A 230,686-nucleotide genomic window follows, 5' to 3' on the forward strand; every position below is an offset into this window, starting at 1 on the left:
GTGCCGGATGGCCGTCACGGCGACGCAGCAGGTGTTCGGCGAAGTTCAGCGTCGCACCGGGGAACCACTGGGCGCTGGGCATGGCTGGGCCTTCTTCCAGCACCGCGCGCGGCTGCTGGGTGAAGCGCATCTCGAAGAAGTCGACCACGGCCTGCCAGAAGGCGTCGCGCTGTTCCACACTCCAGGCGTGCAGCGCCGGGTAGTCGGCCAACTCGAGGCCGTGGCGCTGGTTGACGAAGCGGCGGAAGGCGTCCATCCGGGTGGCGGCGATGCGCTCGGCCGAAGGGGCCCACAGGGGTTGTTGCATGGCGACTCCTCATCTTCATTCTTGTTGTGCCAGGCCATCGAATCTGGCCGATGGCACGCTAGCCTAGCGGTCGCCGCGCGCCTTGAACGGCAGCGACCCTTTTTACTCGGCTGCCGACCTGGGCACCGTTGTAGAGCCTTTGCACCAGTCCTGCCGTATGCGCGCGCAACCTGGCGGCGGCGCTTTACAGAGCGTAAACGATGGCTGACACGCAGGACTGGCTAGGCACAGCCCAGACGGGCCCGAGCCACCCGCGAGCCGCTGGACTTGCCCAGCACCGTGCAGATGCGCTGGCCGGCCGCGATCAGCCGGTCGAGGTCGATGTCGGTCGCAATGCCCAGGCCGTTGAGCAGGTAGAGCACGTCCTCGGTGGCGACGTTGCCGGTGGCGCCCTTGGCGTAGGGACAGCCGCCCAGGCCTGCGACGGAGCTGTCGAACACGCCGACGCCCTCCAGCAGGCTGGCGTAGATATTGGCCAGGGCCTGGCCGTAGGTGTCATGGAAGTGCCCGGCAAGCTTGTCGCGCGGGATATCGCGGGCCACCACCTCGATCAGCCGGCGGGTATCGCCGGCGGTGCCGGTGCCGATGGTGTCGCCCAGCGACACCTCGTAGCAGCCCATGGCGAACAGGTCGCGGGCCACGCGGGCAACCTGTTCCGGGGTGATGAAGCCGTCATAGGGACAGCCGAGCACGCAGGAAACGTAGCCGCGCACGCGGATGCCCTGCTGCCGGGCGGCATCGAGCAGCGGCAGGAAGCGTTGCAGGCTCTCGCCGATGGAGCAGTTGATGTTTTTCTGCGAGAAGGCCTCGCTGGCGGCGGCGAACACCGCCACCTCCTTGACCCCAGCCTCCAGCGCCGCTTCGAAGCCCTTCATGTTGGGGGTCAGGGCGGCGTAGGTGACGCCGGGGCGCTGCTGGATGCCGGCGAATACTTCTCGGCTGCCGGCCATCTGCGGCACCCACTTGGGCGAAACGAAGCTGCCGACCTCGATATAGCTCAGGCCGGCATCGCTCAGGTCATCGACCAGGCGCACCTTGTCGGCCACGCTGATGGGTTGCTTCTCGTTCTGCAGGCCATCGCGGGGGCCGACTTCGACCAGGCGAACGTGAGTAGGCAGACTCATGGGGACTCCTCCGTAGGGTGCGCCGTGCGCACCGCGTCTATCGGCCTGGTGCGCATGGCGCACTACAGGCTCTGTTCTTCCAGCTCCACCAGCACGCTTCCCTCGGCGACCATCTCGCCCTCGCCGCAGTACAGCGCCTTGACCGTCCCGGTATGGGGCGCGCGGATGCTGTGCTCCATCTTCATGGCCTCCAGCACCACCAGGGCCGCACCGGCCTCGACGGTCTGGCCGGCCTCGACCAGCACCCGGACAATACTGCCGTTCATCGGCGCGGTCAGCCCACCGTGGTGGCTGTGGCTGGCCTCGACTTCGGCGATCGGGTCGACGCGGCTGATGACATGCAGCTCGCCCTGGTACTGGAGGTACAGGGTATCGCCGCGGCGGATCGCCAGGTGCTGACGGCGCTGGCCGTCTCGTTCGACCACCAGCCGTTCGCCTCGCAACTGCGCTGCAGGTGGAGCGGTGTGGCGCAAGCGCACCACCTGGCGCTCGCCGGCGCAGGCCAGGTGCAGATCGATCTCGGCCGGCAGGCCGGCGCGCCAGCCGCCATTGTGGCCCCAAGGCGAATGGAAGTCCTCGTGCTTGCGCCGCAGCGGCTCGCCCTGGGCGAAGGCTTCGGCCGCCAGTTGCCAGAACGCGGCGGGCAGGGCGGTCGCTTCCGGCAGCAACTGCTGCTGGTGACGCGGAATGAAGCCGGTATCCAGCTCGGCGTCGGCGAAGGCCGGGTGGGCTAGCACGCGGCGCAGGAAGGCCAGGTTGGTCCTGACCCCGCCGACGGCGGTCTCGTCGAGCATGGCCAGCAGGCGCAGGCGCGCCTCCTCGCGGTTGTCGCCCCAGGCGATCAGCTTGCCCAGCATGGGGTCGTAGAAAGGCGACACCTCGTCGCCCTCGGCCACGCCCGTATCGACCCGGCGCCCTGGGCCCGACTGGGCCTCGCGATAAAGCCCCAGGGTGCCGGTGGAGGGCAGGAAGTCGTTGTCCGGGTCCTCGGCGTACAGCCGCACCTCGATGGCGTGGCCGATCAGCGGCACCTGCTCCTGGGTCAGCGGCAGCGGCTCGCCGCGGGCCACGCGGATCTGCCAGGCCACCAGGTCGAGGCCGGTGATCGCCTCGGTGACCGGGTGTTCCACTTGCAGGCGGGTGTTCATCTCCATGAAGAAGAAGTCGCCGCGTTCGTCCAGCAGGAACTCCACGGTGCCGGCACCGACATAACCGATGGCCTGGGCGGCCTTGACCGCCGCGTCGCCCATGGCGCGGCGCAGCTCGGGCGTCAGGCCGGGGGCGGGGGCCTCTTCGACCACCTTCTGGTGGCGGCGCTGGATCGAGCAGTCGCGCTCGTTGAGGTACAGGCAATGGCCGTGCTGGTCGGCGAACACCTGGATCTCCACGTGGCGCGGCTTGAGCACGTACTTTTCCACCAGCATGCGCGCATCGCCGAACGAGGACTGCGCCTCGCGCCGGGCACTGGCCAGGGCCTCGGCCAACTCGCTTTCGCGTTCGACCACCTTCATGCCCTTGCCGCCGCCACCGGCGGCGGCCTTGAGCAGCACCGGGTAGCCGATCACCTCGGCGGCGGCGCGGAAGGTCTCCAGGTCCTGGGCCTCGCCGTGGTAGCCGGGCACCAGGGGCACGCCGGCCTGTTCCATCAGGGCCTTGGCCGCCGACTTGCTGCCCATGGCGTCGATGGAGGAGGCGGGCGGGCCGAGGAACACCAGGCCGGCCTGTTCGATGGCGCGGGCGAAGCCGGCGTTCTCGGAGAGAAAGCCATAGCCCGGGTGGATGGCCTGGGCGCCGCTGGCCTTGGCCGCCGCGATGATAGCGTCGATGCGCAGGTAACTGTCGGCCGGCTTGGCGCCGCCCAGATCGATGGCGATGTCCGCCTCGCGCACATGCCGGGCATCGCGGTCGATGGCGCTGTGCACGGCCACGGTGCTGATGCCCATGGCCTTGGCGGTGCGCATCACCCGGCAGGCGATCTCGCCGCGGTTGGCCACCAGCAGGGTGTCGATATGCTTGAGACTCATGCGTGGGGCTCCTGCCAGGCGGGTTGGCGTTTGTCGAGGAAGGCGCCGAGGCCTTCCTGGCCCTCGGCGCTGACGCGGATACGGGCGATGGCGTTCTCGGTGTAGCGGCGCAGCGCCGGGGTCAGCACGCCGCTGCCGACTTCGCGCAGCAGGTCCTTGGTCGCCTTCATGGCCTGCGGGCTGTTCAGCAGCAGGTTGGCGACCCAGTCGGTGCAGGCCTGGTCCAGTTCGGCGGCCGGGTAGCACTCGGCCAGCAGGCCCAGCTCGCGGGCCCGTTCGCCACTGAAGCGCTCGGCGGTCAGGGCGTAGCGGCGGGCGGCGCGTTCACCGATCGCCTGGACGACGAAGGGGCTGATCACCGCCGGGGCCAGGCCGATGCGCACCTCGGACAGGCTGAACAGCGCATCGGTGGCGCCGATGGCCATGTCGCAGCAACTGACCAGGCCGACGGCGCCGCCGAAGGCCGCGCCCTGAACCACGGCCAGGGTGGGGATGGGCAGCTTGTGCAGGTTGTACATCAGCTCGGCCAGTTCCCGGGCGTCGCTCAGGTTGGCGTTGTAGTCGAGCGCGGCGGACTGCTGCATCCAGGCCAGGTCGGCGCCGGCGGAGAAGTGCTTGCCGCGCCCGCGCAGGACCAGGAAACGCAGGCCCTTGTCGGCCTGCACCTCATCCAGCGCGAGGATCAGCTCGCGGATCATCTGCGCATTGAAGGCGTTGTTCTTGTCCGGGCGGTTGAGCCAGAGGGTGGCGACGCCGCGCGGATCTCTTTCCAGTTCGATAGTGGTGAAATCGGTCATGGTCATTTCCCTGGCTTACATGCGGAACACGCCGAACGTCGTCGGCTCGATCGGCGCGTTGAGCGCGGCGGACAGCGCCAGGCCGAGCACCTCGCGGGTCTGCGCCGGGTCGATGACGCCGTCGTCCCACAGCCGGGCGCTGGAGTAGTAGGGATGGCCCTGGCGCTCGTACTGCTCGAGGATCGGCTGCTTGAGCTTGGCCTCGTCCTCGGCGGAGAAGGCCTGGCCGGCACGGGCCGCCTGCTCGTGCTTGACCTGCACCAGCACGCCGGCGGCCTGTTCGGCGCCCATCACGCCGATCCGCGCGTTCGGCCACATCCACAGGAAGCGCGGGTCGTAGGCGCGGCCGCACATGCCGTAGTTGCCGGCGCCGAAGCTGCCGCCGATGATCACGGTGAACTTCGGCACCTTGGCGCAGGCCACCGCATTGACCAGCTTGGCGCCGTGCTTGGCGATGCCGCCGGCCTCGTACTTCTGCCCGACCATGAAACCGGTGATGTTCTGCAGGAACAGCAGGGGGATGCCGCGCTGGCAGGCCAGTTCGATGAAGTGCGCGCCTTTCTGCGCCGATTCGGCGAACAGGATCCCGTTGTTGGCGAGAATCGCCACCGGGTAGCCGTGCAGGTGGGCGAAGCCGCAGACCAGGGTGGCGCCGAACAGTGCCTTGAATTCGTCGAACACCGAGCCGTCGACAAGGCGGGCGATCACCTCGCGCACATCGAAAGGCTGCTTGGCGTCGCTGGGGATCACCCCGTACAGCTCCTCGGCGTCATACAGCGGGGCGATCGGCTCGCGGTTGTTGAGCACGCCCTGCTTGCGCCAGTTCAAATTGCTGATGCTGCGCCGGGCCAGGGCCAGGGCGTGCTCGTCGTTGTCGGCATAGTGGTCGGCCACGCCCGAGGTCTTGCAGTGCAGGTCGGCGCCGCCCAGGTCCTCGGCGCTGACTTCTTCGCCTGTGGCGGCCTTCACCAGCGGCGGGCCGGCGAGGAAGATGGTGGCCTGGTTGCGCACCATGATCGCCTCGTCGGCCATGGCCGGCACATAGGCGCCGCCGGCGGTGCAGGAGCCCATCACCACGGCAATCTGGGGGATGCCCATGGCGCTCATGTTGGCCTGGTTGAAGAAGATCCGCCCGAAGTGCTCGCGGTCGGGAAACACCTCGTCCTGGCGCGGCAGGTTGGCGCCGCCGGAGTCCACCAGGTAGATGCACGGCAGGCGGTTCTCGCGGGCGATGGCCTGGGCGCGCAAATGCTTCTTCACCGTCAGCGGGTAGTAGCTGCCCCCCTTCACCGTGGCGTCGTTGGCCACGATCATGCACTCGACGCCTTCGACCCGACCGATGCCGGCGATCACCCCGGCGGCCGGCACCTCTTCGCCGTACACCCCGTGGGCGGCCAGCTGGCCGATCTCGAGGAAGGGCGAGCCGAGGTCGAGGAGGCGGTTGATGCGTTCGCGCGGCAGCAGCTTGCCGCGGGAGATGTGGCGGTGCTGGGCCTTCTCGCCGCCGCCTTCGTGAATGCGCGCGAGGAGGCTGCGCAGGGCACCGACCTGATCGCGCATGGCCGTGCTGTTGGCGGCGAACTCCGGCGAACGGGTATTGAGCTGCGTGTGCAGGATGGTCATGTGCGCTTCCTGTAGGGTGCGCCGTGCGCACCGTTGCCCTTGTACCGGTGCGCACAGCCTGGGCGGCCCAGCGCACCCTACGGATCACTTGGTTTCGTTGAACAGCTCGCGGCCAATCAGCATGCGCCTGATCTCGCTGGTGCCGGCGCCGATCTCGTAGAGCTTGGCATCACGCAGCAGGCGGCCGGTGGGGAACTCGTTGATGTAGCCATTGCCGCCGAGGATCTGGATCGCCTCCAGGGCCATCTGGGTGGCGCGTTCGGCGCTGTAGAGAATCACCCCGGCGGCGTCCTTGCGGGTGGTCTCGCCGCGGTCGCAGGCCTGGGCCACGGCATAGAGGTAGGCACGGCTGGCGTTGAGCTGGGTGTACATGTCGGCGACCTTGCCCTGGATCAGCTGGAACTCGCCGATGCTCTGGCCGAACTGCTTGCGGTCGTGGATATAGGGCAGCACCGCGTCCAGGCAGGCCTGCATGATGCCGACCGGGCCGCCGGCCAGCACCACGCGCTCGTAGTCCAGGCCGCTCATCAGCACCTTCACGCCGCCGTTCTCCACGCCGAGGATGTTCTCCTCCGGCACCTCGACGTCATCGAAGAACAGCTCGCAGGTGTTGGAGCCGCGCATGCCCAGCTTGTCGAACTTGCTGCCGCGGGAAAAACCCTTCCAGTCGCGCTCGACGATGAACGCGGTTATGCCGTGGGCGCCCTTGTCCAGGTCGGTCTTGGCGTAGATCACATAGGTGTCGGCGTCCGGACCGTTGGTGATCCAGGTCTTGCTGCCGTTGAGCACGAAACGGTCGCCACGGCGCTCGGCGCGCAGCTTCATCGACACCACGTCGGAGCCGGCATTGGGCTCGCTCATGGCCAGGGCGCCGACATGCTCGCCGCTGATCAGCTTGGGCAGGTACTTGGCCTTCTGCTCGGCCGTGCCGTTGCGGTTGATCTGGTTGACGCACAGGTTGGAGTGGGCGCCGTAGGACAGCCCGACCGAGGCCGAGGCGCGGCTGATCTCCTCGATGGCCACCACGTGGGCCAGGTAGCCGAGACCGGCACCGCCGTATTCCTCGGACACGGTGACCCCGAGCAGCCCCATGTCGCCGAACTTCTTCCACATGTCGACGGGGAACAGGTTGTCGCTGTCGATGGCGGCGGCGCGTGGCGCCAGCTCGGCGGCGACGAAGGCCTGGACCTGCTCGCGCAGCATGTCGATGGTTTCGCCGAGGGCGAAGTTGAGGGACGGATAGCTCATGGTTCCACCTGTAATTGTTCGATTTAAGTTCAGGAGTTAACGCTTTGTTTTTTATCGATTTCGGTTAGGGCGATCTGGCAGCGCTCTTCGGCTGTATCCAATTCCAGCTGCATCTGTTGAATGTCCAGCAATTGCTGTTGCAGCTGGGCACGGCGCTCGCTGATCTTGCCCATGAAGGTTTCCAGCTGCTTGCGATTGCCGTGGCCCGGGTCGTACAACTCGATCAGTTCCTTGCACTCGGCCAGGGAGAAGCCGATGCGCTTGCCGCGCAGGATCAGCTTGAGGGTGACCTTGTCCTTGGCGCTGTAGATGCGCTCCTGGCCGCGCCGCTCGGGGCTGAGCATGCCTTGCTCCTCGTAGAAGCGAATGGCGCGGGTGGTGATGTCCAGCTCGCGGGCCAGGTCGGAAATGCTGTAGGGCGCAGGCATGGGAGGGTCTCGCTGATTTACCTTTACGTTAACGTAAGCCTGCGCGCGCATTAAGTCAACGCCTGCGTCTTCCCGGTGCCGGAATGTGCAGATTCTTGAACGTCCCGATCTAAAGTCTTTTAGAACAGATAGTTAAGGATTATTGCTGACGTAATACCTGATGGATCACGTCGGGTCAGCTGCCTGTTGGGGCTGGCCGAAGGTGCGGTCGCGGAAGGGCGCCGGCGGCGATGAGGACAGGACTTGAGGGTCCACGCTTTGCGAGCAGATAGCGCCTGCCGGGCGGTTCGCCCGGCAGCGCAAGAGGGGCTTGAAGACGTTAGTAGCGCGCCACCAGGCTAGCGCCCGAGTAGCTGGCGTAGCCACTGACCGCCACGTGGTAGGTGCCGGCTTGCGGGTTGTTGAAGGTGCAGCTCTCGTTGTTGTTGCGGCGTCTCGGGCGGCAATCGAAGCTGCTGGTGGTCGGCGCCGCGCCGAAGCGCACATAGAGATCGGCATTCCCGGAGCCGCCGGACAGGGTGAAGACCAGGCTGCTGACGCCGGCCGGCACGGTGATGGTGTAGCGCTTCATCGAGCGCTTGGCGCCGGACAGCCCGGTGATCGGCGTACCGTTGAACAGGGTGTCGTTGTTGACCACCGGCGGCCCTGCCTGAACGTCGATGGCGGCCCGTGCATCGACCAGGCCGCTGCCGCAGCCTTCGGCGCAGGCGATCGGCAATGCCCGGGCGCTGCTCTTGAGGTTGCTTTCCACCTGTGCCGGCAGTTGCGGGGAAGCCGCCTGCATCAGTGCCACCACGCCGGCAACATGCGGTGCGGCCATTGAGGTGCCGTTGTAGTAGGCGTAGGTGGGGCTGGCGGGTGTGGTCGAACCGCTGTTGAGGGGCGACAGGATGCCCGCGCCGGGTGCGGCGATATCCACCACCGAACCGTAGTTGGAGAAGCTGGCGCGACCGCCGCTGCGGGTGGTGGCGGCGACGGTGATGACGTTGTTGCAGTTGGCCGGGGTGAAGTTGGCCGCGTTGCTATTGCTGTTGCCTGCCGCCACCACCACGGTGGTGCCGCGGCTGACCGCACTGTTGATGGCATTCTGCGTGGTCAGGCTGCAGCTGCCGGTGCCGCCCAGGCTCATGTTGATGACCTGGGCCGGGGTAGTGGTCGACGGAATGCCGCTGACCACGCCGCCGGAGGCCCAGATGATGCCGTCGGCGATGTCCGAGGTATAGCCGCCACAGGTACCCAGCACGCGCACCGGCATGATCTTGGCGTTGTAAGCAACGCCCGCCACCCCTTCCGTATTGTTGGTCAGGGCCGCCACGGTGCCGGCGACGTGGGTGCCGTGCCAGCTGGAGCTGCGTGGCGTGCCGCACTGGCCGCTGGTCCAGTCGCCGGGATCGCTCGGGTCGGCGTCCCGGCCGCCGCCGTCGTTGGCGACCGTGGGGTCGGCGATCATGTCGTAACCGGCCACCAGGTTGCCGTTCAGGTCCGGGTGGTTGGTGATCCCGGTGTCGAGCACGGCGACTACTGCGCCGCTGCCGGTGGAGCGATCCCAGGCGGTGGGCAGGTTGATCCCGCCGGTGGGCTCGTAGTAGTGCCACTGCTCGTTGTAGCGCGAGTCGTTCGGGACGTATGCCGGCTGCAACAAGGCGTCGACCTCGACGTACTCGACGCTGGGGTTAGCCGCCAGCTCCAGCAGCAGGGCGCTGGCCTCGGCGCGATCGAGCTTGCGGGCAGCCTTGATCACGTCGGCCCCCACCGAGGTGCGCCGCAGGTGGCGAACAGACAGGCCGCGGCGCTGCCCGGCCTGGTTCAGTGCCTGGCTACGCATGCTGCTGCTGGCCTGTTCGCGGCTGCCGCTGCGGTACTTGACGATGAAGCGGTCGTAGCTCTTGCCGTCCTTGAGCATGCTGGTGTTGATGTGTGCCGCGCCGCTTTCGGGCGCCGCCAAGGCAGTGGGTGCCGCGATTGCCAGTGCGCAGGCGGTTGCCAGGGCACTGGTGCGCAAGAATTGATTGATACACGTATGAATGGAAGACACTGGTGCAACCCCCGTCGATATGGATTCACAGCCGCATTCAGCGGCCGGGCTAAAGGGAACTACTGCAGAGTGCATCCGGCGCTTGCAGGGGTGCCCGGCTCGCCGAAAGGCGAGGCCAGGCATTGGCGAAATCGAGAGGTCCTGTTCCTAACTAACGGACTGCGCATCCTTGTGCGGGCGCGGCGCCCTTGGGGACAGCGCGGTCCTTCCACGTCGCGCACCTAGAACCCTGTCGCCATGGCTCAAGGTGCGGCGTTGCCTGCGCGTCGGGCATTGACCCGGGCGTGCGATGGCGGACGCGCGGACTATGGAATTGCTCTGGCTATCGGCATAGCGACGTTTTTCTGGACTGCGACTGCCTTCACATTGCGACAGACGGGCGCTGACCAACGGCAGTGAAGGGCTTCGGGAGTGCAGACGAGCGGCAGCTGGCATCTGACCAAGCTCGCTGTACGAAGACAGGAACAGAATGTGGAGGCCGAAAAAAGCCCCTACCGATAAGGCAGGGGCAAAGGTCGCCGTCGGTTGCTAGTGGCGGGCCACCAGGCTGACTCCGGAATAGCTGGAATAGCCGCGCACCATCACGTGATAGGTACCAGCCTGCGGACTGGCAAAGGTGCAGGTCTCATTATTGCCGTTGCGGTAGGGCCGGCAGTCGTAGCTACCCGTGGTGGGGACCGAGCCGAAACGCACATAGAGATCGGCGTCGCCGCTGCCACCGGAGAGGGTGACGGTCAGACTGCTGACGCCGGCCGGCACCGTGATGCTATAGGCCTTGGTCGAGCCCTTGCTGCCGGACAGGCCAGTGACCGGTTGACCATTGAACAGGTTGTCCTGGTTGACCGGTGGGCTGCCGAGCTGCGCATCGACTGCCGCGCGGGCGTCGACCAGGCCGGTGCCACAGCCACCCGAGCAGGTGCCGGGCAGCGCCCGGGCGGTGCTCTTCAGGTTGCTCTCCACCTGCGCCGGGGTCTTCAAGGCCGCCGCCTGCATCAATGCCACTACACCGGCGATGTGTGGTGCGGCCATGGAGGTGCCGTTGTAGGCCGCATAGCTTGGGCTTGCCGGTGTGGTGGTGCCGCTGTTGAGGGTCGAGAGAATCCCCGAGCCGGGCGCGGCCAGGTCAACCACCGAACCGTAGTTGGAGAAGCTCGAGCGCGACCCGCTGCGGGTGGTGGCCGCGACCGTGATGACGTTGTTGCAGTTGGCTGGGTTGAAGTTGTTGGCATCGGCATTGCTGTTGCCTGCCGCCACCACCACGGTGGTGCCGCGGCCGACGGCGCTGTTGATGGCGTTCTGCGTGGTCATGCTGCAGCTGCCGCCGCCGCCCAGGCTCATGTTGATCACTTTGGCCGGCGTGCTGGTGGTCGGCACGCCGCTGACGCTGCCGCCGGAGGCCCAGATGATGCCGTCGGCGATATCCGAGGTATAGCCGCCACAGGTGCCAAGGACACGAACCGGCATGATCTTGGCGTTGAAGGCCACCCCGGCCACGCCTTCGGTATTGTTGGTCACAGCGGCCACGGTGCCGGCGACGTGGGTACCGTGCCAGCTCGAGTCACTGGGTTCGTCGCACTGGCCGGTGGTCCAGTCGCCCGGGTCGGAGGGGTCGGCATCGCGGCCATTGCCATCATTGGCGACCTGGGTATCGGATATCAGGTCGTATCCAGCGATCACATTGGCATTCAGGTCCGGATGGCTGGTGATGCCGGTGTCCAGCACCGCCACCACCACGCCGTTGCCGGTGGAGCGGTCCCAGGCCGTTGGCGCGTTGATCCCGGCGGTGGCCTCGTAGTAGTGCCACTGCTCGTTGTAGCGCGAGTCGTTCGGCGTGTAGACCGGCTTGAGCAGGGCATCCACCTCGACGTACTCGACATTCGGGTTGGCCGCGATCTGCTGCATCAGCGCCTCGGCCCCGGCGCGGTCGAGCTTGCGTGCCGACTTGATGACATCGGCGCCGACGGCGGTACGCCGCAGGTGGCCGACGCCCAGGCCCTGCAGCATCCCGGCCTGGTTCAGCGCCTGGGCACGCATGCTGCTGCTGGCCAGTTCGCTGCTGCCGGCGCGGTACTTGACGATGAATCGGTCGTAGGTCTTGCCTTCCTTGAGCGTGCTGGTGTTGATGCGTGCGGCACCGATGTCCGGTGCGGCGAAGGTCATGGGTGCTGCCATCACCAATGCGCAGGCGGTAGCCAGTGCATGGTTGCGCAGTGCACGGGTAGTGCGAGTGCGGATAGAAGTCACGAGTGTGTATCCCCTGTATTAGGTGGGTAACGAGCGCGCGGATTACGCCCTCGTTGGCCTGACTGATAGAGGGATGCTCTGCAGGGCGCTTGTGGCGCCTGCGGAGGTCACCTGGAGCGGCCGACGCCGCTGCCAGATGCTCGCGAATGCGCGGGGCCTTGCCCCGTCTGCGGACTGCACATCCCTGTGTAGGATCGCGGCGCCATAGCGCTGCGAAGCTCTTCTACTTCCTTGTGCCTATGGGGTGTCCTGCCGCAGTGCCCGGAGTCTCCGGCCTCGCCTGATCACCCCGCCTTGAGGCGGGTTGCAGTGAAAAGCCGGGGGCTTTTGAGCACCATGGTCCCATTTGCGTCGGTCAGCATAGCCGGGATTTTCCAGAGCGCTAATGCAGGCGTGCAGGTGTTGGATGCGGTAGGCAGAAATTCACGGCGGCCTGGCGCATTCAATCAACAGACCACTGGACAGTCAGTCGCAATAACTTTACGTTAACGTCAACGTAAGCATGGGCAATGCCTGAACTGCCCTCTTCGTGGCCCTGTCGGCGATGCTACGAGGGTGTTACAGGAACAATGCCCGTGGGCTCAGGACCCGGATGGTTGGCCATAACCATGGGCACACCCTTCGGCACCAACGTGGCACGGCTCGCCGAGTGCGGAGCCCCGGCGTGACGGGACAGCGGCGAGGGCAGTCAGGCGCTTGCTCCTGCACAACCCGGAGATGACCTGGGCCCAGGCCACCGCCCACTGAATCAGGAGTCGCAACTATGCGTATCGAAGACCGAGTGTTTCTATTGACCGGCGCCAGCTCCGGCCTGGGTCTGGCCAGCGCCCGCGCGCTGGTCGGGGCGGGAGGCAAGGTGCTGCTCGCCGACATCAATGCCGAAGCAGGCGCGGCCCGTGTCGAGGAACTGGGCGCCCGTGCGCGCTTCGTGCACACCGACATCACCCGCGAGGAGGACGGCCGCCGAGCCGTAGCCGCCGCCCTGGAAGCCTTCGGCGGGCTTCACGGGCTGGTCAATTGCGCGGGTGTCGCCCCGGCGGAGAAAGTCCTGGGGCGTCACGGCGCCCATGGTCTGGAGAGCTTCAGTCGGGTGGTCCAGGTCAACCTGGTGGGCAGCTTCAACATGCTGCGCCTGGCCGCCGAGGCCATGGCCCGGGGCGAAGCGAACGAGGAGGGCGAGCGCGGGGTGATCGTCAATACCGCCTCGGTTGCCGCCTTCGACGGCCAGATGGGCCAGGCTGCCTATGCGGCTTCCAAGGGCGGGGTGGCCGCCATGACCCTGCCGGCGGCGCGGGACCTGGCGCGCTCGGGCATCCGCGTGATGTGCATCGCCCCGGGTATCTTCGAGACGCCGATGATGGCCGGCATGCCCCAGGAGGTGCGCGATTCCCTGGCCGCCAACGTGCCGTTCCCGCCCCGCCTGGGTCGCCCGGACGAATATGCCGCCCTGGTGCGGCACATCATCGAGAACCCCATGCTCAACGGCGAGGTCATCCGCCTGGATGGCGCCCTGCGCATGGCCGCCAAATAACGTTGTCAAAACTATGGGCAGCGCGGATTCCATCCGGGCTGCCCGGAATCGGCTTATGAGGTACAGCGACATGAACATGCACTCCGATCCGGTGGTAATCGTCAGCGCCGCACGCACGCCCATGGGCGGCTTCCTCGGCGACCTCAAGGAAGTCACCGCCGCCGAGCTGGGCGCCGCGGCCATTCGCGCCACCCTGGAGCGCGCCGGCCTGGCCGCCGACGCGGTGGACGAGGTGCTCATGGGCTGCGTGCTGCAGGCCGGCCAGGGCCAGGCGCCGGCGCGTCAGGCGGCCCTTGGCGCAGGCCTGGACCAGGGCACCGTGTGCTCGACGGTGAACAAGATGTGCGGCTCGGGCATGAAGGCGGCGATGCTGGGCCACGACCTGCTGCTCGCCGGCAGCGCCGAGGTGGTGATCGCCGGCGGCATGGAGAGCATGTCGAACGCCCCCTACCTGCTGGAGCGGGCGCGCAGCGGCTACCGCATGGGCCACGGCAAGGCGCTCGACCACATGTTCCTCGACGGCCTGGAGGACGCCTACGACAAGGGCCGGCTGATGGGCACCTTCGCCGAAGATTGCGCCGAGGCTTACAGCTTCAGCCGCGAGCAGCAGGACGCCTTCGCCATCGCCTCCCTGACCCGCGCCCAGAGCGCCATGGACGACGGGCGCTTCAAGGACGAGATCGTTGCGCTCGAGGCCAAGGTCGGGCGCGAGCGGCGCCTGATCGGCAGCGACGAGCAGCCGCCGAAGGCGCGCCTGGACAAGATTCCCACCCTCAAGCCGGCGTTCCGCGAAGGCGGCACGGTGACTGCGGCCAATGCCAGTTCGATCTCCGACGGCGCGGCGGCGCTGCTGCTGATGCGCCTGTCCGCAGCCGAGAAGCGTGGCCTCACGCCGCTGGCGGCGATCCGCGGCCACGCCTCCTTCGCCCATGCGCCGAACCTGTTCGCCACCGCCCCGGTCGGTGCCCTGCAGCGTCTGATGGCCCGCACCGGCTGGAGCCTGAACCAGGTCGACCTGTTCGAGATCAACGAAGCCTTCGCCGTGGTGCCGATGGCCGCCATGCGTGACCTGGACATCGGCCACGACAGGCTCAACGTGCACGGCGGCGCCTGCGCCCTCGGCCACCCGATCGGTGCCTCCGGGGCGCGGGTGCTGGTGACCCTGCTCAGCGCCCTGCGCCAGCACGACCTCAAGCGCGGCGTGGCTTCGCTGTGCATCGGCGGTGGCGAAGCCACGGCCATGGCCATCGAATTGCTGAACTGAACCGGGAGAAGTCCATGATTCCTGCTGAAGAAGAGCTGCAGATCCGTGACATGGCCCGCCAGTTCGCCCAGGAGCGGCTGAGGCCCTTCGCTGCCGACTGGGACCGTGAGCACCGTTTTCCCGCCGAGGCCATCGCCGAGATGGGCGAGCTGGGGTTCATGGGCATGCTGGTGCCGGAGCAGTGGGGCGGTGCGCAGACCGGCCACCTGGCCTACGCCATGGCCCTGGAGGAAATCGCCGCCGGCGATGGCGCCTGCTCGACCATCATCAGCGTGCACAACTCGGTGGGCTGCATGCCGATCTTGAAATACGGCAGCGTGGACCAGAAGCAGCGCTTTCTCCAGCCGCTGGCCGAGGGCAAGATGCTCGGCGCCTTCGCCCTCACCGAGCCCCAGGCCGGCTCCGATGCCAGCTTCCTCAAGACCCGGGCGCGGCGCGACGGCGATCACTACGTGCTGAGCGGCAGCAAGCAGTTCATCACCTCCGGTAGCCATGCCGGCATGGTCATCGTCTTCGCCGTGACCGACTCGAGCGCCGGCAAGAAGGGCATCAGCGCCTTTATCGTGCCCACCGACAGCCCCGGCTATTCGGTGGTGCGGGTCGAGGAAAAGCTCGGTCAGCACGCCTCGGACACCTGCCAGATCCAGTTCGACGAGCTGCGCATTCCGGCCAGCCTGCGCCTGGGCGAGGAGGGCGAGGGCTATCGCATCGCCCTCAGCAACCTCGAGGGCGGACGCATCGGCATCGCCGCCCAGGCCGTGGGCATGGCCCGCGCGGCCTTCGAGGCGGCGCGCGACTACGCCCATGAGCGCGAGACCTTCGGCAAGCCGATCATCGAGCATCAGGCCGTGGCCTTCCGCCTGTCCGACATGGCCACCGAGATCGCCGTGGCGCGGCAGATGGTCCATCACGCCGCCAGCCTGCGCGAAGCGGGCCTGGCCTGTCTGACCGAGGCCTCCATGGCCAAGCTGTTCGCCTCGGAGATGGCCGAGCGGGTCTGTTCGGCGGCCATCCAGACCCTCGGTGGCTACGGCTACCTCAAGGACTTTCCGGTCGAGCGCATCTACCGCGACGTGCGCGTGTGCCAGATCTACGAGGGCACCAGCGACGTGCAACGCCTGGTCATCGCGCGCAGCCTCTGAGGCTTCGCTTAGGGCGCGCGCTGGCATGGCGCACCCTACGATGAACCCGACTCACTCCGGTCCGGCGGTTCCTCCTGCTTGGCCGGAGTAGGGTGCGCCGTGCGCAGCTGGGCGATATCCGGTCGAAATTAAGGTTGTCGGACGATCGTGATAGCGCTAACATTCGGCCAAACAAAATTACCGCCACGATGATGGCGTGTTGGAGATCCGATGAATACTCGCCTTTCTGCTCATGGCGTCCTGCCGACTGACCGCACCCTGGTGGTGATGGGCGTCAGCGGCTCCGGCAAGAGCGATATCAGTCAGGCCGTCGCCACCGCACTCGGCTGGCGGCACATCGAGGCCGACCAGTTCCATCCCCAGGAGAACGTCGAGCGGATGCGCGCCGGCACGCCCCTCAGCGATGCCGACCGTGTGCACTGGCTGGACGCGCTGATCCGCGAGATGCAGGTCGCCCAGGCCGCCGGCGAGGGTTTCGTGCTGGCCTGTTCGGCGCTCAAGCTCAGCTATCGCGAGCGCCTGCGCGCTGCGGTACCGGGGCTGCGCTTCGCCCACCTGCATATCGACCACGCCACCGCCCTGCAACGCGTCGGCGCGCGGCCCGGCCATTTCATGCCGACCTCGCTGGTCGACAGCCAGTTCGCCACCCTGGAAGCGCCGACCGGTGAGCTTGGCACCTTGACGGTGGATGGCAGCCAGAGCCGTGCCGCGGTGATCGAGCAGGTCTGTAACTGGGTGCGCAGCAACGCCGCGGAGGTCGAGATGGCCGAGCGGGTGGATCTTTCCGCTACTGAATTTGATAGCGCTACCAGCGACAGCGGGGCCCATCTCACCGGTGAGCCGATCTACGCCGGCGGCCTGGCACGGCTGTTCGACCGCCTGACCGACGGGCTGATGGCGCTGTTGATGGGCTTCATGGTGCTGGTGGTGTTCGGCAACGTGGTGCTGCGCTATGTGTTCGACTCGGGCTGGTCCGGCGCCGAGGAGCTGTCGCGCCTGGCCTTCGTCTGGCTGGTGTTCGTCGGTGTGGCCTCGAGCATGCGCCGGGGCGAGCTGATGAGCTTTTCCCTGATTCGCGACCGCTTCCCGCGGGTCGCACGACTGCTGATCGACTCGGCCAGCTGGCTGCTGGTGGCCGCGGCCAGTGGTCTGGCGACCTGGGGCGCCTGGCAGCAGCTGCAGTTCGGCTGGCGCATCTCCAGCCCGGTTGTCGGTTATCCCCTGGCGCTGGCGATGCTGCCGGTGCTGGCCTGCATGGCGGTACTGGGGCTGCTGGCCCTGGCGCAGCTGGTCAACGTCTGGCGTCGCCCCCAGCCCCTGCCCAGTGCGCTGGCCAATGTCACGGTCGATTGAATCGACCGTGCAGCGCGAACTTTCCAATAACAACAGCGGGCACTGCCCACCGAGGACCCACCGATGACCGTCGCGGTTTTCCTTTCATCCCTGCTGGGCTTCATGGCCTTCGGCATGCCGATCGCCTTCGCCCTGATCCTCACCGGCGCGGCGCTGATGTGGTACCTGGAGTTCTGGGACGTGCAGCTGCTGGCGCAGAACCTGCTGGCCGGCGCCGACAGCTTCCCATTGCTGGCCGTGCCCTTCTTCATCCTCGCCGGCGAGCTGATGAACGCCGGCGGCATCTCCAAGCGCATCATCGCCATGGCCCAGGCCTATGTCGGTCACAAGCGCGGCGGTCTGGGCTTCGTCGCCATCGCCGCGGCGGTGCTGCTGGCCAGCATGTCCGGTTCGGCCCTGGCCGACACCGCGGCGCTGGCGACCCTGCTGCTGCCGATGATGCGCCAGCGCGGCTATCCGCTGCACGCCTCGGCAGGCCTGGTGGCGGCCGGTGGCATCATCGCGCCGATCATTCCGCCGTCGATGCCCTTCGTCATCTATGGCGTGGTGACCAATACCTCGATCAGCCAGTTGTTCATGGCCGGTCTGGTGCCCGGGCTGATCATGGGCGGCGGCTTGATCCTGGCCTGGAGCCTGATCGCCCGCGGCTTCACCGAACCGACCCCGCCCAAGGCGAGCAAGGCCGAGCGCCGCGCGACGCTGGTCGATGGCGCCTCGGCGCTGATGCTGCCGGTGATCATCGTCGGCGGCCTGCGCTTCGGCATCTTCACCCCGACCGAGGCGGCCGTGGTCGCGGCGGTCTACGCCCTGGGCGTGTCGACCCTGCTGTACCGCGAGCTGAACTGGAACGCCCTGGTAGAGGCGATGACCCGTGCCAGCCGCACCACCGCCTCGGTGATGTTCCTCTGCGCCGCGGCTACGGTGTCGGCCTACATGGTCACCCTGGCACAACTGCCGGACGAGATCGCCGCCATGCTCGGCCCCCTGGCCGACCATCCGCGACTGCTGGTGGCGGCGATCATGCTGCTGATGATCGCGGTGGGCATGGTCCTGGACCTGACGCCGACCATCCTCATCCTGGCCCCGGTGCTGGCGCCGATCGCGGTCAAGGCCGGCGTCGATCCGGTGTACTTCGGTGTGATGTTCGTATTGATCGGCTCCATCGGCCTGATCACCCCACCGGTGGGCACCGTGCTCAACGTGGTCGGCGGCATCGGCCGGCTGCGCATGGATGTGCTGGTGCGCGGCGTGATGCCGTTCTTCCTGATCTACCTGGCGATAGTCGTGCTGCTGATCGCCGTGCCGGAAATCGTCACGGTGCCGCTGGCATGGCTGCGCTGAGTCACATTCCGCAACCCACCCGGGGCCTGCGGCCCCAACCCGTACTCATCCACAACAACAAAGGTACCAGCCCCATGAGACGCTTCCTGATCGCCGGCCTCGCCGCCGCCACCCTGCTCAGCCCCCTGGCCACGCTCACCGCCCAGGCCGATGAAATCCGCTCGCGAATGATCCGTTTCGGTTACGGCCTCAACGAGGACAGCAACCAGGGCCGCGCCGCCAAGCTGTTTGCCGAGGAAGTGGCCAAGGCCTCCGACGGCAAGCTGAAGATCCGCACCTTCGGTTCCGCCAGCCTGGGCGCCGACAACCAGATGCAGAATGCCCTGATCGGTGGCGCCCAGGAAATGATGGTCGGTTCGACCGCCACCCTGGTGGGCATCAGCAAGGAAATGGCGGTGTGGGACACGCCGTTCCTGTTCAGCAGCGAGCAGCAGGCCGACGCCGTGCTCGATGGCCCGGTCGGTCGTCAGGTGATGGACAAGCTGGAAGAGCAGGGTCTGGTCGGTCTGGTGTACTGGGAGAACGGCTTTCGCAACATGACCAACAACGTGCGGCCGATCGCCAAGATCGAGGACTTCTCCGGCATCAAGCTGCGGGTCATGCCCAACCCGGTCTACCTCGAGACCTTCAAGCTGATGGGCGCCAACGCCGTGCCGCTGCCGTTCTCCGAGCTGTTCACCGCGCTCGAGACCAAGGCGGTGGATGGCCAGGAGAACCCCTTCAACACCATCCTCTCGTCGAAGTTCTATGAGGTGCAGAAGTACCTGACCGTGACCAATCACGTGTACAGCCCGTGGATCGTCACCGCTTCCAAGCGCTGGTGGGACGGCCTGTCGCAGAGCGAGCAGGCGATCATCCTGCAGGCGGCGATCAAGGCCCGTGACTTCGAGCGCCAGGACACCCGCGCCGAAGCGGCCAAGGCCCTGGCCCAGCTCAAGGTCAATGGCATGCAGGTCAACGAAATCAGCGCCGAGCAGATCCAGCAGATGCGCGAAATCGCCAAGCCGGCGATTCAGCAGGTGGTCGACACCGTGGGTCAGGAGCTGTTCGATCAGGTCCAGGCCGAGGCCGCCAAGGCCGCGAACTGATGGGTTTTCGCGGGGTACGCCAGATGAATCGGTCGTTGCATGGCGCCGGCACAGGGCGGCGTACCCCGCACTTTTCTTCAGCTGGTAGAATCGCCGGCTTCTTGTCCGGGGACCTTTCATGAGCCAGCGTCGACGTCGCACCGCCGAACGCGTCACCCTGTCCGATGTGGCCAAGGCCGCCGGCTGCTCGCTGATGTCCGCCTCAAGGGCGCTGTCGCAGCCGGATATGGTCTCCGACGCCCTGCGCGAGCAGGTGGTGCGGGCGGTCAAGGAGCTCGGTTACGTGCCCCATTCGGCGGCACGGGCGTTGGCCAGTTCGCGTTCGAACCTGGTCGCGGTGATCATTCCCTCGCTGTCCAACTCGGTGTTCGTCGACACCGCCGAGGCGATCCAGCGGGTGCTGATGCCGGCCGGTTTCGAAATGATGCTCGGCGTCAGCCACTACCGCGCGGCAGAGGACGAGCGCCTGCTGCGCGCCTACCTGGCGCACCAGCCGGCCGGACTGCTGCTCACCGGTTTCGAGCGCAGCGATGCGGCGCGGGAGATTCTCGGGGGGTACCGCGGGCCGATCGTCAGCATGATGGAGTTGAGCGACGCCGAGGATGACTACTGCGTCGGTTTCTCCCAGCAGGAAGCGGGGGCCGCCATGACCCGCGCGCTGATCGAGCGGGGCTACCGGCAGATTGCCTTCGCCGCCGCCCAGCTCGACCCGCGTACCCTGCAGCGCGCCGAAGGCTACCGCCAGGCGATGCGCGAAGCCGGGCGCCATGACCCATCCCTGGAACTGCTGACCCCGGAGCTGTCGTCCATCGGTCTGGGCGCCAACCTGCTCGATCGCCTGCTGCAGCAGCAGCCGCAGATCGATGCGGTGTTCTTCAACAACGACGACCTGGCCATGGGCGCACTGTTTCGCGCCCGCCAGCTGGATCTGGCGGTGCCCCAGCGGCTGGCCATCGCCGGCTTCAACGACCTGCCGGCCGCAGCCTGGGTGCACCCGGCGTTGACCACGGTGCGCACCACCCGCGGCAGGGTCGGCGAACTGGCGGCGCAGATGCTGATGAGCCTGATGCGCGGCCAGCAGCCGCAGAGCCGGCGTATCGACGTCGGCTTCGAGGTGGTGCTGCGCGACAGCGCCTGAGTTCCAGCCGTTAGGTAAAAGCCCCGCTGATGCGGGGCTTTTGCTTTTCGACGCTTGCCGGTTCAGGCCTCGACCTTCGGCTGCTGCCTCTCCTGGGTCGCCACCTGCTGGCAGATCTCGATGATCTGTTCGCGCATCCAGCGGTTGGCGGGGTCCTGGTCGGTGCTTTCATGCCAGTACAGGTGGGTTTCCAGGGTCGGCACGTCGTTCACCGGCAACTCGACGAAATGCAGCGCGTTGCGCCGGGCGAAGCGCTCCGGCACGGTCATCACCATGTCGGTGCTCTGCATCACGTTGGTGGCCATCAGGTAGTGCTGCGAGCGCAGGGCGATCTTGCGCTGCAGGCCGATCTTGCCGAGGGCCAGGTCGACGTGGCCGAGGCCGCTGCGGCGGCTGGAGATGTGGATGTGGGTCAGGGCCAGGTATTCGTCCTGGCTGATCCTATCCTTGGCCAGCGGATGACCCTGGCGCATGGCGCAGACATAGCGATCTTCCAACAACTTGACGTGTCGCACCTGCGGGTCGGTGTTGAGCGGCGCATCCACGGCGAAATCCAGGCGCCCGGCCGCCAGTTCCTTGGTGGTCTCGCGGCGCCGCGCCAGCATGCTCTCGATCACCAACTGCGGCGCCAGGCGCCGCAGGCGCTGGAACAGCGGCGGAAGGACTATCGCCTCGGAAAGGTCGGTCATGCTGATGCGGTAGGTCTTGCCCGCCTGGGACGGGTTGAAGGTGCGGCTTTCCTGCACCGAGATGCGCAACTGCTGCAACGCACTGCGCACCGGGCCGATGATGTTCTGCGCCATCGGCGTTGGCACCATGCCCTGGGCGGTGCGCACGAACAGCGGGTCGTTGAAGGTCTCGCGCAGGCGGGCCAGGGCATTGGACACCGCGGGCTGGGTGATGCCGACGATCTGCCCGGCGCGGGTCAGATTGGCCTCGGTGTAGATGGCATCGAAGACGACGAACAGGTTGAGGTCGACCTTGTTGAGATTCATTCCTTGCGAGCTCCGAGGGGGTCCGTAGCGGTCGATCATATATCGGTGATGAATGTTTATACACGACGAAAATAGGTTAGATAAATCCGAAACCCTGCTCTAGCATCCCTTTCAACGTATCAAGCCTGTCCAAAACTCCGTCAGAAGGTAGCTCCCCATGGATTTCGCCTACTCCCCCAAGGTCCAGGATCTGCGTGAACGTGTCAGCGCGTTCATGGAGGATCATGTCTACCCGGCCGAGGCCGTGTTCGAGCAGCAGGTGGCAGAAGGCGACCGCTGGCAGCCAACCGCGATCATGGAAGAGCTCAAGACCAAGGCGAAGGCGGCGGGATTGTGGAACCTGTTCCTGCCGGACTCCGAGCTGGGCGCCGGGCTGAGCAACACCGAGTACGCGCCGCTGGCCGAGATCATGGGCAGCTCGTTGATCGGCGCCGAGCCGTTCAACTGCGCCGCGCCGGACACCGGCAACATGGAGGTGCTGGTGCGCTATGGCAACGAGGCGCAGAAGCAGCAGTGGCTGCAGCCGCTGCTCAGTGGCGAGATCCGCTCGGCCTTCGCCATGACCGAGCCGGGCGTGGCCTCTTCGGATGCCACCAACATGGAAGCCAGCGCCGTGCGCGAGGGCGATGAATGGTTGATCAACGGCCGCAAGTGGTGGACTTCCGGCGCCTGCGATCCGCGCTGCAAGGTGATGATCTTCATGGGCTTGACCAACCCGGAGGCGCCGCGCCACCAGCAGCACTCGATGATCCTGGTGCCGATGGATGCCCCCGGGGTCAAGGTGCTGCGCCCGCTGCCGGTGTTCGGTTACGACGACGCCCCCCATGGCCACGCCGAGGTGCTGTTCGACAACGTGCGGGTGCCTTACGACAACGTGTTGCTCGGCGAGGGACGTGGCTTCGAGATTGCCCAGGGCCGCCTGGGCCCAGGGCGCATCCACCACTGCATGCGCTCGATCGGCATGGCCGAGCGCGCCCTCAAGCTGATGTGCGAGCGCGCCACCAGCCGCACCGCGTTCGGCAAACCCCTGGCCCGCCTGGGCGGCAACATCGACCTGATCGCCGACTCGCGCATGGAAATCAACATGGCGCGCCTGTTGACCCTCAACGCCGCCTACATGATGGACACCGTGGGCAACAAGATCGCCGCCAGCGAGATCGCCCAGATCAAGGTGGTGGCGCCGAACGTGGCGCTCAAGGTGATCGACCGGGCCATCCAGATGCACGGCGGCGCCGGGGTGTCCAACGACTTCCCGCTGGCCTACTGGTACGCCATGCAGCGCACCCTGCGCCTGGCCGATGGCCCGGACGAGGTGCACCGCGCGGCGATCGGCAAGTTCGAGATCGGCAAGTACATGCCCCGCGAGGCGATGAAAGCCAGTCGCTGAACGGGCTGCCGGAATGGCGATACGCCAGGTTCAATCGGCCCGGCGGTCGTGCTTGCGGTGGCGGGTCTTCAGCAACGACAGCAAAACGCCACCGGCCAGCAGCCCCAAGGTCACAGTCAGGGAGAGCAGGGCAGGGACGTGGCCCAGCACATCCTGCAGGAAGATCTTGCTGCCGATGAAGATCAGTACCAGTGCCAGGGCGTACTTCAGGTAGATGAAGCGGTGCATCAGCGAGGCCAGGGCGAAGTACAGGGCGCGCAGGCCGAGAATCGCGAAGATGTTCGAGGTGTAGACGATAAAGGGGTCCTGGGTGATGGCGAACACCGCCGGCACGCTGTCCACGGCGAAGACCAGATCGGCCAGCTCGATCAGCACCAGGGCCAGTAACAGCGGGGTGGCGTGCAGTTGCTGCTTGCCCGTGACCGGGTCGCCCAGCCTGACCAGGAACCGGCCTTCATGCAGGACGTCGGTGACGCGCAGGCGCCGACTGAGAAAATCCAACAGCTTGCTCTGTGCCAGGTCTGGATGCTGTTCCTCGCGGCTGAACAACATTCTCACCCCGGTCAGCAGCAGGAATATGCCGAACAGATAGAGCACCCAGTCGAAGCGCTGTACCAGTGCGGTGCCCAGGCCGATCATCAGCGCGCGCAGCACCACCACGCCGATGATGCCCCAGAACAGCACCCGGTGCTGGTAGCGCCGGGGGATGTTGAAGAACCCCAGAATCACCGCCATGACGAATACGTTGTCCATCGACAACGACTGCTCGACCAGAAAGCCGGTGTAGAACTCCAGCGCCTTGCTCGCCCCGAGCTGCCACCAGATCCAGCCACCGAACGCCATGCCCACGCTGAAATAGCCGCTGTAGAGCAGCAGGCTCTCGCGCATCTCGATTTCATGCTGTTCGCGGTGCAGCACGCCCAGGTCGAACACCAGCAGGCCGATGACGATCCCGGCGAAGGCCAGCCAGAACCAGCCGGGGGTGCCGAGGAAGGGGGTCGAGATAAGGGTTTCAAGCATCGTCATAGGCCCTCCCTGCTGTGTCCGCCTAAGTTGAGAATCAACTTGGTGACGCCGACATCACGGTGAGAAATCACCGCCAGAGGGGCCCGGTGCCACTGCAGATAAGGCTAGAGGGGAAACGGCTGTCCAGCAAACGGCCGCCCCGGTTCCGGGCGGCTGACGCGGGGGCTACTCAGTAGACCCAGACCTCGACCCGGCGGTTCTTGATCCGCCCTTCGTCGGCATCGTTGGCCGCCACCGGCAACTCATCGCCCAGGCCGATGACCTCGCGCAGCACCACGCCCTGGCGCACCAGTTCACGGCGCACGGCCATGGCGCGCAGCTTGGACAGCAGCTCGGCCCGGGCCGAATCGCTCTTGGGGTCACCGAAGCCGACCAGCACGACCTTGTGCCGCAGCTTGTCCTGGCTGCTCACGTACTCGAGCAGCCGCTCGAGGTCGCGCTGGGCCTTGTTGTCCAGGCTGGCGCTGCCTTCCGCGAAGCGGAAGTTCACCGACAGCCGCTTGGCCTCGCGGGCCAGGGTCTGGTAGGCGGCCGGCATGCCCTGACTGGGGGCCACCTGCACTGCCTGCACGGTCTGCGCGATAAAGCCGTTCTGCGCCACTATGGCCTGTCCGCGCGGGCTGTGGGCGAAGTTCACCAGCGCCTTGGCCCAGGGGTTGGCCAGCTCCGGCTGGTTGTACAGAAACAACCGGCGCGACAGTGGGTAGTCTTCGGTGGCGATCAGCGTCTCGCTCGGCGCCATGGCCTGCGATTGCCCTGCGGCGATGGCCAGGACCTTGGCCTGGCGGATATAGGGCAGGCCAATGAAGCCGATACCCTGCGGGTCCTGGCTGACCAGGTCGGACAGCCGCTCGCTTGACTCGAAACGCCGGGCGCCGGCGGCCAGTGCCTTGCCGTTGGCGGCCAGGACCAGTTCCTTGAAGGTGTCGTAGGTGCCGGAATTGTCGTCGCGTGCGTACAGCTTGATCGCGCCGGGGCGACCGCCCAGTTGCGCCCAGTCGTTGATTTCCCCGGCGAATACCCGGGCCAGCTGGTCGGTGCGCAAGGCGTCGATGGGATTGCCCGGGTGCAGGATGATCGCCAGGCCGTCGATGGCAATGATCTGCTCCGCGCCGGGGCTTTTCAGATCGCCCAGTGTTGCCAGGGCGCTGACCTCGCCGTCCTTGATCGGGCGCGAGGAGGCGGCCAGGTCGGCGCTGCCATGCTGCAGGGCGACGAAGCCGGTGCTCGAGCCGTGGGCGGCCACCTCGATGCTGACCGTGCGGCCATCGGCGGTCTTGCCGGTGATCAGCTGCTCGTTGTCCGCCTTGCCGGGTGCCACGCTGATCGCGCTCAGACCCTGCTGCTCGAGCAGGCCCTTGACCAGTGCCGGGCCGAGCTTCGCGCCTATGGTGTTGGAACCCTGGATACGCAGCACAGTGCCGTCTTCTGCGGCTATGGGCAGGGCGGCAAAGCCGGAGCCGGGCAGGAAGCAGCAGGCGAAGCCGAGCAACAGCGAGGTTGCGAGTCGGCTCCAGGTTTCGCGATCACGGGCGGGCAGGGCGCGCGGCATGCGACAGACACCTTGTATGGGTGGATGAGGATGCCGCGACGATAAGACAGCTAGATGACAGAAATATGACGACGAGAGGTTGGCGTGTGAACGGGGCGGCAAATCGATCCAATAAAGATCGCGCCGCCCGGGCGATGCTCTAGCCCAGCTCCAACCAGATCGGCGCGTGGTCCGAGGGCTTTTCCATAGCGCGCAGTTCGTAGTCGATACCGGCGTCCTTGATCCGCTCCTGCAGGGCTCGGGAGGCGAGGATCACATCGATGCGCAGGCCGCGCTTGGGTTCGTCCTCGAAGCCGCGACTGCGGTAGTCGAACCAGCTGAAGCGGTCGCTCACAGCCGGATTGAGCTGGCGGAAGCTGTCCACCAGGCCCCAGTCCTTCAGCTCCGCCAGCCACTCGCGTTCCTCCGGCAGGAAGCTGCACTTGCCGGTCTTGAGCCAGCGCAAGCGGTTCGGTTCGCCGATGCCGATATCGCAGTCCTCGGGGGAAATATTGATATCGCCCATCACCACCAGCGGCTGATCCGGCTGGAACTGGCTGCGCAGCAACTGCTGCAGGTCGGCGTAGAAGCGCTGCTTGGCCGGAAACTTGAGCGGGTGATCGCGACTCTCGCCCTGGGGAAAGTAGCCGTTCATCACGGTCACCGGGTTGCCCTGGGCATCGGCGAAGGTGCCGTAGATGAAGCGACGCTGGGCGTCCTCAGGATCATCGGGAAAGCCCTTGTGCAGGGCCAATGGGGCCTGGCGCGAGAGCAGGGCGACGCCGTAGTGGCCCTTCTGGCCGTGGTAGTGCACGTGATAGCCGAGCTGGCGGATCTCGGCCTCGGGGAACTGCTCGTCGGCGACCTTGGTCTCCTGCAGGCCGATCACGTCCGGCTGGTGTTTGTCGATCAACGCCGCCAGCTGGTGGGGGCGCGCACGCAGGCCGTTGATGTTGAAGGAAACAATCTTCATGGGCGGCAGGTCCTGGAGCTTCTGGCTGGAAAGCCGGGAATGCTAGCCGATCCAGCCCGGCCGGGGCCAGTCGCCTGGCGGGCGATGGGCTGCGGTGCTACCGTGGCCCTAGGCCAGATATTCCTATAACAACAGAGGTCGCGCCTATGTCCAACAGCCCAGCCGAAATTCGTCAGCTCGATGGCGGTTACGCGCGCGAGGCGCGCTCGCTGCTGTATCACGCCTACCGCCATGAGCCCACCTTCGCCTACCTGTTCGAGGCCGAGCGGCCCGGCTATGACCAGCGCGTGCGAGCCACGGTGCGCGAGCTGGTGCAGCAACATTTCAGCGAAGACCTGCCGGCGCTGGGCCTGTTGATCGATGACCGCCTGATCGGCATGGCACTGATCGCGCCGCCCCAGCGACGCATGGATATCACCGAAAGCTGGGCCTGGCGCATGCGCATGCTGCTGACTGCCGGGTTCCGCTGCACCAAGCGCTACCTGGAATACCACGATGCCGTGCTGGCCTGCCTGCCACCGGGCGCCTACCACCTGCTGCCGCTGCTCGGTGTCCACCCGGAATTCCAGGGCCAGCACCTCGGCGAGCAACTGCTCGAAGCCGTGCACAACTGGTGCGCCGAGGACGGCAGCTCCCGCGGTGTGGTCCTCGACACCGGCGATGAGCATTACCTGGCGTTCTACCAGCGCCAGGGGTATCAGGAGGTCGGCCAGGTGGCGATCGGGCCGATCGTCGAGCATGTGTTCTTCCACCCCAATCCGCAACCGGCGGTCAAGGCCAGCGCCTGACGCCAGCGCGTCGCGCTCCATCGCCGCGCTCGGCCCCAGGCTCTGGCCGGGGCGCCGCGTGCTAGCATCGGCGCTATGACCGCCTTCTCCAGATTCTGCGCCGCTCTGGTGCTCCTGCTGTTCAGTGCCGCTACGCTCGCCGAGGCGCGCCTGGAGGTGCAGGTGCAGCCCGCCAACAAGGCCCTGAGGCAAAATGTCGAAGGTCATATCGGCACGCTGGGCGAACGCGACTCCGAGTCGCTGCAGCGCTATCGCCGGTTCGCCGAGGCCCAGGCCCGCGAGGCGGCACAGGCACTGGGTTACTACCAGGCGCAGATCGCCAGCGAGGTAATCGCCGGTGATCCCCATCGGCTGGTTATTCGCATCGACGCCGGTGAGCCGGTGCGCCTGCGCGAAGTGACCCTGCGCATCGAGGGGCCGGCCAGCCAGCTCAAGGCCTTCCGCCTGCCCAGCGATGAGGGGCTGCGCAGCGGCGCGGTACTCAATCACGGGCGTTATGACGCCGCCAAGCGGCACATCCAGAACCAGGCTTCGCGCTATGGCTTCTTCGCCGGGCGCTTCACCCGCCAGCGCCTGCGCATCGACCCGGCCGCCGGGGTGGCCGATATCGAACTGGTCTACGACAGCGGCCCGCGCTACCGGCTGGGCACCGTGAGCTTCAGCGGCGATGCGCCGTTCGACCCGGAACTGTTGCAGCGCATGGTGCCCTTCGAGGCCGACAGCCCCTATGACTCCGAGCTGATCGCCGAGCTGTACCAGGCGATGCGCGCCAGCGGCTACTTCGAGACGGTGCAGGTCGATGCCAACCCGGCCATGGCCGAAGCCCAGACCATTCCGGTCGAGGTCCAGCTGCAGGTGCGCAAGCCGCGCAGCCTGGGCCTGGGTCTGGGCGTTTCTACCGATGTCGGGGTGCGCGGCCGGGCCAACTGGACGCGCTATTGGGACAATCCCCAGGGTCACAGCTACGGCGCCGAGATGGAGCTGTCGATGCCGCGGCAGAACGTCGGCCTGTGGTACGACGTGCCGGGCGATCCACCGCTGACCGACAAGCTGCGCTACGCCGGTGGCTATCAGTACGAGGAACTGGCCGACACCGACAGCCTCAGTCGCCTGCTGACCCTCGGCCCGGAATGGCACAGCCGGCGGGACAGCGGCTGGCAGCGGGTGATCTCGCTGAAGTGGCGGCATGAAGAGTTTCGCCTCGGCGACGACGCCGGCCTCAGTACCCTGCTGATGCCGGGCGTCAGCTACGCCTACCTGCACAGCGACAACCAGCTGGACCCCAACCAGGGTTATCGCCTGCAGTTCGACCTGGCCGTGGCCAAGCGGGGACTGCTGTCCGACGCCGACGTGGTGCATGGCGATGTGCTGGTCAAGGGCCTGACCACCCTCGGACAGAAACATCGCCTGCTCGGCCGGGTTCAGCTCGGCGCCACCGAGTCGACGGGGTTCGCGACCGTGCCGCCTTCGCTGCGGTTCTTCGCCGGCGGCGACCAGAGCGTGCGGGGCTACGACTACCAGAGCCTGTCGCCGGAGAATGCCCAGGGCGACAAGATCGGTGGGCGCTACCTGTTCGCCGTCAGCGCCGAATATCAATACAGCTTCACCGAACGCTGGCGCCTGGCGACCTTCATCGATCAGGGCAACAGCTTCAACTCACTGGACTTTTCCAGCCTGAAGAGCGCGGTGGGCATCGGTCTGCGCTGGGTGTCGCCGGTGGGCCCGCTGCGCCTGGACCTGGCCCATCCGCTGGATGAGCAGGGCGGCGTGCGCCTGCACTTCTCCATGGGGCCTGAGCTGTGAGGCGAGGCTGGCGCTATGGCGGCTACGGCCTGCTGGCTGTCATCGGCCTGACGCTGGTGGCACTGGCCTGGCTGCTCGGCAGCCAGGCGGGCAGCCGCTGGGCCCTGGAGCGGGTACCCGGCCTGCAGGTGAGCGGATTCACCGGGCGGCTGGGCGGCAGCTGGCAGGCCGAGGCGCTGGACTGGCGGCGCGGCGAGACGCGGCTGAGCCTGAATGCGCCGATGCTGGCCTGGTCGCCACGCTGCCTGTGGCACCTGACCCTGTGCATCGAGCGGCTGCAGGCCGAGCGAGTCGAGCTGCACCTGCCATCGACAGACGAGGACAGTAGCGAGCCACTTGCGCTGCCGGAACTGCAACTGCCCCTGGCCGTGCGCCTCGGCGAACTGCGCATCGACCGCCTGCTGGTCAATGGCAATGATCAACTGCAAGGGCTGCAGCTGTCTGCACAATGGCAGGCCGAGGGCCTGCAGATCGGCAGGCTGGCGCTGCGCCAGGGCGAGCTGCACCTGGAACTGCAGGGCCGCCTGCTGCCCGGCGGCGACTGGCCGCTGAGCGCCAGCGGGCACCTCAAACTGCCAGCGCCCGCGCAACGCGACTGGCAACTGGCGCTGCAGGTGGACGGCGACCTGCTCGGCAGCCTGCAGCTGAGCGCCGACAGCACCGGCTACCTGCAGGGCCGGTTGGTCGGCCAAGTGCAGCCATTGGCGGCGAACCTGCCGGCCAGCGCACGCCTGACGGCCGATGCGTTCCTGGCCAGCGGCGAGCTGCCGCAAACCCTGCGCCTGGACGCGCTTGAGATAGAGGCGGGTGGCAATCTGGCCGACGGCTATCGGGTCAGGGGCAGGGCCCAGTTGCCGGGCGAGGGCGAGGCGCTGGTTCTGGCGCTGGACGGCCGGGTCGATGGCCAAGGCGCCGATGTCGCCGACCTCAGCCTCAGCGCCAGTGCCGAACAGCGCTTGCAGCTCAGCGGGCGGGTCGACTGGCAGGAAGCACTGAGCCTCGACACTCGTTTCGACTGGCAGGATTTTCCCTGGCGCCGCCTGTTGCCCCAGGTAGACGAACCGCCGGTGAGCCTGCGCAAATTGCAGGGCGAACTGGCCTACCAGAGTGGCAACTACCTCGGCCACTTCAGCGCCGAGCTGCAAGGCCCGGCCGGTCCCTTCAGCCTGCAAAGTCCGCTCAGCGGCGACTTGCAGCAGCTGTTTCTGCCCGAGCTGCGCCTGCAGGCCGGCCAGGGCCGGGCCGAGGGTCAGCTCAACCTGGGCTTTGCCGAGGTCCTGCGCTGGAAATCCCGCCTGCAGCTCACCGACCTCGACCCGGCCTACTGGCTGGCCGAACTCCCGGGTCAGCTGGCCGGTCCGCTGAACAGCGATGGCGAGCTGCGGGACGGGCACTTGAGCCTGGAGGCGGATATCGCCCTCACGGGCCGCCTGCGCGGTCAACCGGCGCGCCTGCAAGCCCGGGCCAGTGGGGCCGGGGAGCACTGGTCCCTGAACCAGATCGATCTGCGCCTGGGCGACAACCGCATCCACGGTCGAGGCGAGCTGCAGCAGCGCCTCAACGGCCAGTTGCAGCTGGACCTGCCGCGCCTCGGTCAGTTGTGGCCGCAGCTGCGCGGCCAGTTGCAGGGCCAACTGGATCTCGCCGGCAGCCTGCAGACGCCCCAGGGCCAGCTGAAGGCCCAAGGCAGCCAGCTGGCCTTCGCCGACCGGCGTGTGCAGCGCCTGCAGCTGGACGCCCGGCTCGATGCCCAGCAGCAGGCGCGCCTCGAGCTGCAGGCTGATGGCATCGCCCTGGGCGAGACCGAACTCGGGCAATTGACCGCCACAGGTCGTGGCGATGCCCTTCGCCAGCAACTGGCGTTGCAGCTCGCCGGGCCAACCCTGCATAGCGCCCTGGCCCTGGCGGGCGAGCTGAAGGGCGGCGTCTGGCGCGGCCAGTTGCGCAGTGGCGAGGTGCAGAGCGGCGGCCAGGACTGGCGCCTGCAGCAGCCGGCCAGCCTGGTACGCCAGGCCGATGGCCGTCTGGACCTCGGTGCCCATTGCTGGCGCTCCGGCGCCGCCAGCCTGTGCGGCGAGCAACAGCGGCTGCTGCCCGAACCGAAGATCCGCTATCGCCTGGCCGACTTTCCCCTCGACAGCCTCGGCCCCTGGCTGCCCAAGGACTTCGCCTGGCAGGGCCAGCTGGATGCCGAGATCGCCCTGGACCTGCCGGCGGCCGGGCCGCGCGGTCAGGTCCGGGTCGATGCCGGCGGCGGCATTTGGCGCATTCGCGATCAGGAGCGCTGGCTGGAGTTCTCCTACGACGAGCTGCGCCTGGACAGCCAGCTGCGCCCCGAGCGCATCGACACGCGCCTGGAGCTGCGGGGGCCGAAGATTGGCCAGCTGTCGGTGCAGGCCCAGCTCGATCCGCGACCGGCCGACAAACCACTGTCCGGCGGCTTCCACCTGCGGGATCTGGATCTGGCTATGGCCCGGCCCTTCGTGCCCCGGGTCGAGCACCTGGCCGGGCGCCTGGAAGGCAGCGGCACCCTCGGCGGCGTGCTGCTGGCGCCACGGGTCGAGGGACTGGTGCAGCTCCGCGACGGCGAGATCAGCGGCGGCCAGCTGCCGAGCAACTTCCGAGAGCTGCAGCTGCAGGCGCGCATCGCCGGCGACAGGCTGCAACTCGCGGGTGGCTGGCGCAGCGGTGAGCAGGGCCGCGGCGAACTCAGTGGCGAGCTGGCCTGGACCGACACCTTGCAGGGCGAGTTGCGTGTCAGCGGTACACGGCTGCCGGTCAGCATCGAACCCTACGCGGAGCTGGAGGTCGAGCCGGACCTGCGGCTGAGCCTGGCCCAGGAGCGACTCGCCCTGGCCGGCAAGGTGGCGATTCCCCGGGGCAAGATCCTGATTCGCGAGCTGCCGCCGTCCACGGTGCAGGTATCGGACGACGCGGTGATAGTCGGCGAGGAGCAGAGCACCCGCCCGGCGACGGCCATCGCCATGGACATCGACGTGGAGGTCGGCCAGGACCGTCTGAGCTTCCAGGGCTTCGGCCTCAAGGCCGACCTGGCCGGGCGCGTGCACATCGGCGACGACCTCGACACCCGCGGCGAGCTGAACCTGAACAACGGGCGCTTCCGCGCCTACGGCCAGCGCCTGACCATTCGCCGCGCGCGCCTGCTGTTCGCCGGGCCGATCGACCAGCCGTTCCTCGATGTCGAGGCGATTCGCCGGGTCGACCAGGTGGTCGCCGGCCTGCGCCTGAGCGGCCGCGCCGACCAGCCCAGGAGCGAAGTGTTCTCCGAACCGGCGATGAGCCAGGAGCAGGCATTGTCCTATCTGGTACTGGGCCGACCGCAGGGGCAGGGCAGCGGCGACAGCAACATGCTGGCCCAGGCGGCCCTGGCCATGGGCCTGGCCGGCAGCTCGCCGCTGACCGGCGGCCTGGCCCAGCGCCTGGGCATCGAAGACTTCCAGCTCGACAGCGAGGGCAGCGGGGTGACCACCAGCGTGGTGGCCAGCGGCAATCTCTCCGAACGCCTGAGCCTGCGCTACGGCGTCGGCGTGTTCGAGCCGGCCAATACCCTGGCGCTGCGCTACCAGTTGAGCAAGCGCCTCTACCTGGAGGCTGCCAGCGGCCTGGCCAGCTCCCTGGACCTGTTCTACCGGCGCGATTTCTAGCCGCGCGCCACCCGCCACTGCCCTGGACTAGAGTGTTCTAACAGGCCTGCGCGCAGTACGCAGGCGTGTTGCCGCGGACGCGCTTTCGGGCGTCGGCGGGAATGCCAACGCAGCGTCGCCCATTGCGCTCCGGCGAAGGCCGGGGCCGAGCGCTCGGCGGCGTGAACAGCCAGACGAAGGAGGCTGCCGTGGAGTTCATCACCAACCTGGTCAATCTGGTCAACGGAGTGGTGTGGGGACCGCCGATGCTGGTGGCGATCCTCGGCACCGGCCTGTTCCTCATGCTGCGCCTGAAATTCATGCCCCTGGCGAAGATCGGCCACGGCTTCAAGCTCATGTGGCAGGGGCGCAAGAAGGGCGACGAAAGCAGTGGCGAGATCAGCCCGTTCCAGGCGCTGATGACCTGCCTGGCGGCCACTGTCGGTACCGGTAATATCGCCGGCGTGGCCACCGCCATCTTTCTCGGCGGCCCCGGCGCGCTGTTCTGGATGTGGTGCACCGCCCTGGTCGGCATGGCCACCAAGTACTGCGAGGTGGTGCTGGCGGTGCACTACCGCGAGACCGACGACCGCCAGGAGCACGTCGGCGGGCCGATGTACGCGATCAAGAACGGCCTGGGGGCCAAATGGCTGTGGCTCGGCACGGCCTTCGCCATCTTCGGCGGCCTGGCGGGCTTCGGCATCGGCAACATGGTCCAGGTCAACAGCATGGCCCACGCCCTGACAGACACCTTCGGTGTGCCGTCCTGGGTAACCGGGGTGGTGGCCATGATCTTCGTCGGCCTGGTGATCCTCGGCGGCATCAAGCGTATCGGCAAGGTGGCCGCCTCCCTGGTGCCGACCATGGCGATCGCTTACGTGGCCGCGGCTATCGTCGTGCTGGTGGTGCATGCCGAGGCGATTCCCGCCGCCTTCTCGCTGATCTTCACCCATGCCTTCAGTCCGGTCTCGGCCGCTGGCGGCTTCGCCGGCGCCGCGGTGATGGCGGCGATCCGCTTCGGCGTGGCCCGGGGCATTTTCTCCAACGAGGCGGGCCTCGGCACCGCCGGTATCGCCCAGGCCGCCGGCACCACCACCAGCGCGGTGCGCTCGGGGATGATCGGCATGCTCGGCACCTTCATCGACACCCTGATCATTTGCAGCCTGACCGGACTGGCGATCATCACCTCCGGCGTGTGGACCAGCGGTGTCAGCGGCGCGGGGCTCTCGGCGGCGGCCTTCGAGGCCGGCATGCCAGGCTTCGGCGGGGCGCTGCTGAGCATCGCCCTGGTGGTCTTCGCCTTCACCACCATCCTCGGCTGGAGCTATTACGGCGAAAAATGCTGGGAGTTTCTCGTCGGGACCAAGGCGATCATGCCGTTTCGCATCATCTGGGTGCTGGCCGTACCGTTCGGTGCAGTCGCCCAGTTGGACTTCGCCTGGCTGCTCGCCGACACCCTCAACGGGCTGATGGCGTTACCCAACCTGCTTTCGTTGTTGCTGCTCAGCCCGATAGTGGTCAAGCTGACCAGGGATCACTTTTCGAACCCCTGATCCGTCAGCGGAAGAGGGAAGGGCTTCCGGCGAAGCAGCCGGCAGCCCTTGGCCCGTTCTGCGCTAGACTCGGCAACCGCCCTTAATTTTTGCAAAAAAGGATTACCCCATGGCCCAAGTCACCCTCAAAGGCAACCCGGTTCATGTCGACGGCCAGCTGCCGCAACCGGGTCAACAGGCCCCGGCCTTCACCCTGGTCGGCAATGGCCTGGCCGACGTCAGCCTGGCCAGCCTGGCCGGCAAGCGCAAGGTGCTGAACATCTTCCCAAGCGTGGACACCCCGACCTGTGCCGCCTCGGTACGCAAGTTCAACACCGAGGCCGGCGCGCTGGCCAACACCCTGGTGCTCTGTGTGTCCGCCGATCTGCCGTTCGCCCAGGGCCGTTTCTGCGGCGCCGAAGGCCTGGACAACGTGATCAACCTGTCGACCATGCGTGGCGCCGAGTTCCTCAAGAACTACGGCGTGGCCATCGCCGACGGCCCGCTGGCCGGGATCGCCGCCCGCGCCGTGGTGGTGCTCGATGAGCAGGACAAGGTGCTGCACAGCGAGCTGGTCGCCGAGATCGCCGATGAGCCGAACTATGACGCGGCTCTGGCCGTGCTCAAGTAACATCCGGCAATAGCTGCGAGCGGCCTCCTTCGGGAGGCCGTTTTCGTTTGGGCGCCGGGCACAGGCAGGTCAGCGCGAGGTAAATAGCCGGTAAAGTGGCTTTGCTTAGGCCCTGCCAGTGCTTATCGTGCGGGCTTGCCAAGGAAGTGACCGCACCATGCCCGAGACACACGCAAGTTCCCGCTCCTCGAATTCTTCACGCCGCTGGCTGATCGCCCTGATCCTGCTGGTCGTACTCAGCGCGCTGCTCTGGTGGTACTGGCCCGCCAAGGTCCAACCCCAGGATGCTCGCCGCTGGGGCGACGACGGTCCGGTACCGGTACGCATGGGCCAGGTCAGCCAGGGCGATTTCCCCATCGAGCTCAAGGCCCTGGGCACGGTCACGGCCTTCAACCGGGTCGACGTGCGTCCGCAAGTCGCCGGCGAGCTGACCAAGGTGCTGTTCGAAGACGGCCAGCGGGTCAAGGCCGGCGACCTGCTGGCGGTGATCGATCCGCGCCCTTATGAGGTGGCCCTGCAGCGGGCCCTGGGGCTGCTGCAGGAGAACCAGGCGCAGCTGACCAATGCCGAGCTGGACCTGGCCCGCTACCGTGGCCTGTACGCCGAGGACTCCATCGCCAAGCAGACCCTGGACACCCAGCAGGCCCTGGTCAACCAGTACCGCGGCGCGCTCAAGAGCAACCAGGCCGCGGTAGCCGAGGCCCGCCTCAACCTCGAGTTCACCCAGGTGCGCGCCCCCATCGGCGGACGCCTGGGGCTGCGTCAGGTGGATGCCGGCAACCTGCTGAGTTCGAGTGACGCGCTGCCGCTGGTGGTGATCACCCAGACCGAACCGATCTCCGTGCTGTTCACCTTGGCCGAAGGCGAACTGCCTGAGGTGCTGCGCCAGTTCCGCGGCGGCCAGCCACTGCCGGTCGAGGCCTGGGATCGCAGCGAGCGGGCGAAGCTTGCCGAGGGCGTGCTGGACAGCCTGGACAACCTGATCGATACCGCCACCGGTACGGTCAAGCTCAAGGCCCGTTTCGCCAATGCCGAGGAGCTGCTGTTTCCCAACCAGTTCGTCAACGTGCGCCTGCGCGTGGAAGTCCGCCGCGAGGCCCTGCTGATCCCCGCGGCAGCCCTGCAGTACGGCGCCAGCGGCACCTTCGTCTACGTCATCGACGAGCAGGACAAGGTGCAGGTGCGTCCCGTGGCAGTCGGACCCAGCGATGGCCAGTTGACCCTGGTCGAGCAGGGCGTCGCCCTCGGCGAGCGCCTGGTGCTGGAGGGTACCGACCGCCTGCGCGACGGCAGCCCGGTCGAGGTGATGGACGCCAGCGGCGAACAGGCCCAGGCCACGGCCAAGGCGAAAGACGACGCATGAACGCCTCGCGCCTGTTCATCCTGCGTCCGGTCGCCACCACGCTGCTGATGCTGGCGATCTTCCTGCTCGGCCTGATCGCCTACCGGCTCCTGCCGGTATCGGCCTTGCCCCAGGTGGATTACCCGACCATTCGCGTGCTGACCCTGTACCCCGGTGCCAGCCCCGAGGTGATGACCAGCGCCGTCACCGCGCCGCTGGAGCGGCAGTTCGGGCAGATGCCGGGGTTGCAACAGATGTCCTCGGCCAGTTCCGGGGGCGCCTCGGTGATTACCCTGCGTTTCGCGTTGGCGGTCGATCTGGATGTGGCCGAGCAGCAGGTGCAGGCGGCGATCAATGGCGCCACCAACCTGTTGCCCAAGGACCTGCCGGCGCCGCCGGTGTACAACAAGGTCAACCCGGCGGACACCCCGGTACTGAGCCTGGCGATCAGCTCGGCGACCCTGCCGCTGACCGAGGTGCACGACCTGGTCGACACGCGCATGGCGCAGAAGATCGCCCAGATCAGCGGTGTCGGCCTGGTCAGTCTGGCCGGCGGCCAGCGGCCGGCGGTGCGCATCCGCGTCGACCCGCAGGCCCTGGCCAGTCACGGCCTCAACCTGAGCGACGTGCGTGCGCTGATCACCGCCTCCAACGTCAACCAGCCCAAGGGCAACTTCGACGGGCCGACCCGGGTCTCGCAGCTGGATGCCAACGATCAGCTCAAGTCCGCCGACGAATACCGCGGCCTGATCCTCAAGTACGAAAACGCCGCGGCCCTGCGCCTGGAGGATGTCGCCAGCGTGGTCGACGGTGCCGAGAACCGGCGCCTGGCTGCCTGGGCCGACCGCAACGAGACGGTGCTGCTGACCATCCAGCGTCAGCCCGGCGCCAACGTGATCGAGGTGGTCGATCGCATCCACAAGCTGTTGCCGAGCATCACCGCCGGCCTGCCCGCCAGCCTGGAGGTCAAGGTACTGACCGACCGTACCCAGACCATCCGCGCGGCGATCAGCGACGTGCAGTTCGAGTTGCTGCTGGCCATCGCTCTGGTGGTGCTGGTGACCTTCCTGTTCCTGCGCAAGCTGTCCGCCACCCTGATTCCCTCGATCGTGGTGCCGTTGTCGCTGATCGGCACCTTTGCGCTGATGTACCTGGCCGGTTTCTCGATCAATAACCTGACCCTGATGGCGCTGACCATTGCCACCGGCTTCGTGGTGGACGACGCCATCGTCATGCTGGAAAACATCAGCCGTCACCTGGAGGCGGGCGAGACGCCGCTGAATGCCGCGCTCAAGGGCGCCAAGCAGATCGGCTTCACCCTGGTTTCCCTCACCCTGTCGCTGATCGCCGTGTTGATCCCGCTGCTGTTCATGGCCGACGTGGTCGGCCGCCTGTTCCGCGAATTCGCCATCACCCTGGCGGTGGCGATCCTGATCTCCCTGCTGGTGTCGCTGACCCTGACGCCGATGATGTGCGCGCGCCTGCTCAAGCAGGAAAAGGAAGCCGATCAGGGGCGTTTCTACCGCGCCAGCGGGGCCTTTATCGATGGCCTGATCGCGCGCTATGCCGACGCCCTGCAATGGGTGCTGCGGCATCAGACCCTGACCCTGCTGGTGGCGCTGGGCACCCTGGTCCTCACCGTGCTGCTGTACCTGGCCGTGCCCAAGGGCTTCTTTCCGGTGCAGGACACCGGCGCGATCCAGGGCATTTCCGAGGCGCCGCAGAGCATTTCCTTCGCCGCCATGAGCGAGCGCCAGCAGCGCCTGGCCGAGGTGATACTCAAGGACCCGGCGGTAGCCAGCCTGTCGTCCTATATCGGGGTGGACGGCGACAACCCGACGCTGAACAGCGGGCGCCTGCTGATCAACCTCAAGCCGCACCGCGAACGCGAGGTCACGGCCAGCCAGGTGATCGAGCGTCTGCGCCCGGCGCTGGCCAAGGTGCCGGGGATCCAGCTGTACCTGCAGCCGGTACAGGACCTGAGCATCGAGGGACGGGTCAGCCGCACCCAGTACCAGTTCAGCCTCGAGTCACCGGATATGGCGCTGCTGGAGACCTGGACGCCACGGCTGGTCGAGGCTCTGCGCCAGCAGCCGGCCCTCGGCGACGTGGCCAGCGACCTGCAGAACCGCGGCCTGCAGGTGTATCTGGAAATCGACCGCGACGCCGCCGCCCGTCTCGGCGTGAGCATCGCCGACATCGACGATGCCCTGTATGACGCCTTCGGCCAACGGCAGATCTCCACCATCTTCACCCAGGCCAGCCAGTACCGGGTGGTGCTGGAGAGCCAGGGCGCCGGCAGCCTCGGCCCGGCGGCGTTGGAGCAGGTCCATGTACGCAGCGCCAGTGGCCAGCAGGTTCGCCTGTCCGCCCTGGCCAGGATCGAGCAACGCGCGGCGGCGCTGCTGATCAACCATATCGGCCAGTTCCCGGCGGTCACCGTGTCGTTCAACCTGGCCGGCGGCACGTCGCTGGGCGAGGCGGTGGCGGTGATCGAGCAGGTCGAGCAGGCCATCGGCTTGCCGGCCGGCATCCAGAGCCGCTTCCAGGGCGCGGCCGAAGCCTTTCGCAGTTCGCTGTCGAGTACCCTGTTGCTGATCCTGGCGGCGGTGGTGACCATGTACATCGTGCTCGGCGTGCTCTACGAGAGCTACATCCATCCGATCACCATCCTCTCCACGCTGCCCTCGGCCGGGGTCGGGGCCTTGCTGGCGCTGCTGCTGACCGGCAACGACCTGGGCCTGATCGCCGTCATCGGCATCATCCTGCTGATCGGCATCGTCAAGAAGAACGCCATCATGATGATCGACTTCGCCCTGGAGGCCGAACGCCAGCAGGGCATGGCCCCCGAGGCGGCGATCTACCAGGCCGCCTTGCTGCGCTTCCGGCCGATTCTGATGACCACCCTGGCGGCGCTGTTCGGCGCCATTCCGCTGATGCTGGCCAGTGGTTCCGGGGCGGAGCTGCGCCAGCCCCTGGGCCTGGTCATGGTCGGTGGGCTATTGCTCAGTCAGCTGCTCACACTGTTCACCACGCCGGTGATCTACCTCTGGTTCGACCGCCTGGCGCGTCGCCTCGGCGGGCGCAGCGCGGCGGGTGTCCTGGTCGAACCATGAACCTCTCGGCGCCCTTTATCCGCCGGCCGGTGGCGACCCTGCTGCTGAGCCTGGCCATCCTCCTGCTCGGCGGCCTGACCTTCGGTTTGCTGCCGGTGGCGCCGCTGCCGCAGATGGACTTTCCGGCCATAGTGGTCGACGCCAACCTGCCGGGCGCCAGTCCCCAGGTCATGGCCTCCAGCGTGGCCACGCCGCTGGAGCGCTCGCTCGGGACCATCGCCGGCATCAGCGAAATGACCAGTCGCAGCAGCCAGGGCAACACGCGGATCATCCTGCTGTTCGACATCGACCGGGATGTCGACGCCGCCGCCCGCGAGGTGCAGGCGGCGATCAATGCCGCGCGCAACCTGCTGCCCAGCGGCATGCGCAGCATGCCCAGCTACCGCAAGATCAATCCCTCGCAGGCGCCGATCATGGTGCTGTCACTGACCTCGCCGCTGTTACACAAAGGGGAGCTGTACGACCTGGCGGCCACCGTGCTGGGGCAGAAGCTGGCCCAGGTCAAGGGCGTCGGCGAGGTGCAGGTCGGCGGCAGCTCGCTGCCGGCGGTGCGCGTGGCCCTGGAGCCGCGCCTGCTGGATCACTACGGCATCGCGCTGGACGAGGTCCGCGAGGCCATCACCCAGGCCAACCTCGATCGCCCCAAGGGCGCCCTGGAAGATGATGCCCGTCACTGGCAGATCCAGGCCAACGACCAGCTGGACAAGGCCGCCGACTACCGCCCGCTGATCATCCGCTACCAGAACGGCGCGGCGGTGCGCCTGGGCGACGTCGCCACGGTCAGCGACGGCGTGCAGGACCGCTACAACAGCGGCTTCTACAACGACCACGAGGCGGTGTTGCTGGTGATCAATCGCCAGGCCGGCGCCAATATCATCGTAACCATCGCCGACATCCGCGCCCAGCTGCCGGCCCTGCAGGCGGTGTTGCCGGCCAGCGTCACCCTGGAGGTGGCGATGGACCGCTCGCCGGTGATCCGCGCCACCCTGCATGAAGCCGAGCGCACCCTGCTGATCGCCGTGGCCCTGGTGACCCTGGTGGTGTTCGCCTTCCTCGGCCGCTGGCGCGCCGCGCTGATCCCGGCGTTGGCGGTGCCGGTATCGCTGGTCGGCACCTTCGCCCTGATGTACCTGCTGGACTTCTCCCTGAACAACCTGTCGCTGATGGCCCTGATCATCGCCACCGGTCTGGTGGTGGACGACGCCATCGTGGTGCTGGAGAACATCTCGCGGCATATCGAGGCGGGCGAAACGCCCATGGCGGCGGCGTTCAAGGGCTCGCGGGAAGTCGGCTTCACCCTGTTGTCGATGAACCTGTCGCTGGTCGTGGTGTTTCTCTCGATCCTGTTCATGGGGGGCATCGTCAGCAAGCTGTTCCACGAGTTCTCCATCACCCTGGCGGTGGCCATCCTGATTTCCATGCTGGTGTCGCTGACCCTGACGCCGATGCTCTGTGCCCGCTGGCTCAAGGCCGAACGGGCTGAGCGCCAGCAGGGCCCCTTGCAGCGCTTCGGCGCGCGCCTGCAATCGCGGGTGCTGGCGGCCTACGGGCGGGGCCTGGACTGGGCCCTGCGCCATCACCGGCTGACCCTGCTGAGCCTGCTGGCGACCGTGGCGTTCAACGTGTTTCTCTTCGTGGAGGTGCCGAAGACCTTCCTGCCGCAGCAGGACACCGGTCAGTTGATCGGCTTCGTGCGCGGCGACGATGGCCTGTCCTTTCAGGTCATGCAGCCGAAGATGGAGATCTACCGACGCGCCTTGCTGGCCGACCCGGCCGTGCAGAGCGTGGCGGGTTTTATCGGCGGCAACAGCGGAATCAACAACGCCTTTCTGGTGGTGCGCCTCAAACCCATGGCCGAGCGCGACCTGTCCGCCCAGCAGGTGATCGAGCGCCTGCGCGCCGACCTGCCCAAGGTACCGGGAGGGCGGCTGTTCCTCATGCCGGACCAGGACCTGCAGTTCGGCGGACGCCAGGGCCGCAGCTCGGAGAACGAATACGTGCTGATGGCCAGCGAGCTGGACGACCTCAACGCCTGGCTGCCGAAAGTGCGCGACGCCCTGGCGGCACTGCCGGAGCTGACCGGCATCGATGCCAACGAGGGCGAGGGTGCCCAGCAGATTCGCCTGCTGGTGGACCGCGACGCCGCCAGGCGCCTGGGGGTGGACATGAGCATGATCACCGCGGTGCTGAACAACGCGTTCAGCCAGCGGCAGATCTCCACCATCTATGACAGCCTCAATCAGTACAGCGTGGTCATGGAAATCAACCCGAAGTACGCCGAGTACCCCGAGACCCTCGCGCAGATCCAGGTGATCGGCGCCGACGGCCAGCGGGTGCCGCTGTCGAGCTTCGCCAGTTGGACGCGCAGCCTGGAAGAGGACCGGGTCAACCATCAGGGCCAGTTCGCCGCCGACAGCATCGGTTATTCCCTGGCGCCAGGGGTGACCCAGGAACAGGCCAATGCCGCCATCGCCCGGGCGGTGGCGCAGGTCAATCTGCCGACCGAGGTGCAGGGCAGCCTGGGCGGCACCGGCGGCGCCTTCGCCAGTGCCGCCAAGGGGCAGCCGTTGATGATTCTCGGTGCCTTGCTGGTGGTCTACATCGTGCTGGGCATCCTCTACGAGAGCTACATCCACCCGCTGACCATTCTCTCGACGCTGCCCTCGGCCGGGGTCGGCGCCTTGCTGGCGATCATCCTCACCGGCGGCGAGTTCAGCCTGATCTCCCTGCTCGGACTCTTCCTGCTGATCGGTGTGGTGAAGAAGAACGCCATCCTGATGATCGACCTGGCCCTGCAGCTGGAGCGCCAGGAGCGCCTGAGCCCCCAGGAATCGATCCGCCGTGCCTGCCTGCTGCGTTTCCGGCCGATCATCATGACCACCCTGGCGGCCCTGCTCGGCGCCTTGCCGCTGCTGCTGGGCATGGCCGAAGGGGCGGAGATGCGTCAGCCGCTGGGTCTGACCATCGTCGGCGGGCTGATCCTCAGTCAGCTGCTGACCCTCTTCACCACCCCGGTGGTCTACCTCTATCTCGACCGCCTGCGCCACCGCGTCAATCGCTGGCGCGGCGTGCCCAGCGATGCTGCCCTGGAAATCCCGCTATGAGCACTTTGATGCCGATCCAACGCCCCCTGACCCTGATCGCCCTGGCGCTGCTCCTGAGCGGCTGCGCCCTGGGACCGGATTACCAGCGTCCGCAGCAAAGCATTCCGGTGCAGTTCCGCCAGAGTGAGGGCTGGACCCTGGCCAACCCCAGCGAGAATCTGGAACGTGGGCGCTGGTGGAGCTTGTACGGCGATGCGCAACTCGACGCCCTGGTGGAGCGGCTGAACCTGTCCAACCAGAACCTCGCCGCCGCCGAGGCCCAGTATCGCCAGGCCCGAGCCCTGGCGCGCGGTGCCCGGGCGGCGCTCTATCCGAACCTGTCGACCAGCGTCGGGGTCAGCCGCGGCGCCCAGGGTGGCGGGCAGTCGGCGACAAGTCTAGGCAGCGTTGGCACAGGCAGCGCAGTCTCCAACTCATACCAGCTGGGCCTCAATGCCGCCTGGGAACTGGATATCTGGGGCAAGCTGCGTCGTTCACTGGAGGCCAGTGAGGCCACCTACCAGGCCAGCGCCGCCGAGCTCGCCGCGCTGCGGCTCAGCCAGCAGGCCGAGCTGGTGCAGAACTACCTGCAATTGCGCGTGCTGGACGATCAGCAGCGCCTGCTGGACGCCACCGTCGCCGCCTACGCCCGCTCGCTGAAGCTCACCGAGAACCAGTACCGCGCCGGCATAGTCGCCAAGTCCGACGTCAGCCAGGCGCTGACCCAGCTCAGGAGCACCCAGGCCCAGGCCATCGACCTGCATTGGCAGCGCGACCAGCTGGAGCATGCCATTGCCGTGCTGGTCGGCGTGCCGCCGAGCGAGCTGCGCATTGCCGCTCGCCCAGGGCTGCCGACACTGCCGCAGATTCCGCTGGCACTGCCGTCGCAGCTGCTCGAACGGCGCCCGGATGTGGCCGCCGCCGAGCGCCGGGTGATCGCCGCCAACGCCGAGATCGGCGTCGCCCAGGCGGCCTGGTACCCGGACCTGACGCTGTCCGCCAGCGGTGGCTATCGCAGCAGCAGCTTCGCCAACTGGATCAGCCTGCCCAACCGCTTCTGGTCGCTCGGCCCTGAACTGGCCCTGAGCCTGTTCGACGCAGGCGCCCGGCGCGCCGAGCTGGAGCGCAGCGAGGCGGCCTACGATCAAACTGTCGCCGAGTACCGCCAGGCCGTGCTGGCCAGCTTCCGCGAGGTCGAAGACAACCTCGTGCAACTGCGGGTGCTTGAGCAGGAGGCTGGCATCCAGCAGCAGGCCCTCGATGCCGCGCGCGAATCGCTGCGGCTGATCGAGAACCAGTACAAGGCCGGTACCGTCGATTTCAACAGCGTGGTCAATGTGCAGACCACCGCCCTGGACAGCGAACGCAGCAGCCTGACGTTGCTCGGCAATCGTCTGAACGCCAGCGTCCAGCTGATCGCCGCACTGGGCGGAGGCTGGCAGCTGCAACCCGCTTCCAAGGAAGACGACGCCCGTGCTAGTGTCGACCCGCAATAGCACTTTGCTATCTATTGCTTGTTCCAGAGGACTGGACGCCGGGTCTCCCTGAGCTAGGGTAGAGGGTGAGTAATAGCGTGTGGTGACAGGGACGGATCTATGGACAGATACCTGGTGTTACCGTTCTGGTTGTCGGGTCAGCACTTGGCGGTTGCCCTCGATCAGGTGGTTCGAGTGCTGCCGGCGCTGCAGAGCCTTCCCTTGCCCGGGGCGCCCGAGACGATCTCGGGACTGGCCAATGTACGTGGCAGGCTGCTCCCGGTGGTGGACCTGGCCCGCCGATTCGGCTGGGACTCGCCCAAGCTTACCCTGTGGCAACCTTTTATCTGGCTGACTACCAGCACTCGCGAGCTGTTGCTGCCGGTCGAGCAGGTCGAGGCGGTGCGTGTTTGTGACGGCGAAGACTTCACCTCTGCACCCGACCCACGGGTGCCCTCCAGTCTGTTGCGCGGGGTGGTGCGCAGCAACGACGGACTCCTGCTGATCCAGGATGTCGAACAGCTGCTCAGTAACGAGGACGAGCATCGACTCGATGCCCTGCTGACGGCCAGGGAGGGCGTATTCGATGCTGCGCGCTGAGCCCAGCTGTTCACCGCGTCTGCTCAAAGCCCTGAGCCACAAGGTGCTGCAGCACCTTGGCATGGATTTCTCCGGTTCGAAACAGTCGGACCTGCTGCGTCGCCTACAGCTGCTGGCGATGGAACGGCAAGTCGCGGACTTCGATGGCTGGTTGCGGGAATTGGCATTCGCCGACTGGGATGCCGTCCAGGAGCAAGGCCTGATAGCGGCCTTTACCGTCGGCGAGACCTACTTTCGCCGCGATCTCGAAGCCTTCGACTGGCTCGCCAGCCATCACCTCGCCCCCCTCGTTGCCCGGCGCCGGCAGGAAGGCCGACGCAGCCTGCGCTTGTGGAGTGCCGGCTGCTGTACCGGCGAGGAGGCCTACGGCCTGCTGTTCCTGATCGATGAACTGCTTGGGCACGACCGTGCGCAGTGGTCCGTGGAGCTGGTCGCCAGTGATATCAACGCGGCCTTCCTCGCCCGCGCGGAGCAGGGGCTCTACGGGCAGAACGCCTTTCGCAGCAACGAGGAGACGTTCCGCCAGCGCCACTTCCAGGCCGAGGGGCGTCGCTGGCGGGTGCGCCCGGCATGGCGCGGGCGCATCAGCTTCGTCCAGTACAACCTCGCCGACAGCCAGCTGCCGCCGGCGCTTCCCGGCGCCGACCTGATCCTGTGCCGCAATGTGCTGATGTATTTCTCGCCGGGTCGGGCCCTCGGCGCACTGCGTCGCCTGCTCGTCAGCCTAAGCGCAGACGGCCTGCTGCTGCTCAGCGCGGTCGAGGCGGGACTCGCCACCCAGGCTGGGCTGAGTGGCCGCTGGGCTGGCTGCAACTATGCCTTGAGCGGCGCAGGCGCCCCGACCGTCGCCAGCTTTGTACCCTCATCGGCGCCGACGCTGCCGCTGGAACCCGCTCCGGCAACGCGTCTAGCCCCACGGCCTATCGATAGATCGGAGAGTCCCGTGTCGATCACCGCAGCCGAGCCGGGTCGCCCAGATACTCGGCACGGCTCGAGCGAAGGCTACTGGCGTCAGGCCGCCCAGGCGCTGGCCGGCGGTCACCATGAGCCGGCCCGTGAGGCGCTCCTGGCCTTTCTGGGATGCGCCGACCTGAGTCGCGCCGAGCAGCACCGGGCCTGCCTGGCCCTAGCGCGCAGCTGGGCCGACCAGCACCAGGTCGAGCAGGCCAGGGAGTGGCTGCAAAGGGCGCTGGACCTGGACTGCGCCGCGCCCGAGGCCTATTGGCTGCAGGCCCTGCTCGCGCAGCAAGCCGGCGACAACCAGGCGGCGCTGAAGGCCCTGCACAAGGCGCTGTACCTGGACCCCGAGTTCATCCTCGGCTATTTCCTGCGCGCCCGCCTGCTGCGCGCCGAGGGGCAGTGGCGCGCCAGCGACAAGGCGCTGCAGGTCTGCAGGCAACTGCTCCTGACACAGGACGGTGCCGCCCCGGCCGCCCATGGCGACGGCATCAGTTGCGCGCAGCTGCTGCGGTTGTGCGATCAATTGCAACAGGAAGCGCGTACATGTCCGAGTCACTGAAGGAAGACCTGCGCTGGGCGCAGATTCGTCAGCGTCTGAGTCAATTCGAGGAGCGCCTGGCCGCAGGTTTCGGCGTCGATGCCGAGGAACGCGACGCCCGCCTGTTGAAACGCACACAGCAGTGGGCGGAGAAGGAGCAAAAGGAGCAGGTCGAGGATTGGCTGGAGGTACTGACGTTCAGCATCAGCGGCGAACTGTATGCCATCGAAAGTGCGCACGTCGCCGAGGTGTTGCCGTTGGGCCAGTACACTCCCTTGCCGTGCGTTCCGCCGTTCGTGCTGGGAATCGTCAACGTGCGAGGACACATCGTTTCGCTAATCGACCTGCGGGTACTGTTCGAGTTGCCGATCGGCGGGCTGTCCGACAAGAACTTCATGGCGGTCCTGCGCAGCCCGGACATGGAGTTCGGCCTGCTGATCGATCGGGTCCAGGGGATCGGCCAGATCCGCCGCGATGGGCTGCAGAAGCGCGTGGCCAACCTATCCGGAGTTCGCACGGCCTACCTGCTCGGCGTCACCGCCGAACACCGCACCGTGCTCGATGGGGCATTGCTGCTGAGCGACGAGAATTTGCGGATCAAGGTCGAGGATTAGGGCAATGGAGAAGACGATGGGCAGGATTCTCAACCTGGGAATCGGCAGCAAACTGATCGCGGCGTTCGCCGCCCTGATCGCCGGTTTCGGCATCCTGCTCTTCAGCAGTCTGGAACGATTCGCTGACCTGCAGGCCAATGAGGAGGAGCACTTTCAGCAGCACTATGCGCGGCTTTCGGACGTCAAGGAGCTGCGCGTGAACCTCTCGGCGCAGCGCAGCGACCTGCTGCAGATTCTCAACGGGGACGTTACGAGCGAGCTGGATGGCATCGAGGATGAGATCCGCCGTCGCAACCTCGAGAACGACAGGCTGGTCAAGCGCCTGCAGCAGACCGCCGGCGGCGATCCAGAGTTCGCCGACCTGCTCGATGAGCTGCTGGCAGTGCGCGAGGCCCTGGCGCAGACCCGCACCGAGCAACTGAGGCTGGTCCGCACCGGGGCGCTCGATCAGGTGCGGCAGCTGAGCAAAGGGGTGCAGCTTGACCGGATGAACAGGATTCATGAGCTCGGCGTGCAGCTGTCCGACAGCACCGATCAGCGCGTTGCGACCGCCCTGCAGGGGTCCCGTGAGGCGCTGGAGGCCCAGCGCGAGCAGATGTTCCGTCTGTCCCTGTTACTGATCGGCGTCAGCGCCTTCCTGGCGTGGCTACTCAGCCGCCACATCGCCCAACCGCTGGCGCGCCTGACCGGCTGGGCAGAACGCATCGGCCGCGGCGAGATTCCCCAGGGCATCACCAGCAGTACCCGCCAGGATGAGGTGGGTCGCCTGTCCCAGGCGTTCGTCGACATGAGCCAATACCTGCGCGAGCTGGTCAAGGAGATGAACGAGGGCATCTCCGTATTGGCCTCTTCCAGTGAAGAGATCCTTGCGGCCACCAGCCAGGTGGCCACCAGCACCCAGGAAACCGCCACCGCCATCAGCGAGATCGTCACCACGGTCGAAGAGGTCAAGCAGACCGCGGTGCTGGCAGGCAGCAAGTCGCAAACGGTCGCCGAGAGCACCGAACGTACCCGCCAGGTGGCACTGAGCGGACGCGAGGCCGTGGAGGAGGCGCTCAAGGGCATGGGCCAGATTCGCGAACAGATGCAGGCGGTGGCGGAAAGCATCATGCGCCTGGGCGAGCAGAGCCAGACCATCGGCGAGATAGTCGCCTCGGTCGGCGACCTGGCGGAGCAGTCCAATCTGCTCGGGGTCAATGCCTCGATCGAGGCGATGAAAGCCGGCGAGGCGGGCAAGGGCTTCTCGGTGGTGGCCCAGGAGGTGAAGGCACTGGCCGACCAGTCCAAGCAGGCCACCGCCCAGGTGCGCGGCATTCTCGGCGAAATCCAGAAGGCCATGACCAAGGCCGTGCTGCTGGCCGAGCAGGGCAGCAAGACGGTGGAAAGCGGCTTCGAACGGGCACAATCGAGCGGCGAGGCGATCCGCACCCTGAGCAACAACATCGAGGCCTCGAGCGAGGTGGCGCTGCAGATCGCCGCCACCAGCCAGCAGCAGATGATCGGCATGGACCAGATCGCTTCGGCCATGGCGAGCATACGCCAGGCCAGCCAGGACAACGTCGGCGGCACCCAGCAGGTTGATTTGGCCGCGCGCAACCTGCACCAACTGGGCATGAAGCTCAAAACGCTGGCGAGCCGCTTCAAGCTATGAGCTGAACCAGGATGATCTTTACCCGGCCATGGCCGCTGGATCAGTCCCCCGGGACAAGGAGAAACACGCATGTTCAGAAGCATTGCCAACCTGAGTATCGGCAGCAAACTGGTGCTGGTTTTCGCCGCGCTCATCCTCGGCTTTGCGGCCCTGCTGCTCAGCTCGCTGCAGCGTTTCGCCAGCCTTCAGGAGAACCAGGCCGCCCTGTTCCAGCGCAGTTTCGAGCGGGTCGCCAAGGTAAAGGAGCTGCGCGTCAACATCATCACCCAGCGCGCCGAACTCCTTCAGGCGATGGCTGACGCCCACGGTGACGGTGGCACACGCCTGACACGGAGCGAGGGCGAAATCGAGGCGCTGTCGAAGGCCAATGACCGCCTGTTCAACGAGCTGCTCGGCGGATTGGGCGATGAAAGCGACACGGGCCGCCTACTCGATCAGTTGATTGACGTGCGCAACGCGTTCGTGCAGACCCGCGACCAGCAATTGTTGCCGATGATCCGCAACGGCCAGGTCCAGGCGGCCGAAGCGCTGGCATTGGGGGTTCAGTTGCAGCGCATGGAGAAGATCAACGAACTGGGACAGCAGCTGGCCGAGCTGACCGAGCAGAAGGTGCTGCAAACCCTGCTTCAGGCCAAGGCAGAGGTCGAGCGCCAGCGTCTGGAGCAGTTGCTGATGGGCCTGTTGATGCTGTTGTTCGGCATCGCCATGGCCTGGCAACTCAGCCGGCATATCGCCCAGCCACTGGCGCACCTGACCCTGATGGCCGAACGGATCAGCCGCGGCGAGATCCCCCGGGAATTGCGCAGCGAAACCCGCCGCGACGAGGTCGGACGCCTGGCCCAGGCCTTCAGTCAGATGAGTCAATACCTGCTGGCCCTGGCCGCCAAGGCCGAATACCTGGCCCAGGGCCATCTGAGCCAGGACAGTCAGCCGGTCTCCGACCAGGATGTGCTGGGCACTGCTTTCGCCACCATGCTGGCGAACCTGCGCAACCTGGTCGGCGAGCTCAACGAGGGCATCGCGGTTCTCGCGTCCTCCAGCGAGGAAGTGCTGGCGGCCACCAGTCAGGTCGCCACCAATACCCAGGAAACCGCCACCGCCATCAGTGAGATCGTCACCACCGTGGACGAGGTCAAGCAGACCGCGGTAGTGGCCAGCAGCAAGGCGCAATCGGTGGCCGACAGCACCGCGCGTACCCGGGAAGTCGCCCAGGGCGGCCGGCAGTCGGTGGAAGAGGCGCTCAAGGGCATGGGCCTGATCCGTGAGCAGATGCAGGCAGTAGCGGAAAGCATCATGCGCCTTGGCGAGCAGAGCCAGACCATCGGCGAGATCGTTGCGTCGGTCAGTGACCTGGCCGAACAGTCCAACCTGCTTGGTGTCAACGCCTCGATCGAGGCGATGCGCGCCGGCGAGAGCGGCAAGGGCTTCTCGGTGGTGGCCCAGGAGGTCAAGGCCCTGGCCGACCAGTCCAAGCAGGCCACCGCCCAGGTGCGCGGCATCCTCGGTGAAATCCAGAAGGCCATGACCAAGGCCGTGCTGCTGGCCGAGCAGGGCAGCAAGACCGTGGAATCGGGCTACGAGCGGGCGCAGAGCAGCGGCGAGGCTATCCGCGCGCTGGACAGCAGCATTACCGAATCCAACAAAATGGCCGTGCAGATCGCCGCCACCAGTCAGCAGCAGATGGTCGGCATGGATCAGGTGGCCAACGCCATGGCCAGTATTCGCGAGGCCAGCCAGAGCAACGTCAGCGGCACGCGGCAGATGGACCAGGCCACCCGCAACCTGCATGAGCTGGGCCGCACCCTTCAGGGCCTGGCGGCCCAGTTCAAGCTGTGAGCCGCCCATGAGCCTGGATCGCAAGGCGCTGCAGGAGCGCTTGCTGGAGAGCTTCAGGATCGAGGCCGGCGAGCGCCTGGGCGTGCTCGCCGACACCCTGGCCAACTGGCGCCAGACGGGGGCCGGCGGCGATTCGGTCGAGTCGCTGTTCCGCGAGGTACACAGCCTCAAGGGGGCGGCCCGTGCGGTGGGCCTGAAGTCCATCGAGCGGCTCTGCCATGCCTGGGAAAGCCTGTTGGGTGCGGCACGGGGAGGACTGCTGGAGCTGACCGCAGAGCGTGTCGAGCTGTGTCGCCATGCCCTGCACATGGTGCAGCAGCTGCATCAGGGGAAGGACCTCGAGACCGGGGTGTCCGAGCTGCTCTGTGAGCGCCTGGAAAATGCCGCTCGCGGCGAGGTGGTGGAGTTGCCAGTGTCTGCGCCGGCCAGGGCTTCGCCACCGCAGGACCCGGAAACTGTCCGCGTCGCGACCCGCCGGCTGGACAACCTGTTGTTCCACAGCGAGACCCTGCTGCAGCACAAGCTCGAGGCCCAGGCGCTGTCGCGGCGTCTGCGGGAACATGTGACCGCCTTCGAGCCGCAACGCGGCAAGCGCCTGCTCGGCGCCGGCAGTCTGAAGCGCCTGCACGCCCAGCTCGAAGAGCTGCCGTTGGCCAGCCGCGACGCCCTCAAGGGGCTGCTCGACTACCTGAACTGGAGCCAGGCGCAACTGGATCGCCTGCACTTCGAGTCGATCCAGCTGGCAAAGGCCGGCCAACACCTGGGGCAAGGCCTGACCCAGCTGTCCGATGCCCACGTCAGTGAGCTGCAGGCCGTCTTGCTGTTGGCCGGCAGCTCACTGATGGAAGGGTTGCCGGCTATGGTCCAGGACCTGGCCAGCCAGTCAGACAAACGCGTAGAACTGCGGCTGAAGGGAACGGATCTGCAGATCGACAAGCGCATTCTCGACGAGTTGCGCACGGTCCTCACCCACCTGTTACGCAATGCCGTGGATCACGGCCTTGAATCGCCGCAGCGCCGCGAGGCCAGCGGCAAGCCAGCAGTCGGCGTGATTCAGGTCGAACTGTTGCAAGAGTCGGCCGATCGTTTCGAGCTGCGCGTGCAGGACGACGGCGATGGAATCTCGGCGGCCTCGCTCAGGGCCAAGGCGGTTGCCGCAGGGCTGCTCAACCAGGAGCAGGCCGAGACGCTGGACGAGGCGGAAAGCCAGCGGCTGATCTTCCGCTCCGGCTTGTCCACCAGTGCGCTGATCACCGACCTGTCCGGCCGCGGTCTGGGCATGGCCATCGTGCAGGAGGTGGTCGAGCGCCTGGGTGGGCGCATCGAGCTGGAGTCGAGCCCCGGTCTAGGCACCTGCTTTCACCTGCACCTGCCGCTGAGCCTCTCGACCTTCCGGGCGGTGATCGTACGCAATGCCGAGCGCACCTTCGCGGTGCCCGCGCTGGCTGTGGAACGCTGCATGCGTCTGCCCAACGGTGCGGTCAAGAACCTCGAGAGCCGCCCATCGCTGGTCCTCGATGGCCTGGTCCTACCGGTCTGGACCCTGACCGATGTACTCGGCCTGAGCGCGCCGACCAGCCGCGACGCCGAGTTGACCCTGCTGTTGCTCAAGGTGCGTGGTGAGCGCTTCGTACTGTTGGTCGACGAGCTGCTGGGCGACCAGGAAATTACCGTCAAGAGTCTCGGCCGACAGCTGTTGCGGGTGCGCAACCTGCTGGGCGCGACCCTGCTCGGCGACGGTCAACTGGTGCCCATCCTGCATCCTGGCGATCTCTATCGCAGCGCCCTGGACGTCGGCGCCGGCAGCCTGCAGCGCAGCGATGGCGAAGCGCTTACCTCCGTTGCTCAGCGCCTGCTGATCGCCGAGGACTCCTTTACCTCGCGCGGTCTGCTCAAGGCCATTCTCGAGGGCGCGGGATACCAGGTCACCACGGCCAACGATGGCCTGGAGGCCTGGAACGCCCTGAAACAGGGCGCCTTCGACCTGCTGGTGTCGGATGTGGAAATGCCGCGCATGGACGGTTTTACCCTGACCGAACGGATACGCGCGGACCGCGACCTGGCCGGCTTGCCGGTGGTCCTGGTGACGGCGCTGCACTCGGCCGAGGACCGCGCCCGCGGGCTGGAGGTCGGCGCCAGCGCCTATCTGGTGAAAAGCGGCTTCGAGCAGGACAGCCTGCTGGATGCCATTCGTCGTTTGATCTGACCGAGAGCCGTCATGCGCGTACTGATAGTCGACGATTCACCCGTGTTGCGCGTGCTGCTGCGTTCGGTGCTGGAGCATGCGGGCTTCGAGGTGCGCGAGGCGGACAGCGGGGAACAGGCGTTGCGGGTACTGCAGAGCTACCAGCCTGACATCGTCACCATGGATGTCCACATGCCGGGTATGGATGGCTATGAAACCACCGCGCGGATTCTCGAAAAATATGCGTTGCCGGTGGTGGTGGTAACGGCCAGCGCCAATGCCTACGCGGCTGCCACGGCCATGCAGGCGCTGGCGGCGGGAGCCTTGAGCGTGCTGGAAAAACCCCAGGGTCCGGGTGCCGCCAACTTCGAGACGCGCGTCGAGGAGCTGATCAGCACCCTGCGCAGTATGTCCCAAGTCAAGATAGTGCGCCGCCCGCGCTCAGTGAAGAGACCCGTCGCGCCGCCCGCGGCCAGCCCCATTTACCCCGGACTTCCGCGCTTGGTGGCGATCGCCGCCTCGGCTGGAGGCCCGGTAGCGTTAAAGGAACTGCTATCACGCTTGACCGGCAAACTGCCCTGGCCGTTGTTGCTGGCCCAACACATCGCCGCGGGCTTTGTGGGCAGCTTTCGTGACTGGCTGACCAGCGTTTCCACGGTGTCGGTGGTGATCGCCGAGCACGGTCTGCGCCTGCAGCCCGGGGTGCTTTACCTGTCGCCGGACGGCAGCCAATTGGGCGTCAGCGCCGACCTGCGGGCCCAGTTGCAGGCCAGGAGCGGCGAGCCCTATTGCCCTTCGGCTGACCATATGTTCCGCAGCGTCGGTCGGAGCCTTGGCAACCAGGCCATCGGCATTCAGTTGTCCGGCATGGGCCGTGACGGCGCAGAAGGGTTGCTTGAGCTGCACCGCCTGGGCGCGCTGACCGTCGTTCAGGAGCCCACCAGCGCGGTGATCGATGCCATGCCTCTGGCCGCAATCAAGCTGCACGCCGCACGCCAGGTGCTCCAGCCGGAGGCGATTGCGGCGCTGCTCAATACGATTGCCCTGCGCGGCGTTGCCCGCAGCACCTCGCCAGGAGGAGAGTGACCATGTTCACGGATGCCGAAATTCTCATCGTTGAGGACAGCCCGACCCAGGCCACGGAACTGCAGTTCCTGCTCGAGGCGTCCGGTTGCCAGACACGCGTCGCCCGCAACGGCGTGGAAGCCCTGACCTGCCTGGCCGAGCGCCTGCCAACCATCGTCATCAGCGATATTGTCATGCCCGAGATGGACGGCTATGAGCTGTGTCGTCAACTCAAGGGCGACCCGCGCACGGCGAGCATCCCGGTGATTCTGGTCACCAGCCTCGCCGATGCCCGGGACGTGGTGCATGGCCTGGCCTGCGGCGCCGACAACTTCATCGTCAAGCCCTACGACGAGAAGTACCTGATGTCACGCATCCGCTACTTCCTGGTCAACCTCGAGTTGCGCAGCAACGAGCGGGTGCAGATGGGCGTGGAGGTGGTGCTCGAAGGCGAGCGCCACTTCATCACCGCCAGTCGTCAGCAGATTCTCGACCTGCTGATCTCCACCTACGAGCAAGGCGTGCGGCTCAACCACGAGCTGCTGGCCAAACACGACGAACTGACCCGCACCAACTCGCTGCTCAATTGCCTGTTCGAGTTCACCAGCGGTCTGACCGACGCCAATAGCGAGCGTCACGTGATCCAGACTGCCCTGGGACGCATTCTCGAATTTCCCAATGCGATTGGTGCCTGGCTGTTGCTCGCCGATGGCGAGGAGCGGGCCGGTAGCCTGCGGGTGGCCGCTGCGCGGGGCCGTGACGGCGACTACAGCCTGGAGCGCCTGACCGCCTGCTCCGTGGACTGCCCCTGCCGACACGCCTGGCTGCACGACCAGTTGAGCGTGCCGAGCAATATCTCGGGCTGTCCGGCTTTGACGCGGATGGCCGGGCAGAGCCATGCCAGCATCCCGCTGCTGCTTGGGGGCGAGACCATCGGCATGCTCAATGTCGTACGCAACAAGGGCCAGACCTGGCCGGAGGACGCACTGGTCGCCCTGGCCTCGATCGGCCGCCAGCTGGCCATGGCGCTCGGGCGGGTGCGGCTGTTCGAGAGTCTCGAGCAACTGGTGGCGCAGCGCACCCAGGCGCTGGCGCAGAGCGAGGCGTTGCTGCGCAAGATTCTCGACAACCTGCCGGTCGGCGTATCGGTCGCCGACAGCAAGGGCCGGTTGATTCTCAGCAACCCGGAGAACGGCTTGATCTGGGCCGGCCCCCAGCCAGTCCAGCTGAGCGACTACGCCCGCTATCAGGGCGCCTGGGCCGAACACGGCGAACCCCTGGGGGCGGAGGACTGGCCGTTGGCCCGGGCCGTGCGCGACGGTCGGGTGATGCGTAACGAGGTCATCGATATCCAGGCCTTCGACGAGACCCACAAGACCACCCTCAACTCGGCCGTGCCCTACCTGGATGAGCACGGCGTTGTGCAGGGCGCCATCGCGGTAATCCAGGACGTCAGCGAACAGCGCCAGCGTGACCTGGAGATTCGCATCCGCACCCGGGCCATGGAGGCGAGCGTCAACGCCATCGTCATCACCGACAACCAGCGCGAGGACCAGCCGATCGCCTACGTCAATCCGGCCTTCGAGCGCATCACCGGCTACCGCAGCGAGGAGGTGATCGGACGCAACTGTCGTTTCCTGCAGGGCCAGGACCAGGACCAGCCGGAGCTGGACAGCATTCGCCGGGCGCTGCGCGCAGAGGAGGAGGGCAGAGCGGTACTGCGCAACTACCGCAAGGACGGTTCGGCCTTCTGGAACGAGTTGCGCCTCGCCCCGGTGGTCAACGATCGCGGCAAGGTCAGCCACTTCGTCGGCATCCTGCACGACATCACCGAGGCCAAGGGCTACCAGGAAGAACTGGAGCACCAGGCCAACCACGACAGTCTGACCGGGTTGCCCAACCGCAACCTGCTCAATGACCGCATTCTCCAGGCCATCGCCTTCGCCAGCCGCAATCAGGGCCTGTTCACCCTGGCGTTCATGGACCTCGACAACTTCAAGGTGGTCAACGACAGTCTCGGCCACAACGCCGGCGACCAGCTGCTGGTGCAGGTGGCCGAGCGGCTGAAGGCCTGCGCCCGGGAGATCGACACCGTGGCGCGGCTGGGCGGCGACGAATTCGTCATCCTGCTGGCCGACGGTGGTCAGATGACCAAGCGCCTCGGTGGCCTGGAACGTTTCAAAAAGAGCGTCGCCGAGCCGCTGCTGCTCGACGGTCAGGAGGTGGTGGTCAGCTGCAGCATCGGCTTCTGCTGCTACCCCGAGGACGGCAGCGATATCAGCACCCTGCTGCGCAACGCCGATACCGCCATGTACCAGGCCAAGCACCAGGGGCGTAACCGCATCTGTGCCTTCACCCCGCAGATGAACGAACAGATGCAGCGGCGCCTGCTGCTCGAGCGGGAAATGCGCCATGCCCTGCAGCACAGCGAGTTCCAGGTGGTCTACCAACCGCAACTGGACCTGCACAACGGCCGCCTGTGCGGGTTCGAGGCGCTGGTACGCTGGAGCCAGGCGGGCAAGACGGTGATGCCCGACGAGTTCATCCCCCTGGCGGAGGAGACCGGCCTGATCGTCGGCATCGATTTCTATGTCTTCGATGCCGTGTGCCGTCAGCTGCAGGACTGGAAGTACCTGCTGCTGAACGGCAGCATCGCGGTTAACTTCTCGGCCATCAGCTTCATGGCGCCCGAGTTCGTCGAGCGTATCCAGCAGATCCTCAAGCAGCACGAAGTGGCACCGTCCCTGGTCAAGCTGGAGGTGACCGAATCCATGCTGATGACCAACGCCGACGAAGTGCTAAGCCGGATGCGCGCCCTGATCGCGGTGGGCATTCGTTTCTCGATCGACGATTTCGGTACCGGCTATTCTTCCCTGGGCTACCTCAAGCGCTTTCCCTTCAGCGAACTGAAGATCGATCGCAGCTTCGTCACCGATGTTCATCTGGATCCCGACAGTGCCTCGCTGGCCCGCTCGATGATCTCCATCGGCCACAACCTGGGCATCAAGGTGATCGCCGAGGGCGTGGAGAATGCCGAGCAGCTCGGCTTCCTGCGGGCCGCCGGCTGTGACGAACTGCAGGGCTACTACTACTCGCCGCCTTTGCCACCCAAGGCCTGCATGCAGTTCCTCGGTGAAGATGGCGAGCTGAAACTGCCGCCCCTGATGGACGGCGAGCCGGTATGCCATCTGCTGCTGATCGATGATGAGGAGGGGGTGCTCAACGCCCTGCAACGCGAGCTGCGCCTGGAGAATTACCGCGTGCTGGTCGCCAGCAACAGCGTCGAGGCCCTGAACCTGCTGGCGACCAACCCGGTGGACGTGGTGCTGACCGACCTGCGCCTGGCGGACATGAACGGCGTGGAGTTTCTGCGGCGGATCCGGATGATCTACCCGGAGATTATCCGCATGGTGCTCAGTGGCTCCACCGAAGTGCGCAACATCCTCAAGTCCGTCAACGAGGGGGTGATCTACCGCTTCATCACCAAACCCTGGGACGCCGACGACCTGCGCAGCCAGCTGCGCGACGCCTTCGCCCAGCGGCAGCTGGTGCAGGAAAATCAGCGCATGCGTGAACAACTGATGGCGCAGAAGCGCTGATCCCAGCATCACCCCGTTGAGGCCTGCGAACGGGCCGTCCAGGTGCGTCTGCAACCCGCGCCACAGCCACTAGACTGATAGGGAGACAGCTGGCTGGAGGTGCGCCATGAACCTGCGCGAAGGTTTTATCGGTGCGATCGGCAATACGCCGCTGATTCGTCTCGCCCGACTCAGCGAAGAAACCGGTTGCGAGATACTGGCCAAGGCCGAGTTCCTCAACCCGGGCGGTTCGGTCAAGGACCGCGCCGCCCTGGGGATCATCGAGGACGCCGAGCGCAGCGGCCGGCTCCGACCCCGTGGCACGGTGGTGGAAGGCACCGCCGGCAATACCGGCATCGGCCTGGCCCATATCTGCGCGGTGCGGGGCTATCGCTGCATCATCGTCATCCCCGACAACCAGTCGCCGGAGAAGCTCGAGCTGCTGCGCCACCTGGGGGCCGAGGTGCGTGCGGTACCGCCCAAGCCCTACAGTGACCCGCACAACTACCAGAAGATTGCCGGACGCGTGGCCGCGGAACTGCCCGGGGCGATCTGGGCCAACCAGTTCGATAACACCGCCAACCGGGAGATTCACTACCGGACCACCGGCCCGGAGATCTGGCGCGACACCGAGGGCCGCATCGATGCCTTCGTCTGCGCCACCGGCACCGGCGGCACACTGGCCGGAGTGTCGCGCTACCTGAAGGAGCACAACGCGGCGGTACGCATCGTCCTCGCCGACCCCATGGGCAGCGCGCTCTACCATTGGGTGCTCGATGGCGAGCTGCTCGCAGAAGGCAGTTCGATTACCGAGGGCATCGGCACCAGCCGGGTGACGGCCAACCTCCAGGACACCCTGATCGACTCGGCCCTGCGGATCGACGACCAGCATTGCATCGACATGGTCTACCGTCTGCTGCGCGAGGAGGGCTTGTTCGTAGGCAGCTCCAGCGGCATCAACGTCAGTGCCGCGGTCCGCCTGGCAGCCGACCTAGGCCCCGGCCACACCGTGGTAACCCTGCTGTGCGACCGCGGTGGCCTGTACGCCCGGCGCCTGTTCAATCCGAACTGGCTACGGGAGAAGGGCCTGACGCCACCGGTCTGACCTGGCAACGACCGCTCCATTCAAGGGGCGCTATTGCAATCCGTGTCGAGGAGCGGAGCCAGCAGGTCGCACATGTTGCGCCAATGACTGCCCTCCCAATACAGACGGTGACAGCCGGTGCAGTGCAGGAAGCGCGAATAGCTGTAACCGATGCGACTCGGCAGGCGCTCGCGCGCCTCTTCGAGGTCGAGCGGCTGCAGCGGCAGGTTGCAGTGCAGGCACAGGCTGAAGGGCTTGATGCTGCGGCCCATGTCGAGTCGCTCGAAGAGCTCGCGCAGTTGCTGGGCGGGCTTGAGTGCATGAACGTAACAGCCGTGGGTGATCAGGCTGCGCTTGAGCAGCTCACGGTCACGGGTCAGCACGATGCGCCCTTCGTGCGCCGCCAGCTCGGCGATGGCGGCGTCCTCGAAATGGTTGTCGTACAGCGTGTCGAAGCCGAGCATGCGCAGCAGGCGAGCCAGCCCGCCGAGGTGGGCGTCCGCGACGAAGCGCAGCACCCGCAGCGGCCGGTCACGCACCTTGAGCAGCGGACTGATGTCCAGACGCTCGAACTTCGGATAGACCGCCACTCGGTCGCCGTCCAGCAGCATGCGCTCGAAACCGACCGACTCGCCGTTGAGCAGCACCAGCTCGACTTCGGTGTGAGGCACACCGAGCGCCTCGATCATATGCTTGACCGTCGCCGCCCGCGCACATTCGCAGTCGAATGCCCTGCGCCGACGCGCAGGGGCCAGGAAATCGTTGAGCTCCTCGTAGAAGCGAAAGGTCGCGCGAACCATGCCTGTAAGCATAGCCGGGGGCTCCAGCACTCTCGACGCAGCAAGCGACGCGGGATGATCGCCACGCGCAGGAAAGGCCGTCATTACGTGCGTAATCACTGGAGCTTTTGTCAGCAAGTGATTGTCGGTGCTAATTTTTGGGTAACAGATCACAATTTTATTGGTTAACATCGATCGCGCGTGTCGCGGGACCGTAGCTGCAAGCGACCTGCATCGAATGGGGGTGCCCCGCTGGGGGACGCCTGCCGTGCCAGGACGCCGGTTCCACTCCAGAACACAACCGCCGGTTCCTGAGCAGTCGCCCGTCGGCGACTAGAGAAGTGCGATGTTGATTGCGAGCTACGACTTTTCCCTGGTATTGATCTCCCTGGCGGTGGCAGTGCTGGCCGCCTATACCGCCCTGAACCTGGCTGGGCGTATCGCCACGGCCAAGGGGCCAGCGCAGTCCCTGTGGACCTGTGGAGGGGCTCTGGCCATGGGCATCGGCATCTGGTCGATGCATTTCATCGGCATGCTCGCCATGAGCCTGCCGATCCCCCTGGGTTATGACCTGTCCATTACCCTGTTATCGCTGGCCATGGCAGTGCTCGCCTCCGGCTTTGCCCTGTGGCTGGTAAGCCAGGCGCAAATGCCACGCTGGCATTGGCTGCTCGGCTCCCTCGCCATGGGCGCTGGCATCAGCGCCATGCATTACCTGGGCATGCAGGCCCTGCGCATGCAGCCCGGTATCGAATACGATCCACTGCTGTTCGGGTTGTCCCTGTTGATCGCCGTGGCCGCCTCTGCGGCTTCGCTGTGGATCGCCTTCCGCCTGCGCTTGCCCGGGCCTTCGGTGCGCCTGGCCCGTGCCGGCGCGGCGCTGATCATGGGGGGCGCGATTGTCGGCATGCACTACACCGGCATGGCCGCAGCCGGCTTTCCGCTCGACAGTATTTGTCTGGCGGCAGACGCTGGCCTGGACACTGCCTGGCTGGCCAGTCTGGTCGTCATCGTGACTTTCGCGGTGCTGGCCATCGCCTTGCTCACCTCGGTGCTGGATGCGCGCATGGAGTCGCGGATCGCCCAGTTGAGCGCGTCCCTGGCGGAGGCCAACCGGGAACTGACCGAGCTGGCGCTGCATGATTCCCTGACCAAACTGCCCAACCGTCTGCTGCTGGAAGATAGGGTCGGCCAGAGTATTCACAAGATGGCGCGCAGAAACGGCCATTTCGCGTTGATGTTCATGGATCTGGATGGCTTCAAGCCGGTCAACGACGCCTATGGCCATCATCTCGGCGACCTGCTGTTGTGCGCCGTGGCCGACCGCCTGCGCCAGCGCTTGCGCGCGCAGGACACCCTGGCCCGGGTCGGCGGCGATGAGTTCGTGCTGTTGGCGGAACTGCGCGAGCCCGACGATGCGGTGAACCTCGCCGGCCAGATCGTCCAGCTGATCGGCCAGCCGTTTCTGGTGGGCGAACATGAACTGCGGGTCTCCACCAGCGTCGGCATCGCCCTCTATCCCGGCGACGGCGAAGACCAGCAGACCCTGCTGCTGAACGCCGACGCCGCCATGTACCACGCCAAGGGCGCGGGGAAGAACGGCTACAGCTTCTTCGAGGCGTCGATGAACGCCAACGCGCGCAACCAGTTGCAGCTGTTGCACGACCTGCGCATGGCGCTGGAGCGAAACGAATTCCGCCTCTACTACCAACCCAAGTTCGACGCTCTGGATGGCCGGCCGACGGGCGCCGAAGCCTTGCTGCGCTGGCAGCACCCGGAGCGCGGCATCGTGTCGCCGGCCGAATTCATCGAACTGGCGGAAAAGACCGGGATGATCATCCTCATCGGTGAGTGGGTACTCGACCAGGCCTGTCGGCAGATGCGCCAATGGTACGAGCAGGGCCGCCAGGACTGGCGCGTGGCGGTGAACCTGTCGGCACTGCAGTTCTGTCACGTCGGGCTGATCGACAGCGTCGCCGATGCCCTGCAGCGGCATGCCCTGCCGGCCAACTGCCTGACCCTGGAAATCACCGAGACCACGGCAATGAGCGATGCCGATGCGACCCTGCAGGTGCTCAATCGCCTGGCCGAAATGGGCGTCGACCTGTCCATCGACGATTTCGGTACGGGCTACTCCAGCCTGCTTTACCTCAAGCGCTTGCCGGCCAACGAGCTGAAGATCGACCGGGGCTTCGTCAGCGATCTGGTGCACGACAGCGACGATGCGGCGATCATCTCCGCCATCGTCGCCCTGGGCCAGGCGCTGAACCTGCGCATCGTCGCCGAAGGGGTGGAAACCCTGCAGCAGAAGAGCTTTCTCACAGAACTCGGCTGCAACGCGCTGCAGGGCTTTCTGCTGGGTCACCCACTGCCCGCCGAGCAGTTCATCCAGGCGCTGGCCGACAGCGTACCGATAACGGCCTAATCCGGCCGCTACCGGCGATTGGCAGGCTGCACGGGGTTTGGCTTGTCCGTGCGCCCGGGGTCCCAGGGCGGCGCATCCTTCTACCCGCGAAAGGCGACTCTAGGCCGAGCGTCCGTTCGGTTCGGGATGACCGGTCGGACAGAGTGACGCAAACACAGCTATACCAGAGCTAATGACGTGCACGGCTTTTGCCGCAGGACAGGCGAAGGCCATTGTGCCGCACGCTCAGGAGCGCTCATGTCAAAAGTAGCCATAGTCACAGGCGCCTCGCGGGGCATTGGCGCCGCCATCGCCAAGCGGCTGGCCGCCGAGGGCATTCGTGTGGTGGTGAACTACACCTCGCGCCCCGCCGATGCCGAGCAGGTGGTCCGCGACATCGTTGGCGCCGGTGGGGAAGCCTATGCGGTGCTGGCAGACGTCAGCGACCCGGTCGCGGTCGAAGCACTGTTCGACCAGGCCGAGGTGCACTTCGGCGCGGTCGACATCCTGATCAACAACGCCGGGATCATCCAGCCCGGCATGGTCAGCCTCGCCGACAGCGATGACGCGCTGTACCAGCGGCTGTTCGCGATCAACACCAAAGGCACCTTCAATACCCTGCGCCTGGCGGCAACGCGCCTGCGCCAGGGCGGACGCATCGTCAACTTCTCCTCCAGCGCGGTGGCCCTGGCGCTACCGGGCTATTCGCTGTTCGCCGCCTCCAAGGCCGCGGTGGAAAGCCTCACCCAGGTCTTCTCCAAGGAACTGCGCGGACGCTGCATCTGCGTCAACGCCATTGCCCCGGGGCCGACCGCCACCGACCTGTTCCTCAACGGCAAGAGCGCCGAGATGGTCGAACGGCTGGCCAAGCAGGCTCCCTTGGAGCGTCTCGGCACGCCCGAGGACATCGCCAATGTGGTGGCCTTTCTGGTCGGCGAGGAGGGCGACTGGGTCAACGGCCAGGTCCTGCAGGCCAATGGCGGTCTGATCTAGCCGTTGCCACGCCGGGCCGAACTTTTGCGCGGACAAAAAAAGCCCCAGGGTCAGGAGCGACGACCTGGGGCGCAAAAGGGTTGGCGAGCACCACCAACCTAGGAGAGCGTGCGGTTCAGGGCCGGGGCTGCCAACCGCCTCCCAGAGCCTTGTAGATGGCCACGATGCCACGGTAGAGCTCGACCTCGGCCTGGGCCTGGGCATCTTCGGCGGCCAGACGTTCGCGCTCGGCATCCAGCAGCACGAGGAAGTCCACCGTGCCTTCGCGGTAGCGGATCGCGGCCTGTTCGGCCGCCGCGCGGCTGGCCTCGGATTGGCGCAGCAGGGCGATCAACTGTTGCTGGGTCTTGGCGTAGTCGCTGAAGGCGTTCTCCGTTTCCTCCAGGGCCAGCAGTACCTGCTGTTCGTAGTTCGCCAAGGCGCCGTCGGCCTCGGCTTCGGCGCCGCGCAGACGGGCGCGCACGCTGCCCAGGTCGAAGGCCGCCCAGCCGAGGCTCGGCGCCAGCCCCCAGGCGCGCGCCGCCGAGGCGCCCAGTTGCGAGCCACGACCGGCGGTGAAGCCGAGAAAACCGCTCAGGCTGACACGCGGGAACAAATCCGCCGTGGCCACGCCGACGCTCGCGGTGGCGGCCGCCAGCTGACGTTCCGCCCCGCGCACATCCGGCCGGCGCCGCAGCAGCTCGCCCGGATCACCAATCGGCAGGGCCTTGGCGATGGCCGGCAGTGGCCTGGCCGACAGGTCCACGGCCAGCTGTTCCGGACGCTGGCCAAGCAGGGTGGCAATGCGATTGCGCGCGCGCAGCTGTTCGGCCTGAAGTTGCGGCACGCTGGCCTCGACGGCCGCCAAGCGGGCCTCACTGCGCAGCACATCCAGCTCGCTGCCGACACCGGCGTCACGCAGCTGCTCGACGATGGCCCGTGACTCGCGCTGATTGCTCAGGTTCTCCCGGGCGATGCCCTCGCGCAGCTGGGCACCGCGGAGCCGGCCGTAGGCCTCCACCAGTTCGGCGATCAGGCTGACCTGCAGCTGGAAATAGTCGGCTTCGACGACCTCGATCTGGGCGTCGCTGGCCTCCAGCTGACGCTGCAGGCGGCCGAACAGGTCCAGCTCCCAGGCCATGTCCAGGCCCAGGTCATAACGCTCGACGCTGACTCGCTGTTCGCTCACCCCGGGCTGCTGCGCCTTGCCCAGCGCGCTGCTGGCGCGGCCAGTGACGGTCGGCAGGCGGTCGTTGGCGACATCGTCGCGGATGGCGCGGGCCGCGCGCAGACGACTGAATGCCACCCGCAGCTCGCGGTTTTCCTGCAGCGACTGGCGGATAAGCTGGTTCAGGGTCGGGTCCTCGAACTGCTGCCACCAGCGTCGCTCGAAGCGGCTGCGGTCGTGCTCGACGGCCTCCAGGCTGGACAACTGGGCTGGCGAGGTGTGCGGCGCCCGGTAGTCCGGACCCACGGCGCAGGCGCTGAGCGCCAGGGCGAGCAGGGCAGGGGTCAGGGCCTTCATGCCTGCACCTCCTGTAGCCGCTGGGCTTTTTTCGCCTCGCGCGCCTCGACAAAGCCACGGATCAGCACATAGAACACCGGGGTCAGCAGCAGGCCGAAGAAGGTCACGCCGAGCATCCCGCTGAACACCGCCACCCCCATGGCGTGGCGCATCTCGGCGCCGGCCCCGGAGGACAGCACCAGGGGCACCACGCCCATGATGAAGGCGAAGCTGGTCATCAGGATCGGTCGCAGCCGCAGGCGGCAGGCCTCCAGCACCGCTGCCACGCGATCCAAGCCTTCTTCCTGTTTCTCCTTGGCGAATTCGACGATCAGAATGGCGTTCTTGCACGCCAGGCCCACCAGCACGATCAGGCCGATCTGGGTGAAGATGTTGTTGTCGCCACCGGTGAGAATCACCCCGGTGATGGCCGACAGCAGGGTCATCGGCACGATCAGGATCACCGCCAGCGGCAGGCTCCAGCTCTCGTACTGGGCGGCCAGCACCAGGAAGGCCAGCAGCACGCAGAGCGGGAAGACGAACAACGCGGTGTTGCCGGCGAGAATCTGCTGATAGGTCAGCTCGGTCCACTCGAAGCTCATGCCATTGGGCAGCTCCTGCTCAAGCAACCTGGCCATCGCCGCTTCGGCCTGGCCGGAGCTGTAGCCGGGCGCCGCGCCGCCGTTGATTTCGGCGGTGAGAAAACCGTTGTAATGCATCACCCGATCGGGCCCGGCGCTGTCACTGACCTTGACGAAGGTCGACAGCGGCACCATCTCGCCGCGCTTGTTGCGCACCTTGAGCTGGCCGATCTGCTCCGGTTCCAGGCGGAACCGCTGCTCGGCCTGGACGTTGACCTGGTAGGTGCGGCCGAAGCGGTTGAAGTCGTTGGCATACAGCGAGCCGAGGTACACCTGCATGGTGTCGAAGATGTCCTCGACGGCCACGCCATGACTCATGGCTTTCTCCCGGTCGATGTCGGCATCGACCTGGGGCACGTTGACCGTGTAGCTGGTGAACAGCCCGGTCAGCTCCGGCACCTCGCGGCTCTTGGCGATGACGTTTTGCACCTGCTTGTACAGTTCCTCGTAGCCGAGGTTGCCGCGGTCCTGCACCTGCACGCGGAAGCCGCCGATGGTGCCGAGCCCCTGCACCGGCGGGGGCGGGAAGATGGCGATGAAGGCGTCCTGGATCTCGGCGAACTGGCCGTTGAGCTGGCCGGCGATGGCGCCGGCGCTCATGGACGGATCCTGGCGCTGATCGAAGGGTTTGAGCGGGGTGAACACGATGCCGCTGTTGGGGCTGTTGGTGAATCCGTTGATCGACAGGCCGGGAAAGGCCACGGTGTTCTCCACCCCCAGGTGCTTGCCGGCGATTTCCGACATGCGCTTGATCACCGCCTCGGTACGGTCCAGGGTCGCGGCGTCCGGCAACTGGGCGAAGGCCACCAGGTACTGCTTGTCCTGGGGCGGCACGAAGCCGGTCGGAGTGTTGGCGAAGCCCAGGTAGGTCAGGCCCATCAGCCCGCCGTACACCAGCAGGGCGATCGAACTGCCGCGCAGCACCCGCTTGACGGTGCGGCCATAGCCGCGGCTGGCGCCGGCGAACAGACGGTTGAAGGGGGCGAACAGCCAGCGCCCGAACAGCCTGTCGAGCAGCCGCGAGAAAGCGTCCTTGGGTGCGTCGTGGCGGCGCAGCAGGGCGGCGGCCAGGGCCGGCGACAGGGTCAGCGAGTTGAATGCGCTGATTACCGTGGATATGGCGATGGTCAGGGCGAACTGCTGGTAGAACTGGCCGGTGAGCCCCGAGATAAAGGCCGTGGGCACGAACACCGCGCAGAGCACCAGGGCGGTGGCGACGATCGGCCCGGTGACCTCCTTCATCGCCTGGCGGGTGGCCTCGACCGGCGACTTGCCCAGGCCGATGTTGCGCTCGACGTTCTCCACCACGACGATGGCGTCGTCCACCACGATGCCGATGGCCAGCACCAGGCCGAACAGCGACAGGGCATTGAGGGAGAAGCCCAGCAGGTGCATCACCGCGAAGGTGCCGATCAGCGACACGGGCACCGCGGCCAGGGGAATGATCGAGGCGCGCCAGGTCTGCAGGAACAGGATCACCACCAGTACCACCAGCACGATGGCCTCAAGCAGGGTATGCACCACCGCCTCGATCGAGCCGCGGACGAAAATGGTCGGGTCGTAGACGATCTCGAAGTCCACGCCCTGGGGGAAGCTCTGTTTCAGCTCGGCCATGCGATCGCGCACCGCGTCGGAGATGGCGATGGCGTTGGAGCCGGGACGCTGGAACACCGGGATGGCCACCGCCGGTTTGTTGTTGAGCAGCGAGCGCAGGGCGTACTGACTGGAGCCCAGCTCGATCCGCGCGATGTCCTTCAGGCGGGTGATCTCGCCGTTGTCGCCGGCGCGGACGATGATGTTTTCGAACTCTTCCTCGCTGACCAGACGACCCTGGGTATTGATCGACAGCTGGAAGCTGTTGTCGCCGGCCGATGGCGGCGCGCCGAGGGCGCCGGCGGCGACCTGGCGGTTCTGCTGGCGGATGGCGGCGACCACATCGCTGGCGGTGAGACCGCGCGAGGCCACCTTGTGCGGGTCGAGCCACACCCGCAGCGAATAGTTGCCCAGGCCGAACAACTGCACGTCGCCGACACCGTCCAGGCGCGCCAGCTCGTCCTTGACGTTGAGCGCGGCGTAATTGGACAGGTAGAGCATGTCGTAGCGGTCGTCCGGCGAGGTCAGGTGCACCACCATGGTCAGGTCCGGCGAGGCCTTGTCTACGGTCACGCCGAGGCGCTGCACCTCGGTGGGCAGGGTCGGCATGGTGCGGGTGACGCGGTTCTGCACCTGCACCTGGGCGCTGTCCAGTTCGGTGCCCAGGGCGAAGGTGATGGTCAGGGTCAGCTTGCCGTCGGCCGTGGCCTGGGAGGACATGTAGAGCATGCCCTCGACGCCGGTGATCGCCTGCTCCAGTGGCGACGCCACGGTTTCGCCGATCACCTTGGGGTTGGCGCCGGGAAAGTTGGCCCGCACCACCACGGTCGGCGGCACCACCTCCGGGTACTCACTGATGGGCAGCTGGAACAGCGAGATGGCGCCACCGATCAGGATCAGCAGCGACAGCACCGCGGCGAAGATCGGCCGCTGAATGAAGAACTGGGAGAAATTCATGGTTGTCTACCTTCAGCCGCGCGGCGCCGCAGAGGGCGCCTTCTGTTCGGCCAGGCGCGGCGCGTCTCGCTCCTCCACGGCCTGGCGCAGGCGGGCTAGGCTCGAAAGGGTCTGCTCATCGGCCATGGGCACCGTTTGTGGGTCGACCGCGGCGCCGGGCAGCACGCGCTGCAAGCCGTTGACCACGATCTTCTCGCCCTTGGCCAGGCCGCTGCGCACGATGCGCAGCCCGGCCACCTTGGGGCCCAGTTCGATGGCGCGGTAGCTCACCTGATTACCCTCGCCGAGCACCAGGACGAACTTGTTGCCCAGATCGGTGCCCACTGCGACGTCCTGGATCAGGGCGGCCGCGTAGGTGCTGCTGCCGACCAGCTTCAGCCGCGCGTAGAGGCCGGGGGTGAAGCGGCCATCGCGATTGTCGAATACCGCGCGGCCACGGATGGTGCCGGTCTGCGGGTTGACCTGGTTGTCGAGGAAATCCAGCTGGCCCAGGTGCGGATGGCCGTCCTCGCTGGACAGACCGAGGTACACCGGGCTTGAAGCGCGGGGGTCGCGCCCGGCCTGACGTGCCAGCTCGAGGTATTTGAGAAACACCCGCTCATCGGCATCGAAGTAGGCGTAGACCTTCCCGGTGCTGACCACTGAGGTCAACAGGGTCTGCCCGGCTCCCACCAGGTTGCCGGCGGTGATCTCGGCGCGGCTGACGCGGCCGTCGATCGGCGCGGTGACGCGGGTGAAGCTGAGGTTCAGGCGGGCGTTGTCCAGTTCGGCCTGGGTACCGGCCACCGCCGCCTGGGCCTCCTGGGCGGCACTGGCACGGGCGTCGGCCAACTCCGCAGAAATGGCGTTGCTCTGGCGCAGGCGCTCGCCACGGCGGGCCTCGCTGGCCGCCCGGGCCAGGTTGGCCCGGGCTTGTTGCAACTGGGCTTCGAGACGCTTGACCTCGGCCTGGAACGGCCGCGGGTCGATCTGGAACAGCAGGTCGCCGCGCTTGACCAGGCCGCCTTCGGCGAAGGCCACCCGGTCGATGAAGCCGGAAACCCGCGGACGAATGTCCACCGATTCCGGGGCCTCGAGGCGCCCGGTGAGCTCGTCCCACTCGTTGAGCGGTTGTTCGATGACTTCGGCGACGCTGACAGTCGCCGCCGGCATCTGCTGGGTGGCCTGCGGAGACTCGCCGCAGGCGCTGAGGGCCACTATCGCAGCAAGGGCCAGAGGCAAGCGCCAAAGGTTGTTCAGCTGTTCCATGTGAGGTTCCGCCACTTATGTTCTGAAGTGGGCGGAGTCTGCGGCGCCAGGTGGCGCAGAACGAATCGAACGCTGCGAAGGTGACTATCAGCGGCATTGATGAATAGCGCTTTTGTATCGACAGGGGCGATAGATGTGTCCGCGCCCGGCGTCTAGCCTGGCCGGTTCAGTCCAGACTGTCCGGATCGCCGACGAACATCTGGATGCGCGAGCGCAGCCAACGCTCGGCGGGATCGTTGTCCTGGGCCCCGCGCCAGGCCATGTGCAGCTCGAAGGTCTGGGCATCCAGAGGCAGGTCCTCGGTGCGCAGGCCACCGGCGGCGGTCAGGGCGGCGGCCGTGTAGTCGGGTACCGTGGCGATAATGTCGGTGCCGCTGAGCAGCGGCCCCAGACCATTGAACTGCGGCACGGCCAGCACCACGCGGCGCTGACGGCCGAGTTTTTCCAGTTCCCTATCGATAAAGCCGCCGAGGTCGCCGGCAAACGACACCAGGGCATGGGGCCGGGCGCAGTAGTCGTCCAGGCTCAGGGGGCCGGGCACGCTGTCGGCGCGCAACAGCTTGGGCTTGCTGCGCCGCATCACCTTGCGCTTGGCGTTGGCGGGCAATTCCTCGGTGTAGCTGACGCCCACCGAGATTTCGCCGGATGCCAGGAGCCCCGGCATCAACAGGTAATTGGTGCGGCGAATCACCAGCACCACCCCGGGCGCCTCGGCCCGCAGGCGCTTGATCAGTGGCGGCAACAGGCCGAACTCGACGTCATCGGAAAGACCGATGCGAAACACCGTCTTGCTGGTCGCCGGATCGAAATCGGCGGCGCGGCTGACGGCGGTGGAGATCGAGTCCAGTGCCGGGACCAGCAGGCCGAAGATTTCCTCGGCCCGCGCGGTGGGCTCCATGCTGCGCCCGGTGCGGACGAACAGCGGGTCATCGAACAGGCCGCGCAGGCGGGAAAGGGCGGCGCTGATCGCCGGCTGACCGAGAAACAGCTTCTCCGCCGCGCGGGTCACGCTGCGTTCGTGCATCAGTGTTTCGAAAACGATCAACAGATTGAGATCGACTCGACGCAGATCGTTGCGGTTCATCCGGTGTCCATGCTGGAGTGAGGGCGTGAAGACAGCCCGACTCAGGCTAATGCCAAGTGCTGCCGGGAGGCAACACACCTGTGGCCGCAATTGATAGTTGTCGGCCGTTCCATCAGCGCCAGGCATGGTGAATATCACTGCCAGCCGCTGGAATTGCGCACAAAGCCCGGATAAAGTCCATGGCCATAAGGGGTCAACCGGTGAGGTTTGCGATGTCCCGCATCATCCGTTTCCATCAGTTCGGCACAGCCGACGTTCTCAAGATCGAAGAGCGCCCGCGTCCTTCGCCGGCTGCCGGCGAGGTATTGATACGCACCGAGGCGATCGGCGTCAGCTGGTATGACGTGCTCTGGCGGCAGAATCTCGGCAACACGCCGGCGCAGTTGCCCTCCGGGCTCGGCCAGGAGCTGGCCGGTGTGGTCGTGGCCGTGGGCGAGGGCGTAGAGGACCTGGCGGTGGGCGACAAGGTCGCCAGCTTCCCCGGCCACAGCGTCAACCAGTACCCCTGCTGCGCCGAGGAGGTGGTGCTGCCGTGCAGTTCACTGACCACCTACCCCGAGCAGCTGAGCGCGCAGCAGGCCAGCGTGCACTACCTGCCTTCACTGGTCGGCTGGTTCGGGTTGGTCGAACTGGCGCGAATCAAGCCGGGTGAGACCGTGCTGGTCACCGCCGCCAGCCGCTGTTGGGGCCCCTACATCGTGCAGCTGAGCAAGGCGCTCGGGGCCAAGGTGATTGCCGCGACTGCAGACGCCGAAGACAGCGAACTGCTGCGTGAGCTGGGCGCCGATCAGGTGATCCTCACCGAGGAGCAGGATCTGGTCAGTCGGGTCAACAAGCTGACCAACGAGCGCGGCGTCGATATCGTCATGGATTGCCTCGGCGGGCCACAGATGTGCCTGCTCGGCGATGCCCTGGCACCCCGCGGACGCTTGGTGCTCTATGGCCTGCAGGGCGGTAATGAAACGCCGTTTCCCGCCTGCGCCGCGTTCCAGAAGAACATCCAGTTCTTCGTCCACTGCATCGGCAACTTCACCGGCAAGCAAGAGCTGGGCATCCCCCAGGACAAGGAAGCGGTGGCCAAGGCGCTGCAGGGCATCAACCAGCTGACCCGTGACGGCCTGCTGCGCCCGCAGATCAACCGCGTATTTCCCTTCGACCAGGTGGTCGAAGCCCATCGCCTGATGGAAACCTGTCCGAGGGGAGGGCGCGTGCTGCTGGCGCTGTAAATCGTACGGTGCACTGCGCGCGAAAGCTCCGCGCGACCGTCCCTCAAGGGCATCCATCCGACCTGCGCCCTGGTCCTTCAGGGTCGACGGAAGCCGCGCAAACCCTGCGCGACGCTCTCGCGACGCGCCAGTCCACTGGTCACCTCAGCCAGGTGCCGCCCCCTCGGCGCTGGAATGCCCTGGTTACCGGGAGCATAGTGAACAGTGCCTTGTTGCAGAGGACCCTGAGATGACGCAGGAAGCCTCCATACCTGTTCCCATCCCGGACCGGGTTGCCGCCGGCCAGGCGTTGGCGCGATTGCTATCGGCCTACCGGCGGCGCCCGGATGTCATCGTTCTGGCCTTGCCGCGTGGCGGCGTACCGGTGGCCTACCAGATTGCCGATGCCCTTGAGGTGCGCCTGGACCTGATGCTGGTCCGCAAACTGGGCGTGCCGGGCCACTCGGAACTGGCCATGGGCGCCATCGCCAGCGGCGCAGTGCGGGTCATGAACCCCGACGTGCTGGAATATGCCCGGGTCGATCAAGCCGCCATCGCCGCCGTGGCAGCCAAGGAGAACCAAGAACTGCAGCGTCGCGACCGGGTGTATCGCGGACAGCGCCCGCCACCCGAGCTACGCGGCCAACAGGTGATACTGGTCGACGATGGCGTGGCCACCGGCGCAACCATGATGGCCGCACTACAGGCGGTGCGGCAGCAGGCCCCGGCACGCATCATAGTCGCCGTTCCGGTGGCGGCACCGGAGAGCGCCGCGCAGCTGCGCAATCAAGTCGACGAACTGATCTGCCCCTGCATGCCGCCGATGTTGATGGCCATCGGCCATTGGTATGCGGATTTCGGGCAAACCCCCGATCAGGAAGTGATCGACCTGCTGCAGCGGGCCTGGCAGCGCGAAGCCGATCAGCCGGGCTGACACGGGGCCAGCAGATGAAGAACACCATTTGCCGAACACAGCCCCTGTCCTTGGGTGATGTGGCGCTGGCCGCGGAGTTGACTGTGCCGGCCACGGCCAGGGGACTGGTGGTGTTCGTGCATGGCAGCGGCAGCAGCCGGCTCAGCCCGCGCAACCGGGCGGTGGCCAGCGGTTTCAACTGGCGTGGTCTGGCGACGCTGTTGTTCGATTTGCTTACCGAGGACGAACAGCGGCGCGATGAGGTCAGCCGTGCCCTGCGGTTCGACATCCCTCTTCTTAGCGGCCGACTGGTCGAGGTGATCGACGGGCTCAACAACGACGCCGAGCTGCGTTACCTGGGTTACGGCCTGTTCGGCGCCAGTACCGGGGCGGCTGCGGCCCTCCAGGCCGCGGCGAGCCGGCCGCAAGCGATTCAGGCACTGGTCTGCCGTGGCGGGCGCAGCGACCTGGCCGGTGCTGCCCTGGAGGCGGTGGCCGCGCCGACCCTGCAGATCGTCGGTGGCGAAGACCCGGTGGTACTGTGCTTGAACCGCGAAGCCAGCCGCCAGTTGCACTGCGTCCACCAACTGGCCGTGATCAGCGGTGCCACGCACCTGTTCGAAGAGCCGGGAGCACTTGAGGAAGTGGCCAGGCTGGCCGGGGACTGGTTCGAGCGCTATATCGGCGGGTCAGCCGGCTGAGCGACGGTTATCCGTGCGCCGCAGCATGCCGCAGCACCTCGATGCGAAAGTCGCGTTCATAGAGCTGCAGAGGCGGGTCAATGACGCGGATCCCTCCAGACCAGGGCGAAGCCGTTCTCACTGGTGGGCCGCAGCGAACAGCCGAAGCGGGCGGATTCGCGCCTGAGTGTGTCGTGCAGCCATTGCCGGTCCGCACCCTCGGCACGCTGGATGCTCAGGCGCTGTTGACGCGTGGGCAGCAGTTCAAGGCCGAGCAGGCGTCCGTCCGCATCCAGATCGGCGAAATACAGCAACCCCAGATCGCCCCGATAGGCCCCATAGCCGTCGATACCCTCGTAGTCGTCCAGCAGGTCGCCACAGCCATAGAGAATCAGGCGCTGTCGATACACCTCGATGGCCTTGATGTGGTGCGAGGAGTGGCCGTGGACCAGATCGACACCCGCGTCGTCGATCAAGCCATGGGCGAAACCGACTTGCTCGTCAGGGATTGCGAACCCCCAGTTGCCGCCCCAATGAATGGAGGCCACGACCCTGTCGCCACGGCGCTTGAACCTGCGGATACGCTGCGAGACCAGTTTCAAGGTGCCCGCAGAGAGGTTTTCCAGGCGGGCGACGCCCGGACGCTGGGCCTCAGCCACCCAGCTCGCCGGAACACTGCTGTCCTCGGTGGCGAAGGCGAACAGCAGCAGTCGGCCGCCAGGCAGGGGCAGGGTGGCCGGTGCTTCGGCGCCGTCCTTATCGAGCCCGGCGCCGGCATGCTGCACCCCATGACCGTCCAGATGGGCCAAGGTGTCGGTCAGACCAACCTCGCCCCAATCCAGCACATGGTTGTTGGCCAGCGCGCAGCCGTCGATACCCACCACGGCCAGCAGCGGCAGGTTGGCCGGGTTCATCCGGTAATTGATGCCTTTGGGCTGCGGCCAGCCGCGACGGGTCACCGCGGTTTCCAGGTTGACCAGGCGAAGGTCCGGGGCGCGTCGCCTGAGTTCCGCCAGCGCCACACCCCATACATAGGCGAACTCCGCGGGCCGCGGAATCGGGCCATTGCGGCGCTCGGCCAGCTGCACGTAGTCGCCGGCATCCTTGACGTAGGCCTCATGCAACAACGGGTCGCCAGGGCAGGAGAGGATCTGGTCGATGCCCCGTGCGCACATCAGGTCGCCGCCGAGAAACAGGGTGATGGGCAGGTTGCGGCGATGCATGGCAGGCTCCCGAAAACAGTGGTTCTCCCTGCGCCGCTGGATCGACTCCCTAGGCTTAAAACCGGCGCCGGCATTCGAGGTCGGCGGCACTGCTCAGGTGCGCGCACCGGCCAGGGCCAGGCGATAGTCATCGGCCAGACAGTTGGCCACGGCGGCACTGGTGTCGAGGATATCCAGACGCCGCGTCACGACTGCCGGCTCGAGGCGAAACGGTGGCACGCTGTCGCAGACCACAATCCGCTCGAACAACGGACGCTCGAGTAACGCGCTGCCGCCAGTGAACAGGCCGTGCACGGCGGCGGCATAGAGACACCTGGCACCCGCCGCGCGGCATGCCTCACCGGCGCGCAACAGGGTGTCGCCGGTGCTGATCAAATCATCGACTATGATCACCGTCCGGTCGCGGACCTCACCGACCAGCAGGCAGCCGCTGATCTGGTCGTTGTCACGGTGTTTCTCCATCAAGGCGCTGCCGACCGGACGCCGAAGTCGGGCTTCGAGGGCCCGGCGAAAGGCTTCGGCCCGTTTGACGCCACCGGCGTCCGGAGAGACCGCCACAACCTCGTTGCCCTCAACTAGGCCGGCGAAATGCGCGGCGAACAGTTCGGCTCCGCACAGGTGCTGGGTGGGAATGCGGAAGGCGTTGTCGAACGCGGCGCGATCATGCACCTCCAGCGTCAACAGCCGGTCGACACCACAGGCTTCGAACAGCGTGGCGACATAGCGGCTGATGACCGGATCCTGAGGCTGACAGCGCCGTTCGTTGCGGGCATAGCACAGATACGGCGCAACCACCTGCACGCGACGGGCACCGGAATCCTTCAGTCCCGCGCAGAAGAACAGCAGCTGGCAGAGCTTGTCGTGCACACTTTGTTGCCCATCGGCGTAGAGCCCATGAAACACCAGGGTCTGCCGACCGTTGACCGGCTCCAGGGCCCGGCATTTGCGTTCGCCGTCTTCGAATTCACGCTCCTCATGTTCGGCAAGCCGAAGCCCAAGGCGCAGTGCCACACGTGCGGCGTAGTCCTGGCTGCCATTCAGCGCAAACAGCAGCGGTTGATCGCAAGCCATGACGCATGCTCCAGCGGGGCTGGCGTCCTTATCCGGCACATTGATGCGATTGGGTCCTTAGGTAAGATTAGCCGAGCCCAGGTGCTGGCATTCCATAACTACGCATAATGTATATTATGTTAAATTGTATATTGGCATGTGGTCGGAACCAGCCCGCCGTCAGCCCGTCTGCTCCAGATAGCGACTCACCTCAGGTGTCGGTCGCCGCGCCTTGGGCTCGAACTCGCGGCCGGCCTGGTGCAGGTTGAGCTTCTGCTGGCCGAACGCCAGCGCACTGCGACCGCCACCAAAACGTTCGTGACGCATGCCCAGCACGCGCTGGTAAAAGCTCACGGTTACGTCGAGGTCGGCAACGGTCAGCACCAGGTGATCCAGACGCTCGATCATGTTCAGTCCCGATCGAGCAAGTGAAAGCGCGGCAGCGAAAAACTCCAGCGAATCGCCGCCATGCGAATGCCCAGCACGGTGAGCATGGCGATTCCGGTGTCGAGCCAGTGCGGCGTGTTGAGCAGGCGCAGGCCGATGAACACCAGCGCGCCGGCGATGCAGGCGGTGGCGTAGATTTCCTTCTTGAAGATCAGCGGTATTTCGTTGCAGATGACATCGCGCATCACCCCACCGGCGACACCGGTCATGACCCCCATGATCACCGCCGTACTGAAGGGTACGTCGTGCTGCATGGCTACTTCAGTGCCGATCACGGTGAACACGGCCAGGCCGAAGGCGTCGGCGATCAGCAAGCCGGTTTCATGGATGGGCTGGGTCAGGCGAACCCAGACCACGGTGCCGACTGCCGCCAGGGTCGCCACCGCGATATAGGTGTCGTCGCGAATCCAGCTGACCGGGTGGTTGTCCAGAATCAGGTCGCGCAGCGTGCCGCCACCCAGCGCGGTGATCACTGCGATGACCATCACGCCGAACAGGTCCATGGACTTGCGCCCGGCCATAAGGGCGCCGGTGATGGCGAACACCGCCACGCCGAACAAGTCGGCCAGATAGAAAAGCTGCGTCATGCTGCCTTCAGGATGCGACGGGAGCGCGCATGGTAACAAACTCTTCGGCGGCGGTCGGATGCACGCCTATGGTGTCGTCGAACACCTGCTTGGTCGCACCCGCTTTCAGGGCAACGGCCAGTCCCTGCACGATTTCGCCGGCCTCCGGCCCGACCATATGGCAGCCCAGCACGCGATCGCTGTCGGCATCCACCACCAGTTTCATCAGGGTGCGCTCCTGGCTTTCGGTGAGTGTCAGCTTCATGGGGCGGAAGCGGCTCTCGTAGACCTTCACCTGGTGCCCTGCCGCCCTCGCCTGCTCCTCGGTCAGGCCGACGGTGCCAATGTTCGGCAAGCTGAATACGGCGGTGGGGATGGTCTGGTAGTCGACGCCACGGTACTCGTCCGGCTTGAACAAGCGGCGGGCCACTGCCATGCCCTCGGCCAGGGCGACAGGCGTCAGCTGCACCCGGCCGATCACGTCGCCCACGGCGAGAATCGATGGCGAGCTGGTCTGGAAGTGCTCATCGACCTGGATATAGCCCTTCTCGTTCAGTGCCACCGCAGTGTTTTCCAGGCCCAGGTCGTCCAGCATCGGCCGCCGGCCGGTGGCATAGAAGACGCAATCGGTCGCCAGTACGCGGCCATCCTGCAGGGTCGCCAGGAGGCTGCCATCGGCCTGCTTGTCGATGCGCGTGATGTCGCTATTGAACTGCAGGTCCATTCCACGCTTGCTCAGCTCTTCGCGCAAATGCCGGCGAACGGCGCCGTCGAAGCCGCGCAGGAACAATTCGCCGCGATACAGCAGCGAGGTTTCGGCGCCCAGACCCTGGAAGATCGACGCGAACTCGACGGCGATATAGCCACCGCCGACGACCAGCACACGCTTGGGCAGTTGCTCGAGGAAGAACGCCTGATTGGAGTTGATCGCATGCTTGCAGCCCGGAAAATCCGGAATGTAGGGCCAGCCGCCAGTCGCGATGAGGATGTGCTTGGCGCTGTAACGCTGGCCATCGAGCTCCACGCTGTGATCGTCGAGCAAGCGCGCATGCCCTTCGAGCAGGGTCACGCCGCTGTTGACCAAGAGGTTGCGGTAGATGCCATTGAGCCGCTGGATCTCCCGGTTCTTGTTGCCAATCAGCGTCGACCAATCGAACTGTGCACCGCCGAGGGACCAGCCGAAGCCGCTGGCCTGCTCGAAGTCTTCGCTGAAGTGGGCGCCATACACCAATAGTTTCTTCGGCACACAGCCCACGTTGACGCAGGTACCGCCCAGGTAGCGGCTTTCCGCCACGGCCACGCGCGCGCCATAGCCTGCGGCAAAGCGCGCCGCGCGCACGCCACCCGAGCCGGCGCCGATCACAAACAGGTCGAAGTCGTAATTCATGCTTAGCCTCCTTAGCAGTTCGCCAGCATACTCCATAGATCACATAATCCTGAGTGCGGCACCTATGCTTTTAGGGCGTTCTACGGGAGAAATGTCATGCGCCCCACCCTCACCCACCTGGCCCTGCATGTTCCGGACCTGGAAGCCTGCGTGGCGTTCTACACCGATTTTTGTGGCATGCGGGTCATCCACGAGCGCGCGGGCAAGGGCTCGCGCATCGTCTGGATGGCCGAACCCGGCAAAGAGCACACGTTCATCTTCGTGATCATGCCAGGCGGCGAGGATCGCCAGCTGGCGGCGGACGATTACAGCCACCTCGGCTTCGCCCTGGAGAGCCGCGAACAGGTCGATGCGGTTGCCGCCAGGGCGAAGGACGCCGGCTGCCTGATCTGGGCTCCGCGCGACGAACCCTATCCGGTCGGCTATTACTGCGGCTTGCGGGACCCGGCGGGGAATTACGTGGAGTTCAGCTTCGGCCAGCCCCTGGGGCCGGGCTCAGAGGCAATGCCCATTCCGTGAAGGCAAGAAAGCCACCCGCAGGTGGCCCTTTGCTCAGCGATGGCTCAGTAAGCCTTGCCGGTCTTGTAGAGGTGCTCGAAGCAGAAGTTGGTGGCGTCGATATAGCCTTCTGCACCGCCACAGTCGAAGCGCTGGCCCTTGAACTTGTAGGCCAATACGCAGCCATCCTGGGCCTGCTTCATCAATGCGTCGGTGATCTGAATCTCGCCACCCTTGCCCGGCGGAGTGTTTTCGATGATGTCGAAGATATCCGGGGTGAGGATGTAGCGGCCGATGATCGCGAAATTCGACGGCGCGTCTTCCGGCTTCGGCTTTTCCACCATGTTGTTCACCCGGTAGATATCATCGCGGATCATTTCACCGGCGATCACCCCGTACTTGTGGGTTTCTTCCGGCGGCACTTCCTGGATCGCGACGATCGAGCAGCGGAACTGATTATACAGCTTGACCATCTGGCTCAGTACGCCGTCGCCCTCCAGGTTCAGGCACAGGTCATCGGCCAGCACCACGGCGAAGGGTTCATCGCCAATCAAAGGACGGCCGCTGAGAATGGCATGGCCGAGGCCTTTCATCTCCACCTGACGGGTGTAGGAGAAGGTGCATTCATCGATCAGGCGGCGGATGCCGACCAGGTACTTCTCCTTGTCGGTGTCGCGGATCTGGTGTTCCAGCTCGTAGCTGATATCGAAATGATCCTCCAACGAGCGCTTGCCGCGACCGGTGACCATGGCGATTTCGCTCAGGCCAGCGGCTAAGGCCTCTTCGACGCCGTACTGAATCAGCGGCTTGTTCACCACCGGCAGCATTTCCTTGGGCATGGCCTTGGTTGCAGGTAGAAAGCGCGTGCCGTAACCGGCGGCTGGGAACAAGCATTTCTTAATCATGGGACTCCTTAACAGGGAACAAAATGCCGACGCAGTCTATCAGGCTGCGCGGACCATACAACGGCCGAGCACCGGCCGACCAATGCCGCGGTAGAGAAACCCGAGCTCGGCAAGCTGCCTGCCGTCGTAGATATTGCGCCCGTCGAACACCACGGGCATGCGCATCAGCGCGCGAACCCGAGTGAAGTCCGGCTGGCGAAACTGCTTCCACTCCGTCACCAGAACCAAGGCATCGGCCCCCTCGACAACGCTGTAAGGGGATTCGCTCAGGCGCAGCTGACCGCTCGCTACAGCCTGGCCATAACGGGCGGCGACGCCTGCAGTGGCGACAGGGTCGCAGGCCTGGACGGTAGCGCCGGCAGCGAGCAACGCGTCCAGCAGGACCAGGCTCGGTGCCTCACGCAGATCATCGGTACCCGGCTTGAAGGCCATGCCCCAGAGCGCCACCACTCGCCCCTGCAGGTGGCCGGAAAAATGCTCGCGCAAGAGCTGGAACAGCCAGGTTTTCTGCAGGGCATTGCGGGCCTCGACCGCGCGCAGGATGCCCGGCTCCAGACCCTCCTGCTCCGCCGTGCGGATCAGCGCGCGCACATCCTTGGGAAAGCAGGAGCCGCCGTAGCCGCAGCCGGCGTAGATAAAATGGGTGCCGATGCGACTGTCGCTGCCGATGCCGCGACGGACCTCCTCGATGTCCACGTCAAGGCGCGCGCAGAGCCCGGCCATTTCATTGATGAAGGAAATCTTGGTGGCCAGAAAGGCATTCGCCGCGTACTTGCTGAACTCCGCTGCGCGCGCACTCATGCACAACAGGCGCTCATGATTGCGCAGGAACGGCGCGTAAAGACGGCGCAGCAACTCGGTGCTGGCCAGGTCATCGCAACCGATGATCACCCGGTCCGGGCGCATGAAGTCATCGACCGCTGAGCCCTCCTTGAGAAACTCCGGGTTGCTCGCCACTGCAATCTGGAAACCCTTGCCACGCTGCTCCAAGCGCCTGTTGATCCGCTGCGCGACTCGTTCGGCGGTGCCGACCGGCACCGTGGACTTATCGACCACCACGCAAGCACGCTGCAAGATCTCGCCCAGTTCCTCGGCTACCGCCAGGACGTGGGACAAGTCCGCCGACCCATCCTCCCCGCTCGGCGTACCCACGGCAATGAAGACCACCTCACACTCCGCCACCCCCTCGGCCAGATGCTGACTGAAACTCAGATGCCCGCTGGCCAAGTGCGCCGAGAGCATCGGCTGCAACCCCGGCTCATAGATCGTCGCCTCACCGCGGTTGAGCCGAGCGACCCGCAACGGATCGCGCTCGACGCAAATCACCCGGTTACCCATTTCCGCAAAACACGCCGCCGCTACCAGACCGACATAGCCTGCCCCGATAATGCAGATCCTCATCGCCGCCCCTCCGAATGTACTGCATCGATTGCAGCCAAAGGGTGTGGCAGGGATGTGTCGCTCAAGTGACGATGTGATGACCTGGCTTTAGCCGCCGTCACCTAGCTGGTGTGACCAATGACACTCTGGCCTAGCTGAGAACCTGTCAGCGGCGCCGCGCTCAGCCCTGCCATTCGACGAATGCAGGGAGTGGCAACATTCCAGCAGCAGCTATAGTCATATGCCAGTAGCCTTGGCCTATAATCGATCATGGCCTATAGCCAGTTCCGCAATCTGTTTTCCGGAGAGGTGTCATGGATACACGTTCGCTGCCACACACTATCGAGGTAGCGGTTGATGATCTGAGCATCGGCATGTACGTCGCCAGACTGGATCGTCCCTGGACGGAGACCCCCTTCCTTTTCCAAGGTTTTCTCATTCGCGAACAGCAGGAGCTGCGTCTTCTCAAGGAGCACTGCCAGTCTGTCTGGGTCGACGCGAAACAGTCGATCAGCGGGGTGAAGCAACTCGGCCAGGCGGATGACCTCGCCGCGCGACGGGCGGCTATCGCCAAGGTCAATTTCGACAATCGCATGAAGCAGGCGCAGCCTATCTGGGACGCGGCCCGCGAGTCGTCGCTGCGCATCCTCAATGCGGTCAAGTTCGGTCAGACGCTCGATGTTGCGACGGTCAAGGAAGTGGTCAAGGAATGCGTCGACCACATCCTCGAGAGCCCCTCTGCCATGCTCTGGCTTGCCCGGATCAAGGACAGCGATGAGTACACCGCCGAGCACTGCCTGCGGGTCGGAATCCTCTCGATCGCCCTGGGCCGCGAACTCGGCCTTATGCCGCTGGAGCTCGAACAGGTCGGCATCTGCGGCATGCTGCACGACGTGGGCAAGCTAAAGGTCCCCGACGAGATCCTGAACAAACCCGGCCGACTGACCGAGGAAGAGTTCAAGATCATGCAATTGCACTCCATCGAAGGGCGAAAGTTGTTGCTGGCGAACGGGCAGGTTCCCGCGGCGGCGGTAGACGTGGCCTACGCCCATCATGAGCGCATGGATGGCGGCGGCTACCCCCGAGGACTGAAGGCCAATCAGATCCCCTATTTCGCCAAGATCATTGCCGTGGTCGATGCCTACGACGCCATCAACAGCGACCGCGTCTACAGCAAGGGCAGATCCACCATGGAGGCGCTGCGCATCCTCTTCGACGAAGTCAACACCCAGTTCGACGAAGAAGTGGTGCTCGCGTTTATCCGCATGGTCGGCATCTTCCCGCCGGGCGAGATAGTCGAGCTGACCAATGGCCAGGTGGCCATCATCACCGCCTGCTCACCCGACCACAAACTCAAGCCTCGCCTGCTGATGGTGCTCGACAGCGATAAGAAGCCCTGCAAGCCCAAGGTCATTGACCTGATGAGGAACCCCACTGACCCGAGCGGACAGCCCTACCGGGTCGGCGAAGTTCACCCCACCGGCGCCTTCGGCATCGATATCGAGGCTTATCGCCGCGAGGGGTTGATCATCCCCGGGCACCTTTAACGCTCCTTCCTATTTGTCGCGCCGACGGCGGGCTGACCGCCACGGCGATCTACGCGACCACTACTCCATCGTGAACAACGAGGCGTTGCCGCCAGAGGCGGTGGTGTCGATGCTCACTGCGCGTTCGAGCACGAAACGGTGGAGATAGGCCGGGCTTCCGGCGAGCGGGCAACCTGGCGCGCCGTCCGCGTGCCCGTCCAGCGCGAACGGAATCAACGGCCGAATCGCGCCGTCGCATTCGGCAAGGGTACGGTTGAGCGCCTTGGCCAGCGTATGCGGGCCGGCCAGGGCGACAGCATCCACGCGCGCGTCTTCGACCAGCTCCTTGAGCGTCGCATCGTCGCCGGTCGCCAGCGCGCCAAGCGCTTCCTTCGGCACCCCGGCTTCAAGCAATAGGCGCTGCAGCTCGCTGGCCACCCGTTCGACCTCATGCCACAGCACCACGGTATTGCCGGCAGCCAGGGCCGCGCCGCACTGCGCGGCGAGCGCGGCGAAGCCGCTGCCGGCGGCCGCCAAACAGACGACCAGTCCGCGCGGCGGCGACCTCAGTTCATTGCGCTCGCCGGTAGGCCCGGGCAGCTCCACGGGTTCGGCCAGCTCCGCTTCGGCCTGGGCGGCGTAGAATCGCAGCGCCTCGGCGGCGCGACCGATACCCTGCACGCCGTCCGGATCGTGTATGCCAAGCGCTTGTACCGAGGCCTCGATCGCCGCCGCCGCCTTCTCCAGCAAGGCGGCACGCTCGCCGACCGCGAGCGCAGACCAATCTTCCGCGGCGGATCGTGCATCCCGGAGCGCACGGTCGAGGCGCTCGCGCGATACCCCCGCCATCACCGGCGTCTCACCGCCGGAAGCAACGGCTGTTTGTAGCGATGCGCCATCCACCACCTCGCTCGCGAAGCGCTGCAGATAGTGCGGCCCGCCCGCTTTCGGGCCGGTGCCCGAGAGGCCTTCGCCACCGAAGGGTTGCACGCCGACCACTGCGCCGATCTGATTGCGGTTCACGTAGGCATTGCCTGCCCGCACCTGGTCGAGGATGAGATCGCGGGTTTCGTCGACGCGGGTGTGGATGCCGTGGGTCAGTCCGTAGCCTGTCGCGTTGATGGTCTCGACGACCTTGCCGATCTGCTCGCCGGGAAAGCGGATGACGTGCAGCACCGGACCGAACACCTCGCGCTTCAGCCGCGAGATGCTGTCGAGCTCGAAGGCGATCGGCCCGACGAAGCTACCCTTGCCACTGCTCGGCCCCGGCTTGACCTGCTTGAGCAGCTTCGCCTCGCCGCGCATGCGCTTGATGTGCCTGTCGAGCAACCCCTTCGCCTCATCGTCGATGACCGGCCCGATATCCGTGGACAGCTGGGCCGGGTCGCCGACGTTAAGCTCCTCCATCGCGCCACAGATCATCTTCAGCATCTTGTCGGCGACGTCCTCCTGCACGAACAGCACGCGCAGCGCCGAACAACGCTGGCCGGCGCTCTGGAAGGCCGACATGACCACGTCGCGCGCAACCTGCTCGGGCAGTGCGCTGGAGTCGACGATCATCGCGTTCAGGCCGCCGGTCTCGGCGATCAGCGGGCAAAGCGCGCCGTCACGCCGCGCGAGCGTGCGGTTGATGAGCTGGGCCACCTCGGTCGAACCGGTGAAGCACACGCCACTGACCCGCGCATCGGCAACCAGCGCGCCGCCGACACGGGCACCGTCGCCCGGCAACAGGTGCAGCACGCCGGCGGGGATGCCGGCGCGGTGCATGAGCCGCACACCGGCTGCAGCAATCAACGGTGTCTGCTCGGCGGGCTTGGCCACCACCGCGTTGCCCGCGACCAGCGCCGCGGTGATCTGGCCGGTGAAGATCGCCAGCGGGAAGTTCCACGGGCTGATGCAACAGAACACCCCGCCACCCTGCAGGCGCGCCTCTCGGCCCGCGTCGGCCGGCAGGCGCAGGCGCACCGGCTGACCGAAATCGAGTTCGGCGCGCTGGGCGTAGTAACGGCAGAAATCAACCGCCTCGCGCACCTCGGCGAGCGCATCCGCAAGCGTCTTGCCCGCCTCGCGCACGGCCATGGCCATCAACTGCGGTGCCTCCTCCTCCATCAGCTCGGCGAGGCGGCGCAGGGCCGCAGCCCGCTCGGCGACCGGGGTGGCGGCCCAGTCGGCGGCATGACGCTGGGCGCTGGCCAGCGCCTGCTCGACGTCCTCATCCGTTGCCTCGCTTGCCTGGCCGACAATGCGCCCGCGGTCCGCCGGACTCAGCACGTCGCGGACGTCGCGCTCGCGCTCCTGGCCATCGATGATCGGGCCGGCGCGCCAGCTGTCCTGATCGGCGGCCGCCATCGAGCGGGCAAGTTCGCCTAACGCAGCGCGATCGAACAGGTCGCGCCCGGCGAAGTTCGCCCGCCCGGGGCCGTACAGGTCGCGCGGCTGCGGGATGTGCGGATGGGGGATGTAGGACAGCGCCTGCACCTGGGCGACCGGATCCGCGATGATCGCCTCGACCGGCAGCGACTCGTCCTGAATGCGGTTGACGAACGAGCTGTTGGCGCCGTTTTCCAGCAGCCGGCGCACCAGGTAGGCGAGCAGGTCCTCGTGCCCCCCGACCGGGGCATAGATGCGGCACGGCATGCCGATACGCTTGTCTTCGACCACACCCTCATAGAGTTCCTCGCCCATGCCGTGCAGGCGCTGAAACTCGAAGCCGCCCTCGCCACCGGCGTACTCCAACACGCTGGCAATCGAATGGGCATTGTGGGTGGCGAACTGCGGATAGAAGACATCGCGGTTCGCGAGCAGTTTGCGCGCACAGGCAAGGTATGCCACGTCGGTGTTCATCTTGCGCGTGTAGACCGGATAGCCGGGCAGCGCCAACTCCTGGGAGAGCTTGATTTCCGCATCCCAGTAGGCGCCCTTGACCAGGCGCACCATCAGCCGGCGACCGTGGCGGCGGGCCATGTCCGCCAGCCAGTCGATGACGAAGGGCGCGCGCTTCTGATAGGCCTGCACGACGACGCCGAAGCCGTCCCAGCCCTTGAGGTCCTCGGCCCCAGAGACCGCCTCGATGACGTCGAGGGAGATGTCCAGCCGCGCCGCCTCCTCCGCATCGATGTTGAGCCCGATGTCGAGCCGCGCGGCCTCGAGCGCGAGGGCGTGCATGCGCGGCACCAGCTCATCCATGACCCGCTGCTCCTGCCACAGCTCGTAACGCGGGTGCAGCGCCGACAGCTTGACCGAAATACCCGGCCCTTCGTAGATGCCCTTGCCGCCCGAGACCCGGCCGATGGCGGCAATCGCGCTGCGGTAGGACTCGAAGAAACGGTCGGCGTCGGCCATGGTCCGCGCAGCCTCGCCCAGCATGTCGTAGGAGTAGCGGTAGCCCTTGCGCTCGAATGCCTTGGCGCGCTCGAGCGCCTCGCCGATCGTGCGGCCCATGACGAACTGCTTGCCCATGATGCGCATCGCCTGGTTAACGGCCTCGCGGATCATCGGCTCGCCAACCCTGGCGACCAGCCGGCGCAGCACGGCCCCCGCCGTCTGCCCCTTGACGCCGCGCAGGCCTACGACGCGCCCGGTGAGCATCAAGGCCCAGGTCGAGGCGTTGACGAACACCGAATCGCTTTGCCCGAGGTGGGCGTCCCAGTTGGCGGCCGACATCTTGTCGCGGATCAGCGCCTCCTGCGTGGCGTCGTCGGGGATGCGCAGCAGCGCCTCGGCAATGCACATCAGCATCACCCCCTCCTGGGTGGACAGGCCGTACTGATGGAGAAAGGCGTCGATTCCGCCCTTGGAATGGGCGCGCACCCCCTCGACCAGCCAACCCGCAGTGTCCTGGATACGCGCCTGGGCTTCGGACGACAGATCGAGCTGACCGAGCAGCGCCGTCACGCAATCGGTTTCGTCAGCACGGTAGTGGGCGTCGATCTCGCGCCGCAACGCATCGGCTTGCAAGGGTGAAGTCTCGGAGCTCATCGTCTCGTCCTCGCCTGGAGTCTGGGGCGGCCAGCGGCGACCGGCCTGCTGGGGCCGGCCATCGGCAAATGCGCGACCGCCGCGTTACAACCGGTCTCACTCGTGAAGGGCTTTCTCGAAAGCCTCGAACTCTTTCTGGATCGCCGCCACCGGCGGCTGGCTCATCAGGCTGACCACCACCACCGTGAGCGCACACAGGATGAAACCGGGAAGGATCTCGTACATGTCGAAAATGCCGCCACTCACCTGCTTCCACAGGATCACGGTAACCGCGCCGACAACCATGCCGGCGATGGCGCCGTTGCGGGTCATGCGCTTCCAGAACAGCGACAGGATCAGCACCGGCCCGAACGCCGCGCCGAATCCCCCCCAGGCATAGGAGACCAGCCCGAGTACCGTACTGTCGGGATCGCGCGCCATGAGCACGGCGATCAGCGCGATCAGGATCACCGTGCTGCGGCCGATCCACACCAGCTCGCCCTGGCCGGCGTTCGGCCGGATCATGGCCTTGTAGAAGTCCTCGGTGAGTGCACTTGAGGACACCAACAGCTGCGAGTCGATGGTGCTCATGATCGCCGACAGGATCGCCGCCAGCAGCACGCCCGCCACCCAGGGGTTGAACAGCAGCTGCGACAAGGTGATGAACACCGTTTCCGGGTTCGCCAACGGCTTGTCGGCGAAGTAGGCGATGCCGGCGAAGCCCGTGAAGATGGCGCCATAGAGCGCCAGAACCATCCAGGTCATGCCGATCAGCTTGGCCATGGGCATGTCGCTCGAGCGGCGCAGCCCCATGAAACGCACAACGATATGGGGCTGGCCGAAATAGCCAAGCCCCCAGGCCATCAGGGACACGATGCCGAACAGGGTCATTTCGTGAAAGATGTCCAGCCGCGCGGGATCGACAGCCGCCACGTTGGCCACCGTGCTGCTCCAGCCGCCGTCGGCAGCGATCACCGCGATCGGCACCATGAGCAACGCGGCGAACATCAGCAGGCCCTGCACGAAGTCGGTCCAGCACACCGCCAGAAAGCCGCCGAGAAAGGTGTAGGAAATGATGACGATCGCCCCGACCCAGAGGGCTGTGCCGTAATCCATGCCGAAACTCTTCTCGAACAGGGTGGCGCCGGCGACCATGCCCGACGAGGTGTAGAAGGTGAAGAACAGCAGAATCACCAGCGCCGAGATCATCCTCAGTACCTTGCTGCCGTCATGGAAGCGGTTCTCGAGGTAGTCCGGCACGGTGATCGCATCACGCGCGACCTCTGTGTACACGCGAAGTCGCCGCGCGACGAACTGCCAGTTCAGGTAGGCGCCAATCGTCAGGCCCACGGCAATCCACACCTGATTCATGCCCGCGGCGTAGAGCGCGCCGGGCAACCCGAGCAGCAGCCAGCCGCTCATGTCGGAGGCGCCGGCACTCAGCGCTGCCACCCCCGGACCGAGGCGGCGTCCGCCGAGTACGTAGTCGGACAGGTCATCGGTGAGCCGGTAGGCCGCGAAACCGATGACCAGCATGCCGATCAGGTAGATGACGAAAGTAACGAGGGTCGGGGTGCTCATGTTCATGGTTGCCGCTCCTCATTTGCCCATTAGGTAAGTAACCAGCGACAACAGCACGACGGTGCTCATCGGCACGATCAACCAGAACCATGTTGCGAAACTGAGTGCATGTTCCATGGGAATCCTCACGTTCTTGCTGCACATGGCGACTGCGCCGGTGACTCCAACCGATTCCAGAGTCGCCTCGCAGCCCTTGCGGACCGACCGGCACTGCAACACTCAGTCCAGTGCAGATGACCGACGGACCGTCCGACGCCCAAGGCGCACCAGAACAGTGCCTCGACGTTGGCTAGCGTTTTAACTATAGGAAAGATTTGCGGCTTACCCCCTGCCCCTGCTTGCAACAGTGAGCAAAGGTGCGGTGCGGGGCACGGCGAGAGTCCTGCCGGAGCGAGGCCCAGGCGCTGAGCCGAGACGGCTCAGCAGCCCGACTGCTACGGGCCAATCAGGCAGAATTGCGGCCACAAAAAACCGGCCATGGAGGCCGGTGTGGATATCTTTTGCCGCTTTCGCGGGCGAGCCCTGGACTGATTGGACCCGCGTAATTGGTGCCCGAGCCGGAATCGAATACTGGCCTGCACGCCGCGTGATTGCTCAGATCACTACCGAATGGACTGGCTCCATATACCTAAACGTATACCTAAACCTGAAAGTACCCCTCAGTGGCCGCCAGATTCTGGCCGGCATTTTACGTTGTGCGGTTGAATCCCTACCGCAGGTCATGATGCCAAGGTGTTGTGGACGCCAAGTCTCGTCGAGGTGTGAATACCTGCAGATCACTACGCGAGGTCGCTGGATGCTGGCGCTGTCGGGCGTTCCATCGCGCCAACTTGCCGTGATTCGCAGGGCTGCCGTGGGGTTGGGCTGTTGCCATGGGGCGGTGGTTGGCCGCCCCACATAGTGAATCAGATATCCAGTGCAGGCAGGCTGTTCACGATTTTTTGGGTTTCTAGACTCACGGTAATAACGCGCTGGAACAGCTCCAGCGGATACTTGGGGTTGCCCATGGTTTCGACGGCCCAGTCGTTGGCGTCGTTGACGATGCCGCTGGCCTTGTCGGTACGCACAGCTTGGCGCTCCATCACCCAGTCGAGCGCGGCCTTGCCGTTGACCACGTAATCCCAGGCCGCCTCGGGGATGCCCTTGAGGGTGATGCGGTGGTTGTAGATGACAGTGTTCTTGTCGCCCTTTTTGGCGAACTTCATTTTCTCTACCCGGTAGTCTGCGTTGGTCAGCGAGCCCTTGGCCTCGATGGTCAGCGGGTACGGCTCGACGGTTTCATAGTTCAGGTGAAGGTCGGCCAGGGCGCGGCCAGCTTTGCTGAAAGCCCAGAAGTCGGCGGCCTTCTTCACTGCCGGGATGCGCGGTAGCTCCTTGCTCAGGTTGTCGGCGTAGCGCTCGCGGTAGTCTGATGAGTGAAAAACGCCATAAATGTAGTAGAAAAGGTCTTCTTTGCTGATCTTCTCCGTTGGATAGGCGGTCTGGAAATGTATAAGACCTTCGTCTGAGATTGCGTCACGCTTTTTGCGCGGTAACTCTGTTGAGCGGGCAAACAGGTCATCCGCGCTAGCCTTGGTCTCCGCTTCCTCATCATAAAGGTAGAGAGGGAAGCACTGTGCTCCACCATCGGGCTGATCACAGCCACAGATGTTGGTGATCAGCGCAAAGTGGCCATCGCCTCTCCAATTACCCTTTACCATGATCATTAGATTCACTGAGCCTAGCGCTGGGAAGATGCGTGGCATTTGCAGCACCCTCTCGTTGAAGGTGCGATTGAAGTACAGCCATTGCTTGGAAAAAGGTCGGTAAAGCGCAGTGACAGCGGATGCTGATTCGTACTCGAAGGTTCGATTTCTGGCTAACTCTTGCTTCAGATTGACTGACCAACTTATGTGTTTGGGGTTGGTATCAATAAAACCCTCAACCAACGACTCGCGCGCTTTCTTATCCAGCATTGAGTACGTGCGATTGAAGCGCATAACTTCCTCGTTATAGAAGTCAATCATCTGCTCCATATTGCCCCGAAGCTTGTCTTGGCTGCTGTTGAATGCCCAAGCATCGCGGTTTGTCATTACACCCCGTGAGAAATTATCAAACAGCTGACCCCCATTCCCCTTCTTATCGCCCAGAACAATAAAATCGCTAAAGTCGTCGCTACGTTGGCGCAGCCAGTCACCATGGGCGTCAGGGGTTATACTCGACCAGTCAGCAATGCCAGCTACGCTGCCGTAGCCGGCAATCCTTTCCAGCTTATCTTCGCGACTGAGATAGTCGCCAATGTCATGGAAATAGATCTGGCCGCGGGCTGGTGCGCTGGGATTCTTAACCAGTAACGAGATGGCGATGGGGGCGCGACTACCGCTGCCGAAAACCTTGCCTCCTTCTTTACGCGAGGTTTCACCACTGGTGCGCTGATTGCCGCGCAGATGGAACACGTAAAGGCTGGAGAACTCGTCAACCAGACACTTGCGGAGACCGTCTGCGGTGTTGGCCTCAACAAAACCCGCATTAGTTACAAAACCGATGATGCCGGCATCACCAATGCGGTCGCTAGCCCAGCGAATGGCGCGGATATAGCTGTCATAAAGGGCGTTTTTAAGCGTGGCTTTTGAGCCCGCCGCATAGGTAGTGCGAATGCGCTCATCAAGCGTTGGGTACTGGATATTGGCATTGTTATCGTTGGCGCTTGTCTGCCCTGCTGAATACGGCGGGTTGCCCACAATTACCCGAATATCCAACGCCTTCTGCCGCTTGCGCCGGGCACTGTTGTCCACTAACAACTCATCGACTAGATCGTCCTTCTCATACATCTGAAAAGTGTCGGTCAGACAGATGCCTTCAAACGGGGTGTACTCGTCGAAGACTTCACCGTGATAGGCCGCTTCGATATTGATGGCGGCAATGTAGTAGGCGAGCAGTACCAGCTCGTTGGCGTGGATTTCATGCTTGTACTTGTGCGGTAGCTCTTCCGGTTTGATCAGGCCCGACTGGATCAGGCGGGTGATAAAGGTGCCGGTACCGGTGAAGGGGTCGATGATGTGAACGCCCTTGCTGCCCAGGGTCTGGCCGAACTCCTGTTGCAGCAGGTGGTTGACGCTGTGGAGGATGAAGTCGACCACTTCGACCGGGGTGTAAACGATGCCAAGACGCTCCGTCATCTTTGGGAAGGCGTTGCGGAAGAATTTGTCGTACAGCTCGACGATGATCTTCTGCTTGCCTTGGGCATTGTCGATACCGGCGGCACGCTGACGCACGCTGGAGTAGAACTTCTCCAGGGTGTCGGCTTCCTTGGCCAAGTGATGCTCGTGGAGCGCGTCCAGCACACCTTGCATGGCCTTGGACATGGGGTTGTGGCTGGCAAAGCTGTACTCGTCGAACAGCGCATCGAATACCGGTTTGGTTACCAGGTGCTGAGCTAGCATTTCGACAATCTCACCATCGCTGATGCTGTCGTTGAGGTCGTCACGCAGCTCGGCGGCAAAGGCGTTGAAAGCGGCCTTCTCGTGGGTGTTGGTCGGGTTCTCCAGAATGCCCTGGATGCGGTCGATATGGGTGCGGGCGATTTTGGCGATGTCGTTGGCCCAGTCTTCCCAATGGTGGCGGTTGCCGCACTTCTCGACGATCTTGGCGTAGATGGCCTTCTCGATTTCGCCGACCTCGTAGGTCAGTTCGGCCTGCTGAGTCATCTGCCCGGGAGCATCATGGTTCTTGCTACCGATGCCGTACTGGCCTTTACCGGCCTTGCCATTGCTCGTGCCGGTGGCTTTCTTCGCCCTCTTCTCGGCCTTGTCGGTGATGGCGATGACTTCCATCTTGCGCGGATCGGAGCCGATCAGGTCGAGCTTGTTGACCATGGCGTCGAAGCTGTCGTCGTGCGAACGCAGCGCCTGGAGTACCTGCCAGACCACCTTGTAGGTCTGGTTGTCATTGAGCGCTTCGTGAGGCTCCATGCCGGCAGGAATGACCACCGGCAACACGACATAGCCGCGCTTCTTGCCTGGTGCGTTGCGCATCACGCGGCCAACGGACTGCACAACATCTACCTGGGAGTTACGCGGGGTGAGGAAGAGCACGGCGTCCAACGCCGGCACGTCTACACCCTCGGACAGGCAGCGTACGTTGCTGAGGATGCGGCAAGTGTTGGCCGGAGGAGCTTGCTTCAGCCAGTTGAGCTTGGCTTCCTTGGCACTGGCATTCATGCCGCCATCCACGTGCTCGGCCTCGCAGATTAGTCGCGAGGCTTCGTCGATCTCTTCGGATTTCTGGTAGGCCTCGACCACCGCCTGGAACATGCTGGCGATGTTGATCGAGCTGACCTTGTGCTTGGTGCCCTTGTAGTTGGGCGAGATGACCTGGCAGAAAGCCACAGCACGCTTCATTGGCTCGTCATCACCTATAAGCTGCTCGTGAAGGCCCTGCTTGGCCAACGCCTTCCAGCAACCGACGATCTTGGCCGCATCATCCACTTTGAGCTGGTTGTTCTCGTCTTTCAGCATGTCCTGAAGACGGCGGCTGATGGTGCTCTCCTCGACGGTGAGTACCAGCACCTTGTAATCGGTGAGCAAGCCGCGCTGGACGGCCTCGGAGAAGTTGATGACGAACATCTCTTTGCCGTACAGCGACTCGTCATCCATCGAGCAAAGAGTGACTTCGCCGGACTCAGCTTTGATCTTGGCGTTGTCACCGTAGATGCGTGGCGTGGCGGTCATGTATAGACGCTTGGCCGCGCGGATGTAGTCGGCATCATGAACGCGCACGAAGTTGCTTTCGTCATCGTCGCCAAAGGTAGCGCCGGTAGTGCGGTGCGCTTCGTCGCAGATCACCAGATCGAAAGCGGGCAGGCCATAATCTGCCTGGGCACGGCTGATCACGTCGATGGAGTGATAGGTGGAGAACACCACACTCATGTGGTCGGCATCGTGGCGCTTGAGCATTTCCGCTGCGAGGCGATCCGCTTTGGTGGTGGCCGGGTAGCGCAGCTCATGAGTGAACACCTGAACCGCGTCATCCTCTGCTTTGCGCTTCTTGCCTACGTCGCTGTCGGAGCAGACGGCAAAGCTGTGGAGCGGGGTGGCACTTTCCTGAGTCCACTCGGTGAGGGTCTGCGACAGCAGCGAGAGACTGGGCACCAGGAACAGCACTCGCTTGCCCTTGCCGGCCTGCTGCTCGGCGATCTTCAGGCTGGTGAAGGTCTTGCCGGTGCCACAAGCCATGATCAGCTTGCCACGCTCGGCATCCTTCAAGCCGGCAGCCACGGCGTTTAGTGCTGTCTGTTGGTGATCGCGCAGCTGCTTGCGCGCCTTGAGCACCACCGCCTGGTTGGGCTGGTACTTGGCCCAGTCGATCTGGCTGTCTTCCAGGGCTTGCAGGTCGATCTTGCTGACCGGGGGCTGCTGGCCCTGCAAGGCGCCCTCGGCGTGCTCGCTCCAGTTATTGGTGGTGGTAACGATGATGCGGTGCGAGAACGGCGCCTTGCCCGAGGCTGTGAAGAAGCTGTCGATGTCCTTCTTCTGGACTTTGTAGTCCTCGGCGAACAGCTTGCACTGGATCGCGTGGTACTCACCGGTGCCCTGGGTACGCGCTACCAGATCGATGCCGGTGTCGCGACCGTCCAGCCCTTGCTCCTTGGCCCAATCGGCGTACATCCAAACCTTGTCGTAGAGGTCGCGGTAGGTGGCCTCGTTACGCAGGTAGGTGCAGATCAGCTCCTCGAAATAGGTGCCTTTTTCGCGTTCGGTGACAGAGGCACTACGGTAGGTGTTGAGCAGAGCAGACAGGGTGGGCATTGGGTAATCCTTGGCATGGGGTACGGCGCACGCGTTACCGCCACTTCCATCTGGCACAGTGGCCGGGGGCAACGGTCGGCAATTATGCCGACTGGGCGGCACCGGGGGAATGCGCAAGGGAGGTGTCTGTCTGCCGGTATGGCCCGCACCTTGGTGGGGCTGCCGCTTGGTGGTCTTGGGCAACTAGGAGGGTCGGGTTGTCAAGGGGGCTGGGACTTCCATATAGGTCGGGATGTGGAGCTACTTCAGTACTCAGCGGCTGCTCAGTTGCTTGTCGATGCGGCGCAGGCGGCGTTCCAGCCCGGCTATCTGCTGTTGCCAGCTCTCCTGGGCACGGGCGTCTACCTGTTGCAGACGGGCTAGCTTGCGGGCAAAGGTGCGCAGGTGCATGCCTTTGGGCCGGGGTATGCACTCAGCTGGCAGATCCATCAGGCCCAGTTCACAGCCAAGGGCGTGGCGTAGCTTCCACGACAGGTCAAGAGCCAGGTCACGCTTGCTGGCCTGCTGGCTGGCGTAGTTGAGGCGCAGGCAGTGGCGGCAGGCAAAGTAGCGCCTCAGGTACAGCACAGCCACTCGGCGACCACAACAGGGGCACAGGAACCAAGGGCGATGGCCGCCGAGCTGACAGGGTGTCCAGGTGATGGGCACCGGGTAGTCCAGCATTTCGGGCTTGTCGTCACGGCTCAGATGGTAGTACAGACGCAGTGTGCTGGCGTTGGGCATGGTCATCCCGATACTGGCTGTACGGTCGCCATCACGCCACCAGGCCCAGCTGCCAGAGTAGCCGGGCTGCAGGGCGCCGGCCTTGTACAACCTGCGCACATCCAAGTGACGATGGTGCTCCAGGGTATTTTTCTGCTTCGGTCGGCTCATTGGGGCAACCTAAATCAATTGGGAAATCAACAGGTTTTCGGTAACCCGCGAGAACTTCCCGGCTTGGTGTCTGACGGCTCGCTATAGCGTGACTGCGGAGGCGAACTCTCGGTTACTAGCGTTGACCTCCTGGCACGTTGATTTACGCTGATGCGCTCGGGCTGTCGTAGTCGGCCAGCCATTCGTCCACGGTCTGTTCCTGCGGTGGCTTGCGGGATGACTGGGGGAACGAGGCGACCGTATGGCCATGGTTCCTGATTACCGTTTTACCGTGGGTATTTTCACCCGTACCAGAGAAAGACCGCAGGCCGCATGGTTGCTGAGTTGGAGCGATTTCCTTGTCCGACGTTCTTGTCCGGGAGTTGTCCGGGCCTTGTCCGACGATTGTCCGGGAGTTGTCCGGCAGAACAGCCAGGCGAACTACTGGTGCCGGGATGTTCAGTGCCAGCAGAGTACGGGTGTCCAGCCGAGCATCAGTGCGATACGCGGTCAGACTGGCGGTGAACAGAATGCCCTTCAACTTGCCCATGTAGTCGTGCAGGGCAGACAGTCGCCTTGGCATAGGCAAACAGGTGGCTTGCCAGAAGTGGTACAGCTGGTAGTCCTTGCTAATACGGAATTGCCCTGCCGGAAGTGGGCTGCCCTTCTTGCCTGCAGCAGTATCACGGGCGCGGGTTAGCTCCACGTTGAAGATGGTGTAAGCATCTGCCCGGCCAATAACAGACTGAAACTGCAGGGTCAGCCCTCCCTGCTTGTGCCTGCCATAGCGGCCTGTTGCATGGCTACGGTACAGATAGGCATCTACTCCGACAGCGGACAGGATTTGCAGGGTCAACGTCAGGTTGTGCTGTGCCATCCAGTTGGCCGGAACTGGTTTGCCGCTGGCCGGATGGATGACCAGCTGGCCGCGCTCGATGCTGACGCTATCGCCCTGCGCCAGCAGCCTATGCAGCAGCTCAGAAGGCTCCTGCGTGGCTACAGTGACGGGACTGGTGTGGATGGCCATAGCTGCCAGTCCCCTACTCACGCGCCCTTACGGCTTTCCAGGCGGGCCTGCAGGTAGGCTTCCACTTCGCTGCGCACAAAGTAAACGCGGCTGCGGCGGTCGCTACCATCCTTCAGCGGCTTGGGGAACTCGGGATCACGGGCACGCAGCTTGTCAACACCGGAGCGGGTACGGCGCAGAACAGCGGCCAGGTCGGCCATGGTCAACAGTTCGGGAAAGGTGCTGGTGGGTTCGGAGGCGTGGTGCGTGGTCATATTGGGTGCTCCTGTTTGGGGACAGGGCACACGATAGCGATGCAGTTGAGGCGACCGCCAAGCAGTGGAACTAGACAGCAGGTATGCACCTGAACACTAGGGCTGGTGGGCACCTACAAGATGGGTAGGTGCCCAGTCACAGGCCGGCCTTAGGTGGGCACCTTTATGTACTCAATTGATTTTATTAACTTTTATTGGTGGCGGCTGATCTATTTTTACGGTTGCCGGGGCTTAAGTGTCTCGGCCGAAGAATCAGGTTGACGGCTTGGGCCATGTTTGCACCAGCGCCACGCCCCTTCAGGTATTCAACCACTTCAGTCTGGCTAGGAGCGGTGCTTGGATCATCTGGATCATAAGTTGACCAGAGCTGCTTGATGGCATCCTCGACAAATTCCAGGCCTTCAGAGGTGTGGCCGCGATAAGGCAGTGCCAAAGGTGTTGCTTCAATAATCTCAGCCTGTTTCTGATCCAACTGCGTCAGCTTGGCGGGCGATGCTGGCTTGGTAACCTGGACGCGTTCTGTCTCTATCCAGTTCAGGAGGGCCGCGCGAGAAATGACGGTGTGGGCGGGACTGATGTCGTATGTACGATCAGAGGGCTTGATATTCATTGCATATGGCTGCTCGGAGTAGTTTTCGGGCAAGACCCATGCACAACAAATGACAGGGCTGATCATGCCTTGGCGGATGGCTGAGACAATAGAGAGACAGTGGGCGTGCGCCTTCTTCCAGCGGGGGAACTGCTGCTCTTTGGCTTGTGCCAGCGTTTCCACATCGAGTGGATCAATCATGGCCATCAGGAGAGCAGCCTGCTCCACCGTGAACTCCATGACGGCTTTCCAGTGACTCAGGTCCGGCAGGTCGTTTTCGTAATCCATGGCTGTGCTCCTGTGCTCCTGGCTGCATTGATTTCTATCAGGCTGGCCGCCTGATCGTCACGACATTGCCAGCATCTTGGCTCCGGTTAGCGAACTCGTAGGGTGTCAGGTACTGCTGCCGGCAGGCGTCCAGGTAATCGGCCCACCACTGGCACATCAGTCGGCGCTCGTCCAAGTGTTCAGCCTTGTGAATGTAGGCGGCTCGAACCCCGTTGCGCTCCTGATGGCTCATCTGCCGCTCTACGGCGTCACGGCTCCAGAGACCCGATTCGATCAGGGCTGAACAGGCCATTGCGCGGAATCCATGACCACATACTTCGGTCTTGGTGTCATAGCCCATACGACGCAGGGCGGCGTTGACGGTATTTTCACTCATTGGCTTCCAGTGCTGGTGGTCACCGATGAAGATCAGGTCGAAGCGGCCGGTCAGCTGGTGCGCGGCTCCCAGCGTGGCCAGCGCCTGCCGACTGAGGGGCACCAGATGTGGGGTCGACATCTTGGCGCCTCGGGTGGCGTGCTTTACGCCTTCGATGGGCTGCCGCTCGCCGGGGATAGTCCAGAGGGCACGTTCAAAGTCGATTTCTTCCCAGCGAGAAAATCGCAGTTCACTGGAGCGAATGAAGACCTGCAAGGTCAGCATGACGGCGAGCCGGGTCAGCGCTCTGCCATTGTAGGCATCTAGGCGCGCCAGCAACTCCGCTAGGCGTTCCAGTGGAAGGGCTGGCCTATGGGCAGCCTTGCGCGTGGCGGTGGCCCCCTGCAGGTCGTTGGCGGGGTTGGTCTCGATCAGGCCATGCTGGACGGCGCGGCGCATGATGGCGGTGACGTACTGGCGCAGGCGGCTGGCCAGCTCCAAGGTGTCACGCTGCTCGGCCAGCTTCAGCGGCGCCAGCAGGTCGCGTGCCTTCAGTTCGGCAATGGGGTGCCCTCCCAATAGCGGGAACAGATGCTGCTCCATCCGGCGTAGCACGGTGGCGGCATGGCCGGGCTTCCACTTAAGGGCGCAAGCGGCGTGCCATTCGCGGGCCTGTGCCTCGAAAGTATTTGCTGCTGTGGCACTGGCTTCGGCCTTGGCTTGCCGGGCCTGCTCTATGGGGTCTTGGCCCTGCGCCAGTAGCTCTAGGGCTTCGGCGCGGCGTTCACGGGCGGCTTTCAGGCCAAGGGATGGGTAGTTGCCGAAGGTGGCCAGTCCCGGACGCCCATTTGGCTTGGTGTATTTGAAGCGCCAGGTCTTCACTCCTGTGGGCTTCACCAACAGGAACAGCCCCTGCCCATCGAACAGGGTGTAGTCCTTTTCCTTAGGGCGTGCGGCCTGGCATTTGGGATCGGTCAGAGGGGTAACAGTGCGCGCCATTGGTATACGCCATCCATATCGAATCGGGATATACCTAAACGTATACCTAAATCACGGGGTTATCTAGATGAAGGCGGGAATACGCAGGCACAAAAAAACCGGCTAAAGCGCCGGTTTAATTGGTTATTCCGCACATTCAGGGTCTCCCGGGAGTACCCGGAAAAACGAAAATGGTGCCCCGAGCCGGAATCGAACCGGCAAGACCTTGCGGTCGGCAGATTTTAAGTCTGCTGTGTTTACCAATTTCACCATCGGGGCGCTTTGGCGACTCGCTTGACGCTACCAAGCACTTCGGCACTGCACCAACCTCAGCGGTTATGCCAGGGTCGTGCTGTGATGCTTGGGTGCGAGGCCGGGACTATATACAGCCCTCAGCGGCCCCGCAAGCCTTACAAAAGCCATTAAAAAAGCCCTGTAGATCGCTGATCTACAGGGCTTTTTAATTGGAGGCTGAGGTCGGAATCGAACCGGCGTTCACGGATTTGCAATCCGGTGCATAACCACTCTGCTACTCAGCCTTTAAACCAAACGGGCCGTCATAAACGGCCCGTTGAAACTGGAGCGGGAAACGAGACTCGAACTCGCGACCCCGACCTTGGCAAGGTCGTGCTCTACCAACTGAGCTATTCCCGCTTGTCTTGGTGACGGGCGCCATTCTATAGGTTCAGAACGCCCCGTCAACCCCTTGATTCAAAAAAGCTTATTTCTTTTCGGCGGTGGTGCTGAGGTGCGGCCAGGCGGCCAGCAGGTACTGCAGCATCGACCACAGCGTCAGCACCGCGGCAACGATCAGCAACCCATAGCCGAGCAGAACCCATAAGGTAAACGCAGGCGGATTGGCCAGCAGAATGACCAGCGCGGCCATCTGCGCAGCGGTCTTCCACTTGGCCAGGTTGGACACCGCGACATGGGCGCGGGCGCCCAGCTCGGCCATCCACTCGCGCAGCGCCGACACCACGATTTCTCGGCCGATGATGATCGCCGCCGACAGGGTCAACCACAGGTTGGCGTGCTCGGCCACCAGCAAGACCAGGGCGACGGCCACCATCAGTTTGTCGGCCACCGGATCGAGGAAGGCACCAAACGGCGTGCTCTGCTCCCAGCGCCGCGCGAGGTAGCCGTCGAGCCAGTCGGTGACGGCGGCGCACGCGAATACCCCGCTGGCCGCCCAATAGCTCCAGGAGAATGGCAGGTAGAACAACAGAATGAAGATCGGGATCAGCAGGACGCGGAGCACGGTAAGCAGGTTGGGGATATTCATCGGCACAACTGGGCTGCGAGGTGAGCCGGCATTCTACTCGCTGTGCAATGCGGCATAAATCAACTCGGCGAGCTTTTTGCTAATCCCAGGGGCCTTGGCGATCTCCTCGGCGCTGGCGCGGGTCAGTTCCTGCAAGCCGCCGAAGTGATTGAGCAGTTCGCGCCGGCGCTTGGGCCCTACCCCGGCGACCTCTTCCAGGCTGGAGGTGCGGCGCGCCTTGCCACGGCGGGCACGGTGCCCGGTGATGGCGAAGCGGTGCGATTCGTCGCGGATCTGCTGGATCAGGTGCAGCGCCGGCGAATTGCCCGGAAGGGTGAACTCATGGGCGGCGTCGTTGAGGTAGAGGGTTTCCAGGCCCGGCTTGCGGGTCGTTCCCTTGGCCACGCCGAGCAGGATCAGATCGGGGACCGCCAGCTCCTCCAGCACCTCGCGCGCCATGGCCAGCTGCCCCTTGCCGCCATCGACCAGGAGGATGTCCGGCAGTTTGCCCTCGCCGTCCTTGACCTTGCTGAAGCGCCGCGTCAGCGCCTGGTGCATGGCCGCGTAGTCGTCGCCGGGGGTAACCCCTTCGATGTTGTAGCGGCGGTAGTCCGATTTCAGCGGCCCCTCCGGGCCGAACACCACGCAGGAGGCCACCGTGGCCTCGCCACTGGAGTGGCTGATGTCGAAGCACTCCAGGCGCTGCGGCAACTCGTCCATGTCGAGTGCCTCGGCCAGGGCCTCGAAACGGGCGGCGACGTGCTGGCGGTTGGCCAGGCGTGCGCCGAGCGCCTGTTCGGCATTGGTCACGGCCAGCTGCTGCCAGCGCGCGCGGGTGCCGCGCACCCGGTGACTGATGCTCAGCTCGCGGCCACGGGCCTCGGCGATGGCGTCGATCAGGGTTGGGAAGTCTTCGTGCAGCACGTTGACGATCAGCTCGCTGGGCAGGTCGCGTTCCTGGCTGCTGAGGTAATACTGGGCGAGGAAGGCCAGCATCACCTCGTTACCCTCCTCCTCGATCCCCACCTGGGGAAAGAAGTTCTTGCTGCCCAGCACGCGGCCGCCGCGCACGCTGATCAGGTGCACGCAGGCGCCGCCCGGGTTGACCATGGCGGCGACTATGTCGACATCGCCGCTGCCGCCTTCCATGCTCTGCTGGTCCTGCACCCGGCGCAGCAAGGCGATCTGGTCGCGCAACTCGGCGGCGCGCTCGAAATCCAGGGCCATGGCGGCCTTCTGCATACTCGTCGAGAGCTCATCGCTGAGGGCGTTGCTGCGTCCCTCGAGGAACATCACCGTGTGGCGCACATCCTCGGCGTACTCGGCCGGCTCGACCAGGCCCACGCAGGGCCCCTTGCAACGCTTGATCTGGTATTGCAGGCAGGGCCGCGTGCGGTTCTTGAAGTAGCTGTCCTCGCACTGGCGCACCAGGAAGGTCTTCTGCAGCAGACCGAGGCTTTCGCGAATCGCCCCGGCGCTGGGATAGGGCCCGAAGTAGCGGCCCTTGAGCTTCTTCGCCCCGCGATGAATGCCCAGGCGTGGGAACTCGCCATCGGAGAGGAACACGTAGGGGTAGGACTTATCGTCGCGCAGCAGGATGTTGTAAGGCGGCCGCCACTGCTTGATCAGGGTCTGCTCGAGCAGCAGGGCCTCGGTTTCGTTGGCGGTGATGGTGGTTTCGACCTGGGCGATCTTGCCGACCAGCGCCGCGGTCTTCGGCGCCAGGCCGGTCTTGCGAAAGTAGCTGGCCAGGCGATTCTTCAGGTTCTTCGCCTTGCCGACGTAGAGCAGCTTGGCCTCCGCATCGAACATGCGGTAGACGCCGGGCCGGCCGCTACAGGTGGCGAGGAAGGCGCTGGGGTCGAACGCGGTGGTCATCTCAACTGACGGCATCGACCATGCCGTGGCGCACCGCCAACAGGGCCAGCTCGACATCACTGGTGATCGACAGCTTCTCGAAGATGCGGTAGCGGTAGGTGTTCACCGTCTTGGGCGATAGGCAGAGCTTGTCGGAAATGCTCTGCACCTTCTGGCAGCCGGCGATCATCAGGGCGATCTGGATTTCCCGCTCCGAGAGCAGGTCGAACGGCGAGGCATTGCCCTGGGGCTGGAAGGGCTTCAGGGCCAACTGCTGGGCGATCTGCGGGCTGATGTAGCGCTGGCCGGCAAACACCTGGCGGATGGCCTGGACCATCTCGGCCAGGGCCGCGCCCTTCGTCAGGTAGCCGGCCGCGCCGGCCTGCAGCAAACGGGTGGGGAACGGGTCTTCCTCGCAGGCGGTGACGGCCACCACCTTGAGGTCCGGATGGCTGCGCAGCAGCTTGCGGGTCGCCTCGAGACCACCGATGCCCGGCATCTTGACGTCCATCAGGACGACATCGGGCTTCAACTCGCGGCATTTGTGCAGGGATTCCTCGCCGGACTCGGCCTGACCGACGACCTGCAGGCCGTCGATGTCTGCCAGCATACGCGTGATGCCTGTTCGAACCAGATCGTGGTCGTCGACCACCAGCACCCTAATCAAGCGGACTCCCCATGCGCATCACATCTGCGGTCTGAATTGGTGTTGTTATTCGGCGCTCACAATAGCAAAAAGCGCCTCACAGACCTAGTTTGGTGCAGGGCAGTCAAATAGCAACCGTAAAAAAACCAGTGCAGGCCCAGGGCCCAGCGCAGACTAACGTTCGCGCCTGCGCTTGCCCTTCGAGTTCCTGCCGCTGCCGCCGCCATCTTCCGGCGCTGGCGCCTCCTCGGGGTCAAGCGCAGTGGGGCCTATCGCCGGCGCAAAGGGCACCACGTCGAAGCGCAACATCATGGCGTGGTCTTCATGGACCAGGTTGTGGCAGTGGATCACATACTTGCCGCGGAAGTCGCGGAAGCGCACCAGCACCTTGATCCGGGAATTAGGCTGCAGGACAAACACGTCCTTGCGCCCCTGTTCGTGGGGCGGCACCGGCACCTCGTCGTCATCCTCGACGCCGTCCTGGAACTTGGCGATGGTCCGCCCCTCCTCCAGATGCATGTGGATGGGGTGCGACCAGCCGCCGTGGTTATTCACCAGATCCCAGACCTCGAACTCCTCCTGAGGCACATCGAGGGCACTGCGCAGCGGATTGAAGAACTTGTCGTTGATCGCCCACATGCCGTTGGTGCGCTCGAACTCGAAGCGGCGCACCCGGGCATTGGCGATGACCTCAGGGTCTAGCGGGGCCAGTTCACGCAGCGCCGCCGGCACCCGACTGAGGTCCTGCCGCGGCGGGAAGCGATCGACAATCAGCTTCAAGACCCGCACGCCGGGCGCCTCGACGTCCTCGGGTCGACGGGTCTTTTCCTGTTTGAGTCGGTTGACCAGGTAGAGCTCGGTGCCGATCGGGTAGCGGGCGAAGTCCACTACGATGTCGCCGCGTTCGGCCGCGCTCAGGCGAACCCGGTGCTGGTTGAACAGCGGCGCCGGCAGCAGGTTGCCGTCGTTGGCGATGTAGGTGAAGGTCTGCACCCGGTCTTGCAGGTCGACCAGATAGAACTCATAGGCACGGCTTGGTCCGCCATTGAGCAGGCGCAGACGGTACTTGCGCGCCGCCACCCGCAACACCGGCTCGATATAACCGTTGACGATGACCTTGTCGCCCAGGGTGCCGTCCGGATCGACCTGGTCGTAGAACAGGATGCCATTGCGGTCGAACAGGCGGTCGGCGAACGCCAGGGGATAGTCGTAGGGGTAGCTGGGCAGACGCAGCGCCGCCGGATTGGGGTCGCGCTCGTCGCCGGAGTCGATATCGTCGAACAACAGATAGAAGCCCATCAGCCCGCGCACCAGATTCGGCGAGGTGAAGTCCAGGGTGTGGTCGTGGTAGAACAGCGTGCCCAGGCCCTGCTGAGGGTCGCCGATGCCGTTCTGCTGCTCGTCGTAGCCGGCGTAGATGTTGGCGTAGAAGTGATCCTTGAAGTGCCCGGGCGCGGAAAGGTTCGGCCCGGCCTTGTTCGCGCTGTAGAAATCCCCGGGGAAGCCATCGCTTTCCGATCCCGTGTGCGCGTTGTGCAGGTGGGTGGAGATCTGCGGCGAACCAAAGCCCTTGTGGTCTTCGGGCAGGCGATTGTAGATACGCACGATGGTCGGCTGGCCGTAGCGCCCGAATATGGTCGGCCCTGGCGAGATCGCGGCGTTGCCACCGTAGGCAAAGCCCCAGATAGGCTGGGGCGGATAGGCCGGGTTGAACACCCAGCTGGGGTTCTCCTCGACGCTCATCTCGTAGTGGACAGGTGGATACTCGCGGGGGCGCTCGTAGAGTTCGTCCCAACGCTGATGGGCATCGCGCCCGGCTTCGCCGGCGGCCGTATTGGCCACCACCATTGGCGCTGGATCGAGCGCCACGGGCTCGAGCGGGGTATAGGCCAAAGGCAGCTCGATCTGCCAGGGTATGGTCGGCGGGCTCTTTTCTGGCTCGTCGCCCAGTTTGACCTCATCGTCGTCCCGGCGCTCGCGCCGCTTGCCGCTGCCGCTTGTGGCGTTCAGCAGCAGCGGCACCGCCAGGCTCAAGGCCGCGCCCTGTACAAAGAGGCGCCTGCTGGCGCCTTCGGCAGGCGTCTCCGGCGAGCAGCTGGCGCTTGGTGCCTCAACGTCGCTGCGCGGCTCGGTGCCCCCCTTCGCCTTGTCGCGCCGGGTCGATGTGGATTTCATGTCGCTTGCCCTCTTGGCGGGGCCCTCGCACTTCCCTGCTCCTGTTGCCAGAGCCCTCTATTTGATCCCTCCCTTCTCCAGTACGGCTTTGGAAGGTGCGATTACGGCGCCCTAGCCGAGGCGCGCCGCATCCTGCTCGCTGCGGTACACGGTGTGCACCATGGCGTTGTCGACATGGTTGATGGTGGTGATGATGCGTTCCGGGTCGGCCAGGGCCGGGGCCATGGTCCAGCGCTCGTTGCGGTCGTTGCCGACGCGCAGCATGCCGGTATGGGTGGTCAGGTTGCGGTCGACTTCCGGGTCCGGGTCGTAGAAGCCCAGGGCATAGCGCAGGCGCTTGATATCGGCCGGCTCGCCGGTCAGGAATTTCCAGCCCGGCAGCAGGCGTTGCTGTCTCACGTACTCGGCCAGGTGCTCCGGCCGGTCGAGCTCGGGCTGCAGGGTAATGGAGTACATGAACACGTCCCGCCCCAGGCGATCGCCCAGTAGTTCCTGGACCCTGCGCAGGTTCGAGGTCATGGTCGGGCAGGCGCCCGCGCAATCCACGTACATCATGTTGACCGTGATGATCTTGCCGCGCACCAGATCGTCGTAGAACAGCACCCGCTCGCCCTCATGGGTGTAGAGCGGCACGTTGGGGAAGTAGCCGTCTTGCGGGGCAGAACCTTGGTCGGCGACATCGATGATGTTCTCGGCCTCGACCGGGAAGCGCTGCCAGAGCAGCCCGCCTAGCGCCACCGCACCCAATCCGGCCAGTAACTTTCTTCGGGTATTCATTGCATTACCTCCAGTCTCGGCGACTAGTCGTCTTCCTTGATGTCCCAGCGCAGCATCATGGCGTGATCCTCATGGATCAGGTTGTGGCAGTGCATCACGTACTTGCCGACGTAGTCGCGGAAGCGCATGAACACGCGGAAGCTCGAGTTGCGCTCAAGCACAAAGACGTCCTTGCGCCCCTGCATGTGCGGCGGCACCGGCACGTTGACCCCGTCCCGGGTCATGCTGAGAATGCGCCCCTCCTCGAAGTGAATATGGATGGGGTGGTCCCAGCCGTTGTCGATGTTCACCAGCTCCCACACCTCTGCGCTGCCCTTGGCGATCACCGCACGGGGCTGATTGGGGTTGAAGAACTGATCGTTGATCGCCCACATGCCGTTCTTGCGCTCGAATATCCAGCGGCGCACCGGCGCCGCGGCGATTTCCGCCGGATCCAGCGGCCGCATTTCGCGCAACACGTTCGGCACCTGACTGAGGTCCTGCTCGTCCGGCTCACGGTCGACGATGAACTTCAGCACCGGGGTGGCGGCGCCAAGCCCCTCGAACCGGCGCGTCTCGATTTGCTGCAGACGGTTGGACAGGTACAGCTCGTCGCCGACGTTGTACCTGGAAAAGTCGATGACGATATCGGCCCGCTCCGCCACTGCGATTTTCACGCTGACCTGATTTCTGAGCGGTGCGGGGAGCAGATTGCCGTCGTTGGCGATGTAGTCGAAGGTCTGCGAAACGCCGTTGGTACGGGTCAGGAACAGCTGGTAGATCCGACTCGGACCGATATCCAGCAGGCGGAAGCGGTACTTGCGCCGCGCGACGCGCAACACCGGCTCGATCAGGCCGTTGACCGCGATCTTGTCGCCGAGGGTGCCATCCGGGCCGACCTGGTCGTACACCAGCATGCCGTTGGCGTCGAAGCGCCGGTCGCCAAAGCTCAGCGGGTAATCGTAGGGGTAGCTCGGCAGGCGCAGGGCCGTCGGGCTCGGGTCGCGCTCATCGCCCGAGTCGATATGGTCGTACAGCAGGTAGAAACCGGCCATGCCGCGGTACAGGTTGGGCGCGGTGAAATCGAAGGTGTGATCGTGGTACCACAGGGTGCCCAGGGCGTTGCGCGGGTCACCAATGCCGTTCTGCATCTCGTCGTAACCGGCGTAGATGTTCGAATAGAAGTGGTCCTTCCATCGTCCCGGCGCGGCCAGGGTCGGGCCGGCCTTGAGTGGGCTGAAATAATCGCCGGGGAAGCCGTCGCTCTCCGAGCCGACGTGGGCGTTGTGCAGGTGCATCGAGATTTCCGGCGAGCCGAAGCCCACATGGTTCTGCGGCAGGTTGTTCTTAAAGCGCACCACCACCGGCTCTCCGTAGCGAGCCAGGATGGTCGGCCCGGGGGTGGTGGCCCTGCCGGAGTCGCCGGTGAAGCCCCAGATGCGCTGCCGCGGGTAGGCCGGGTTGAATTCCCAGTCGTCGTTTTCCTCGACACTCAGCTCATAGTGCGCCGGCGGGTACTGACGTGGCGCCGCGTAGAGTTCGGCCCAGCGTTGATGCTTGTCGCGGCCGCACTCGCCCAAAACGGGTTGCGGGTCCCCCGTCGGATAAGGATCGAGTTCGGTGGACTCGAGAATAGGCGGCTCCTCCGGCAGCTCCATGACCCAGGGAATGCTCGGCGGGCTGGGCGGCACGGCCACCGGGCCTGGTTCTGGTTCTGGTTCCGGCTCAGGCTCGGGCTCCGGATCACGCCCACGGCGCCGGCGCCTCGCTTCGCTGTCGCTGGAGGCGAACAGCAAAGGCGCGGCCATGGCCGCGGCCGTGAGCTGGAGGAACGAACGCCTGCCGTGATCCTGTGCCAGTTCGTCGGGGAGATCCGGGACCGACTCCCAGCCTCCCGTACAGATGGAAACCTTCCACTGCCCGGGAGTGAGTTTCTCAACGCTGTCCTGTAATCGGGTCTTCATGGCGTTGCCCTCATTCGCGTTCTTAAAACGGCAGCCCAACCTATTTCGAGGGGCATAAAGCACCCCTCCGCTGTTAACGCAGAACACGGATGCTTGTGAGTTAATTCGTGGCCAAACCCAGCCTCATTCGCGACAGCTCACAGCCACGACCTTGTCGCGAAACTGCGAGGCCTTACGGGATGGCACCCTGGCGCGTTAGCGCGAGGGATCAGGAAGAGGGAGGCCCATGCAGGCTCACCGATAGAACGAGTCTCCGGAAAGACTGCCGGCTGTTCAGGATGTGTATGGCCCTGCCCATGACAATCTCCCCTAGCGTTGCTCCGAGGCCTCTTCGCGCCCTCTCCTTCGCGAAAAAACCTGATGAAACATCCCTCTCCCACTGTTCACTAAAGAATCGCTGCAAATCATTGTCAAGGATTCGTCGCAGGCACTTTGCCCTTACACGAAACGTCGCTATCTAATTGTTTTTGTGTGTTTTATTAAAACTAAATAGAGTATCGAGACAGCCCTGGCTATCGAGTTTGGCCGGACAATTACCGTTAGCAGGTCGATTCCTCGCGTGGCGTGTGCACAACACGGCCGATCCGATGCCGGCATGCCGCAGCAAAACTGACGCCGCTGCCCGCTCGGGCTGCCCCGGAACCCCGCGTGCACTTTACCCAGCCTTTACATCCACCTGACGGCCATTTACACCCTGCTGCGTTCTCATGAATGCCGGGGAAACCGTCCCCTGCACCACGGAGGCAACCATGCTAACTCGCATCGCGTTTCTGGCCCTGGCCGCAGCGGCTCTGCTGCTGAGCGGCTGCGCCTATCACAGCCACACCCACCACAGTCAGCCCCACCACCGCGTCGTGCATCATCAGCATCAAGGCCCGGGCCATCACGCACCGGCCCGACACCGGGCCAAACACCGCCGGGTCCACCGCCACGCTCACCATTGAGAAAGAGTGACCGGCCTTACGGGCGGGCGGGATGGATTGCGCACTGGCAGGAAAGCGGCGGGGCCGACGGGACCAGATAAAGAATGAAGGCGCCAGAAACGAAAAACCCCCTGAGCCATGAGGCATCAGGGGGTTCTCGATGATTTGGCGGAAGCGGTGAGATTCGAACTCACGGAAGAGTTTCCCCTTCGACGGTTTTCAAGACCGTTGCATTCAACCGCTCTGCCACGCTTCCGGCGTCGTGCGGGCGGCAATCTTACCCGAACGCAACACACTGTCAAACTCTCCGGGTTGGCACAGTGCAATGCTCTGTTATGATCAGACCCAACGCTTATCACGGAACCACCCGGACCAATAAGGAGTGTCGCCATGCGCGAACAAGATTACGCACTCAGCCACTCGCAGGTTGAGCAACAAGAAGTCAGCCGAGTGCTACGCAACACCTACGGGTTGCTGGCCATCACCCTGGCCTTCAGCGGTTTGGTCGCTTTCCTGGCGCAGCGCGCCAACGTGCCCTACCCGAATATTTTCGTGGTCCTGATCGGGTTCTATGGCCTGTTCTTCCTTACCGCGAAGCTGCGCAACTCGCCCTGGGGCCTGGTGTCCACCCTCGCCCTGACTGGCTTCATGGGCTACACCCTGGGTCCGATCCTCAACCGCTACCTGGGTATGGCCAATGGCGCGGAAGTGGTCAGCTCGGCGTTTTCCATGACCGCCCTGGTGTTCTGTGGCCTGTCCGCCTACGTACTGACCACGCGCAAGGACATGAGCTTCCTCAGCGGCTTCATCACCGCCGGCTTCTTCGTCCTGCTCGGCGCCGTTGTGGCCAGCTTCTTCTTCCAGATCAGCGGCCTGCAACTGGCAATCAGCGCCGGTTTCGTGCTGTTCTCCTCGGCCTGCATTCTGTTCCAGACCAGCGCGATCATCCACGGTGGCGAGCGCAACTACATCATGGCGACCATCAGCCTGTATGTATCGATCTACAACCTGTTCGTCAGCCTGCTGCAACTGTTCGGCCTGATGGGCGACGACTGATTCATCGTTGTTAGTGGAAAGCCCGCTTCGGCGGGCTTTTTTCATGCCTGCGGCGAGCATCTTTTGCGCGCAGGCTTTATCATTCCGGCAGATTTCCGCTCGGCCCTCCTATGAAATTCGCCATCGCCCTGTTTGCCGCCCCCCACGCGCCCTCCTCGCGCCGCGCCTTGCGTTTCGCCCAGGCCGCCTTGGACGGCGGCCACGAGATCGTTCGCCTGTTCTTCTACCAGGACGGTGTGCACAGCGCCTCCAGCAACGTGGTCAGCGCCCAGGACGAACTGGACCTGCCCGCCGAATGGCGCGCGTTCGTCCAGGACCAGCAGCTGGACGCGGTGGTGTGCATCGCCGCGGCCCTGCGCCGCGGCGTGCTGAACGAGGAAGAAACCCAGCGCTACAACCGCAGTGCCGCCAACCTGGAAGCCCCCTGGGAGCTGTCCGGTCTGGGCCAGTTGCATGAGGCGGCGCAGACGGCCGACCGCCTGGTCTGCTTCGGAGGGCCATGACATGAGCAAGTCCCTGCTGATCATCAGCCGCCAGGCCCCCTGGGCCGGCCCCGGCGCACGCGAGGCCCTGGACATCGCCCTGGCGGGCGGCGCCTACGACCTGCCGATCGCCCTGCTGTTCCTCGACGATGGCGTGTTCCAATTGGCGCCGGGACAGCGGGCCAAGGCCCTGCAGCAGAAAGACCTGGGCGCCAACCTGCAGGCCCTGCCGATGTTCGGCATCGAGTCGCTGTATGCCTCCTCCAGCAGCCTGCAGGAACGCGGCCTGGCCGCTCAGCAGCTGGCGCTGGCCGCGGAAAAACTGGATGACACCGCCCTGACGGCGCTGATCGACCGCTACGACCAGGTGATTACCCTCTGATGGCCACCCTGCACGTTCTTTCCCATTCGCCGTTTGCCGATAGCCGCCTGCAAAGCTGCCTGCGCCTGCTGGGGCGGGCCGATGGCCTGCTCCTGAGCGGCGATGCGGTCTACGCCCTGCAGCCGGGCAGCGCCCCCAGCGATGCCCTGGCGTCGCTACCGGAGAGCGTCGGTCTGTTTGCGCTGAGCGAAGACCTCGAGGCCCGCGCCATCACCCCACCCGCGCGGGTGCAGGGGGTGGATTACCCGGGCTTCGTCGAGCTGAGCTGCCGCTTCGACAAGGTCAACAGCTGGCTATGACACAGTTGCTGATCGAGGGTCGCACCATCGCCCTGGACAAGGATGGCTACCTGCTCCACCTGCAGGACTGGTCCGAAGCCGTGGCCGAGGCCCTGGCGCGGGAGGAGAATCTGCACCTGAACGCCGAGCACTGGGAAATCCTGCGCCTGTTGCGCGCCTTCTACGCCGAATTCCAGCTGTCGCCGGCCAATCGGCCGCTGATCAAGTACGTGGCGCTCAAGCTGGGGCCGGATAAAGGCAGCAGCCTGCACCTCAACCTGTTATTCAAAGGCGCCCCCGCCAAACTCGCTGCCAAGCTGGCGGGCCTGCCCAAACCGACGAACTGCCTATGAACCTCGTAGCCCCACCCGAACACCCCTTCGCCCAGTTCGTGCGCATCCTCGGCAAAGGCAAGCGCGGCGCACGCAACCTGACCCGCGCCGAGGCCCGCGAGGCGATGGGCCTGCTGTTGGACGGCAAGGTCGAGGACACCCAGCTCGGCGCCTTCCTGATGCTGCTGCGGCACAAGGAGGAAAGCGCCGAGGAAATGGCCGGTTTCGCCGAGGCGATCCGCGAACGCCTGCAGGTCCCATCGATCCCCGTCGACCTGGACTGGCCGAGCTATGCCGGCAAGAAGCGCCACCTGCCCTGGTTCCTGCTGGCGATCAAGGCCCTGGCCCAGAGCGGCGTGCGCATCCTGCTGCACGGCGGCGGCGCCCATACGGCCGGACGCCTGTACAGCGAGCAGTTTCTGGAACTCCTCGACATTCCCCTGTGCAGCGACTGGGCGCAGGTGGAGCAAGCCTTGGCAAAAAAGGGCCTGGCTTTCATGCCCCTGGGTGCCTGGATGCCCGCACTGCAGCGGATGATCGATTTGCGCAACACCCTGGGCCTGCGTTCGCCGATCCACTCCCTGGCGCGAATTCTCAACCCGCTGAATGCCCGCTGCGGCCTGCAGAGCATCTTCCACCCCGGCTATCAGGCGGTGCACCGTGAAGCCAGCCAGCTGCTCGGCGATAGTGCCGTGGTGATCAAGGGCGAAGGCGGCGAGATCGAGGTCAATCCCGATGCCACCAGCCACCTCTACGGCACGGCGGATGGGCTCGATTGGGACGAAGACTGGCCGCCGCTGTCGGCGCAACGCCACGTCAAACCCGAACGTCTGGAGCCTGCGCAGCTGCAGGCCTTCTGGCGCGGCGAAGCCGACGACGCCTACGGCCGGCTGGCCGTGTTGAGCAGCATGGCCCTGGCCCTGCGAGCGCTGGGTATGCCCCGCGATGAAGCCTTTGCAGAGGCGCAACGCCGCTGGGATGGGCGCGACACATCTAAATAGTTGATTATTGGTGCCGGCTATTTGCGTTTTTCTATCGCCCCGACATCCCTAGACTGAACCGACACGCACAGCAGTGAAGGAGTAGGAAATGGGATTGTTGATCGAAGGACGCTGGCGAGACCAGTGGTACGACACGGGCGAAGACGGCCAGTTCAAGCGCGAAAGCGCCCAAAGGCGCCATTGGATCACCACCGATGGCACACCCGGCCCGAGTGGCGAAGGCGGCTTCGCCGCCGAAGCCGGTCGCTACCACCTGTATGTATCGCTGGCCTGCCCCTGGGCCCACCGCACCCTGATCCTGCGCAAGCTCAAGGGCCTGGAGCCCCTGATCGGCCTGTCGGTGGTCAGCTGGCTGATGGGGGAGGATGGCTGGACCTTCGATCAAGCCCTCGGCTCGACCGGCGACCCCCTGGACGACCACCGCTTCCTGCATCAGCGCTACACCGCCGATGAGCCGCACTACAGCGGCCGGGTGACCGTGCCGCTGCTGTGGGACAAGCAGCGCCAGCGCATCGTCAGCAACGAGTCGGCGGAGATCATCCGCATGCTCAATTCGGCGTTCGACGAGCTCACCGGCGATCGCCAGGACTTCTACCCGCAGGCGCTGCGCGGCGAGATCGACGCCCTCAACGAACGCATCTATCCGGCGATCAACAATGGCGTGTACCGCGCCGGCTTCGCCACCACCCAGCAGGCCTACGACAAGGCGTTTGCCGAGCTGTTCGGCGAGCTGGATCGACTGGAGGCCCTGCTAGACGAGCGACGCTACCTGGCCGGCGAATACCTCACCGAGGCCGACTGGCGCCTGTTCACCACGCTAATCCGCTTCGACGCGGTGTACCACGGCCACTTCAAGTGCAACCTGCGGCGCATCGAGGACTATCCCAACCTGTCCCACTGGCTGCGCGAACTGTATCAGTGGCCGGGCGTTGCGCAGACCGTGGACTTCAAAGACATCAAAAGCCATTACTACGCCAGCCACACCACCATCAACCCGTCCGGCATCGTGCCAGAAGGGCCCTTGCTGGACCTGGCGCGCAGCCATGACCGTGCACGCCTGCCAGGCCGTGGAATATGGCAGCGGCCCTGACCCGGTATCAGATCAGCCCGGCTCAGACCAGCGCCTGAGCCCCTTCGAACCAGGCCAGCTTGTCGCGCAGCTGCACCACCTCGCCGACTATCACCAGGGTCGGCGCGTGCACCTCGTGGTGGGCGACCATATCCGCCAGGTTGGCCAGGGTGCCGGTAAACACCCGCTGATTGCTCGTGGTGCCCTGCTCGATCAGCGCCGCCGGAGTGCTCGCCGCCCGGCCATGGGCAATCAGCTGCTCGCAGATCAGCGGCAGCCCGACCAGGCCCATGTAGAACACCAGGGTCTGGCGCGGCGCCGCCAGCTCGCCCCACGGCAGGTCGCAGCTGCCATCCTTGAGGTGACCGGTGACGAAGCGCACCGACTGCGCATGCTCGCGGTGAGTCAGCGGAATGCCGGCATAGGCCGCACAACCGCTGGCTGCGGTGATGCCAGGCACGACCTGGAAGGGGATGCCCTCGGCCGCCAGCTGCTCGATTTCCTCGCCGCCACGGCCGAAGATGAAGGGATCGCCGCCTTTCAGGCGCAGCACCCGCTTGCCCTCCTTGGCCAGGCTCACCAGGCGCTGATTGATCTGCTCCTGGGGCACGGCGTGGGCGGCGCGCTGCTTGCCGACGTAGATCCGCTCGGCATCGCGCCGGCACAGCTCGATGATCGCCGGCGCCACCAGCCGGTCATACAGCACCACGTCGGCCTGCTGCATCAGACGCAAGGCACGGAAGGTCAGCAGATCGGGATCGCCCGGACCGGCGCCGACCAGGTACACCTCACCCAAGGCTTGAGGCGCCGCGCCGGCGATCTTCGCTTCGAGCAGTTGCTCGCCTTCGTGCAGTTTGCCGGCGAACACGCTCTCGGCGACCTGGCCCTGGAATACGTCCTCCCAGAACACCCGGCGCTGCTGCACATCCGGGAACAACCCCTTGACCTGAGCGCGGAAACGCTTGGCCAGGCCGGCTAACTGGCCGTAAGTGGCGGGAATCCAGGTTTCGAGCTTGGCGCGCATCAGGCGTGCCAGGACCGGCGCATCGCCGCCGCTGCTGACCGCTACGATCAGCGGCGAACGGTCGACAATTGCCGGAAAGATCACGCTGCACAGCTTGGGCGCATCGACCACATTGACCGGAATGCCGCGGGCCTGGGCCTGCTCGGATATCTGGGCGTTGAGCGGCTCATCGTCGGTCGCCGCGATGACCAGCGCCACACCGTGCAGATCGTCCGCCTGATAGCCGCGCTCAAGCAACTGGTGCGCGCCCTTGCCGGCCAGCTCGCGCAGCTCGTCTCGTACCTGCGGGGCCACCACGCGCAGGATCGCGCCGGCGTCCGCCAGCAGGCGCCCCTTGCGCAGGGCGACCTCGCCGCCGCCCACCAGCAGCACCTGGCGATCCTGCAGCTTGTGGAACAGGGGTAGGAAATCCATCGCAGCCTCAACGTGCAAGAAAGGTAGGGTGGAAAACCGCGAAGCGTTTTCCACCGGAGAAGCCTTGGTGGAAAAGACCAGGGGCCTTCCCACCGTTAAAGATCAGCCGATGACTTCGATGCCGCCCATATAGGGCTTCAGCACCGTCGGCACGCGGATGCTGCCGTCGGCCTGCTGGTAATTCTCCAGCACCGCCACCAGGGTGCGGCCCACGGCCAGGCCGGAGCCGTTGAGGGTGTGCAGCAGCTCGGGCTTGCCGGTTTCCGGGTTGCGGAAACGCGCCTGCATGCGTCGCGCCTGGAAGTCGCCGCAGTTGGAGCAGGAGGAGATTTCCCGGTACTTGTCCTGGCTCGGCACCCAGACTTCCAGGTCGTAGGTCTTGGTCGCGCCGAAGCCCATGTCGCCGGTGCACAGGGCCAGTACCCGGTACGGCAGCTCGAGCAGCTGCAGAACCTTCTCGGCGTTGCCGGTGAGTTCCTCCAGGGCCTGATAGGACGTGCTCGGCTCGACGATCTGCACCATTTCCACCTTGTCGAACTGGTGCTGGCGGATCATGCCGCGAGTGTCGCGCCCCGACGCACCGGCCTCGCTGCGGAAGCACGGGGTGTGGGCGACGAACTTCAGCGGCAGCTGCTTGGCATCGAGAATCTCGCCGGCGACTATGTTGGTCAGCGACACCTCGGCGGTGGGAATCAGGTACAGGTCGGCCTCGTTCTCGCGACCGATCTTGAACAGGTCTTCCTCGAACTTCGGCAGCTGACCGGTGCCCTGCAGCGCCGGCGCCTGCACCAGATAAGGGGTATAGGCCTCTTCATAGCCGTGTTCGGCGGTATGCAGGTTGATCATGAACTGCGCCAGGGCGCGGTGCAGCCGCGCGATCGGCCCGCGCAGCAGGGCGAATCGCGCGCCGGACAGCTTGGCGGCGGTCTCGAAGTCGAGCCAGCCGTGCTGCTCGCCCAGGCTGACGTGATCCTTGATCTCGAAATCGAAGGTCTTCGGCGTGCCCCAGCGGCGCACCTCGACGTTGTGGTCTTCATCCTCGCCGACCGGCACCGATTCGTGGGGCAGGTTGGGGATGTTCAGCAGCAGGCTGTCCAGCTCGCCCTGGATGGCGTCGAGCTCCTGCTTGCCGGCGTCCAGCTCGTTGCCCATGCGATCGACGTCGGCCAGCAGGGGCGCGATATCCTCGCCACGCTGCTTGGCCTGGCCGATGGCCTTGGAGCGGCTGTTGCGTTCGGCCTGCAGTTGTTCGGTGCGGGTCTGTACGGTCTTGCGCTGGGCTTCCAGCGCCTCGAAACGCGCTACATCCAGCTCAAAGCCACGGGTGGCAAGGCGCTGGGCAATTTCGTGCAGTTGGGTGCGCACCAGTTTGGAGTCGAGCATGTCAGGTTCTCGTCGTTCAGAGTTTGGTGAAAGATAGGCCGGCCCAGGTCGCGAGCAGGCCACCGGACACGCTGAGCACCACGTAGCCGATGGCCAGTGGCGCCTGGCCGCTGTCGAGCAGGCGCAGGGTGTCGAGGGAAAAGGAAGAAAAGGTGGTCAGGCCGCCGAGGAAGCCGACGATCAGGCCGGCGCGCACCTCCACCGGTACCTCCGGGCGCAGCAGGAACAGCCCGTAGAGGTAGCCGATCAGCAGGCAGCCCAGCAGGTTCACCACCAGGGTGGCAATGTTGAAGTGCTGTGGCCAGTGGCTGTTGATCCAGTTCGCGGTGGCGAAACGCAGCAGGCAGCCCGCCGCGCCGCCGGCCGCCACGGCCAGGGTCGCGCCAATCATGGCTTTCTCCGCTGGCGCGCGCTGGACCGATCCTGCTCGGCCAGGTGCCTGAGCTTGTCGCCGATCTTCAACTCCAGGCCGCGCGGCACCGGTTGATAGTAGCGGCGCGGTGGCAATTGCTCGGGAAAGTAGTCCTCCCCGGCGGCATAGGCATCGGGCTCGTCATGGGCGTAGCGATACTCGTCGCCGTATCCCAGCTCCTTCATCAGCTTGGTCGGCGCATTGCGCAGGTGCAGCGGCACCTCCAGCGAGCCGTGCTCGGCGGCGTCGCGCAGCGCTGTCTTGAAGGCGCTGTACACCGCGTTGCTCTTGGGCGCGCAGGCCAGGTAGACGATGGCCTGGGCCACCGCCAGTTCGCCCTCCGGGCTGCCCAGGCGTTCCTGCACGTCCCAGGCATTGAGGCACAGCGTCAGCGCGCGCGGGTCGGCGTTGCCGATGTCCTCGCTGGCCATGCGCACGACGCGACGGGCGATATACAGCGGGTCGCAGCCGCCATCGAGCATGCGCGCGAACCAGTACAGCGCGCCGTCCGGGCTGGAGCCACGCACCGACTTGTGCAGCGCGGAAATCTGGTCGTAGAAGGCCTCGCCGCCCTTGTCGAAGCGCCGGCGGCTGTCGCCCAGCAGGTCCTGGAGCAGCTCGACGCTGATCTCGCCGCCGTCGTCGGCCAGGTCCGCGGCGTTCTCGAGGAAATTGAGCAGGCGACGGCCGTCGCCGTCAGCGGCCGCCAGGAGAATCTGGAAGCTGGCGTCCGGCAGGCTCAGGCGCCGTTCGCCCAGGCCCTTGGCGTCGGTCAGGGCGCGCGTGACCAGCTTGCGCAGCGCCGTTTCGTCGAGGCTCTTGAGCACGTAAACGCGCGCCCGGGAAAGCAAGGCGTTGTTCAGCTCGAACGACGGGTTCTCGGTGGTCGCGCCGATGAAGATCAGCGTGCCGTCCTCCACATAGGGCAGGAAGGCGTCCTGTTGCGACTTGTTGAAGCGGTGCACTTCGTCGACGAACAGGATGGTCCGCCGGCCGTACTGCGCGGCGTGCTGCTGGGCGACCTCGACGGCCTGACGAATCTCCTTGACCCCGGAGAGCACCGCGGAAATCGTCTCGAAATGAGCATCGGTGACCTGAGCCAGAAGGCGCGCCAGGGTGGTCTTGCCGACCCCCGGCGGGCCCCAGAAGATCATCGAGTGCAGCGCGCCCTGCTCCAGCGCCTCGCGCAGCGGCTTGCCGCGCGCGAGCAGGTGTTCCTGACCGACGTACTCGTCCAGGCTGGCGGCGCGCAAGCGGGCGGCCAGGGGTTGGGCGACGGGAGCCTTGCTGAACAGATCCATGGAGCCGGGTCGTGGCCTCTTACTCTTGAATGACGTCCGCGCCCTCGGGAATGTCGAATGTGAACTGCCCATCCGCCAGGCTTTCGTTCATCTTCACATTGAGGAACAGGATATTGGTGCGCTGACCGATGCTGTCGATCAGCTGCATGTCGTTGAGCACGCCGCTGCGAAACGACAGGCGCAGGCTGTCGAACAGGGTGTCCTTGGATTTGGGCTTGAGGATGAAGTCCACCACACTGCCGCCCTCCTTGTGGCTGATCTCGAAGTTGTCCTGGATCTTCGACACGTCGCCGGACAGCAACAGCGCCGGGGTGTGGGTCAGACGCTGGTCGAGGGTCTGGATGGTGACCTGCTCCAGGTCCGGGTCATACAGCCAGACCTTCTTGCCGTTGGAGACCAGCAGCTGCTCCATCGGCTCGTCGGTATGCCAGCGGAACAGCCCGGGACGCTTGAGCGCGAGCTCGCCGGCGGTTTCCTGCAGCTGGGTGCCGCTGTCATCCAGGGTCAGCTGGGAGAAGCGCGCGGTAATGGTCTGGGCCTGGTTGAGCAACTGGGTCAGGCGCTGCACCGAGGCTTGCTCATCGGCCAGGGCGGTACTGCTGGCGATGCTCAGTACTGCCAGCAGCATCATGCGAATCATGCGCATGGAATTCCTCATTAAGTCGGTTTCCCGTATCAGTCGCGAATGGGCCCGGGCGCTATCACTTCGCGCGAGCCGTTGGTGTTCATCGAGGTCACCACGCCGGCCATCTCCATGGCCTCGATCATCCGTGCCGCGCGGTTGTAGCCGATCTTCAGCTTGCGCTGCACGGCGGAGATCGAGGCACGCCGGCTCTCGGTGACGAAGCGCACCGCTTCGTCGTACAGCGGGTCTTCCTCGCTGCCTTCGCCGCCCCCCTCGCCGCCCCCCTCGAAGCCGCTGCCGGCCTCTTCCACGCCGGCCAGTATGTCTTCGATATAGTCCGGCGAGCCGCGCTGTTTCCAGGCCTCGACCACCCGATGCACCTCCTCGTCGGAGACGAAGGCGCCGTGCACACGGATCGGCAGGCCGGTACCGGGCGGCAGGTAGAGCATGTCACCATGGCCCAGCAACTGCTCGGCGCCGCCCTGATCGAGGATGGTCCGCGAGTCGATCTTGCTGGAGACCTGGAAGGCCATGCGCGTCGGAATGTTGGCCTTGATCAGGCCGGTGATCACGTCCACCGACGGCCGCTGGGTGGCCAGGATCAAGTGGATGCCGGCGGCCCGCGCCTTCTGGGCGATACGGGCGATCAGCTCCTCGACCTTCTTGCCGACGATCATCATCATGTCGGCGAACTCGTCGACCACCACCACGATGGTCGGCAAGGTCTGCAGCAGCGGCGCCTCGTCTTCCATGCTCTGGCGCTTGTAGAGCGGATCGGGCAGCGGCGTGCCGGCGTCGATGGCGTCCTTGACCTTGCGATTGAAGCCCGCCAGGTTGCGCACGCCCATGGCCGCCATCAGTCGGTAACGCCGCTCCATCTCGGCCACGCTCCAGCGCAGGGCGTTGGCCGCCTCCTTCATGTCCGTGACGACCGGGCACAGCAGGTGCGGGATGCCTTCGTAGATCGACAGCTCGAGCATCTTCGGGTCGATCATGATCAGCCGCGCGTCTTCCGGCTTGGACTTGAACAGGATAGACAGGATCATGGCGTTGACCCCGACCGACTTGCCCGAGCCGGTGGTACCGGCCACCAGCAGGTGCGGCATCTTCGCCAGGTCGGTGATCACCGGCTTGCCACCGATGTCGTGGCCCAGGGCCAAGGTCACCGGCGACTTGGCGTCATCGTACTCGCTGGACGACAGCACCTCGGAGAAACGCACGATCTGCCGATCTTCGTTGGGAATCTCGATACCGACGGTGGTCTTGCCGGGAATGACCTCCACCACCCGCACGCTGATCACCGCCAGCGAGCGCGCCAGGTCCTTGGCCAGGTTGGAAATGCGGCTGACCTTGACCCCCGCGGCCGGCTGAATCTCGAAACGGGTGATCACTGGGCCCGGGTGCACCGACTCGACGATGACCTCGACCCCGAATTCCTTCAGTTTGATCTCCAGCAGCCGCGACATGGCCTCCAGCGACTCCGGCGAGAACTGCTTCTGCTTCTTCTCCGCCACATCGAGGATGGAGATCGGCGGCAGCGATCCCTCCACCGCGGTATCGACGAACAGCGGCGCCTGCTTTTCCTTCAGCACCCGCTTGCTCGGCTCAGCGGGCTTGGGCGCGGCGGGCGGCGTGATGATCGGTGCCGGTCGCTTATCGCGCTCGCTCATGTGCTTGCTGAGCGCTTCCTCGCGCTCGATCAGGCGTTCCTTGACCTTGGCCTGCTCGCGGCGGTCACGGACCACCGGCGCGGCGACTTCACTGACCCGCTCGTCGGCCTCGCGCAGTTGCGCGGCCAGTTGCTTGCGCTCCTGGCGGGCGCTCCACCAACGATTGACCAGCCCCTGGATCAGCTCGGCCAGATCCAGGGTGATCTTGCCGGTCAGGTCCATGACCTTGAACCAGGACAGGTCGGTAAACACTGTCAGGCCGAACAGGAACAGGGCAATGAACAGCAGCGTGCTGCCCTGCACGTTCAGGGCATTGATTGCCAGCTGGCCCAGGCTCTCGCCCAGGGCGCCGCCCGCCGAAGCCGGCATGCTGGCGCCGGCCTGGAAGTGGATGTAGGCCAGCGCGGCCCCGGACAGCACCAGGAACACCAGGCCGATCAGGCGCCAGGAGAACAGCCAGCCGCTCCACTGCCAGGGCTGGTGGCGGGCGCGGAAAACCTGCAGGGTCTTGACCCCCAGCAGCAGCGGGAACAGATAGGCGAAGTAGCCAAGAGCCATGAACAGGATGTCGGCGAACCAGGCGCCGGCGCGCCCGGCGGCATTCTGCACCTGCTCGACGTTGCTGGTGTGCGTCCAGCCCGGATCGGCGGCGTCATAGGTCAACAGCGCCATCCACAGGTACAGGCACAGCGCGCCCAGGGCAATCAGGGCACCTTCCTTGAGCCGGTACGGCAACTGCTGGCGCCAGACTGGCGCCTGGGCGGTAGAACTAGAATTCTTCAAACGCATCTATTCCTGCGTCGGCATCTGGCCGAGTCATAGGTTAACGGCGAAAAGTGGCCTATTGTACGGGTTTGCTGGGGGGATGCCACGCCACCAAACCCGTACCACAAGGCCTCGTCCGGGCCTCCGGGCCAGCGGCTCCCGTTCGCCCCCCGCTTCGGTGTAGCATAGCCCGCAACAACTTCCGTGCGGCTCAATTGGAGCATGCATTCTCTTTTGTGACAAAGGCTTATGAGGTGTTTTTATGAGCGAAGTCAAGCATTCGCGCTTGATCATTCTGGGCTCTGGACCGGCCGGATACAGCGCTGCGGTGTACGCCGCGCGCGCCAATCTCAAGCCCGTGATCATTACCGGCATCCAGCCCGGCGGCCAGCTCACCACGACCACCGAAGTGGACAACTGGCCCGGTGACGTCGAAGGCCTGACCGGCCCCGACCTGATGGTGCGCATGCAGAAACACGCCGAGCGCTTCGATACCGAGATTGTCTACGACCACATCCACACCGCGGAGTTGCAACAGCGCCCCTTCACCCTCAAGGGCGACAGCGGCACCTACACCTGCGACGCGCTGATCATTGCCACCGGGGCCAGCGCCCAATACCTCGGCCTACCCTCGGAAGAGGCCTTCGCCGGCAAGGGCGTCTCGGCCTGCGCCACGTGCGACGGGTTTTTCTACCGCAACCAGGTGGTCGCGGTAATCGGTGGCGGCAATACCGCCGTTGAAGAAGCGCTGTACCTGTCCAATATCGCCAAGGAAGTCCACCTGGTTCATCGCCGCGACAAGCTGCGCGCGGAGAAGATCCTGCAGGACAAGCTGTTCGACAAGGCCGAGAACGGCAACGTGGTGCTCCACTGGAACCACACCCTGGACGAAGTGCTGGGCGACGCCAGCGGCGTGACCGGCATTCGCCTGAAGGAAACCATCAGCGGGGCCAGCAAGGAGCTTGCGCTGTCCGGCGTGTTCATCGCCATCGGCCACAAGCCCAACACCGACCTGTTCCAGGGCCAGCTGGAGATGCGTGACGGCTACCTCTTGATCAGGGGCGGCAGCGAGGGCAACGCCACGGCAACGGCCATCGAAGGCGTGTTCGCCGCCGGCGACGTGGCCGACCATGTCTACCGTCAAGCCGTGACCTCGGCCGGCGCCGGCTGCATGGCGGCGCTGGATGCCGAGAAGTTCCTCGACGACATCTGATAGCCTAGCGGCGGGCGCAATGCGCCCGCCCTACCCTTCTGCGGTTCTGCTCGATGCTGACCTGGCTGCAACGCGACTCTCTGAGTTTCCCCCCACTCGAACGCGCCCTGCGCGAACCCAACGGACTGCTGGCCGCCGGCGGCGACCTGAGCGCCGAACGCCTGATCCAGGCGTACCGGCATGGCTGCTTTCCCTGGTTCCAGGATGGCCAACCCATTCTCTGGTGGTCCCCCGACCCGCGCACCGTGCTGGTGCCCTCGGAACTGCACATATCCCGCAGTCTGGCCAAGCTAATGCGCCAGGGCCGCTACCAGGTAACCTTCGACCGGGCTTTCGCTGACGTCATCCAGGCCTGCGCCGCGCCGCGAGCCTATGCCGACGGCACCTGGATCACCACGGACATGCAGCGCGCCTACCTCGAGCTGCATAGCCGCGGCATCGCCCACTCGGTCGAGGTCTGGCAGGACGAGCGCTTGATTGGCGGCCTCTACGGACTGGCGATGGGTCAGCTGTTCTTCGGCGAGTCCATGTTCAGCCGGGCCGATAACGCCTCCAAGGTCGGTTTTGCCACCCTGGTCGAGCACCTGCAACGCTGGGGCTTTGCCCTGATCGACTGCCAGATGCCCACCCAGCACCTGCAGAGCTTCGGTGCCCGCAGCATCTCCCGGACCGAATTCGCCAGCCACCTGCGGCGGCACCTGGACCAGCCGAGCGGCGCCGACTGGCTCGCCTAGGCGAGCACCACAGCCTGGCATACACTTACTCAAGGCTTACCCCGAGAGTTCACCATGACCGAGCTGGCCCGCTTGAAGTTCTACGCCACTCAACCCCATCCATGCAGCTATCTGCCCGAAGAACAGGCCACCACCCTGTTTCTCGATCCCAGCCAGCCAATGGATGCGCAGGTCTATGCCGAACTTTCTGAAATGGGTTTTCGTCGCAGCGGCGACCATCTCTACCGCCCTCACTGCCAGAACTGCAACGCCTGCATCGCGGCCCGCATCCCTGTCCACCAGTTCCACCCGAATCGGCAACAGCGGCGCATCTACAAGCGCAACCAGGACATTCAGGTGCACCCGGTGCGCCCGGTATTCAGCGAGGAGTATTACGCCCTCTACGTCCGTTATATCGAGCTGCGGCACGCCGATGGCGACATGTATCCGCCCAGTCGCGAACAGTTCTCGACCTTCCTGGTGCGCGACCTGCCATTCTCCCGCTTCTATGAGTTCCGCCTCGAGGGCCGACTGCTGGCAATCGCGGTTACCGACGTGCTGCCCAACGGCCTGTCGGCGGTCTACACCTTTTACGAGCCGAGCGAGGAGCGTCGCAGCCTGGGTCGCTTCGCCATTCTCTGGCAGGTCGCCGAGGCCGCGCGCCTGGGCCTTCATGCCGTTTACCTCGGCTACTGGATAAAGAACTGCCGCAAGATGAACTACAAGACGCAATACCGTCCGATCGAGCTGTTCGTCAATCAACGCTGGATAACGCTTACCTGAAGGCCTTGGCGGAAACCTCTGTTTTCGTGCACAATGCACGCCGCTTTTGCCTGGGGCCAGTTGCGCCGGGCCATTCTTTGGATACCGAGGGCTTTACTGCATGTCGAAAGAAGACAGCTTCGAAATGGAAGGCACTGTCGTCGACACCCTGCCCAACACCATGTTCCGTGTGGAGTTGGAAAATGGGCACGTCGTTACCGCGCACATCTCCGGAAAGATGCGCAAGAACTACATCCGCATTCTGACTGGCGATAAGGTTCGCGTAGAGCTGACACCTTATGACTTGAGCAAGGGTCGCATCACCTACCGCGCCCGCTAAGCCAAGCACCAGAAAAAACGCCCGGCATTGCCGGGCGTTTTTTGTGTTGCCGCCAAAACTCAGGCCATCTCGGCCGTTGTCTCGAAGCCGAAGGTCAACTCACCCTCAGCCAGCTCTACGTGCACGACACCACCGTGCTCGGCCAGCTCACCAAACAGGATTTCCTCCGCCAGCGGACGCTTGATCTTGTCCTGGATCAGGCGCGCCATCGGCCGGGCCCCCATCTGCACGTCGTAACCCTGCTCGGCCAGCCAGTTGCGAGCCTCGTCGCTGACCTCAAGCATGACGCGCTTGTCCTCCAGCTGCGCCTGCAGCTCGGTGAGGAACTTGTCGACGATGCTCTTGATCACCTCATGACTCAGGCGACCGAACTGGATCACGGTGTCCAGGCGGTTGCGGAACTCAGGAGTGAAGCTCTTCTTGATTACCTCCATCGCATCCGAAGAATGATCCTGATAGGTGAAGCCTATCGATGCCCGGGCCGCAGTCTCGGCACCGGCATTGGTGGTCATGATCAGGATAACGTTGCGGAAGTCCGCCTTGCGCCCGTTATTGTCGGTCAGGGTGCCGTGATCCATCACCTGCAGCAGCAGGTTGAAGACCTCCGGGTGCGCCTTCTCGATCTCGTCGAGCAGCAGCACGCAATGCGGCATCTTGGTGATCGCCTCGGTCAGCAGACCGCCCTGATCGAAACCGACATAGCCTGGCGGCGCACCGATCAGTCGCGACACGGTGTGCCGCTCCATGTACTCGGACATATCGAAGCGCACCAACTCGATACCCAGCGCCTTGGCCAGCTGACGCGCCGCTTCGGTCTTGCCGACGCCGGTCGGACCGGCGAACAGGAAGGACCCCACAGGTTTGTCGGGCGCCTTGAGCCCGGCGCGCGACAACTTGATCGCGGTGGAGAGCGAGTCGATCGCCGCATCCTGACCGAACACGGTGAGTTTCAGGTCCCGCTCCAGATTGCGCAGCAGCTCCTTGTCCGAACTGCTGACATGCTTGGGCGGAATGCGCGCGATCTTGGCGACAATGTCCTCGACCTGAGCCACCTCAATACGCTTTATGCGCTTGTCTTCCGGCTGCAGACGCTGATAGGCGCCCGCCTCATCGATTACATCGATGGCCTTGTCCGGCATGTGCCGATCATTGATGTAGCGGGCCGCCAGCTCGGCCGCAGCGCGCAACGCCTCATCGCTGTACTCGATGCTGTGGTGCTGCTCGAAGCGCCCCTTCAGGCCGCGCAGGATGCCGATGGTGTCCTCGACGGAGGGCTCGACCACATCGACTTTCTGGAAGCGCCGCGCCAAGGCGCGATCCTTCTCGAAAATACCGCGGAATTCCTGGAAAGTCGTCGAGCCGATGCAACGGATCTCACCCGATGAAAGCATGGGTTTGAGCAGGTTGGACGCATCCATCACCCCACCAGACGCCGCGCCGGCACCGATGATGGTATGAATCTCGTCAACGAACAGGATGGCATGAGGGCGCCTGCGCAACTCATTGAGCAGCGCCTTGAAGCGCTTCTCGAAATCGCCTCGATACTTGGTGCCGGCCAGCAACGCCCCAAGATCCAGGGAATAGACCACGCTGTCCGCCAGCAGGTCGGGCACCTGCTCGTCGACGATGCGCTTGGCCAGCCCTTCGGCGATGGCGGTCTTGCCCACACCGGCCTCGCCGACCAGCAGCGGATTATTCTTGCGCCGACGGGCAAGAATCTGCGCCACGCGCTCCACTTCCAGCTCGCGCCCGACCAGCGGATCGATACGGCCAAGGCGTGCGAGTTCGTTCAGGTTGCTGGCGTAGGCATCCAGCGGGTTGCCCGAGGTGGACGATTCGCCACCCTCTTCATCCTGCAGCTCCTGATCCGCTTCCGGATGACCGCTATGCCCAGGCACCTTGGAGATGCCGTGGGCAATGAAGTTGACCACGTCGATGCGGGCAACACTCTGCTGCTTGAGCAGAAATACCGCCTGGCTTTCCTGCTCGCTGAAGATCGCCACCAGCACATTGGCCCCGGTGACCTCACGCTTACCGGAGCTCTGCACATGGAACACCGCGCGCTGCAGCACGCGCTGGAAGCCCAGGGTAGGCTGAGTTTCGCGCTCCTCGTCATGCTGCGGAATCAGTGGTGTGGTGGAATCGATGAATTCCTGTAGGTCATGCCGCAATTTGTCCAGATTGGCGCCGCAGGCGCGCAGCACGCTGGCGGCGGCCTCGTTGTCCAGTAAAGCCAGCAGGAGGTGCTCAACCGTCATAAATTCATGACGCTTGGTGCGAGCCTCTTTGAAGGCCATATTGAGGGTGACTTCGAGCTCTCGATTTAACATAGCTTCACCTCATGCCCAAGCGGCCGGCGTTAACCGTCCTTCTCGATCTCACAGAGTAATGGATGCTGGCTTTCTCTTGCGTATTGGTTGACCTGCATAGCCTTGGTTTCGGCAATATCCCGGGTAAACACTCCGCATACGGCCCGCCCCTCTGTATGGACGGTAAGCATGATCTTGGTCGCAAGCTCCCGGTTCAGATTGAAGAACACTTCGAGCACCTCGACCACGAAATCCATGGGTGTGTAATCGTCATTGAATAAGACCACCTTATACAGCGGTGGTGCCTGCAGCGCCGGTTTGGATTCCTGTACGGCAAGGCCGGTGGAGTCGTCCTCGTGCGTTGCAGGGCGGTCCTGATTGAATGTTAGTCGAATCTGGCTACTTGCATGCATGCTGAAATTTAGCTTCGCGGTTGGACGAATTCGGATGCTAGACGGAGTTTGAACGGCTTCTCAGCCGGTTGCAGCATTGCCTTGACTATCGGCAAAACGGTGTTACAAACAATGAATACCCACTATGGGTAGAGGGATTCCGCGCCTTCGCCCAACCTGGTCGATTCAAGCGCGGAGTCGAAGTGGATGATACTCCAGTGATGGAGTCCTTTGCAGAGGGATATGAGCATGCTTAGCGGTAAGGTCAAGTGGTTCAACAACGCCAAAGGCTACGGATTCATCCTCGCCGATGGCCGAGATGAGGACCTGTTCGCCCACTACTCGGCTATTCAAATGGACGGTTACAAAACGCTCAAGGCCGGCCAGCCGGTAAACTTCGACATCATTCAGGGTCCCAAAGGGCTCCATGCCGTGAACATTTGCGCCACCTCGGTCACCGCCGAAGCGCCTGCTGCCGCCAGTCAGCCACAAAGCACGGCAATAGAAGCCTGATACCCGGGCCAGCCACTCGCCCATAAAAAGGCCGGTCAATTGACCGGCCTTTTTCTTGCCCCTGATCAGCTCACATGTGCGCGATCATGGCGTCGCCAAACTGCGAACAAGACATCAGCGTGGCGCCCTCCATCAGGCGCTCGAAGTCATAGGTCACGGTCTTCGCTGCGATGGCCCCGTTGGTGCCCTTGATGATCAGGTCAGCCGCCTCGGTCCAGCCCATGTGACGCAGCATCATCTCGGCAGAGAGGATGACGGACCCCGGATTGACCTTGTCCTGGCCGGCATACTTGGGCGCGGTGCCGTGAGTCGCCTCGAACATGGCAATGGTGTCGGACAGGTTGGCGCCAGGGGCGATACCAATCCCCCCCACCTCGGCCGCCAGGGCGTCGGACAGGTAGTCACCATTGAGGTTGAGGGTGGCGATCACATCGTACTCGGCCGGGCGCAGCAGGATCTGCTGCAGCATCGCGTCGGCGATCGCATCCTTGACCACGATGGTCTTGCCAGTCCTGGGGTTCTTGAACTGCATCCAGGGGCCGCCGTCGAGCAGCTCGGCGCCGAACTCATCACGCGCCACCTCGTAGCCCCACTCCTTGAAGGCACCTTCGGTGAACTTCATGATGTTGCCCTTGTGGACGAAGGTCACCGAGCTGCGATCATTGTCGACGGCATACTGCAGCGCCTTGCGCACCAGGCGCTTGGTACCTTCCAGGGAAACCGGCTTGATGCCGATGCCGCAATTTTCGGTGAAGCGGATTTTCTTGACGCCCATTTCCTCGGTGAGGAACTTGATGACCTTCACGGCCTCCGGGGAGCCGGCCTTCCACTCGACGCCGGCGTAGATGTCCTCGGAGTTCTCGCGGAAGATCACCATGTCGACATCGCCCGGCTTCTTGACCGGGCTCGGCACGCCTTCGAACCAGCGCACCGGGCGCTGACAGACATACAGGTCAAGTTCCTGGCGCAGGGCCACGTTCAACGAGCGGATGCCGCCGCCGACGGGCGTGGTCAGCGGCCCCTTGATGGACACCACATAGTCGCGAACAGCTTCGAGGGTTTCCTTCGGCAGCCAGGTGTCCTGATCGTAGACCTGAGTGGCCTTTTCGCCGGCGTAGACCTCCATCCAGGAAATCTTGCGCTGGCCCCCGTAGGCCTTTTCCACGGCCGCATCGACGACCTTGATCATCACCGGGCTGATATCTACCCCGATGCCATCCCCCTCGATGAAGGGGATGATCGGATTGTTTGGCACATTGAGGGACATATCGGCATTGACGGTGATTTTGTCACCGGTTTCTGGCACCTGGATCTTTTGGTATCCCATGCTGGACTCCGTCTTGTGGTTAAACAGCGGTCAACGACCGAGAGTAGCGCACTTGAATCGGCTGAAACCATATGTTCGTTGGTCTCATGCACAAGAGCGTTCTGCGGCACTACGCCGCAGTGATATACTCCGCGGATGACTAATGAGTCAGAAGGGTCTGCTTGTCTCGAACGAGGTGAGCGTCTCTTGGAACTGGCGACTGGCTATCGCGATTCGCCGGATCGAAATGCTCGACACTCTACTGGTGCATCCATCATCACTGCGGCGAGTTCTCGACCCCTGACCCTAAACGGAGGGTCTTGGCGCCTACCTGCGCACGTCGAGATTCTGTGTACGCTCAGCAAAGAAGAGAGTTAACTCTAAATGTCCAACCGTTCGAAGATTATCTATACCTTCACCGACGAAGCTCCAGCCCTCGCCACCTATTCGCTCCTACCGATTGTAGAAGCCTTTGCAGCCTCTGCTGACATAGCCGTCGAAACTCGCGACATCTCTCTTGCTGGACGCATTCTTGCCAGCTTTGCCGATCAGCTGGATGCCGGCAAGCAGGTTAGCGACGACCTCGCCGAGCTGGCCGTGCTGGCCACCTCGCCGGACGCCAACATCATCAAGCTGCCGAATATCAGCGCCTCCGTCCCCCAGCTCAAGGGCGCGATCGCCGAGCTGCAGGCCCAGGGCTACAACATTCCCAACTTTCCGGAAGACCCGCAGACCGACGCCGAAAAAGATGTCCGCGCCCGTTACGCCAAGGTGCTCGGCAGCGCGGTAAACCCGGTTCTGCGTGAGGGCAACTCCGATCGCCGCGCCCCGGCGGCCGTCAAGGCCTATGCGCGCAAGCATCCGCACTCGATGGGCAAGTGGAGCATGGCCTCGCAATCCCACGCCGACTACATGCGCGGCGGCGACTTCTTTTCCAGCGAGCAGTCCATCACCATGGGCAAGGCCGGCGATGTACGCATCGAGTTCGTCGGCAAGGACGGCCAGGTCGAGGTGAAGAAACAGCTCGCCCTGCAGGAAGGCGAAGTGTTCGACAGCATGTTCATGAGCTGCCGCAAGCTGCGTGACTTCTTCGAGAAAACCCTGCAGGACTGCAAGGAAACCGGCGTCATGTGGTCGCTGCACGTCAAGGCGACGATGATGAAGGTTTCGCACCCCATCGTCTTCGGCCACGCCGTCAGCGTGTACTACAAGGAGGTCTTCGATAAGTACGGCGAGCTGTTCAAAGAACTGGGCGTGAACCCGAACAACGGCATCAGCAGCGTCTACGACAAGATCAAGGTGCTGCCGGCGTCGCAGCAGGAAGAGATCCTGCACGATATCCACGCTTGCTACAGCGGCCGCCCGGAAATGGCCATGGTCGATTCGGTCAAGGGCATCACCAACCTGCACATTCCGAGCGATGTGATCGTCGACGCCTCCATGCCGGCGATGATCCGCAGCTCCGGGCAGATGTGGGGCAAGGACGGCAAGCTCAAGGACACCAAGGCCGTCATGCCGGAAAGCACCTATGCGCGCATCTACCAGGAGATGATCAACTTCTGTAAGACCAACGGCGCCTTCGACCCGACCACCATGGGCAGCGTGCCAAACGTCGGCCTGATGGCGCAGAAGGCCGAGGAGTACGGCTCCCACGACAAGACCTTCGAAATGACCGTCGACGGCACCATGCGCGTGGTCCTGGCTGACGGCACCGTGGTGATGCAGCACGAAGTGGAAGCCGGCGACATCTGGCGCGCCTGTCAGACCAAGGACGCGCCGATCCGCGACTGGGTCAAGCTGGCCGTGACCCGCGCCCGTCAGTCCAACACCCCGGCGATCTTCTGGCTCGACCCGGAGCGCGCCCACGACCGTCAACTGCAGAAGAAGGTCGAAGCCTACCTGCAGGAGCACGACCTGTCGGGCCTGGACATTCGCATGATGGGCTACAACGAAGCCATCCGCGTGAGCATGGAGCGCATGATCCGTGGCCAGGACACCATTTCGGTGACCGGCAACGTGCTGCGCGACTACCTGACCGACCTGTTCCCGATCATGGAGCTGGGCACCTCGGCCAAGATGCTGTCCATCGTCCCGCTGATGGCCGGCGGCGGCATGTACGAAACCGGCGCCGGCGGCTCGGCGCCGAAACACGTCCAGCAACTGATCGAAGAGAACCACCTGCGCTGGGACTCGCTTGGTGAATTCCTGGCCCTGGCGGTATCGCTGGAAGAAACCGGCATCAAGACCGACAACCCGAAAGCCAAACTGCTGGGCAAGACCCTCGATGCGGCCACCGGCAAACTGCTCGACAACGACAAGTCGCCGTCGCGCAAGACCGGCGAACTGGACAACCGTGGCAGCCATTTCTACCTGGCACTGTACTGGGCCCAGGAGCTGGCCGCGCAGAGCGAAGACCTCGAGCTGCAGGCGCGCTTCGCGCCGCTGGCGAAGGCCCTGAGCGACAACGAGGAAGCCATCGTCGCCGAACTCGCCGCGGTCCAGGGTCAGCCGGTGGACATCGCTGGCTATTACCGCTCCAATCCGGAGCTGACCAGCAAGGTCATGCGTCCGAGCACCACCTTCAACGCCGCCCTGGCAGCACTGGCGTAAGGCGCAACACGCACCACCCCGCAGAGACCCCGGCCAAGTGCCGGGGTTTCTGTTTCTGCGCTCAGGTAACCCGTGGCGTCGCGGTTGCTATGATCGCCCCTCCTTGACGAGGCTAGCTGCTATGGATTGGAACCCACACATCACCGTTGCCACTGTTATCGAAGACCGAGGCCGCTTCCTGTTGGTGGAGGAGCGCAAAGGCGGTCGCCTGGTGCTCAATCAGCCTGCCGGTCACCTCGAGGCCAATGAAACCCTGCGCCAGGCCGCCGTGCGCGAGACCCGTGAAGAAACCGGCTGGGATGTCGAGCTCATCGGCGTCGTCGGGGTTTACCTGTATACCGCGCCGAGCAATGGCGTGACCTATCAGCGCGTGTGCTTTGCGGCCAGAGCCCTCGCCCATGACCCGAAACGCCCGCTCGACACCGGCATCGTCGGCGCCCCCTGGTTGAGCCGCACCGAACTGGCCGCCCAGCCCGAACGCTGGCGCAGCGAACTGGTGCTGCGCTGCATCGACGACTACCTCGCCGGTCCCCTGCACGACCTGGACGTGATCCGCGACTGAACGCCACCTTCGCCTTGCCACAGCCGGCCTGTTAGAATTTCGTCCTTTTGCAGACTTGCGCCGAATCCCTATGCCCGATCCAGTCCTGCCATCCTCAGAAAAGCCACGCGTCATAGTCGGCATGTCCGGCGGCGTCGACTCGTCCGTTTCCGCCCTGCTGCTGCTGGAACAGGGCTATCAGGTCGAAGGCCTGTTCATGAAGAACTGGGACGAGGACGACGGCACCGAATACTGCACGGCCATGGACGACCTGGCCGATGCCCAGGCGGTGTGCGACAAGATCGGCATCAAGCTGCACACCGCCAACTTCGCCGCGGAATACTGGGACAACGTGTTCGAGCACTTTCTCGCCGAGTACAAGGCCGGCCGTACGCCCAACCCCGACATCCTGTGCAACCGCGAGATCAAGTTCAAAGCCTTCCTCGACTACGCCCTGGCCCTTGGTGCCGACCTGATCGCCACCGGCCACTACGTGCGCCGCCGCGATGTCGATGGCCGTACCGAGCTGCTAAAGGGCCTGGATCCGAACAAGGATCAGAGCTATTTCCTGCACGCCGTCGGCGGTGAGCAGATCGCCAGGACCCTGTTCCCGGTAGGCGAGCTGGAGAAACCGCAGGTGCGCGCCATCGCCGAGAAATACCAGCTGGCCACGGCGAAGAAAAAGGACTCCACCGGCATCTGCTTTATCGGCGAGCGCCGCTTCAGCGACTTCCTCAAGCAGTACCTGCCGGCCCAACCCGGCAACATCGAAACCACCGCCGGCGAGGTGATCGGCCGCCACCACGGCCTGATGTACCACACCATGGGCCAGCGCCAGGGCCTCGGCATCGGCGGCCTGAAGGATGCCGGGGACGAGCCCTGGTACGTGCTGCGCAAGGACCTGCAGCGCAACGTCCTGGTGGTCGGCCAGGGCAACGATCATCCCTGGCTGTTCTCCCGCGCGCTGCTGGCCTCCGAGATCTACTGGGTCAACCCGATCAACCTCGACAGCCCGCGCCAATTGCACGCCAAGGTCCGTTATCGCCAGGGCGATCAGCACTGCGCCCTGGAGAAGACCGCCGAGGGCTATCGCGCGGTGTTCGAGCAGCCGCAGCGCGCCGTGACGCCCGGTCAGTCGGTGGTGTTCTATGACGGCGAGGTGTGCCTCGGTGGCGGCGTGATCGAAGCGGCAGAACCCGCATTTCCCGAGGATGGACGCCCATGAGCCCGATCCAGGAGCAACTGGTCGCCCTCGGCGCCGTCTTTCAATCCGCGGTGCTGGTCGACAAGCTGGCCAGGACCGGCCAGATCGGCGAACCGGCACTGACCTGCATGCTGGGCAGCCTGCTGGTGCGCGATCCGCAGAGCACCCTTGAGGTCTACGGTGGCGACGATCTCGGCCTGCGTGACGGCTATCGCGCACTGGTCGGCGCCCTGGAGCGCGACCCGAGCAGCCTGCAACGCGACCCGCTGCGCTATGCCCTGGCCCTGCTTGGGCTGGAACGGCAACTGGAGAAGCGCGGTGACCTGCTGCAGATCATGGGCAGCCGACTGAACCAGATCCAGCAGCAGACCGAGCATTTCGGCCTGGTTCACGAGAACGTGATTGCCTCCTGCGGCAGCCTGTACCAGGACACCATCAGCACCTTCCGCCAGCGCATCCAGGTGCAGGGCGACATGCGCCACCTGCAGCAGCCGAGCAACGCGTCGAAGATCCGCGCCCTGCTGCTGGCGGGCATTCGCGCGGCGCGCCTGTGGCGCCAGCTGGGCGGACACCGCTGGCAGCTGGTATTCAGCCGCGGCAAGCTGCTCAAGGAACTCTATCCCTTGCTGCGCGGCTGAACGATGCAGCCGCGCCTGGTCAAACCCCTGCAAGGCGCCGCCCTGCTGGCGTGCTCGACGCTGCTGTTCGCGCTGATGGGCATGGGCATTCGCGAGGTGTCCGTCAGCGTCAACAACGAGTCGGTGGTGTTCTTCCGCAACCTGGTCGGCGTGCTGTTCTTCCTGCCGCTGATCCTGCTCAAGGGCTGGCGCCCGCTGCGCACCGAACGCCTGCGCTCGCACCTGTGGCGCTCCACCTACGGTCTGGCGGCGATGTACTGCTTCTTCTACGCCATCGCCCACCTGCCCCTGGCCGATGCCATGCTGTTCACCTATTCGGCGCCGCTGTTCACCCCGCTGATCGCCTGGTGGTGGCTGAAGGAGCCAATCACCCGGCGCATGCTACTGACCAGCGGTGTCGGCCTGTGCGGTGTGCTGCTGGTCGCCAAGCCCTCCGCGGCGCTGTTCGACGCCCAGGCGCTGGTCGGCCTGGCGGCGAGCATCCTGGCCGCCTTCGCCTTCGTCTCGATTCGCGAGATGAGCGACACCGAGCCGGCCTTTCGCATCGTCTTCTACTTCGCCCTGTTCGCCAGCCTCGCCTCGGCGATCCCGCTGACCTGGGCCTGGCAGCCGCTGAACGAGCGAGAACTGGGCGCGCTGTTGGCGATCGGCCTGCTCGCCACCGTCAGCCAGATCATCATGTCCAAGGCCTACGGCCTGGCGCCACCTGGACTGATCGGCCCCTTCGCCTACCTGGCGATCGTCTTCGCCGGCCTGCTCGCCTGGCTGCGCTGGGGCGAAACGCCGGACCCGACCTCGCTGTCGGGCGCCGCACTGATCTTCGTCGCCAGCCTGCTGTCGATCCGCCGAACCGGCCGCTGAACGGTGTCACGCCGATCGCGGCCCGGGCCGCGATTTCATGTATGATATGCGCCCTTTTCAACGCCCGACTGTCCGAGAACGCCTCCCATGCAGCTTTCTTCGCTCACCGCGGTTTCCCCCGTCGATGGCCGCTACGCCGGCAAAACCAGCGCCTTGCGCCCCATTTTCAGCGAATTCGGCCTGATCCGTTTCCGCGTCCTGGTCGAAGTCCGTTGGCTGCAACGCCTGGCCGCCCATGAGGGCATCGGCGAAGTCGCGCCCTTCTCCGCCGAGGCCCAGGCGGTTCTCAACGAGCTGGCGGACAACTTCGCCCTCGAGCACGCCGAGCGGGTCAAGGAGATCGAGCGCACCACCAACCACGACGTCAAGGCCGTGGAGTACCTGCTCAAGGAGCAGGCCGCCAAGCTGCCGGAGCTGGAAAAGGTCAGCGAATTCATCCACTTCGCCTGCACCAGCGAGGACATCAACAACCTGTCCCACGCCCTGATGCTGCGCGAGGGCCGCGACAGCGTGCTGCTGCCGCTGATGCGCCAGACCGCAGGCGCGATCCGCGAGCTGGCGGTGAAGTTCGCCGACGTGCCGATGCTCTCGCGTACCCACGGTCAGCCGGCCTCGCCGACCACCCTCGGCAAGGAACTGGCCAACGTGGTCTACCGTCTGGAGCGGCAGATCGTTCAGGTCGCGGCGGTACCGCTGCTGGGCAAGATCAACGGCGCCGTGGGCAACTACAACGCCCACCTCTCGGCCTACCCGCAGGTGGACTGGGAAGCCAACGCCCGCGACTTCATCGAGGGCGACCTGGGCCTGCTGTGGAACCCCTACACCACCCAGATCGAGCCGCACGACTACATCGCCGAGCTGTTCGACGCCATCGCCCGTTTCAACACCATCCTGATCGACTTCGATCGCGACGTCTGGGGCTACATCTCCCTCGGCTACTTCAAGCAGAAGACCATCGCCGGCGAGATCGGCTCCTCGACCATGCCACACAAGGTCAACCCGATCGACTTCGAGAACTCCGAAGGCAATCTGGGCATCGCCAATGCGCTGTTCCAGCACCTGGCCAGCAAGCTGCCGATCTCGCGCTGGCAGCGCGACCTGACCGACTCCACCGTGCTGCGCAACCTCGGTGTCGGCTTCGCCCACAGCGTCATTGCCTACGAGGCAAGCCTCAAGGGAATCAGCAAGTTGGAGCTCAATGCTCAGCGAATTGCTGAAGATCTGGACGCCTGCTGGGAAGTCCTCGCCGAGCCCATCCAGACCGTGATGCGCCGCTATGCCATCGAGAACCCCTACGAGAAGCTCAAGGAGCTGACCCGTGGCAAAGGCATCAGCCCGGAGGCCCTGCTGAACTTCATCGACGGCCTGGACATGCCGGCTGCGGCCAAGGCCGAGCTCAAGCAGCTGACCCCAGCCAACTACATCGGTAATGCGGTGGCCCAGGCCAAGCGCATCTAAACGGCGACAGCCCATTGGACGCCCGGCTGTGCCGGGCGTTTTTATTTATGGGTATTTATTACTTTCAAGGGCTTACCGATGAATCCTGATACTCCGCTGCAACTGCTGGGCGGCCTCACGGCCCGCGAATTCCTGCGCGACTACTGGCAGAAGAAACCCCTGCTGGTGCGCCAGGCCATGCCCGGCTTCGAGAGCCCGATCTCGCCGGACGAACTCGCCGGCCTGGCCCTAGAAGAAGAAGTCGAATCTCGCCTGGTCCTCGAGCACGGCGAGCACCCCTGGGAGCTGCGTCGCGGCCCCTTCGCCGAAGATGCCTTCGCCGCCCTGCCGGAGCGCGACTGGACCCTGCTGGTGCAGGCCGTGGATCAATTCGTCCCGGAGGTCGCCGAGCTGCTCGAGCAGTTCAAGTTTCTGCCCAAGTGGCGTATCGACGACGTGATGATCAGCTTTGCCGCCCCCGGCGGCGGTGTCGGCCCGCACTTCGACAACTACGACGTGTTCCTGCTGCAGGGACATGGCAAACGGCGCTGGCAGGTCGGCCAGCTATGCAATTCCGACAGCCCGCTGCTGGCCCACGCCGACCTGAAGATCCTGGCCGAATTCGAACAAACTGAAGAATGGGTACTGGAACCCGGCGACATGCTCTACCTGCCGCCGCTCCTGGCCCACTGTGGTACCGCTGAGGATGACTGTATGACGTATTCCGTAGGCTTCCGCGCGCCAAGCGCCGCCGAAGTGCTGACCCATTTCACCGACTTCCTGGGCCAGTTCCTGCCCGAGGAAGAGCGCTACAGCGACGCCGGCGCCGAGCCGGCCAGCGACCCGAACCAGATTCAGCGCGATGCCCTGGATCGCCTCAAGGCCCTGCTCAACGAGCACATGGGCGATGAGCGCCTGCTGATGACCTGGTTCGGCCAGTTCATGACCGAGCCCCGCTACCCGGAACTGGTCAACGGTCTGGACATCGACGAGGCGGCCCTGCTCGGCAGCCTGGATGACGGCGCCGTGCTGGTCCGCAACCCCAGCGCCCGCATGGCCTGGTCCGAAGTCGGCGAAGACCTGGTGCTGTTCGCCAGCGGCCAGAGCCGCCTGCTGTCGGCGAGCCTGCGCGAATTGCTCAAGCTGGTCTGCTCGGCCGATGCCCTGCACATCGACAACCTTGGCCAGTGGCTGAGCGTCGACGAGGGGCGTAATCTGCTCTGGGAACTGGTCAAGCAAGGGAGCCTGGAGTTTGCCGATGAATGAGATCCACGTTCGCCTGGCCGACTGGCACAAGGACAACGCCGAGCTGCGGCGCATCCGTGAAACCGTGTTCGTCGCCGAGCAGGCCGTGCCACCGGAGCTGGAGTGGGACGCCGAAGACGCCGAGGCCCTGCACTTCCTCGCCTATGAAGGCGACTACCCGATCGGCACCGCGCGCCTGCTGCCGGACGGGCACATCGGCCGAGTGTCGGTGCTCAAGGACTGGCGCGGCCTGAAGGTGGGCGATGCGCTGATCCGCGCGGTGGTCGCCGAGGCGGAAAAACGTGGCCTGCGCCAACAAATGCTCAGCGCCCAGGTGCACGCCACGGCCTTCTATGAAAGGCTAGGCTTTAGCATAGTCAGCGACGAATACCTCGACGCCGGCATTCCCCACGTGGACATGGTGCGCCATAGCCCAACCCCCTGAGGTCCGCATGAACGACGCAGACGCCCTGCCCGGCATGACCGACAGCGACGAGCCACAGGAGCTTCCCGCTATCGAGTTCGAGTCACCGGGGCGTTTTGCCGTGCACAACCCGGCGCCGCCAGCGGCAGATGGCCAACGCTGCGAGCCGGCACCCTTCAAGCTGGGCGAGCACCTCGCGCTGGAGCGCTTCAGCCAGCCCGAGCAGGCCCGCGCCCACGCCCTGGCCCTGCTGCAACAGGCCCGACGCAACCTGTGCATCTTCAGCGACGACCTCGAGCCCTGGCTCTATCACCACAGCAGCGTGCAAGACGCCTGCGCCCGCTTCCTCCTGGCCAACCCGAAGAATCGCCTGCGCATCCTGCTGAGGGACGTAACCCGCGCGGTCAAGGACGGCCATCGCCTGCTCAGCCTGTCACGCCGCCTGTCGAGCAACCTGCAGATACGCAAGCTGCACCCGGATTACCCGGCCGAAGACCTTGCCTTTCTGCTGGTCGACGACTGCGGCCTGCTGCTGCGCCCGGAACTGGACCAGTTCGCCGGTTATGCCCTGTATCAGGACCCCGCACGGGTTCGCCTGCGCCAGGCACAGTTCGACCAGGCCTGGGAGACCAGCATCACCGACCCGGATTTGCGGAGCTTTCTGCTATGAACATGCGCAAGCTGATGGCCGGCCTGCTGCTCAGCGCCAGCCTCGCGGCGAACGCCGCCACCGAAGTCATCGCCCTGAACTACCGTAGCGCCGACGAGGTACTGCCGGTGGTGCAGTCGGTACTGGGCAACGAGGGTCGCGTCAGCCCCTACGGCAACCAGCTGGTGGTCAACGCGCCGGCGAGCAAGATCGCCGAGATCCGCCAGCTGCTCGAGCAACTGGACACCCGCCTGCGCCGCCTGCTGATCAGCGTCGCCAGCAGCGAATCGAGCTACCAGACCGATCGCGGCTACCGCGCCGACGGCTCGATCAGCGCCGGGGGCGCCGAGGTGGTCATAGGCCAGGGTGAAATCGACGGCCGCGATCAGCTGCGCATCATCCGTCGCAGCACCGACAGCCGCGGCGGCGGCACCCAACAGGTGCAAGCCACCGAGGGCTATCCGGCGCTGATCCAGGTCGGCCAGAGCGTCCCGCTCACCACCCACGACCGCGACCACTACGGACGGGTCTACAGCAATACCCAGTACCGCGATGTCACCCGCGGCTTCTACGTCACCGCCAGCCTGAGCGGTGAAATCGTGCATATCAGCATCAGCAGCAACCGTGACCGGCTCAGTCCCGGTCAGCCCGGGGTGATCGACCTGCAGAGTGCCGATACCCGGGTCAGCGGTCGGCTCGGCGAATGGATCAGCATCGGCGCGGTCAACGAGCAGAATCAGGCCGATCAGGCCGATTTCCTCCAGCAACGCTCGACCCAGGGACGCGAGGACATGAGCCTGCGGGTGAAGGTCGAAGTGGTCGAGTGAGCCCCGCAAAAAGATGACCAAACGGTCGTTTCGAGAATATGTAGTAGTAAAAAAAAAGCACTACAAAACGTTTGACGAACCCTTCCCTCGGAGGCATGATGGCCTCGCTCCCGCTAATCAGAGGCCCTAGACAGGGCCTCCGGATCGCTCTCCAGACTTACCGTCCGAGACGATGCGTGTTGTGAAGCCCACAAGGCAGTTCGACGAGATTGCGACTGGAACGAAGTTGTCCTGAGGGACGGGGAAGCGTTAAAGGCATCAACCAGCCAGACAGTCATAGTCAGTCTGCCCAACGGCATCCACGAGCCGGCAAGCAGCGTCACTGTAGGTCTTGGCACGGTGCATCTCGTCACCCCCTCCTCCCGGTTTCAACGCCGTCCTGGTCAATATCTCGCCGCCTTGCCGTGAGCCCCGCAACCATAGCCTCAGCGATGCAGGTTCTGAGTGGGAACGCCGGTGCTCAACCAAACACATACATTGAAGGATTGACCATGTCCGCATATCAAAACGACATCAAGGCAGTCGCTGCGCTGAAAGAAACGTTCGGCAGCACCTGGAGCGCTATCAACCCGGAATCCGTGGCTCGTATGCGCGCTCAGAACCGCTTCAAGACTGGTTTGGATATCGCCAAGTACACTGCGGCCATCATGCGCAAGGACATGGCCGAGTATGACGCCGACTCCTCCGTCTACACCCAGTCCCTGGGCTGCTGGCACGGCTTCATCGGTCAGCAGAAGCTGATTTCGATCAAGAAGCACCTGAAGACCACCAACAAGCGCTACCTCTACCTGTCGGGCTGGATGGTCGCCGCCCTGCGCTCCGACTTCGGCCCGCTGCCGGACCAGTCGATGCACGAGAAGACCGCCGTTTCCGGTCTGATCGAAGAGCTGTACACCTTCCTGCGCCAGGCCGACGCCCGCGAGCTGGATCTGCTGTTCTCTGATCTGGACGCTGCCCGTGAAGCCGGCGACAACGCCAAGGCTGCCGAGATCCAGGACAAGATCGACAACTACGAGACCCACGTGGTCCCGATCATCGCCGACATCGACGCCGGTTTCGGCAACCCGGAGGCCACCTACCTGCTGGCCAAGAAGATGATCGAAGCCGGTGCCTGCTGCATCCAGATCGAAAACCAGGTATCCGACGAGAAGCAGTGCGGCCACCAGGACGGCAAGGTGACCGTGCCCCACGAGGACTTCCTCGCCAAGATCAACGCAGTTCGCTACGCCTTCCTCGAGCTGGGCGTGGATGACGGCGTGATCGTTGCCCGTACCGACTCCCTGGGTGCCGGCCTGACCAAGCAGATCGCCGTGACCAAGCAGCCGGGCGACCTGGGCGACCAGTACAACGCCTTCCTCGACTGCGAGGAAATCTCCGAGGCCGAACTGGGCAACGGCGACGTGGTGATCAAGCGCGAAGGCAAGCTGCTGCGTCCCAAGCGCCTGCCGAGCAACCTGTTCCAGTTCCGCAAGGGCACCGGCGAAGACCGCTGCGTGCTGGACTGCATCACCTCGCTGCAGAACGGCGCCGACCTGCTGTGGATCGAGACCGAGAAGCCGCACGTTGGCCAGATCGCCGGCATGGTTGACCGCATCCGTCAGGTGATCCCGAACGCCAAGCTGGTGTACAACAACAGCCCGTCGTTCAACTGGACCCTGAACTTCCGTCAGCAGGTGTTCGATGCGTTCGCCGCCGAAGGCAAGGACGTTTCCGCCTACGACCGCGCCAAGCTGATGAGCGTCGAGTACGACGAGACCGAGCTGGCCAAGGTGGCCGACGAGAAGATTCGCACCTTCCAGCGCGACGGTTCGGCCCAGGCCGGCATCTTCCACCACCTGATCACCCTGCCGACCTACCACACCGCGGCCCTGTCCACCGACAACCTGGCCAAGGGCTACTTCGCCGACCAGGGCATGCTGGCCTACGTGAAGGGCGTTCAGCGCCAGGAACTGCGCCAGGGCATCGCTTGCGTCAAGCACCAGAACATGGCCGGCTCCGACATCGGTGACAACCACAAGGAGTACTTCGCTGGCGAAGCCGCTCTGAAGGCCGGTGGCAAAGACAACACCATGAACCAGTTCCACTAAGCGTAACCGCTGTACTCGGTGAGAACCCCGCATTCCCACCGAACGCGGCACCGGAAAACCCCAGCAGAGATGCTGGGGTTTTCTTTTTTTGACGCCGGTGGCCTTCCCATGGTCCAGTGCCGGGGCGTCGGCCGGCTGTGTCGACTGAGGCACGCCCCCTGTCATCGTTTCGTCGTTTTCCTTGGTTAGCGTCGTGGCTTCCTCGATTAGCCCCAAGGAGCCACCATGCATCAGAAGGATGACAACAGCGTGCTGTTCGGCAGTGGCGATGAGCTGCCCAGCAACCACTCCCGCAACCCGCACTTCAATGAACTGATCGAGACGCCCCTTGCCCGTCGCCAAGTCCTCGCCGGCGGCGCGGCACTCGGCACCCTGGCGTTTCTTGGCGCCGCCCTGCCGCGCGTCAGCCTCGCTGGCGAACACGCCGGCCAGGCGCAGGGGAAGCCGGCATTCCGGTCGCGCAGAAAGCTGCCCTTCACCCCGGTGGCGATCAGCCGAGCTGACGGCATCAGCGTGCCCGACGGCTACAAGGCCAGCCCCTTCATTCCCTGGGGCACCCCCATCACCGGCAGCTATCCGGCCTTTCTCGAGGACGCCAGCAACAGCGCCGAAGATCAGGCCCAGCAGACCGGCATGCACCACGACGGCATGCACTTCTTCCCGATCGACGCGCAGCGCGGCCCCGGACGCAGCAGCGACCACGGCCTGTTGGTGCTCAACCACGAATATATCGATGCCGGACTGATCCACCCCAATGGCCCGACCGTGGTGGACGGCAAGCGCGTGAGCGCCGACGAGGTGCGCAAGGAGATCAACGCCCACGGCGTCTCGGTCGTGGAGATCCGCCGCAACCTGCAGGGTGGTTGGGACGTGCTGCCGAGCGCCCGCAACCGTCGCATCACCGCTGCCACCCCGATGGAGATCCGCGGCCCGGCCCGTGGCCATGCCCTGCTGCGGACTCGCTACAGCCCGCAAGGCACAGCCACCCGGGGCACCCAGAACAACTGCGCCAACGGCTTCACGCCCTGGGGTACCTACCTGACCTGCGAGGAAAACTGGGCAGGCTACTTCGCCGCCCGCGATTCCGAACTACCGCGCGAACTGAGCCGCTATGGCGTGCGCGGCAGCAGCCGCTATGGCTGGGAAACCCTGGCCGGCGACGAGTTCGAGCGCTTCGATGCCAGCCGCAAGGCCAGCAGCGCCGAAGACGACTACCGCAACGAACCCAATCACTTTGGCTGGATAGTCGAGATCGACCCCTTCGCGCCCGAGTCGGTGCCGGTCAAGCGCACCGCCCTGGGACGCTTCGCTCACGAAGGCCTGGTCTTCGCACCGGTCAAGCCGGGCCGTCCGCTGGTGTGCTACTCGGGCGACGACTCGCAGAACGAGTACATCTACAAGTACGTCAGCCGCGACAAGTACCGCCCCGGGCGCAGCAACGGCAGCCTGCTGGACGATGGCACGCTCTACGTCGCCCGCTTCGATGCCAATGGCAAGGGCAAGTGGCTGCCCCTGGCTATTCAGGACAAGGCCTTCCAGAAAGCCTGCGCGGCGGCTGGGGTGACCTTTGCCGACCAAGGCGAGGTGCTGATCAATACGCGCCTGGCGGCCGATATCGTCGGCGCCACCAAGATGGACCGTCCGGAATGGGGCGCCGTGAACCCCGACAGCGGCGAGGTCTACTTCACCCTCACCAACAACAAGTCACGCAGTGAGCCGGACGCCGCCAACCCGCGCCCGGCCAATGCCTATGGTCACATCATCCGCTGGCGCGAGCGCAGCTGGAACCATGCCGGCCGCAGCTTCTCCTGGAGCCTGTTCCTGCTTGCCGGTCCTGAAAGCGACAGCGTCGGACCCAACGGCCAGCCGCTGGGCGCCCACAGCCTGCTGGCCAGCCCCGACGGCCTGTGGTTCGACCCGGAGGGTCGCCTGTGGATCCAGACCGACATGAGCGGCAGCCAGCTGAGCAGCGGCCCGTTCGGCAACAACCAGATGCTGGTGGCCGACCCCAGAAGCGGCGAGCTGAAGCGCTTTCTGGTTGGCCCGCAGGGTGCCGAGGTCACCGGCATCAGCGCCACTCCGGACTTCCGCACGCTGTTCGTCAATATCCAGCACCCCGGTGAGGGCTCGACGGCCGATAACCTGCTCAGCACCTGGCCAGACGGTCCCGGCAAGCGGCCACGGTCATCCACCGTGATCATCAGTCGCGAAGACGGTCGCCGCCTCCTCTGATCCGAGGGCAAGCGACGCCGGGTGCGCAGTGGCCATCCACTGAGCCCCCGGTAATTGCCCAACTACACGCCATCTTTCTTTTCTATATCAAATACTTGGCCGAAATTATCGGGCACAAACAGGAGAGTTAGAGCGCCAAGAATATAAAGGCTCGACACCCTGTAGCGGGGTTAACAATAAGGTTTTTCCAGTAGCTGACTGGCAGATGCCAATCAGCTACGCGCGCTCAAATAGGCGAATTGCGCAGAAACCATCTAATCTTGGCGTATTAACCAACATATATTTCGCTTGGGAAATTTACTTGACACCGGGGGCAGGCATAAGATCCGCCCATCATTTCAGGCGACCGCTGGCTAATCGCCTGAATACGACAAGTCTAATCATCTGCGAAAGAACGCCGTTCCTTTCCATGGGGGTACCGGCATGTCGGAAGCAAGCACGATTCTGTCCCATAACTGGGCCCTGGCCGTCTTTTTGCTCGGCATTGCCGGCCTCTGTGCATTTATGCTCGGCCTTTCCAGTCTGCTCGGCGGCAAGGCTTGGGGCCGCAGCAAGAACGAACCCTTCGAAGCTGGCATGCTGCCCACCGGCAGCGCCCGCCTACGCCTCTCCGCAAAATTCTATCTGGTCGCGATGCTCTTCGTGATCTTCGATGTCGAAGCCCTCTTTCTCTTCGCCTGGGCCGTCTCCGTTCGCGAAAGCGGCTGGGCCGGTTTTGTCGAAGCTACTATTTTTATAGCGATTCTGTTGGCCGGTCTTGTCTACCTTTGGCGGATCGGGGCGCTCGATTGGGCACCTGCGGGACGTCGCGAGCGGCAGGCGAAGCTAAAACAATGAGGCTTTGGCGATGCAATACAAACTTACTCGGGTCGACCCGGATGCGCCGAATGAGCAGTATCCGATCGGCCAGCGGGAGACCGTTTCCGATCCGCTGCTAGATGATCAGGTTCACAAGAACATCTTCATGGGCAAACTCGAAGATGTGCTCAATGGCGCGGTGAACTGGGGGCGCAAGAACTCCCTGTGGCCTTATAACTTCGGCCTGTCCTGCTGCTACGTGGAAATGACCACGGCCTTCACCGCCCCCCATGACATCGCCCGCTTCGGCGCCGAAGTCATCCGCGCCTCGCCCCGTCAGGCCGACTTCATGGTCATTGCCGGCACCTGCTTCATCAAGATGGCGCCCATCATCCAGCGCCTGTACGAGCAGATGCTGGAACCCAAGTGGGTCATCTCCATGGGCTCCTGCGCCAATTCCGGCGGCATGTACGACATCTATTCGGTGGTCCAGGGCGTGGACAAGTTCCTCCCCGTCGACGTCTATGTACCGGGCTGCCCACCTCGCCCCGAAGCATTCCTGCAGGGCCTGATGCTGTTGCAGGAGTCCATCGGTCAAGAGCGCCGGCCACTTTCCTGGGTCGTCGGCGATCAGGGCGTCTACCGCGCCGACATGCCTTCGCAGCGGGAGCAGCGACGCGAGCAACGCATCGCCGTCACCAACCTGCGCAGCCCCGACGACGTTTGAGTCCAGCCTTCAACAAGAACAGCCGGCTCTTTCTTTACGTTGACCGATAGCGACCGAGACCATGACTGCAGACACCGCTGTGTCATTTGCGCCCCACCAGGCTGACGGCCAGGACGTCGTCGCCGAGCTGCAATCCCGTTTCGATGCCGAGACGCTGACCGTGCAGGCGACCCGTACCGGCATGCCAGTGGTGTGGGTTCCCCGGGAGAAGCTGATCGAAGTCCTTGGCTTTCTGCGCGGTCTGCCGCGCCCCTACGTCATGCTCTACGACTTGCATGGCGTCGACGAACGCCTGCGCACCCAGCGCCGCGGCCTGCCGCAGGCGGACTTCACGGTGTTTTATCACCTGATGTCCATCGAACGTAACAGCGACGTGATGATCAAGGTGGCGCTGAGCGAAGGTGACCTGAACCTGCCCACTGCCACCTCGATCTGGCCGAACGCCAACTGGTACGAGCGCGAAGTCTGGGACATGTTCGGCATCACCTTTAAGGGCCACCCCCATCTCAGCCGGATCATGATGCCACCGACCTGGGAAGGCCATCCGCTGCGCAAGGACTACCCGGCCCGCGCGACCGAGTTCGATCCGTTCAGCCTCACCCTGGCCAAGCAGCAGCTGGAGGAGGAAGCCGCCCGTTTCAAGCCGGAAGACTGGGGCATGAAGCGCCACAGCGAGCACGAGGACTACATGTTCCTCAACCTCGGCCCCAATCACCCGTCCGCCCACGGGGCGTTCCGCATCATCCTGCAGCTCGACGGCGAGGAGATCGTCGACTGCGTGCCGGAGGTCGGCTATCACCACCGCGGCGCGGAGAAGATGGCCGAGCGCCAGTCCTGGCACAGCTTCATTCCCTATACCGACCGCATCGACTACCTGGGCGGGGTGATGAACAACCTGCCCTATGTGCTGGCGGTCGAGAAGCTGGCCGGCATCAAGGTGCCGGACCGGGTCGACTTCATTCGGGTGATGCTGGCGGAGTTCTTCCGCATCACCAGCCACCTGCTGTTCCTCGGCACCTATATCCAGGACGTCGGCGCCATGACGCCGGTGTTCTTCACCTTCACCGACCGGCAGCGCGCCTACAAGGTGATCGAAGCCATCACCGGCTTCCGCATGCACCCGGCCTGGTACCGCATCGGCGGCGTCGCCCACGACCTGCCGCGGGGCTGGGATGGCCTGGTCAAGGAGTTCGTCGACTGGCTGCCCAAGCGCCTGGACGAGTACGAGAAGGCGGCGCTGAAGAACAGCATCCTGCGCGGCCGCACCCTGGGCGTGGCCCAGTACAACACCAGGGAGGCCCTCGAATGGGGGGTCACCGGTGCCGGGCTGCGTTCCACCGGGCTCGACTACGACCTGCGCAAGGCCCGCCCCTACTCGGGCTACGAGCACTTCGAGTTCGAGGTGCCGCTGGCGCACAACGGCGACGCCTACGACCGCTGCATCGTGCGGGTCGAGGAAATGCGTCAGAGCGTGCGCATCATCGAGCAGTGCCTGAAGAACATGCCGGCCGGTCCCTACAAGGCGGACCACCCGCTGACCACGCCGCCACCGAAGGAACGCACCCTGCAGCACATCGAGACCCTGATCACCCACTTCCTGCAGGTCTCCTGGGGCCCGGTCATGCCGGCCAACGAAGCCTTCCAGATGATCGAGGCGACCAAGGGCATCAACAGTTACTACCTGACGAGCGACGGCAGCACCATGAGCTACCGCACCCGGATTCGCACGCCGAGCTTCCCGCACCTGCAGCAGATTCCCTCGGTGATCCGCGGCAGCATGGTCGCCGACCTGATCGCCTACCTGGGCAGTATCGACTTCGTCATGGCCGATGTGGACCGCTGATATGAGCCAGAGCGACCTGATTCAAACCGACCGTTTCGTCCTCAGCGCCAGCGAACAGGCGGCCATCGAGCACGAGATGCAGCACTACGAGGACCCTAGGGCGGCCTCCATCGAGGCGCTGAAGATCGTCCAGGAGGCGCGTGGCTGGGTGCCCGATGGCGCGGCCGACGCCATTGGCGCGGTCCTCGGCATTCCGCCCAGCGACGTCGAAGGTGTCGCCACCTTCTACAGCCAGATTTTTCGCCAACCGGTAGGCCGGCACATCATTCTCGTGTGCGACAGCATGACCTGCTTTATCGGCGGCCATGAGTCGGTGCTGTCTAGTATTCAACAACAGCTGGGCATCGGCCTCGGCCAGACAAGCGCCGACGGCCGCTTCACCCTGCTGCCGGTGTGCTGCCTGGGCAACTGCGACAAGGCCCCGGCCCTGATGATCGACGACGACACCTTCGGCGACGTGGGTCCCGAGTCTGTCGCCGCGCTGCTGGAGGACTATCCATGACTGGGGGTACCACCACGACCGGCAAGGTCCTGACCTCCGTCGGCCCGGCCAATCGCATCGAGCGCCCCGAGCAGACCCACCCGCTGACCTGGCGTCTGCGCGACGACGCCCGGCCGGTGTGGCTCGACGAGTACCAGCGCAAGAATGGCTACAGCGCCGCGCGCAAGGCCCTGGTCGACATGGCCCAGGCCGACATCGTGCAGACGGTCAAGGAGTCCGGCCTCAAGGGCCGCGGCGGTGCCGGCTTTCCCACCGGGGTGAAATGGGGGCTGATGCCCACCGACGAGTCGATGAACATCCGCTATCTGCTGTGCAACGCGGACGAAATGGAGCCCAACACCTGGAAGGACCGCCTGCTCATGGAGCAGCTGCCGCACCTGCTGATCGAGGGCATGCTGATCAGCGCCCGCGCGCTCAAGGCCTACCGCGGCTACATCTTCCTGCGCGGCGAATACGTCGACGCGGCGCACAATCTCAACCGTGCCATCGACGAGGCCAAGGCCGCCGGCCTGCTGGGTCAGAACATCCTGGGCAGCGATTTTTCCTTCGAGCTGTTCGTGCACACCGGCGCCGGGCGCTACATCTGCGGCGAGGAAACGGCGCTGATCAATTCCCTGGAGGGGCGTCGCGCCAATCCACGCTCCAAGCCGCCCTTCCCGGCCGCCGTCGGCGTCTGGGGCAAGCCCACCTGCGTCAATAACGTCGAGACCCTGTGCAACGTGCCGGCGATCATCGGCAATGGCGTGGACTGGTACAAGACCCTGGCCCGTCCCGGCAGCGAGGACCACGGCAGCAAGCTGATGGGCTTTTCCGGCAAGGTGAAGAACCCAGGCGTCTGGGAGCTGCCCTTCGGCATCAGCGCCCGCGAGCTGTTCGAGGACTACGCCGGCGGCATGCGCGATGGCTACCGCCTCAAGTGTTGGCAGCCCGGCGGCGCCGGCACCGGTTTTCTGCTGCCCGAACACCTCGAGGCGCAGATGTACGCCGGCGGCATCGGCAAGGTCGGCACCCGCATGGGCACCGGCCTGGCCCTGGCGGTGGACGACAGCGTCAGCATGGTGTCCTTGCTGCGCAACATGGAGGAGTTCTTCTCCCGCGAATCCTGCGGCTGGTGCACCCCCTGCCGCGATGGCCTGCCCTGGAGCGTCAAGCTGCTGCGCGCTCTGGAGCGCGGCGAGGGCCAGCCGGGCGACCTGGAGACCCTGGAGCAGCTTTGCAACTTCCTCGGCCCCGGCAAGACCTTCTGCGCCCACGCGCCGGGGGCGGTGGAGCCGCTGGGTAGTGCACTCAAGTATTTCCGCGAGGAGTTCGAGGCCGGCATTGCCCGCCAGCGCGCTCCAGCAGGTGGGGGCCAGTTCACCCCCGCATGAAGTTTTGCGTCGCGGCGGCCACCGACCTGGCCCTGCGACAACCGAGATTCCATTAGCCAAGCCCGCTCCGGCGGGTAAGAAGACACTCGACCATGGCCACTATCCACGTAGACGGCAAACATCTGGAAGTCGATGGCGCAGACAACCTGCTGCAGGCCTGCCTGTCCCTGGGGCTCGATATCCCCTACTTCTGCTGGCACCCCGCCCTCGGCAGCGTCGGGGCCTGCCGCCAGTGCGCGGTGAAGCAGTACAGCGACGAGAACGACACCCGCGGTCGCCTGGTCATGTCCTGCATGACACCGGCCAGCGACAACACCTGGATCTCCATCGACGATGAAGAGGCGCGGCAATTTCGCGCCAGCGTCGTGGAGTGGCTGATGACCAACCACCCCCACGACTGCCCGGTGTGCGAGGAAGGCGGCCACTGCCACCTGCAGGACATGACGGTCATGACCGGGCACAACGCCCGCCGCTATCGCTTCACCAAACGCACCCACCAGAACCAGGAACTGGGCCCCTTCATCGCCCACGAGATGAACCGCTGCATCGCCTGCTACCGCTGCGTGCGCTACTACAAGGACTATGCCGGCGGCACCGACCTCGGCGTCTACGGCGCCCATGACAACGTCTACTTCGGCCGGGTCGAGGACGGCACCCTGGAGAGCGAGTTCGCCGGCAACCTGGTCGAGGTCTGCCCGACCGGCGTGTTCACCGACAAGACCCACTCCGAGCGCTACAACCGCAAGTGGGACATGCAGTTCGCCCCGAGCATCTGCCACGGCTGCGCCGCCGGCTGCAACATCAGTCCCGGCGAGCGCTACGGCGAGATCCGCCGCATCGAGAATCGCTTCAACGGCTCGGTGAACCAGTATTTCCTCTGCGACCGCGGCCGCTTCGGCTACGGCTATGTCAACCGCAAGGACCGTCCGCGCCAGCCGCTGATGGTGCTGAGCAAGATGAAGATGGGCCTCGACTCGGCCCTCGACCAGGCCGCCGCGCTGCTGAAGAAGCGCAAGGTGATCGGCATCGGCTCGGCCCGTGCCAGCCTGGAAAGCAACTTCGCCCTGCGCGAACTGGTCGGCGCCGAGCAGTTCTATGCCGGCGTGGCCGAAAGCGAACTGCAGCTGCTGCAGCTGATCCGTGACCTGCTGCAGAACGGTCCACTGCCGGTGCCCACGCTGCGCGAGGTGGAAGCCCACGACGCGATCTTCGTCCTCGGCGAGGACCTGACCCAGACCTCGGCGCGCCTGGCCCTGGCGCTGCGCCAGGCGGTCAAGGGCAAGGCCAACGAAATGGCCGCCACCCTGAAAATTCAGGACTGGCACATGGCCGCGGTGCAGAACGTCGCCCAGGATGCGCTGAGCCCGCTGTTCATCGCCAGCGTCTGCGCCACCCGCCTGGACGACGTCGCCAGCGAGTGTGCCCACGCCGCCCCCGACGACCTTGCCCGCCTCGGCTTTGCCGTGGCCCACGCCATCGACCCGAGCGCGCCGGCCGTGGCCGGGCTCGACGCACAGGCCGCCGAGCTGGCTCAGCGCATCGCCGAGGCGCTGCTGGCGGCCAATCGCCCGCTGATCGTCGCCGGCGCCTCGCTGGGCAATCGCGCCCTGATCGAAGCGGCCGCCAACATCGCCAGCGCGCTGAAGAACCGCGAGAGGAACGGTTCCATCAGCCTGGTGGTGCCGGAGGCCAACAGCATGGGCCTGGCACTGCTGCAAGGCGCCGACCTCACCAAGCAGTCACTGGACGCCGCGCTGCACGCCCTGACCGCAGGCGAAGCCGATGCCCTGGTGGTACTGGAGAACGACCTGTACCGCCATGCCCAGGCCGACAAGGTCGATGCCGCACTGGCGGCCGCCAAGGTGGTGATAGTCGCCGACCATCAGCACACCCCGACTGCCGCCAAGGCCCACCTGCTGCTGCCCGCCGCCAGCTTCGCCGAGGCCGACGGCACCCTGGTCAGCCAGGAGGGGCGCGCCCAGCGTTTCTTCCAGGTCTTCGATCCGACCTATCACGACGCCGACAACCTGGTGCGCGAAGGCTGGCGCTGGCTGCATGCGCTGCACAGCACCCTGCAGGACAAGGCGGTCGACTGGAGCCAGCTGGACCAGGTCACCGAAGCCTGCGCCACAAGCGTGCCGGCGCTTGCCGGCATCCGCGCAGCCGCGCCCTCCGCCAGCTTCCGCATCAAGGGCCTCAAGTTGTCCCGCGAGCCCCATCGCTACAGCGGTCGCACGGCCATGCGCGCCAACATCAACGTGCATGAGCCCCGTCAACCTCAGGATCAGGACTCCGCCTTCGCCTTCTCCATGGAGGGCTACTCCGGCTCCGCCGAGCCGCGTCAGCAGATTCCCTTCGCCTGGTCGCCGGGCTGGAACTCGCCCCAGGCCTGGAACAAGTTCCAGGACGAGATCGGCGGCCACCTGCGCGCCGGCGACCCCGGCGTGCGCCTGATCGAGGCCGCCGCGCAGCCACTGCCGTGGTTTGCCGCCTGCAGCGCCTTCAATCCGGCCCCGGGCAGCCTCGCGGCGGTGCCCCTGCACCACCTGTTCGGCAGCGAGGAAACCTCGGCCCGCGCCGCGCCTATCCAGGCACGCGCCCCGCAAGCCTATGTCGCCCTGGCGCGGGAGGAGGCGGCGCGCCTCGGGGTCCATGACGGCGCCCTGCTCAGCCTGACGCTCAGCGGCCAGACACTGCGCCTGCCGCTGCAGGTGCGCGATGACCTGGCCCTCGGCCTGGTCGGCCTGCCCGCCGGCCTGCCCGGAATCCCCGCGGCAATCGCCGGCGCCGTGGTCACTGCGCTCCAGGAGGCTGCGCAATGAACTGGCTGACCCCCGAACTGAACGAGATCCTGGTGGCCGTGCTCAAGGCCGTGGTGATTCTGCTGGCCGTGGTGGTCTGCGGCGCCCTGCTCAGCTTCGTCGAACGGCGCCTGCTGGGCTGGTGGCAGGACCGCTACGGGCCGAACCGGGTCGGCCCGTTCGGCATGTTTCAGATCGCCGCGGACATGATCAAGATGTTCTTCAAGGAGGACTGGACGCCGCCCTTCGCCGACAGGGTCATCTTCACCCTGGCCCCACTAATCGCCATGAGCGCCATGCTCATGGCATTCGCCATCATCCCCGTGACCCCCACCTGGGGCGTGGCGGACCTGAACATCGGCATCCTGTTCTTCTTCGCCATGGCCGGCCTGTCGGTCTATGCGGTGCTGTTCGCCGGCTGGTCGAGCAGCAACAAGTACGCCCTGCTCGGCGCCCTGCGGGCCTCGGCGCAGACGGTGTCCTACGAGGTGTTCCTGGCCCTGGCGCTGATGGGCGTGGTGGCCCAGGTCGGCTCCTTCAACATGCGCGACATCGTCGATTACCAGGCCCAGCACCTGTGGTTCATCATTCCGCAGTTCTTCGGTTTCTGTACCTTCTTCATCGCCGGCGTCGCGGTCACCCATCGCCACCCCTTCGACCAGCCGGAAGCCGAGCAGGAGCTGGCCGACGGTTACCACATCGAGTATGCCGGGATGAAATGGGGCATGTTCTTCGTCGGCGAATACATCGGCATCATCACCATCTCGGCGCTGCTGGTGACCCTGTTCTTCGGCGGCTGGCACGGTCCCTTCGGCCTGCTGCCGCAGATCCCGTTCATCTGGTTCGCCCTGAAAACCGCCTTCTTCATCATGATCTTCGTCCTGCTGCGCGCCTCGATTCCGCGGCCGCGCTATGACCAGGTCATGGCGTTCAGCTGGAAGTTCTGCTTGCCGCTGACCCTGATCAACCTGCTGGTGACCGGCGCCCTGGTGCTGGCCGCGGCCCAGTAAGGAGAATCACCATGTTCACCTACATCCGTCACATCATCCATGGCACCTTCACCCAGCTGCGCAGCCTGGCGATGATCTTCGCCCACGGCTTTCGCAAGCGCGACACCCTGCAATACCCGGAGGAAGCGGTCTACCTGCCGCCGCGCTACCGCGGGCGCATCGTCCTGACCCGCGACCCCGACGGCGAGGAGCGCTGCGTGGCCTGCAACCTCTGTGCGGTGGCCTGCCCCGTCGGCTGCATCTCCCTGCAGAAGGCCGAGGCCCAGGACGGTCGCTGGTACCCGGAGTTCTTCCGCATCAACTTCTCGCGCTGCATCTTCTGCGGCATGTGCGAAGAGGCCTGCCCGACCACGGCGATCCAGCTGACCCCGGACTTCGAAATGGGCGAGTACAAGCGCCAGGACCTGGTCTACGAGAAGGAAGACCTGCTGATCGCCGGCCCCGGCAAGAATCCCGACTACAACTTCTACCGCGTCGCCGGCATGACCATCGCCGGCAAGCCGAAAGGCGCCGCGCAGAACGAAGCCGAACCGATCAACGTGAAAAGCCTGCTGCCTTAAGGAAGGAAAGATGGAATTCGCTTTCTACTTCGCCGCCGGCGTCGCCGTGATGTCCACCCTGCGCGTGGTCAGCAGCAGCAACCCGGTGCACGCCCTGCTGTACCTGATCATCTCGCTGCTGGCGGTGTCCATGGTGTTCTTCAGCCTCGGTGCGCCCTTTGCCGGCGCCCTGGAGATCATCGTCTACGCCGGCGCCATCATGGTGCTGTTTGTCTTCGTGGTGATGATGCTCAACCTCGGCCCGGCCGCCGTCGAGCAGGAACGCAACTGGCTGACCCCGGGCATCTGGTTCGGCCCGGCTCTGCTCAGCGCGCTGCTCCTCGCTCAGCTGCTCTACACCCTGTTCGCGGCGCCGAGCGGCGCGCTCATCGGCGAGACCACCGTGGACGCCAAGACGGTCGGGATCAGCCTGTTCGGTCCCTACCTGCTGGCCGTCGAACTGGCCTCGATGCTCCTGCTGGCCGCGCTGGTCGCCGCCTATCACCTCGGTCGTCACGAAGCGAAGGATGCCACCCCATGAGCGGAATCCCGATGGAGCATGGCCTGGCCCTGGCCGGCGTGCTGTTCAGCATTGGCCTGGTCGGCCTGATGGTGCGCCGCAACATCCTCTTCGTGCTGATGAGCCTGGAAGTGATGATGAACGCCGCCGCCCTCGCCTTCGTGGTCGCCGGTGCGCGCTGGGGCCAGGCCGACGGCCAGGTGATGTTCATTCTGGTGATCAGCCTGGCGGCCGCCGAGGCCAGCATCGGCCTGGCGATCCTGCTGCAGCTGTACCGCCGCTTCAACACCCTGGATATCGACGCTGCCAGCGAGATGCGCGGATGAACCTACTATTTTTGACCTGCCTGTTTCCCTTGCTCGGTTGGCTGGCGCTGGCCTTCAGCCGCGGGCGACTCTCGGAGAATACCGCGGCGCTGATCGGCGTCGGTTCGGTCGGCCTCTCGGCGCTCACCGCCGCCTGGACCATCTGGCAGTTCAACGTCGCGCCGCCGCCGGGCGGCGTCTATACCCAGCTGCTCTGGCAATGGATGGCGGTGGACGGCTTCACGCCGAGCTTCACCCTCTACCTGGACGGACTGTCGCTGACCATGCTCGGGGTGGTCACCGGGGTCGGCTTTCTCATTCACCTGTTCGCCAGCTGGTACATGCGCGGCGAGGAAGGCTACTCGCGCTTCTTCGCCTACACCAACCTGTTCATCGCCAGCATGCTGTTCCTGGTGCTCGGCGATAACCTGCTGTTCCTGTACTTCGGCTGGGAAGGCGTGGGCCTGTGCTCCTACCTGCTGATCGGTTTCTACTTCAAGCACAGCGCGAATGGCAACGCGGCACTCAAGGCCTTCATCGTCACCCGCGTCGGCGACGTGTTCATGGCCATCGGCCTGTTTATCCTGTTCTTCCAGCTCGGCACCCTGAATATCCAGGAGCTGATGGTGCTGGCGCCGCAGAAGTACGTCGCCGGCGACACCTGGCTGTGGCTGGCGACCCTGATGCTGCTGGGCGGCGCCGTGGGCAAGTCGGCCCAGCTGCCGCTGCAGACCTGGCTGGCCGACGCCATGGCCGGCCCGACCCCGGTCTCGGCGCTGATCCACGCCGCCACCATGGTCACCGCCGGGGTCTACCTGATCGCCCGCACCCACGGCCTGTTTTTGCTCACCCCGGAGATTCTCGAGCTGGTCGGCCTGGTCGGCGCCGCGACCCTGGTGCTGGCCGGGTTCGCCGCCCTGGTGCAGACCGACATCAAGCGCATCCTCGCCTACTCGACCATGAGCCAGATCGGCTACATGTTTCTCGCCCTGGGGGTCGGCGCCTGGGACGCGGCCATCTTCCACCTGATGACCCACGCCTTCTTCAAGGCCCTGCTGTTCCTCGCCGCGGGCAGCGTGATCAACGCCTGCCACCACGAGCAGAACATCTTCCGCATGGGCGGCCTGTGGAAAAAGCTGCCGCTGGCCTATGTCAGCTTCATCGTCGGCGGGTCGGCCCTGGCCGCGCTGCCACTGATCACCGCGGGCTTCTACTCCAAGGACGAGATTCTCTGGGAGGCCTTCGCCAGCGGCAATCAAGCCCTGCTCTACGCCGGGCTTACCGGTGCCTTCCTGACCTCGCTCTACACCTTCCGCCTGATCTTCATCGCCTTCCACGGCGAGGCCAAGGTCGAGGCCCATGCCGGGCACGGCGTCGCCCACTGGCTGCCGCTGACGGTGCTGATCGTCCTCTCGACCTTCATTGGCGCCCTGATCACCCCACCCTTGGCCGGGGTCCTGCCGCAGAGCGTCGGCCATGCCGGCGGCGAGGCCAAGCACAGCCTGGAGCTGGTATCCGCGCTCATCGCCCTGTCCGGCATCGCCCTCGCCGCCCTGCTGTTCCTCGGCCAGCGCCGCCTGGCCGGCGCCGTGGCCGGCAGCGCGCCGGGGCGATTGCTCGGCGCCTGGTGGTTCGCCGCCTGGGGTTTCGACTGGCTCTACGACAAGCTGTTCGTGCGCCCCTACCTGCTGGCCTGCCGGCTGCTCGGCCGCGACCCGATCGACGCCAGCATCGGCGTGATCCCGCGCCTGGCGCGCGGCGGCCACGGCGTCCTCAGCCGCAGCGAAACCGGGCAGCTGCGCTGGTACGCGGCGTCCATCGTCGGCGGCGCCGTGCTGGTGCTCGCCGCCGTGCTGTGGGCCTGAACCGACCATGACTCTATCGCCTAAGGAACCCCGCCCATCATGATTCTGCCTTGGCTAGTCCTGATTCCCTTTATCGGCGGCCTGTTGTGCTGGCTGGGTGAGCGCTTCGGCAGCACGCTGCCGCGCTGGATCGCCCTGCTGACCATGACCCTGCTGTTCGGCCTGGGCCTGTGGCTATGGTCCAGCGCCGACTTCAGCCTGGCGCCGGCGCCAGGCGCAGATCCGGTCTGGGCCTACGAGTTCCAGATGCAGTGGATCGAGCGCCTGGGCATCAGCGTGCACCTGGCCCTCGATGGCCTGTCGGTGCTGATGATCAGCCTCACCGGACTGCTGGGCGTGCTCTCGGTGCTCTGCTCCTGGCACGAGATCCAGAACCGCGTCGGCTTCTTCCACCTCAACCTGATGTGGATCCTCGGCGGGGTGGTCGGGGTGTTCCTGGCCATGGACCTGTTCCTGTTCTTCTTCTTCTGGGAAATGATGCTGGTGCCGATGTACTTCCTCATCGCGCTCTGGGGCCACAGCGGCAGCGCCGGCAAGACCCGCATCACCGCCGCCACCAAGTTCTTCATCTACACCCAGGCCAGCGGCCTGATCATGCTGGTGGCGATCCTCGCCCTGGTGTTCGTCCACTACAACGGCACCGGCGTGCTGACCTTCAACTACGCCGACCTGCTTAAGACCGAACTGGCGCCGGGCACCGAATACCTGTTGATGCTCGGTTTCTTCATCGCCTTCGCGGTGAAGTTCCCGGTGGTACCCTTCCATTCCTGGCTGCCGGACGCCCACGCCCAGGCGCCGACCGCCGGCTCCGTGGACCTGGCCGGCATCCTGCTGAAGACCGCCGCCTACGGCATGATCCGCTTCGCCCTGCCGCTGTTCCCCAACGCCTCGGCGGAATTCGCCCCCGTGGCCATGGCCCTGGGCGTGTTCGCCATCGTCTATGGCGCCTTGCTGTCCTTCGCCCAGACCGACATCAAGCGCCTGGTGGCCTACTCCAGCGTGTCGCACATGGGCTTCGTGCTGATCGCCATCTACTCCGGCAGCCAGATCGCCCTGCAGGGGGCGGTGGTGCAGATGCTCGCCCATGGCCTGTCAGCCGCCGCGCTGTTTATCCTTTGCGGCCAGCTCTACGAGCGCCTGCACACCCGCGACATGCGCGAGATGGGCGGGATCTGGGCGCGCATGCCCTGGCTGCCGGCCCTCTGCCTGTTCTTCGCCGCCGCGGCGCTGGGCCTGCCCGGTACCGGCAACTTCGTCGGCGAGTTCCTGATTCTCATCGGCACCTTCCCCGGTGCGCCCTGGATCACCGTCCTCGCCGCGTCGGGTCTGGTATTCGGTTCGGTGTACTCGCTGATCATGATCCACCGCGCCTTCTTCGGCCCGGCCAAGGCACAGGGCGCGCTGCTCGGGCTCAAGCCCCGCGAGCTGAGCATGGTGCTGGGCCTGGCGGTGCTGCTGACGCTGCTCGGCATCTACCCGCAGCCGGTGCTCGACACCTCCGCCGCCAGCATGCAGGGCGTCCAGCAGTGGCTGCACAGCAGCCTCAGCCAATTCGCCTCGGTTCGGTAACCGATCTATGGAAAGCAGCGCTATGCAATTTACCCTTGAACACTTCATCGCCCTGCTGCCTCTGCTGGTGACCGGTGCCACGGTCATCGTGGTGATGCTGGCCATCGCCTGGAAACGCAGCCACGGCCTGACCTTCGTGCTCTCGGTGATCGGCCTCAACCTGGCCCTGCTGTCGATCATCCCGGTGCTCGAGATCGCCCCCCTGCAGGTCTCGCCGCTGCTGCTGGTGGACCGGTTCGCCTGCTACTACATGGCCCTGATCCTGGCCGCCACCCTGGCCTGCGTGACCCTGACCCACGCCTACCTAGGCGAGGCGACCCTGAGCGCCGGCGAAACCAGCCGCCAGGGCTATCCGGGCAATCGCGAGGAGATGTACCTGCTGATGCTGCTGTCGGCCGCCGGCGGCCTGGTGCTGGCCAGCGCACAGCACCTGGCGGGCCTGTTCATCGGCCTGGAATTGCTCTCGGTGCCGGTCTACGGCCTGGTGGCCTATGCCTTCTTCGACAGGCGCTCGCTGGAGGCCGGCATCAAGTACATGGTGCTGTCGGCTGCCGGCAGTGCCTTCCTGCTGTTCGGCATGGCCCTGCTCTATGCCGAATCCGGCAGCCTGGGCTTCGACCAGATCGGTGCCAGCCTCGCCGCCAACGGCAGCGGCCTGCTGGTGCAGACCGGCATCGCCCTGATGCTGATCGGCCTGGCCTTCAAGCTGTCGCTGGTGCCCTTCCACCTGTGGACCCCGGACGTCTACGAAGGCGCCCCCGCGCCGGTGGCGGCCTTCCTGGCGACGGCCAGCAAGGTGGCGGTGTTCGCCGTGCTGCTGCGTCTTTACCAGATATCCCCGGCCACGGCCGGCGGCTGGCTGAACGACCTGCTGACCTTGATCGCCATCGCCTCGATCCTGTTCGGCAACCTGCTGGCGCTGTTGCAGAGCAACCTCAAGCGCCTGCTGGGTTACTCCTCGATCGCCCACTTCGGCTACCTGCTGGTGGCGCTGGTCGCCAGCAAGGGCCTGGCCGTGGAAGCCATCGGCGTCTACCTGGCCACCTACGTGCTGACCAGCCTCGGCGCCTTCGGCGTGATCACCCTGATGTCGACGCCCTACAACGGCCGCGATGCCGACGCCCTGTACGAGTACCGCGGGCTGTTCTGGCGCCGCCCCTACCTGACCGCGGTGCTCACGGTGATGATGCTGTCCCTGGCCGGCATACCGCTCACGGCCGGTTTCATCGGCAAGTTCTACGTCATCGCCGCCGGCGTGCAGGCGCAGCTCTGGTGGCTGCTGGGCGCCCTGGTGCTGGGCAGCGCCATCGCCGTGTTCTATTACCTGCGGGTGATGGTCACCCTGTTCCTCAACGAGCCCAACCTGCGCCGCCACGATGCGCCCTTCAACTGGGGCCAGCGCGCCGGTGGCATCATGCTGCTGTTCGTCGCCGTACTGGCATTCGTCATCGGCGTCTACCCGCAGCCGCTGCTGGCCATGCTCAGCACCATCAGCCTGGGCTGAACGAAAACGGGGTTGCCGAATCCTCGGCAACCCCGCTGCAGCGCTCGCCCACCCGAGGCGCTTACAACACCATCGCCGCCAGCCAGCCGAACGCCAGCAGCGGCAGGTTGTAGTGCAGGAAGGTCGGCACCACGCTGTCCCAGATATGGTTGTGCTGACCGTCGATGTTCAGGCCCGCGGTCGGCCCGAGGGTCGAATCCGAAGCCGGCGAGCCGGCATCGCCCAGGGCGCCCGCGGTGCCGACTATGCAGACGATGGCCAGCGGACTGAAGCCCAGCTGCAGGCCCAAAGGCACGAAGATCGCCGCGATGATCGGCACGGTGGAAAACGACGAGCCGATGCCCATGGTCACCAGCAGCCCGACCAGCAGCATCAGCAGCGCGCCGATCGCCTTGTCGTGACCGATCAACTCGGCCGCGCCATCCACCAGGGTCTTCACCTCGCCGGTGGCCTTCATCACCTCGGCGAAGCCGGCGGCGGCGATCATGATGAAGCCGATCATCGCCATCATCTTCATGCCCTCGGTGAACAGGCCATCGGCCTCCTTCCAGCGCACCACCCCGGACAGCGAGAAGATCACGAAGCCCACCAGCGCGCCGATGATCATAGAGTCCAGCCACAGCTGCACGAAGAAGGCCGCGGCGATGGCCACACCGGCCACCAGCAGGCTAAGCGGGTTGTAGGCCACGTCCACACGCTCGACCTGCTCGATCTTCGCCAAGTCGTACACCCGCTTGCCGCGGTAACTGAACAATACCGCCACCAGCAGGCCGCACAGCATGCCCAGGGCCGGAATCGCCATGGCCTGGCTGACGCTGATGCCACTGGTATCCACCCCGGCCTTGGCCACGTTGGCCAGCAGGATCTCGTTCAGGAAGATTCCGCCGAAGCCCACCGGCAGGAACATGTAGGGGGTGACCAGGCCGAAGGTCAGCACGCAGGCGATCAGCCGCCGGTCCAGTTGCAGCTTGCTCAGGACATAAAGCAGCGGCGGCACCAGCAGCGGAATGAAGGCGATATGGATCGGCAGGATGTTCTGCGAGGCGATGGCGACGGCCAGCAGCAGCGCAAGCAGCAGCCACTTCAGCCAGAAACCGCCCGAATCCTGTTGCTGGCCGACCATTGCCAGCGCCTTGTCGGCCAGGGCATGGGCCAGGCCCGACTTGGCGATGGCCACGGCGAAGGCGCCGAGCAAGGCATAGGACAGGGCCACGGTAGCGCCGCCCCCCAGGCCCTGGTTGAACGCGGCCAGCGTGCCCTCGACGCCCAGGCCGCCAAGCAGGCCACCGACCAGCGCGCCGACGATCAACGCCACCACCACGTGCACGCGGCACAGGCTGAGGATCAGCATGATGCCGACCGCTGCTATTACTGCATTCATGAAGCGCTCCCAAGAAGCTTGCGGATGAACCGGAAACTCGCCTGTCGCCGGGCGCCCGGAAAAAAGTCGCGTACTCTGCCGCACACGCCAGGAACTGTCAAAAAATAGCCGTGCGAATTATTGATCACCGTGTGCATAATTCAGTCCGCGCCACCTGGGGCCGCCTAAACCGACCGGCGGCCCTGGCGCGACGCTCCATTCGGGTCAAGAAAGCCCGAGGCGAGCCGATAGTGGACCCATAAGTCGTTTTTAGAATAAAAGGAGCGCCGCATGTCGCCCAGCCGCCTGTCCATCCAGCTGAAGATCACCCTGCTGGCGGGCCTCTGCCTGACCTTCATCGTTACCCTGCTGGTCGGGGCTTCGCTCTACCAGTCCACCCGCAGTGCCGAACTGGTGCGCAACGCCAGCAGCGACATGCTCAAGAACAGCGCCAAGCTGCGCCTGCAGGCCCGTGGCGAGCTGCAGGCGATCCGCATCCAGCGCTACTTCATGGACACTTACCAGTACGGCAAGGGCTTGTCCAAGCAGATCCTGTTCCTGCGCGACCAGGCCCAGAAGCGCTTTCTCGACGCCTTCGACCTGCGCGAGGACCTGACCCGGCAGGTACGCAGCAGCCTGGAAGCCAACCCGGCGCTGCTCGGCCTCTATCTGGTGTTCGAGCCCAACGCCCTGGACGGCAAGGACGAGCTGTTCGCCGACCAGCCGGATCTCGGCAGCAACGACCACGGACGCTTCTCCCTCTACTGGTCGCAACCCTCGCCGGGCACGCTGGAGTCCGAGTCGATGAACGAGGAGATGCTCGGCGACACCAAGGTCGGCCCCAGCGGCGATCCCTACAACGCCTGGTACACCTGCCCGCGCGACAGCCGCCAGACCTGCGTGCTGGAGCCTTATTTCGACGAGGTCGGTGGCAAACAGGTACTGATGACCAGCATCGCCTTCCCCCTCGAACTGGGTGGCAAGGTCATTGGCGTCATGGGCGTGGACATCAGCCTGGACAGCCTGCAGCAGTTGAGCCTGCAGGCCAACCGCGAGCTCTACACCGGCGAAGGCCACATCAGCATCTTCAGCCCGGCGGCCCTGATGGCCGGCCACAGCCGCGACGCCAGCCTGCTCAGCGCCTCCGTCGACAAGGCCTATGCCGAGCATGCCGCCGAGTTGCGTCCCCTGATCAACAAGGGCGAGGCCGCCGAGCTGCAGCACGGCGAGATGATGCGCGTGGTGCAACCCTTCAAGCCGATTCCCGACGCCAAGCCCTGGAGCGTGCTGCTCGAGGTGCCCGAACAGGTCCTGCTCGGCCCCGCCCTGCAACTGGAACAGCAGCTCGACAGCCGGCGCACCACCGACAGCAGCCTGAGCCTGCTGATCGGCCTGGTTGCCGTCATCGCCGGTCTGCTGCTGATGTGGCTGACGGCGCGCGGGGTGACCCGCCCCATCCTCGGCGTCGCCGCCATGCTCAAGGACATCGCCAGCGGCGAAGGCGACCTCACCCGCCGCCTGGATTACGCCAGGCAGGACGAACTGGGCGAACTGGCCGGCTGGTTCAACCGCTTCCTCGACAAGCTGCAGCCGGTGATCGCCGACGTCAAACGCAGCGTGCAGGACGCCCGCGGCACCGCCGATCAGTCCGCGGCCATCGCCAGCCAGACCAGCGCCGGCATGCAGCAGCAGTTCCGCGAGGTCGATCAGGTGGCCACCGCCTTCCAGGAGATGAGCGCCACCGCCCACGATGTCGCGCACAATGCCGCCCAGGCCGCCGAAGCCGCACGCAGCGCCGACCAGGCCAGTCGTGAAGGCCTCGGGGTGATCGGCCAGACCACCGCCTCCATCGAACTGCTGGCCAACGAAATGAACGTGGCCATGCAGGAGGTCGAAGGCCTGGCCACCAGCAGCGAGCAGATCGGTTCGGTGCTGGAAGTGATCCGTTCGATCGCCGAGCAGACCAACCTGCTGGCGCTCAACGCCGCCATCGAGGCGGCCCGCGCCGGCGAGGCCGGTCGCGGCTTCGCCGTGGTCGCCGACGAAGTGCGCAACCTGGCCAAGCGCACCCAGGACTCGGTGGAGGAAATCCGCCAGGTGATCGAAGGCCTGCAAAGTGGTACCAAGGAAGTGGTCAGCACCATGCACAGCAGCCACCGCCAGGCCCAGGGCAGCGTGGCCCAGGTCGAACAGGCGGTCGCGGCGCTGCAGCGGATCAGCCAGGCAGTCAGCGTGATCACCGACATGAACCTGCAGATCGCCAGCGCCGCCGAGGAACAGAGCTCGGTGGCCGAGGAGATCAACCGCAACGTGGCCTCGATCCGCGACGTCACCGAGGCCATCTCCAGCCAGGCCGAAGAGTCGGCGCAGGTCAGTCAGAACCTCAATCGCCTGGCCAACCACCAGCAGGGTTTGATGGATCAGTTCCGCGCCTGATCCAGCGGCTCCTGCCCGGCTCAGTGCCCCGAGCGCGGCATCAGCCCTTGCCGCCCCGGCGAGGCGCCGCTAGCCTGGGGCGTTTCAATGTCAGGGACAGCGCAATGCTGAATATCGCAGTCGTGGCCGGCTCCGGCCGCAACAACTGCCAGTCGGGCAAGGTCGCCCGCTTCCTCCGCCAACGCCTGCTGCAGCTGGGGCTGAGCGATGCGGAGTCGAGCACCCTCATCGACCTGGGCCTCGCACCGCTGCCGCTGTGGCCCGCCGACGACCAAGGCCCCTGGGAGCTCTACCGGCAACAATTGAAGGCCGCCGATGCCGTGCTGATCATCTCCCCGGAGTGGAACGGCATGGCCTGCCCGGCCATCAAGAATTTCTTCATCTATGCCAGCAAGGCCGAACTGGCGCACAAGCCCGGGCTGCTGGTCGGCGTTTCCGCCGGCGTCGGCGGCGCCTACCCGATCAGCGAACTGCGCGCTTCCAGCTACAAGAACTGCCGGCTCTGCTACCTGCCGGAACACCTGATCGTGCGTCGCGTCGAAAGCGTGCTGAACGGCCCTGAACCTTCAGGCGAAGATGACCAGCGTCTGCGCGCCCGCATCGACTATGACCTGGATATCCTGGCCAAGTACGCCCAGGCCCTGAAGCCGGTGCGCGAAAGCATCGACATGGACAATCGGGCGTTCGCCAACGGCATGTGAGACGGCGGTGAAACGCCCCTGGCGGCCGTCGGGCATCGCCCCCTGATCTGGAACAAAACCTTGGCCCGCCGACCCCGCAGCCTATAATCGCGCCTTGCCGGCCGGAGACGAACATGAGCGCGATCCAAATCAAAACCAAGGCATTGACGATCAGGGCCGGCGCGCGGGCCATGGCGCGCATTCGTGAGCGTGGCCTGCGGCCGGCGGATGTCGGCATCCTGCCCGGAGCCGCCGGCGGCCCCAAGGCGCTGGGTATTCAGGGCCTTGACCTGGCGCTGTTTGGCGACTGGCTGCCCCGCGCGCCGCGCGAACGGGCGCTGATCGGCGCCTCGATCGGCTCCTGGCGCTTTGCCAGCGCCTGCCTGGACGATACCGGCGCCGGCATCCGTCGGCTGGGTGAGCTGTACACCGAGCAGCAATTCGCCAAAGGCGTGAGCATGGCCGAAGTCTCGCGCAGCTGCCGGCTGATGCTCGAGCAACTGCTGGAGGGACGGGACGCCCAGGTGCTGAGCAATCCGCACTATCGCCTGAACGTCGTACTGGTGCGCAGCCAGGGGCTGCTGCGCCACGACCATCGCGGTGTGCTGGGCCTGGGCCTTTCCGCGGTAATGGGCAGCAACCTGATGGGTCGCCCGCGCCTCGGGCGTCACTTCGAGCGCATAATACTGCACGATGTTCGCCAGGCACCGCCGCTGACCGCCCTGCGCGACTTCCCTTCGCGCTGCCTGCCGCTGGACCAGCACAACCTGCGCCATGCCCTGCTCGCCTCCGGCTCGATTCCGATGATCATGCAGGGGGTGCGCGACATTCCCGGGGTGGGCCCCGGCACCTATCGCGACGGTGGATTGCTCGACTACCACCTCGACCTGCCCTACAACGGTGGCGACATCGTGCTCTACCCACACTTCACCGATCGCGTCATCCCCGGTTGGTTCGACAAAGGCATGCCCTGGCGCCGCGGCGACGGCGGGCGCCTGCAGGACGTGCTCCTGCTCGCCCCCTCTCCCGACTATCTGGCCCGCCTGCCCCATGGCAAGTTGCCGGACCGCAAGGACTTCAGCCGTTACCTGGGCGACGACGCCGGACGCCGCCGCTACTGGCGCCAGGCCATGGACGAAAGCCGTCGACTCGGCGACGAGTTCCTCGAGCTCACCGATGGCGGCGGTTTGGCCGGACGCCTGCTGGCGCTCTGAGCGTCGACGCGATTGCCAGAGCCGCCCGCCGGCGGCTAGCTTAGTCGACAGGCAACCAAGGAAGGATCCGCATGAAACTGGCAGTGGCCATTATCCACGGCATTGGCACCCAACCTGATATCCGCGATGGCGACGGCCAGCACCTCTTCGCCCAGGAGCTGATCGCCGGACTACGCCTCCGCCTCGGCACCGAGGCCGACCAGGTGGCCTTTCAGAGCCTCTACTGGGCCAGCGTGCTGGACAAGCGCCAGCTGGCGTATCTCGAGCGACTGCGCGACCAGCCCGTGCGCTGGCGCTGGCTGCGGCGCCTCGTCACCCTGTTCCTCGGTGATGCCAGCGGTTATCGCCAGGTCAGTCAGGCCTATGACACCACCTACGAGGAAGTCCACCAGTGCCTGCGCAACGGCCTCAACCGCCTGCGCGCCAAGGTCGATCCCCAGACCCCACTGGTGGTGCTGGCCCACTCGCTCGGCGGCCATATCTTTTCCAATTTTGCCTGGGATCAGCAGCGCATCAACCTGACGCCCTCCTGCTCCAACGACCCGTTCCTCGGCCTGGAGACCCTGGCCGGGCTGGTCACCTTCGGCTGCAACATCCCGCTGTTCACCTTCGCCTACGACCCGGTGGTGCCGATCCGCTTTCCTGGCCACTGCCTGAGCGACCCGGTGCGCGCACAGGCGCGCTGGCTCAACCTCTATGCCCCGGCGGACATTCTCGGCTATCCGCTGCGGCCGATTCCAGGCTACGCCGCCGTGGTCAGCGAAGACCGCGCCATGCCCGTTGGCCCCTGGTATAAACGCCACACGCCGCTGAGCCACCTCACCTACTGGCAGGACCACCATTTCCAGCGCTATGTCGCGCAGTACCTGCAGCGCGTCTTGTCCGCCTGCGCCAGCTCCGCCACCCACAACTGACGGACCACCAAGCAAAACGCCCCGGAACCCATAACAGCATCTGTTGCTGCCAGTGTTCCGGGGCGCCTGCCCTGAACCCTCAGATGATGCAGGGTGCAGCGACTAATGCCAGGTTCGCGCCAGGCGCGTTACCACGCGGCCAGTGCCGGGTTACGCGGCGCTTTCACCTGGGCCATTTCCACAGCCTTGGCCTCTTCACGCTTCATCGCCCACTGGGTGAGCAGCACCATCGCGGCGAAGCCACCGACGATCATCACCGGGTAGGCGGCGAGGATTTCGGTCAGCGAATACTTCCAGGACAGCGGGCGACCGACGCCGAGCATCGCGGCATAGAACCAGGACACACCCGACAGGGCGCCGGCGAACAGGGCGAACATGCGCATGCTGAAGTTCAGCTTGAGCAGCGATCCGGCTTTCTGCAGGGCCGGCAGGACCAGGCCGTGCAGCAGCATGCCGTTGAAGGTCAGCAGCATCACGATGGTGATCTTGGCCTGCAGCTTGGGGTTGAGCAGGTAGGACAGGCCGTTGGCATTGATATCCAGCCAGATGATCGCCACGCCGCTGACCCAGAGCACTGCCAGGGCGGCGGAAACGGACTTCTGCAGGCTTTCCATATGCTGGCTGTCCTGCAGGTGGGATTTCCCACCCTTGAACAATTCTTTGATCATCGCGAAATCGCTGGTCAACACCATGCCGATGGCGACACAGCAGGCAATCAGGTGCGCGTAAACAATCCCTAGGCGCATAAACTCCATGGTTACTTGTTGCTCAAAAAACGAAATGAAAATGCTCAGGTCCATGGGGGCCTCTTTCTTAGTTGGAAGAACCGCTCAATGCTGCCGAGTCGGTTCGACTGTGCTGTTTATATATGCAATGAAGACATGGCTTCAGTGCGTCCTGGGATTCAGCGAAGAAACCTCAGATACGCAGCCGCCGGGCGAATGAAGTCCCCATCATTCGATTTCCTCTTCAAAAAGCAAAAAGCTCCCCCTGCACATGGCGCATGCCTGTGAGGTGAAGCTCCTGATTAGATGGAGGGCGAGGCTAAGGCCGCCGCCCTCAACTGGCTATTCTCTGAGCAGACGAACATGAATTCGTTCACTTTCTGCACAGCGCTGGCGACGAACGGCGGTATCCCTTGACCTCCTCGAATAGCGGCCATCGGCCATGAGCCTGACTCGGCGCCCGGAGCGGGTTATTTCTGACCGACATCGCCGAGCATCTATGCGACAGCTTCTGTGAACCAGTGGAACTTTTCGTCCAGGCCATGTGACTTACTAGTCAGGGTCGGTCATCAACAGCTATGACCGGCCAGCGCGCCACTGCGCCGCTGGCCCTAAACACTTTGGGATCACCTCGGAGAACCCCATGAACGCCCCGCTGCGTTTCAACGAAGCACTGCTCATCGCCGATCGCGCCTTCAAGCCCTTCCAATGCGTCGCCTGGTCCCCGCAGGACAGTACCGGCGAACTGAACCTGACGGTCATCGATCGCACCAGCACGCGCCTGCTTGGCCGTACTCGGCTGCCCAGCAGCATCTACAGCGACCCGGACAAGCTGGCCCAGGAACTGAAGAAATCCCGTGACGAGCTGAGCCGTCAGGGTTTCGACCTGGCGCCCTGGAGCATGCCGGAGTAATAGACCCGGCTGGACGCTTCCGCGCGAGCGCGGCGCCAGACGCCGCGCAGCCGCATCCAGAGATGTCGCCCGTGGCATTATCTGTGGGCATTGTGTCCTTGTTGCCACTTCCTCGCTGAGCGCACACTGCATCCATCGCTCATCGAGACCTCGCTATGGATGCGCTTAAAACCATTGCCTGCCTGATCTATCCGGACGTCATGAGTCTCGACGTCACCGGACCGCTGCAGGTGTTCGCCTCGGCCAACGACGAATGCCGGCGTCAGGGGCTGCCCGCCAGCTACCGCTTGCTGCTGCTGGGCCAGCACGCCGGCGCCATCGCCACCTCGGCCGGGTTGCAGCTGATGACCGACCAGACCTGGGGCGAGGCTGACCTTACCCAGATCGATACCCTGCTGATCCCCGGCGGTGCGGGCGACCAGCTGCAATGCCAGGATCCGCACCTGCTGGCCTGGCTCCGCGCAGCCGAGCCTCAACTGCGACGCCTCGGCTCGGTCTGCTCCGGCGCGCTGATACTCGCCGCTGCCGGACTGCTCGACGGCCACCGCGCCACCACCCATTGGGCGGACGTAGAGAGGCTGCGCCGGGCCCATCCTCAGGTAGAAGTGCTGGGAGACTGCCTGCACACCTATGCCCCCAAGGACCCGAGCGGCGCCGCGCATATTTTCACCTCGGCCGGCGTAACCGCCGGCATCGACCTGGCCCTGGCGCTGGTGGAGGCCGATCTAGGCCGCGCCATGGCCCTGGCGGTGGCACGCCGCCTGGTGATGTTCCTGCGTCGCCCCGGCGGCCAGGCACAGTTCAGCGCCCTGCTCGCCCCCGAACCCAGTCGCATACCGCGCCTGGCCGCCCTGCTCGAGTGGATTCCCGTTCATTTGGCCGACGATCTATCAGTGGAGGCCCTGGCGGCCCAGGCCTGTATGGCGCCGCGCACGCTCTCCCGGCTGTTCGTCGAGGAACTGGGCATGGGGCCCGGCCGCTACGTCGAGCGTATCCGCCTGGAAGCCGCCCGGCACCTGTTGCACGACGCCAAGGCCTCGATCGCGACGGTGGCCCGCCTGACCGGGTTCGGCCACCCGGAAAACCTGCGCCGGGCCTTTCACAAGCACCTGTCCGTCAGCCCCCAGGCCTATGCGGAGCGTTTCGCCTGAAGCCGACGGCCTTGCCGCGCGCCGTAGTGACGACACCAAGCGCAGTACGACTGGCGCACGATGACTGAGCTACACCTGCGCCGGGCCGAGCTCAGCGCCTGAGGCAGAGCCGACGGTCGTCGCCGAGGCTAGGCGGGAACCTGGTGAAGGCTGGTGCGGTTGCGTCCGCCTTTCTTGGAGCTGTAGAGGGCCTGGTCGGTCCACTCGATAAGCTGCTCATGGCCACTGCTGGGCTGACCGAGGTCGGCGACCCCGAGGCTGATGGTCACCGGAATCACCACGCCTTCGTGCTCCACCCGCATGGCCTCGACTGCCAGCCGCAGGCGTTCGGCGAACAGCCTGGCGCCCTGGATATCGGTATCCGGCAGCAGCACGGCGAACTCCTCACCGCCATAGCGACCGGCGATATCATTGGTACGCACATGGGCCAGCACCAGATCCGCGACGCCCTGGATCACTTTGTCGCCAGCCTGATGGCCGTAGGTGTCATTGACCTTCTTGAAATGATCGATATCGAACATCACCAAGGCGGCCATGGTCCGGTAACGCTGGTGGCGGGCATATTCGAGGCGCAGGGCCTCTTCCCAGTGGCCGCGATTGCTCAGGCCGGTAAGCCGATCGGTGCTGGACAGGCGTTTGAGCTCAAGGTTGGCGGCCTGCAACTGGCGTTTGTTGGTCGCCACCTCGGTCACGTCGTAGATGATCACGCAGATGTGCGCGACTTCGCTGTTGGTGGCCCGCAGCGGTATCAGCGTGACGTTCTGGTACATGTGATCTTCCTGCCCGGTGATGGGCTGGTAGTTCTTGAATCGCACCAGATAGGGCCGCTGCTCCCAGAGGGTGAAAGCCGGCGTACCGAGCAGGGCAACGGTCTCCAGCTTGTTGCGGAACCACTCCTCCTCGACCTCCGGGAAGACCGTGAAGAAGGACTGCTGATGAACCTCGTCGGGTGTGCGTCCGGAGTGGTTCTCCATGAAGCTGTTCCAGATCTCGACCCGGTACTCGCGGTCGACCATGACCACCCCGACGTCGATGCTCTGCACGATCGCCATCAGCCAGTGAAACTCGTTGAGATCCAGCAGTGCGCTCATGTTCAGCTCATCAGGTAGGCGGTTTTAAGGGAAAGCCTGGCCACCGAGTCCTCGGTGAACAGCAGCAGCAGGTCGAAATGGATGTCGTGCCCTTCCAGGCTGTAGCTGAGTTCGACCGCCAGGGTCTTCTTCCAGCGACGCTGGTTGACCCGAATCAGCTCGTCGATGGAGGAGTGCTGGCCGAGCACCACCGGATGGCCTTGGGAGAAGCTGACGTCGAGCTGCTCGGCGATGCCGCTCAAGCAGGCACCGATCAGGATGCTGGCCAGGTCCAGGAGCATTTCCAGCTCGCCCTCGCGGTTTGCAGGTTTCCAGCGCATCAACTTGGCCATGTCGCGCACTTCGGAGTCGTGGAAGATCAGCAGCGCCTCCCCCGCGATGCCACTGCCGATATAACCCTGACACACCGCCGACAGCTGATCGCCCTGCTGTGCATGCGCCAGGGCCATGTGCAGTTCGCCGACTTCGAGAATATTGACGTTGGGGATGGGTAGGCGGACGAACACGTCCAGCTGCCTGGCCAACAAGGCGGCCGCCTGGCCCATCGCCACGTTGACCACTTCGCGAAAGGCATCGCGAAACTGCACGTTGGGCTCATCCGCTTCGATGCGCGCTCCGGTCTCGGCCGAAGGCACCCCCAGCAGACCGTGCTCGAGCAAGGTATGCCGCAGCAGTCCCGGTTCGACGGGCTTCTTCAGGAAGGCCAGCGCGCCAAGTTCGGCCACCCGCTTGATCGCCTCATCCTGCACGTCGCCTGACACCACGATGACCTGGGTGTCGAGTGCCTCGGCACGAATGGCCGCCAGGACCTCGTAGCCATCCATCTCCGGCATGGTCAGGTCGAGCAGGACCAAACCTACGTCGCCCCGGCGAATGGCGTCGAGCCCTTCACGGCCATTGGCGGCCTGGACAACTGCGACCGGCCAATCCTCGGGCAAGGCCCGGATCAGCTGCTTGCGCGCCATATTGGAGTCATCACACACCAGCAACGAGGAAATCGACAAGGTCGCGGACTCTTTCTAGTGAGCTAATTGTTATTTTCGCGCAGCATAACAGCACCTCGGAGGAAGATGCACAGCTGGTGCGGACTACAGGCGCAAAAACAAAAAGGCGACCCTCGGGTCGCCTTTTTCATCGCTAGCCGCCTCAGTAGTAGGCGTTTTCCCGATTGCTGTGGTCGGTCACGTCGCGCACGCCTTTCAGCTCCGGGATGCGTTCGAGCAGAGTCTTCTCGATGCCTTCCTTGAGGGTCAGGTCGGCCTGGCCACAGCCCTGGCAACCGCCACCGAACTTCAGCACGGCGATGCCATCGTCGACCACTTCGATCAGGCTGACCTGGCCGCCATGGCTGGCCAGCCCCGGATTGATCTCGGTCTGCAGGTAGTAATTGATACGTTCGTTGATCGGGCTGTCTTCGTTGACCATGGGCACCTTGGCATTCGGCGCCTTGATGGTCAGCTGGCCGCCCATACGGTCGGTCGCGTAGTCGACAACCGCATCCTCCAGGAACGGTTCGCTGACGGCATCGATCCAGGCCGTGAAGCTGGCCAGGGCCAAGGCGGTGTCCTCGGCCTTCTCCTCGCCCGGCTTGCAGTAGGCAATGCAGGTTTCCGCGTATGGGGTACCCGGCTGGGTAATGAAGACGCGGATGCCGATGCCGGTGGTGTTCTGCTTGCTCAGCAGATCGGCCAGGTAATCGTGTGCCGCGTCAGTAATGGTGATAGTGCTCATGGCAACTCCTCGCAAACATGGGCGCAGTGTACGCCAACCTGCGCACTGCGATAAAGCCCGAGCGTTTCTGTCGGATAAGCCGCGCTGTAACAAGCACCTTGGCGGCGGGTCAACTGACTAGGCCACCTCCAGAGAGCCCGACCATGCACCCGTTAGCGCAGGTAATAGCCGCACTGCTTCTGCTGCTGTATTCCCTCCTTTCACAAGCCGGGGACCGGATCAATATCAGCAGTGGCCCGTCGCCCACCCCCGTGTTGGAGTTGTTCACCTCGCAAGGCTGCAGCTCCTGCCCCCCGGCCGACCGCTGGCTGTCGGGACTGCGTGAGCATCCACAGCTGTGGCATGGGTTGATTCCCCTGGCCTTCCATGTCGATTACTGGGACCGCCTGGGATGGCCCGATCCCTTCGCCAACCCAAGCCACAGCGCCCGGCAGCGTGGCTATGCTCGCCGCGGCGCCAGCGGCGCGGTCTACACCCCCGGCTTTATCCTGGCCGGGCGCGAGTGGCGCGGCTGGTTCCGGGGGCTGCCGCTGAGTCTGCCCAAGAGCACCGAGGTGGGCAGCCTGACCCTGCAGCTGGACGGTGACCGCCTGACACTGACCTTCCTCCCCAGCACCACCGCGCCGACGGACCTGACTGCCCATGTCGCCCGCCTGGGCTTCGGCCTGCACACCGAAGTCGCGCACGGCGAAAATGCCGGACGCGAGCTGCGGCATGATTTCGTGGTGCTGAGCCTGCAGCAGATCGCCCCGAGCAAGCGCCATCACTGGCAGACCCGCCTGCTGCCCGATACGCGCGGCGAGCGCCAGGCCATAGTCGTCTGGCTCAGCGCGCCGGGCCAGCTTGCGCCCTATCAAGCGGTAGGTGGCTGGCTGCCGGCCTCGGCACCTAGTGAGTCGAACAGTCAACGCCGCTAGAACCAAGATGCGCGAGCATTTCGGCCACCGCGGGCATCCCATTCAGGCCTCGGCCGCGGGTTCGCCAATCGTCTGCAATACTTCTGGGAGGATCGAAGCATCAAGTAGGAAACTCCACCTGCCCTCAGAAGGAGCGCCAGATGTATCGTCAAATCATGATTCCCGTTGATCTGGACCATATCGACCGGCTCGAAAAGGCCCTGAAAACCGGTGCCGATCTGGCCAAGTTGTATGCCGCGCCGGTCTGCTATGTGGGCGTGTCGGGCAACACCCCCAGCGCGGTCGCCCACAACCCGAGCGAGTTCACCGCCAAGCTGCAAGCCTTCGGCGAGGCGCAGGCGCAGAAGTACGGCCTGAGCAGTATCAGCACCGCCTCCTATATCAGCCACGACCCGGCGGTGGACCTGGACAAGACCTTGCTGAAGGCCGCCAAGGCGTGCGGCGCCGACCTGGTGGTCATGGCTTCCCATGTGCCTGGCCTGGCGGAACACCTGTTCGCCTCCAATGCCGGTTATTTCGCCTCCTATTCCGAGGCGTCGGTACTGGTGGTGCGTTGAGCCCATGCAGCCTGCGAGGGCCGACGGCAGATACCGGCCTAGAGGTTCTCGTAGCGGTTCATATCCAGCACCCCGGCCTCGAGCGGCTCGTGCTCGCGGATATGTGCGGTCAGGTCGTGGAAGTAACGCCAGAATTCGGGGTGACTGCGGCGTACGCCCCATCGCTCGACCACCCGTTCGAAGTCAGGGGCGTCCCGCACCCGCTCCAGCCGCTCGACGAATTCGGGCACCTGCGCCGCCGTCAGGTTGAACAGGAAGTTGGGGTAGCTGGTCAGCACCCCGGGATAGAGGGTCAGGGTATCCAGGCCGGGCTGATGGCGCAGCGCCTCGCCCAGCATGAAGGCCACGTTGCTGTGGGCGCGGTTGCGCAGCAGGCTGTACACCTCGCGCCGACCATCGGCCAGCTCCACGCGCAGCAGGGTCGCCTCCGGCAACTGGCGGACCACTTTGAGTTCGTCGGCTGGCTTGCTCACAAGACGGCTAAGAGCCCGCTCGGCGGCCTGCAACTCGGTGCCGACGCCCTCGCGGTAGCAACGGGAATCGCCACAGCGATTGAACGGATCCGGCCGCGCATTGAGACCGGCGTAGCGCGCCAGCAGGGCCTCGGCAAAACTGCGCTTGGGGTCGGGGCCGTCCAGGGCCAGCGCGCTGGGGCTGCGCGTGTCGATGCCCGGATAGTCCAGCCATAGCTTGAGTTTTCCGCTGTCCTGGTACCAGTCGGCGAGCAAGCCCTGACGCGACTCGGCGGGCATCAGGCGCAGGAAGTTCTGCTCGGCGCCGTTTCGAATCAGGTCGAAATACAGGCGCGTCTGCGCCTGGTGCGAGACGTTGCCGTACACGTCGAAATTCACCACCAGCTGGTAATAGGTCCGTTCGAACAGCGGGTAATCCAGCCACCACAGGGTCTGCGGCACTTCACCAATCAGCCCCTTACGCACCGAAGCGCTGTCGTGCTGGCGAAAGATCGACAGCAACGCATTGTCATTGTCACTCCAGATATGTCCCCAGTCCGCCGGCGGTGCCCCGGCATAGGCGTCGATGCGCAGCTTCTCGTAGGCATTGCGCTTGTCGCGGTAGTCGAGCCACAGACCGAGCAAGTCGCCGATGGCGTCGAACTGCCCCGGCATGGCCAACAAGGGCGTGGCCTTGGCGCGGTATTCGGCATCGGTCAGGTAAAGATCGTGGCGAGGATCCTGGAACAGGGTCCAGAAGTTGTCGCGGATCACGTCGGTGGCGATCTGCCCACGACAGACCGGGCCGCGGATAAAGGTGCGCACGAAGTATTCGGCGTCATCCAGCATGAACTGGTAGCGCGCCTGAGGCGGAATCGCGGCGAATGTCTCGAAGGGGTTGGCCCGGCGCTGGGCGCCATAGCCCGGCAGGCTGCCCACCTGCCAGTCGCCGGAAAGGAACAGCTGCTTGACCCGTGCCAGCTTCCGGTCGCTCAGGCCATAGGTGATATGGGTCTTGTGCACGATCACGTCCTGAACCCGCGTCAGGCGGTAGTAGAAGCGGGTGCCAGGGTCTTCGTTGGGCCGCCGCGTGGCAATCGGATCGACTGGCAGGCCCCGTGGGGTGCGTGAGCGCACCAGCTGGAAGAAGTGCCCGGGCTCGCCCCCTTGAAAATGCAGGTGGGCGAGAAACAGGTGTTCGTACAGCCAGCGCGCCACCAGACTCTCGCGCAGCCCCTCGGCATTCAGCAGGCGCTCCCACTCGGCAATCTGGCGCCTTTCAGTGGCGCTTTCGCGCAGCACCGGCGAATCGATCGGCGCGCCCTCGGCCAGCCAGCGTTGCAGGGTCTGGTAGTCGGCGTCGGTGAGGCCGGTCACGGCAAAGGGCATCCCGGCCTGCGGGTTGTCGGCGGCGAAGCCGGCAAACGCCTCGGGCAAGGGGCACTGATTGTCCCGCTTGATGCCGATCTCCAGCGCCTCTGGCAGTTTCGCATTGACTGGCAGCGGCTCGCCATGGCCCAACTCGAGCATGCGGGTCATCAGTGCAGCGTGACTGCCCTGACGCTCCAGCACCGAGAAGAAACCCTCGCGCCGCCAGGCATCAGCGCCATGGGCATCGAGAAACAAACGGGTGGTGGCCTGGGCCTCGGTGCGCACGCCGTCATACACCGGCAGCTTGTGGGCACCGCGCGCAGCGCCTTCGCCGCTGCCCAGGTTGAGCTGGCAGGGGGAGTCGTAACAGGCATGGCAGGCCACGCAATACCGGGTGAAGATCGGCTGGATGTCGCGGCTATAGGAAACCGGCTGCGCAACCAACAGTGGGCTGATGAACAGCAGGCAAGCACTGAGCAGCGCGCGATACGGCATATCGCCGATCCTTGTATGACAATGGGTCGATTCTACGCCCTTCGCCGAGGAGCGGGCCGAGGCGTCAACATGAGCATCATTCATGCAAATGGCCACCCTGCTCCAAAAGCGTACAGCTTTGCTATGATCGCGTCCCCATTGTTTGTGCTTTGCTCAGGTAGTTCGCCCCATGTCTTCGTCCGATCGCAGTGCCCGCCTCCAAGCTCTCCAGCAAGCCCTGAAGGAGCGCATCCTGATCCTCGACGGCGGCATGGGCACCATGATCCAGAGCTACAAGCTGGAGGAAGAGGATTACCGCGGCGAGCGCTTCGCCGACTGGCCCCAGGACGTCAAGGGCAACAATGACCTGCTGATTCTGAGCCGCCCCGACGTCATCGGCGCCATCGAGAAGGCCTACCTGGACGCCGGCGCCGACATTCTCGAGACCAACACCTTCAACGCCACCCGCGTGTCCCAGGCCGACTACGGCATGGAAGAGCTGGTCTACGAGCTGAACGTCGAGGGCGCGCGCCTGGCCCGTCAGGTGGCCGACGCCAAGACCGCCGAGACGCCGCACCGGCCCCGCTTCGTCGCCGGGGTGCTGGGCCCGACCAGCCGCACCTGCTCGATCTCCCCGGACGTCAACAACCCCGGCTACCGCAACGTCACCTTCGACGAGCTGGTGGAAAACTACGTGGAAGCCACCCGCGGCCTGATCGAGGGCGGCGCCGACCTGATCCTGATCGAAACCATCTTCGACACCCTCAACGCCAAGGCCGCGATCTTCGCCGTGCAGGAAGTCTACGAGCAGCTCGGCGTCGAGCTGCCGATCATGATCTCCGGCACTATCACCGACGCCTCGGGGCGCACGCTGTCCGGGCAGACCACCGAAGCATTCTGGAACTCGGTGCGCCACGCGGGGCCGATCTCCGTGGGCCTGAACTGCGCCCTCGGCGCCAAGGAGCTGCGCCCCTACCTGGAGGAGCTGTCGACCAAGGCCGAGACCCACGTCTCCGCCCACCCCAACGCCGGCCTGCCCAACGCCTTCGGCGAGTACGACGAGACACCGGCGGAGATGGCCGCGGTGGTCGAGGAGTTCGCCGCCTCGGGCTTCCTCAATATCGTCGGCGGCTGCTGCGGCACCACCCCGGGGCACATCCAGGCGATCGCCGAGGCCGTGGCCAAGTACCCGCCGCGCGCGCTGCCGGACATCCCCAAGGCCTGCCGCCTGTCGGGCCTGGAGCCCTTCACCATCGACCGCAACTCGCTGTTCGTCAACGTCGGCGAGCGCACCAACATCACCGGCAGCGCCAAGTTCGCCCGGCTGATCCGCGAGGAGAACTACACCGAGGCCCTGGAAGTCGCCCTGCAGCAGGTGGAAGCCGGCGCCCAGGTGATCGACATCAACATGGACGAGGGCATGCTGGACTCGCAGAAGGCCATGGTGACCTTCCTCAACCTGATCGCCGGCGAACCGGACATCTCCCGCGTGCCGATCATGATCGACTCCTCCAAGTGGGAAGTGATCGAAGCCGGTCTCAAGTGCATTCAGGGCAAGGGCATCGTCAACTCAATATCCATGAAGGAAGGGGTCGAGGCCTTCAAACACCACGCCAAGCTGTGCAAGCGCTACGGCGCCGCCGTGGTGGTGATGGCCTTCGACGAAGCCGGCCAGGCCGACACGGCCGCGCGCAAGCGCGAGATCTGCCAGCGCTCCTACGACATCCTGGTAAATGAAGTCGGCTTCCCGCCGGAAGACATCATCTTCGACCCGAACATCTTCGCCATCGCCACCGGCATCGAGGAGCACAACAACTACGCGGTCGACTTCATCGAGGCCTGCGCCTTCATTCGCGATCATCTCCCGTTCGCCCTGTCGAGCGGCGGCGTGTCCAACGTGTCCTTCTCGTTCCGCGGCAACAACCCGGTGCGCGAGGCGATCCACTCGGTATTCCTCTACTACGCGATCCAGAACGGTCTGACCATGGGCATCGTCAACGCCGGCCAGCTGGAGATCTACGACGAGATTCCCAAGCAGCTGCGCGACGCGGTCGAGGATGTGGTGCTCAACCGCACCCCGAACGGTACCGAGGCCTTGCTGGCGATCGCCGACCAGTTCAAGGGCGACGGCAGCGTCAAGGAAGTGGAGAACGAGGAGTGGCGCTCGCTGCCGGTCAACCAGCGCCTGGAACACGCCCTGGTCAAGGGCATCACCGCCTTCATCGTCGAGGACACCGAGGAGTGCCGCCAGCAGTGCGCGCGACCGATCGAGGTGATCGAGGGGCCGCTGATGAGCGGCATGAACATCGTTGGCGACCTGTTCGGCTCGGGCAAGATGTTCCTGCCCCAGGTGGTCAAGTCGGCGCGGGTGATGAAGCAGGCGGTGGCCCACCTGATCCCCTTCATCGAGGCGGAGAAAGGCGACAAGCCCGAGGCCAAGGGCAAGATCCTCATGGCCACGGTCAAGGGCGACGTGCACGACATCGGCAAGAACATCGTCGGCGTGGTGCTGGGCTGCAACGGCTACGACATCGTCGACCTGGGCGTGATGGTGCCGGCGGAGAAGATCCTGCAGACGGCCAAGGAGGAGAAGTGCGACATCATCGGCCTGTCCGGGCTGATCACCCCCTCGCTCGACGAGATGGTCCACGTCGCCCGCGAGATGCAGCGCCAGGGTTTTTCCCTGCCGCTGATGATCGGCGGCGCCACCACCTCCAAGGCCCACACCGCGGTGAAGATCGAGCCCAAGTACCACAACGATGCGGTGGTGTACGTCACCGATGCCTCGCGCGCCGTCGGCGTGGCCACCCAGCTGCTGTCCAAGGAGCTCAAGGCCGGCTTCGTCGAGAAGACCCGCGCCGACTACGTCGAGGTGCGCGAGCGCACCGCCGCCCGCGGTGCCCGCACCGAGCGCCTGCCCTACGCCAAGGCGGTGGAGAACAAGCCGAAGTTCGACTGGGCCGGCTACCAGCCACCGGTACCGAGCTTCACCGGGGTCAAGCTGCTGGACGACATCGACCTGGCGACCCTGGCCGAATACATCGACTGGACGCCCTTCTTCATCGCCTGGGACCTGGCCGGCAAATACCCACGCATCCTCACCGACGAGGTGGTCGGCGAAGCGGCCACCGCGCTGTTCGAGGACGCCCAGGCCATGCTCAAGAAGCTGATCGACGAGAAGCTGATCCAGGCCCGCGCGCTGTTCGGCTTCTGGCCGGCCAACCAGGTCAACGACGACGACCTGGAGCTGTACGGCGACGATGGTCAGCCCCTGGCCACCCTGCATCACCTGCGCCAGCAGACCATCAAGCCCGACGGCAAGCCGAACCTGTCGCTGGCCGACTTCGTCGCCCCCAAGGACAGCGGCGTTCGCGATTATGTGGGCGGTTTCATCACCACCGCCGGCATCGGCGCCGAGGAAGTGGCCAAGGCCTACCAGGAAGCGGGCGACGACTACAACTCGATCATGGTCAAAGCCCTGGCCGACCGCCTGGCAGAGGCTTGCGCGGAGTGGCTGCACGCCGAGGTGCGCAAGCACTGGTGGGGCTACCAGCCGGACGAGCAGCTGGACAACGAGGCGCTGATCAAGGAGCAGTACGTCGGCATCCGCCCCGCTCCCGGCTACCCGGCCTGCCCGGATCACACCGAGAAAGGCACCCTGTTCGACCTGCTCGACCCGACCGCCGAAGAAGGCAAGCCGGGACGCAGCGGGGTATTCCTCACCGATCACTACGCCATGTTCCCCGCCGCTGCCGTCAGCGGCTGGTACTTCGCCCATCCCCAGGCGCAGTATTTCGCCGTCGGCAAGGTGGACAAGGATCAGGTGCAAAGTTACACCGCGCGCAAGGGCCAGGAGCTGGCGGTCTGCGAACGCTGGCTGGCGCCGAATCTGGGTTATGACAACTGAGTAAACCCAGGAAGAAACCAAGGCCCGCCCCTGCGCGGGCCTTGTCGTTCAACGGCGTCTTGAAAGAAGCGCCACGCCAAGGCACCCTGCCCGCCCAGGCGTTATCAGGCCCTTCACAGCCTATTCAGAGTTAGCCGGCAATTACCTAGCAGAGGAAGGTATTCATGAAAATCCATCGCATCAACCCGACAAAGCGCTGGTCCGACATTACCGTGTTCAATGGTATCGCCCACTTCGTCGAAATAGCCGACACCGACACCAAGGCCGACATCCGGGGACAGGTCGAGCAGATCTTTGCCCAGGCCGAACAGTCGCTGGCCAAGATCAACAGCGACAAATCGCGCATCCTGTCGACCACGATCTACCTCACCGACTTTGCCAATCTCGCGGCGCTGAACGAACTGTGGGATGCCTGGTTTGCCGAAGGCACAGCGCCGAGTCGGGCGTGTGTGAAAGCGGAGCTGGCAAACCCGGACTACCTGGTCGAGATGACCTTTGTCGCGGCGGCCGGGGATGGCTTTGCCGAGTAATGCCCCGGCACACTTGCCCTGTGATCTAGCCGTTTGGTCACAGGCATCGGCCCAAATGACTAGCCAACGGTCAGTACTGCGAGGGCATAATGCGGCTACCCCCCCAGTTCGCCGCCCGATAGACCATGCTCCTGACTCTTCTCACCAGCGCCGGCATGCTCTCGTTCCTCGCATTACTGGCCATGCTGATGCATCGCGAGCGCCACGCCCGCAAGCAACTGGCGCAATACCAGGCACTGGCCGAGCGGCTGCACGAAGGCGTATTGCAGGTTGAGCGCGACGGCCGGATCAGCTGGCACAACTCGGCGGCCGCACGGTTGCTGGGGCATGGCAATGCGGCACTGGTTGGTAAACACTTGGCGGATTGCCTGCCGCAGCTCAGTGGAATGGTTGCGTACACGCCGCAGCGTTGCGGCCTGAGTGACAGCGGCCAGAGCAACCGCCCGGCAATGGAGGCCCTGCGTATCGGCCCGGCCGCTGGCGACAGCGGCATCCTGCTTGTCCAGCCGGACACCAAGGCCAGCAGGTCATCGGAAGACGCCGAGCGCTTCAAGCGCAGCCAGTACTTCGCCCGCATCGGCACTTGGGACTGGCGCATCGACAGCGACGAGCTCTACTGGTCGGATGCCATCTACGGCATGTTCGGCTATCAGGTGGGCCAGGTGACGCCCTCTTACCCACTGTTCTGCGCGAGCGTGCACCCGGATGACCAGGCACAGGTCCGCGCCGGCGAGTTGCGCTGTATCGAAACCGGCGAGAACCATGACGAGGAGTACCGGGTCGTCTGGCCCGACGGCACCCAGCGCTGGTTACGCGAAACCGGCAATGTGGTCAAGGACGCCGACGGCCGCGCAGTGCGCATGATGGGCGTGGTACGCGATATCACCGAAGAAAAAGCCTGGGCCCGTGAGCTGTACCAGCTGGCCCACCATGATCCGCTCACCGGACTGCCCAACCGTCTGGTGTTCGAGGCGCACCTGGCCAAGTCGCTGGACCGGGCGCGACGCCATAACGCCCGCGTAGCTCTGGTGTTCATCGACCTCAACGGTTTCAAGGCGATCAATGACCAGTACGGTCATGCCGTCGGGGATCGGGTGCTGGTCGCCACTGGCACGCGCCTGAGCCGCACGCTACGCCAGTCCGATACCCTGGCGAGAATCGGCGGCGACGAATTCGTCGCCATCCTGGAGGACTTCGCCGAGAGTCGGCCCCTGGAGGACGAGGCCCGGGCTGTGGCCGAGAAAATCCTCACGGCCCTGAGCAAAGCCATACAGATCGGCAGCACAGCGCACCACACCGGTGCCAGCCTGGGCATCGCGGTGTTTCCAGAGCATGCGTCAAACATGGACCGGCTGATCCATACCGCCGATATGGCGATGTACGAAGCCAAACGCAGTGGCAACAATCAATACCGCCTCGGCGGCGACCTGGTGACTCAGCCGCAGACAAGCTGAGGGGCAAGGGTTTCGGTCTCCCGCTTATCTCAACCGCGAATCCGAACGGCGAATGATCTTGATGGAGTGCTTCAGCGTGGGCTTGCGGGTCACGCTGATGGCCTTGCGGGTCACCGTATCGATGGTGATGTTCCAGAAGCCGGAGCTGGGCACGGTGATCCTGGCCGGAAACTTATCGAAGGCACCGCCGTGATAGCTGTGCCGACCGCCGTTCTTGAAGCTGCGAAAGTTCGCATCGTTCATCAGGCGGATATTGCAGGTCTGCGAGCACTCGATGACGACGATGTCGTCCTCGTTGAGGTGTTCGCGCTGGTGTATGTATTTCATCTACCGCTCCACACAGTGTGTAAGCCAAATCAAAACGACAGGAAGTACCCGTGGGGTCGCAGTGATCGAAGGAGGTCGCACGATCCGGCCCGAACCGACGCCGGTGCGACTGCTCAGCCCCCAATTCGAATGGGGACTGCGCTTGCCGCGCATTATAAACTCAAGCCTCGCGCACTCCGGAACGCCAGGCAGCATGTTCGCAAAAGATTTCCAGACCCTGAGGCTGCCGACCAGCGGCGCCAGCATCCACCTCACCCACGGCGGCATGGGCCCACCCCTGCTGTTGCTGCACGGCTACCCCCAGACCCACTTCATCTGGCATGGGATCGCCGGGCGTCTGGCACAACAGTTTCACCTTGTCTGCCCGGACCTGCGCGGCTACGGGGACAGCAGCAAGCCACCAAGCTCCGCGGACCACGCCGCCTATTCGAAGCGCGCGATGGCGCAGGACATGGTCGAGGTCATGGAGCAACTGGGCCATCGGGAGTTCTATGTGGCCGGACACGACCGCGGAGCCCGGGTGGCGCACCGCATGGCGCTCGACCACCCGCAACGGGTCAGGAAACTTTGCGTCATGGACATCGTGCCGACCCGGTACATGTTCGAACACACCGACCAGGCCTTCGCCAGCGGTTACTATCACTGGTTCTTCCTGATCCAGCCGGACGGCCTGCCGGAACAGATGATCGGCGCCGACCCGGGCTATTACCTCAAGGAAAAGCTCAACCGCTGGGGCGCGCCGGGGGCGAGATTCAGCGACGAAGCCGTGGCCGAGTACCTGCGCTGCTTCAGCCAACCGGAAACCATCCACGCCACCTGCGAGGACTATCGAGCGGCCGCCAGCATCGACCTGCAACACGACGCGGCGGACCAGACCCGCAAGGTCGCCTGCCCGCTGCTGGCCCTGTGGGGCAGCCAGGGTTTCGTGCACCGCAGCTACGACGTTCTCGAGGTGTGGCGCCGGTACGCCGAGCAGGTGCGCGGCGCGGCCATCGACTGTGGACACTTCCTCCCGGAAGAGGCCCCTGACGACGTGGCCGAACAACTGCTCCAGTTCTTTCACGAGCGGCATGAGTCGACCTAGGCACTGGCCGGCACGGCCGGCAAGCGTTGAGTTCACACGAGCGTGCCGCCATTCGCCCCAGCACGGGTTACCCGCTGTAACACCTCCCTACAGCAACCACTCAGCAATTGCCGGCCTCTGTGCTGCGCAGCCCGGCCCTGCGCACGAGCAGGGCCGCGCAGCACCATGCCGCGACCGGCACGCCGGCTCAGCAGACCGACGGTAATAGAAACCTGACTCCATGGCCAAGTTATTGCATTCCAAGGGCCAGTCATTTCAAAGGAGTCAATTCCATGGCTATCAGCGTCAAGATCAGTTGGTATGACCGGCTGTTGATGAACATCTCTCTGCAGCACAAATTGTTGCTGCCGGCCTACCTGAGCGGCCTCCTGCTGGTCGCCCTCTTCTTCTGCGCCTCGGGACCCGAGCCTGTGCTTTCCGGGCAGCAACTGATCGCCATGGCGGCCGTCGGCTGGGTAGTGATCGTTCTGGTCGCCCTGGCGGTGAGCAACAACCTGCTGCCGTTGCTCAGGCACATCGAGAACGTCATGTCGATCATCGCCAAGGGCGATGTGGGCCAGCGCATCGGTTTCTCCGGCAATGACGAGTTCGGCAAGATCGGCAGCGCCATCGACACCACCATCAGCGATCTGACCCAGCTGATCGGCATCATCGCCAACACCGGCGAGCAGCTGCAACGCGAGGGCGCCACCATCGAGGGTGAAAGCCTGTCCACGCGCCAGGGCCTGAAGCACCAGCACGAACTGATCCTGCAGTGCGCCCAGGGCATGCACGAGATGACCGAATCGGTGGCCGAGGTGGCACGCCATTCCGCCGATGCGGAACAGATGGCCGGCGACACCCGTGGGCAGATGCGCGACATGGCCGGGCTGCTGGACGACTGGCTGAGCCGGGTGCGCAAGCTGAACGCCGACATGGCCGAGTCCTCGCGCGCCGGCCAGGCGCTGCAGGATACCAGCGAGCGCATGGCCAGCATGCTCGGGGTGATCCAGAGCATTTCCGAGCAGACCAACCTGCTGGCGCTCAACGCGGCGATCGAAGCCGCCCGAGCCGGCGAGGCGGGCCGCGGATTCGCGGTGGTGGCGGACGAGGTGCGGCAGCTGTCGATCCGCACCAGCAGCGCCACCGTGGAGATCCGCACCATGCTGGACAACCTTCAGCAGACCTCCAACGCCATGCTCGCGCGGGTGGGCAACAGCGTCGAAGCCACCGCCCAGATGACCGGCCATGCCGAACATGTGCAAAGCGAAGTGCATGGCCTGGTCGACAGCATGGAGCAGATCTCCAGCCGCAACCAGCTGGTCGCCGCTGCCACCACCGAGCAAGCGGCCACCTGCCGCAGCATGCGTGACGATCTCGCCGCCATCCTGCAGACCTCCGAGGCCTCGGTCGGGCAGATCGGACGCGTCTCCGAAGGCAACGCCGGCATACTCGCCACGGTCGAAACCCTGACCGCAGCCCTGCACCGCTACCGCCGCTACAGCTAAGACCAGTATCGGGGCAGCCCGCAGAGCCGGGCTGCCTCGCGGCGCCCAGTCGATCCCCGCGGTGTCCTGTGCCAACAGCCCCCTACGCGCCAACGTTGCCCGGTGGTAGCATGCGCGCGCCATGCAAATCCAAGACTTGACCCAACAGCTCGCCGCACTCGGCGCCAAACCCCAGCACTCCGGGCGAATCATCCGTGCCTGGCTGCAGGGCAAGGCGCTCGACAGCGGCACCCGCAACCAGCCCAGCGAACACTTCCTGCCGCTGAGCGTGCGTCAAGCCCTGCCGGAGCTGACCCGCAACCTCGAGGGCCTGGCCCGGCTGAGCGCCGAGCACCCGGGGGGCGATGGCTCGGCGCGACTGCTGGTGGAGCTGGGCGACGGACAGATGGTGGAAAGCGTGCTGCTGCCGCGTGACGGCCTGTGCGTATCGAGCCAGGTCGGTTGCGCGGTCGGCTGCCTGTTCTGCATGACCGGCAAGAGCGGCCTGCTGCGCCAGGTCAGCAGCGCCGAAATCGTCGCCCAGGTCGCACTCGCCCGGCGCTTTCGCACCGTGAAGAAAGTGGTGTTCATGGGCATGGGCGAGCCGGCGCACAACCTCGACAACGTCCTGGAAGCCATCGACCTGCTCGGCACCGAGGGGGGCATCGGCCACAAGAACCTGGTGTTTTCCACGGTCGGCGACCGGCGGGTGTTCGAGCGCCTGCCCCTGCAGCGCATCAAGCCGGCTCTGGCGTTGTCGCTGCACACCACCAACGCCGATCTGCGCCGCCAGCTGCTGCCGCGTGCCCCGCAGATCGATCCCGACGAATTGATGGAGTTGGGCGAGGCCTATGCCCGCGCCGTCGACTATCCAATCCAGTACCAATGGACGCTGCTCAAGGGCATCAACGACAGCCAGGAAGAAATGGACGCCATCCTGCGCCTGTTCAAGGGCAAGTTCGCCGTGCTCAATCTCATCCCCTACAACAGCCTGGAAGCCGATGAGTTCCAACGCCCCGACGGCGACCGCATCGTAAAGATCGTGCGCTACCTGCACAGCCGCGGCGTATTGACCAAGGTGCGCAACTCGGCCGGCCAGGATATCGACGGCGGTTGCGGTCAGCTCCGCGCCCGGGCGGCTGCGCTGGCTGCCCCCCGCCAGCGGCGCACCCGTTAAGCCGCCTCGCCTGGCCGCCCGACCTCAGGACACCTGTTGTTCCAAGAGCCGCCCTCGCTCAACAGGGATCGAGCACCAGCGCCTCCTCCCTCAGCCAGTCGCCCAGTGGCCGCGGTCGCTGCACCCCGAACCCCTGCACGTAATCCACGCCCATTTCCGCCAGGCGCGCACGAATCGAAGGGGTTTCCACATACTCGGCGACGGTTCGACGCCCCAGCGCATGGGCGATCTCGTTGATCGAGCGGACCATCGCCAGGTCGCTTGGCGAGCGCTCGATTTCCTTGACGAAACTGCCATCGATCTTCACGTAGTCCACTGGCAGGCGCTTGAGGTAGTCGAAGGACGAAAACCCAACGCCGAAGTCGTCGATCGAGAAGGTGCAACCAGAACGCTGCAGGTGACGCACCAAGTCCGCCGTCTTGGCCAGGTTGGCCACGGCGGCGGTCTCGGTCAATTCGAAACAGATGTGCCGAGGATCGACGGCATAACGCTCGAAGAGACTTTCGATAAACCCCAGCAACCTGTCGTCGTTTAGGCTGCTACCGGAAAGGTTTATCGACAGGCCGGAACAGCGTTCCCAGAGCTGCGGGTGCCGCTCCAGCTCGATGAAGATGCGCCTGAGCACCCAGCGATCGACCTTGGTCATGCGGTGATAGCGCTCGGCGGCGGCGATGAAGTCCTGCAGCGGCAACTCATTTTGCATCACCAGCAGCAGCTCATAATGCGGCAGCTCGGCAGAGTCGGGCGAAGCCGGGGCAATCTGCTGCACGCGCAGCGAAAGGTCCTCGCGCTCGACGATATCGTCGACCCTGGCGGCAATCGCCATCAGCCCGGCGCGGCCATCGTCGGCTGCGGCGCTGAAGCAGTGAACCCGGTTGCGTCCACTATCCTTGGCGGCGTTGCAGGCACTCTGCAGGTCGAAGAACAGATTGGCGACATCGTGTCGCTCGGCGGCCTCGACCACGCCTATGCTGAGGGTCAGGCCATGACGGTGCCCCTGCCATTCGAAGCCTTCGGCCTCGATGGCCAAGCGCAGCGTTTCCGCCATTTCTGCGGCGCGCACCTCGCCGCAGGCCGGCAGGACCGCGGCGAATTCCACTCCCCCGACCCGCGCGACGCAGCTGGCAGAGGGCAGCCACTGCTGCAACCGGCTGGCGACCTGACGCAGGCAGGCGTCTCCGGCGACCGGTCCGGCATGGCCATTGATCAGGCTGAATTGGTCGATATGCGCCATCAGGAACGCCGGCGCATCAGTGGCCGAGAGACTCTCCGCCAGCGCACCCTCGAAGCTGCGGCGATTGATAAGGCCGGTCAGCTCGTCGTGGCTGCGCGCATGGGCAATTTCCCGGTACAGCCGGCCGACCATGTCCTGCAGTGTGCGCTGCACCAAACTTTGGCCTTCTCCGCCCGTGTCACCGATCAGCAATGTGCCGTCGGCCAGCTGACCGGCCAGCTCGGCCATCCCATAGCTCCCCACCTCGCCCCCCTGGGCGTCGACGAGGACGTAATGATCCATTTGCGGATTACGCCAAATCAATTGCCGGGGTTGGCCGTCGGCTGTCTGCAACCAGTCGCCTTGCTTCAGCTCTTCGATCTGCTCACGCCAACGCTGCAACCCCTCCGTGACAGTGGCTACAGGCGCAGGCAGGGAGGGTGGCTCAACCAGCTCCACCGGCTTGATGCCAAGCAGTTGCTCACGCATTCCCAGCACCACCGACGCATGCTGAAAATGCCCGGCGCTGAACTCGTCCATGCGCCGGCGCAGAATCTTCAGCAAGTGTTCGATCTCGTAGGCCCACCCGCCCTCAGCACCGGCATGACCTTCGGCGGCTTCGCGCAAACGTTGCGCAAGCAGCTCGGTGAGGGCCCAGTCACCGCGCCACGAGTCTTTTTCCTCGCGCGTGCTGAGCTGCTCGTGCACCAACAGGTCTCGCCAGCCGACGTCCAGCCACTCCAGCAGCAGTTTCGGCACACGCTCGCCAAATAGCCGGGCCAACTTGCCAGCCACCATACGTTGGGCGGTCTCCAGGATGTCGCGACCGCGGTGGGACTGCATCACCCGCTCGGCGCTGCGCCGGTAGGCGCGCTGCTGCATGTTCAGCAGCTCGTCCAGCTCCGCATCACAGGCACTGAATACCGAGACATCCCCGCGGAACTCGCCGACGATGCGCCCGACAAGCTGCTCAAGGCGCGACTCGAGCACCTTGTTCGGCGGTTCGCAGTAGTCGCTTAGGCGCAAAATGCGGTCGAGGGACGCCCGCACCGGGTGGCCTGCGTCGCTGATAGCGCCCGGTTCCTGCAAAGTGGCGGTGAGCACGGGCAGCAACAAGCGCTGCAATACCGGGCGTAGGGTCGGCGCCAGCTCCGCCTGACGATTGAGGGCCTGGAACACCTCGCTCACCAGATGAGTCTCCTCATGCTGGCGCGGCGTCAATCGACACCCCTGCTGGCTCAATTTTGACAGCAGGGTCTCGGCGTCCCAGCCGTTGACGGGGGCCGGTCGCGCTAAAAGCGCAGTCAAGGCCTCGTTGACCGGCAGCAGCCCCGCCCCTTGCTCCCCATCAACTGAAGCCGGCACGCCGCCCGGTACCGCTTGGCGCAACTGCAGAATCGCACGGTAGGCGGCCGCTGAATCCACTGGCGCGGGCGTGCGCGGCGAGCTTCGAGTGCGCATCAGCAGCTTGGGCAGTGGCAGCGGTTCCACCCGCGCGGCTTCGAACTCGGCCGCCAAGGCCTCCAGATAGGGCACCAGAGCCGTAGACAAGACCCGAATGGCTTCTGCCTGAAACAGGCTGCGTACAGCTACTGGCTGTTTGCGCAGGTAGAGCCCTGTCTGCAGCTGGCGTATTAGGAACTCCAGCGATAGCGGATGCTCCGCGTCCGCCACATAGTGACCAAGCAGGCGATTGAAACAGGCGCAGACTCGACCCTCTAGCCCACCCACGTGCTCACGGAGGCGGTTCACGATACGCCGCGCCAGCAGCAGGTCCTCGACCTCCTCGTCATCCACCAGACGCCAAGCGCTAAGGTTCTTGAGAATCTCCGGCCGATCTACGGCCTCCTGCGAAAGGCTGCGGCCAATCACCTCGCAAGTGCGGGACAATAACCGGTCGCCATTGACCGCACAGTACCGGAGAAAGTCTTCGCACTCCTGCATTTCCTGATTGGACAGCGCCCCATGATCTTGCTCGACCAAGGCCTGCCTGAGCGCCTGCATCAATTCGCCCAAGGCACTGGGAAGTTGGCGGCGAATGATCGAGTCAAGCGCTGGCGCTAGCGGAGTGGAAATCAAACGCACGCCTCCTGCATGTCATAGCGTTCCAGCTGAGACTATAGCTGCTTCCCGGCGTCTAGCAGAGCCCTTTGGCGCAGCCTAACCGGTCCTCGACTTGCCAGCGACCCGCTAACAATTTCCGTTGCCGACACCTGCCCATACAGACCGACTGCGCAGCTCGGACGCTGGCCGAGCAACTTCCGGCTCTGAATACAAAGCGCCATGAAAGCTACTCTATCGTCAGCTCAATTGGGTGGGAGGCTCTTTGCTTACAAGTACCCGCAACGGTCTATGAGCGCCAACATGTCGTCTGAATGGACCGCAGCGGCACGCTTCCGAGGATGCAAAGGAAACAACTCCAGCGCTAACCAGCAATGCCGAATACACGGAGGGGCTATGGCCGACAAACATGAGCAGGACGAGCAACCGCTGAGCCTATGGGCCACGCTGCAAAGCGTGTTGGCGGCCGCCTTTGGCGTGCAGAGCAGTAAGCGCCGGGCGCGCGACTTCAGCCGCGGCAAACCGAGTCACTTCATCGCACTCGGTGTGCTATTCACCCTCATATTCGTGTTGGTACTGATCGCCGTGGTCAAGCTGGTGCTGCACTTCACCGCCCCATGATCACTCCAGCAACGGCTCGACCGAGAAACCGTAGTTGGTCATACCCGGCTGGTAGAGGGCACTGAACTTGCGAAAATCGAGCCCGTAGCCCGGCACCTGCAATCGCTTCGACAAGACCGCTGCCTGCTCGGCGTCGAGCAGGCTGAACACCGGATCGACACGATCCTTGCCACCGCGCTGCGCGAAATCCTGCCCGCCATGGTAGTCATGCAGCAGCACCATGGCCCAGCCGCCCAGGGTGAAATGTCCGCCCACAAGCGCCGCCAACTGGCCCGAAGCCCGTGCCTGGAGCACCTCCTGGGAGTTGTTCAGCGCGGAAAAATGCAGGTCCTTGCCTGGCTCCCTGCCAAGTTCCTGCGCCGCCCGCATCGCGCCAAACGCCATTTCATCATTTGCGGCCCACACCAACTGCGTATCGGCGTAACGCGGCAACAGCAATAGAGCCTGCTGGTAGGCGCGTTGACGGGCCCACTCGCCGTAGACCAGTTGCTGCAGCTTGACCTCTGGATGCTCCGCCAGGGCCCGGTGCAACCCCTCCTCCCGCAGGGCGGCGGAAGGTGTATTGCGGACACCGGAAAACGCCAGCATCTGCGCGGGACGGCCATCGAGCTTGGCGATCAAAGCCTTGCCCATGAGGTAGCCGGCCTCCCGATCATTGGGGATCAGGCTGCCGATCCAGTGCCGGTAACGCTCTCGCGTACCGCCCGTCAGCCCCTGTTGCTCAGGTGTCAGGGTACTGTGCAGGGAAAACAGCCTGACAGGACTGCCTGCGAACAGCCGCAGCAGCTCCGGTCCGGTATACATTTCATTGACGAAGATCAGGTAGTCCGGCTGCTCGGGTTCTGCCAGCACCCGCCGCGCATTGTCCAGCAGTCGCTCGCGATCTCGTTCGCCGTAGATCACGCGCAGGCGCATGCCGAGGCTGTCGGCAGCCGCCTGCATGAAATCGCTATAGCCGACCCAGAACGGTTCGTTGGAGTAGCCCGGATTGAGAAACACGACGGAAGCGCCAACGGCTCCCGCGCGATCTTTCTCGGACGCGGCCTGCACCACTCCCATCAACGCAGCGAGCACTGCGGCGAAGAGAACCCTGACCCCTGACTTGACCATGCGGCGCGCGCCTCCTAACTAAGCGCGCCCAGTATATGCGGGGATAGGTGGCGGCAGCTCCACCACCGATCTACCGCTCAGACAAAACCGGCGTCTCTTGGTACCCAGCCCTGCGCCCGGCACACCTACTGCTGACTGACCCAGAAAACCGCCGTAGAAACGACAATCAGGATCAGGGTGAAAATGGCCCGGGCGTCGACAACGCTGTCACGGTTGTCTGGTTGAGAGTGTTCGGTCATCGGCTAGCCCCTTTTTTTTGGTTATGATCGGTTTGCCAGTGCAGTTAAGACCAGCGCAAGGGCATGCTCAAGCTGAGGTGTCATGCTTTGCGCTTTATTTAGCGCTAATGGTTCTTTCCATATGCTCAAACATCACTTTTGCGCATAACCCTGAACTGGTATCTTCCCCCGGCTCCTCAGGGAGCGCGCGGCCGTGCGCTGATTAGCTGCAAGCAGCCTGATAACAGGACCCTTCATGTACGTATACGACCAGTACGACCAAACCATCATCGAGGACCGCGTCAAGCAGTTCCGTGATCAAACCCGCCGTTACCTGGCTGGCGAGCTGAGTGGCGAAGAGTTCCGCCCACTGCGCCTGCAGAACGGCCTGTACATTCAGCGCTATGCGCCAATGCTGCGCGTCGCCGTGCCCTACGGCCTGATGTCCTCGGCCCAGGTTCGCATGATGGCCAAGATCGCTCGCGACTACGACAAGGGCTATGCCCACATCAGCACCCGGCAGAACGTCCAGTTCAACTGGCCGGAGCTGGAAGACGTGCCGGAGATTCTTGCCGAACTGGCCACTGTGCAGATGCACGCGATCCAGACCAGCGGCAACTGCATCCGCAATACCACCACCGACCAGTTCGCCGGTGTGGCCAAGGACGAGATTGTCGACCCACGCCCCTGGTGCGAGATCATTCGCCAGTGGTCGACCTTCCACCCCGAGTTCACCCACCTGCCGCGCAAGTTCAAGATTGCGGTGAACGGCGCTGTCAGCGACCGCGCCGCGATCGAAGTGCACGACATCGGCCTGGAAGCGGTGAAGAATGACGCCGGCGAGCTGGGCTTCCGCGTATCGGTCGGTGGCGGCCTCGGCCGTACCCCGGTGGTTGGCAGTTTCATCAACGAATTCCTGCCGTGGCAGCACCTGATCAGCTACCTCGACGCCATCCTGCGGGTATACAACCGCTATGGTCGTCGCGACAACAAGTACAAGGCGCGCATCAAGATTCTGGTCAAGGCCCTGACGCCCGAAGTGTTCGCCGAGCGCGTCGACGCCGAATGGACGCACCTCAAGGACGGCCCGACCACCCTGACCGAAGCCGAAGTGAGCCGCGTCGCCGCCCATTTCGTCGACCCGGACTATCGGGTCCTGCAGGATCAGGATGCCGCCCTCGCGCAACTCGATAGCGAGCATCCGGGCTTCGCCCGCTGGCGTCAGCGCAACACCTTCGCCCACAAGAAGCCCGGCTATGTCGCGGTGACCCTGTCACTGAAGCCAACCGGCGTCGCGCCGGGCGACGTCACCGACAAGCAGCTCGACGCCATCGCCGAACTGGCCGATCGCTACAGCTTCGGCGAGGTGCGCAACAGCCACAACCAGAACATCATTCTCGCCGACGTCGAGCAGGCGCAGCTGTTCACCCTCTGGGGCGAACTGCGTGAGCAAGGGTTTGCCACGCCGAACGTGGGCCTGCTCACCGACATCATCTGCTGCCCGGGCGGCGACTTCTGCTCCCTGGCCAACGCCAAGTCGATCCCGGTGGCCGAGGCGATCCAGCGCCGCTTCGACGACCTCGACTACCTGTTCGACATCGGCAACATCGACCTCAACATCTCTGGCTGCATGAACGCCTGCGGTCACCACCATGTCGGCCATATCGGCATCCTCGGCGTGGACAAGAAGGGTCAGGAGTTCTATCAGGTCTCCCTCGGCGGTAGTTCCGGCCGCGATGCCAGCCTGGCACAGATTCTCGGCCCGTCCTTCGCCCAGGACGACATGCCGGATGTGATCGACAAGATCGTTAACGTCTACGTCGAGCAACGCACCGAAGAAGAAAGTTTCCTCGACACCTTCCGCCGCATCGGTGTCGACCCGTTCAAGGAGCGCGTATATGCAGCGAATCATTAAGAACGACCAGGTAGTCGACGAAACCTGGCACCTGCTGCCCAAGGATGCGAGCTTCGACGAGCTGCCCAACTGCGACGACCTGATCGTGCCCCTGGCCATGTACGTCGACCACGCGCATGCCCTGAAGGCCCGTGACGGCGGCCTCGGCGTCTGGCTGGAAGCCGGCGAGGAGATCGAGGAGATCGCCGACCAACTGGACAACTTCCAGGTGGTCGCATTGAACTTCCCGGCCTTCACCGATGGCCGGCACTGCTCCACTGCCTACTTGCTGCGCACCCGCTATGGCTACAAGGGCGAGGTGCGCGCCATCGGCGACGTGCTGCGCGACCAGCTGTTCGCCCTCAAGCGCTGCGGTTTCGATGCCTTCGCCCTGCGTGAAGACAAGGACCCGCATGATGCGCTGAAGGCGTTCACGGAGTTCGGAGAGGTCTATCAGGCCTCCAGCGACCAGCCTTTGCCGCTGTTCCGTCGCCGCGCCTGATCGACCGCCCCAACAAAAAAGCCCCGCATTGCGGGGCTTTTTTGTTTCAGCTGTCTCGCTGGCTCCGAGCCAGTGGCGCCAGAGGCCTTAAGAGGTGTTCCATTAGGCTCTCAATCGAGCCTGACCAACACGCGGCCGGTCAGTTGTCCGGCGAGTATTTTCGCGATCGCCTCCGGCAACTGCGCCAGGCCGACCTCGGTCACCAAGCGCTCCAGGCCCTCGAGCCTCCATTGCAGCGACAGCTTGTCCCACATGGAGGCTTTGACCACCAGGGGCAACTCCACCGAATCGACCCCCAACAGGTTCACCCCGCGCAGGATGAAGGGCAGTACGTTGCCCTTGAAGGGAACGCCGGCGGTCAGGCCGCAGCAGGCCACACTGCCGCCGTAGCGCAGGGATTTGACCACGTTGAACAGGATGTCGCCGCCCACCGTATCGACCGCGCCAGCCCATTGTTCCTTGAGCATCGGCCTTTCGCCCCCTTCCTGCAGCTCACCGCGCGGCACGATGCGCTCGGCCCCCAGTTCCTGGAGAAACGCGCCCTGCTCCACCTTGCCGGTGGAGGCCGCCACCTGGTAACCCAACTTGACCAGCAGGGCTACCGCAACGCTGCCCACGCCACCGGTGGCGCCGGTAACCAGGATCGGGCCGGCATCGGGGCTGACCCCGGCCTGCTCGAGTTTGTCGACGCACAGCGCGGCGGTCAGGCCGGCGGTTCCGAGCACCATGGCGTCGCGCAGCGACAGACCCTGGGGGCGCTTGATCGCCCACGCCGCCGGAATGCGGATGTATTGGCCGAAACCGCCCGCGGTATTCATGCCCAGGTCGTAGCCGGTGATGATCACCTCGTCACCAGCGGCGAACTCGGCGACGCTGGACTGCTCCACCACGCCGGCGGCATCGATGCCCGGCGTGTGGGGGAACTGCTTGGTCACCCCCCGATTGCCACTCGCCGACAGCGCATCCTTGTAGTTCAGCGACGAGTAGCGGACCCGAATCAGCAGCTCGCCGGCGGGCAACTCACCGGTGTCGCGCTCGACTATTGCCTGCTCGAATTCGCCCGCCACGCCTTCGCGGGCCTGCAGTGCCATGAACTTACCCATGTCGATCCCCCTGTGACAGAAAATGCTTTACCAGAAGCGCTGCTGGTTGAGGCGGCTCAGCCAACTCAGCACGAAACGATCCAGGGCCACGCTAGCCGCCAGGCCAACGCGCTCCTGAAGGCTCTTCCTGGTAGCGAAATGCAGGTGATACAGCTCCGCCTCCCTGGCCCGCCCGGCGAGGTATTCATCGCTAGTCTTCAGTTCGTCGACCAGCTCTTTCTCCAGGGCCGCCAGCCCCAGCCAGACTTCACCGGTGGCGACCTCGTCGATCCGCAGCTGCGGGCGGTAACGGGCGACGAAGCCCTTGAACAGCTCATGGATGCTCTCCAGGTCATCCTGGAACTTCTCCCGGCCCTTGTCGGTGTTCTCGCCGAAAACCGTGAGGGTGCGCTTGTACTCGCCGGCCGTGAGCACCTCGAAATCGATGTTGTGCTTCTTCAACAGCCGATGCACGTTGGGCAGCTGCGCCACCACGCCGATCGAGCCAAGGATGGCGAACGGAGCGGAAATGATCTTCTCGCCAATGCAGGCCATCATGTAGCCGCCGCTGGCGGCGACCTTGTCGATGCACACGGTCAAGGGCACCCGCGCCTCGCGGATCCGTGCCAGCTGAGAGGCGGCCAACCCGTAGCTGTGCACCATGCCACCACCGCTTTCCAGGCGTACCACCACCTCGTCCTGGGGCTTGGCCATGCTCAGCAGCGCCGTGACTTCGTGACGTAACTGGTCAACGGCCGATGCCTTGAGGTCACCGTGGAAGTCCAGCACGAAGACCCGCGGCTTGTGCCCCGAGGACTTCTTCGCCAGCTTCTCGGCCTTGGCTTCGGCCTTGTGCAGGCTCTTGAGCTGGTCCTTGTCCAGCACCGCCTGCTCCAGCCGGTGGCGCAACTCCTTGTAGAAATCGTTGAGCTTGTCGACCTGCAACTGCCCGGGCGCCTTGCGTCCCTTGCTTCGCAACGCCACCCCTGCCGCCAGCAACACCAGCACGGCCACCACCAGCGTCACCACCTTGGCCAGAAAGCCCGCGTAATCAGCCAGAAAGTCCACGCTCATCCCCCTTGTTGTCCATGCCGGCGCCCAGCTGCAGCCCGCGCCCGTGAGGCTCAAGCATACCGACGCCGCCGAGAGCCGGCCAGCCGCCTTGCCACTGAATCCGGGCCAGGCAGACATTTCAAACAAGCGTATGTTTTTTCGTTGACAGCCCTCCGCGTTCCTCATACCCTCGCGAAACTTTCACCGCACCGGGACTGCAGCGGACGTGGGCAGCATCTACCTGATCCGACATGGTCAAGCCTCGTTTGGCGCCGCCGATTACGACGTGCTGTCGCCCACCGGCGTCCGCCAGGCCGAGGTGCTGGGCGCGCACCTCGCGCAGCTCGGTCTGCATATGGATCGCAGCATCAGCGGCACACTGCGCCGTCAGCAGCACACCGCCACTACGACCATGTCTCAGCTGGGCGACGCGGGCCTCAAGGTACCGGCACTGGAGCTCGATGCGGCATTCAATGAATTCGACGCCGACGCGGTGATCCGCGCCCTGCTCCCCGGATTGCTCCCTGAAGAACCGGGCGCCCTGCAGGTGCTGCGCGACGCCGCACAGAACCGTGCAGAATTCCAGCGCCTGTTCGCCCTGCTGATCAGTCGCTGGCTCTCCGGTGAGTACGACCAGCCCGGCCTGCAGAGCTGGCAGGGCTTTGTCGAACAAGTCCAAGAGGGATTTTCCCGCCTGCTGGAAAAGGCCGAGCGCGGACAGAACATCGCCCTGTTCACCTCCGGCGGCACCATTACCGCCCTGTTGCACCTGGTTACCGGCGTGGCGCCGACCAAGGCCTTCGAGCTGAACTGGCAGATCGTCAACACCTCCCTGAGTTGCCTGAAATTTCGCGGCACACAGGTGAGCCTGGCTTCCTTCAACAGTCATGTGCACTTGCAACTGTTGAGGGCGCCGGAACTCATCACCTTTCGCTGAGTCCCGGCCCACTGCGCCCAACCGGGCGCGAGAAAAATCTGAAACCAAAGGAAGAAACCATGAGCGTTGCAGACATCGTCCAAACCATGCAGTCCAAGTTCAACGCCGGTGCCGCTGCGGGCCTGGACCTGGTATTCCAGTTCAATATCGAAGACGGCGAGAACCACTACCTGGTGGTCAAGGACGGCACCTGCGACGTCCAGAAAGGCGATGCCGAGAACGCCAACGTGACCCTGATCATGGACACCGAGACCCTCAAGGGCATCACCAGCGGCGAGACCGATGGCATGCAGGCCTTCATGGCCGGCAAGCTGCGCGCCGAAGGCGACATGATGCTGGCCATGAAGCTCGGCGAGCTGTTCCCGGTCTAAGCCTCGACGCCTGATCGGCCAGAATAACCGGAGTCCAGTGCTCCGGTTTTTTTTGCCCGGCAACTCAGCTCAGCGATGAATCAGGCCGCTTGATTGCGCGGCAACACGCGCGCCTATAACGGCGCAGCGCGCTTGAGGCGACCGAGGTGCAGCATTAGATTAGTCAATAATCCAGGACAACGATCATAAGCAAAAGGGATAAACATGGCGCTTACCGACCAGTCGACCCGTATCCGTGAAGGCGAGGAGCTCGACGCTGGCATCATCGACCCTTATCTCAAGGCGCATATACCGGGCCTGAGCGGCACGCCGCAGATCAGCCAGTTTCCCGGCGGCGCCTCGAACCTCACCTACCTGCTGCAATACCCGGAAAAGGAACTGGTTCTGCGTCGCCCGCCTTTCGGCCACAAGGCCAAGTCGGCCCACGACATGGGCCGCGAGTTCCGCATCCTCAACCGCCTCAACGCGGGCTTCCCCTACTGCCCTAAGGCCTATGTGCATTGCACCGACGAAGCGTTGATCGGCGCCGAGTTCTATGTGATGGACCGGGTCAACGGCATCATCCTGCGCTCGGACATGCCGGCCGAGCTCAATCTCGACGCCGAGCAGACCCGCGCCCTGTGCAAGAGCTTCATCGACAAGCTGGTCGAGCTGCACAACGTCGATTACCAGGCCTGTGGCCTGGCCGATCTGGGCAAGCCGCAAGGCTATGTGCAGCGGCAGATCCTCGGCTGGAGCGAGCGCTACGAGAAGGCCCTCACCCCCGACGCGCCGCTGTGGCAGCCGGTGATAGCCTGGCTGAAGGACAAGATGCCCGCCGACCATGCCAAGCCCGCCATCGTGCACAACGACTACCGCTTCGACAACGTCATCCTCGACCCACACAACCCCATGCAGATCATCGGCGTGCTGGACTGGGAACTGACCACCATCGGCGACCCGCTGATGGACCTGGGCAACACCCTCGCCTACTGGATCGAAGCCGCCGACCCGGCGCCGGTGCAGCTGATCCGGCGCCAGCCGAGCAATGCGCCCGGCATGCTCACGCGGGAGGAGTTCGTGGCCTACTACGCCGAACGCGCCGGCATCGAGATCGCCAATATCGATTTCTACTACACCTACGGCCTGTTTCGTCTGGCCGCGATCGTGCAGCAGATCTACTACCGCTATTACCACGGCCAAACCCAGGACAAGCGCTTCGCCCAGTTCATCCAGATGAACAAGCTGCTGGAGCACATGAGCCTGCAGGTCATCAACAAGTCGCAGCTGTAATCCGCCTCGGCACTCTCAGATAAAGGGAACGCGCATGTCCAAGACCCAACTGTTCGACCTCGACGGCAAGATCGCCTTCGTCTCCGGCGCCAGCCGCGGCATCGGCGAAGCCATCGCCAAGCTGCTCGCCCAGCAAGGCGCCCACGTCGTCGTCTCCAGCCGCAAGATCGAAGGCTGCCAGGCTGTCGCCGACGCCATCATCGCCGACGGTGGCCAGGCCACCGCGATCGCCTGCCACATCGGCGAAATGGAGCAGATTCAGGCGGTCTTCGCACAGATCCGCGAGCAGTTCGGCCGCCTGGACATCCTGGTCAACAACGCCGCGACCAACCCGCAGTTCTGCAACGTACTGGATACCGACCTGTCGGCCTTCCAGAAAACCGTCGACGTGAACATCCGTGGCTACTACTTCATGTCCATCGAGGGCGGCAAATTGATGAAGCAGAACGGCGGCGGCAGCATCATCAACGTCGCCTCGATCAATGGCGTATCGCCAGGCGAGTTCCAGGGCATCTACTCGGTGACCAAGGCCGCAGTGATCAGCATGACCAAGGTGTTCGCCAAGGAGTGCGCGCAGTTCGGCATCCGCTGCAACGCGCTGCTGCCGGGCCTGACCGACACCAAGTTCGCCTCGGCCCTGACCAAGAACGACGCCATCCTCAATATCGCCCTGCAGCGCATCCCGCTCAAGCGTGTCGCCGACCCAAGCGAGATGGCCGGCGCGGTACTCTACCTGGCCAGCGAGGCCTCCAGCTACACCACCGGCGTGGCGCTCAACGTCGATGGCGGCTTCCTGTCCTGAGTGGCTCCCATGCCACAGAAAAAGGGACCCTCGGGTCCCTTTTTTGCTTCATTGACCGAGTATTACTGCCAGTCTTTCAGCGCCTGATTGGCCGCCTGATTCATGGGCTGGGCCAGCAGGCCCGTCGGGGTCAGGCTGACGGCGTACACCGCACCGTCGGCCACCGGCAGGTAGGTCACCCGTAACGCCTGAGGGTCGAACATGAACAGGTCATGCTGGCCCAGTCGCAGCCAACGCCACAGGTCCACGCCGTAGGGACTGTGTGCCAGTTCGACCCGCGCATGCTGAGCCAATGCCTGCTGTTCGATGGTGAGAAAGCGGCCCGAGAGCTTTTCCAGGCGATAGCCCGGCTGCAGGCCGATCAACGAGGCCAGGCCCTTCCACTGCAGCAGGCGCGCATCCAGCTGCCACAGATCGCCCTGGAAGGTGAAACTGCGCTCGCGACGCCCCTCCAGCAGGCTGGCCCTGTAGGCCGAGCCGTCGGCCTGGAAGGTCAGGGTCACGAGGGGCTTGCCTTCGGCCAACGGCTCGTAACTGGACAGGTCGTAGGCCACCAGGCCGATCAAGCCGGCCAGGGCTACGAATGCCAAACCGCAGGTGCCGCGCAACCAGCCGAGAAACCAGCGGCCACTGAACAGGATGCGTGCGGCAACCGCTATCGCCAGCAGCGCTAGTATTGCGGTCGCCCAAGCCAGACCGTCGTACTGCATCGACTCCATTCCTTCTACTGGTAAATGCCGGCATTATGCGCTGCCACACCGCTTTGCGAACAGCGAGAGCGCCGCACAATAGGACACAGGTCGTCTTTTCATGCCCCTTCCCTTCGAGCTGGCCGTGGATCCGGCAGTCCTGGCCATATTGGCCCTGGTGGCCTTTACCGCCGGCTTTGTCGACGCCATTGCCGGCGGCGGCGGCCTGCTGACCATTCCGGCCCTGCTGACCGCCGGCCTGCCGCCCCATCTGGTGCTCGGCACCAACAAGCTGTGCGCCACCTTCGGCTCTGCCACGGCCAGCTACACCTTCTATAGGCGCAAGTTGTTCGCCCCGGCGCAGTGGCGCAATGCGCTGATCGGCACGGCGATCGGCGCCCTGCTCGGCGCGGCCGTCGCCCATTGGATGCCGGCGGCCTGGCTGAACCAGCTGCTACCGGCGGTGGTGTTCGCCTGTGGGCTCTATCTGCTACTGGGAAGGCCGCCCGAGGCGCCGACGGACTCGGAGGCGCAACCGGCCAAGGGCCGGCAGTGGCCACAGAGCCTGGGACTGGGCTTCTACGATGGGGTGGCCGGTCCTGGCACAGGCGCCTTCTGGACCGTCAGCACGCTGCTGCTCTATCCCCTGGATCTGGTGCGCGCCAGCGGCGTGGCCCGGACCATGAATTTCGTCAGCAATGCCTGCGCGCTGGTGGTCTTCATCGGCACCGGACAGGTGGCCTGGGTGCTCGGCCTGAGCATGGGCATGGCCCTGATGGTCGGCGCCTATCTCGGCGCGCGCACGGCGATCGGCGGCGGCTCGAGGTTCATCCGCCCGGTGTTCATCCTGGTGGTGCTGGCGCTGACCGTGCGCCTAGCCTGGCAGCACTGGTTCGGGCAGGCCTAGGCGTCGGGCGACGTAGAGGTCGATCAGGTAGCGGGCGATGGAGCGCGGCGCCGGCAAGGGCGGCAAGCGGTGCACACTGAACCACTGCGCATCTTCGATTTCCTCCGCCTGCATGACGATGTCGCCGCCGGCGTATTCGGCATGGAAACCCAGCATGAGCGAATGCGGGAACGGCCAGCCCTGGCTGCCCAGGTATTGCAGGTTCCTGACCTCGACCCCGACCTCCTCGCGCACCTCGCGGGCGACGCACTGTTCGACCGACTCGCCGGTTTCGACGAAGCCTGCCAGGGTGCTGTAGACGCCGCTGACGAAGCGTGGCGATCGGGCCAGGAGGATCTCGTCGCCACGGGTGACCAGCACAATCATGCTCGGCGACAACCGCGGGTAATGCTGCAGCTCGCAACGCGGACAGCGCATCGCCCGCTCCCCGCGCACCTGCTCCATGGTGCCGCCGCAGCTGCCGCAGAAGCGGTGCTGGCGCGCCCAGGTGCCAATCTGGGTGGCATAGCTGAGCAGGCGGAAGATATCCGCCTCGCCCTGCAGCATGACCTGGCGCAGGCTCTGCCAGGCGCAACCGGGCAGTGACAGCGGCTGCTCCAGTTCGAGCAGGTAGACCGCATCGCCGTCGAAGTGGCCGATGCCCTGTTCGGCGAGCACCGACAACTCCTGCTGCTTCAACCACTCACGGGGGAACAGCAGGCCGTTGCTGTCGGCAAGAAACTGTTGATTGCAGTGCACCAGCGCCCATCCACCGGGTAGCTGGCTGTCGAGCAGGGCCGGTTGCCAGTGCCGGGCCATCTACACAGCCACCTTCATGCCAAGGGCGCGAACGCTGTCGGCGGCCAGGTCGAGCACGCTCGGCTGGGTCTCCGGAAGCAGCACCGCGCCAGCCTCCAGGTAATATTCCAGGCTGCTCAGGGCATCGGCCAGGGTTTCCAGCATCTGCTCGGAGGGCATCTGCGAGACGTCGAGCATCTGCCGCTGGATATAGTCGGCACAGGCGCCCACCAGCAGCGCGGCGCGCGCCTGGTCGAGGAACCACAAGCCGCCACGCACCGCCTGCAGGCTGAACGGCACGTTGGACAGGTGCATGCGGTCGCCACCGGCCTCCAGATAGGCGGTGATCGCGCGCTTGGCCAGCGCCAGGCCGGCGCGGGCCTCATCGACCACGACAATGCGCGCCTCATTGAGTTGATGCTGAGCGAAGGATTCGGCCTCGTGCCCCGGCTGCGCCTGGGCCGGTCGAACATCGCGGCGCTCGCCGCTCTCCAGGCTGGCGACCATACCTTCGACGTAGAGCACCGCCTCGGCCAGCCGGTTCAGCTCGGTCGCCCCTGGCACCACCTCTTCACGCCAGTCGGCGACAGTCTGCAGCTGCGCCGCCAGGGAGTTGCCGGCCGAGCTGAGGCCGACCATGCCGAGGGTCTTGCTCAACTTGCCGAGCAAGGCGTGCAGGCTGCCGAGGGTCTCCGCCTGCACCGTGCCGCGCTCGATCAGATCGAGCATGTCCTTGAGTCCAGTCAACTCTTCGCGGATCGCCGAACTCAGCGAGCGCATGACCGACTGGCCGGGGCCGGCCAGACGCCGGTACTCCTCCTCCAGCAGGTGATCGGTGAATGGCAAGGGGGTGAGTCCGAAGACTTCCCGCACCGGGGTGACGCTTGGTCCGCGGCTGTCGCCCAGGGCAACCAGGTAGAGCAGCTCCTTGAGCAGGCTGCGCGAGGTTTCGTGCTGGGCATTGCCGAGCATCTGCTTGAGTTCGCGATCGATCCTGGAGAACAGCTGCTTGCGCGATTTGCGCGCCAGCATCCGGCCGTCGATCTGGGACTCCAGGGCCGCGGCGGCGATCCAGCACAGGCGCCCGCGCGGCTCGTTGCCGTACAGGCCGTCCAGACGATTCATCGCACGGGCCATCAACTTGAGGCTGGCCTTGGGATTCTGCTCGCGAAGGAAGCCGAGCAGCCCCACCTGATACATATGCCGCAGGCGCTTGGCCTCGACGGCCTTGGCCGCCGCATCGAGGGCTGGCGCGGCGCGGTGCGGGCGCTGCTGGTCGAGGCGCACGCTGAAGAAGAAACTCTCGGGCAGTCCGGGCTGACCGCCGGCCTGACGCAGGTCGTTGATCGCCGGCAACAGCAGCTCGGGCATTTCCTGGCGGTTGGCGTCGACGCTTTCCAGATAGCGGCGCAGCACGTGCAAGGCATTGCTCAATGCTGAAAGCTGCACGTCGCGCTCGTTGCCGGCGCCGGCGGGAATGTCGGTGGCCTGGTCGAGCACTTCCTGGGCCAGCAGCTCCGCGCCGGTCAGCTCGATCAGGTTGAGCGCGCCGCGCACCTGCTGAAGTCCCTCCACGGCCTGTTGCAGCAGGCTGCCGTTGTCACGCTCGGCGATGAACTGCTCCAGGCTGGCCTCGGCCTCCTCCATGGTGGTGAACAGCTCATCACGCACCAGGCTCAGCGACGTGGCTCCAGAAACCATGGGCTAAAGCGCCTCCCGCGCCGGTAGAGAAGAGGTTCGCGGGCAGCGCATCAGTCGGCGAACTCCGGCTTCTGCTTGCTCATATGGGCGGCCATGGCCACTCGCAGATCGGCCGACTGGAGCATCGCGGCATTCCAGGTGGCGACGTACTCCAGGCCGTCGTCGACCCGATGGTCGCGCATGTAGCGAATCATTTCCTTGGTGCCGCGCACGGCGATCGGCGACTTGGCGGCAATCTCCCGGGCGATTTCCATTACCCCGTCGAGCAACGCCGTGGCATCGCTGAACGTACGGTTGACCAGGCCGATGCGGCGCGCTTCTTCACCGTCGATGGTCTGCCCGGTGAAGGCCAGCTCGCGCATCATGCCATCGCCGATGATCCGCGGCAGGCGCTGCAGCGTGCCAACGTCCGCGGCCATGCCGATGTCGATCTCCTTGATCGAGAACTGCGCATCGCCGGTGGCGTAACGCATGTCGCAGGCCGAGATCAGGTCGATTGCGCCGCCCAGGCAATAGCCCTGGATCGCTGCCAGCACCGGCTTGCGGCACTGGTCGACGGCATTGAAGGAGGCCTGCAGTTCGAGGATCTTGCGGCGCAGGGCCTCGGCATTGCGGCCGACGTCCTTGCCCAGTTGACTGCCCACCTGGGCCAGCATCATCAGGTCGATGCCCGAAGAGAAGTGCTTGCCGGCCCCCGACAGAACCACCACCCGGGCCTCGTCCGTGGCATCGACCCAGCGGAAGATCTCGATGATCTCCGACCAGAAGTCGGCGTTCATCGCATTGACCTTTTCCGGACGATTGATCGCGACATGGGCAATTTTATCTGCCAACTCGACGCGAAAGGCTTTGTAGTCGGACACGGCAGTCATCCTCAGGCAGAGCGCGCGGGCGCGCTTAGATAGATTCTTGGGATTAGAATCGGGCAACTATAACAAGGACGCGGTCAATGTCGATGCCGGTCACTGTGACGCAGGACACGTCACGCAACTTCAGTCGCCGTTTGAGTCCCGGCGGTAAGCGTTTGATCTGCCGAAGATACCAGTGTCGTGATTTCCCTGTGCCCGCCCCCGGCGGGTCCAGCACCTGGGGGCAGCAGAGCGCCTAGACCTTGATGCAATCGACCGTGTAGAGCGTGCCCTGGCCCCCCTCCTGTCGCTGCAGGCCGTGCACATCGGCATCGAAGCCGGGGAAGCTGTGGTCGAAGGTACGGGCGAACGCCAGGTAATCGATGATCGCCCGGGTGGCGGGTGTGAAGCGCTCGCCCGGCATGATCAGCGGAATACCAGGTGGGTATGGCACCAGCATGACCGCGGCGATGCGGCCATCGAGCTGATCGATCGGCACCGCTTCGACTTCGCCACGCACCAACTGGTTGTAGGCATCGGCCGGCTTCATCGCCACCTCCGGCAGCACCGTGTACATGCGCTTGAGCGCCTTGGCCGTGGCGTTCTCGCGGTAGCAGGCGTGCAACGCATCGCACAGGTCACGCAGGCCCATGCCGTGGTACTGCGCGCCGCCGGCCTTGGCAACGGAAGGCAGGGCATCGACCAGGGCCAGGTTGGCGTCGTAGCTGCGCTTGAACTCCAGCAGCTCGGTCAGCAGGGTGCTCCACTTGCCCTTGGTGATGCCCATGGAGAACAGCACCAGAAAGGAATACAGCCCGGTCTTTTCCACCACCAGGCCGCGCTCCCAGAGGAACTTGCCGACCACTGCCGCGGGAATGCCGGTTTCATCCAGCTTGCCGCCGGCGGTCAGGCCCGGCGTGACCAGGGTGACCTTGATCGGATCGAGCAGCACATAGTCCTCGGCCACCTCGCCGAAACCGTGCCACTCGGCCTGCGGCTGCAGCAGCCAGTCGGTGGTGGCCACCTCCTCCGCGCCCTCGGCCCGGGGCGGCTGCCAGATGCTGAACCACCAGTCGTCGGCGCTGAGGTTCTGCCGCAGGTGGGCCAGGGCGCGGCGAAAGCTCAGGGCCTCGTCGAAGGTTTCCTGGATCAGCGAACGTCCGGCCGGCCCCTCCATCATCGCCGAAGCGACGTCGAGCGAGGCGATGATGCCGTACTGCGGCGAGGTGGAGATGTGCATCATGAAGGCTTCGTTGAAGCGGTCGCAGTCCAGCTGTCGGCTGCCGCTGTCCTGCACGTGGATCATCGAAGCCTGGCTGAAGGCCGCCAGCAGTTTGTGGGTGGAGTGGGTGGTGAACACCAGCGGGCCCTCGTCCTCCCGTGAGGTGCCCATGCCGTAGCGCCCGGCATAGAACTCATGGAAGGCCGCATAGGCGTACCAGGCCTCGTCGAAATGCAGCACCTCGACGCTGTCACCCAGGGTCTGCTTGATCAGCTCGGCGTTGTAACACAGGCCGTCGTAGGTCGAGTTGGTCACCACGGCGAGCTTGACCTTCTGCATGGCGCCTGGCGCACGGGCCTGGGCCAGCGGGCTGGCGGCGATCTTGGCCTGGATCGACTCAGGGGAAAACTCGCTCAGCGGGATCGGCCCGATGATGCCCAGCTCGTTGCGCTCCGGGCTCAGGTACAGCGGGATCGCGCCGGTCATGATGATCGAATGGAGGATCGACTTGTGGCAGTTGCGGTCGACCAGCACCAGGTCGTCGCGGGCGACCATGCTGTGCCAGACGATCTTGTTGGCCGTCGAGGTGCCATTGATCACGAAATAGGTATGGTCGGCGCCGAAATTGCGCGCGGCCCTGGCTTCCGCCTCGGCCAGGGGGCCGGTGTGATCGAGCAGCGACCCCAGCTCCGGCACCGACACCGATAGGTCGGAGCGCAGCGTGTTCTCGCCGAAGAACTGATGAAAGGCCTGCCCCACCGGGCTCTTGCGATAGGCCACGCCGCCGCCGTGTCCCGGCGTGTGCCACGAATAGTTGGACTGGGCGGTGTGCTGCACCAGCGCCTTGAAGAAGGGCGGCAGCAGGCCGTCGAGGTAGTTGCGCGCGGCGCGGGCGACCTGGCGGGCGAGGAACGGCACGGTGTCTTCGAACAGGTAGAGGATGCCGCGCAGCTGGTTGAGGTCGGCCATGGCCTCGGCCGGGGCATTCTCGATGGTGACCTGCTCGCCGAGGGCGAAGATCGGCAACTGCGGCGCCCGCACCCGGGCGATACGGATCAGCTCGACCATGTCCTGCAGCAGGTGCTTGTTCTCCCCCGCCCCCTCTGCCGTCACCAGGATGCAGGCCAGGCCGTGGTGGGTCGAGGCGACGATGCGGCCTTCCGCCGAGCTGGCGGTGGAGACGATGCTGAAACCGTCCTGCTCCAGTTCCTGGGCGATGGCCCGCACCCGCTCGCCGGCCACGGTGTCGGCCTTGATGTCGCGGTGGACGATCAGTACGGGGAACTTGAGGTCTTTGTACATGGCGGCTCCTGCGCGGCGGATAAGGGATTGCCTGCCCTCAGGGTAGAGGCTCCAGGGCGCCATGTGGCAGGAAAGTTATAAGGCGAAGCCGAAGCTGTCACGAATGCCCTGCCGCAGAAATCGTCTTAATGACTCGCCAATACGTCTAATTGAAGGCTTTTTTCATCCCTTTGCCTGGTTGTGAGTCTTATTGTCGAACCAACTGCTCTCTAGACTGGCCCCATCTGACACGCAACCTTGGAGATAACAACAATGAACGTCCTCCTGCTCGGCGCGGGCCACATCGGCTACACCATCGCTCAACTGCTGCACACATCCGGCGACTACCAGGTGCTGGTGGCCGACCGCGACGCCCACTCGCTGCAGGCGATCGCCGACCTGGGCATCGCCACCCGCGAGCTCGATTCGGCCGACAGCCAGGCCCTGGAAGCCGCCATGCAGGGCCAGGACGCGGTGCTCAACGCCCTGCCCTATCACATGGCCATCGCCGTAGCCAAAGCCGCCAAGGCCACCGCCACCCACTACTTCGACCTGACCGAAGACGTGCACGCGACCAAGACCATCATGGAGCTGGCCAAGGACGCCAAGACCGCCTTCATGCCGCAGTGCGGCCTGGCGCCGGGCTTCATCGGCATCGCCGCCCACTCCCTGGCGCGCCACTTCGACAGCGTGCGCGAGGTGAAGATGCGCGTCGGCGCCCTGCCCGAGTTCCCCACCAACGCCCTGAAGTACAACCTGACATGGAGCGTCGACGGCCTGGTCAACGAGTACTGCCACCCCTGCGAGGCCATCCGCAACGGCAAGCTGCAGATGGTCCAGGCGCTGGAAGGCCTGGAGCACTTCTCCCTGGACGGCGTCGAGTACGAGGCCTTCAACACCTCCGGCGGCCTCGGCACCCTGTGCGAGACCCTGGCAGGCAAGGTCGAGGTACTGGACTACAAGACCGTGCGCTACCCCGGCCACCGCGACCTGATGAAGTTCCTCCTGGAAGACCTGCGCCTGGCCGGCAACCAGGACAAGCTCAAGGACATTCTGCGCGGCGCGGTGCCCAGCACCATGCAGGACGTGGTCCTGGTGTTCGTCACCGTCAACGGCCTGCGCGGCGGCAAGCTGGTGCAGGACGTGTTCAGCCGCAAGATCTTCGCCGCCGAACAGAACGGCCGCCTGACCAGCGCCATCCAGATCACCACCGCTGCCGGCATCTGCGCGGCCCTGGACCTGTTCCGCGAGCAGCGCCTGCCGCAGTCGGGCTTCATCAGCCAGGAGCAGGTTTCGCTGGAAGACTTCCTGGCCAACCGCTTCGGCCAGGCCTACGAGGAGCAAGAGGTGCAGACTCAAGAAGCCGCCTAAGCCTCGGCGAGTCACCGATCCCCGGTCGCCGGCAGCTCTGCCGGCGACCGGGGATTTTTCGTTTGGCCATCCACTTACCACCCCTTCGCAGGCTAGGTGCCCACGCAACCATTCCTGCCTAGAGCTTCTGTCCGCGATCCAGCTTGCACGACAGGATGATCGAGGTGGTGGTCTTCTCCACTCCATCGACCTCGCCGATCTCGTCCAGCAACTGGTCGAGGCGCTCCGGCGAGTCGGCGCGCAGCCAGGCGACGAAATCGAACTCGCCGCTCACGGTGCACAGCTGCTGCACCTCGGCCATGCTGGTCAGGCGGCGCAGCACCTCCTTGCCGGAGCGTGGCTGCAGGGTGATGCCGACATAGGCCTGCAGGCCACCGTCCATCACGCGCTGGCCCAGGCGCAGGCCATAACCGGTGATGACCTTGTTCTTTTCCAGGCGGGCGATGCGCGAGATCACCGTGGTGCGGGCAATACCCAGCTTGCGCGCCAGCATGGCCACGCTCTCGCGGGCATTGAGCTGCAGCGCGGCGATCAGCTGCCGGTCGATATCGTCCAGGCGCAGCGGGTTCAAATCAGACATTCAGGACCAACCTCAAGAACTCACAAGACAACGAAACGCCGCCCGGCAAGGCCGGCCAGCGTTGGCAATTTTCTGATCACACTGCGACTCGGGCGCCTTCCTCTGGAGGCGCCCAAGTCGGTCTGCATGGCGTCAAGGACGCCAGCGCAGTCTGCTTATGCGCCGGTGCTGCGTAAAGCAGCCGGCGCGTTCCTGCCTCTCGCCTCGGGCGGCACTGGGCGCAGGCGGCTCAGCGTCCCTGGCAGGCGTCCACCCGCAGGCGCCGCTCCAGCAGGCGGAAGCACTGCACCAGCAGATAAGCAGCTACCAGATAGAACAGGCCGGCGGCGAAGAAGATCTCCACCGGCTGGTAGGTGCGGGCGATGATGGTGCGCGACATGCCGGTCAGCTCCAGCAGGGTGATGGTGCTGGCCAGTGCACTGGCCTTGAGCATCAGGATCACCTCGTTGCTGTAGGCCGGCAGGCCGATACGCGCGGCGCGCGGCAGGACGATGTACAGCAAGGTCTGCCAGCGCGCCATGCCCAGGGCCCGCGCCGCCTCGATCTCCCCGGGCGGAATCGCCTGGATCGCGCCACGCAGGATCTCGGCGATGTAGGCGGCCGTATGCAGGGTCAGGGTGACGATGGCGCACCAGTAGGCGTCGCGCAGGTAGGGCCACAGCGGTCCTTCGCGCACCGCCTCGAACTGCGCCAGGCCGTAGTAGACCAGGAACAACTGCACCAGCAGTGGCGTGCCGCGGAAGAAGAAGATGTAGGCGTAGGGCAGCGCGCGCAACCACCAGTGCCGCGAGGCTCGGGCGATGCCCAGGGGAATGGCCAGGATCAGCCCGGCGATCACCGCGATACCCACCAGCTCCAGGGTCAGCCAGGCGCCTTCGGCCAGGCGCGGCAGCCACTTGACGATCAATTCCCAGTTCATGCGGCGGCCCTCATGAAACCACGGCTGGCGCGCTTCTCGAGCAGGTGCAGGCCGATCATGGCGAGGATGGTCAGACTCAGATAGATGAACGCGGCGACCAGGAAGAAGGTGAAGGGTTCCTTGCTGGCGGTCACGGCGATCTGCGAGCGGCGCATGATCTCCTCCAGGCCGATCACCGAGACCAGCGCGGTGTCCTTCATCAGGATCATGAACAGGTTGCCCAGGCCCGGCAGGGCGATGCGCCACATCTGCGGCAGGATCAGCCGCCAGAAGATTCGCGGTTTGGACAGGCCGAGGGCCTGGCCGGCCTCGCGGTGGCCCCTGGGAATGGCCAGGATGGCACCGCGGAACACCTCGGTGGCGTAGGCGCCGAAGCACAGCCCCAAGGCGATCACCCCCGCAGCGAACGGCGACAGTTCCAGGCTGGCCACGCCGAGCAGGTCGGCCAGGCCGCGCATCAGGCTCACCGTGCCGAAGTAGATCAGCAGCACCCAGAGCAGCTCGGGCACCCCGCGCACCAGCGTCGAGTACCCGCCGCCCAACCATTGCAGCGGCCTGTACGGCGAGGTCTTGGCCAGCGCGCCGAGCAGGCCGAGGACCAGGCCCAGGGACAACGCCGAAAGCGCCAGCTGGATGGTCATTCCGGCACCGGCGAGCAACGCCGGGCCGAACCCGTAGAGATCAAGAGTCATGGTAAGAACCTACGCCTGGGCTGGCGCGGACGCGGCGGCCCCTGGCCAGCTCATCGACCAACCAGGGGGACTGCCACAACGCCCTACCAGCAGGGACGATCAGTAGATGCTGAAGGGGAAGTACTTGTCGTTGATCTGCTTGTAGGTGCCGTCGGCGACGATTTCCTTCAGCGCCGCGTTGAGCTTCTCGCGCAGCGGCTCGCCCTTGCGCACGGCGATGCCGATCTTGTCGTTGTCGAACACCGGCTCGCCCTTGAACTCGAAGCCCTTGCCGGCATCGCTCTTGAGCCATTCCCAGTTGACGAAGGTGTCGGCCAACACACCGTCGAGGCGCCCGGACGTGAGGTCCAGGTAGGCGTTCTCCTGGGTGTCGTAGAGCTTGATGTCGACCACGTCATCGAGGTTGTCTTCCAGCCAGGTGCCGGCGATGGTCGCGCGCTGGGCGCCGATCACCTTGCCCTTGAGGCTGGCTTCGTCGGTCTTGAACTCGCTGCCTTTGGGCGCGATGAACTGCAGCTTGTTGGTGTAGTACGGCTCGGTGAAGTCCACCGCCTGCTGGCGCTCCTCGGTGATCGACATGGAGGCGACCAGGAAGTCGAACTTCCTGGCGTTCAGCGCCGGGATGATGCCGTCCCAGTCGGAGGTGACCACTTCGCATTCGGCCTGCATCTTGGCGCACAGGGCCTGGGCGATCTCGATGTCGAAGCCGACCACCTGGCCACCGGCGTCGATCAGGTTGAACGGCGGGTAGGCGCCTTCGGTGCCGATCTTCAGCTTGTCGGCGGCCACGGCGTAGGTGCCGAAGGCCAGGGTGGCGGCCGCAGCCAGCAGGATCTTCTTGTAGTTATGCATGCGATGTAGCTCCATTTTCAGTGGTTACTGGACATGAACTGCTTGCAGCGCGCCGACTGCGGGTTGTCGAACACCTGCGCCGGCGTGCCCTGCTCTTCCACCAGGCCCTGGTGGAGGAACACCACCTCGCTGGACACCTGGCGGGCGAAACTCATCTCATGGGTCACCAGCAGCATGGTGCGGCCCTCCTCGGCCAGGGCGCGGATCACGCTGAGCACCTCCTGGACCATCTCCGGGTCGAGGGCCGAGGTCGGCTCGTCGAACAGGATCACCTTGGGCTCGATGCACAGGGTGCGGGCGATGGCCGCGCGCTGCTGCTGGCCGCCGGACAGCTGGTTCGGGTAGACGTGGCGCTTGTCGGCGATGCCGACCTTGGCCAGCAGGGCCTCGGCGCGCTCGGTGGCCTCGGCCCGGCTCAGCCCCAGCACCCGGCGCGGCGCCTCGGTGATGTTGTCGAGCACGCTCATGTGCGGCCACAGGTTGAAGTTCTGGAAGACGAAGCCCAGCTCGCTGCGCAGGCGGTTGATCTGCTTGCCGCTGGCCGCGTGCAGCTCACCACCCGCCCCGCGCTTGAGCTGCAGTTCTTCGCCATTGACGATGATCTGCCCCTTGTGCGGATTTTCCAGAAGATTGATGCAGCGCAGGAAGGTCGACTTGCCGGAGCCGGAAGAGCCGAGGATGGAGATCACGTCGCCGTCACGGGCGCCCAGCGAGATGCCCTTGAGCACCTCATGGTCACCGTAGCGTTTGTGCAGGTCGCGAATCTCCAGGGCGAACGGAGAGCTGGTCATGCAGTACCTCTTATTATTCTTTTTACGCTTGGCAATACTGCCGACCGATCATGCCACCGGCCTAACAGCGACGCGTCATCGACGGCCTTAATGGCGTCATCCACGGGCGAAACAGCGCATCACCCAGGCCCTGCGGGGCCGTTTGAGGCCGCCGGTCGAGAACGATGTAAACAAGGATGGCGGCGCCTCTCAAACGAAAAGAAGGACTCGGTTCATTCCAAAATCTATGAAACCTCCGGAGTCGCTGCGGTACCGCTCATCACCCGCCCGTCCGGCACCGATCGACGGTCGCGCCCAGGCCGGCACAGACCCTGCCCCGCGCTACGCTCATAGAGCTGGCTACCCCAGGAGGTGGAAAATGGCTCACGAATTTTCGATTCATCCAGCGCTGGACAACGGCATCCAGCCGGGTGCCGATGACTTCGCCGGAGGCACCCTGGTCTGTCACTGCCCCCAGAACCCGGTCAAGGTCAGGGTCGACGCACAGTCGGCGCACAACCACGCCTGCGGCTGCACCAAGTGCTGGAAGCCCAAGGGCGCCCTGTTCTCCGTGGTGGCGGTGGTGCCGCGGGACAAGGTCAGGGTCACAGAACAGGGTGAGAAACTCAGGGTGGTCGACCCCAAGGCCACCATCCAGCGGCACGCGTGCAGCCAATGTGGCGTGCACCTGTTCGGCCGCATCGAGAACAGCGCCCATCCCTTCTATGGGCTCGACTTCATCCATACCGAACTGTCGCCGGACCAGGGCTGGTCGGCCCCGCAATTCGCCGCCTTCGTATCCTCGATCATCGAGTCGGGTACCGATCCATCCCTGATGGGCGAGGTGCGCGCGCGCCTGAAGGGGCTCGGCCTGGAGCCCTATGACTGCCTGTCGCCGGCGCTGATGGATGCCATCGCCACCCACGTGGCCAAGGCTTCCGGCGCCCTGAAGGGCTGAGGCGCCGACTGGATGACCTGACCGGAGCCAGGGCCACGCCCTGGCCCGGCCAGCCGACCAATCAGCGTGCCTGCAGGCCCGGGTCGCCGGGCTCCACCAGCGGTGCGTCCTCGCTTGCCGCAGGCGCCTTCGGGGCCTGTCCGCGGGCGGCATGGCTGTATGGCCAGGAATGGATCGCCTGGTCCAGGTCCGGGCTCAGTGGTGCGGCCAGATCCTCCAGGTGACTGATGATGTCGGCGGGTTTGAGCACCAACACATCGCAATCCAGGCTGTCGAGCACGGTCTCGGCGGTGTTGCCGATCAGCGCGCCGGACAGGCCGCTGCGGGCCACGCTGCCGATCACGGTGAGTGACGCCCCCAGGCGTTTGGCGATCGCGGGGATCAGTGAATCGGCCGGGCCTTCCTCGATATGCAGGCAGTCGTCGGCCACCGCGTACTCCATCTGCAGCGCCCGGCACCGCTGACGGTACCAACTCTTGATGCTGTCCCTGACCTGAAAAATCGGGTCGGCGGCCATGAGCTCCGGACAAGGGTGCGCCGTCATCAGGTGCAGGTCGCCGCCGGTCATCTTGGCGATGTCATGGGCATGGCCGACGATGCCGGCATGCAGCACGCGGTGATCGACATCGCTGTTGCCCGCGTCGATCGCGGCGAGAATGTGGCCGCCCTGCCAGGAGGTGTCGGTTCTGACGATCAGCACCGGGGCCGGACAGTAGCGCAACAGTTTCCAGTCCTCGGAAGGAATCAGGTTCTTGCTCAGACGGGTATCGCGCAGGTGCTGCTTGATCACCAAGCCGCAGCCCTGAGCCTGCTGCACGGCAATGACGGTCTGGTGCACGTTGCCTAGCCAGGCCTGCTCGGCGCTGACACTGAAATCCTCGTTGCGCAGAGCCTCCTGGGTTTCCCCGAGAAAGGTCGAGTGGTCGTTCTTCTTGTCGCATACCAGCAGGTGCAGGTGCGACTGCGTCGAGCTGGCGATCAGCTTGGCCCGGTTGAGTAGCTGGGCTACGGACTGCGCCGCATCCAGCACCACCAGGGTATTGCGAATAGTTTGCATGACGAACGTCCTGTGCGTGAGTTAGGTTCGATATCGCTCGACGGCAGGAGCTAATCGGGTCAGCAGCGCGCGGCCACGGACCCGTTCCTCGATCCGTCGAGCTGCTGTCAGCTAACTGATCCTGCGAGAACGGCCACGCAACGGCTGTAGTGAAAGCGGGCTAGAGCAGGGAGGCTGTAGAGGCCCGCCCCGCCAACGCCCTGAAGAGTCCGGGCGCTGCTAGTGGATGTGGATGCCGTCACTAACACTGGGCTCTCGCGAACCAGAGCTGTGTTCCGGTGCATCTACTGAAGAATTAAAGAGCGCTATGCAGTCCATCGACTGCCGTCATAGGTCTGCCCACGCGCCTGAGCGTTCAACTGACATCGAGCGGCGCGGGCTGACCAGTCGTCAGGCATCGCCGCTTTACGTGCGCGAGCAAACCTGCATCCCTCCCCCGGCCTATCGAGGGTATTGAGCCTGGCACTCATCGGCGACTGCATTGCACAACGGTGGCCGGCAGGCGCAAACCTGTCCCACCTGGCCCACGTTTCAGTGTGGTCGCTGTAGCAATCCCCGCCACCACCGCTAGTCGATTGGCAGGCTCAAGCCAAGAGACTGCCTCGGGCCGATGCGCCTGCGCCACTAGCGGGTCGGCCAGTCCTCGTCGCGCGCCACGGCGACCGCACACCGGGCGTGGAGGCCGAGCACCACACTGGGATCGGGGCTTATGGCTCGCCAGACCTGCCAGTGCTGCGCCACGCCGACGCCGTACATGCGTGCCTGCAGGCCGAGGTGGTCGGTCACCAGCTGAAAGTGCAGGTGGGTCGGCCAGCCGCCGTTCTCCCCACGGTCGCCGAGGCGGGCGAAGGCCTCGCCCCTGGCCAGCGCCTGGCCCACCCGCAGCTTGGCGCAAGATGCCCGCGACAGGTGGCCGTAGAGGGTCCAGAAGCGCACGTCGCAGTCGCTGCGGTGCTCCAGCAGCAGGGTCGGGCCGAAGCCCTCGTCCTGGGCATCGTCGTGCACGCACGCCACCACCCCGGCAAAGGGCGCATGCACAGCTTCCCCGGCCGGGGCGAACAGGTCGATGCCCAGGTGGGTGTCGCGCCGCTGCTGCGCCGTAGCGCCGGCATAGGCGGCGCTGCTGTACAGCACCCGCCGCTCGCCGTAGCGGCCGACGCCGAAGTCGGCGCCCGCGGCGGCGATCTGCACGTCGATGTAGCCCTGCATGCCGGCGCAGTCCAGGCCCTCGATCGCCCCGGTATCGGCGCCGTCAGCGCTGAAGTCGAAGACCCGCACCCTGGGCGTGGCCACCTCCGGGCGCAGCACCGCGGCGAAGTCGTGGGCGTTGCGTTCCAGCCAGCGCATCACCGCGGCGGCCTCGGCCACCGGGGCGAAGCCGCAGGCGTCGCGCAGGCGCAGGGTCGTCAGGCGCGGGGTCTCCTGCTGCAGACGCTGCAGCGCGTGCCACACATCGGCCTGGCGGACCAGCAGGTAGGGATTGTCCGGCGTCGCGCGGATCTGCCTGGCGGCCATGCAGATGCTCACCGCGTAGCGGGTCTCGATCAGGTCGAACAGCTGCTCGACTTCGCCGTCCAGCAGTGGGTTGACCTCGTGGTAGGCCTCCACCAGCGCCAGGATGGCGGCGATGGGGTCGTCCGCGCCGAGCAGCGCGTAGGCGCAAGCCACGGCCAGCTCGTTGACCCGCCAGCTCTCCACCATGTCGCCGAAGTCGAGCAGGCCGCTCACCGCGCCCTGCTCGTCCAGCAGCACGTTGTAGTCGTTGACGTCGTTATGGATCACCTGGCGCGGGCAGTCGGCCAGGGCCGGCTTCACCACCTGGGCGAAGCGCTCGAGGATGCCCTGCACCACGGCGCGCTTGTCCGCGTCGTCGATCGCCGCCAGGTGGTCCAGGTGGATTTCAGCGCGGCCGATATCCCAGTCGTAGGCGCGCCGGCAGCCGGCATGGCTGAACGACCGCACCGCCAGGTCCAGCTCGCCCAGCAGCCGGCCGAGGCTGGCGCAGCTTGCCGCCGTATGCGTCGGCACCTTGGCCCACGGCGTGCCGTCCGGCCAGCTCAGCAGGCGCGCCTGACGCGCCCCGCGCAACTCCACGGCGTTGAGGATGGCGCCCTGCCGACTGGGCAACTGGCGCGACACCGGCAGCTGCGGCGCTACGCTAGCCAGGTGCTCGAGCGCCGCCACCTGCATCGCCAGCACCTGGAGCTCGCCGCCGGCGCCATGGAGTTTCAGCAGGTACTGCTGGCCGTTTGTGGCGCGAATCCGGTAATTGAGGTCGAGCCCGCCGGGCAGCGGTTCGCAGTCACCCTGCAGTCCGTAGTGCCCGGCCAGAAAGGCGGCGAGGCGGGCCGACTCGGTCGAAGCGTTTCGATCGTCCATTGCGAGCGTCCTCCAGGAACAGGAACAACTCCAGGCTCAGGCGAGCGCCGCCAGCCCCAAGGCCTGCGCGCAGTGCGCCAGCGAGCGCTGCTGGGTGGCGGCGTACAACGCCAGTTCGTCCAGCACCGGCGCGCCCAGGTCGCGTTCGAAGGCCTCGCGGTTGGCGCTCTGGCCATAGCTGTCGCGGGCGTTGTCGCCCAGATTGGACTGGAAGATGCCGGCGGCGCTGACCGGCAGGAAGTCCTCGTACACCAAAGGCTCGCACCGCACATGGCCTGCGGCCAGCAGCCCCTCCAGGCTCGCCGCCAGCTCGCCCTGCCCCTTGGCCGCCAGGCCCTGCTCGGTGACGAAGTAGCGAAAGTAGGCCAGCTGCTGCCGGCGCAGGCTGGGGTAGTCGTCCGGGAAGGCCTCGAACTGCTGGCTCAGGGTGGCCATGTAGGCCGCCGCGCCCTCCTCGTTCGGCGCGCCGCCGGCGATTGCCCGGGTGGCCTCGAGCAACTGGTCGTACAGGGCACGGCCCTTGGGCGTCAGGGCCACGCCGCGCTGCTCGATCTCGCCGAAGCGCGCGGTGTGGCTGCCCAGCGCGCCGCCGCCGTCCGCCTCGACGAAGGTCACCGGCTCCTGCAGGGCCTTGAAACTGGTCTGGCGCAGCAGGATCGGGCAGCGCCGCGGTGGCGGGCCCTCGATCACCGCCTTGGGGTTGATGCCGCGGCCCGGCATGCCGGCCTGGACCGTGTCGATATCCAGGGTGCGCGGGGTCAGGTGGTTGATGTGCGGCCCCTTGAAGGCCACCACATCGGCGATCAGCTTGTGCTGCGCGCTCAGCTGCTGGTACAGCGCGGCGCTTACCGTGGCCTCGCGGTGCCAGCGGAAGGTCTCCAGGGCCTGCTGGACGAACTCCTCGGCCTCGGCCGCGGTCAGACCGCCGGCCGCCTCGGCCCGCTCGATCAGCCGCAGGGCCCGCGGGGTGAAGATGTTGCGCCGCGCCAGAATGCCGCGGGCCAGCTCGCGCAGCTCGGCGTTCTCGATCAGCTCCAGGCGCAGCAACGAGGTGAACACGCGGAACGGGCTGTGCTGCAAGGCTGCCTCGTGGGTGGCGCGAAAGGCCGTGGAGTGCACCGGCACCCCGGCGCTGGCCAGGTCGTAGTAGCCCACCGGCTGCATGCCCATCACCGCGAACAGGCGGCGCATGGTGGCCAGCTCGGCGGCAGTGCCCAGGCGGATGGCGCCGTGGCGCTCCATGTCCAGGCGGCCGATCTCCCCGGTGGTGCGCAGCTGTTCGGCCAGCTGCGGTTCGCGCGCCAGGGCGTCGCGATTGACCTCGCCGACCAGCGCCAACAGCGTGCCGTACAACGGCACCTCGGCCTGGTACATGGCCGACATGGCGCGGGAGAACTGCGCACGGATCTCATCGGGGCTAACCAGCGCATCCGGGTTAGCGGCAGCTTGAACGCTCATGGGAACACGACTCCTTGCATCGCCTGGACAGGGTGGCTGCTATTCCAGCCATTCATGGGAGTCATTCTGGCGAGCGCAATAGGCGCTTTCAAACGACTAATCCTCTGCTGTTCATTCCCCTGGAGAATCCAAAACCAGCGGAATACGCAAGCGAAACCGGCCCGGCGACACGGCCCGGACCAGCCGCTCAGGCGCCCCGCTTGCCCCTGGCCGGTGCCTGCTTCTCGAGGATGCGCACCTCCCGCTGCGGGAAGGGTATTTCGAAGCCGTGTTCCTGCAGGGCCTCCAGGATCATCAGCAGCAGGTCGCCACCTACGCGGTTCTTGCCGTCGTCCACCCCTTCCATCCAGAACTCCACGAACATGTTGATGCCGGAGTCGCCGAAGCTGTCGATCTCGCAGTCGGGACGCTCCTCGAACGGCACGTCCTCGCCGCTGAATACCTGCGGGTGGCTGGCCACCACCTGCTTGATGATCTCCACCAGCTTCCTGACATCGGAGTTATAGGAAACCGAAAAGTCCACACGATAGCGCTGGCTTTTGTCCTTGTGCGTCCAGTTGGTGAAGATCTCGGCGATGAACTTCTCGTTCGGCACCACGATGTCCTTGCCGTCGAAGGTTTCCAGCGTCGTCGAGCGCATGTTCAGCTCGCGCACGATGCCGGTGCGGCCGTCCTCGAGCTCCACATAGTCGCCAATCGACACCGAGCGATCCATCAGGATGATGATCCCGGAAATGAAGTTGGAGGCAATCGCCTGCAGGCCGAAGCCCAGGCCCACGCCCAGCGCGCCGCCGAACACCGCGAGCGTGGTGAGGTTGATGCCCATGATCTGCAGCAGCAGCAGGAAGATGAAGAAGAATATCGCCACCTCGAACAGCTTCGCGGCCACCTCCCGCGTGCGTACGTCCAGGTTCTCCTGATGGGAGATGAAGTCCCGACCGGTCCTGCTGCTGACGCGCCCGAGCCAGAACAGGATCGAACCAAAGATGGCGACCCGGGCAATGCCGTAGACCGAAATCTCGATATTGCCGAGATTGACCGAGATGGATTCGAGTATCGCGATCAGGCCGTCCAGCAGACCGACCAGGTGCAGGAACAACAGCGGAATGCCCAGCCACCTGAAGGCCACAACGAGGAACTTGTTGCGGATGAAATTACGGATGATCGAGTAGAAGATCAGCAGGATGGAAATGGTCAGCGCCGCCTGCACCAGCCAGCCCTGATCCAACAGGTTCTCGCTCACCTCGACGGACACCCGCAACATCAGGATGGCGACCAGCGGAAAGATCAGCGCGCCCAACTTGCTGACGAACTTGCCCACCGGATGCACCGCCGCCGCCTCGTAGCGGGCATCGAGGATGGGCGCATACCTGCGGATGCGATTGGCGATAAGCCAGGCGACGGCGTAAATCGCCAGGACGATGCCGACCTGGGTATAGGTCTCCGGCTGGAACAGCACCTCCGCCACCTTGTCGGCAGCCTGCTCGATTCGCGCGTCGAGATTATCGAATAGCATGCTTGCCGATCCTTTTGCCGCCCAACTGGCTGCCTATATTGTTTAATCGAAATTTATTGATCGCCCCACAACCAAACAGCAGTATAGACGCCATTTATTAACCTGATGCATTGGTAATAAAAGCCGCCCACGTCCTATTGCCACTGCCACATGCCGATATAAAGCAAGTATCAAGGCATTCAGCCCTTTGCCATCAAAACCAATCGCAATAAAAGACGAGGCTCAAACAGCGACGCGCATCGGCCACAACAAGTTGCTGCGCATCTGCCAGGCGCCGTGCTGCCACGGGCGGCGCTTCAGCGGCGACTGGCGCCGCACAAGGCCCACTCATGCAACCGCACAGGCGGCAGTGCTTGAACAAGCTATTGCTCACCGCCTGCGGGGGTGTTTCATATAAACATGGTTATGTTTCACCCGCACTGGAGTCCTTCGAAAGACACTTCATGACCAGATAGAGCAGCGGGCCAACAGATACGAAAATCGCAGTAATCAGAATATACGGAGCCACGGCGGCAATAGGCTTGCCGCGCGACCGGTTATCTTGATACATCCATATACAAGCAAGCACGGCCAGGATGTAGAGATCGATTACAACCTGCGCAGTATCCAGGCTAGACATCAGTTCCATGCCGAACTGGATAAGCGACTGCTCGGCCTGCGACATCGCAAAAGCCGTGTAGGCTGTAAATGCCAGCAACACGACCAATGGCAATACTGCTTTTCTCGTGACACCTTCCTTGGTTACCGCTGGGACATAACGCCGCAACAAGCGGCATAGACAAAATGGCTGCCTTGTTGGGCTTTCAACAAATTGACAGCTTGACCCCGCCCGAACGCATCGGCTTGTTAGACGCTTTCACTCGGGAAAGCCTTCAAAGCTGTGAGCCTTCAAACCATCGGCCAACCAATGCGCCTCCTCGGCGGCAAAGATGTTTGCCTGCGGAGAGATGCTTGGCTTGTCAAGCAAAGAACCGGCAGGCACGATTAGCGACGTCCTGCTCTTGTTGACAAATGGCACAGCAGAGCCACAAACCCTGCAGAAAGCTTTGGAAAACTCTCTTGTCGGGTGCTCATAATGAGAAACGTCCGCTTTACCCGATGTCCACTCGATGTTGTCGGGGCGAGTAAAGATATTCGACGCAAATGCGCTGCCCGTGAGCTGTTGGCATTGAGCGCAATGGCATTGGTAAAAAGCCTTGAAATCATCGGACAGCTCGAATTTCACATTACCGCAGAGGCATTGGCCTTTTAGATTCTGTTTCATGTACTTGGATTTCTCCTGTTTCTAACGCTCGCCGGGACTAGCTTCAGCCCGTCCCGGCGACCGATTTGAGTGAATTGTTATACTCCGGCCAGCTCCAAGTGAAGTAGTGGAAATGGATTACCCTGCCCATCTAGTGGGGAACGACCAGTTACGCTGAAGCCTAAATGCTCATAAAATCCGGTCGCATCGAGATTCTGTTCGTTAACATCAACTTTTCGCGCACCCTGATTTTTTATAGCATTCTTTAGCAATAGTGATCCGATGCCTTTATTCCTGTGTGATGGAGATATAAAAAGCATTTCAATATTCTGCTCCGCAACCCCAATGAAGCCAACGATTGCATTGCTTTCATCTTTAGCGACTCGCAAATCCACTGCATCGAAATAGTGATCAAGCATTAGAGGCTTAAGAGATTTAATATTATCTTCGCCTAGGAAATCATGGGTGGCACGCACTGATGACCCCCAGATTTCTATTAATGCCCAATAGTCGCTTTTGGTGGCTGTGTCGATTTGCATACGTGCCTTAGGAATATAACGTTTGGTTAAGGGGCGGGCGTTAGCCCGTCCCAGCGAACGAAGTGAGCGATTTGAATGCTGTAATGGACGCTCCCCGCGCCACGCTTCTATACCGATAGCGGTGCTGACTGTTCGCTGGGAGGGTGTGATGAAACGCATAGCGGTTGATCTGGCCAAGTCCGTTTACCAAGTTGCCGAGAGTGTCCGTGCCGGCGTGGTGAGTCAGCACAGGCGGCTGAATCGTGAGGCGTTCGGGCGATATATACAGGAGCAGGCCGAGCCGGTCGAGTGGCTGATGGAGGCCTGTGGCACGGCGCACTATTGGGGCAGGCAGATGCAGGCGCGCGGGCATCGGGTGGTGCTGCTGCATGCGCGCCATGTGCGGCCCTACCGGCGCGGCAGCAAGACCGACCGCAACGACTGCGAGGCCATCCTCGAGGCCGGGCGCTGCCGGGGCATGCGCCCGGTGCCGGTGAAGAGCCTGGAACAGCAGCAGTTGCAGCAACTGCACAAGCTGCGCGAGGCCTGGAAGAAGTCGCGGGTGCAGCGCATCAACCTGCTGCGCGGGATCTTGCGCGAGGCCGGCCTGCAGGTCGCCGACGGCCCGCGGGCCTTTCTGCGCCAGGCCAGCGAACTGGTCGAGCGGCCGGAGGTCGGCGCCTTGCGCGGCGCGCTGCAGGTGGTGTTGGCCGAGATCAGCCTGTACGAGCAGTCGATGCACGAGTGCGAGCAGCAACTGGCGCGGCTGCACGCCGACGACGCCATCGTGCACAAGCTCGACGAGGTCAGCGGCATCGGCCTGCTCACCGCCAGCGCCCTGAAAGCCGCGGTCGGCCAGCCTGAACGCTTTGCCAACGGGCGCCAGCTCAGCGCCTGGCTGGGCATGACCCCGAGCGAACACAGCAGCGGCCTGCGCCGGCGACTGGGGCGCATCAGCTGCAAGGGCAACGTCTATGTGCGCACCCTGCTGGTTCACGGCTCGCGCGCCAGCCTGTTGGCGGCCAGGCGTTGCCAGGCGCGCACGCCGGAACGCCTGACCCGCCTGCAGCGATGGGCGTTGGCGACGGCCGAGCGTATCGGCCACAACAAGGCGGCGGTGGCCCTGGCCAACAAGCTGGTACGGATCTGCTGGGCGGTGTGGTGCCACGAGCGACGCTTCAGCGGTGACTGGCCCAGCGCCAGGCCCGCCTGACGGCGGGAGTAATCAGGAGGGAATGCAGGTTTTCCAGTGGTTGTGGTGAGACGCGAGACTGTCGAAACAGGCGAGTCCTGCAGCGGAACAAGGCCGATAACAATGCTGATCTTCGCGATCGTTTGAACGCTTGGCCCCCGCTGTGCGAACTACAGAATGGCCAGGGCATTACAGCCCACAACAGGCCGGATATACGAATGCAACCGCACTGACGACAGGCTTGAAAAGCGATTCCTCACTGCTTGTGGGGAGCGTCCATATATGCTTGTGGGGAGCGTCCATATACGCATTGTTATACGCCGTACTTGCACATGGGAAGCGGGCTGTAAGCTCTTTGGTAACGGTTGAAATTGCTGCTTCAGCCGAAACTGAACCGGAATGCTTGGCGTTAAGAATTGACACTATAAGCTTTGAGTCAATCAGTTTATCTTCTGGGGTGCAGAAGAAGTTTTGCTTTTTCTGTTTTTTAAGTTCTTTGGCCGATTCGGTAAGGGCGTAAGAAATGCCAGAGACAAAAGTGAGTGTCTCAATGTAATTCGAGCCTTCTATATTAAAGTTTGTTTTTGCTATCCACTGCGTACTTTCTTGCGCGTACAGCGAAAAGGAGTACAGGGTCGTGATGGTAATAAATATGGGGCGTAGCACGATTATTCCCTAGGTGTATAACGTTTGGTTAAGGGGCGGGCTTTAGCCCGTCCCAGTGAGCGCAGCGAACGATTTGAACCACTAGTTATGAAGATGCACGCTGATTTATTTTATATATTTCGATCTTATGATATCTATTGGCGTTATTTCAAAGAGCTTCATTACAAGGCTAGAGCCTTGCTCTTCAGTAGGATGTGAGCCTTCAAATTCTGAACATTTTTTGGCGGCATCTAAATACTTTTTGTAGTGGGTCTGTGACTTTATTATGCTCTGCTCAAACCCCAGGTACCCATATTGATATGCCAGCCCAAAGAATGCATGTGCAAAGTGATAATCGACAGACGCTGATTTTTCTATGCTTTGTAGCGACTCCTTGTAGAGTTTGAGTCGGTGTTCGAGTGCAGCCTTATAAAATAAACTTTCACCGGTTTTGTCACTTTTTTCAGCGGCAGCTAGAACAGAAATTGCTTCGTTGTAGGAGGATGAATCGGATGTGTAAATTACTAATTTTGGCCATATTAAATCATTGTTTATGCATTCGGTTCCGAACGCATGCAGAGAGAAGGCCAAAATGGGGATAATTGCTATTTTTCTGATCATATTCATAACGTTTGGTTAAGGGGCGGGCTTTAGCCCGTCCCAGTGAGCGAAGCGAACGGTTTGAATGCTGTAATGGACACTCCCCGCGCCACGCTTCTATACCGATAGCGGTGCTGACTGTTCGCTGGGAGGGTGTGATGAAACGCATAGCGGTTGATCTGGCCAAGTCCGTTTACCAAGTTGCCGAGAGTGTCCGTGCCGGCGTGGTGAGTCAGCACAGGCGGCTGAGTCGTGAGGCGTTCGGGCGATATATACAGGAGCAGGCCGAGCCGGTCGAGTGGCTGATGGAGGCCTGTGGCACGGCGCACTATTGGGGCCGGCAGATGCAGGCGCGCGGGCATCGGGTGGTGCTGCTGCATGCGCGCCATGTGCGGCCCTACCGGCGCGGCAGCAAGACCGACCGCAACGACTGCGAGGCCATCCTCGAGGCCGGGCGCTGCCGGGGCATGCGCCCGGTGCCGGTGAAGAGCCTGGAACAGCAGCAGTTGCAGCAACTGCACAAGCTGCGCGAGGCCTGGAAGAAATCGCGGGTGCAGCGCATCAACCTGCTGCGCGGGATCTTGCGCGAGGCCGGCCTGCAGGTCGCCGACGGCCCGCGGGCCTTTCTGCGCCAGGCCAGCGAACTGGTCGAGCGGCCGGAGGTCGGCGCCCTGCGCGGCGCGCTGCAGGTGGTGTTGGCCGAGATCAGCCTCTATGAGCAGTCGATGCACGAGTGCGAGCAGCAACTGGCACGGCTGCACGCCGACGACGCCATCGTGCACAGGCTCGACGAGGTCAGCGGCATCGGCCTGCTCACCGCCAGCGCCCTGAAAGCCGCGGTCGGCCAGCCTGAACGCTTTGCCAACGGGCGCCAGCTCAGCGCCTGGCTGGGCATGACCCCGAGCGAACACAGCAGCGGCCTGCGCCGGCGACTGGGGCGCATCAGCTGCAAGGGCAACGTCTATGTGCGCACCCTGCTGGTTCACGGCTCGCGCGCCAGCCTGTTGGCGGCCAGGCGTTGCCAGGCGCGCACGCCGGAACGCCTGACCCGCCTGCAGCGATGGGCGTTGGCGACGGCCGAGCGTATCGGCCACAACAAGGCGGCGGTGGCCCTGGCCAACAAGCTGGTACGCATCTGCTGGGCGGTGTGGTGCCACGAGCGACGTTTCAGCGGTGACTGGCCCAGCGCCAGGCCCGCCTGACGGCGGGGTAATCAGGATGAAGTGAAGGTTTTCCAGTGGTTGTGGTGAGAGGCGAGACTGTCGAAACAGGCGAGTCCTGCAGCGGAACAAGGCCGATAACAATGCTGATCTTCGGGATCGTTTGAACGCTTGGCCCCCGCTGTGCGAACTACAGAATGGCCAGGGCATGACTGCCCACAACAGGCCGGATATACGAATGCAACCGCACTGACGACAGGCGTGAAAAGCGATTCCTCACTGCTTGTGGGGAGCGTCCATATACAGTTGTTAGGCCTGTTGGCCAAGGCACCACCATTGAACAGTTGTCTCGTCATCCGGTTGTGTAACGTCGTGGCCATGTTCGATAAAGCTTTGTGGTAGCAGCAACCCTAGTTTTTCAGATATACGCTCTGGTGCGAGTGAGTTCTGCTCCCCAAGAAAACCTTTGTAGTAATCCTGGCTGTAGAAAATGGTTACTTCGCTCCGGTGTAACCAAGGCCATGTAAGCAAGCAGGCCACCCGATAATAACCTTTTGGATTGTCAGGAGCTGCGTCAGCTAAATATTTCGCTGCCCTCAAAAGTTGCATAACGCAAAATGCTTGGATTTCAATGGTTGTTTGGTTGCCTTCCACAAGTGCTGAGTGGACTGGAATTTTCCAATTGAAATACTTTTCTTTTGGTGTCGATTGAGGGCGTGAGAATCCTTCAAAACGTGATGCCCATTTCTCCAAAGACCGGAGGCGACGAGGTATACCTCTTAATTTTTTATTGCTGACAGCGATCTGTCTCATAAAGGCCTAACAGTGATTAGATGGAATTCTGCGCTAATCCAATAGTCGCGAATTCCGCATAATTCCGCGCCACGCTACCTGCCACTCGATAAAAATCATTTGCAGATCAATCGCTTAGGCCGACGAGGCCGGCCGGGTGCGTATTCGCGTGACTTCCGTATTTCGCTCATTCATTACTACTGTATAAAAACGCAGATGCAGGATTCGAAATGGACAGCTCACTCTGCCAGCCAGCGCCGTGACGCCTTTGCATCACCACAGCCCCCCCTACCGAGAACGATCGGCGGACGGCCCTACCGATCCAACGCTTCATACATGCAGGGAGAAGATAACCGGCGTCCTGCCTGCGGGGTGCGTCATTGCGTGGGTTGAAACTACCCGAATAGGGAATGTCGCCACAAGTTGTTGCGGCGAATCGCCCTCCTTGCTTCGGGCTTGCCCTGCACATGGCGCCGGGCTAGAGTGCGCCGGTCACGGTCAATCCCGTGGCCGGGTGTCGCAACCCGTATATGTCTGAGGCGCGGTAGCGCCATAGCCGAGAGCAGGCGCTTTTTTTGTGCCTGCTGTTTTCTCGTGCAGTTATGGTGGGCCGTGCGGGGCAGGCTTCGGCCTGGCCGGTTCCCTCGGACGCCGGTATTGCGACCCCCGTACGGTCCGCCACCCATAACCGTGTCGCAACGGCGGTTGGCGGCTCCTTAATACGTTCGAGGAGCATAAGGAAAATGCGCTATCCACCTTTTACCCAAGGGCTCCACCTTGGGCTGTTCGTCTTGTCGTTCGCCTCCTGCCTGGAGGTGCGTCATGACTAGATTCAACGCCGTTGTCGTTCCCTTCCCCAAACGCTGCGCACCACTCGATTGCCCCGATGGCCAGGGCTGCCATTTCCAGGCGGCGGCCGAGATACGGGTGGCGATGCTGCATAGGCTGTTCGCCATCCTGGCGCGCATGGAGGCGTCCAGCCCCGGCGCGAGGCCGCTGCATGAGGCCTGCGACAGCGCCCGCGCGCTGCTGAACGAGGTGCTGGTGCTGTACCGCCGTGCGCTGGCCCAGGCCCACGGGAGGGCTGGCGATGAATAGACCCTGCACCAGCCACCTGCCAACCCACGACGGCCATCGCGGCGCGATCATCAAGTGGCCGGTGAACTGCCACGAGGCCTTCGAGCGGGGCGTGGCCAGCGCCCAGGCCTGGTTGAGCAACGACGACAGCGGCTGGCTGTGGGCCAACCTGATCATCGAGCGCGACGCGCTGCCCCCTGGGGCGCAGCGCCGGGCGTTCGAGATCGGCTTCCTCAGCCGGGTGCATCAGCGCCTGTGTTCGCCGTTCGGTGGCAATCACCAGGCCAGGAAGACCTGCCTGCAGCTGTAGGCCGGCCGTCGATCTGCGCACGAACAGCCCGCCGGGTGCTCCGGCGGGTTTTCTCCGCACCTAGTACCGCGCCGCCTGTTTGAGCCTTCGCGCCAGCAGGGCGAACAGGACCTTGGCGGACAGCGGCGAGCCCAAAGCCACAGGCCCTCCAGGGTCATCTTCAGCAGGCCGATCAGGTAGTTGCTGATGGCGATCAGCGAGAAGCCCTCCACCGCCTGCTGGATCTTCAGCCGGGTATAGGTGCGGGCGTTGTGGCTTTCGAGGATCTTCGAGTTCTGTTCCTCCACTTCCACCTGGGCTTGGCCTGTAGCAGCTCGCCGAGGACACAGGGGGCCGCAGAAAAGCCCCCTGCCCGGCTCAGGCCAACTGCGCCAGGCAGCGCTCGAAGATATCGAAGCCCTCGTCCAGCAATTCGCGCTCTGTGGTCAGGGGCGCCAGCAGGCGAATGATGTGCCGGTATTTGCCGCTGGGCATCAACAGCAGGCCCTGCTCGCGGGCGTTGCCCAGCAGGCTGGCCAGGCGCTCGCTGCCGGGCCCGCCCTCTGCACTGCGCAGTTCGATACCGCGCATGGCGCCCACGCCGCTCAGGCGGCCGATGGCAGCCGCCCAGGGCGCCTGTTGCCAGCTGTGGTAGCGGGCGAGGATGGTACTTTCCTGCAGCTCGCCCCAGGTCGCCAGGTTGGCGTCGCTCATCGCCTCCAGGGTCGCCAGGGCGGCCGCGCAGGCGATGGGATTGCCCGAGTAGGTGCCGCCGAGGCCGCCCTTGGGCAGTGCATCCATCAGTTCACGGCGGCCGACCACCGCCGCCAGCGGCAGGCCGCCGGCCATGCTCTTGCCCAGCAGCAGCAGGTCCGGTTCGATGCCCAGGCGGCTGAAGGCGAAGCGCTGGCCGCTGCGGCCGAAGCCGGACTGGATCTCGTCGATGATCAGCAGGATGCCGTGGGCATCGCAGAAGCGCCGCAGGTCCTGGGCGAAGGCGGCATCCAGGGCCTGGAAGCCGCCCTCGCCCTGCACCGGTTCGACGATGAAGCAGGCCACCTCGGCGCGGTCGATCTCCACGCTGAACAACCGCTCCATGGCCGCCATGGCCTGCTCTCGGCTGACGCCGTTGTCGGCGCTGGGGTACGGCAGGTGGTACACCGGCCCCGGCAGCACGCCGACCTTCTGCTTGTAGGGCGCCACCTTGCCATTGAGGTTGAGGGTGGCCAGGGTGCGCCCGTGGAAGCCGCCGTCGAAGGCGATCACCGCGGTGCGCCCGGTGGCCGCGCGAACGACCTTCAGGGCGTTCTCCGCCGCCTCGGCGCCGCTGTTGGTGAGCATGCCGGACAGCGGGTAGCTGACCGGCACGAAGCGCGCCAGGGCCTCCATCAGCCGGCGGTAGCCTTCGTGGGGCACGGCATTGAAGGCCGAGTGGGTCAGCTTGCCGGCCTGCTCGCGAACCGCCTCGACGATCTGCGGGTGGCAGTGGCCAAGGTTGAGCACGCCGATGCCGCCGACGAAGTCGATATAGCGCTTGCCGGTGGCATCCCAGACCTCGGCGTTACGGCCGTGGCTGAGGCTGATGGGGTGGACGATGCCCAGGGCATTGCTGATCGGCGCCTGGCTCATGGGCGGGCTCCCGCGGCGCGGTCGAGGTGGTCGAACGTTGGGCGCTGGCAAGGGTTCTGGCGGGCAGGCATGGGGCATCCTCTAGGCCGGTTTGACGGGCCACTATGAAAGCGAGAGAGGAAGCCGCCCGACAAACGAAAAAAAACGCGCCTGTTATTCCTTTTTTTCCGCATCAGGCCGCGCTCGTCCGAGCGCCCGCCCGGTAGCGCTCAGCGACCGGCGTCGCCGTGCTCGCGGCGCACCTGCTCCTCGATCCAGCGCACGAAGGCGCGGATCTTCGGCACTTCGGCGGCGTGCTCGGCGTAGGCGAGAAAGTGCCGGCCGCTGCTGGCCAGGGGGTGGTCCCAGGGAATCACCAGCTTGCCCTCGGCCAGTTCGTCCTCCACCAGAAAGCGCGGCACCAGCGCCACCCCGCAGCCGGACTGAGCGGCGCGGATGCACATGTAGAAGGTCTCGAACCGCGGGCCGTGATAGCTGTGCTCGGTCTGCAGGTCCTGGGCCTGGAACCACTCGTGCCAGGCCTCGGGGCGCGAGGCGCACTGCAGCAGCACCCGTTCGCTCAGCTGCAGGGCACTGTCCAGCGGCGTGGCCGGGAGGATGTCCGGGGCGCACACCGGCACCATCTGCTCGCCGAACAGCTCGATGCACTCGGCCCCCGGCCAGGTGCCCTGGCCGAAGAAGAACACCACGTCGGCCCGCGCCTGGACCAGGTCGAAGGGTTCCAGTTCGTTGCGGATATCCAGGTGGATGTTCGGGTTGGCGGCGCCGAAACCCTTGAGATGGGGGATCAGCCAGCGCGCGCCGAAGGTCGGCTGGGTGGCCACCTTGAGCACCTCGGTCTCGCCGCCGTAGGAGAGGATGTAGTGGGTGGACATCTCCACCTGCTTGAGGATCTTGTTCACCTCGGTCAGGTACAGCGAGCCGGCCGGGGTCAGCTGCAAGCGCCGGCGGATGCGGCGGAACAGCAGGTGCTGGAGCATCTCCTCGAGCTGCGCAACCTGCTTGCTCACCGCGCTCTGGGTCAGGAACAGCTCCTCGGCCGCGCGGGTGAAGCTCAGGTGGCGCGCCACCGCCTCGAAGCACTGCAGGGCGGCCATGGACGGCATCAGGCGTTTGGACATGGGGATATCTCGCGAAGGCGTGGGGCGGCGAACAGGGACGAACGATGAATCCTAGGAATGACATGGCGAATAATGCTCGCTTGCTGCCCTCCAGGCGGAGGATTAATACTGACCCCGAGCATAATTTTCAACCACGACCCAATACAGGAGAGAGCCATGGTTGACGGACTTCTGAGCCGCCTCGGGGTTAGCGCCCAAGCAGTGGAGAATGGCAACTACCCGGTGTACACCCCGATCGACGGCAGCCAGATCGCTTCGGTCAGCCTGGAAGATCGCGCCGCCGTGCAGGCCAAGATCGCCCGCGCCGAGCAGGCCTTCCTGGCCTGGCGCAGCGTGCCGGCGCCGCGCCGTGGCGAGCTGATTCGCCTGTTCGGCGAGGTGCTGCGCACGCACAAGGCCGACCTCGGCGAGCTGGTGTCCTGGGAGGCCGGCAAGATCACCCAGGAAGGCCTGGGCGAAGTGCAGGAGATGATCGACATCTGCGACTTCGCCGTCGGCCTGTCGCGCCAGCTGTACGGCCTGACCATCGCCTCCGAGCGTCCGGGCCACCACATGCGCGAGACCTGGCAGCCGCTCGGCGTGGTCGGCGTGATCAGCGCCTTCAACTTCCCGGTGGCGGTCTGGGCCTGGAACACCACCCTGGCCCTGGTCTGCGGCGATGCCGTGCTGTGGAAGCCGTCGGAGAAGACCCCGCTGACCGCCCTGGCCTGCCAGGCGCTGTTCGAGCAGGCGCTGGCCGCCTTCGGCGACGCCCCCGAGGGTCTCAGCCAGCTGATCATCGGCGACCGCGAAGCCGGCGACGCCCTGGTGGAAGACCCGCGCGTGGCGCTGATCAGCGCCACCGGCAGCACCCGCATGGGCCGCGAAGTGGCGCCCAAGGTGGCCGCGCGCTTCGCCCGCAGCATCCTCGAACTGGGCGGCAACAACGCCATGATCCTGGCCCCCAGTGCCGATCTGGACATGGCCGTGCGGGCCATCCTGTTCGGCGCCGTAGGCACCGCCGGCCAGCGCTGCACCACCCTGCGCCGGCTGATCGCCCACGAATCGGTCAGGGACGAGATCGTCGCGCGCCTCAAGGTCGCCTACAGCAAGGTGCGCATCGGCCACCCGCTGCAGGGCAACCTGGTCGGCCCGCTGATCGACAAGCACAGCTTCGAGGCCATGCAGGCGGCCCTGGACAAGGCCCGCGCCGAGGGCGGCCAGGTGTTCGGCGGCGAGCGCCAGCTGGCCGAGCAGTTCCCGAACGCCTACTACGTCAGCCCGGCCATCGTCGAGATGCCGGCGCAGAGCGAGGTGGTGCGCCACGAGACCTTCGCGCCGATCCTCTACGTGATGAGCTACAGCCACTTCGACCAGGCCCTGCGCCTGAACAACGAGGTGCCCCAGGGCCTGTCGTCGTGCATCTTCACCACCGACATGCGCGAGGCCGAGCAGTTCCAGAGCGCCGCCGGCAGCGACTGCGGCATCGCCAACGTCAACATCGGCACCAGCGGAGCGGAAATCGGCGGCGCCTTCGGCGGCGAGAAGGAGACCGGCGGCGGCCGCGAGTCCGGCTCCGATGCGTGGAAGGCTTACATGCGCCGGCAGACCAACACGGTCAACTACTCCCGCGAGCTGCCGCTGGCCCAGGGCATCGTGTTCGACTGACCCGGGCCTGGCCTGAACGAAAAAGCCCCGAGGCCAAAGGACTCGGGGCTTTTTCATGCGCGGTACCCAGGCAGGGTGCGCCCTGCGCACCAAACATCCAGCAACGGGTACCGTGCTGGTGTGCACGGCACACCCTACCCTTATCGGCGGTGAGCGCGGCCTGGGCGGCCCCACCCGCCCTACTGCTCGGCTGGCGCCTGCTCCAGTTGCACCCACAGGGGGGGCGCGCCGGCCGACTTCTCGATCACCGCCATCCGCGCGGCATGCTCAGCCAGCTCCGCCTCGCTGGCGCGGATCACCACCGTGCGTGCGCGCTCGGCGGGCAGGCGGCGGATCGGCGTGGGCTGCTGGCGACCGCTGCTGTCCCCCTCGGAGCCGTCGCCGGCCAGGGACAGGTTGGTCTGCCCGCCGGTCATCGCCAGGTAGACGTCGGCGAGGATCTCGGCGTCGAGCAAGGCGCCGTGCAGGTCACGGCCGGAGTTGTCGACGTCGTAACGCTTGCACAGCGCGTCGAGGTTGTTGCGTTGGCCCGGGTGGCGCTCGCGGGCCATCAACAGGGTATCGAGGATTGAGCAGTGCTCTGTGAGATCGGCGCGCTCCTGCTGACCCAGCAGGGCGAACTCGTTGTTGATGAAGCCCACGTCGAACGCCGCGTTGTGGATGATCAGCTGGGCGCCCTTGATGAACTCGAAGAACTCCTCGGCCACATCCTTGAAACGGGGTTTGTCCTGCAGGAACTCGTTGGTGATGCCGTGGACCGCGATGGCGCCCTCGTCGATCTCGCGATCGGGCTGCAGGTAAACGTGAAAATGCCGCCCGGTCAGGCGCCGGCCGACCATTTCGACACAGCCGATCTCGATGATCCGGTGACCATCGGTGACCGGCATGCCGGTGGTTTCGGTGTCCAGAACTACCACCCTGTCAGCAGCTTGTTTGTAAACCGTCATTGCTTTTCCCCTGTAAACGCGCGCCAAATCTTAACACGCCGGGCGAAAACCATCGCAACGACCAATGACCAGGTGTAAATGGCACCGAGCATTCTCTTCAAGCGCGCCAAAAAGTAATCATGCTTTATGAGGGCGGCGGGTTAGCACGGGTGTAGCCACAGCGGAACTTTCGAAAAAAATGAGTTTGCAAGTCCTTATAGAAGCGGATCTTATTCCGCACTATTAAAAATCGTTAAGAAGTAGCAGAATCGGAAAATACATTCACTGAAATTTACTTCCCCTACTCTTCTCGAAAAACGCTTTTCCAACCATAATTTCGCGACCACGCGAAGCTTTTAAACTGCTTAATCACCTTGAGTGGTATCCAAGAAAGCTTCCTGTCTGGCTCAGTGGGCAGCGACATGGCTAGCGGTACATCTAAGCCGAAGTCCCCACTCAACAAACGGTACATATTCCTGACCCGGCTTTCCCACTGGAGTACTTTGGACTGCCCCTTGATATTGAAGACCAGTTTGTTCAGTGCACCTGCAAGCTCTAAATACTGGATTGGGGTGATCGCTATTTGATGATAACGGGGTAGACCCAGTGGCAGGACCCTGCCGATAAAGTGCTGTAATAAAGGCAGGGCCACCCTCAGAGCATGAAGTTCCAAAGCCATCATCAGCAGCACATTGTGCAAACTATCTCCAATCTCTTTGGCGTTACTGCATTTCTTTGCCGCTGCTTCTCTTAGAAGCCAGGTCAGGCAAGCCAACACTTCCAGATCTGCACGAAGCTCAAGCTTTCTGAGTAAGAACCGATTAACAGGCACCCGTTCCACATAGCTATTTATGCCTATCGGCTTTCTCTTAAACAGAACGACTTGCAGTTCTGCGGACAATAATTGCAGGAACGCCTCCCCTTCCATAACTTCTTTATTTTCGAAATCCAGCACATCCCAGAGCGGATGATTAAAAATACGCATCGAGCCTGGCGCATTCTTTTCCACTTTTGCCAAGGTAGTCTGCCTTAGCCGGCCGCCATCACGATAACGACCCCATTTGTTGGAGCTGTGTTTTTTACGACCGTCTTCATTCCATGTGACTGCATCTGGCTCAAGGCATCTCTCCATCTGAGATGGTCCAGACAGTGAAAAACGTTGCTTCAGCGATTCATACCAGTAGCGTGTGCGTAGGCTTTCCAACGATTCCTGGCAGCACGCGTAATCGGCTGCAAAATAATTTCCGCGCAAAAATGACTCAAAATCCGCGCAAATTAAGTTAATTCTCTCAATATCAGTCACTTATGCCTCTCCAAAATCCTTACAGGAAGTAGCAGTGAGCTCCAACACTACTCTCGATAAATTGGGGAGTCACCTCTAACTTAGTGTGCAACTAGACGACACGATGAGCATCATGCCCAAACAGAACGATCTTCTCGCCCTATCAACAGATCTGGAGCGCCAGTTAACCGCCCGTTACGGGACGATGCTAGGCAGTGGGGATTTGTGGCGAGAAATTGGTTATCGCTCACCGAATGCATTCCGCCAAGCATTGCTCAGGGGAACTCTGGATCTGCCTGTGTTTGCCGTAGAGGGCCGTCGTGGCCGATTTGCATTAGTCAGGGATGTGGCTGCCTGGATCGCTAGGAAAAGCCTGAACGTGCCGGGAATTGAGCGCACTGAGAGCCAATCAGAGTGAGAAAGCACTCATGACCACAGTAACCGAGGAGGAATAAATATGAGTCGTACCTAATAACCGTTTTGCAAGCAGGTACTGGAGATGCAAAAAGCCCCGGGGTTCGGAGCCCGGGGCTTCTGCGGAAATGTCAGTTGTGGCAACCCCTGACCTCTGCATTCTGTATTTCTCGCCAGTTGGCGTCAAGCCGACTGCCTGCCTTTTCATTTCAACGATGCAAGCGATCATGACAGGCGAGGTCTCTCTTCGCCCGTTGGGTTGGCCATGCTTTGTTTGGCATATTGAATTAGTGGGGCACAGGATTTCATGAAGTACACAATCAAAACTTTCATTACTAGCAGCGGCGAACGTTTATCTCAGCTCTATAAGACTGAAGAACCCGACCTCCCCCTGTTCTACCCAACCGCCTACATTGCTCGCACGGTCCGACCATCCGCTACGCACGAGACTCAGAAAGTCTACCTCGCAGTAATCAGGCGAGTCTGCGAGTGGGAGTCCAGTAGGAATATCGACCTGGCCTTGTCCTTTCGCAGCCGCAAGTTTCTTACTGCTGCACAGGTTGATGATCTGGCGAACTATCTGCGTGCAAGCAAGCTGGGGGGCAAGGGGGCAGTCATTAGTAGTCCCAAATACAACACCTATGTCACCTATACAGCAGGCTATCTCCGCTGGCTGGCGCAGGAGCTCATCACTGATGCCAACACACCCGAAATTCGGGAAGCACTTGCTGCACAAGACACTATGTTGCTGAGGAAAAAGCGGCGAAAGGCCGGATCAAGTTCCGCACGCGATCAACGTGTCGTTTCGGCGAGGTTATCTACCGACGCTCGCAACCAACTGCTGGACTTGTTCCATCAGCCCTTTGAGGGCCTTCGGAAGCCACAGGATTTTGGACCGAGATTGCGCAATATCGTGATGCTG

The 230,686-nt window shown here is 64.6% G+C and carries 183 protein-coding genes, 4 tRNA genes and 5 pseudogenes (2 of these 192 only partly in view); 104 read left to right on the forward strand and 88 right to left on the reverse strand.

Annotation, left to right across the window (positions count from 1 at the left end; genetic code table 11):
• The 9 genes from KDW96_RS00290 to KDW96_RS00330 form a co-directional block, all read right to left on the reverse strand.
• Nucleotides 1-307 carry the 5' portion of an acetoacetate--CoA ligase gene (locus tag KDW96_RS00290; RefSeq protein WP_255838402.1) on the reverse strand. 1,649 nt of this gene lie to the left of the window's left edge, so only the first 307 of its 1,956 coding nucleotides appear in the window; it begins with the start codon at nt 305-307; the stop codon falls past the left edge of the window.
• A gap of 221 nt (nt 308-528) precedes the next feature.
• Entirely contained in the window at nt 529-1,431 is a 903-nt protein-coding gene (locus tag KDW96_RS00295) for a hydroxymethylglutaryl-CoA lyase (RefSeq protein ID WP_255838403.1), read from the reverse strand.
• A 62-nt stretch (nt 1,432-1,493) separates the two neighbouring features.
• Nucleotides 1,494-3,455, reverse strand: a complete 1,962-nt coding sequence (locus KDW96_RS00300; RefSeq protein ID WP_255838404.1) for an acetyl/propionyl/methylcrotonyl-CoA carboxylase subunit alpha — start codon at nt 3,453-3,455, stop codon at nt 1,494-1,496.
• The gene (locus KDW96_RS00305; protein ID WP_255838405.1) at nt 3,452-4,252 is read right to left on the reverse strand and encodes a gamma-carboxygeranoyl-CoA hydratase; all 801 of its coding nucleotides are present in this window, start codon (nt 4,250-4,252) and stop codon (nt 3,452-3,454) included. The genes KDW96_RS00300 and KDW96_RS00305 overlap by 4 nt, the downstream gene beginning before the upstream one ends.
• 15 nt (nt 4,253-4,267) lie before the next feature.
• Nucleotides 4,268-5,875: a carboxyl transferase domain-containing protein gene (locus KDW96_RS00310; RefSeq protein WP_255838406.1), complete on the reverse strand. Its 1,608-nt coding sequence runs from the start codon at nt 5,873-5,875 to the stop codon at nt 4,268-4,270.
• A gap of 84 nt (nt 5,876-5,959) precedes the next feature.
• A complete protein-coding gene (locus KDW96_RS00315; protein WP_255838407.1) occupies nt 5,960-7,123 on the reverse strand; it encodes an isovaleryl-CoA dehydrogenase in 1,164 nt (387 codons plus the stop codon).
• Nucleotides 7,124-7,152: 29 nt separating this feature from the next.
• Nucleotides 7,153-7,551 (reverse strand): MerR family transcriptional regulator, encoded by a 399-nt coding sequence (locus KDW96_RS00320; protein WP_255838408.1) that lies wholly within the window; start codon nt 7,549-7,551, stop codon nt 7,153-7,155.
• Nucleotides 7,552-7,870: 319 nt separating this feature from the next.
• Nucleotides 7,871-9,496, reverse strand: a complete 1,626-nt coding sequence (locus KDW96_RS00325) for a S8 family peptidase (RefSeq protein WP_255838409.1) — start codon at nt 9,494-9,496, stop codon at nt 7,871-7,873.
• A 618-nt stretch (nt 9,497-10,114) separates the two neighbouring features.
• Entirely contained in the window at nt 10,115-11,746 is a 1,632-nt protein-coding gene (locus KDW96_RS00330) for a S8 family peptidase (protein WP_255838410.1), read from the reverse strand.
• A gap of 847 nt (nt 11,747-12,593) precedes the next feature.
• On the opposite strand from KDW96_RS00330, the gene KDW96_RS00335 reads away from it, so the two are divergent.
• From KDW96_RS00335 to gntR, 7 genes are all read left to right on the forward strand, one after another.
• Nucleotides 12,594-13,361 (forward strand): 3-hydroxyacyl-CoA dehydrogenase, encoded by a 768-nt coding sequence (locus KDW96_RS00335; RefSeq protein WP_255838411.1) that lies wholly within the window; start codon nt 12,594-12,596, stop codon nt 13,359-13,361.
• Nucleotides 13,362-13,437: 76 nt separating this feature from the next.
• Complete coding sequence (locus tag KDW96_RS00340) at nt 13,438-14,625, forward strand: acetyl-CoA C-acyltransferase (RefSeq protein ID WP_255840595.1); 1,188 nt, start codon at nt 13,438-13,440, stop codon at nt 14,623-14,625.
• Nucleotides 14,626-14,639: 14 nt separating this feature from the next.
• Entirely contained in the window at nt 14,640-15,767 is a 1,128-nt protein-coding gene (locus KDW96_RS00345; protein WP_255838412.1) for an acyl-CoA dehydrogenase family protein, read from the forward strand.
• Between the two features lie 267 nt (nt 15,768-16,034).
• A complete protein-coding gene (locus KDW96_RS00350) occupies nt 16,035-17,120 on the forward strand; it encodes a gluconokinase, GntK/IdnK-type (protein ID WP_255840596.1) in 1,086 nt (361 codons plus the stop codon).
• A gap of 63 nt (nt 17,121-17,183) precedes the next feature.
• The gene (locus KDW96_RS00355) at nt 17,184-18,461 is read left to right on the forward strand and encodes a TRAP transporter large permease subunit (RefSeq protein ID WP_255838413.1); all 1,278 of its coding nucleotides are present in this window, start codon (nt 17,184-17,186) and stop codon (nt 18,459-18,461) included.
• 74 nt (nt 18,462-18,535) lie between these two features.
• Nucleotides 18,536-19,549: a TRAP transporter substrate-binding protein gene (locus KDW96_RS00360; RefSeq protein ID WP_255838414.1), complete on the forward strand. Its 1,014-nt coding sequence runs from the start codon at nt 18,536-18,538 to the stop codon at nt 19,547-19,549.
• Between the two features lie 118 nt (nt 19,550-19,667).
• A complete protein-coding gene (gntR, locus tag KDW96_RS00365) occupies nt 19,668-20,687 on the forward strand; it encodes an HTH-type transcriptional regulator GntR (RefSeq protein ID WP_255838415.1) in 1,020 nt (339 codons plus the stop codon).
• Between the two features lie 62 nt (nt 20,688-20,749).
• Here the strand turns inward: gntR and KDW96_RS00370 are convergent, their stop codons facing one another.
• Nucleotides 20,750-21,682 carry a LysR family transcriptional regulator gene (locus KDW96_RS00370; protein ID WP_255838416.1) on the reverse strand — a complete coding sequence of 311 codons (933 nt, stop codon included), beginning with the start codon at nt 21,680-21,682 and terminating at the stop codon, nt 20,750-20,752.
• A gap of 157 nt (nt 21,683-21,839) precedes the next feature.
• Between KDW96_RS00370 and KDW96_RS00375 the strand changes: the two genes are divergently transcribed.
• A complete protein-coding gene (locus KDW96_RS00375) occupies nt 21,840-23,069 on the forward strand; it encodes an acyl-CoA dehydrogenase (protein WP_255838417.1) in 1,230 nt (409 codons plus the stop codon).
• Nucleotides 23,070-23,099: 30 nt separating this feature from the next.
• On the opposite strand, the gene KDW96_RS00380 is transcribed toward KDW96_RS00375, so the two are convergent.
• The 3 genes from KDW96_RS00380 to xthA form a co-directional block, all read right to left on the reverse strand.
• Nucleotides 23,100-24,095, reverse strand: a complete 996-nt coding sequence (locus tag KDW96_RS00380; RefSeq protein ID WP_255838418.1) for a TerC family protein — start codon at nt 24,093-24,095, stop codon at nt 23,100-23,102.
• 169 nt (nt 24,096-24,264) lie between these two features.
• Nucleotides 24,265-25,647, reverse strand: coding sequence for a substrate-binding domain-containing protein (locus KDW96_RS00385; protein ID WP_255838419.1), 1,383 nt, complete (start codon nt 25,645-25,647; stop codon nt 24,265-24,267).
• 139 nt (nt 25,648-25,786) lie between these two features.
• Nucleotides 25,787-26,599 (reverse strand): exodeoxyribonuclease III, encoded by an 813-nt coding sequence (xthA, locus tag KDW96_RS00390; RefSeq protein WP_255838420.1) that lies wholly within the window; start codon nt 26,597-26,599, stop codon nt 25,787-25,789.
• 146 nt (nt 26,600-26,745) lie between these two features.
• On the opposite strand from xthA, the gene KDW96_RS00395 reads away from it, so the two are divergent.
• The 18 genes from KDW96_RS00395 (at nt 26,746) to KDW96_RS00480 (ending at nt 58,145) form a co-directional block, all read left to right on the forward strand.
• Nucleotides 26,746-27,387, forward strand: a complete 642-nt coding sequence (locus tag KDW96_RS00395; protein ID WP_255838421.1) for a GNAT family N-acetyltransferase — start codon at nt 26,746-26,748, stop codon at nt 27,385-27,387.
• A 75-nt stretch (nt 27,388-27,462) separates the two neighbouring features.
• Entirely contained in the window at nt 27,463-29,190 is a 1,728-nt protein-coding gene (locus tag KDW96_RS00400; RefSeq protein WP_255838422.1) for an autotransporter assembly complex protein TamA, read from the forward strand.
• Nucleotides 29,187-32,855 (forward strand): translocation/assembly module TamB domain-containing protein, encoded by a 3,669-nt coding sequence (locus KDW96_RS00405; RefSeq protein ID WP_255838423.1) that lies wholly within the window; start codon nt 29,187-29,189, stop codon nt 32,853-32,855. The genes KDW96_RS00400 and KDW96_RS00405 overlap by 4 nt, the downstream gene beginning before the upstream one ends.
• 245 nt (nt 32,856-33,100) lie before the next feature.
• A complete protein-coding gene (locus KDW96_RS00410; protein WP_255840597.1) occupies nt 33,101-34,387 on the forward strand; it encodes an alanine/glycine:cation symporter family protein in 1,287 nt (428 codons plus the stop codon).
• A gap of 109 nt (nt 34,388-34,496) precedes the next feature.
• Nucleotides 34,497-34,997: a thiol peroxidase gene (tpx, locus tag KDW96_RS00415; protein ID WP_255838424.1), complete on the forward strand. Its 501-nt coding sequence runs from the start codon at nt 34,497-34,499 to the stop codon at nt 34,995-34,997.
• Between the two features lie 157 nt (nt 34,998-35,154).
• Nucleotides 35,155-36,360 (forward strand): MdtA/MuxA family multidrug efflux RND transporter periplasmic adaptor subunit, encoded by a 1,206-nt coding sequence (locus KDW96_RS00420; protein ID WP_255838425.1) that lies wholly within the window; start codon nt 35,155-35,157, stop codon nt 36,358-36,360.
• On the forward strand, nt 36,357-39,455 hold the full coding sequence (locus KDW96_RS00425) for an MdtB/MuxB family multidrug efflux RND transporter permease subunit (RefSeq protein WP_255838426.1): 3,099 nt from the start codon (nt 36,357-36,359) through the stop codon (nt 39,453-39,455). Before KDW96_RS00420 ends, KDW96_RS00425 begins: the two co-directional genes overlap by 4 nt.
• On the forward strand, nt 39,452-42,559 hold the full coding sequence (locus KDW96_RS00430) for an efflux RND transporter permease subunit (RefSeq protein ID WP_255838427.1): 3,108 nt from the start codon (nt 39,452-39,454) through the stop codon (nt 42,557-42,559). The genes KDW96_RS00425 and KDW96_RS00430 overlap by 4 nt, the downstream gene beginning before the upstream one ends.
• Nucleotides 42,556-44,034 carry an efflux transporter outer membrane subunit gene (locus KDW96_RS00435; RefSeq protein WP_304665568.1) on the forward strand — a complete coding sequence of 493 codons (1,479 nt, stop codon included), beginning with the start codon at nt 42,556-42,558 and terminating at the stop codon, nt 44,032-44,034. The genes KDW96_RS00430 and KDW96_RS00435 overlap by 4 nt, the downstream gene beginning before the upstream one ends.
• 99 nt (nt 44,035-44,133) lie before the next feature.
• Nucleotides 44,134-44,613, forward strand: coding sequence for a chemotaxis protein CheW (locus KDW96_RS00440; protein ID WP_255838428.1), 480 nt, complete (start codon nt 44,134-44,136; stop codon nt 44,611-44,613).
• Entirely contained in the window at nt 44,600-46,132 is a 1,533-nt protein-coding gene (locus tag KDW96_RS00445; protein ID WP_255838429.1) for a CheR family methyltransferase, read from the forward strand. Before KDW96_RS00440 ends, KDW96_RS00445 begins: the two co-directional genes overlap by 14 nt.
• A complete protein-coding gene (locus KDW96_RS00450) occupies nt 46,117-46,725 on the forward strand; it encodes a chemotaxis protein CheW (protein ID WP_255838430.1) in 609 nt (202 codons plus the stop codon). The genes KDW96_RS00445 and KDW96_RS00450 overlap by 16 nt, the downstream gene beginning before the upstream one ends.
• 4 nt (nt 46,726-46,729) lie before the next feature.
• Nucleotides 46,730-48,376, forward strand: a complete 1,647-nt coding sequence (locus KDW96_RS00455; protein ID WP_255838431.1) for a methyl-accepting chemotaxis protein — start codon at nt 46,730-46,732, stop codon at nt 48,374-48,376.
• Nucleotides 48,377-48,445: 69 nt separating this feature from the next.
• Nucleotides 48,446-50,212: a methyl-accepting chemotaxis protein gene (locus tag KDW96_RS00460; RefSeq protein ID WP_255838432.1), complete on the forward strand. Its 1,767-nt coding sequence runs from the start codon at nt 48,446-48,448 to the stop codon at nt 50,210-50,212.
• 7 nt (nt 50,213-50,219) lie between these two features.
• The gene (locus tag KDW96_RS00465) at nt 50,220-52,418 is read left to right on the forward strand and encodes a hybrid sensor histidine kinase/response regulator (RefSeq protein WP_255838433.1); all 2,199 of its coding nucleotides are present in this window, start codon (nt 50,220-50,222) and stop codon (nt 52,416-52,418) included.
• Nucleotides 52,419-52,430: 12 nt separating this feature from the next.
• A complete protein-coding gene (locus KDW96_RS00470) occupies nt 52,431-53,483 on the forward strand; it encodes a chemotaxis protein CheB (RefSeq protein WP_255838434.1) in 1,053 nt (350 codons plus the stop codon).
• A 2-nt stretch (nt 53,484-53,485) separates the two neighbouring features.
• Entirely contained in the window at nt 53,486-57,061 is a 3,576-nt protein-coding gene (locus tag KDW96_RS00475; protein WP_255838435.1) for an EAL domain-containing protein, read from the forward strand.
• A gap of 106 nt (nt 57,062-57,167) precedes the next feature.
• A complete protein-coding gene (locus tag KDW96_RS00480; protein WP_255838436.1) occupies nt 57,168-58,145 on the forward strand; it encodes a cysteine synthase A in 978 nt (325 codons plus the stop codon).
• 20 nt (nt 58,146-58,165) lie between these two features.
• Here the strand turns inward: KDW96_RS00480 and KDW96_RS00485 are convergent, their stop codons facing one another.
• Nucleotides 58,166-58,924: a Mut7-C RNAse domain-containing protein gene (locus KDW96_RS00485; RefSeq protein WP_255840599.1), complete on the reverse strand. Its 759-nt coding sequence runs from the start codon at nt 58,922-58,924 to the stop codon at nt 58,166-58,168.
• A 325-nt stretch (nt 58,925-59,249) separates the two neighbouring features.
• Here KDW96_RS00485 and KDW96_RS00490 point away from each other — a divergent pair, with 325 nt between their 5' ends.
• Both KDW96_RS00490 and KDW96_RS00495 read left to right on the forward strand, forming a co-directional pair.
• Entirely contained in the window at nt 59,250-61,328 is a 2,079-nt protein-coding gene (locus tag KDW96_RS00490; protein WP_255838437.1) for a putative bifunctional diguanylate cyclase/phosphodiesterase, read from the forward strand.
• A gap of 237 nt (nt 61,329-61,565) precedes the next feature.
• A complete protein-coding gene (locus tag KDW96_RS00495) occupies nt 61,566-62,300 on the forward strand; it encodes an SDR family oxidoreductase (RefSeq protein WP_255838438.1) in 735 nt (244 codons plus the stop codon).
• A gap of 115 nt (nt 62,301-62,415) precedes the next feature.
• Here KDW96_RS00495 and KDW96_RS00500 read toward each other — a convergent pair whose 3' ends face one another.
• From KDW96_RS00500 to KDW96_RS00515, 4 genes are all read right to left on the reverse strand, one after another.
• On the reverse strand, nt 62,416-63,804 hold the full coding sequence (locus tag KDW96_RS00500) for an efflux transporter outer membrane subunit (protein WP_255838439.1): 1,389 nt from the start codon (nt 63,802-63,804) through the stop codon (nt 62,416-62,418).
• Complete coding sequence (locus KDW96_RS00505) at nt 63,801-66,974, reverse strand: efflux RND transporter permease subunit (protein ID WP_255838440.1); 3,174 nt, start codon at nt 66,972-66,974, stop codon at nt 63,801-63,803. The genes KDW96_RS00500 and KDW96_RS00505 overlap by 4 nt, the downstream gene beginning before the upstream one ends.
• Nucleotides 66,975-66,986: 12 nt before the next feature.
• Nucleotides 66,987-68,222: a multidrug efflux RND transporter periplasmic adaptor subunit MexE gene (gene mexE / locus KDW96_RS00510; RefSeq protein WP_255838441.1), complete on the reverse strand. Its 1,236-nt coding sequence runs from the start codon at nt 68,220-68,222 to the stop codon at nt 66,987-66,989.
• A 166-nt stretch (nt 68,223-68,388) separates the two neighbouring features.
• A complete protein-coding gene (locus tag KDW96_RS00515) occupies nt 68,389-69,306 on the reverse strand; it encodes a LysR family transcriptional regulator (protein WP_255838442.1) in 918 nt (305 codons plus the stop codon).
• 212 nt (nt 69,307-69,518) lie between these two features.
• Between KDW96_RS00515 and KDW96_RS00520 the strand changes: the two genes are divergently transcribed.
• The 3 genes from KDW96_RS00520 (at nt 69,519) to KDW96_RS00530 (ending at nt 72,125) form a co-directional block, all read left to right on the forward strand.
• Nucleotides 69,519-70,532: a zinc-dependent alcohol dehydrogenase family protein gene (locus KDW96_RS00520; protein WP_255838443.1), complete on the forward strand. Its 1,014-nt coding sequence runs from the start codon at nt 69,519-69,521 to the stop codon at nt 70,530-70,532.
• A 229-nt stretch (nt 70,533-70,761) separates the two neighbouring features.
• Nucleotides 70,762-71,445, forward strand: coding sequence for a phosphoribosyltransferase (locus KDW96_RS00525; RefSeq protein ID WP_255838444.1), 684 nt, complete (start codon nt 70,762-70,764; stop codon nt 71,443-71,445).
• A gap of 14 nt (nt 71,446-71,459) precedes the next feature.
• Entirely contained in the window at nt 71,460-72,125 is a 666-nt protein-coding gene (locus KDW96_RS00530; protein WP_255838445.1) for a dienelactone hydrolase family protein, read from the forward strand.
• A 77-nt stretch (nt 72,126-72,202) separates the two neighbouring features.
• Here the strand turns inward: KDW96_RS00530 and KDW96_RS00535 are convergent, their stop codons facing one another.
• The 5 genes and pseudogenes from KDW96_RS00535 to gorA all read right to left on the reverse strand — a co-directional run bounded on the left by KDW96_RS00535 (nt 72,203) and on the right by gorA (nt 76,777).
• A complete protein-coding gene (locus KDW96_RS00535; protein WP_255838446.1) occupies nt 72,203-73,327 on the reverse strand; it encodes a CapA family protein in 1,125 nt (374 codons plus the stop codon).
• Between the two features lie 93 nt (nt 73,328-73,420).
• Nucleotides 73,421-74,398, reverse strand: coding sequence for a ribose-phosphate diphosphokinase (locus KDW96_RS00540; protein ID WP_255838447.1), 978 nt, complete (start codon nt 74,396-74,398; stop codon nt 73,421-73,423).
• 192 nt (nt 74,399-74,590) lie between these two features.
• Nucleotides 74,591-74,785 (reverse strand): annotated as a pseudogene (locus tag KDW96_RS00545) (VOC family protein); the annotation flags it as partial.
• A gap of 2 nt (nt 74,786-74,787) precedes the next feature.
• Complete coding sequence (locus tag KDW96_RS00550) at nt 74,788-75,411, reverse strand: trimeric intracellular cation channel family protein (protein WP_255838448.1); 624 nt, start codon at nt 75,409-75,411, stop codon at nt 74,788-74,790.
• A 7-nt stretch (nt 75,412-75,418) separates the two neighbouring features.
• Nucleotides 75,419-76,777, reverse strand: coding sequence for a glutathione-disulfide reductase (gorA, locus tag KDW96_RS00555; RefSeq protein ID WP_255838449.1), 1,359 nt, complete (start codon nt 76,775-76,777; stop codon nt 75,419-75,421).
• A 96-nt stretch (nt 76,778-76,873) separates the two neighbouring features.
• Here gorA and KDW96_RS00560 point away from each other — a divergent pair, with 96 nt between their 5' ends.
• Nucleotides 76,874-77,296, forward strand: coding sequence for a VOC family protein (locus tag KDW96_RS00560; RefSeq protein ID WP_255838450.1), 423 nt, complete (start codon nt 76,874-76,876; stop codon nt 77,294-77,296).
• A 44-nt stretch (nt 77,297-77,340) separates the two neighbouring features.
• Here the strand turns inward: KDW96_RS00560 and galU are convergent, their stop codons facing one another.
• Together galU and KDW96_RS00570 are read right to left on the reverse strand one after the other, a co-directional pair.
• Nucleotides 77,341-78,180 carry a UTP--glucose-1-phosphate uridylyltransferase GalU gene (gene galU / locus KDW96_RS00565; protein ID WP_255838451.1) on the reverse strand — a complete coding sequence of 280 codons (840 nt, stop codon included), beginning with the start codon at nt 78,178-78,180 and terminating at the stop codon, nt 77,341-77,343.
• 39 nt (nt 78,181-78,219) lie between these two features.
• Nucleotides 78,220-79,581 (reverse strand): UDP-glucose dehydrogenase family protein, encoded by a 1,362-nt coding sequence (locus KDW96_RS00570; protein WP_255838452.1) that lies wholly within the window; start codon nt 79,579-79,581, stop codon nt 78,220-78,222.
• Nucleotides 79,582-79,874: 293 nt separating this feature from the next.
• On the opposite strand from KDW96_RS00570, the gene KDW96_RS00575 reads away from it, so the two are divergent.
• Nucleotides 79,875-81,107 (forward strand): HD-GYP domain-containing protein, encoded by a 1,233-nt coding sequence (locus KDW96_RS00575; protein WP_255838453.1) that lies wholly within the window; start codon nt 79,875-79,877, stop codon nt 81,105-81,107.
• Nucleotides 81,108-81,413: 306 nt separating this feature from the next.
• Here the strand turns inward: KDW96_RS00575 and putA are convergent.
• The 17 genes and pseudogenes from putA to KDW96_RS00660 form a co-directional block, all read right to left on the reverse strand.
• Nucleotides 81,414-84,989, reverse strand: a pseudogene (gene putA / locus KDW96_RS00580) (bifunctional proline dehydrogenase/L-glutamate gamma-semialdehyde dehydrogenase PutA); the annotation flags it as partial.
• Between the two features lie 171 nt (nt 84,990-85,160).
• Nucleotides 85,161-86,630 carry a sodium/proline symporter PutP gene (gene putP / locus KDW96_RS00585; protein WP_255838455.1) on the reverse strand — a complete coding sequence of 490 codons (1,470 nt, stop codon included), beginning with the start codon at nt 86,628-86,630 and terminating at the stop codon, nt 85,161-85,163.
• 899 nt (nt 86,631-87,529) lie between these two features.
• Nucleotides 87,530-92,410 carry a DEAD/DEAH box helicase gene (locus tag KDW96_RS00590; protein ID WP_255838456.1) on the reverse strand — a complete coding sequence of 1,627 codons (4,881 nt, stop codon included), beginning with the start codon at nt 92,408-92,410 and terminating at the stop codon, nt 87,530-87,532.
• A gap of 252 nt (nt 92,411-92,662) precedes the next feature.
• Nucleotides 92,663-93,283: a hypothetical protein gene (locus KDW96_RS00595; protein WP_255838457.1), complete on the reverse strand. Its 621-nt coding sequence runs from the start codon at nt 93,281-93,283 to the stop codon at nt 92,663-92,665.
• 142 nt (nt 93,284-93,425) lie between these two features.
• Nucleotides 93,426-94,289, reverse strand: coding sequence for a protein-tyrosine phosphatase family protein (locus tag KDW96_RS00600; RefSeq protein ID WP_255838458.1), 864 nt, complete (start codon nt 94,287-94,289; stop codon nt 93,426-93,428).
• 17 nt (nt 94,290-94,306) lie between these two features.
• On the reverse strand, nt 94,307-94,543 hold the full coding sequence (locus tag KDW96_RS00605; protein WP_255838459.1) for a helix-turn-helix transcriptional regulator: 237 nt from the start codon (nt 94,541-94,543) through the stop codon (nt 94,307-94,309).
• Nucleotides 94,544-94,727: 184 nt separating this feature from the next.
• Nucleotides 94,728-95,420 (reverse strand): hypothetical protein, encoded by a 693-nt coding sequence (locus KDW96_RS00610; RefSeq protein ID WP_255838460.1) that lies wholly within the window; start codon nt 95,418-95,420, stop codon nt 94,728-94,730.
• 37 nt (nt 95,421-95,457) lie between these two features.
• Complete coding sequence (locus tag KDW96_RS00615) at nt 95,458-96,774, reverse strand: tyrosine-type recombinase/integrase (protein ID WP_255838461.1); 1,317 nt, start codon at nt 96,772-96,774, stop codon at nt 95,458-95,460.
• 171 nt (nt 96,775-96,945) lie between these two features.
• A tRNA-Leu gene (locus KDW96_RS00620) sits at nt 96,946-97,032 on the reverse strand.
• Between the two features lie 186 nt (nt 97,033-97,218).
• Nucleotides 97,219-97,292 (reverse strand) — tRNA-Cys (locus tag KDW96_RS00625).
• Between the two features lie 39 nt (nt 97,293-97,331).
• A tRNA-Gly gene (locus KDW96_RS00630) sits at nt 97,332-97,407 on the reverse strand.
• Between the two features lie 67 nt (nt 97,408-97,474).
• Nucleotides 97,475-98,035 carry a CDP-diacylglycerol--glycerol-3-phosphate 3-phosphatidyltransferase gene (gene pgsA / locus KDW96_RS00635; RefSeq protein WP_255838462.1) on the reverse strand — a complete coding sequence of 187 codons (561 nt, stop codon included), beginning with the start codon at nt 98,033-98,035 and terminating at the stop codon, nt 97,475-97,477.
• Nucleotides 98,036-98,068: 33 nt separating this feature from the next.
• Nucleotides 98,069-99,892, reverse strand: coding sequence for an excinuclease ABC subunit UvrC (gene uvrC, locus KDW96_RS00640; RefSeq protein ID WP_255840600.1), 1,824 nt, complete (start codon nt 99,890-99,892; stop codon nt 98,069-98,071).
• Between the two features lies 1 nt (nt 99,893).
• Complete coding sequence (gene gacA / locus KDW96_RS00645) at nt 99,894-100,538, reverse strand: response regulator transcription factor GacA (protein ID WP_255838463.1); 645 nt, start codon at nt 100,536-100,538, stop codon at nt 99,894-99,896.
• 153 nt (nt 100,539-100,691) lie between these two features.
• On the reverse strand, nt 100,692-102,692 hold the full coding sequence (locus tag KDW96_RS00650; RefSeq protein WP_255838464.1) for a multicopper oxidase family protein: 2,001 nt from the start codon (nt 102,690-102,692) through the stop codon (nt 100,692-100,694).
• 111 nt (nt 102,693-102,803) lie between these two features.
• Entirely contained in the window at nt 102,804-103,469 is a 666-nt protein-coding gene (locus KDW96_RS00655; protein ID WP_255838465.1) for an SCO family protein, read from the reverse strand.
• A 23-nt stretch (nt 103,470-103,492) separates the two neighbouring features.
• Nucleotides 103,493-105,412 carry a multicopper oxidase family protein gene (locus tag KDW96_RS00660; protein ID WP_255838466.1) on the reverse strand — a complete coding sequence of 640 codons (1,920 nt, stop codon included), beginning with the start codon at nt 105,410-105,412 and terminating at the stop codon, nt 103,493-103,495.
• Nucleotides 105,413-106,161: 749 nt separating this feature from the next.
• Here KDW96_RS00660 and KDW96_RS00665 point away from each other — a divergent pair.
• Nucleotides 106,162-106,356, forward strand: coding sequence for a hypothetical protein (locus KDW96_RS00665; RefSeq protein WP_255838467.1), 195 nt, complete (start codon nt 106,162-106,164; stop codon nt 106,354-106,356).
• A gap of 145 nt (nt 106,357-106,501) precedes the next feature.
• Here the strand turns inward: KDW96_RS00665 and KDW96_RS00670 are convergent.
• Nucleotides 106,502-106,591: transfer RNA gene (locus KDW96_RS00670), tRNA-Ser, on the reverse strand.
• A 134-nt stretch (nt 106,592-106,725) separates the two neighbouring features.
• Here KDW96_RS00670 and KDW96_RS00675 point away from each other — a divergent pair.
• The 7 genes from KDW96_RS00675 (at nt 106,726) to KDW96_RS00705 (ending at nt 110,956) form a co-directional block, all read left to right on the forward strand.
• Nucleotides 106,726-107,391: a Bax inhibitor-1/YccA family protein gene (locus KDW96_RS00675; RefSeq protein WP_255838468.1), complete on the forward strand. Its 666-nt coding sequence runs from the start codon at nt 106,726-106,728 to the stop codon at nt 107,389-107,391.
• A 110-nt stretch (nt 107,392-107,501) separates the two neighbouring features.
• Nucleotides 107,502-107,894 (forward strand): sulfurtransferase complex subunit TusD, encoded by a 393-nt coding sequence (gene tusD / locus KDW96_RS00680; protein WP_255838469.1) that lies wholly within the window; start codon nt 107,502-107,504, stop codon nt 107,892-107,894.
• Between the two features lies 1 nt (nt 107,895).
• A complete protein-coding gene (gene tusC / locus KDW96_RS00685) occupies nt 107,896-108,255 on the forward strand; it encodes a sulfurtransferase complex subunit TusC (protein WP_255838470.1) in 360 nt (119 codons plus the stop codon).
• Entirely contained in the window at nt 108,255-108,554 is a 300-nt protein-coding gene (tusB, locus tag KDW96_RS00690; RefSeq protein ID WP_255838472.1) for a sulfurtransferase complex subunit TusB, read from the forward strand. The genes tusC and tusB overlap by 1 nt, the downstream gene beginning before the upstream one ends.
• Entirely contained in the window at nt 108,551-108,886 is a 336-nt protein-coding gene (locus KDW96_RS00695; RefSeq protein ID WP_255838473.1) for a TusE/DsrC/DsvC family sulfur relay protein, read from the forward strand. Before tusB ends, KDW96_RS00695 begins: the two co-directional genes overlap by 4 nt.
• Complete coding sequence (locus tag KDW96_RS00700; RefSeq protein ID WP_255838474.1) at nt 108,883-109,866, forward strand: glycosyl transferase family protein; 984 nt, start codon at nt 108,883-108,885, stop codon at nt 109,864-109,866. The genes KDW96_RS00695 and KDW96_RS00700 overlap by 4 nt, the downstream gene beginning before the upstream one ends.
• A gap of 88 nt (nt 109,867-109,954) precedes the next feature.
• A complete protein-coding gene (locus tag KDW96_RS00705; protein ID WP_255838475.1) occupies nt 109,955-110,956 on the forward strand; it encodes a glutathione S-transferase family protein in 1,002 nt (333 codons plus the stop codon).
• A 22-nt stretch (nt 110,957-110,978) separates the two neighbouring features.
• Here the strand turns inward: KDW96_RS00705 and cysG are convergent, their stop codons facing one another.
• From cysG to ftsK, 6 genes are all read right to left on the reverse strand, one after another.
• Nucleotides 110,979-112,373, reverse strand: coding sequence for a siroheme synthase CysG (gene cysG, locus KDW96_RS00710; RefSeq protein ID WP_255838476.1), 1,395 nt, complete (start codon nt 112,371-112,373; stop codon nt 110,979-110,981).
• 102 nt (nt 112,374-112,475) lie between these two features.
• Nucleotides 112,476-113,756: a serine--tRNA ligase gene (serS, locus tag KDW96_RS00715; RefSeq protein ID WP_255838477.1), complete on the reverse strand. Its 1,281-nt coding sequence runs from the start codon at nt 113,754-113,756 to the stop codon at nt 112,476-112,478.
• A 16-nt stretch (nt 113,757-113,772) separates the two neighbouring features.
• Entirely contained in the window at nt 113,773-114,147 is a 375-nt protein-coding gene (gene crcB, locus KDW96_RS00720) for a fluoride efflux transporter CrcB (RefSeq protein ID WP_255838478.1), read from the reverse strand.
• Entirely contained in the window at nt 114,144-115,469 is a 1,326-nt protein-coding gene (locus tag KDW96_RS00725; protein ID WP_255838479.1) for a replication-associated recombination protein A, read from the reverse strand. Before KDW96_RS00725 ends, crcB begins: the two co-directional genes overlap by 4 nt.
• 19 nt (nt 115,470-115,488) lie before the next feature.
• Complete coding sequence (lolA, locus tag KDW96_RS00730; RefSeq protein WP_255838480.1) at nt 115,489-116,115, reverse strand: outer membrane lipoprotein periplasmic chaperone LolA; 627 nt, start codon at nt 116,113-116,115, stop codon at nt 115,489-115,491.
• A gap of 29 nt (nt 116,116-116,144) precedes the next feature.
• Complete coding sequence (ftsK, locus tag KDW96_RS00735) at nt 116,145-118,547, reverse strand: DNA translocase FtsK (RefSeq protein WP_304665569.1); 2,403 nt, start codon at nt 118,545-118,547, stop codon at nt 116,145-116,147.
• A 244-nt stretch (nt 118,548-118,791) separates the two neighbouring features.
• Here ftsK and trxB point away from each other — a divergent pair, with 244 nt between their 5' ends.
• From trxB to infA, 4 genes are all read left to right on the forward strand, one after another.
• Nucleotides 118,792-119,742 carry a thioredoxin-disulfide reductase gene (gene trxB, locus KDW96_RS00740; RefSeq protein ID WP_255838481.1) on the forward strand — a complete coding sequence of 317 codons (951 nt, stop codon included), beginning with the start codon at nt 118,792-118,794 and terminating at the stop codon, nt 119,740-119,742.
• Between the two features lie 53 nt (nt 119,743-119,795).
• On the forward strand, nt 119,796-120,476 hold the full coding sequence (gene aat / locus KDW96_RS00745) for a leucyl/phenylalanyl-tRNA--protein transferase (RefSeq protein WP_255838482.1): 681 nt from the start codon (nt 119,796-119,798) through the stop codon (nt 120,474-120,476).
• Nucleotides 120,477-120,530: 54 nt separating this feature from the next.
• Complete coding sequence (locus KDW96_RS00750; RefSeq protein WP_255838483.1) at nt 120,531-121,238, forward strand: arginyltransferase; 708 nt, start codon at nt 120,531-120,533, stop codon at nt 121,236-121,238.
• A gap of 100 nt (nt 121,239-121,338) precedes the next feature.
• On the forward strand, nt 121,339-121,557 hold the full coding sequence (gene infA, locus KDW96_RS00755) for a translation initiation factor IF-1 (RefSeq protein ID WP_002553999.1): 219 nt from the start codon (nt 121,339-121,341) through the stop codon (nt 121,555-121,557).
• A 59-nt stretch (nt 121,558-121,616) separates the two neighbouring features.
• Here the strand turns inward: infA and clpA are convergent, their stop codons facing one another.
• Nucleotides 121,617-123,887 carry an ATP-dependent Clp protease ATP-binding subunit ClpA gene (gene clpA / locus KDW96_RS00760; RefSeq protein WP_255838484.1) on the reverse strand — a complete coding sequence of 757 codons (2,271 nt, stop codon included), beginning with the start codon at nt 123,885-123,887 and terminating at the stop codon, nt 121,617-121,619.
• A 29-nt stretch (nt 123,888-123,916) separates the two neighbouring features.
• Complete coding sequence (clpS, locus tag KDW96_RS00765; RefSeq protein ID WP_090438864.1) at nt 123,917-124,279, reverse strand: ATP-dependent Clp protease adapter ClpS; 363 nt, start codon at nt 124,277-124,279, stop codon at nt 123,917-123,919.
• Nucleotides 124,280-124,507: 228 nt separating this feature from the next.
• Between clpS and cspD the strand changes: the two genes are divergently transcribed.
• Nucleotides 124,508-124,771: a cold shock domain-containing protein CspD gene (gene cspD / locus KDW96_RS00770; protein ID WP_255838485.1), complete on the forward strand. Its 264-nt coding sequence runs from the start codon at nt 124,508-124,510 to the stop codon at nt 124,769-124,771.
• A gap of 70 nt (nt 124,772-124,841) precedes the next feature.
• Here cspD and icd read toward each other — a convergent pair whose 3' ends face one another.
• Nucleotides 124,842-126,098: an NADP-dependent isocitrate dehydrogenase gene (gene icd, locus KDW96_RS00775; protein ID WP_255838486.1), complete on the reverse strand. Its 1,257-nt coding sequence runs from the start codon at nt 126,096-126,098 to the stop codon at nt 124,842-124,844.
• A 363-nt stretch (nt 126,099-126,461) separates the two neighbouring features.
• Here icd and KDW96_RS00780 point away from each other — a divergent pair, with 363 nt between their 5' ends.
• The 25 genes from KDW96_RS00780 (at nt 126,462) to nuoN (ending at nt 156,185) form a co-directional block, all read left to right on the forward strand.
• Nucleotides 126,462-128,687, forward strand: coding sequence for an NADP-dependent isocitrate dehydrogenase (locus KDW96_RS00780; protein ID WP_255838487.1), 2,226 nt, complete (start codon nt 126,462-126,464; stop codon nt 128,685-128,687).
• 121 nt (nt 128,688-128,808) lie between these two features.
• Nucleotides 128,809-129,249 (forward strand): NUDIX hydrolase, encoded by a 441-nt coding sequence (locus KDW96_RS00785; protein WP_255838488.1) that lies wholly within the window; start codon nt 128,809-128,811, stop codon nt 129,247-129,249.
• A gap of 70 nt (nt 129,250-129,319) precedes the next feature.
• Nucleotides 129,320-130,453 carry a tRNA 2-thiouridine(34) synthase MnmA gene (mnmA, locus tag KDW96_RS00790; protein ID WP_255838489.1) on the forward strand — a complete coding sequence of 378 codons (1,134 nt, stop codon included), beginning with the start codon at nt 129,320-129,322 and terminating at the stop codon, nt 130,451-130,453.
• The gene (hflD, locus tag KDW96_RS00795; protein WP_255838490.1) at nt 130,450-131,070 is read left to right on the forward strand and encodes a high frequency lysogenization protein HflD; all 621 of its coding nucleotides are present in this window, start codon (nt 130,450-130,452) and stop codon (nt 131,068-131,070) included. The genes mnmA and hflD overlap by 4 nt, the downstream gene beginning before the upstream one ends.
• Nucleotides 131,071-131,073: 3 nt before the next feature.
• On the forward strand, nt 131,074-131,931 hold the full coding sequence (locus tag KDW96_RS00800) for a DMT family transporter (RefSeq protein ID WP_255838491.1): 858 nt from the start codon (nt 131,074-131,076) through the stop codon (nt 131,929-131,931).
• 87 nt (nt 131,932-132,018) lie between these two features.
• Entirely contained in the window at nt 132,019-133,389 is a 1,371-nt protein-coding gene (gene purB / locus KDW96_RS00805) for an adenylosuccinate lyase (RefSeq protein ID WP_255838493.1), read from the forward strand.
• 78 nt (nt 133,390-133,467) lie between these two features.
• A complete protein-coding gene (locus KDW96_RS00810; protein WP_255838494.1) occupies nt 133,468-134,634 on the forward strand; it encodes a ribosomal protein uL16 3-hydroxylase in 1,167 nt (388 codons plus the stop codon).
• Nucleotides 134,627-135,058, forward strand: a complete 432-nt coding sequence (locus KDW96_RS00815; protein ID WP_255838495.1) for a GNAT family N-acetyltransferase — start codon at nt 134,627-134,629, stop codon at nt 135,056-135,058. Before KDW96_RS00810 ends, KDW96_RS00815 begins: the two co-directional genes overlap by 8 nt.
• Nucleotides 135,059-135,092: 34 nt before the next feature.
• Nucleotides 135,093-135,707, forward strand: a complete 615-nt coding sequence (locus tag KDW96_RS00820) for a DUF7931 domain-containing protein (RefSeq protein WP_370295478.1) — start codon at nt 135,093-135,095, stop codon at nt 135,705-135,707.
• Nucleotides 135,704-136,513 carry a secretin N-terminal domain-containing protein gene (locus KDW96_RS00825; protein WP_255838497.1) on the forward strand — a complete coding sequence of 270 codons (810 nt, stop codon included), beginning with the start codon at nt 135,704-135,706 and terminating at the stop codon, nt 136,511-136,513. The genes KDW96_RS00820 and KDW96_RS00825 overlap by 4 nt, the downstream gene beginning before the upstream one ends.
• 491 nt (nt 136,514-137,004) lie before the next feature.
• Nucleotides 137,005-138,600, forward strand: coding sequence for an isocitrate lyase (locus KDW96_RS00830; protein WP_255838498.1), 1,596 nt, complete (start codon nt 137,005-137,007; stop codon nt 138,598-138,600).
• 225 nt (nt 138,601-138,825) lie between these two features.
• On the forward strand, nt 138,826-140,832 hold the full coding sequence (locus KDW96_RS00835) for a PhoX family protein (protein ID WP_255838499.1): 2,007 nt from the start codon (nt 138,826-138,828) through the stop codon (nt 140,830-140,832).
• A gap of 423 nt (nt 140,833-141,255) precedes the next feature.
• Complete coding sequence (locus KDW96_RS00840) at nt 141,256-141,669, forward strand: NADH-quinone oxidoreductase subunit A (RefSeq protein ID WP_255838500.1); 414 nt, start codon at nt 141,256-141,258, stop codon at nt 141,667-141,669.
• Nucleotides 141,670-141,679: 10 nt separating this feature from the next.
• A complete protein-coding gene (locus KDW96_RS00845) occupies nt 141,680-142,357 on the forward strand; it encodes a NuoB/complex I 20 kDa subunit family protein (protein WP_255838501.1) in 678 nt (225 codons plus the stop codon).
• 61 nt (nt 142,358-142,418) lie between these two features.
• Nucleotides 142,419-144,200 (forward strand): NADH-quinone oxidoreductase subunit C/D, encoded by a 1,782-nt coding sequence (nuoC, locus tag KDW96_RS00850; RefSeq protein WP_255838502.1) that lies wholly within the window; start codon nt 142,419-142,421, stop codon nt 144,198-144,200.
• Nucleotide 144,201: 1 nt separating this feature from the next.
• Nucleotides 144,202-144,702, forward strand: coding sequence for an NADH-quinone oxidoreductase subunit NuoE (nuoE, locus tag KDW96_RS00855; RefSeq protein WP_255838503.1), 501 nt, complete (start codon nt 144,202-144,204; stop codon nt 144,700-144,702).
• Complete coding sequence (gene nuoF, locus KDW96_RS00860; RefSeq protein ID WP_255838504.1) at nt 144,699-146,072, forward strand: NADH-quinone oxidoreductase subunit NuoF; 1,374 nt, start codon at nt 144,699-144,701, stop codon at nt 146,070-146,072. The genes nuoE and nuoF overlap by 4 nt, the downstream gene beginning before the upstream one ends.
• Before the next feature lie 92 nt (nt 146,073-146,164).
• Nucleotides 146,165-148,894, forward strand: a complete 2,730-nt coding sequence (gene nuoG, locus KDW96_RS00865; protein ID WP_255838505.1) for an NADH-quinone oxidoreductase subunit NuoG — start codon at nt 146,165-146,167, stop codon at nt 148,892-148,894.
• Nucleotides 148,891-149,883 (forward strand): NADH-quinone oxidoreductase subunit NuoH, encoded by a 993-nt coding sequence (gene nuoH / locus KDW96_RS00870; protein ID WP_255838507.1) that lies wholly within the window; start codon nt 148,891-148,893, stop codon nt 149,881-149,883. The genes nuoG and nuoH overlap by 4 nt, the downstream gene beginning before the upstream one ends.
• Before the next feature lie 11 nt (nt 149,884-149,894).
• Nucleotides 149,895-150,443, forward strand: coding sequence for an NADH-quinone oxidoreductase subunit NuoI (gene nuoI / locus KDW96_RS00875; protein WP_255838509.1), 549 nt, complete (start codon nt 149,895-149,897; stop codon nt 150,441-150,443).
• Between the two features lie 10 nt (nt 150,444-150,453).
• Nucleotides 150,454-150,963 carry an NADH-quinone oxidoreductase subunit J gene (nuoJ, locus tag KDW96_RS00880; protein ID WP_255838510.1) on the forward strand — a complete coding sequence of 170 codons (510 nt, stop codon included), beginning with the start codon at nt 150,454-150,456 and terminating at the stop codon, nt 150,961-150,963.
• On the forward strand, nt 150,960-151,268 hold the full coding sequence (gene nuoK / locus KDW96_RS00885) for an NADH-quinone oxidoreductase subunit NuoK (protein WP_255838511.1): 309 nt from the start codon (nt 150,960-150,962) through the stop codon (nt 151,266-151,268). Before nuoJ ends, nuoK begins: the two co-directional genes overlap by 4 nt.
• A complete protein-coding gene (nuoL, locus tag KDW96_RS00890; RefSeq protein WP_255838512.1) occupies nt 151,265-153,112 on the forward strand; it encodes an NADH-quinone oxidoreductase subunit L in 1,848 nt (615 codons plus the stop codon). Before nuoK ends, nuoL begins: the two co-directional genes overlap by 4 nt.
• Before the next feature lie 39 nt (nt 153,113-153,151).
• Nucleotides 153,152-154,681 (forward strand): NADH-quinone oxidoreductase subunit M, encoded by a 1,530-nt coding sequence (nuoM, locus tag KDW96_RS00895; RefSeq protein WP_255838513.1) that lies wholly within the window; start codon nt 153,152-153,154, stop codon nt 154,679-154,681.
• 22 nt (nt 154,682-154,703) lie between these two features.
• Nucleotides 154,704-156,185: an NADH-quinone oxidoreductase subunit NuoN gene (gene nuoN, locus KDW96_RS00900; RefSeq protein ID WP_255838514.1), complete on the forward strand. Its 1,482-nt coding sequence runs from the start codon at nt 154,704-154,706 to the stop codon at nt 156,183-156,185.
• A 61-nt stretch (nt 156,186-156,246) separates the two neighbouring features.
• Here the strand turns inward: nuoN and KDW96_RS00905 are convergent, their stop codons facing one another.
• Nucleotides 156,247-157,566 carry a Na+/H+ antiporter family protein gene (locus KDW96_RS00905; protein WP_255838515.1) on the reverse strand — a complete coding sequence of 440 codons (1,320 nt, stop codon included), beginning with the start codon at nt 157,564-157,566 and terminating at the stop codon, nt 156,247-156,249.
• Between the two features lie 489 nt (nt 157,567-158,055).
• Between KDW96_RS00905 and KDW96_RS22380 the strand changes: the two are divergent.
• The 5 genes and pseudogenes from KDW96_RS22380 to KDW96_RS00925 form a co-directional block, all read left to right on the forward strand.
• A pseudogene (locus KDW96_RS22380) lies at nt 158,056-159,075 on the forward strand (methyl-accepting chemotaxis protein); the annotation flags it as partial.
• A 390-nt stretch (nt 159,076-159,465) separates the two neighbouring features.
• Nucleotides 159,466-159,981 (forward strand): annotated as a pseudogene (locus KDW96_RS22110) (methyl-accepting chemotaxis protein); the annotation flags it as partial.
• Between the two features lie 104 nt (nt 159,982-160,085).
• The gene (locus KDW96_RS00915; RefSeq protein ID WP_255838517.1) at nt 160,086-160,682 is read left to right on the forward strand and encodes an NADPH-dependent FMN reductase; all 597 of its coding nucleotides are present in this window, start codon (nt 160,086-160,088) and stop codon (nt 160,680-160,682) included.
• A gap of 113 nt (nt 160,683-160,795) precedes the next feature.
• Complete coding sequence (locus KDW96_RS00920) at nt 160,796-161,875, forward strand: patatin-like phospholipase domain-containing protein (protein WP_255838518.1); 1,080 nt, start codon at nt 160,796-160,798, stop codon at nt 161,873-161,875.
• A gap of 71 nt (nt 161,876-161,946) precedes the next feature.
• Nucleotides 161,947-162,789, forward strand: coding sequence for a hypothetical protein (locus tag KDW96_RS00925; protein ID WP_255838520.1), 843 nt, complete (start codon nt 161,947-161,949; stop codon nt 162,787-162,789).
• A gap of 128 nt (nt 162,790-162,917) precedes the next feature.
• Here the strand turns inward: KDW96_RS00925 and KDW96_RS00930 are convergent, their stop codons facing one another.
• Nucleotides 162,918-163,589: a hypothetical protein gene (locus KDW96_RS00930; protein ID WP_255838521.1), complete on the reverse strand. Its 672-nt coding sequence runs from the start codon at nt 163,587-163,589 to the stop codon at nt 162,918-162,920.
• Nucleotides 163,590-164,157: 568 nt separating this feature from the next.
• Here KDW96_RS00930 and KDW96_RS00935 point away from each other — a divergent pair.
• Together KDW96_RS00935 and KDW96_RS00940 are read left to right on the forward strand one after the other, a co-directional pair.
• Nucleotides 164,158-164,427 (forward strand): hypothetical protein, encoded by a 270-nt coding sequence (locus KDW96_RS00935; RefSeq protein ID WP_255838523.1) that lies wholly within the window; start codon nt 164,158-164,160, stop codon nt 164,425-164,427.
• Between the two features lie 155 nt (nt 164,428-164,582).
• Nucleotides 164,583-165,578 (forward strand): GlxA family transcriptional regulator, encoded by a 996-nt coding sequence (locus tag KDW96_RS00940; RefSeq protein WP_255838525.1) that lies wholly within the window; start codon nt 164,583-164,585, stop codon nt 165,576-165,578.
• 128 nt (nt 165,579-165,706) lie between these two features.
• Here the strand turns inward: KDW96_RS00940 and KDW96_RS00945 are convergent, their stop codons facing one another.
• The 3 genes from KDW96_RS00945 to nfuA all read right to left on the reverse strand — a co-directional run bounded on the left by KDW96_RS00945 (nt 165,707) and on the right by nfuA (nt 168,400).
• The gene (locus tag KDW96_RS00945; RefSeq protein ID WP_255838527.1) at nt 165,707-166,669 is read right to left on the reverse strand and encodes a sensor domain-containing diguanylate cyclase; all 963 of its coding nucleotides are present in this window, start codon (nt 166,667-166,669) and stop codon (nt 165,707-165,709) included.
• Between the two features lie 2 nt (nt 166,670-166,671).
• Nucleotides 166,672-167,673: a response regulator gene (locus KDW96_RS00950; RefSeq protein ID WP_255838529.1), complete on the reverse strand. Its 1,002-nt coding sequence runs from the start codon at nt 167,671-167,673 to the stop codon at nt 166,672-166,674.
• A 142-nt stretch (nt 167,674-167,815) separates the two neighbouring features.
• On the reverse strand, nt 167,816-168,400 hold the full coding sequence (nfuA, locus tag KDW96_RS00955; protein WP_255838532.1) for a Fe-S biogenesis protein NfuA: 585 nt from the start codon (nt 168,398-168,400) through the stop codon (nt 167,816-167,818).
• Nucleotides 168,401-168,543: 143 nt separating this feature from the next.
• On the opposite strand from nfuA, the gene KDW96_RS00960 reads away from it, so the two are divergent.
• On the forward strand, nt 168,544-169,317 hold the full coding sequence (locus KDW96_RS00960) for a DUF1223 domain-containing protein (RefSeq protein WP_255838533.1): 774 nt from the start codon (nt 168,544-168,546) through the stop codon (nt 169,315-169,317).
• A gap of 140 nt (nt 169,318-169,457) precedes the next feature.
• The gene (locus KDW96_RS00965) at nt 169,458-169,874 is read left to right on the forward strand and encodes a universal stress protein (RefSeq protein WP_255838534.1); all 417 of its coding nucleotides are present in this window, start codon (nt 169,458-169,460) and stop codon (nt 169,872-169,874) included.
• Between the two features lie 38 nt (nt 169,875-169,912).
• On the opposite strand, the gene KDW96_RS00970 is transcribed toward KDW96_RS00965, so the two are convergent.
• The gene (locus KDW96_RS00970; protein ID WP_255838535.1) at nt 169,913-172,192 is read right to left on the reverse strand and encodes a fatty acid cis/trans isomerase; all 2,280 of its coding nucleotides are present in this window, start codon (nt 172,190-172,192) and stop codon (nt 169,913-169,915) included.
• Nucleotides 172,193-172,361: 169 nt separating this feature from the next.
• Here KDW96_RS00970 and metH point away from each other — a divergent pair, with 169 nt between their 5' ends.
• From metH to KDW96_RS00985, 3 genes are all read left to right on the forward strand, one after another.
• A complete protein-coding gene (metH, locus tag KDW96_RS00975) occupies nt 172,362-176,078 on the forward strand; it encodes a methionine synthase (protein WP_255838536.1) in 3,717 nt (1,238 codons plus the stop codon).
• Nucleotides 176,079-176,242: 164 nt separating this feature from the next.
• Entirely contained in the window at nt 176,243-176,608 is a 366-nt protein-coding gene (locus KDW96_RS00980) for a RidA family protein (protein ID WP_255838537.1), read from the forward strand.
• A 125-nt stretch (nt 176,609-176,733) separates the two neighbouring features.
• Entirely contained in the window at nt 176,734-178,062 is a 1,329-nt protein-coding gene (locus KDW96_RS00985) for a diguanylate cyclase domain-containing protein (protein ID WP_255838538.1), read from the forward strand.
• 24 nt (nt 178,063-178,086) lie between these two features.
• Here KDW96_RS00985 and KDW96_RS00990 read toward each other — a convergent pair whose 3' ends face one another.
• Nucleotides 178,087-178,389 carry a DUF1883 domain-containing protein gene (locus KDW96_RS00990; protein WP_255838539.1) on the reverse strand — a complete coding sequence of 101 codons (303 nt, stop codon included), beginning with the start codon at nt 178,387-178,389 and terminating at the stop codon, nt 178,087-178,089.
• 193 nt (nt 178,390-178,582) lie between these two features.
• On the opposite strand from KDW96_RS00990, the gene KDW96_RS00995 reads away from it, so the two are divergent.
• From KDW96_RS00995 to KDW96_RS01005, 3 genes are all read left to right on the forward strand, one after another.
• Nucleotides 178,583-179,473 carry an alpha/beta fold hydrolase gene (locus KDW96_RS00995; protein WP_255838540.1) on the forward strand — a complete coding sequence of 297 codons (891 nt, stop codon included), beginning with the start codon at nt 178,583-178,585 and terminating at the stop codon, nt 179,471-179,473.
• 527 nt (nt 179,474-180,000) lie between these two features.
• The gene (locus tag KDW96_RS01000) at nt 180,001-180,960 is read left to right on the forward strand and encodes a methyl-accepting chemotaxis protein (RefSeq protein WP_370295483.1); all 960 of its coding nucleotides are present in this window, start codon (nt 180,001-180,003) and stop codon (nt 180,958-180,960) included.
• 121 nt (nt 180,961-181,081) lie between these two features.
• On the forward strand, nt 181,082-182,116 hold the full coding sequence (locus KDW96_RS01005) for an RNA methyltransferase (protein ID WP_255838542.1): 1,035 nt from the start codon (nt 181,082-181,084) through the stop codon (nt 182,114-182,116).
• 58 nt (nt 182,117-182,174) lie between these two features.
• Here KDW96_RS01005 and KDW96_RS01010 read toward each other — a convergent pair whose 3' ends face one another.
• Complete coding sequence (locus KDW96_RS01010) at nt 182,175-185,219, reverse strand: EAL domain-containing protein (protein WP_255838543.1); 3,045 nt, start codon at nt 185,217-185,219, stop codon at nt 182,175-182,177.
• A gap of 567 nt (nt 185,220-185,786) precedes the next feature.
• Here KDW96_RS01010 and KDW96_RS01015 point away from each other — a divergent pair.
• Complete coding sequence (locus KDW96_RS01015; RefSeq protein WP_255838544.1) at nt 185,787-186,011, forward strand: DUF2970 domain-containing protein; 225 nt, start codon at nt 185,787-185,789, stop codon at nt 186,009-186,011.
• Here KDW96_RS01015 and KDW96_RS01020 read toward each other — a convergent pair whose 3' ends face one another.
• The gene (locus KDW96_RS01020; protein ID WP_370295266.1) at nt 186,012-187,121 is read right to left on the reverse strand and encodes an ABC transporter substrate-binding protein; all 1,110 of its coding nucleotides are present in this window, start codon (nt 187,119-187,121) and stop codon (nt 186,012-186,014) included.
• Nucleotides 187,122-187,595: 474 nt separating this feature from the next.
• Here KDW96_RS01020 and KDW96_RS01025 point away from each other — a divergent pair, with 474 nt between their 5' ends.
• Nucleotides 187,596-189,254, forward strand: a complete 1,659-nt coding sequence (locus KDW96_RS01025; RefSeq protein ID WP_255838545.1) for a nitrite/sulfite reductase — start codon at nt 187,596-187,598, stop codon at nt 189,252-189,254.
• The gene (locus tag KDW96_RS01030; RefSeq protein WP_255838547.1) at nt 189,238-189,735 is read left to right on the forward strand and encodes a DUF934 domain-containing protein; all 498 of its coding nucleotides are present in this window, start codon (nt 189,238-189,240) and stop codon (nt 189,733-189,735) included. Before KDW96_RS01025 ends, KDW96_RS01030 begins: the two co-directional genes overlap by 17 nt.
• A 110-nt stretch (nt 189,736-189,845) precedes the next feature.
• Here KDW96_RS01030 and KDW96_RS01035 read toward each other — a convergent pair whose 3' ends face one another.
• Complete coding sequence (locus tag KDW96_RS01035; protein WP_255838548.1) at nt 189,846-190,838, reverse strand: YhdH/YhfP family quinone oxidoreductase; 993 nt, start codon at nt 190,836-190,838, stop codon at nt 189,846-189,848.
• 27 nt (nt 190,839-190,865) lie between these two features.
• A complete protein-coding gene (gene sohB / locus KDW96_RS01040) occupies nt 190,866-191,885 on the reverse strand; it encodes a protease SohB (protein ID WP_255840603.1) in 1,020 nt (339 codons plus the stop codon).
• A 211-nt stretch (nt 191,886-192,096) separates the two neighbouring features.
• Between sohB and KDW96_RS01045 the strand changes: the two genes are divergently transcribed.
• The 4 genes from KDW96_RS01045 (at nt 192,097) to KDW96_RS01060 (ending at nt 195,252) form a co-directional block, all read left to right on the forward strand.
• A complete protein-coding gene (locus KDW96_RS01045) occupies nt 192,097-192,807 on the forward strand; it encodes a histidine phosphatase family protein (protein ID WP_255838549.1) in 711 nt (236 codons plus the stop codon).
• Nucleotides 192,808-192,866: 59 nt separating this feature from the next.
• Nucleotides 192,867-193,178 carry an SCP2 sterol-binding domain-containing protein gene (locus KDW96_RS01050; protein ID WP_255838550.1) on the forward strand — a complete coding sequence of 104 codons (312 nt, stop codon included), beginning with the start codon at nt 192,867-192,869 and terminating at the stop codon, nt 193,176-193,178.
• A gap of 204 nt (nt 193,179-193,382) precedes the next feature.
• A complete protein-coding gene (locus KDW96_RS01055; RefSeq protein WP_255838551.1) occupies nt 193,383-194,450 on the forward strand; it encodes a phosphotransferase family protein in 1,068 nt (355 codons plus the stop codon).
• A gap of 34 nt (nt 194,451-194,484) precedes the next feature.
• Entirely contained in the window at nt 194,485-195,252 is a 768-nt protein-coding gene (locus KDW96_RS01060; protein ID WP_255838552.1) for an SDR family oxidoreductase, read from the forward strand.
• Between the two features lie 62 nt (nt 195,253-195,314).
• On the opposite strand, the gene KDW96_RS01065 is transcribed toward KDW96_RS01060, so the two are convergent.
• The gene (locus KDW96_RS01065; protein ID WP_255838553.1) at nt 195,315-195,962 is read right to left on the reverse strand and encodes a hypothetical protein; all 648 of its coding nucleotides are present in this window, start codon (nt 195,960-195,962) and stop codon (nt 195,315-195,317) included.
• A 100-nt stretch (nt 195,963-196,062) separates the two neighbouring features.
• Between KDW96_RS01065 and KDW96_RS01070 the strand changes: the two genes are divergently transcribed.
• A complete protein-coding gene (locus KDW96_RS01070; protein ID WP_255838554.1) occupies nt 196,063-196,848 on the forward strand; it encodes a TSUP family transporter in 786 nt (261 codons plus the stop codon).
• Here KDW96_RS01070 and nudC read toward each other — a convergent pair.
• From nudC to KDW96_RS01090, 4 genes are all read right to left on the reverse strand, one after another.
• Complete coding sequence (gene nudC, locus KDW96_RS01075; protein ID WP_255838555.1) at nt 196,816-197,646, reverse strand: NAD(+) diphosphatase; 831 nt, start codon at nt 197,644-197,646, stop codon at nt 196,816-196,818. The genes KDW96_RS01070 and nudC overlap by 33 nt on opposite strands.
• Nucleotides 197,647-199,326 (reverse strand): FimL-related protein, encoded by a 1,680-nt coding sequence (locus tag KDW96_RS01080; RefSeq protein WP_255838556.1) that lies wholly within the window; start codon nt 199,324-199,326, stop codon nt 197,647-197,649. It abuts the gene before it with no gap.
• A gap of 50 nt (nt 199,327-199,376) precedes the next feature.
• The gene (locus KDW96_RS01085) at nt 199,377-200,189 is read right to left on the reverse strand and encodes a crotonase/enoyl-CoA hydratase family protein (RefSeq protein ID WP_255838557.1); all 813 of its coding nucleotides are present in this window, start codon (nt 200,187-200,189) and stop codon (nt 199,377-199,379) included.
• Nucleotides 200,190-200,430: 241 nt separating this feature from the next.
• Entirely contained in the window at nt 200,431-202,698 is a 2,268-nt protein-coding gene (locus KDW96_RS01090; RefSeq protein WP_255838558.1) for an Orn/Lys/Arg family decarboxylase, read from the reverse strand.
• A 252-nt stretch (nt 202,699-202,950) separates the two neighbouring features.
• Here KDW96_RS01090 and KDW96_RS01095 point away from each other — a divergent pair, with 252 nt between their 5' ends.
• Nucleotides 202,951-204,048, forward strand: coding sequence for a saccharopine dehydrogenase family protein (locus KDW96_RS01095; protein ID WP_255838559.1), 1,098 nt, complete (start codon nt 202,951-202,953; stop codon nt 204,046-204,048).
• Between the two features lie 118 nt (nt 204,049-204,166).
• On the opposite strand, the gene KDW96_RS01100 is transcribed toward KDW96_RS01095, so the two are convergent.
• The 5 genes from KDW96_RS01100 to KDW96_RS01120 form a co-directional block, all read right to left on the reverse strand.
• Nucleotides 204,167-204,628, reverse strand: coding sequence for an Lrp/AsnC family transcriptional regulator (locus tag KDW96_RS01100; protein WP_255838560.1), 462 nt, complete (start codon nt 204,626-204,628; stop codon nt 204,167-204,169).
• 229 nt (nt 204,629-204,857) lie between these two features.
• Entirely contained in the window at nt 204,858-205,547 is a 690-nt protein-coding gene (locus KDW96_RS01105; protein ID WP_255838561.1) for an ABC transporter permease, read from the reverse strand.
• Complete coding sequence (locus KDW96_RS01110; protein ID WP_255838562.1) at nt 205,544-206,239, reverse strand: ABC transporter permease; 696 nt, start codon at nt 206,237-206,239, stop codon at nt 205,544-205,546. Before KDW96_RS01110 ends, KDW96_RS01105 begins: the two co-directional genes overlap by 4 nt.
• A gap of 99 nt (nt 206,240-206,338) precedes the next feature.
• Nucleotides 206,339-207,091: an ABC transporter substrate-binding protein gene (locus KDW96_RS01115; protein ID WP_255838563.1), complete on the reverse strand. Its 753-nt coding sequence runs from the start codon at nt 207,089-207,091 to the stop codon at nt 206,339-206,341.
• Between the two features lie 17 nt (nt 207,092-207,108).
• On the reverse strand, nt 207,109-207,882 hold the full coding sequence (locus KDW96_RS01120) for an ABC transporter ATP-binding protein (protein ID WP_255838565.1): 774 nt from the start codon (nt 207,880-207,882) through the stop codon (nt 207,109-207,111).
• Between the two features lie 358 nt (nt 207,883-208,240).
• Here KDW96_RS01120 and gfa point away from each other — a divergent pair, with 358 nt between their 5' ends.
• A complete protein-coding gene (gfa, locus tag KDW96_RS01125; protein WP_255838566.1) occupies nt 208,241-208,819 on the forward strand; it encodes an S-(hydroxymethyl)glutathione synthase in 579 nt (192 codons plus the stop codon).
• A 202-nt stretch (nt 208,820-209,021) separates the two neighbouring features.
• Here gfa and KDW96_RS01130 read toward each other — a convergent pair.
• From KDW96_RS01130 to KDW96_RS01160, 7 genes and pseudogenes are all read right to left on the reverse strand, one after another.
• A pseudogene (locus KDW96_RS01130) lies at nt 209,022-209,876 on the reverse strand (universal stress protein); the annotation flags it as partial.
• Nucleotides 209,877-210,500: 624 nt separating this feature from the next.
• Complete coding sequence (locus tag KDW96_RS01135) at nt 210,501-212,255, reverse strand: phosphotransferase (RefSeq protein ID WP_255838567.1); 1,755 nt, start codon at nt 212,253-212,255, stop codon at nt 210,501-210,503.
• 36 nt (nt 212,256-212,291) lie between these two features.
• A complete protein-coding gene (gene hglS, locus KDW96_RS01140) occupies nt 212,292-213,713 on the reverse strand; it encodes a 2-oxoadipate dioxygenase/decarboxylase HglS (protein ID WP_255838568.1) in 1,422 nt (473 codons plus the stop codon).
• Nucleotides 213,714-213,900: 187 nt separating this feature from the next.
• Nucleotides 213,901-215,229: a mechanosensitive ion channel family protein gene (locus KDW96_RS01145; RefSeq protein WP_255838569.1), complete on the reverse strand. Its 1,329-nt coding sequence runs from the start codon at nt 215,227-215,229 to the stop codon at nt 213,901-213,903.
• Nucleotides 215,230-215,632: 403 nt separating this feature from the next.
• Entirely contained in the window at nt 215,633-215,893 is a 261-nt protein-coding gene (locus KDW96_RS01150) for a DUF2834 domain-containing protein (RefSeq protein ID WP_255840604.1), read from the reverse strand.
• Between the two features lie 192 nt (nt 215,894-216,085).
• On the reverse strand, nt 216,086-216,493 hold the full coding sequence (locus tag KDW96_RS01155) for a GFA family protein (RefSeq protein WP_255838570.1): 408 nt from the start codon (nt 216,491-216,493) through the stop codon (nt 216,086-216,088).
• Between the two features lie 77 nt (nt 216,494-216,570).
• Nucleotides 216,571-217,170, reverse strand: a complete 600-nt coding sequence (locus KDW96_RS01160) for an acetyltransferase (protein WP_370295269.1) — start codon at nt 217,168-217,170, stop codon at nt 216,571-216,573.
• On the opposite strand from KDW96_RS01160, the gene KDW96_RS01165 reads away from it, so the two are divergent.
• Nucleotides 217,160-218,203, forward strand: coding sequence for an IS110 family RNA-guided transposase (locus KDW96_RS01165; protein WP_255838571.1), 1,044 nt, complete (start codon nt 217,160-217,162; stop codon nt 218,201-218,203). The genes KDW96_RS01160 and KDW96_RS01165 overlap by 11 nt on opposite strands.
• Nucleotides 218,204-218,371: 168 nt before the next feature.
• On the opposite strand, the gene KDW96_RS01170 is transcribed toward KDW96_RS01165, so the two are convergent.
• Nucleotides 218,372-218,848 carry a hypothetical protein gene (locus KDW96_RS01170; RefSeq protein ID WP_255838572.1) on the reverse strand — a complete coding sequence of 159 codons (477 nt, stop codon included), beginning with the start codon at nt 218,846-218,848 and terminating at the stop codon, nt 218,372-218,374.
• A gap of 105 nt (nt 218,849-218,953) precedes the next feature.
• Nucleotides 218,954-219,454, reverse strand: coding sequence for a hypothetical protein (locus tag KDW96_RS01175; RefSeq protein WP_255838573.1), 501 nt, complete (start codon nt 219,452-219,454; stop codon nt 218,954-218,956).
• A 131-nt stretch (nt 219,455-219,585) separates the two neighbouring features.
• On the opposite strand from KDW96_RS01175, the gene KDW96_RS01180 reads away from it, so the two are divergent.
• On the forward strand, nt 219,586-220,629 hold the full coding sequence (locus KDW96_RS01180) for an IS110 family RNA-guided transposase (protein WP_255838574.1): 1,044 nt from the start codon (nt 219,586-219,588) through the stop codon (nt 220,627-220,629).
• Nucleotides 220,630-220,896: 267 nt separating this feature from the next.
• Here the strand turns inward: KDW96_RS01180 and KDW96_RS01185 are convergent, their stop codons facing one another.
• Nucleotides 220,897-221,400: a DUF3916 domain-containing protein gene (locus KDW96_RS01185; protein ID WP_195881970.1), complete on the reverse strand. Its 504-nt coding sequence runs from the start codon at nt 221,398-221,400 to the stop codon at nt 220,897-220,899.
• 581 nt (nt 221,401-221,981) lie between these two features.
• Between KDW96_RS01185 and KDW96_RS22115 the strand changes: the two genes are divergently transcribed.
• Genes KDW96_RS22115 through KDW96_RS01195 form a run of 3 tightly spaced genes read left to right on the forward strand, consistent with a single transcriptional unit; the run spans nt 221,982 to nt 222,766 of the window.
• Nucleotides 221,982-222,209 carry a hypothetical protein gene (locus KDW96_RS22115; protein ID WP_370295485.1) on the forward strand — a complete coding sequence of 76 codons (228 nt, stop codon included), beginning with the start codon at nt 221,982-221,984 and terminating at the stop codon, nt 222,207-222,209.
• Nucleotides 222,202-222,477 (forward strand): hypothetical protein, encoded by a 276-nt coding sequence (locus KDW96_RS01190; RefSeq protein ID WP_255838575.1) that lies wholly within the window; start codon nt 222,202-222,204, stop codon nt 222,475-222,477. The genes KDW96_RS22115 and KDW96_RS01190 overlap by 8 nt, the downstream gene beginning before the upstream one ends.
• On the forward strand, nt 222,470-222,766 hold the full coding sequence (locus tag KDW96_RS01195; protein ID WP_213637801.1) for a LasR-specific antiactivator QslA: 297 nt from the start codon (nt 222,470-222,472) through the stop codon (nt 222,764-222,766). Before KDW96_RS01190 ends, KDW96_RS01195 begins: the two co-directional genes overlap by 8 nt.
• Here KDW96_RS01195 and KDW96_RS01200 read toward each other — a convergent pair.
• From KDW96_RS01200 to KDW96_RS01210, 3 genes are all read right to left on the reverse strand, one after another.
• A complete protein-coding gene (locus KDW96_RS01200; protein WP_255838576.1) occupies nt 222,733-223,059 on the reverse strand; it encodes a DUF3422 family protein in 327 nt (108 codons plus the stop codon). The genes KDW96_RS01195 and KDW96_RS01200 overlap by 34 nt on opposite strands.
• Before the next feature lie 64 nt (nt 223,060-223,123).
• Nucleotides 223,124-224,374: a 2-aminoadipate transaminase gene (locus tag KDW96_RS01205; protein WP_255838578.1), complete on the reverse strand. Its 1,251-nt coding sequence runs from the start codon at nt 224,372-224,374 to the stop codon at nt 223,124-223,126.
• Nucleotides 224,375-224,583: 209 nt separating this feature from the next.
• Nucleotides 224,584-225,495, reverse strand: coding sequence for a LysR family transcriptional regulator (locus tag KDW96_RS01210; RefSeq protein WP_255838579.1), 912 nt, complete (start codon nt 225,493-225,495; stop codon nt 224,584-224,586).
• Between the two features lie 156 nt (nt 225,496-225,651).
• Here KDW96_RS01210 and amaB point away from each other — a divergent pair, with 156 nt between their 5' ends.
• Nucleotides 225,652-227,142: an L-piperidine-6-carboxylate dehydrogenase gene (gene amaB / locus KDW96_RS01215; RefSeq protein WP_304665571.1), complete on the forward strand. Its 1,491-nt coding sequence runs from the start codon at nt 225,652-225,654 to the stop codon at nt 227,140-227,142.
• A gap of 179 nt (nt 227,143-227,321) precedes the next feature.
• On the opposite strand, the gene dnaQ is transcribed toward amaB, so the two are convergent.
• Together dnaQ and KDW96_RS01225 are read right to left on the reverse strand one after the other, a co-directional pair.
• Nucleotides 227,322-228,089 (reverse strand): DNA polymerase III subunit epsilon, encoded by a 768-nt coding sequence (dnaQ, locus tag KDW96_RS01220; RefSeq protein ID WP_255838580.1) that lies wholly within the window; start codon nt 228,087-228,089, stop codon nt 227,322-227,324.
• A 280-nt stretch (nt 228,090-228,369) separates the two neighbouring features.
• Nucleotides 228,370-229,371 (reverse strand): hypothetical protein, encoded by a 1,002-nt coding sequence (locus KDW96_RS01225; protein WP_255838581.1) that lies wholly within the window; start codon nt 229,369-229,371, stop codon nt 228,370-228,372.
• Nucleotides 229,372-229,483: 112 nt separating this feature from the next.
• Between KDW96_RS01225 and KDW96_RS01230 the strand changes: the two genes are divergently transcribed.
• A complete protein-coding gene (locus KDW96_RS01230; protein ID WP_255838582.1) occupies nt 229,484-229,768 on the forward strand; it encodes a pyocin activator PrtN family protein in 285 nt (94 codons plus the stop codon).
• Nucleotides 229,769-230,071: 303 nt separating this feature from the next.
• On the forward strand, nt 230,072-230,686 hold the 5' portion of the coding sequence (locus tag KDW96_RS01235) for a site-specific integrase (protein WP_255838583.1). The gene runs 597 nt beyond the window's last position; only the first 615 of its 1,212 coding nucleotides appear in the window; its start codon is at nt 230,072-230,074; the stop codon falls past the right edge of the window.

Origin of the sequence: Pseudomonas benzenivorans, assembly GCF_024397895.1 — a bacterium.
Classification (GTDB): Bacteria; Pseudomonadota; Gammaproteobacteria; order Pseudomonadales; family Pseudomonadaceae; genus Aquipseudomonas; species Aquipseudomonas benzenivorans_A.

Bases quoted from the DNA above. Each gene is read 5' to 3' on its own strand.
- KDW96_RS00500 (WP_255838439.1), bottom strand. From the start codon at position 63,804: ATGAAGGCCCTGACCCCTGCCCTGCTCGCCCTGGCGCTCAGCGCCTGC.
- KDW96_RS00705 (WP_255838475.1), top strand. From the start codon at position 109,955: ATGGGATTGTTGATCGAAGGACGCTGGCGAGACCAGTGGTACGACACG.
- KDW96_RS00410 (WP_255840597.1), top strand. From the start codon at position 33,101: ATGCTGGTGGCGATCCTCGGCACCGGCCTGTTCCTCATGCTGCGCCTG.
- KDW96_RS00540 (WP_255838447.1), bottom strand. From the start codon at position 74,398: ATGGCTTGCGATCAACCGCTGCTGTTTGCGCTGAATGGCAGCCAGGAC.
- KDW96_RS00355 (WP_255838413.1), top strand. From the start codon at position 17,184: ATGACCGTCGCGGTTTTCCTTTCATCCCTGCTGGGCTTCATGGCCTTC.
- KDW96_RS00935 (WP_255838523.1), top strand. From the start codon at position 164,158: ATGAACGCCCCGCTGCGTTTCAACGAAGCACTGCTCATCGCCGATCGC.
- KDW96_RS01230 (WP_255838582.1), top strand. From the start codon at position 229,484: ATGCCCAAACAGAACGATCTTCTCGCCCTATCAACAGATCTGGAGCGC.
- KDW96_RS01190 (WP_255838575.1), top strand. From the start codon at position 222,202: ATGACTAGATTCAACGCCGTTGTCGTTCCCTTCCCCAAACGCTGCGCA.
- KDW96_RS00340 (WP_255840595.1), top strand. From the start codon at position 13,438: ATGCACTCCGATCCGGTGGTAATCGTCAGCGCCGCACGCACGCCCATG.
- KDW96_RS00320 (WP_255838408.1), bottom strand. From the start codon at position 7,551: ATGCCTGCGCCCTACAGCATTTCCGACCTGGCCCGCGAGCTGGACATC.
- KDW96_RS00300 (WP_255838404.1), bottom strand. From the start codon at position 3,455: ATGAGTCTCAAGCATATCGACACCCTGCTGGTGGCCAACCGCGGCGAG.
- nuoG (WP_255838505.1), top strand. From the start codon at position 146,165: ATGGCCACTATCCACGTAGACGGCAAACATCTGGAAGTCGATGGCGCA.
- KDW96_RS00700 (WP_255838474.1), top strand. From the start codon at position 108,883: ATGAACCTCGTAGCCCCACCCGAACACCCCTTCGCCCAGTTCGTGCGC.
- KDW96_RS00785 (WP_255838488.1), top strand. From the start codon at position 128,809: ATGGATTGGAACCCACACATCACCGTTGCCACTGTTATCGAAGACCGA.
- KDW96_RS00465 (WP_255838433.1), top strand. From the start codon at position 50,220: ATGAGCCTGGATCGCAAGGCGCTGCAGGAGCGCTTGCTGGAGAGCTTC.
- KDW96_RS00430 (WP_255838427.1), top strand. From the start codon at position 39,452: ATGAACCTCTCGGCGCCCTTTATCCGCCGGCCGGTGGCGACCCTGCTG.
- KDW96_RS00490 (WP_255838437.1), top strand. From the start codon at position 59,250: ATGTTGATTGCGAGCTACGACTTTTCCCTGGTATTGATCTCCCTGGCG.
- KDW96_RS22115 (WP_370295485.1), top strand. From the start codon at position 221,982: ATGGTGGGCCGTGCGGGGCAGGCTTCGGCCTGGCCGGTTCCCTCGGAC.
- nuoM (WP_255838513.1), top strand. From the start codon at position 153,152: ATGATTCTGCCTTGGCTAGTCCTGATTCCCTTTATCGGCGGCCTGTTG.
- KDW96_RS00375 (WP_255838417.1), top strand. From the start codon at position 21,840: ATGGATTTCGCCTACTCCCCCAAGGTCCAGGATCTGCGTGAACGTGTC.
- KDW96_RS01055 (WP_255838551.1), top strand. From the start codon at position 193,383: ATGGCGCTTACCGACCAGTCGACCCGTATCCGTGAAGGCGAGGAGCTC.
- KDW96_RS00485 (WP_255840599.1), bottom strand. From the start codon at position 58,924: ATGGTTCGCGCGACCTTTCGCTTCTACGAGGAGCTCAACGATTTCCTG.
- metH (WP_255838536.1), top strand. From the start codon at position 172,362: ATGTCTTCGTCCGATCGCAGTGCCCGCCTCCAAGCTCTCCAGCAAGCC.
- KDW96_RS00830 (WP_255838498.1), top strand. From the start codon at position 137,005: ATGTCCGCATATCAAAACGACATCAAGGCAGTCGCTGCGCTGAAAGAA.
- KDW96_RS00435 (WP_304665568.1), top strand. From the start codon at position 42,556: ATGAGCACTTTGATGCCGATCCAACGCCCCCTGACCCTGATCGCCCTG.
- KDW96_RS00570 (WP_255838452.1), bottom strand. From the start codon at position 79,581: ATGAGGATCTGCATTATCGGGGCAGGCTATGTCGGTCTGGTAGCGGCG.
- KDW96_RS00695 (WP_255838473.1), top strand. From the start codon at position 108,551: ATGACACAGTTGCTGATCGAGGGTCGCACCATCGCCCTGGACAAGGAT.
- nudC (WP_255838555.1), bottom strand. From the start codon at position 197,646: ATGGCCCGGCACTGGCAACCGGCCCTGCTCGACAGCCAGCTACCCGGT.
- nuoJ (WP_255838510.1), top strand. From the start codon at position 150,454: ATGGAATTCGCTTTCTACTTCGCCGCCGGCGTCGCCGTGATGTCCACC.
- KDW96_RS01185 (WP_195881970.1), bottom strand. From the start codon at position 221,400: ATGAGACAGATCGCTGTCAGCAATAAAAAATTAAGAGGTATACCTCGT.
- lolA (WP_255838480.1), bottom strand. From the start codon at position 116,115: ATGCGCATGATTCGCATGATGCTGCTGGCAGTACTGAGCATCGCCAGC.
- KDW96_RS00960 (WP_255838533.1), top strand. From the start codon at position 168,544: ATGCACCCGTTAGCGCAGGTAATAGCCGCACTGCTTCTGCTGCTGTAT.
- icd (WP_255838486.1), bottom strand. From the start codon at position 126,098: ATGGGATACCAAAAGATCCAGGTGCCAGAAACCGGTGACAAAATCACC.
- nuoC (WP_255838502.1), top strand. From the start codon at position 142,419: ATGACTGCAGACACCGCTGTGTCATTTGCGCCCCACCAGGCTGACGGC.
- KDW96_RS00520 (WP_255838443.1), top strand. From the start codon at position 69,519: ATGTCCCGCATCATCCGTTTCCATCAGTTCGGCACAGCCGACGTTCTC.
- KDW96_RS00335 (WP_255838411.1), top strand. From the start codon at position 12,594: ATGCGTATCGAAGACCGAGTGTTTCTATTGACCGGCGCCAGCTCCGGC.
- KDW96_RS00610 (WP_255838460.1), bottom strand. From the start codon at position 95,420: ATGGATTACGAAAACGACCTGCCGGACCTGAGTCACTGGAAAGCCGTC.
- mnmA (WP_255838489.1), top strand. From the start codon at position 129,320: ATGCCCGATCCAGTCCTGCCATCCTCAGAAAAGCCACGCGTCATAGTC.
- KDW96_RS01115 (WP_255838563.1), bottom strand. From the start codon at position 207,091: ATGCATAACTACAAGAAGATCCTGCTGGCTGCGGCCGCCACCCTGGCC.
- KDW96_RS00820 (WP_370295478.1), top strand. From the start codon at position 135,093: ATGACCGACAGCGACGAGCCACAGGAGCTTCCCGCTATCGAGTTCGAG.
- KDW96_RS00440 (WP_255838428.1), top strand. From the start codon at position 44,134: ATGGACAGATACCTGGTGTTACCGTTCTGGTTGTCGGGTCAGCACTTG.
- serS (WP_255838477.1), bottom strand. From the start codon at position 113,756: ATGCTCGACTCCAAACTGGTGCGCACCCAACTGCACGAAATTGCCCAG.
- KDW96_RS00525 (WP_255838444.1), top strand. From the start codon at position 70,762: ATGACGCAGGAAGCCTCCATACCTGTTCCCATCCCGGACCGGGTTGCC.
- KDW96_RS00295 (WP_255838403.1), bottom strand. From the start codon at position 1,431: ATGAGTCTGCCTACTCACGTTCGCCTGGTCGAAGTCGGCCCCCGCGAT.
- KDW96_RS00665 (WP_255838467.1), top strand. From the start codon at position 106,162: ATGCTAACTCGCATCGCGTTTCTGGCCCTGGCCGCAGCGGCTCTGCTG.
- KDW96_RS01060 (WP_255838552.1), top strand. From the start codon at position 194,485: ATGTCCAAGACCCAACTGTTCGACCTCGACGGCAAGATCGCCTTCGTC.
- KDW96_RS00725 (WP_255838479.1), bottom strand. From the start codon at position 115,469: ATGGATCTGTTCAGCAAGGCTCCCGTCGCCCAACCCCTGGCCGCCCGC.
- KDW96_RS00400 (WP_255838422.1), top strand. From the start codon at position 27,463: ATGACCGCCTTCTCCAGATTCTGCGCCGCTCTGGTGCTCCTGCTGTTC.
- KDW96_RS00590 (WP_255838456.1), bottom strand. From the start codon at position 92,410: ATGCCCACCCTGTCTGCTCTGCTCAACACCTACCGTAGTGCCTCTGTC.
- KDW96_RS00315 (WP_255838407.1), bottom strand. From the start codon at position 7,123: ATGAGCTATCCGTCCCTCAACTTCGCCCTCGGCGAAACCATCGACATG.
- KDW96_RS01065 (WP_255838553.1), bottom strand. From the start codon at position 195,962: ATGCAGTACGACGGTCTGGCTTGGGCGACCGCAATACTAGCGCTGCTG.
- KDW96_RS00930 (WP_255838521.1), bottom strand. From the start codon at position 163,589: ATGGACCTGAGCATTTTCATTTCGTTTTTTGAGCAACAAGTAACCATG.
- KDW96_RS01150 (WP_255840604.1), bottom strand. From the start codon at position 215,893: ATGTCGCAGGCCGAGCAGTCGCTTATCCAGTTCGGCATGGAACTGATG.
- KDW96_RS00480 (WP_255838436.1), top strand. From the start codon at position 57,168: ATGAACCTGCGCGAAGGTTTTATCGGTGCGATCGGCAATACGCCGCTG.
- KDW96_RS00940 (WP_255838525.1), top strand. From the start codon at position 164,583: ATGGATGCGCTTAAAACCATTGCCTGCCTGATCTATCCGGACGTCATG.
- KDW96_RS00650 (WP_255838464.1), bottom strand. From the start codon at position 102,692: ATGAAATCCACATCGACCCGGCGCGACAAGGCGAAGGGGGGCACCGAG.
- KDW96_RS00915 (WP_255838517.1), top strand. From the start codon at position 160,086: ATGCTGAATATCGCAGTCGTGGCCGGCTCCGGCCGCAACAACTGCCAG.
- KDW96_RS00330 (WP_255838410.1), bottom strand. From the start codon at position 11,746: ATGACCTTCGCCGCACCGGACATCGGTGCCGCACGCATCAACACCAGC.
- KDW96_RS01175 (WP_255838573.1), bottom strand. From the start codon at position 219,454: ATGAATATGATCAGAAAAATAGCAATTATCCCCATTTTGGCCTTCTCT.
- tusC (WP_255838470.1), top strand. From the start codon at position 107,896: ATGAGCAAGTCCCTGCTGATCATCAGCCGCCAGGCCCCCTGGGCCGGC.
- KDW96_RS00550 (WP_255838448.1), bottom strand. From the start codon at position 75,411: ATGACGCAGCTTTTCTATCTGGCCGACTTGTTCGGCGTGGCGGTGTTC.
- gntR (WP_255838415.1), top strand. From the start codon at position 19,668: ATGAGCCAGCGTCGACGTCGCACCGCCGAACGCGTCACCCTGTCCGAT.
- KDW96_RS01205 (WP_255838578.1), bottom strand. From the start codon at position 224,374: ATGAGCCAGGCGCCGATCAGCAATGCCCTGGGCATCGTCCACCCCATC.
- KDW96_RS00495 (WP_255838438.1), top strand. From the start codon at position 61,566: ATGTCAAAAGTAGCCATAGTCACAGGCGCCTCGCGGGGCATTGGCGCC.
- KDW96_RS00425 (WP_255838426.1), top strand. From the start codon at position 36,357: ATGAACGCCTCGCGCCTGTTCATCCTGCGTCCGGTCGCCACCACGCTG.
- xthA (WP_255838420.1), bottom strand. From the start codon at position 26,599: ATGAAGATTGTTTCCTTCAACATCAACGGCCTGCGTGCGCGCCCCCAC.
- KDW96_RS00965 (WP_255838534.1), top strand. From the start codon at position 169,458: ATGTATCGTCAAATCATGATTCCCGTTGATCTGGACCATATCGACCGG.
- KDW96_RS01145 (WP_255838569.1), bottom strand. From the start codon at position 215,229: ATGCTATTCGATAATCTCGACGCGCGAATCGAGCAGGCTGCCGACAAG.
- cysG (WP_255838476.1), bottom strand. From the start codon at position 112,373: ATGGATTTCCTACCCCTGTTCCACAAGCTGCAGGATCGCCAGGTGCTG.
- KDW96_RS01080 (WP_255838556.1), bottom strand. From the start codon at position 199,326: ATGGTTTCTGGAGCCACGTCGCTGAGCCTGGTGCGTGATGAGCTGTTC.
- nuoE (WP_255838503.1), top strand. From the start codon at position 144,202: ATGAGCCAGAGCGACCTGATTCAAACCGACCGTTTCGTCCTCAGCGCC.
- KDW96_RS00780 (WP_255838487.1), top strand. From the start codon at position 126,462: ATGTCCAACCGTTCGAAGATTATCTATACCTTCACCGACGAAGCTCCA.
- dnaQ (WP_255838580.1), bottom strand. From the start codon at position 228,089: ATGACGGTTTACAAACAAGCTGCTGACAGGGTGGTAGTTCTGGACACC.
- KDW96_RS00605 (WP_255838459.1), bottom strand. From the start codon at position 94,543: ATGACCACGCACCACGCCTCCGAACCCACCAGCACCTTTCCCGAACTG.
- cspD (WP_255838485.1), top strand. From the start codon at position 124,508: ATGCTTAGCGGTAAGGTCAAGTGGTTCAACAACGCCAAAGGCTACGGA.
- KDW96_RS00345 (WP_255838412.1), top strand. From the start codon at position 14,640: ATGATTCCTGCTGAAGAAGAGCTGCAGATCCGTGACATGGCCCGCCAG.
- hflD (WP_255838490.1), top strand. From the start codon at position 130,450: ATGAGCCCGATCCAGGAGCAACTGGTCGCCCTCGGCGCCGTCTTTCAA.
- KDW96_RS00310 (WP_255838406.1), bottom strand. From the start codon at position 5,875: ATGACCATCCTGCACACGCAGCTCAATACCCGTTCGCCGGAGTTCGCC.
- nuoH (WP_255838507.1), top strand. From the start codon at position 148,891: ATGAACTGGCTGACCCCCGAACTGAACGAGATCCTGGTGGCCGTGCTC.
- KDW96_RS01155 (WP_255838570.1), bottom strand. From the start codon at position 216,493: ATGAAACAGAATCTAAAAGGCCAATGCCTCTGCGGTAATGTGAAATTC.
- KDW96_RS00360 (WP_255838414.1), top strand. From the start codon at position 18,536: ATGAGACGCTTCCTGATCGCCGGCCTCGCCGCCGCCACCCTGCTCAGC.
- KDW96_RS00925 (WP_255838520.1), top strand. From the start codon at position 161,947: ATGAAACTGGCAGTGGCCATTATCCACGGCATTGGCACCCAACCTGAT.
- nuoK (WP_255838511.1), top strand. From the start codon at position 150,960: ATGAGCGGAATCCCGATGGAGCATGGCCTGGCCCTGGCCGGCGTGCTG.
- KDW96_RS00945 (WP_255838527.1), bottom strand. From the start codon at position 166,669: ATGAGCGCACTGCTGGATCTCAACGAGTTTCACTGGCTGATGGCGATC.
- tusD (WP_255838469.1), top strand. From the start codon at position 107,502: ATGAAATTCGCCATCGCCCTGTTTGCCGCCCCCCACGCGCCCTCCTCG.
- infA (WP_002553999.1), top strand. From the start codon at position 121,339: ATGTCGAAAGAAGACAGCTTCGAAATGGAAGGCACTGTCGTCGACACC.
- KDW96_RS00420 (WP_255838425.1), top strand. From the start codon at position 35,155: ATGCCCGAGACACACGCAAGTTCCCGCTCCTCGAATTCTTCACGCCGC.
- KDW96_RS00560 (WP_255838450.1), top strand. From the start codon at position 76,874: ATGCGCCCCACCCTCACCCACCTGGCCCTGCATGTTCCGGACCTGGAA.
- amaB (WP_304665571.1), top strand. From the start codon at position 225,652: ATGGTTGACGGACTTCTGAGCCGCCTCGGGGTTAGCGCCCAAGCAGTG.
- KDW96_RS00655 (WP_255838465.1), bottom strand. From the start codon at position 103,469: ATGAATACCCGAAGAAAGTTACTGGCCGGATTGGGTGCGGTGGCGCTA.
- uvrC (WP_255840600.1), bottom strand. From the start codon at position 99,892: ATGACCACCGCGTTCGACCCCAGCGCCTTCCTCGCCACCTGTAGCGGC.
- KDW96_RS01180 (WP_255838574.1), top strand. From the start codon at position 219,586: ATGAAACGCATAGCGGTTGATCTGGCCAAGTCCGTTTACCAAGTTGCC.
- purB (WP_255838493.1), top strand. From the start codon at position 132,019: ATGCAGCTTTCTTCGCTCACCGCGGTTTCCCCCGTCGATGGCCGCTAC.
- KDW96_RS00450 (WP_255838430.1), top strand. From the start codon at position 46,117: ATGTCCGAGTCACTGAAGGAAGACCTGCGCTGGGCGCAGATTCGTCAG.
- KDW96_RS00595 (WP_255838457.1), bottom strand. From the start codon at position 93,283: ATGAGCCGACCGAAGCAGAAAAATACCCTGGAGCACCATCGTCACTTG.
- KDW96_RS00470 (WP_255838434.1), top strand. From the start codon at position 52,431: ATGCGCGTACTGATAGTCGACGATTCACCCGTGTTGCGCGTGCTGCTG.
- KDW96_RS01025 (WP_255838545.1), top strand. From the start codon at position 187,596: ATGTACGTATACGACCAGTACGACCAAACCATCATCGAGGACCGCGTC.
- KDW96_RS00810 (WP_255838494.1), top strand. From the start codon at position 133,468: ATGAATCCTGATACTCCGCTGCAACTGCTGGGCGGCCTCACGGCCCGC.
- KDW96_RS00660 (WP_255838466.1), bottom strand. From the start codon at position 105,412: ATGAAGACCCGATTACAGGACAGCGTTGAGAAACTCACTCCCGGGCAG.
- KDW96_RS01105 (WP_255838561.1), bottom strand. From the start codon at position 205,547: ATGAACTGGGAATTGATCGTCAAGTGGCTGCCGCGCCTGGCCGAAGGC.
- KDW96_RS00995 (WP_255838540.1), top strand. From the start codon at position 178,583: ATGTTCGCAAAAGATTTCCAGACCCTGAGGCTGCCGACCAGCGGCGCC.
- KDW96_RS00530 (WP_255838445.1), top strand. From the start codon at position 71,460: ATGAAGAACACCATTTGCCGAACACAGCCCCTGTCCTTGGGTGATGTG.
- gfa (WP_255838566.1), top strand. From the start codon at position 208,241: ATGGCTCACGAATTTTCGATTCATCCAGCGCTGGACAACGGCATCCAG.
- KDW96_RS00380 (WP_255838418.1), bottom strand. From the start codon at position 24,095: ATGACGATGCTTGAAACCCTTATCTCGACCCCCTTCCTCGGCACCCCC.
- KDW96_RS01020 (WP_370295266.1), bottom strand. From the start codon at position 187,121: ATGGTCAAGTCAGGGGTCAGGGTTCTCTTCGCCGCAGTGCTCGCTGCG.
- KDW96_RS00575 (WP_255838453.1), top strand. From the start codon at position 79,875: ATGGATACACGTTCGCTGCCACACACTATCGAGGTAGCGGTTGATGAT.
- KDW96_RS00840 (WP_255838500.1), top strand. From the start codon at position 141,256: ATGTCGGAAGCAAGCACGATTCTGTCCCATAACTGGGCCCTGGCCGTC.
- KDW96_RS01120 (WP_255838565.1), bottom strand. From the start codon at position 207,882: ATGACCAGCTCTCCGTTCGCCCTGGAGATTCGCGACCTGCACAAACGC.
- hglS (WP_255838568.1), bottom strand. From the start codon at position 213,713: ATGAGCGTTCAAGCTGCCGCTAACCCGGATGCGCTGGTTAGCCCCGAT.
- KDW96_RS01095 (WP_255838559.1), top strand. From the start codon at position 202,951: ATGAACGTCCTCCTGCTCGGCGCGGGCCACATCGGCTACACCATCGCT.
- nuoF (WP_255838504.1), top strand. From the start codon at position 144,699: ATGACTGGGGGTACCACCACGACCGGCAAGGTCCTGACCTCCGTCGGC.
- KDW96_RS00445 (WP_255838429.1), top strand. From the start codon at position 44,600: ATGCTGCGCGCTGAGCCCAGCTGTTCACCGCGTCTGCTCAAAGCCCTG.
- KDW96_RS00370 (WP_255838416.1), bottom strand. From the start codon at position 21,682: ATGAATCTCAACAAGGTCGACCTCAACCTGTTCGTCGTCTTCGATGCC.
- putP (WP_255838455.1), bottom strand. From the start codon at position 86,630: ATGAACATGAGCACCCCGACCCTCGTTACTTTCGTCATCTACCTGATC.
- aat (WP_255838482.1), top strand. From the start codon at position 119,796: ATGCTGACCTGGCTGCAACGCGACTCTCTGAGTTTCCCCCCACTCGAA.
- KDW96_RS01135 (WP_255838567.1), bottom strand. From the start codon at position 212,255: ATGGACGATCGAAACGCTTCGACCGAGTCGGCCCGCCTCGCCGCCTTT.
- KDW96_RS00505 (WP_255838440.1), bottom strand. From the start codon at position 66,974: ATGAATTTCTCCCAGTTCTTCATTCAGCGGCCGATCTTCGCCGCGGTG.
- mexE (WP_255838441.1), bottom strand. From the start codon at position 68,222: ATGGAACAGCTGAACAACCTTTGGCGCTTGCCTCTGGCCCTTGCTGCG.
- gorA (WP_255838449.1), bottom strand. From the start codon at position 76,777: ATGAATTACGACTTCGACCTGTTTGTGATCGGCGCCGGCTCGGGTGGC.
- KDW96_RS00455 (WP_255838431.1), top strand. From the start codon at position 46,730: ATGGAGAAGACGATGGGCAGGATTCTCAACCTGGGAATCGGCAGCAAA.
- nfuA (WP_255838532.1), bottom strand. From the start codon at position 168,400: ATGAGCACTATCACCATTACTGACGCGGCACACGATTACCTGGCCGAT.
- KDW96_RS01100 (WP_255838560.1), bottom strand. From the start codon at position 204,628: ATGTCTGATTTGAACCCGCTGCGCCTGGACGATATCGACCGGCAGCTG.
- clpA (WP_255838484.1), bottom strand. From the start codon at position 123,887: ATGTTAAATCGAGAGCTCGAAGTCACCCTCAATATGGCCTTCAAAGAG.
- nuoN (WP_255838514.1), top strand. From the start codon at position 154,704: ATGCAATTTACCCTTGAACACTTCATCGCCCTGCTGCCTCTGCTGGTG.
- KDW96_RS01015 (WP_255838544.1), top strand. From the start codon at position 185,787: ATGGCCGACAAACATGAGCAGGACGAGCAACCGCTGAGCCTATGGGCC.
- KDW96_RS00675 (WP_255838468.1), top strand. From the start codon at position 106,726: ATGCGCGAACAAGATTACGCACTCAGCCACTCGCAGGTTGAGCAACAA.
- KDW96_RS00535 (WP_255838446.1), bottom strand. From the start codon at position 73,327: ATGCATCGCCGCAACCTGCCCATCACCCTGTTTCTCGGCGGCGACCTG.
- KDW96_RS01195 (WP_213637801.1), top strand. From the start codon at position 222,470: ATGAATAGACCCTGCACCAGCCACCTGCCAACCCACGACGGCCATCGC.
- KDW96_RS00460 (WP_255838432.1), top strand. From the start codon at position 48,446: ATGTTCAGAAGCATTGCCAACCTGAGTATCGGCAGCAAACTGGTGCTG.
- KDW96_RS00385 (WP_255838419.1), bottom strand. From the start codon at position 25,647: ATGCCGCGCGCCCTGCCCGCCCGTGATCGCGAAACCTGGAGCCGACTC.
- KDW96_RS01030 (WP_255838547.1), top strand. From the start codon at position 189,238: ATGCAGCGAATCATTAAGAACGACCAGGTAGTCGACGAAACCTGGCAC.
- KDW96_RS01090 (WP_255838558.1), bottom strand. From the start codon at position 202,698: ATGTACAAAGACCTCAAGTTCCCCGTACTGATCGTCCACCGCGACATC.
- clpS (WP_090438864.1), bottom strand. From the start codon at position 124,279: ATGCATGCAAGTAGCCAGATTCGACTAACATTCAATCAGGACCGCCCT.
- KDW96_RS00750 (WP_255838483.1), top strand. From the start codon at position 120,531: ATGACCGAGCTGGCCCGCTTGAAGTTCTACGCCACTCAACCCCATCCA.
- KDW96_RS00980 (WP_255838537.1), top strand. From the start codon at position 176,243: ATGAAAATCCATCGCATCAACCCGACAAAGCGCTGGTCCGACATTACC.
- KDW96_RS00815 (WP_255838495.1), top strand. From the start codon at position 134,627: ATGAATGAGATCCACGTTCGCCTGGCCGACTGGCACAAGGACAACGCC.
- KDW96_RS00835 (WP_255838499.1), top strand. From the start codon at position 138,826: ATGCATCAGAAGGATGACAACAGCGTGCTGTTCGGCAGTGGCGATGAG.
- KDW96_RS00475 (WP_255838435.1), top strand. From the start codon at position 53,486: ATGTTCACGGATGCCGAAATTCTCATCGTTGAGGACAGCCCGACCCAG.
- KDW96_RS00905 (WP_255838515.1), bottom strand. From the start codon at position 157,566: ATGAATGCAGTAATAGCAGCGGTCGGCATCATGCTGATCCTCAGCCTG.
- KDW96_RS01035 (WP_255838548.1), bottom strand. From the start codon at position 190,838: ATGGGTAAGTTCATGGCACTGCAGGCCCGCGAAGGCGTGGCGGGCGAA.
- KDW96_RS01005 (WP_255838542.1), top strand. From the start codon at position 181,082: ATGCAAATCCAAGACTTGACCCAACAGCTCGCCGCACTCGGCGCCAAA.
- KDW96_RS00990 (WP_255838539.1), bottom strand. From the start codon at position 178,389: ATGAAATACATACACCAGCGCGAACACCTCAACGAGGACGACATCGTC.
- nuoI (WP_255838509.1), top strand. From the start codon at position 149,895: ATGTTCACCTACATCCGTCACATCATCCATGGCACCTTCACCCAGCTG.
- KDW96_RS01165 (WP_255838571.1), top strand. From the start codon at position 217,160: ATGAAACGCATAGCGGTTGATCTGGCCAAGTCCGTTTACCAAGTTGCC.
- KDW96_RS01000 (WP_370295483.1), top strand. From the start codon at position 180,001: ATGTCGATCATCGCCAAGGGCGATGTGGGCCAGCGCATCGGTTTCTCC.
- KDW96_RS00800 (WP_255838491.1), top strand. From the start codon at position 131,074: ATGCAGCCGCGCCTGGTCAAACCCCTGCAAGGCGCCGCCCTGCTGGCG.
- crcB (WP_255838478.1), bottom strand. From the start codon at position 114,147: ATGATTGGCGCGACCCTGGCCGTGGCGGCCGGCGGCGCGGCGGGCTGC.
- KDW96_RS00305 (WP_255838405.1), bottom strand. From the start codon at position 4,252: ATGACCGATTTCACCACTATCGAACTGGAAAGAGATCCGCGCGGCGTC.
- nuoL (WP_255838512.1), top strand. From the start codon at position 151,265: ATGAACCTACTATTTTTGACCTGCCTGTTTCCCTTGCTCGGTTGGCTG.
- KDW96_RS00970 (WP_255838535.1), bottom strand. From the start codon at position 172,192: ATGCCGTATCGCGCGCTGCTCAGTGCTTGCCTGCTGTTCATCAGCCCA.
- KDW96_RS00395 (WP_255838421.1), top strand. From the start codon at position 26,746: ATGTCCAACAGCCCAGCCGAAATTCGTCAGCTCGATGGCGGTTACGCG.
- KDW96_RS00825 (WP_255838497.1), top strand. From the start codon at position 135,704: ATGAACATGCGCAAGCTGATGGCCGGCCTGCTGCTCAGCGCCAGCCTC.
- KDW96_RS01050 (WP_255838550.1), top strand. From the start codon at position 192,867: ATGAGCGTTGCAGACATCGTCCAAACCATGCAGTCCAAGTTCAACGCC.
- KDW96_RS01160 (WP_370295269.1), bottom strand. From the start codon at position 217,170: ATGCGTTTCATCACACCCTCCCAGCGAACAGTCAGCACCGCTATCGGT.
- tusB (WP_255838472.1), top strand. From the start codon at position 108,255: ATGGCCACCCTGCACGTTCTTTCCCATTCGCCGTTTGCCGATAGCCGC.
- KDW96_RS01110 (WP_255838562.1), bottom strand. From the start codon at position 206,239: ATGACTCTTGATCTCTACGGGTTCGGCCCGGCGTTGCTCGCCGGTGCC.
- KDW96_RS00600 (WP_255838458.1), bottom strand. From the start codon at position 94,289: ATGGCCATCCACACCAGTCCCGTCACTGTAGCCACGCAGGAGCCTTCT.
- KDW96_RS00845 (WP_255838501.1), top strand. From the start codon at position 141,680: ATGCAATACAAACTTACTCGGGTCGACCCGGATGCGCCGAATGAGCAG.
- KDW96_RS00615 (WP_255838461.1), bottom strand. From the start codon at position 96,774: ATGGCGCGCACTGTTACCCCTCTGACCGATCCCAAATGCCAGGCCGCA.
- KDW96_RS00350 (WP_255840596.1), top strand. From the start codon at position 16,035: ATGGGCGTCAGCGGCTCCGGCAAGAGCGATATCAGTCAGGCCGTCGCC.
- KDW96_RS00985 (WP_255838538.1), top strand. From the start codon at position 176,734: ATGCTCCTGACTCTTCTCACCAGCGCCGGCATGCTCTCGTTCCTCGCA.
- KDW96_RS00515 (WP_255838442.1), bottom strand. From the start codon at position 69,306: ATGAACCGCAACGATCTGCGTCGAGTCGATCTCAATCTGTTGATCGTT.
- trxB (WP_255838481.1), top strand. From the start codon at position 118,792: ATGAGCGAAGTCAAGCATTCGCGCTTGATCATTCTGGGCTCTGGACCG.
- KDW96_RS01210 (WP_255838579.1), bottom strand. From the start codon at position 225,495: ATGTCCAAACGCCTGATGCCGTCCATGGCCGCCCTGCAGTGCTTCGAG.
- KDW96_RS01070 (WP_255838554.1), top strand. From the start codon at position 196,063: ATGCCCCTTCCCTTCGAGCTGGCCGTGGATCCGGCAGTCCTGGCCATA.
- tpx (WP_255838424.1), top strand. From the start codon at position 34,497: ATGGCCCAAGTCACCCTCAAAGGCAACCCGGTTCATGTCGACGGCCAG.
- galU (WP_255838451.1), bottom strand. From the start codon at position 78,180: ATGATTAAGAAATGCTTGTTCCCAGCCGCCGGTTACGGCACGCGCTTT.
- pgsA (WP_255838462.1), bottom strand. From the start codon at position 98,035: ATGAATATCCCCAACCTGCTTACCGTGCTCCGCGTCCTGCTGATCCCG.
- KDW96_RS00920 (WP_255838518.1), top strand. From the start codon at position 160,796: ATGAGCGCGATCCAAATCAAAACCAAGGCATTGACGATCAGGGCCGGC.